General features: G+C 60.5%; 172 protein-coding genes, 8 tRNA genes, 1 other RNA gene, 5 pseudogenes and 1 CRISPR repeat array (2 of these 187 only partly in view). Of the genes and pseudogenes, 149 read left to right on the top strand and 37 right to left on the bottom strand.

Translation table 11 applies throughout. The features are described 5' to 3' along the window. From H3T89_RS04225 to leuA, 13 genes are all read left to right on the top strand, one after another. Positions 1-76: the 3' portion of a CpaF family protein gene (locus H3T89_RS04225; RefSeq protein ID WP_015022556.1), read on the top strand. 1,013 nt of this gene lie to the left of the window's left edge; only the last 76 of its 1,089 coding nucleotides appear in the window; its start codon lies off the left edge, out of view; its stop codon occupies positions 74-76. Between the two features lie 13 nt (positions 77-89). Beyond that, complete coding sequence (locus H3T89_RS04220; protein WP_015022555.1) at positions 90-752, top strand: hypothetical protein; 663 nt, start codon at positions 90-92, stop codon at positions 750-752. Continuing rightward, entirely contained in the window at positions 743-1,285 is a 543-nt protein-coding gene (locus H3T89_RS04215) for a type II secretion system F family protein (RefSeq protein ID WP_015022554.1), read from the top strand. Before H3T89_RS04220 ends, H3T89_RS04215 begins: the two co-directional genes overlap by 10 nt. Before the next feature lie 375 nt (positions 1,286-1,660). After that, complete coding sequence (locus H3T89_RS04210) at positions 1,661-1,852, top strand: DUF4244 domain-containing protein (protein ID WP_332461042.1); 192 nt, start codon at positions 1,661-1,663, stop codon at positions 1,850-1,852. Further along, the gene (locus tag H3T89_RS04205) at positions 1,839-2,216 is read left to right on the top strand and encodes a TadE/TadG family type IV pilus assembly protein (RefSeq protein ID WP_015022552.1); all 378 of its coding nucleotides are present in this window, start codon (positions 1,839-1,841) and stop codon (positions 2,214-2,216) included. The genes H3T89_RS04210 and H3T89_RS04205 overlap by 14 nt, the downstream gene beginning before the upstream one ends. A gap of 3 nt (positions 2,217-2,219) precedes the next feature. Beyond that, the gene (locus H3T89_RS04200; RefSeq protein WP_044090941.1) at positions 2,220-2,615 is read left to right on the top strand and encodes an Rv3654c family TadE-like protein; all 396 of its coding nucleotides are present in this window, start codon (positions 2,220-2,222) and stop codon (positions 2,613-2,615) included. Positions 2,616-2,685: 70 nt separating this feature from the next. After that, positions 2,686-5,628, top strand: a complete 2,943-nt coding sequence (gene dnaX / locus H3T89_RS04195) for a DNA polymerase III subunit gamma/tau (RefSeq protein WP_015022550.1) — start codon at positions 2,686-2,688, stop codon at positions 5,626-5,628. Then, positions 5,628-6,230, top strand: coding sequence for a recombination mediator RecR (recR, locus tag H3T89_RS04190; RefSeq protein ID WP_015022549.1), 603 nt, complete (start codon positions 5,628-5,630; stop codon positions 6,228-6,230). The genes dnaX and recR overlap by 1 nt, the downstream gene beginning before the upstream one ends. Positions 6,231-6,358: 128 nt before the next feature. Then, on the top strand, positions 6,359-7,192 hold the full coding sequence (locus tag H3T89_RS04185) for an aspartate kinase (RefSeq protein ID WP_015022548.1): 834 nt from the start codon (positions 6,359-6,361) through the stop codon (positions 7,190-7,192). Beyond that, positions 7,189-7,752: an ACT domain-containing protein gene (locus H3T89_RS04180; RefSeq protein ID WP_015022547.1), complete on the top strand. Its 564-nt coding sequence runs from the start codon at positions 7,189-7,191 to the stop codon at positions 7,750-7,752. The genes H3T89_RS04185 and H3T89_RS04180 overlap by 4 nt, the downstream gene beginning before the upstream one ends. Before the next feature lie 17 nt (positions 7,753-7,769). After that, on the top strand, positions 7,770-8,858 hold the full coding sequence (locus H3T89_RS04175) for an aspartate-semialdehyde dehydrogenase (protein ID WP_015022546.1): 1,089 nt from the start codon (positions 7,770-7,772) through the stop codon (positions 8,856-8,858). A 42-nt stretch (positions 8,859-8,900) separates the two neighbouring features. Continuing rightward, positions 8,901-9,521 carry a DUF5701 family protein gene (locus H3T89_RS04170; RefSeq protein WP_015022545.1) on the top strand — a complete coding sequence of 207 codons (621 nt, stop codon included), beginning with the start codon at positions 8,901-8,903 and terminating at the stop codon, positions 9,519-9,521. A gap of 254 nt (positions 9,522-9,775) precedes the next feature. Then, positions 9,776-11,686, top strand: coding sequence for a 2-isopropylmalate synthase (gene leuA, locus H3T89_RS04165; RefSeq protein ID WP_198203200.1), 1,911 nt, complete (start codon positions 9,776-9,778; stop codon positions 11,684-11,686). A gap of 92 nt (positions 11,687-11,778) precedes the next feature. Here the strand turns inward: leuA and H3T89_RS04160 are convergent, their stop codons facing one another. Further along, entirely contained in the window at positions 11,779-14,025 is a 2,247-nt protein-coding gene (locus H3T89_RS04160; RefSeq protein ID WP_015022543.1) for a transglycosylase domain-containing protein, read from the bottom strand. A 193-nt stretch (positions 14,026-14,218) separates the two neighbouring features. On the opposite strand from H3T89_RS04160, the gene H3T89_RS04155 reads away from it, so the two are divergent. Beyond that, positions 14,219-15,361, top strand: a complete 1,143-nt coding sequence (locus H3T89_RS04155) for an inositol-3-phosphate synthase (protein ID WP_015022542.1) — start codon at positions 14,219-14,221, stop codon at positions 15,359-15,361. 140 nt (positions 15,362-15,501) lie between these two features. Here H3T89_RS04155 and H3T89_RS04150 read toward each other — a convergent pair whose 3' ends face one another. Both H3T89_RS04150 and H3T89_RS04145 read right to left on the bottom strand, forming a co-directional pair. Beyond that, a complete protein-coding gene (locus H3T89_RS04150; RefSeq protein ID WP_198216297.1) occupies positions 15,502-17,025 on the bottom strand; it encodes an alpha-L-arabinofuranosidase C-terminal domain-containing protein in 1,524 nt (507 codons plus the stop codon). A gap of 12 nt (positions 17,026-17,037) precedes the next feature. After that, on the bottom strand, positions 17,038-18,288 hold the full coding sequence (locus tag H3T89_RS04145; RefSeq protein WP_110417726.1) for an MFS transporter: 1,251 nt from the start codon (positions 18,286-18,288) through the stop codon (positions 17,038-17,040). A gap of 196 nt (positions 18,289-18,484) precedes the next feature. Here H3T89_RS04145 and H3T89_RS04140 point away from each other — a divergent pair, with 196 nt between their 5' ends. After that, complete coding sequence (locus H3T89_RS04140) at positions 18,485-19,195, top strand: TetR/AcrR family transcriptional regulator (RefSeq protein WP_015022539.1); 711 nt, start codon at positions 18,485-18,487, stop codon at positions 19,193-19,195. A 26-nt stretch (positions 19,196-19,221) separates the two neighbouring features. On the opposite strand, the gene glf is transcribed toward H3T89_RS04140, so the two are convergent. Then, positions 19,222-20,400: a UDP-galactopyranose mutase gene (gene glf / locus H3T89_RS04135; RefSeq protein WP_015022538.1), complete on the bottom strand. Its 1,179-nt coding sequence runs from the start codon at positions 20,398-20,400 to the stop codon at positions 19,222-19,224. Between the two features lie 237 nt (positions 20,401-20,637). Here glf and ffs point away from each other — a divergent pair. The 9 genes and pseudogenes from ffs (at position 20,638) to H3T89_RS04090 (ending at position 31,058) form a co-directional block, all read left to right on the top strand. Further along, positions 20,638-20,728: signal recognition particle sRNA small type (ffs, locus tag H3T89_RS04130), an RNA gene on the top strand. 98 nt (positions 20,729-20,826) lie between these two features. After that, positions 20,827-21,846 carry a phosphatase PAP2 family protein gene (locus tag H3T89_RS04125; protein ID WP_015022537.1) on the top strand — a complete coding sequence of 340 codons (1,020 nt, stop codon included), beginning with the start codon at positions 20,827-20,829 and terminating at the stop codon, positions 21,844-21,846. Positions 21,847-21,995: 149 nt separating this feature from the next. Next, the gene (gene topA / locus H3T89_RS04120) at positions 21,996-24,872 is read left to right on the top strand and encodes a type I DNA topoisomerase (protein ID WP_015022536.1); all 2,877 of its coding nucleotides are present in this window, start codon (positions 21,996-21,998) and stop codon (positions 24,870-24,872) included. Then, positions 24,869-25,522 (top strand): annotated as a pseudogene (gene tmk, locus H3T89_RS04115) (dTMP kinase); the annotation flags it as partial. The gene topA and the pseudogene tmk, both read left to right, overlap by 4 nt. Before the next feature lie 323 nt (positions 25,523-25,845). Beyond that, complete coding sequence (locus H3T89_RS04110; RefSeq protein ID WP_015022534.1) at positions 25,846-27,006, top strand: DNA polymerase III subunit delta'; 1,161 nt, start codon at positions 25,846-25,848, stop codon at positions 27,004-27,006. A 65-nt stretch (positions 27,007-27,071) separates the two neighbouring features. Then, positions 27,072-27,644 (top strand): YbhB/YbcL family Raf kinase inhibitor-like protein, encoded by a 573-nt coding sequence (locus tag H3T89_RS04105; RefSeq protein ID WP_015022533.1) that lies wholly within the window; start codon positions 27,072-27,074, stop codon positions 27,642-27,644. Between the two features lie 158 nt (positions 27,645-27,802). Next, the gene (locus tag H3T89_RS04100; RefSeq protein WP_015022532.1) at positions 27,803-29,329 is read left to right on the top strand and encodes a C69 family dipeptidase; all 1,527 of its coding nucleotides are present in this window, start codon (positions 27,803-27,805) and stop codon (positions 29,327-29,329) included. A gap of 39 nt (positions 29,330-29,368) precedes the next feature. After that, positions 29,369-30,889: a formate--tetrahydrofolate ligase gene (locus tag H3T89_RS04095; protein ID WP_015022531.1), complete on the top strand. Its 1,521-nt coding sequence runs from the start codon at positions 29,369-29,371 to the stop codon at positions 30,887-30,889. A gap of 95 nt (positions 30,890-30,984) precedes the next feature. Beyond that, a tRNA-Lys gene (locus H3T89_RS04090) sits at positions 30,985-31,058 on the top strand. Between the two features lie 156 nt (positions 31,059-31,214). On the opposite strand, the gene H3T89_RS04085 is transcribed toward H3T89_RS04090, so the two are convergent. Continuing rightward, a complete protein-coding gene (locus H3T89_RS04085) occupies positions 31,215-31,415 on the bottom strand; it encodes a hypothetical protein (RefSeq protein ID WP_015022530.1) in 201 nt (66 codons plus the stop codon). Next, positions 31,412-31,984: a hypothetical protein gene (locus tag H3T89_RS04080; RefSeq protein WP_015022529.1), complete on the bottom strand. Its 573-nt coding sequence runs from the start codon at positions 31,982-31,984 to the stop codon at positions 31,412-31,414. Before H3T89_RS04080 ends, H3T89_RS04085 begins: the two co-directional genes overlap by 4 nt. A 388-nt stretch (positions 31,985-32,372) precedes the next feature. Here H3T89_RS04080 and H3T89_RS04075 point away from each other — a divergent pair, with 388 nt between their 5' ends. The 7 genes from H3T89_RS04075 to clpB all read left to right on the top strand — a co-directional run bounded on the left by H3T89_RS04075 (position 32,373) and on the right by clpB (position 41,429). Continuing rightward, a complete protein-coding gene (locus tag H3T89_RS04075; protein ID WP_044090940.1) occupies positions 32,373-32,957 on the top strand; it encodes a hypothetical protein in 585 nt (194 codons plus the stop codon). A 322-nt stretch (positions 32,958-33,279) separates the two neighbouring features. After that, on the top strand, positions 33,280-34,014 hold the full coding sequence (locus tag H3T89_RS04070) for an MIP/aquaporin family protein (RefSeq protein ID WP_015022527.1): 735 nt from the start codon (positions 33,280-33,282) through the stop codon (positions 34,012-34,014). Between the two features lie 165 nt (positions 34,015-34,179). Beyond that, positions 34,180-35,526 carry a metal-dependent hydrolase family protein gene (locus H3T89_RS04065; protein WP_015022526.1) on the top strand — a complete coding sequence of 449 codons (1,347 nt, stop codon included), beginning with the start codon at positions 34,180-34,182 and terminating at the stop codon, positions 35,524-35,526. An 88-nt stretch (positions 35,527-35,614) separates the two neighbouring features. Then, positions 35,615-36,658: a tRNA glutamyl-Q(34) synthetase GluQRS gene (gene gluQRS, locus H3T89_RS04060; RefSeq protein WP_044090939.1), complete on the top strand. Its 1,044-nt coding sequence runs from the start codon at positions 35,615-35,617 to the stop codon at positions 36,656-36,658. A gap of 132 nt (positions 36,659-36,790) precedes the next feature. Further along, a complete protein-coding gene (locus tag H3T89_RS04055) occupies positions 36,791-37,603 on the top strand; it encodes a YggS family pyridoxal phosphate-dependent enzyme (protein WP_015022524.1) in 813 nt (270 codons plus the stop codon). Positions 37,604-37,669: 66 nt separating this feature from the next. Then, positions 37,670-38,485 (top strand): fumarylacetoacetate hydrolase family protein, encoded by an 816-nt coding sequence (locus tag H3T89_RS04050; protein ID WP_015022523.1) that lies wholly within the window; start codon positions 37,670-37,672, stop codon positions 38,483-38,485. A 160-nt stretch (positions 38,486-38,645) separates the two neighbouring features. Beyond that, positions 38,646-41,429: an ATP-dependent chaperone ClpB gene (clpB, locus tag H3T89_RS04045; RefSeq protein WP_015022522.1), complete on the top strand. Its 2,784-nt coding sequence runs from the start codon at positions 38,646-38,648 to the stop codon at positions 41,427-41,429. Between the two features lie 74 nt (positions 41,430-41,503). Here the strand turns inward: clpB and H3T89_RS04040 are convergent, their stop codons facing one another. Beyond that, positions 41,504-43,579, bottom strand: coding sequence for a P-type ATPase (locus H3T89_RS04040; RefSeq protein ID WP_015022521.1), 2,076 nt, complete (start codon positions 43,577-43,579; stop codon positions 41,504-41,506). Between the two features lie 176 nt (positions 43,580-43,755). Here H3T89_RS04040 and rmuC point away from each other — a divergent pair, with 176 nt between their 5' ends. The 11 genes from rmuC to H3T89_RS03985 all read left to right on the top strand — a co-directional run bounded on the left by rmuC (position 43,756) and on the right by H3T89_RS03985 (position 55,190). Next, positions 43,756-45,108, top strand: a complete 1,353-nt coding sequence (gene rmuC / locus H3T89_RS04035) for a DNA recombination protein RmuC (protein ID WP_015022520.1) — start codon at positions 43,756-43,758, stop codon at positions 45,106-45,108. 118 nt (positions 45,109-45,226) lie between these two features. Beyond that, positions 45,227-45,823, top strand: a complete 597-nt coding sequence (locus H3T89_RS04030) for an orotate phosphoribosyltransferase (RefSeq protein ID WP_015022519.1) — start codon at positions 45,227-45,229, stop codon at positions 45,821-45,823. Next, complete coding sequence (locus tag H3T89_RS04025; protein WP_015022518.1) at positions 45,820-46,545, top strand: TrmH family RNA methyltransferase; 726 nt, start codon at positions 45,820-45,822, stop codon at positions 46,543-46,545. The genes H3T89_RS04030 and H3T89_RS04025 overlap by 4 nt, the downstream gene beginning before the upstream one ends. Beyond that, entirely contained in the window at positions 46,542-47,468 is a 927-nt protein-coding gene (locus H3T89_RS04020) for an ATP-binding cassette domain-containing protein (RefSeq protein ID WP_015022517.1), read from the top strand. The genes H3T89_RS04025 and H3T89_RS04020 overlap by 4 nt, the downstream gene beginning before the upstream one ends. Beyond that, entirely contained in the window at positions 47,465-48,433 is a 969-nt protein-coding gene (locus H3T89_RS04015) for an ABC transporter permease subunit (RefSeq protein WP_015022516.1), read from the top strand. Before H3T89_RS04020 ends, H3T89_RS04015 begins: the two co-directional genes overlap by 4 nt. 43 nt (positions 48,434-48,476) lie before the next feature. Beyond that, positions 48,477-48,773, top strand: a complete 297-nt coding sequence (gene gatC / locus H3T89_RS04010; RefSeq protein ID WP_015022515.1) for an Asp-tRNA(Asn)/Glu-tRNA(Gln) amidotransferase subunit GatC — start codon at positions 48,477-48,479, stop codon at positions 48,771-48,773. Between the two features lie 4 nt (positions 48,774-48,777). Beyond that, positions 48,778-50,331, top strand: a complete 1,554-nt coding sequence (gene gatA / locus H3T89_RS04005; protein ID WP_015022514.1) for an Asp-tRNA(Asn)/Glu-tRNA(Gln) amidotransferase subunit GatA — start codon at positions 48,778-48,780, stop codon at positions 50,329-50,331. A gap of 24 nt (positions 50,332-50,355) precedes the next feature. Then, positions 50,356-51,858, top strand: coding sequence for an Asp-tRNA(Asn)/Glu-tRNA(Gln) amidotransferase subunit GatB (gene gatB, locus H3T89_RS04000; RefSeq protein WP_015022513.1), 1,503 nt, complete (start codon positions 50,356-50,358; stop codon positions 51,856-51,858). Positions 51,859-51,989: 131 nt separating this feature from the next. Continuing rightward, positions 51,990-53,153, top strand: a complete 1,164-nt coding sequence (locus H3T89_RS03995; RefSeq protein ID WP_015022512.1) for a GNAT family N-acetyltransferase — start codon at positions 51,990-51,992, stop codon at positions 53,151-53,153. Continuing rightward, on the top strand, positions 53,150-53,464 hold the full coding sequence (locus H3T89_RS03990; RefSeq protein ID WP_015022511.1) for a DUF2469 domain-containing protein: 315 nt from the start codon (positions 53,150-53,152) through the stop codon (positions 53,462-53,464). The genes H3T89_RS03995 and H3T89_RS03990 overlap by 4 nt, the downstream gene beginning before the upstream one ends. 136 nt (positions 53,465-53,600) lie before the next feature. Further along, on the top strand, positions 53,601-55,190 hold the full coding sequence (locus tag H3T89_RS03985; RefSeq protein WP_015022510.1) for an NAD(P)/FAD-dependent oxidoreductase: 1,590 nt from the start codon (positions 53,601-53,603) through the stop codon (positions 55,188-55,190). A 60-nt stretch (positions 55,191-55,250) separates the two neighbouring features. On the opposite strand, the gene H3T89_RS03980 is transcribed toward H3T89_RS03985, so the two are convergent. Next, positions 55,251-55,913, bottom strand: coding sequence for a TetR/AcrR family transcriptional regulator (locus H3T89_RS03980; protein WP_015022509.1), 663 nt, complete (start codon positions 55,911-55,913; stop codon positions 55,251-55,253). 221 nt (positions 55,914-56,134) lie between these two features. Between H3T89_RS03980 and rho the strand changes: the two genes are divergently transcribed. Both rho and H3T89_RS03970 read left to right on the top strand, forming a co-directional pair. Further along, positions 56,135-58,015, top strand: coding sequence for a transcription termination factor Rho (rho, locus tag H3T89_RS03975; RefSeq protein WP_232347077.1), 1,881 nt, complete (start codon positions 56,135-56,137; stop codon positions 58,013-58,015). 684 nt (positions 58,016-58,699) lie between these two features. Further along, positions 58,700-59,056 (top strand): chorismate mutase, encoded by a 357-nt coding sequence (locus H3T89_RS03970; protein WP_033510836.1) that lies wholly within the window; start codon positions 58,700-58,702, stop codon positions 59,054-59,056. Positions 59,057-59,121: 65 nt separating this feature from the next. Here the strand turns inward: H3T89_RS03970 and H3T89_RS03965 are convergent, their stop codons facing one another. The 5 genes from H3T89_RS03965 to H3T89_RS03945 form a co-directional block, all read right to left on the bottom strand. Next, complete coding sequence (locus tag H3T89_RS03965; protein ID WP_198216296.1) at positions 59,122-64,608, bottom strand: RCC1 domain-containing protein; 5,487 nt, start codon at positions 64,606-64,608, stop codon at positions 59,122-59,124. Between the two features lie 342 nt (positions 64,609-64,950). Then, positions 64,951-67,692, bottom strand: a complete 2,742-nt coding sequence (gene valS / locus H3T89_RS03960) for a valine--tRNA ligase (RefSeq protein WP_198203224.1) — start codon at positions 67,690-67,692, stop codon at positions 64,951-64,953. A gap of 44 nt (positions 67,693-67,736) precedes the next feature. Next, positions 67,737-69,293: an ABC transporter substrate-binding protein gene (locus H3T89_RS03955; RefSeq protein WP_198203225.1), complete on the bottom strand. Its 1,557-nt coding sequence runs from the start codon at positions 69,291-69,293 to the stop codon at positions 67,737-67,739. Between the two features lie 10 nt (positions 69,294-69,303). Continuing rightward, entirely contained in the window at positions 69,304-69,951 is a 648-nt protein-coding gene (gene nth / locus H3T89_RS03950; protein WP_198203518.1) for an endonuclease III, read from the bottom strand. Positions 69,952-70,012: 61 nt separating this feature from the next. Then, positions 70,013-70,843 (bottom strand): winged helix-turn-helix transcriptional regulator, encoded by an 831-nt coding sequence (locus H3T89_RS03945; protein WP_198203226.1) that lies wholly within the window; start codon positions 70,841-70,843, stop codon positions 70,013-70,015. Between the two features lie 163 nt (positions 70,844-71,006). Here H3T89_RS03945 and H3T89_RS03940 point away from each other — a divergent pair, with 163 nt between their 5' ends. Beyond that, positions 71,007-71,669 carry a hypothetical protein gene (locus H3T89_RS03940; RefSeq protein WP_198203227.1) on the top strand — a complete coding sequence of 221 codons (663 nt, stop codon included), beginning with the start codon at positions 71,007-71,009 and terminating at the stop codon, positions 71,667-71,669. Position 71,670: 1 nt separating this feature from the next. Here H3T89_RS03940 and H3T89_RS03935 read toward each other — a convergent pair whose 3' ends face one another. From H3T89_RS03935 to H3T89_RS03920, 4 genes are all read right to left on the bottom strand, one after another. Beyond that, complete coding sequence (locus H3T89_RS03935) at positions 71,671-72,234, bottom strand: manganese efflux pump MntP (protein ID WP_015022500.1); 564 nt, start codon at positions 72,232-72,234, stop codon at positions 71,671-71,673. Between the two features lie 266 nt (positions 72,235-72,500). Next, complete coding sequence (locus H3T89_RS03930) at positions 72,501-73,145, bottom strand: DUF421 domain-containing protein (RefSeq protein ID WP_015022499.1); 645 nt, start codon at positions 73,143-73,145, stop codon at positions 72,501-72,503. Positions 73,146-73,148: 3 nt separating this feature from the next. Beyond that, on the bottom strand, positions 73,149-73,595 hold the full coding sequence (locus tag H3T89_RS03925) for a DUF3290 family protein (protein ID WP_015022498.1): 447 nt from the start codon (positions 73,593-73,595) through the stop codon (positions 73,149-73,151). A gap of 150 nt (positions 73,596-73,745) precedes the next feature. Continuing rightward, positions 73,746-74,237: an inorganic diphosphatase gene (locus H3T89_RS03920; RefSeq protein WP_015022497.1), complete on the bottom strand. Its 492-nt coding sequence runs from the start codon at positions 74,235-74,237 to the stop codon at positions 73,746-73,748. A gap of 157 nt (positions 74,238-74,394) precedes the next feature. On the opposite strand from H3T89_RS03920, the gene H3T89_RS03915 reads away from it, so the two are divergent. After that, positions 74,395-78,300: an LPXTG cell wall anchor domain-containing protein gene (locus tag H3T89_RS03915; RefSeq protein WP_198216295.1), complete on the top strand. Its 3,906-nt coding sequence runs from the start codon at positions 74,395-74,397 to the stop codon at positions 78,298-78,300. 51 nt (positions 78,301-78,351) lie between these two features. Here H3T89_RS03915 and H3T89_RS03910 read toward each other — a convergent pair whose 3' ends face one another. Next, positions 78,352-82,077 (bottom strand): glycosyl hydrolase 115 family protein, encoded by a 3,726-nt coding sequence (locus H3T89_RS03910; protein ID WP_198216294.1) that lies wholly within the window; start codon positions 82,075-82,077, stop codon positions 78,352-78,354. 192 nt (positions 82,078-82,269) lie between these two features. Here H3T89_RS03910 and H3T89_RS03905 point away from each other — a divergent pair, with 192 nt between their 5' ends. Beyond that, complete coding sequence (locus H3T89_RS03905) at positions 82,270-83,274, top strand: LacI family DNA-binding transcriptional regulator (protein ID WP_198203230.1); 1,005 nt, start codon at positions 82,270-82,272, stop codon at positions 83,272-83,274. A gap of 454 nt (positions 83,275-83,728) precedes the next feature. Then, positions 83,729-83,875, top strand: coding sequence for a hypothetical protein (locus tag H3T89_RS03900; RefSeq protein ID WP_198216293.1), 147 nt, complete (start codon positions 83,729-83,731; stop codon positions 83,873-83,875). 214 nt (positions 83,876-84,089) lie between these two features. Here the strand turns inward: H3T89_RS03900 and H3T89_RS03895 are convergent, their stop codons facing one another. The 4 genes from H3T89_RS03895 to H3T89_RS03880 all read right to left on the bottom strand — a co-directional run bounded on the left by H3T89_RS03895 (position 84,090) and on the right by H3T89_RS03880 (position 89,024). Further along, positions 84,090-85,097, bottom strand: a complete 1,008-nt coding sequence (locus H3T89_RS03895) for an aldo/keto reductase (RefSeq protein ID WP_198216292.1) — start codon at positions 85,095-85,097, stop codon at positions 84,090-84,092. A gap of 911 nt (positions 85,098-86,008) precedes the next feature. Then, positions 86,009-87,202 carry a DNA methyltransferase gene (locus H3T89_RS03890; protein ID WP_198216291.1) on the bottom strand — a complete coding sequence of 398 codons (1,194 nt, stop codon included), beginning with the start codon at positions 87,200-87,202 and terminating at the stop codon, positions 86,009-86,011. Positions 87,203-87,269: 67 nt separating this feature from the next. Beyond that, on the bottom strand, positions 87,270-88,100 hold the full coding sequence (locus H3T89_RS03885; protein ID WP_198216290.1) for a hypothetical protein: 831 nt from the start codon (positions 88,098-88,100) through the stop codon (positions 87,270-87,272). Between the two features lie 847 nt (positions 88,101-88,947). Beyond that, positions 88,948-89,024: transfer RNA gene (locus H3T89_RS03880), tRNA-Met, on the bottom strand. A gap of 95 nt (positions 89,025-89,119) precedes the next feature. Here H3T89_RS03880 and H3T89_RS03875 point away from each other — a divergent pair. The 15 genes and pseudogenes from H3T89_RS03875 to H3T89_RS03805 all read left to right on the top strand — a co-directional run bounded on the left by H3T89_RS03875 (position 89,120) and on the right by H3T89_RS03805 (position 102,399). Beyond that, complete coding sequence (locus H3T89_RS03875; RefSeq protein ID WP_198216289.1) at positions 89,120-90,166, top strand: homoserine O-succinyltransferase; 1,047 nt, start codon at positions 89,120-89,122, stop codon at positions 90,164-90,166. Positions 90,167-90,357: 191 nt separating this feature from the next. Next, positions 90,358-91,173, top strand: coding sequence for a F0F1 ATP synthase subunit A (atpB, locus tag H3T89_RS03870; RefSeq protein WP_015022487.1), 816 nt, complete (start codon positions 90,358-90,360; stop codon positions 91,171-91,173). A gap of 129 nt (positions 91,174-91,302) precedes the next feature. Continuing rightward, positions 91,303-91,530 (top strand): ATP synthase F0 subunit C, encoded by a 228-nt coding sequence (atpE, locus tag H3T89_RS03865; RefSeq protein ID WP_015022486.1) that lies wholly within the window; start codon positions 91,303-91,305, stop codon positions 91,528-91,530. Between the two features lie 50 nt (positions 91,531-91,580). Continuing rightward, positions 91,581-92,123 carry a F0F1 ATP synthase subunit B gene (locus tag H3T89_RS03860; RefSeq protein ID WP_198216288.1) on the top strand — a complete coding sequence of 181 codons (543 nt, stop codon included), beginning with the start codon at positions 91,581-91,583 and terminating at the stop codon, positions 92,121-92,123. A 51-nt stretch (positions 92,124-92,174) separates the two neighbouring features. Then, positions 92,175-93,002 (top strand): F0F1 ATP synthase subunit delta, encoded by an 828-nt coding sequence (locus H3T89_RS03855; protein ID WP_015022484.1) that lies wholly within the window; start codon positions 92,175-92,177, stop codon positions 93,000-93,002. A 46-nt stretch (positions 93,003-93,048) separates the two neighbouring features. After that, positions 93,049-94,707: a F0F1 ATP synthase subunit alpha gene (gene atpA / locus H3T89_RS03850; RefSeq protein ID WP_015022483.1), complete on the top strand. Its 1,659-nt coding sequence runs from the start codon at positions 93,049-93,051 to the stop codon at positions 94,705-94,707. Between the two features lie 3 nt (positions 94,708-94,710). Then, the gene (locus tag H3T89_RS03845) at positions 94,711-95,661 is read left to right on the top strand and encodes a F0F1 ATP synthase subunit gamma (RefSeq protein ID WP_015022482.1); all 951 of its coding nucleotides are present in this window, start codon (positions 94,711-94,713) and stop codon (positions 95,659-95,661) included. Positions 95,662-95,669: 8 nt separating this feature from the next. Then, entirely contained in the window at positions 95,670-97,154 is a 1,485-nt protein-coding gene (gene atpD / locus H3T89_RS03840; protein ID WP_015022481.1) for a F0F1 ATP synthase subunit beta, read from the top strand. A gap of 2 nt (positions 97,155-97,156) precedes the next feature. Continuing rightward, entirely contained in the window at positions 97,157-97,453 is a 297-nt protein-coding gene (locus H3T89_RS03835) for a F0F1 ATP synthase subunit epsilon (RefSeq protein WP_198216287.1), read from the top strand. An 89-nt stretch (positions 97,454-97,542) separates the two neighbouring features. Then, positions 97,543-98,346, top strand: a complete 804-nt coding sequence (nucS, locus tag H3T89_RS03830) for an endonuclease NucS (protein ID WP_015022479.1) — start codon at positions 97,543-97,545, stop codon at positions 98,344-98,346. Between the two features lie 226 nt (positions 98,347-98,572). After that, positions 98,573-98,815, top strand: a complete 243-nt coding sequence (gene nrdH / locus H3T89_RS03825) for a glutaredoxin-like protein NrdH (RefSeq protein WP_015022478.1) — start codon at positions 98,573-98,575, stop codon at positions 98,813-98,815. 406 nt (positions 98,816-99,221) lie between these two features. Then, positions 99,222-99,875 (top strand): amino acid ABC transporter permease, encoded by a 654-nt coding sequence (locus H3T89_RS03820; protein WP_198216286.1) that lies wholly within the window; start codon positions 99,222-99,224, stop codon positions 99,873-99,875. Next, positions 99,862-100,533: pseudogene (locus tag H3T89_RS03815) on the top strand (amino acid ABC transporter permease); the annotation flags it as partial. The gene H3T89_RS03820 and the pseudogene H3T89_RS03815, both read left to right, overlap by 14 nt. Further along, positions 100,529-101,404, top strand: a complete 876-nt coding sequence (locus tag H3T89_RS03810) for an amino acid ABC transporter ATP-binding protein (RefSeq protein WP_232348438.1) — start codon at positions 100,529-100,531, stop codon at positions 101,402-101,404. The pseudogene H3T89_RS03815 and the gene H3T89_RS03810, both read left to right, overlap by 5 nt. Positions 101,405-101,502: 98 nt before the next feature. Then, positions 101,503-102,399, top strand: a complete 897-nt coding sequence (locus H3T89_RS03805; protein ID WP_415873467.1) for a cysteine ABC transporter substrate-binding protein — start codon at positions 101,503-101,505, stop codon at positions 102,397-102,399. 93 nt (positions 102,400-102,492) lie between these two features. Here H3T89_RS03805 and H3T89_RS03800 read toward each other — a convergent pair whose 3' ends face one another. After that, the gene (locus H3T89_RS03800; protein WP_198216283.1) at positions 102,493-103,428 is read right to left on the bottom strand and encodes an FKBP-type peptidyl-prolyl cis-trans isomerase; all 936 of its coding nucleotides are present in this window, start codon (positions 103,426-103,428) and stop codon (positions 102,493-102,495) included. 112 nt (positions 103,429-103,540) lie between these two features. Here H3T89_RS03800 and H3T89_RS03795 point away from each other — a divergent pair, with 112 nt between their 5' ends. The 3 genes from H3T89_RS03795 to H3T89_RS03785 all read left to right on the top strand — a co-directional run bounded on the left by H3T89_RS03795 (position 103,541) and on the right by H3T89_RS03785 (position 106,680). Then, positions 103,541-104,569: a hypothetical protein gene (locus H3T89_RS03795; protein ID WP_198203239.1), complete on the top strand. Its 1,029-nt coding sequence runs from the start codon at positions 103,541-103,543 to the stop codon at positions 104,567-104,569. 2 nt (positions 104,570-104,571) lie between these two features. Beyond that, the gene (locus tag H3T89_RS03790; RefSeq protein ID WP_110417678.1) at positions 104,572-105,597 is read left to right on the top strand and encodes a hypothetical protein; all 1,026 of its coding nucleotides are present in this window, start codon (positions 104,572-104,574) and stop codon (positions 105,595-105,597) included. A gap of 117 nt (positions 105,598-105,714) precedes the next feature. Beyond that, positions 105,715-106,680 (top strand): co-chaperone YbbN, encoded by a 966-nt coding sequence (locus H3T89_RS03785; RefSeq protein WP_110417677.1) that lies wholly within the window; start codon positions 105,715-105,717, stop codon positions 106,678-106,680. Between the two features lie 37 nt (positions 106,681-106,717). Here H3T89_RS03785 and H3T89_RS03780 read toward each other — a convergent pair whose 3' ends face one another. Then, positions 106,718-107,347 carry a hypothetical protein gene (locus H3T89_RS03780; RefSeq protein WP_033510829.1) on the bottom strand — a complete coding sequence of 210 codons (630 nt, stop codon included), beginning with the start codon at positions 107,345-107,347 and terminating at the stop codon, positions 106,718-106,720. Positions 107,348-107,712: 365 nt separating this feature from the next. On the opposite strand from H3T89_RS03780, the gene H3T89_RS03775 reads away from it, so the two are divergent. The 8 genes from H3T89_RS03775 to H3T89_RS03740 all read left to right on the top strand — a co-directional run bounded on the left by H3T89_RS03775 (position 107,713) and on the right by H3T89_RS03740 (position 117,558). Further along, positions 107,713-107,788, top strand: a tRNA-Arg gene (locus H3T89_RS03775). A gap of 281 nt (positions 107,789-108,069) precedes the next feature. Further along, positions 108,070-109,824, top strand: a complete 1,755-nt coding sequence (spxB, locus tag H3T89_RS03770) for a pyruvate oxidase (protein ID WP_198203240.1) — start codon at positions 108,070-108,072, stop codon at positions 109,822-109,824. Positions 109,825-109,927: 103 nt separating this feature from the next. Further along, entirely contained in the window at positions 109,928-110,317 is a 390-nt protein-coding gene (locus H3T89_RS03765; protein ID WP_015022467.1) for a Rid family detoxifying hydrolase, read from the top strand. Between the two features lie 43 nt (positions 110,318-110,360). Continuing rightward, a complete protein-coding gene (argS, locus tag H3T89_RS03760; RefSeq protein ID WP_198216282.1) occupies positions 110,361-112,118 on the top strand; it encodes an arginine--tRNA ligase in 1,758 nt (585 codons plus the stop codon). A 26-nt stretch (positions 112,119-112,144) separates the two neighbouring features. Further along, positions 112,145-113,716 carry a diaminopimelate decarboxylase family protein gene (locus H3T89_RS03755; protein WP_198203242.1) on the top strand — a complete coding sequence of 524 codons (1,572 nt, stop codon included), beginning with the start codon at positions 112,145-112,147 and terminating at the stop codon, positions 113,714-113,716. 110 nt (positions 113,717-113,826) lie between these two features. Then, positions 113,827-115,167 carry a homoserine dehydrogenase gene (locus H3T89_RS03750; protein WP_198203243.1) on the top strand — a complete coding sequence of 447 codons (1,341 nt, stop codon included), beginning with the start codon at positions 113,827-113,829 and terminating at the stop codon, positions 115,165-115,167. Continuing rightward, positions 115,167-116,219, top strand: a complete 1,053-nt coding sequence (gene thrB / locus H3T89_RS03745) for a homoserine kinase (RefSeq protein WP_198203244.1) — start codon at positions 115,167-115,169, stop codon at positions 116,217-116,219. Before H3T89_RS03750 ends, thrB begins: the two co-directional genes overlap by 1 nt. Then, positions 116,209-117,558 (top strand): Maf family nucleotide pyrophosphatase, encoded by a 1,350-nt coding sequence (locus H3T89_RS03740; RefSeq protein ID WP_198203245.1) that lies wholly within the window; start codon positions 116,209-116,211, stop codon positions 117,556-117,558. Before thrB ends, H3T89_RS03740 begins: the two co-directional genes overlap by 11 nt. 22 nt (positions 117,559-117,580) lie before the next feature. Here the strand turns inward: H3T89_RS03740 and H3T89_RS03735 are convergent, their stop codons facing one another. Beyond that, complete coding sequence (locus tag H3T89_RS03735; protein WP_015022461.1) at positions 117,581-118,525, bottom strand: AEC family transporter; 945 nt, start codon at positions 118,523-118,525, stop codon at positions 117,581-117,583. Positions 118,526-118,669: 144 nt separating this feature from the next. Here H3T89_RS03735 and dapE point away from each other — a divergent pair, with 144 nt between their 5' ends. The 12 genes from dapE (at position 118,670) to rplA (ending at position 130,431) form a co-directional block, all read left to right on the top strand. Continuing rightward, positions 118,670-119,899, top strand: a complete 1,230-nt coding sequence (gene dapE, locus H3T89_RS03730) for a succinyl-diaminopimelate desuccinylase (protein ID WP_198216281.1) — start codon at positions 118,670-118,672, stop codon at positions 119,897-119,899. A 236-nt stretch (positions 119,900-120,135) separates the two neighbouring features. Next, positions 120,136-122,805: an Rne/Rng family ribonuclease gene (locus tag H3T89_RS03725; protein WP_198216280.1), complete on the top strand. Its 2,670-nt coding sequence runs from the start codon at positions 120,136-120,138 to the stop codon at positions 122,803-122,805. A 155-nt stretch (positions 122,806-122,960) separates the two neighbouring features. Beyond that, positions 122,961-123,269, top strand: a complete 309-nt coding sequence (gene rplU, locus H3T89_RS03720; protein WP_015022458.1) for a 50S ribosomal protein L21 — start codon at positions 122,961-122,963, stop codon at positions 123,267-123,269. A gap of 32 nt (positions 123,270-123,301) precedes the next feature. After that, complete coding sequence (gene rpmA / locus H3T89_RS03715; RefSeq protein WP_015022457.1) at positions 123,302-123,553, top strand: 50S ribosomal protein L27; 252 nt, start codon at positions 123,302-123,304, stop codon at positions 123,551-123,553. Positions 123,554-123,683: 130 nt separating this feature from the next. Beyond that, on the top strand, positions 123,684-125,363 hold the full coding sequence (gene obgE / locus H3T89_RS03710) for a GTPase ObgE (protein ID WP_198216279.1): 1,680 nt from the start codon (positions 123,684-123,686) through the stop codon (positions 125,361-125,363). Next, entirely contained in the window at positions 125,360-126,502 is a 1,143-nt protein-coding gene (gene proB, locus H3T89_RS03705) for a glutamate 5-kinase (protein WP_198216278.1), read from the top strand. The genes obgE and proB overlap by 4 nt, the downstream gene beginning before the upstream one ends. A 43-nt stretch (positions 126,503-126,545) precedes the next feature. Then, positions 126,546-127,754, top strand: coding sequence for a pyridoxal phosphate-dependent aminotransferase (locus H3T89_RS03700; RefSeq protein WP_198216365.1), 1,209 nt, complete (start codon positions 126,546-126,548; stop codon positions 127,752-127,754). Between the two features lie 120 nt (positions 127,755-127,874). Then, positions 127,875-127,950 (top strand) — tRNA-Trp (locus tag H3T89_RS03695). A 44-nt stretch (positions 127,951-127,994) separates the two neighbouring features. Then, positions 127,995-128,219 carry a preprotein translocase subunit SecE gene (secE, locus tag H3T89_RS03690; protein ID WP_015022453.1) on the top strand — a complete coding sequence of 75 codons (225 nt, stop codon included), beginning with the start codon at positions 127,995-127,997 and terminating at the stop codon, positions 128,217-128,219. A gap of 30 nt (positions 128,220-128,249) precedes the next feature. Continuing rightward, positions 128,250-129,107, top strand: coding sequence for a transcription termination/antitermination protein NusG (gene nusG, locus H3T89_RS03685; RefSeq protein WP_198203249.1), 858 nt, complete (start codon positions 128,250-128,252; stop codon positions 129,105-129,107). A gap of 138 nt (positions 129,108-129,245) precedes the next feature. Beyond that, entirely contained in the window at positions 129,246-129,677 is a 432-nt protein-coding gene (gene rplK / locus H3T89_RS03680; RefSeq protein ID WP_015022451.1) for a 50S ribosomal protein L11, read from the top strand. 64 nt (positions 129,678-129,741) lie between these two features. Beyond that, positions 129,742-130,431: a 50S ribosomal protein L1 gene (gene rplA, locus H3T89_RS03675; RefSeq protein WP_015022450.1), complete on the top strand. Its 690-nt coding sequence runs from the start codon at positions 129,742-129,744 to the stop codon at positions 130,429-130,431. A 105-nt stretch (positions 130,432-130,536) separates the two neighbouring features. Here rplA and H3T89_RS03670 read toward each other — a convergent pair whose 3' ends face one another. Together H3T89_RS03670 and H3T89_RS03665 are read right to left on the bottom strand one after the other, a co-directional pair. Then, complete coding sequence (locus tag H3T89_RS03670; RefSeq protein ID WP_198216277.1) at positions 130,537-131,769, bottom strand: PucR family transcriptional regulator; 1,233 nt, start codon at positions 131,767-131,769, stop codon at positions 130,537-130,539. Then, entirely contained in the window at positions 131,766-133,658 is a 1,893-nt protein-coding gene (locus H3T89_RS03665; RefSeq protein ID WP_198216276.1) for a DUF6020 family protein, read from the bottom strand. The genes H3T89_RS03670 and H3T89_RS03665 overlap by 4 nt, the downstream gene beginning before the upstream one ends. A gap of 522 nt (positions 133,659-134,180) precedes the next feature. Between H3T89_RS03665 and H3T89_RS03660 the strand changes: the two genes are divergently transcribed. From H3T89_RS03660 to H3T89_RS03640, 6 genes and pseudogenes are all read left to right on the top strand, one after another. Beyond that, positions 134,181-134,942 carry a biotin--[acetyl-CoA-carboxylase] ligase gene (locus H3T89_RS03660; protein WP_198203252.1) on the top strand — a complete coding sequence of 254 codons (762 nt, stop codon included), beginning with the start codon at positions 134,181-134,183 and terminating at the stop codon, positions 134,940-134,942. A gap of 65 nt (positions 134,943-135,007) precedes the next feature. After that, a complete protein-coding gene (locus tag H3T89_RS03655) occupies positions 135,008-136,843 on the top strand; it encodes an acetyl/propionyl/methylcrotonyl-CoA carboxylase subunit alpha (RefSeq protein ID WP_198216275.1) in 1,836 nt (611 codons plus the stop codon). After that, positions 136,840-138,411 carry an acyl-CoA carboxylase subunit beta gene (locus tag H3T89_RS03650; protein ID WP_198216274.1) on the top strand — a complete coding sequence of 524 codons (1,572 nt, stop codon included), beginning with the start codon at positions 136,840-136,842 and terminating at the stop codon, positions 138,409-138,411. Before H3T89_RS03655 ends, H3T89_RS03650 begins: the two co-directional genes overlap by 4 nt. Before the next feature lie 51 nt (positions 138,412-138,462). After that, a pseudogene (locus H3T89_RS03645) lies at positions 138,463-144,709 on the top strand (fatty acid synthase subunit beta domain-containing protein); the annotation flags it as partial. 179 nt (positions 144,710-144,888) lie between these two features. Further along, positions 144,889-147,828: pseudogene (locus H3T89_RS09185) on the top strand (beta-ketoacyl synthase N-terminal-like domain-containing protein); the annotation flags it as partial. Positions 147,829-148,487: 659 nt separating this feature from the next. Beyond that, positions 148,488-148,561, top strand: a tRNA-Gly gene (locus H3T89_RS03640). Positions 148,562-148,817: 256 nt separating this feature from the next. Here H3T89_RS03640 and H3T89_RS03635 read toward each other — a convergent pair. After that, positions 148,818-149,219: an RDD family protein gene (locus H3T89_RS03635; RefSeq protein ID WP_198216272.1), complete on the bottom strand. Its 402-nt coding sequence runs from the start codon at positions 149,217-149,219 to the stop codon at positions 148,818-148,820. Positions 149,220-149,787: 568 nt separating this feature from the next. Between H3T89_RS03635 and H3T89_RS03630 the strand changes: the two genes are divergently transcribed. Next, entirely contained in the window at positions 149,788-150,267 is a 480-nt protein-coding gene (locus H3T89_RS03630; RefSeq protein WP_198216271.1) for a hypothetical protein, read from the top strand. Positions 150,268-150,447: 180 nt separating this feature from the next. Beyond that, positions 150,448-150,939 (top strand): holo-ACP synthase, encoded by a 492-nt coding sequence (locus tag H3T89_RS03625; protein ID WP_232348437.1) that lies wholly within the window; start codon positions 150,448-150,450, stop codon positions 150,937-150,939. 372 nt (positions 150,940-151,311) lie between these two features. Here the strand turns inward: H3T89_RS03625 and H3T89_RS03620 are convergent, their stop codons facing one another. After that, positions 151,312-152,292, bottom strand: coding sequence for a hypothetical protein (locus H3T89_RS03620; RefSeq protein WP_110417659.1), 981 nt, complete (start codon positions 152,290-152,292; stop codon positions 151,312-151,314). Positions 152,293-153,874: 1,582 nt separating this feature from the next. Here H3T89_RS03620 and H3T89_RS03615 point away from each other — a divergent pair. The 26 genes from H3T89_RS03615 (at position 153,875) to mtnN (ending at position 189,712) form a co-directional block, all read left to right on the top strand. Next, entirely contained in the window at positions 153,875-154,270 is a 396-nt protein-coding gene (locus H3T89_RS03615) for a helix-turn-helix domain-containing protein (protein ID WP_198216270.1), read from the top strand. A gap of 545 nt (positions 154,271-154,815) precedes the next feature. After that, on the top strand, positions 154,816-155,064 hold the full coding sequence (locus H3T89_RS03610; protein WP_198216269.1) for a hypothetical protein: 249 nt from the start codon (positions 154,816-154,818) through the stop codon (positions 155,062-155,064). After that, positions 155,051-157,195 carry a CRISPR-associated helicase Cas3' gene (gene cas3 / locus H3T89_RS03605; protein WP_198216268.1) on the top strand — a complete coding sequence of 715 codons (2,145 nt, stop codon included), beginning with the start codon at positions 155,051-155,053 and terminating at the stop codon, positions 157,193-157,195. The genes H3T89_RS03610 and cas3 overlap by 14 nt, the downstream gene beginning before the upstream one ends. A 45-nt stretch (positions 157,196-157,240) precedes the next feature. Beyond that, positions 157,241-157,897: a type I-C CRISPR-associated protein Cas5c gene (gene cas5c / locus H3T89_RS03600; RefSeq protein ID WP_198189369.1), complete on the top strand. Its 657-nt coding sequence runs from the start codon at positions 157,241-157,243 to the stop codon at positions 157,895-157,897. Beyond that, a complete protein-coding gene (cas8c, locus tag H3T89_RS03595; protein ID WP_198216267.1) occupies positions 157,894-159,687 on the top strand; it encodes a type I-C CRISPR-associated protein Cas8c/Csd1 in 1,794 nt (597 codons plus the stop codon). Before cas5c ends, cas8c begins: the two co-directional genes overlap by 4 nt. Further along, a complete protein-coding gene (cas7c, locus tag H3T89_RS03590) occupies positions 159,680-160,612 on the top strand; it encodes a type I-C CRISPR-associated protein Cas7/Csd2 (RefSeq protein WP_110413424.1) in 933 nt (310 codons plus the stop codon). Before cas8c ends, cas7c begins: the two co-directional genes overlap by 8 nt. Positions 160,613-160,622: 10 nt before the next feature. After that, complete coding sequence (cas4, locus tag H3T89_RS03585) at positions 160,623-161,324, top strand: CRISPR-associated protein Cas4 (RefSeq protein WP_232348436.1); 702 nt, start codon at positions 160,623-160,625, stop codon at positions 161,322-161,324. A gap of 68 nt (positions 161,325-161,392) precedes the next feature. Continuing rightward, a complete protein-coding gene (cas1c, locus tag H3T89_RS03580; protein WP_232348435.1) occupies positions 161,393-162,415 on the top strand; it encodes a type I-C CRISPR-associated endonuclease Cas1c in 1,023 nt (340 codons plus the stop codon). A gap of 12 nt (positions 162,416-162,427) precedes the next feature. Next, entirely contained in the window at positions 162,428-162,718 is a 291-nt protein-coding gene (cas2, locus tag H3T89_RS03575; protein ID WP_198216265.1) for a CRISPR-associated endonuclease Cas2, read from the top strand. Positions 162,719-163,164: 446 nt separating this feature from the next. Next, positions 163,165-169,417: a CRISPR direct-repeat array (repeat unit 32 nt; unit sequence GTCGCTCCCTTCACGGGAGCGTGGATTGAAAT). A gap of 414 nt (positions 169,418-169,831) precedes the next feature. After that, complete coding sequence (locus tag H3T89_RS03570) at positions 169,832-170,086, top strand: hypothetical protein (RefSeq protein WP_232348434.1); 255 nt, start codon at positions 169,832-169,834, stop codon at positions 170,084-170,086. 281 nt (positions 170,087-170,367) lie between these two features. Then, entirely contained in the window at positions 170,368-170,625 is a 258-nt protein-coding gene (locus tag H3T89_RS03565; protein WP_232347054.1) for a hypothetical protein, read from the top strand. 516 nt (positions 170,626-171,141) lie between these two features. After that, entirely contained in the window at positions 171,142-171,858 is a 717-nt protein-coding gene (locus H3T89_RS03560) for a hypothetical protein (protein WP_110417654.1), read from the top strand. A 166-nt stretch (positions 171,859-172,024) separates the two neighbouring features. Further along, positions 172,025-172,294, top strand: a complete 270-nt coding sequence (rpsO, locus tag H3T89_RS03555; RefSeq protein WP_015022424.1) for a 30S ribosomal protein S15 — start codon at positions 172,025-172,027, stop codon at positions 172,292-172,294. Between the two features lie 250 nt (positions 172,295-172,544). Beyond that, the gene (locus tag H3T89_RS03550) at positions 172,545-175,325 is read left to right on the top strand and encodes a polyribonucleotide nucleotidyltransferase (protein WP_198216264.1); all 2,781 of its coding nucleotides are present in this window, start codon (positions 172,545-172,547) and stop codon (positions 175,323-175,325) included. A 109-nt stretch (positions 175,326-175,434) separates the two neighbouring features. Next, positions 175,435-176,019, top strand: coding sequence for a LemA family protein (locus H3T89_RS03545; protein WP_198216263.1), 585 nt, complete (start codon positions 175,435-175,437; stop codon positions 176,017-176,019). Continuing rightward, complete coding sequence (locus tag H3T89_RS03540) at positions 176,016-178,268, top strand: DUF2207 family protein (protein ID WP_198216262.1); 2,253 nt, start codon at positions 176,016-176,018, stop codon at positions 178,266-178,268. Before H3T89_RS03545 ends, H3T89_RS03540 begins: the two co-directional genes overlap by 4 nt. Positions 178,269-178,346: 78 nt before the next feature. Beyond that, positions 178,347-179,228 carry an aldo/keto reductase gene (locus tag H3T89_RS03535; RefSeq protein ID WP_198216261.1) on the top strand — a complete coding sequence of 294 codons (882 nt, stop codon included), beginning with the start codon at positions 178,347-178,349 and terminating at the stop codon, positions 179,226-179,228. Then, positions 179,225-180,205, top strand: coding sequence for a polyphenol oxidase family protein (locus H3T89_RS03530; RefSeq protein ID WP_198216260.1), 981 nt, complete (start codon positions 179,225-179,227; stop codon positions 180,203-180,205). Before H3T89_RS03535 ends, H3T89_RS03530 begins: the two co-directional genes overlap by 4 nt. A gap of 121 nt (positions 180,206-180,326) precedes the next feature. Further along, entirely contained in the window at positions 180,327-181,118 is a 792-nt protein-coding gene (locus H3T89_RS03525) for an IspD/TarI family cytidylyltransferase (protein ID WP_015022418.1), read from the top strand. A gap of 22 nt (positions 181,119-181,140) precedes the next feature. Beyond that, positions 181,141-181,860: a pyroglutamyl-peptidase I gene (locus H3T89_RS03520; RefSeq protein ID WP_015022417.1), complete on the top strand. Its 720-nt coding sequence runs from the start codon at positions 181,141-181,143 to the stop codon at positions 181,858-181,860. 144 nt (positions 181,861-182,004) lie between these two features. Then, a complete protein-coding gene (locus H3T89_RS03515) occupies positions 182,005-183,705 on the top strand; it encodes a cell division protein (protein WP_198216259.1) in 1,701 nt (566 codons plus the stop codon). A 192-nt stretch (positions 183,706-183,897) separates the two neighbouring features. Beyond that, positions 183,898-184,914 (top strand): CPBP family intramembrane glutamic endopeptidase, encoded by a 1,017-nt coding sequence (locus H3T89_RS03510; protein ID WP_198216258.1) that lies wholly within the window; start codon positions 183,898-183,900, stop codon positions 184,912-184,914. A 115-nt stretch (positions 184,915-185,029) separates the two neighbouring features. Beyond that, positions 185,030-186,394 (top strand): C1 family peptidase, encoded by a 1,365-nt coding sequence (locus H3T89_RS03505; RefSeq protein WP_198216257.1) that lies wholly within the window; start codon positions 185,030-185,032, stop codon positions 186,392-186,394. A 155-nt stretch (positions 186,395-186,549) separates the two neighbouring features. Then, positions 186,550-187,695, top strand: a complete 1,146-nt coding sequence (locus tag H3T89_RS03500; protein ID WP_198216256.1) for a 3-deoxy-7-phosphoheptulonate synthase — start codon at positions 186,550-186,552, stop codon at positions 187,693-187,695. Continuing rightward, entirely contained in the window at positions 187,692-188,912 is a 1,221-nt protein-coding gene (locus H3T89_RS03495; protein WP_198216255.1) for a 3-deoxy-7-phosphoheptulonate synthase, read from the top strand. Before H3T89_RS03500 ends, H3T89_RS03495 begins: the two co-directional genes overlap by 4 nt. A 65-nt stretch (positions 188,913-188,977) precedes the next feature. Beyond that, a complete protein-coding gene (gene mtnN, locus H3T89_RS03490) occupies positions 188,978-189,712 on the top strand; it encodes a 5'-methylthioadenosine/S-adenosylhomocysteine nucleosidase (RefSeq protein WP_015022411.1) in 735 nt (244 codons plus the stop codon). A gap of 163 nt (positions 189,713-189,875) precedes the next feature. On the opposite strand, the gene H3T89_RS03485 is transcribed toward mtnN, so the two are convergent. Next, positions 189,876-191,213, bottom strand: a complete 1,338-nt coding sequence (locus H3T89_RS03485) for a substrate-binding domain-containing protein (RefSeq protein ID WP_015022410.1) — start codon at positions 191,211-191,213, stop codon at positions 189,876-189,878. 300 nt (positions 191,214-191,513) lie between these two features. On the opposite strand from H3T89_RS03485, the gene H3T89_RS03480 reads away from it, so the two are divergent. From H3T89_RS03480 to H3T89_RS03425, 12 genes are all read left to right on the top strand, one after another. Further along, positions 191,514-192,866 (top strand): ABC transporter substrate-binding protein, encoded by a 1,353-nt coding sequence (locus H3T89_RS03480; RefSeq protein ID WP_033511841.1) that lies wholly within the window; start codon positions 191,514-191,516, stop codon positions 192,864-192,866. 129 nt (positions 192,867-192,995) lie between these two features. After that, positions 192,996-193,985, top strand: a complete 990-nt coding sequence (locus H3T89_RS03475; RefSeq protein ID WP_015022408.1) for a carbohydrate ABC transporter permease — start codon at positions 192,996-192,998, stop codon at positions 193,983-193,985. Between the two features lie 4 nt (positions 193,986-193,989). Next, the gene (locus tag H3T89_RS03470; RefSeq protein WP_015022407.1) at positions 193,990-194,889 is read left to right on the top strand and encodes a carbohydrate ABC transporter permease; all 900 of its coding nucleotides are present in this window, start codon (positions 193,990-193,992) and stop codon (positions 194,887-194,889) included. Positions 194,890-194,892: 3 nt separating this feature from the next. After that, a complete protein-coding gene (locus tag H3T89_RS03465; RefSeq protein WP_110417638.1) occupies positions 194,893-195,786 on the top strand; it encodes a hypothetical protein in 894 nt (297 codons plus the stop codon). 54 nt (positions 195,787-195,840) lie between these two features. After that, positions 195,841-198,546, top strand: coding sequence for an alpha-L-rhamnosidase-related protein (locus H3T89_RS03460; RefSeq protein ID WP_198216254.1), 2,706 nt, complete (start codon positions 195,841-195,843; stop codon positions 198,544-198,546). Between the two features lie 224 nt (positions 198,547-198,770). Next, the gene (gene rplJ, locus H3T89_RS03455; protein ID WP_015022404.1) at positions 198,771-199,292 is read left to right on the top strand and encodes a 50S ribosomal protein L10; all 522 of its coding nucleotides are present in this window, start codon (positions 198,771-198,773) and stop codon (positions 199,290-199,292) included. Positions 199,293-199,393: 101 nt separating this feature from the next. Further along, positions 199,394-199,774, top strand: coding sequence for a 50S ribosomal protein L7/L12 (gene rplL / locus H3T89_RS03450; RefSeq protein WP_015022403.1), 381 nt, complete (start codon positions 199,394-199,396; stop codon positions 199,772-199,774). Between the two features lie 331 nt (positions 199,775-200,105). Next, complete coding sequence (locus H3T89_RS03445; protein ID WP_198216253.1) at positions 200,106-201,647, top strand: glycoside hydrolase family 30 protein; 1,542 nt, start codon at positions 200,106-200,108, stop codon at positions 201,645-201,647. 52 nt (positions 201,648-201,699) lie between these two features. Continuing rightward, positions 201,700-203,235, top strand: a complete 1,536-nt coding sequence (locus tag H3T89_RS03440; protein WP_198216252.1) for a glycoside hydrolase family 30 protein — start codon at positions 201,700-201,702, stop codon at positions 203,233-203,235. Between the two features lie 248 nt (positions 203,236-203,483). Beyond that, the gene (locus tag H3T89_RS03435) at positions 203,484-205,088 is read left to right on the top strand and encodes a variant leucine-rich repeat-containing protein (RefSeq protein WP_198216251.1); all 1,605 of its coding nucleotides are present in this window, start codon (positions 203,484-203,486) and stop codon (positions 205,086-205,088) included. An 8-nt stretch (positions 205,089-205,096) separates the two neighbouring features. Beyond that, positions 205,097-208,807: a helicase gene (locus H3T89_RS03430; protein ID WP_232348433.1), complete on the top strand. Its 3,711-nt coding sequence runs from the start codon at positions 205,097-205,099 to the stop codon at positions 208,805-208,807. Next, positions 208,807-209,040: a hypothetical protein gene (locus tag H3T89_RS03425; RefSeq protein ID WP_198216250.1), complete on the top strand. Its 234-nt coding sequence runs from the start codon at positions 208,807-208,809 to the stop codon at positions 209,038-209,040. The genes H3T89_RS03430 and H3T89_RS03425 overlap by 1 nt, the downstream gene beginning before the upstream one ends. 9 nt (positions 209,041-209,049) lie before the next feature. Here H3T89_RS03425 and mscL read toward each other — a convergent pair whose 3' ends face one another. The 4 genes and pseudogenes from mscL to H3T89_RS03405 form a co-directional block, all read right to left on the bottom strand. Then, positions 209,050-209,577 (bottom strand): large conductance mechanosensitive channel protein MscL, encoded by a 528-nt coding sequence (gene mscL, locus H3T89_RS03420; RefSeq protein ID WP_015022398.1) that lies wholly within the window; start codon positions 209,575-209,577, stop codon positions 209,050-209,052. A 520-nt stretch (positions 209,578-210,097) separates the two neighbouring features. Then, positions 210,098-210,436 (bottom strand): annotated as a pseudogene (locus H3T89_RS09180) (SAF domain-containing protein); the annotation flags it as partial. Between the two features lie 72 nt (positions 210,437-210,508). Then, positions 210,509-210,724 carry an FmdB family zinc ribbon protein gene (locus H3T89_RS03410; protein ID WP_015022397.1) on the bottom strand — a complete coding sequence of 72 codons (216 nt, stop codon included), beginning with the start codon at positions 210,722-210,724 and terminating at the stop codon, positions 210,509-210,511. Positions 210,725-210,825: 101 nt separating this feature from the next. Further along, positions 210,826-211,503 (bottom strand): 5-formyltetrahydrofolate cyclo-ligase, encoded by a 678-nt coding sequence (locus H3T89_RS03405; RefSeq protein ID WP_157930024.1) that lies wholly within the window; start codon positions 211,501-211,503, stop codon positions 210,826-210,828. Positions 211,504-211,582: 79 nt separating this feature from the next. On the opposite strand from H3T89_RS03405, the gene H3T89_RS03400 reads away from it, so the two are divergent. The 13 genes from H3T89_RS03400 (at position 211,583) to rpmG (ending at position 221,828) form a co-directional block, all read left to right on the top strand. Further along, the gene (locus H3T89_RS03400) at positions 211,583-212,236 is read left to right on the top strand and encodes a GNAT family N-acetyltransferase (protein WP_110417630.1); all 654 of its coding nucleotides are present in this window, start codon (positions 211,583-211,585) and stop codon (positions 212,234-212,236) included. 102 nt (positions 212,237-212,338) lie between these two features. Next, positions 212,339-213,757: a hypothetical protein gene (locus tag H3T89_RS03395; RefSeq protein WP_198216249.1), complete on the top strand. Its 1,419-nt coding sequence runs from the start codon at positions 212,339-212,341 to the stop codon at positions 213,755-213,757. Positions 213,758-213,934: 177 nt separating this feature from the next. After that, complete coding sequence (groES, locus tag H3T89_RS03390) at positions 213,935-214,228, top strand: co-chaperone GroES (RefSeq protein ID WP_015022393.1); 294 nt, start codon at positions 213,935-213,937, stop codon at positions 214,226-214,228. 120 nt (positions 214,229-214,348) lie between these two features. Next, positions 214,349-215,449, top strand: coding sequence for a histidinol-phosphate transaminase (locus tag H3T89_RS03385; RefSeq protein WP_198216361.1), 1,101 nt, complete (start codon positions 214,349-214,351; stop codon positions 215,447-215,449). Between the two features lie 180 nt (positions 215,450-215,629). Further along, entirely contained in the window at positions 215,630-216,118 is a 489-nt protein-coding gene (gene nrdI / locus H3T89_RS03380) for a class Ib ribonucleoside-diphosphate reductase assembly flavoprotein NrdI (protein ID WP_015022391.1), read from the top strand. A gap of 65 nt (positions 216,119-216,183) precedes the next feature. Then, positions 216,184-217,179 carry a class 1b ribonucleoside-diphosphate reductase subunit beta gene (gene nrdF / locus H3T89_RS03375; protein ID WP_044091112.1) on the top strand — a complete coding sequence of 332 codons (996 nt, stop codon included), beginning with the start codon at positions 216,184-216,186 and terminating at the stop codon, positions 217,177-217,179. A gap of 175 nt (positions 217,180-217,354) precedes the next feature. Then, a complete protein-coding gene (nrdI, locus tag H3T89_RS03370; protein ID WP_015022389.1) occupies positions 217,355-217,852 on the top strand; it encodes a class Ib ribonucleoside-diphosphate reductase assembly flavoprotein NrdI in 498 nt (165 codons plus the stop codon). A 51-nt stretch (positions 217,853-217,903) separates the two neighbouring features. Next, positions 217,904-220,099, top strand: coding sequence for a class 1b ribonucleoside-diphosphate reductase subunit alpha (gene nrdE, locus H3T89_RS03365; protein WP_198216248.1), 2,196 nt, complete (start codon positions 217,904-217,906; stop codon positions 220,097-220,099). Between the two features lie 170 nt (positions 220,100-220,269). Further along, positions 220,270-221,265, top strand: coding sequence for a class 1b ribonucleoside-diphosphate reductase subunit beta (gene nrdF, locus H3T89_RS03360; protein WP_015022387.1), 996 nt, complete (start codon positions 220,270-220,272; stop codon positions 221,263-221,265). Positions 221,266-221,381: 116 nt separating this feature from the next. Beyond that, positions 221,382-221,463: transfer RNA gene (locus H3T89_RS03355), tRNA-Tyr, on the top strand. A gap of 1 nt (position 221,464) precedes the next feature. Further along, positions 221,465-221,536 (top strand) — tRNA-Thr (locus tag H3T89_RS03350). Between the two features lie 4 nt (positions 221,537-221,540). Then, a tRNA-Met gene (locus H3T89_RS03345) sits at positions 221,541-221,614 on the top strand. A gap of 46 nt (positions 221,615-221,660) precedes the next feature. Next, positions 221,661-221,828, top strand: coding sequence for a 50S ribosomal protein L33 (gene rpmG, locus H3T89_RS03340; RefSeq protein WP_015022386.1), 168 nt, complete (start codon positions 221,661-221,663; stop codon positions 221,826-221,828). 58 nt (positions 221,829-221,886) lie between these two features. Here the strand turns inward: rpmG and H3T89_RS03335 are convergent, their stop codons facing one another. Further along, positions 221,887-223,218: an O-acetylhomoserine aminocarboxypropyltransferase/cysteine synthase family protein gene (locus H3T89_RS03335; RefSeq protein WP_198216247.1), complete on the bottom strand. Its 1,332-nt coding sequence runs from the start codon at positions 223,216-223,218 to the stop codon at positions 221,887-221,889. Between the two features lie 360 nt (positions 223,219-223,578). Between H3T89_RS03335 and H3T89_RS03330 the strand changes: the two genes are divergently transcribed. The 4 genes from H3T89_RS03330 (at position 223,579) to H3T89_RS03315 (ending at position 228,357) form a co-directional block, all read left to right on the top strand. After that, positions 223,579-224,811, top strand: a complete 1,233-nt coding sequence (locus H3T89_RS03330) for an FAD-binding protein (protein WP_198216246.1) — start codon at positions 223,579-223,581, stop codon at positions 224,809-224,811. 241 nt (positions 224,812-225,052) lie between these two features. Then, positions 225,053-226,057: a sugar kinase gene (locus H3T89_RS03325; protein ID WP_198216245.1), complete on the top strand. Its 1,005-nt coding sequence runs from the start codon at positions 225,053-225,055 to the stop codon at positions 226,055-226,057. Positions 226,058-226,149: 92 nt separating this feature from the next. Continuing rightward, positions 226,150-226,815, top strand: coding sequence for a bifunctional 4-hydroxy-2-oxoglutarate aldolase/2-dehydro-3-deoxy-phosphogluconate aldolase (gene eda / locus H3T89_RS03320; protein ID WP_198216244.1), 666 nt, complete (start codon positions 226,150-226,152; stop codon positions 226,813-226,815). Positions 226,816-226,911: 96 nt separating this feature from the next. Continuing rightward, positions 226,912-228,357: a tagaturonate reductase gene (locus H3T89_RS03315; protein ID WP_198216243.1), complete on the top strand. Its 1,446-nt coding sequence runs from the start codon at positions 226,912-226,914 to the stop codon at positions 228,355-228,357. A gap of 353 nt (positions 228,358-228,710) precedes the next feature. Here H3T89_RS03315 and H3T89_RS03310 read toward each other — a convergent pair whose 3' ends face one another. After that, positions 228,711-229,838 carry a mannonate dehydratase gene (locus H3T89_RS03310; RefSeq protein WP_198203299.1) on the bottom strand — a complete coding sequence of 376 codons (1,128 nt, stop codon included), beginning with the start codon at positions 229,836-229,838 and terminating at the stop codon, positions 228,711-228,713. 75 nt (positions 229,839-229,913) lie between these two features. Beyond that, positions 229,914-230,686, bottom strand: the end of a protein-coding gene (locus H3T89_RS03305; protein ID WP_198216242.1) for a mannitol dehydrogenase family protein. It continues 871 nt past the right edge of the window; 773 of the gene's 1,644 nt are visible here — the last part of the coding sequence; the start codon falls outside the window, past its right edge — the gene reads right to left on this strand; its stop codon occupies positions 229,914-229,916.

The following is a 230,686-nucleotide window of genomic DNA, read 5'->3' as shown; positions in this document are numbered from 1 at the left end:
TACGTATGGAACAGCTTGGTCGAAGTTTGCCAGGCGGTGGGGCATTGTGACCAGCGCCCCGGCGGGCGTTCCGTAGTTCGAGGTGGATTATGAATGACGAGACTGCAGCCTGGTTGGCTGCGATGATGACGGCTTTTGCCTGTCTGGCCCTGCTTCCGTTGAGAGGCGACACGGCCGCAAGGCTGAAGGCCATGTCGGTCAAGCCCTCCGCACAGTCGGATCGGCCCGGACTGGCGGTGCTGATCGCTTCCCTGCTTGCTTATGTCGACAATGGAGGCGGTCTGGTAGAGGCTTTCGAAGAGGCATCCGGACGGCGATTCGCCACCCGTGAGGTCACGCGGGAACGTGTCATGGTCATGTTGGAGAACCGGTGCTTGCCCCAGGAACAAGGGCCGACTCTGACGATTATGGCACAGGCTCTGATGGCCTGTTATGGGCTCAGCGCCATCCTGGGGTGCCGGGCTTCGGATGGACTGCGCACCGTGGCAGCCATGCAGACGCGGCGGGCGGCTCTGGATGAGGCCCGGGAAAAAGCTTTTGCTGTGCCCAAGGCCACGATTCGCCTCCTGTCGACCCTGCCAGCGTTGACAATCATCATGGGGGAGTTCATGGGAGCGCGACCGTTGGCTTTCCTGTGTCGCTCAGGACCGGGAACCATCTGTCTGATCCTGGGAGTGGCCTTCTATGTTCTTGGTCTGGTTTGGATGCATCTGCTGATGAATGATCTGGGCAGGGAGAATCCATGGATCTGAAACCACTGATTGCCGCTCTGTCGACCATAATGGCCTTTCTGCTTATGAAATTTGACGGCTCGGATGAGCGATTGGCTGATGAGCAGGTCTCCACGCCGCCCTTGAGTCTGGTATTGGCTTTGCTGGGAGTCGCTGTTCGTCAGGGAGCTTCACTGCCCAGGGCTTTGAGCGTGGTTGGCGGGCTGCTGCCAGGCCCTTATGGGCTTCGGATGGTTCGCGTGGCTCACCTGCTCAGACGTGGTAATGGATGGGATCTGTCCTGGTCGGGAGCAATCGGTGATCCTGGTTACGGACGGTCCATGCAGGTCCTGGCTGACTGTCTGGAGCCGTCCTGGCGTTTGGGATCATCGCCTCTGACGCGTATCGGGACGACCATGCGCCAGCTGGATCACCATGCCCGCAGCATGCTGGCCCGGGCCACAGCGACGATAACCGTCAGGCTGTTGGTGCCGACAGGACTGTGCATTCTGCCGGCCTTCGTCCTGATTGGAGTCATCCCCTGCATTGCGGCTTTTGCGGGTGGGATGTCCTGAGGATATGGAGCTCTTACGGGCACAGTTTTCCACAGGTCGACGATTTGGCTCCACTCGTCCACATGTATCTGACAAGGCGACCGAGACGGACTGGAACGGGCACAGTGAAAGGTACCGGATGCCGGATTCCTCAGGAACGGTCATTCGCCGGGACGGGGAAGACAAGGAAAGGCAAAGGTGAGAACGATGACATACTCACAGCAGATTGCGACGGTTTTCCATCTGCGGACCAGGCAGGCAGGAGGCCAATTGGTGCCGGTTACGACACGGTCTGCTGCAGGTGTCGGTTCCGGGTGGTTGCAAAGAATAAGACAGCGTTCCAACCGGTTCATGACAGCTTTGTACGTTCGAATCAGTCAGGCTATGGATTCTGGAGTGCGTGCCCTGCATGCGCGGCTGAGTGTGGTGCTGGCTAGGCCTGAATCAGGGGCCATCACTGCAGAATATGCCGTGATCATGGTGGCGGCCGCCACGCTGGCCGGCGTACTGCTGGCCATTGTCAAATCCTCTTCCACACGCACTTTGCTGATGGGGCTGGTGAAGAAGGCGCTCAGTGCTGTCGGCTGAAAGGCGGTCCGGGTGTGGAAGACGGTGGCGATCCGATAAGGGCACGATAACGGCCGAGTTCGCCATCGTGCTTCCCGCAGTCATGACCCTGGCTCTCATACTGCTGACGCTGACCCAGACAATCAGGATTGGCATGGTCTGTCAGGATGCGGCCAACGCGGCAGCAAGAGACCTGATCGTCACCCGGGGCAAGGGCGATTCCCAAAAACTGGTGCACCGGATGGCCGGGCCGCATGCCCAAGCGAGGTTGAGTCCATCAGCAGGACAGACGGCAGTCAGGGTGTCGTGCCCAGTGGTTTCCAGCCCAATGGGTGTGCTGCCTGCACAGGTCCATGGCGATGCTGTAGCCATATTGGAGGAATGAGTCATGCCCGGACATGCCAGGAGGACGCACGTGGAGCGTACCGGTTCATGGATAAGGGGTTCGGATACGGGCTCCGGCACGGTTCTGGGCATCATGCTGATGACTCTGGTTGGCCTGGGTCTGGTTCTGGCGGCATTGCTGGGCAATCTCATGATCTGCCGGACCCGTGCACGCACCGGCGCCGATGTTTCGGCGCTGGCTGCAGCTTCTGCCCTGGACGAAGGACCGGCGCAGCCCTGTACTCTGGCCTCCCGGGTCGCCCGTCTAAACCGTGGCGTCCTGACGGACTGCCAGGTGGATGAAGGCGACGTAAAGGTCTCGGTGGGGGTAGACACCGGAGTCCCGATGATGCCCCGCCTGGTCCAGTCTGCCCGGGCAGGCCCCGAACCCTGTGGATGAGAGGAGAAAGCGGGGCAAAAGCCTTAGGAAGGAAAGCGGACGTGTCTAAAGAAATGGATAGCCTTGAACCATGGCACTAGCACTCTATCGGCGGTATCGGCCTGACACTTTTGACGGCATCATCGGTCAGAAGCAGGTCACGGTGCCCCTTACCCGAGCTCTGGATGAGAATCGGCTGACCCATGCCTATCTCTTCTCCGGTCCTAGGGGATGTGGAAAGACCAGCAGTGCCAGGATTTTCGCCCGCTGTATTAACTGTGCCAAGGGACCGACCAGCCATCCCTGCGGCGAATGCGACAGCTGCAGGGATCTGGCCACCGGAGGCCCCGGTTCCATTGATGTGGTGGAGATTGACGCCGCCAGCCATAATGGCGTTGACGATGCGAGGGAACTCAGGGAGCGAGCAGGTTTCGCCCCCGTGCGCGACCGGTACAAGATCTTTATTTTGGATGAGGCTCATATGGTCACCCAGCAAGGTTTCAATGCCCTGCTGAAGATCGTCGAGGAGCCGCCGGAACACGTCATGTTCATCTTCGCCACCACAGAGCCGGAGAAGGTGATCGGCACCATCCGCTCCCGCACCCACCATTACCCCTTCCGTCTGGTGCCCCAGGAAGTCATGGGGCCTTACTTGGAGGATATTTGCGAAAAGGAGGGCATCAAGGCCGAACCTGGTGTGCTCAAGCTGGCCATGCGGGCTGGAGGCGGTTCTGTGCGTGACACCCTTTCCGTGCTGGACCAGCTCATGGTAGGCGCCGACGAGCACACCATCACCTATGATGCGGCTGTAGCTCTGCTGGGGTTCACTCCTGCCACACTGATCACCGACGCCGTGGATGCGCTGATCGCCCACGATGGAGCTGACCTCTACGGGGTCATTCAAAAGGTTGTCGTCGGCGGGTTCGAGCCCCAGCGCTTCGTCGAGGATCTGCTAGCCCATGTCCGCGACCTGCTGGTTCTCAAACTGGCGGGAGACCGGGCTGAAAGCGTGCTTAGCGAGGATGCCGACGACGACCAGGTGGCCGATCTGCATCGGCAGGCGGATGCATTGGACCTGCAGGTCCTGACCAGAATGGCTGACATCATCAATGATGCGCTGGCGGGAATGAATGGAGCCACCTCGCCCAGGATGCGCTTGGAGCTGCTGGCTGCCAGGCTGCTGGCAATTGGTTGCGAGCATATGGAGCAGGTACCCGCCGCAGGGGCAACTTCCACCGTTGGTCCGACCCCAGCGCCAGCCCGCAGCGGGTTCATCGGCGCTGACAGGTCTCAGCAGAACGGTCGACCGTCCAGAGCATCTCAGTCTGGTAGTGCTGACAGCGTTGATCGCCCTGAACAACCTGGCAGAGCAGGATCGTCGTCTGCAGCAGCGCCCGCTTCCTTTGCCGGACCACAGAACATAGCAGGTTCCCATTCCGATTCCCCAGCCGGCGGAAAGCGAGAGGGCGAAGGACGGCGCACCCATTCAGGCTCAGGCTCTATCCAACCCGAGCACAAGCAAGCCCCCTCCTCGCCGACTGGGCAGACGGCGGGGCAGGTCGGATCATCCAATCCTTCCGGACCCGCCCGGTCTCCGGAACCGCTTCGGTCTGTACAACCGCAGGCTATGCGAGGACAGGAAGCAGAGATTCCAACTGGTACGGAACTGGATAAGCGCTGGGATGCCCTGGTGGCTGCCCTGCCGGATGAGGTCCGCCAATATGTGGTGCGGGACCGTGTGCCTACTGTGGCCATGAAAGCAGATCCCTCAGGCCGCAAGCGACTGTCCATGACCTTCGACCGTCCGCTCAGCCAGCATGCTTTCGCCATGGCCGTGGCTGCGCAGTCGGTTGACGGGGAGACCAAAGTTCCGCGTATTGTCATGGTCCGCGCTCGCCAGGAGTTTGGACAGGCCACCATGATCGCCCCATCAGGGACGGCTGCCAACGGCGAAACGGTAGAGTCTGTCAACAAGATGTCTCCTCAGCGTCGAGCAGAGGTCAAGAAGGAAGTGGCTCTGGCACGGGCCGGCTTGGCCACCATGAACCTTGGAGCGGCGGTCATGCCTCATGCAGCCACGGAACAGGGGCATGCCCCTAGGGAGATGACAGCCTCGGCTGGTCATGAGGGTGAGACTGGAGCATCGGCACCTGAGGGGAGGTCCACCCCTGGAGAAGCTTCAGGTGATGGGAACTCCGACGACGCCCACCACCCGGTCGGCGGTCCGGTCCAGTCGTCTTCGGAACCCCTGCCGGCGGCGGGCTTTGGCTCAACTGCTTCTACGGTATTGCCGGACGATGATCCCTGGGCACATCCCATGCCAGCGACGCATACGCCGCAAAGGGTCTGGCGGTCCGGTGAGGGTAGCGACGGATCCGATGGTCAGAAAGACCATGAGTCCAAAAAGGTAGCTCTGCCCGACATGAGCGATGACACGGATCCTTGGGCCGTGCCCGATTCCGGGGCCAGTGCCGCAGCCCCTGCAGAGTCCTCTGGCAGTCAAGGCCATGAGACTACGAATCAGAGGCTTGAAGTTTCGAAGTCGGTTGATTCATCTGGTCAGGGAAGCGTCTCGAGTGCAACCTCGGCTCCGACATTGGAGACCGGATCGGTTTCCGATGAAGGGGCCATGGCGACTGGCATATCAACCTCGTCGGACGTGCAGAGCGACGATCACGGTTCTGATGCCGCCGGCGGCTTGGTTGGCATCCAGGCAGCGGCAAAGGTCCCTGGAGCTGAGGACAGGAGAATGCCCGCAGGCTTCGCTGGTCCGGCTTCCGGTGGCCCCAGTCAGGATGGAGCCTCGTCTGCTGCTGTTTCCTCCCAGGCTCCAAGGCCGTCCGTGGATCCCGAGGACGACGTCTATTCCATGGACGATGCCAGGCTTGGGGCGGACAATGCCATGAACCAGGATGAACTGACCAAAATGTTCGACGTGACCAAGGTAGAGGATTTTGCTGCTGACGACCCCCAGAATCCGATCAACGTCCAAAAGCGCCGGCAGGAACAGGCGCAGCGACAGGGAGGTGAATGATGGCTGCTACCTATGATGGGGCCATTCAAGAGCTGATCGATGCCTTTGCCCAGCTGCCTGGCATCGGTCCCAAGGGTGCACAGCGCATCGCCTTTTACATTCTGGGGGCCGATCGGCGCAGCGCTCAGGATCTGGCCGATGCCATTGTCGCCGCCAAGGAGAAGGTTCGGTTTTGCGAGATCTGTGGCAATGTCTGCGAGACCAGCCCATGCCCCATCTGTCAGGATCCGCGTCGTGACCGCAGCATCATCTGCGTAGTCGAGGAGCCCAAGGACGTGATGAGCATCGAACGTACCGGAGAATACCGGGGTCTATATCATGTGCTGGGTGGGGCCATCGACCCCATGTCCAACGTCGGGCCAGGCGATCTGCGCATTCCCGAGCTCTTGAAACGGTTGGGCACGGATCAGGTCAAGGAGGTCATGCTGGCACTGGATCCCAACATCGAAGGCGAAGCCACCACCACCTACCTGGGACGGTTGCTGGGTCCTCTGGATCTGCGGGTCACCAGGCTGGCCAGCGGCCTGCCCGTCGGCAGCGATTTGGAATATGCTGACGAGATCACCCTTGGCCGTGCAATATCCGGTCGCCGCGATCTGTAAGGTCCGCGCTCATTGTTTCGCATGTTGGTGGAGGGGGTCTGATAGAACGGTGTCGTTCGTATAATCCGTGTAATCAATATGTTGCAGATGATGGTCTAGTGGCTTAACCGTCGCGGGATGGAACAGCAGTGGCACTTATCGTTCAGAAGTATGGCGGGTCCTCGGTGGCGGACTCGGACTCCATCAAGCGTGTGGCCAAGCGTATCATTGATACCAAGCGCGCCGGCAATGACATCGCAGTGGTGGTTTCCGCCATGGGGGACACCACTGATGACCTGATCGATCAGGCCATGGATGTGGATTCCAATCCTCCTGCCCGTGAGATGGACATGCTCATGACGGCGGGGGAGCGTATCTCCATGAGCCTGCTGGCCATGAGTATCCATGCGCAAGGCGAGCACGCCCACTCCTTCACAGGTTCGCAGGCTGGATTCATGACTGATGCACGCTACGGCGCAGCCCACATCCGTCATGTCCGACCCCAGCGAGTCATGAAGGCCTTGGACCGAGGCGAAGTGGGAATCGTAGCAGGCTTCCAGGGGGTCAACGCCGACGGCGATGCCACCACTCTGGGCCGAGGCGGCTCTGACACCTCGGCTGTGGCTCTGGCTGTGGCGCTCAATGCGGATGTCTGCGAGATTTATACCGACGTGGACGGCGTATTTACAGCCGATCCGCGCATTGTGCCCACCGCTCGAAGAATTGCCCGCATCTCATACGAGGAGATGCTGGAGATGGCCGCCGCCGGATCCAAGGTGCTGGCCCTGCGCTGCGTGGAGTATGCGCAGCGCTTCCGCATGCCCATCCATGTGCGCAGTTCCTTTTCCCACCGTCCGGGCACGCTGATCATGCCCGACGATGTCGATGTCGACAAGATTCCCAATCTGGAGACCGGCCAGTTGCCGGATCGCCCCGCTGCACATACCGACAGGCAACGGGATATGACGGAAGGAAGGTCATGACCAACGGCGAATCCATGGGCGACTTGTTCCCAGACCTGAACGGCCCCGAGTCACCCATCATCTCAGGGGTTGCCCACGACCGCAGCGAGACCCAGGTCAGCCTGCGGGCAGTGCCTGACCGACCTGGCGTAGCCGCACAGCTCTTCACCATACTTGCCGAGGGCGGCATCAACATCGATATGATCGTCCAGGCTGGGGCGGCCACCGGAACCGTGGACATTTCCTTCACTCTGCCGTCCGCTCAGGCTGACCAGGTGGTCCCCATGCTGGATGACTCCCGCGAGCAATTGGGGTTCCGCTCGGTCGACATCAATCCCGAGGTGGGTAAGGTGACCCTGGTAGGGGTGGGCATGAAGACCCATTCGGGTATCACGGCCACCTTCTTCCGCGCCTTGAGCGACCGGCATATCAACGTGCTTATGATTTCGACCTCCGAGATTCGCATCTCTGCCCTGGTGCCTATCCAGGATCTGGATGAGGCGGTGCGGGCCATCCATACGGCCTTCCATTTGGATGCCGACCAGGTCGAGGCGGTCGTTTATGGCGGCACGGGTCGCTGAGCGGAGAGGAGAGAGCAATGACGGATAAGGCTGATTTAGCGAACAACGGTCGCCGTGGCATCAATGTAGCCGTTCTGGGCGCCACCGGCCAGGTAGGCATGGTCATGCGCCGCATGCTGGACGAACGGGACTTCCCTGTAGCTGACCTGCGCTTCATGGCCTCATCCCGGTCTGCCGGCGAACAGTTGCGCTGGCGCGACAGGACCATCACGGTTGAGGATGTGGAGCAGGCCGACCTGAGCGGAATCGATCTGGCCATCTTCTCCGCCGGCGGTTCGACCTCAGGAACCTGGGCCCCACGCTTCGCCGAGGCCGGAGCCTACGTGGTCGACAACTCCTCCCATTGGCGGATGGATCCCGATGTCCCCTTGGTGGTGTCTGAGGTCAACCCCGAAGACCTGGATCTTATACCACGACGAATCGTAGCCAATCCCAATTGCACCACCATGGCCTGCATGCCGGTGTTGAGCCCCTTGGCCAAGGCATATGGTCTGCGCCGACTGATCGTCTCCTCCTACCAGGCTGTGTCGGGGGCTGGTCGTGCCGGCGTCCTCCAGCTACGCGACGAGGCCAAAACAGCCGTGGAGCAGGGTGCTGATCGTTTGGTCTTCGATGGATCGGCCATTGAGTTCCCCCCACCCACCAAGGTCGTGCGCACCATCGCCTTCAACGCTGTTCCTTTTATAGGCGACTTGGTCGATGACGGCAGCGGGGAGACCGATGAGGAGCAGAAGCTGCGCAATGAGAGTCGCAAGATTCTCCACCTGCCTGATCTGGCCGCCTCCTGCACCTGTGTGCGTGTAGGAGTCTTCACTGCCCACGGCATGAGCATCAATGCCGAGTTCGAGCACGATGTCACTCCTGATCAGGCCCGCGACCTGCTGTCCAAAGCCCCCGGAGTAAGTCTGGCGGAAATACCCACTCCTCTGGACGCAGCCGGCAAGGACCCCAGCTTCGTGGGCCGCATCCGCCAGGACCAGGCTGTGGAAGGCAAGAAGGGATTGTCCATGTTCGTGGCCAATGACAATCTGCGCAAGGGAGCCGCCCTCAACGCCGTGCAGATCGCCGAGCTGATCGCCCGCAAGCACTTCGCCGACAGGATCTGAGATGATCGGTTCGCCTGCGGGGCACCGGTTAGACTGGAGACCATGACCAGATCTTCCCAAGAAGTGCAGCGGCAACTTGATCGGATCGTGGCCCTGGGCTATCCGGATGTGGCGGACATCAGCGCCGCCGCTTTCAGAGCCTTGGCCCAGCCCCTGATCTCCGCGCTGGAGTCCACTGAGCTGGGTGAGCAGATTCTGCTCATCCCTACCAGGGAGCTGGTCTCGCCCGAGTCGCTGATCGCCCGGACCAGCATCAATCGCATGGCCGGTTTTACCACTATGCCGCCGCGCGACATCGCCAGCTTCCTGCCTCAGAACGGATTCGAGCCGCCTGAGGGACCTTTTTACATCGTCCTGGATCCGCATACCGGCACCTGCTACACCAACCGCGAGCCGGACGTGGCCCGCAAGCTGATCGACTCCGACGACAGGCTCCCTCTGACCTTGGAGGAGGGCCTGGCCATCGCCACCCAGCATCCCGACTGGTTGGCGGTCAAGAACGGTTTCAACCTCCTGGGTTCCCACAGCGCCGATGGGCGTGTGCCCAGCATCTGGATGAGCCAGAACGCCCCCCGTCTGGGCTCGGTCTGGCCTAACTCGCGCCATACCTGGCTGGGCAACGCCTACTGCGAGGGCCGTCGCGGTGTCTCACTCTTCCAGTGAATCCCTTCAACTGAATCTTATGCGGTGAGCACTCTGTAAGTGCTTGCACGGTCTGGAGCTTGCAACTTGGATAACCTTGCGAATCATGCCAGACCCTGTTCCCTCGCCTTCCCCTGCGTCGTAATGCGGACCCGGACCGCATGTCCCGGCTCTCCTCCGGTAAAATAATGGCACCCCCGGTACGGTTTCGGCCTGCCCGAACACCCATGGCCGGGTGATATTGCGGTTTCCGACGAACGAAAGAAGGAGGAGAGATGGATCAGGATCGTGCATCCGTGTTTGATCTTGCGGCCCAGGCCGCGGCGTCCAATGGAGGGAACAACGACCTGCTGCTGCCTCCCCCCAGGTTTGTGGGTTCGCCGCAAAAGCCGAGCGCCATGCCCTACAACAAATATGTGGCCTACAACAAGCAGGTGCCATTTGACTATCCACAGCGCACCTGGCCGGGCAAGACCCTGAAGCGGGCGCCCCGCTGGTGCTCAGTCGATCTTCGCGACGGCAATCAGGCCCTGGTCGACCCCATGGATTCCGAGCGCAAGCTGAGATTCTGGAATCTGCTGATTTCCATGGGCTTCAAGGAGATTGAGGTGGGCTTCCCCTCGGCATCCGAGACCGATTACGACTTCATCCGCCTCCTGATCGAGCGCGAGCTGATTCCCGACGATGTGACCATCGTGGTCCTGACCCAGGCTCGCGAGCACCTGATTCGCCGTACCTACGAGGCCCTGCGTGGAGCCAAGCGGGCCGTGGTTCACTTCTACAATTCGGTTTCGGTCCTGCAGCGGGAGGTGGTCTTCCACAAGGACAAGGCCGGGATCAAGAAGCTGGCCACCGACGCCGCCGAACTCTGCCGCTCCTTGGAGGCTGATGCCGGGGGCACTGATCTTTCCTATGAGTATTCGCCCGAGTCCTTCTCCGGCGCGGAACCCGAGTATTCCCTGGAGGTCTGCAACGCGGTCATCGACGTGATCCGGCCTACGCCGGAGCATCCCATGATCATCAACCTGCCCAACACCGTGGAGATGACCACCCCCAACGTCTTCGCTGACGAGGTGGAGTACATATCCACCAACCTCAAGGACCGGGATGCGGTGGTGCTCTCTCTGCATCCTCACAACGACGAGGGCATGGCCGTAGCCGCCACTGAACTCAGCCTGCTGGCTGGGGCTGACCGGGTGGAGGGCTGCCTGCTGGGCAATGGCGAGCGCACAGGCAATGTCGATATTTGCACGGTGGGGCTGAATCTGCTGGTCCAGGGAATCGATCCCCAGCTGGACTTCTCCGACATGCCCGGTATCCGTCGGACGGTGGAATACTGCAATCAGATCGCCGTCTCCGAGCGGCATCCCTACGTCGGCAACTTCGTCTTCACGGCCTTCTCCGGCTCCCATCAGGATGCCATCAAGAAGGGATTGGACGCCCGGCAGCAGGCGGCTCTGCGCGCCAACGCCAATCCTGACGACTTCCTCTGGCTGGTGCCCTACCTGCCCATCGATCCCAAGGATGTGGGCGGCAACTACGAGGCCATCATCCGGGTCAACTCCCAGTCGGGCAAGGGCGGCATGGCCTACCTGCTCAAGGCAAACCATCATCTGGACCTGCCTAAGCGCCTCCAGGTTGAGTTTGAACGGCTGGTACAGGGCTATGCCGACAGGACCAAGCGCGAGGTCAAGGATGCCGACATCTGGCGCCTCTTCAAGGATGAGTACCTGCCCGTGGAGGCTGGTGGAAGCGTGGTCGGCGGCGAGTCCATGGCCGATCAGTGCGACGAGACTCTGCGCCAGTGGGGTCGTTTCAAGCTGCTGAATGTGGCAGTCACCTCCGGTGAGGACGGCTCCAACACCGCCCTGGATGCCACCCTGCTGGACCGGGGGCTTGCCCCAGGCGACCCTGAGGAGCGTCGTCGTGTCCAGGGGCATGGGAACGGGCCTATTGCGGCCTTCCTGGATGCGCTCAAGTCCTTGGACCAGACCGTCTCGGTCCTGGATTACGCCGAGCACGCCATGACCGCCGGCACGGATGCTCTGGCAGCTTCCTATGTGGAATGCCGGGTGGGCGAACCGGCCAGGTCTCGGGTCATCTGGGGCGTGGGCATCGACTCGTCCATCTCTACCAGCTCTCTCAAGGCCATCATCTCGGCCCTCAACCGTTTCCAGCGCGGCTAGAAATCATAGAGAGGCAGCAGCTACCGTCAGCCTCACCGCCTGATCCGAACGCAGCGGATTGGTTCGGATCAGGCCAGGTTGTCCACACTGGTTTACTGCTGGGATGACTCTGACTCGGAGTTGCCCCCAGTGGTTCCGCTCTTGCTGTCCTCGGTACCACCTCCATTGCCTGAACCGCCTCCATTGCCTGAACCTGAACCGTTGCCGGCTCCTGACTCCTGCTGGGGAGCTGTGTGCTGTTGGCTGCGTTGCTGAGGCACATATCCATAGTTGTAGCTGCGCTTGGGCGTATAGGAGTAGCTCTGCCTATATCCGGTGCCCCAGCTGCCATCCGGCCCGCCGATCTTGCCATGGTCTTCGGCCGCAGGGAAGCGCTCCACTGGGCTGTTGCCCAAGGCCGACTTCATGTACTGGGTGAACAGCGGGACCGGTAGAAACTCATTCTGATAGACGGCGGGCACCCTGAGTGCGCTGCCGTCCTGCCCTTGGTTCCAGACAGCGAAGGTGGTCAGAACCGAGGGGGTGAATCCGACGAAGGATATGGCTGTCTGGTCGTTGGCCGTGCCTGTCTTGCCGGCGATGGGCCTGCCCAGGGAACGCGCATAGGTGGCGGTGCCGTACTGAACTGTGGTGCTCATGGCTTTCTGCAGCAGGGCCACCTGGTCGGCGTTGAAGACCTGATCCGACTGGATCGCGGCCGTGTAGAGCTCCTGATCCTTGGCATCCTTGACCTGGGCCACCAGATGCAGCTGTGGCCGCTTGCCGCCATTGGCCAGAGTGGCATACCCCTGTGTCACGTCATAGACCGAGAGGGCATCCAGGCCCAGGGTGTCGAAGGTGGTCGTGTCGTCGATTTTGCCGGTGATGCCAGCTGTGTGGGCCACCTGGGCGATTTTTTGTGAGGTCACGTGTTCCCCCAGATCCATGAAGACCGTGTTGACCGATCTGGCGAAGGCCGAATAGAGATTGATGTATCCGTAGCTGACGTTTCCGTCGTTGGCGACGGACTTGCCCACGCTGGAGAAGGTGCGCGGTGAATTGCCGTTGAAGACAGTGTTCAGGTTGACTCCATCCTGGATGGCGGCCAGGAGCGTGTAGGCCTTCATGGTCGAACCCACCTGGTAGGTCGCCTGATCCACGTTGTTGAGCGGGTGGGTCAGGTAGTCGTCACCGGCATACAGGGAGATGATGGCCCCGGTCCTGGGATCGACCGAGAGCCCACCGGTCTGCAGGGTGGGTGGCTGACGCTTGTTGCCTGTGGACGGGCTTGCCACCTGGAACATCAGATCCTGCTTGTCCTTTTGGATGGTGGTGATGATTCGGTAGCCGCCAGTATCCAGATCGTCCGCGGTAAAGGGGGCCTTTTTGCCGGAGGCCAGCTCGTTGCGGACCATACGCAGCAGATAGCCGTTGGGCCCCTGATAGACGTTCTGCGGCGAGTACTTGATGGTCTGGGGCATCTGGGCGCCGACCCGGTCCTGGCGGCTGATGTAGTGGTCCTCCTCCATTATGCCCAGCACCCTGTGGAAGCGCGATTCGGCCTGCTTGGGGTTGATCGCCGGATCCCAGGAGGCCGGGGCGGGGATGATGCCGGCCAGCATGGCCGACTCGGGCATGGTCAGGTCCTTGGCGTCCTTGCCGAAGTAATTCTGGGCGGCGGCCTGGATCCCGTAGGCGCCGCGGCCGAAGTAGATGGTGTTCATGTAGTTGCACAGGACCGCGTCCTTGCTCTCGGTCCTGGAAATCTTCAAAGAGAGGATGGCCTCGCGCAGCTTGCCCTTGTAGGAGGTGGTCTCGCCCAGATAGTAGCGCTCAGCGTACTGCTGGGTGATGGTGGATCCACCCTGCCGGGTGCCCTTGGTCACGTTGTTGAGCAGGGCACGACCGATGCCCTTGAGGTCGATGCCGTTGTCCTTATAGAAGGAGCGGTTCTCCGAGGCGACGACCGCATTGCCCACATACTTGGGCAGGACAGCGCAGTCTATGATTTCCCGGTTCTGATCGGCGTAGGTTCCGATGGGTGTTGTGCCGTCCGCATAGTAGACCGTGGTTTTTTGTGCCAGGGCCTGCTTCTCCGGTGGGATGATTTCAGTGGTCAGATACAGGTATGCGAAAGCCGCCGCCCCGGCGACCAGCACCAGTCCCAGCAGGGCCAGGGTCCACTTAAGCACACGATGTGACTTCTTGTGAGGCCGCCTGCGACGAGGTCCGCCGCCCCGGGGATTCCGGTCGGCATGCCGCGAGGTGAGCCTGTCGGCGCGATTCCTGCCCCCACTCGCTCCGGACTGGATCCTGCGTGTGGGCGAGGTCGAACTGACTGAACGAGTCTGATTGGCCATGCCAACCACGCTATCCGGCAGGGCTGAAAACTGTTCGACCTAGGGCTGAACGTTCATCATTTTCGTACGTTTGCACCATCCTTTGGGGTCTATACTGCCAGCGGGCGCGCATATGAAGCCCGATTCCACCATGCCATCCATCGGGAGAAGGTATGCTTAGGTTGGAATAACTCAGTAAATCAGAGGAGTTTGTATGAGCATCCGTGTAGCTATAGCGGGCGTGGGCAACTGCGCTTCCTCGCTGGTACAGGGAGTCGAATATTACAAGGACGCCAAGGATGATGACAAGATCCCGGGCATCATGCACGCCAATTTCGGCGGCTACCGCATTCGTGACGTGGAGTTCGTGACCGCCTTCGATGTGGATTCACTCAAGGTCGGCAAGGACCTGAGCGAGGCCATCTTCGCCTCGCAAAACAACACCTACAAGTTCTGCGACGTTCCCAACAAGGGCGTGGAGGTCCTGCGCGGGCCGACCGGCGACGGGCTGGGCGAGTACTACAAGAAGATGATCACCGAGTCGGATGCCGAGCCCGTGGATGTGGCCCAGGTTCTGCGCGACAAGAAGGTCGATGTGCTGGTCTCCTACCTGCCCGTCGGCTCTGAGCAGGCCGACAAGGCCTACGCCACCGCCGCCATCGAGGCCGGTTGTGCCTTCGTCAACTGTCTGCCCGTCTTCATCGCCTCCGACCCCGAGTGGGCTCAGAAGTTCCGCGATGCCGGGCTGCCCATCGTGGGTGACGACATCAAGAGCCAGGTGGGTGCCACCATTACGCACAGGGTCATGGCCCGTCTCTTCGAGGATCGCGGTGTGCGCCTGGACCGCACCTATCAGCTGAACGTGGGCGGCAACATGGACTTCATGAACATGCTGCAGCGTACCCGTCTGGAGTCCAAGAAGGTTTCCAAGACCCGTGCGGTCACATCCATTGTTCCTCACGACATGGATCCCCACAACGTCCACATCGGTCCCTCGGACTATGTGGCCTGGCTGGATGACCGCAAGTTCGCCTTCGTGCGTCTGGAGGGCACCACCTTTGGAGATGTCCCGCTGAATCTGGAGTACAAGCTGGAAGTCTGGGATTCACCCAACTCGGCCGGTATCGTCATCGATGCCCTGCGCGCCGCCAAGATCGCCCTGGACCGCCACCTGGCCGGTCCGGTGCTGGCGCCCAGCTCCTACTTCATGAAGTCGCCCGCTGTCCAGCATGAGGACAACGAGGCCCGCCAGCTGGTCGAGGATTACATCACCGGCAAGGTGGAGGGCGACGAGAGCGCCCTGGATGCCGATGTCAAGGCCGCCAAGGAGAACGGCAAGGACGTCTGGCACGCCTGAGTAGAGTCAGTCGGGCGCTGTCAGGCGCCTGATAAAGCATGTGGCCGACCTCTTTCGGGGGTCGGCCACATGCTGTTTTATATGTTTGAACGGCGGATTGCGGGCATGGTGCCCAACCTGCCGGTTGATGCTTTCCGCTGTCAGACCATGGCCAGGTCGAGCACATTCACTGAGGCCGGATCCAGGCGGACCGTAATTTCACGTCCTTCGGGGATGTCCGAGACATCGACCCGGCGAGCCCTGACCTGGTTCGGGTCCGATCGGGTATTGCAGGCATGTGGATCCTGCGTTGAAAGGCTTTGCATGCCTACAGGACGCACAGGCTCAGGCAGGGTCAGCCTCGCTTCGGTGGCGGAGGCCATGTCGGTGTTGACCAGGTCCACCATGATGTGTCCGTTCTTGACCGAGGCAAAGACCTTCAGGGACGGGTTGTCGGCTTCCGGCAGGCTTTGGATTGCGCGGGCCCCCTGGTGGCACCGGTACATCATGAAGACGTCGTAGTTGGGGGTCAGGATGGTGGCTTCGTCCTCGGTCAGGATCAGCGAGTTGAGGACGTTCAGGGTCTGTGCGTTGCAGGCCATGGAGACCTTGTCGCACCTGGATTGAAGGATATCCAGCGTCAGGGCCGAGGTGACCGCGTCGCGCATGGTCACCTGCTGCCGGAGCGCCGGACGTGCAGTGAAGGCATCGCCATGCCAGTTGCCCCATTCACCCATGACCAGATCGACCTTTGTCAGCCTGGAATCCATGGTGCTCTCAGGGTGGGGCATGGCGGCCAGGCAGGCCTGCATCAGATTCCACTGCTGGTCGATGACCTCACCGAGCTCGAGGGCGCCTCGAATCACACGATCCCAGCCATCCTGATCGAATCGGGTGGAAGTGTCGTCGGGGTGGTCGATGTTCCAGTTGTAGAAGTGCAGGTCGTAGGCGGCGATGGGCGGCTGGCGGTACTGGGCCAAAGCCTGGAAGAAGTCCCTGGTCCAGCGCACTCGTTCCATAGGCTTGTTTCCGTCTGGACCGCAGGCGATGGGCCGGATCATCGGGGGCTGGTCCGCGTTCTCGGCGAAGGAGGGCATGGCCGAGGCGAACATCCGATAGCGGTCCGCGTACATGGACGGGGTCATCGTCCCCCCGCCGGCCCAAGGCTCGTTCCCCAGACCCCAGAACTTCACGCCGTATGGGGAGGGGTGGCCGTTGGCGGCACGCATGGCTGACATGGCCGTGCCCGATGGACGGTTGCAGTACTCCATCCAGTCGCGCATCTCGGCCACGGATCCACTCATCATGTTCACGTTGATCCAGGGTTCGGCCCCAATGGCCTGGCACAGGCGGAGGAATTCGTCAGTGCCGAAACCGTGTCTGTCAGGTTGGTAGGTGCCGAAGTTCTCGTTGTATCCCACCGGACGCTGATTGCGGGGCCCGACTCCCTGACGCCAGTGGTAGGTGTCGGCATAGCAGCCGCCGGGCCAGCGCAGCAGGGGAGGCTTCAGTGCTTTCAAGGCCTTGAGGGCGTCCGTGCGGATGCCATTGGTGTTGGGGATGGATGAATCCGTGCCCACCCATAGTCCCTGATCTATGCACTCGCCGAGGAATTCAATGAACTGGCCGTGCAGGTAGGGGCTGATGGTGCCGGTGGTCAGGCGCGGGTCGATGTGGATGCTCAATGTCTGGACTCCTTACTTGATGGTGCGGATTCGGCTGATGAAGATGCAGGCCAGCAGCACCAGGACGATGGCGGTGGGGAAGACCAGCTGGTAGGACTTGGTCACCGAGACGATCAGCGAGGTCACCATGGGCCCCACCATCTGACCCAGGGTGGTGGCGATGTTGAGGATGCCCAGATCCTTGCCGGCCTCCTCGGCATTGGGCAGAACGTCCACGTTGAGTGCCTGGTCGACCGACCCATACATTCCGTAGCCGAAGCCGCCGATGGCGGTGAACAGGATCATGCCCACGGGGCTATGGATGATCCAGGGCATGGCGTAGCCCAGGGCCAGAAGCAGGCTGGCAATGACCACGGGCATCTTCCTGCGGCCGATTCTGTCGGAGATCGGCCCTGCTCCCAGGGCCGCAATCATGGAGACCACAATCAGCACCAGGGACATGGTCGACATGGTGGCCGCCGAGTCCTTGACGGACTGGCCCATGTAGTCCTGGAGGATGAAGAGCTGGTAGTTGAGAATCATGTAGTAGCTGAACAGGAGCAGGGAACGCCCCGCAAAGGCCAGCCAGAAGTCGGGCGCGTGGCGAGGCGGGCGGAAGGATTCCAGGATGGAGCGCAGGCTGCTGCTCAGAGCGGGCATGTCCTTGGAAGAGGGTTCCTTGGGCCAAATGACCACTGTGACAAGGCCGGCCACGCCCATGACCAGGCCGGACATGATCCAGCCGGGGATTTGCATAGTGATGAACCGGGCGCCGACCAAGGTGCCCAGGGAGTTGCCCACCAGATTGCCCGCCGATATAAATGCCGACATGGTGGCCCGTTGTGATTCGGGAACACGGTCGGACAGGGAGGCGACTACTGGCGAGATCATCATGTTCAGGCCGACCATGGCCAGGCAGTAGAAGATGCCGATGATCCAGACGTTGGCAATGATACCCATGAGGAAGAGCGAGATGCCGGCTATAAGGCCACCGGAAACGACCCAGGGGGTTCTGCGGCCGAAGATGGAACGGGTCCTGTCGGACAGGTTGCCCACGATCAGGTTGGATACCAGGGAGGTCAGAGCCGTGGTGGCGTTGAAGACCCCGGATATGGCAACCTTGGACCCCGGAGCGATGTCGGTCAGGCGTTGGGGCAGCAAGACCGAGGCGACGATGGACAGGGCCATCATCCAGAACAGATTGAAAATGAAGAAGGCAATGCAGTATCGGCTTTTGGCTGCGGTGCCGAGCTCCTGCCCGCCTGCTGAATCGGCTTGTGTCATTATCCGACTCCCTTTCTTTTGGTGCGTCTGTGCACAGTGGGGAAGCGCCGTGCTTCCCATATTGTTTTATATCTTAAATATATAAAACAAGCAAGAGAGCAGGTACGCATGGGCGGTTCCCATTTTGGGAACGGGGTAGAGAAAGGGGCTATGCGCGGCCGAGGACGGTCTGTCGGCCAACGGTATGATGATTCTGATGAGTGATGCGAACAGGAAGACCAGCAACAGGGCGGGCGGCGATCAGGTCGGACGCCTTCCAGGGCGCCCGATCGGGGCTCGTCGGCGGATGCCCCCTGATGAACGTCGCAGACAGATAGCCCGGGTCGCCGCCCAGATGATCGCCTACTACGGTACCTACGGCGTCTCCATGCAGGCCATTGCGGATGCAGTGGGTCTGACCTTGCCGGGATTGCGTCATTATGCCCGCACGCGCGAGGAACTGCTCTCTTTGGTTATCCAAGTCTACTACGATCAGGGTTCTTTCACTTTTGGATCAAAGCCCGGCGAGCGCGATGAACTTGCCATTGGTCGAGACCAGGAGGGGCACTCCCTCTATTCGTTGCCTGGTTACCTGCGTCGTCTGGTCAAGGAGAACGCCGAGCGTATGGTCCTGGTCATGCTCTTCATGCATTTGGCTGTGGAGGCTCACGATCCTGCTCATCCCGCACACGAGTACTACCGTGATCGCCATGCCCGGATGATCGACTTCATGGACGGGATCCGCTGGAAGTTGCCTGAGCCCTATCGGGATCGGTCGGCCTTCCACCGGTTGATCAGAACCGTTTATTGTACCATGGATGGGGTGCAGATTCAGGCGCTGACCAATCCTGACGACGACATGATCGCCCTGTGGGCGAAGGCGGAACCCATTCTCTTCCCGTCACCCCAGTGGGATGATTGCCGCTAAAGTGTCGGCACGAATCGGGTTCGGTCTCAGTCCTTGGCGGGGCCTACCAGTGGAGCGATCCGCTTCTCCCAGGCATCCAGGGCCGAGTTGATGACCTGGTGCATGTCGTAGTAAGCGTAGGTGCCCAGGCGGCCGCCGAAGACCACCTTCGGCTGCTGGGCGGCCAGTTGTTTGTACTGGGTATAGAGGGCCCGGTCGTCGCTTGTGTTGATGGGGTAGTAGGGTTCGTCGCCCTTGCCGGCGAATCGGCTGTATTCCTCCCAGACCACGGTCCGCTCATGGTTCTGCCGGTCGTAGCGTTCGGGGTTGAAGTTCTTGAACTCAATGGCGCGGGTGTAGGGCACATCAGGATCGGAGAAGTTCATGACCGGGCAGCCAAAGTGGTCGTCCTCGTCGTAGCGGCGCTCCTTGAAGTCCACGGTCCGCCACTTGAGCTCGCCCAGGCGGTAGTCGAAGTAGCGGTCGACCGGGCCGGTGTAGACCACGGGGACCTGGCCCACCAGAGCATCCCGGTTCCAGGGCTGTGAGTTGTCGAAGAAGTCGGTTTTCAGGCTCACCTGGATGCGCGGATCGTCGATCATCCTCTCGAACCAGGCTGTGTAGCCGTCCTTGGGCAGGCCCTCCCAGGTGTCTTTGAAGTAGTGGTTGTCGTAGTTGAACCGCACAGGCAGCCGCTTGATGATTGAGGCGGGTAGCTGTGAAGGGTCGGTCTGCCATTGCTTGGCCGTGTAGTTCTTGATGAAGGCCTCGTACAGGGGTCGGCCGATCAGAGAGATACCTTGGTCATTCAGGTTGCCCGGGTCGGTCCCGGCCAGCTCGCCGGCCTGCTCCCGGATCAGTTCCCGGGCCTGTTGGGGGGTGTAGTGGGCGTGGAAGAACTGGTTGATGGTGCCTAGATTGATGGGCAGGGGGTAGACCTCGCCCTTGTGGGTGGTGTAGACCCGGTGGGTGTAGTCGGTGAATTCGGTGAAGCGATTGACATACTCCCAGACCTTGCGGTTGGAGGTGTGGAAGAGGTGGGCCCCGTACTTGTGGATTTCGGCCCCAGTCTCCTCGTCCATGTAGGAGTAAGCATTGCCGCCGATGTGGTCGCGCACGTCGATGATCCGCACCCGGGCCCCGCTGTGCTCGACCGCCTGCTGGGCCACGGTCAAACCGAACAGGCCAGCGCCCACAATCACCAAATCAGCATCCATATCAGCCATTCGTCTTCAGCCATCCATCCCTTGTCGCTATGATGCCGGGTCGTCTGCTGTCTATTGCCAGGGTCCGGCATGATTCCGTGATCAACCGCTGGAGTACGGCGATCCTGTTGTCTACATGCTAGCGGACAGGTCTGGTCAGGGAAGCAGCGGGCGGCAATATCGACCGAATAGGCACCTGGCATGGATGGGTTGGCGCTTTCCAATGGACAAGTGGAGCCTGTCTGCTATCATGGTGACTTGCTCTCACGTGGCGTTATGTCACCCAATCCCCCCAGGGCAGGAATGCAGCAAGGGTAAGTGGCCTCTGGCGGGTGCGTGGGAGTTTTCCATATTTGCACAGCCTGGGCTGGCTGAAGTCGTGAAAACAAAGCGTTCGTCGGACAGGGTGTCGGCTGTCGACCCAGGGGTTGGATAGAGTCTTGAGGTATGACCAACAAGCGCAAGCAGGGCGAAGCACAGCAGACCTGGTACCGGAGTCCGAATGAGCAGACCGAGGCGGACGGCAGCCATGTCGACCAGGATTCCCTGACGTCTCGCCCCCGGATTTCAGCCCTGGTTCTGTGCCTGGTCGTCGGCCTGGCCTGCCTGGGTCTGGCGGCTTTGGTCTGGTGGGCGGCCGTCTGGACTGTTCCCGGGCAGACCTATGACGACATGGCCCTGACCAACTTCCGAGGATTTCTTGACCAGGCGCCCCTGGTCAAGGCTTATCTGGGGCTGTTCACCATTCCCTATGTGACTGTGGTGATCTGCGTGGTGCTGGGTCTTGCGGCCCTGGTGGTTGTTCTGGCTCGGCACCGGTGGTGGCTGCTCGGCCAGGTTGCGGTTTATGCTCTGGTGGTCTACGTGGCGGCGCGCATTCTCAAACGCATCCTGCCCCGCCCTGTGCTGATCCATGCTCAGGCCTCCACAGCCAACTCAGCCCCCTCGGGACACACCATCTTGGCTCTTGCGGTGGTACTGGCCCTGCTCTGTGTGGTGCCCCGCATTTGGAGGGCCCCGGTCGCCTTGGTGGGGTTTGCCTTTGACCTGTCCGTGGGCTGCTCGCTGGTGCAGGGTGGCTGGCACCGCCCCTCGGACGTGGTCATGGGCATTCTTATTCCGGCCGGTCTCTGTCTTATTGCTCTGGCCGCCACTCGGGGAAGCGGGATGGATGTCCCTGGGACCAGAATGTCCTCGGCTTCTATTCAGATTGTCTCCACCCTGATGTTGGTAGCGGGGTTTCTGGGGGTTCTCTACGCTTGCTATGTCATCTGGCAGATCAGCCCTGGTCTGGAGATCGGCGCCCGGTGGACGGCCTACGGGGTTCACTGCTCGGCTGTCATAATGATGGCCTCTGTTCTGTCGCTGACCCTGGGGCTGGTTCTGGCGATGAGGCAGATCACGGCCTCGCCTCTGACCAGGATGGGACTTGTAGGTCGGCCTCCGGCTCCGCCCCAAAATGACTGAAGTCGATCTCTGGACGTACTGAACATCTCTGATTCATACCCCCACCTGACCCAGGGATTCACATCCATGCACATGGCCCCTTGATTTGCATGGTGACGGAACCTCGTGAGTAAGATGGCGTGCGAAAGACCACAATATAAGGAGAGGCCATGGCATCCGGCAATAAGCTCGTCATTGTTGAGTCGCCAACCAAGGCAAAGAAGATTGGCGGGTACCTGGGCAAGGGCTACACGGTCATGGCCTCGGTGGGCCATATCCGCGACCTGGCCCAGCCATCGCAGATCCCGGCCTCCCAGAAGAAGGCCTATGGCAAGTTCGGCGTAGACGTGAACGATGGCTTCAAGCCCTACTACATCGTGGACGATAAGAAGAAGCATACGGTGTCCGAGCTCAAGAAGGCACTGAAGAACGCCGACGAGCTCTACCTGGCCACTGATGAGGATCGGGAGGGGGAGGCCATCGCCTGGCATCTGGTCCAGACCCTCAAACCGAAAGTGCCGGTAAAGCGCATGGTCTTTCATGAGATCACCCCCGAGGCCATCAAGAATTCGCTCAAGCACACCAGGGACGTGGATGCCCACATGGTCGATGCCCAGGAGACCCGCAGGGTTTTGGATCGTCTCTATGGCTACGAGCTTTCACCGGTACTCTGGCGCAAGGTGGGTCCGGGGCTGAGCGCCGGGCGCGTCCAGTCTGTGGCGACCCGGCTGATTGTGGAGCGCGAGCGTGAGCGCATGGCCTTCGTCAAAGCCTCCTACTGGGATCTGCTGGTGCGTCTGGTGCAGGAGGATACCGGGGAATCGTCGTTGTCAGGCGGTTTTCAGGCGCGGATGATCAGCCTGGGGGAGCAGCGGCTGGCTGTCTCCAAGGACTTCACATCCAAGGGTCGGCTGACGGAAACGGCCGCCAAAGAGCAGGTCCTGCAGCTGGATGAAAAGCATGCCCGGAACCTGGCTGAGACGTTGAAGGATCAGGACTTCACGGTGACGGGTATGGAGACCAAGCCCTATCGGCGGCGTCCTCAGCCCCCATTCACTACGTCTACCCTGCAGCAGACGGCTGGCAACCGGCTGGGCATGAGTTCGCGGGCCACCATGCGTGCCGCCCAAGGGCTCTATGAGAACGGGTTCATCACCTACATGCGTACGGATTCGGTCACCCTCTCCCAGGAGGCCATTGCCGCTGCCCGAAAGGGGGTCGAGCGTGAATACGGGGCGGAATACCTTTCGACCGAGTCCAAGCAGTATGTGACCAAGACTGCCGGCGCCCAGGAGGCCCACGAATGCATCCGGCCCGCAGGCTCCACCTTCCATAGGCCCCAGGATCTGGCCGACCGCCTGGCTCCTGACCAGCTCAAGCTCTATACCCTGATCTGGCGGCGCACCCTGGCTTCGCAGATGGCCGACGCCACCGGGTCCACAGCCACCATCCGCCTGTCGGCGCAGGCGGGCAAGGAGGGTACGGCCCTCTTCCAGGCTTCAGGTACCGTCATCAAGTTCCCTGGCTTCCTCAAGGCCATGGACGCAGGCTCTGAGCAGACCGATGAGAGTTCTTCCCTGCCCCCGCTCCAGCAGGGGGACGTGCTTCGTGCTGCCTCCGTCGATCCCGAGGGTCATGAGACCCAGCCGCCGGCCCGTTATACAGAGGCCTCTCTGGTCAAGACCCTGGAGGCCAAGGAGATAGGCAGGCCTTCCACCTATGCCAGCATCATCTCGACCATCATCGATCGCGGATACGTCTATGAGCGCGGTCGTGCACTGATCCCCTCCTGGCTGGCATTTTCGGTAGTCGGATTGTTGGAGACCAATTTCCCCAAGTATGTGGACTACCAGTTCACGGCACAGATGGAGAATGGCCTGGACATGATCGCCCATGGCAAGGAGCGAGGCAAGGACTGGTTGACCCGGTTCTACTTCGGCTCGGGCCCGGGCGCTGCTCAAAACGCTGACGAGGCTCATCAGGGCCTGCAGGAGCAGGTGGCACAGCTGGGAGACATCGACGCCCGCAAGATCAACACCATCGAGATTGGTGATGGCCTGCAGGTAAGGGTCGGTCGTTACGGTCCTTATCTTGAGGATACGGCCGACCTGGATGCCGACGGCAACCCCAAGCGGGCCTCCTTGCCGCCCACCATGGCTCCGGACGAGCTGACTGTGGCAGCGGGACATGAACTGATTGCAGCCAATGCCGGCGGTCCCCGTCAGCTGGGCAAGGATCCGCAGACCGGCGGTCGGGTCGAGGTGCGTAAGGGTAGATTCGGGCCCTATGTGGCCCTGATCAGCCCCGAGGAGGAAGCGGCCGAGCAGAAAAAGCCGGCCGGCAAGACTGCACGAACAACCAAGCAGACAGGCCCTAAGCCCAAGATGGCCTCGCTCTTCAAAACCATGGATCCGGACACGGTCACCTTGGAGGATGCTCTGAAGCTGCTCAGCCTGCCCAGGACGGTGGGCAGTATCGAGCTGACCGATGCCAAGACGGGAGAAACCGACCAGGCCACCGTCACTGCCAGCAACGGCCGTTATGGCCCCTACCTGACGGCCACCAAGGCCGACGGCGGCACCGAGACACGCTCGCTGACCGACGAGGGGCAGATTTTCACCATCGATCAGGCCGGGGCCAAAGCCCTCTTTGACCAGCCCAAGTACGGACGGCGTTCCCGGAGCGCGGCCAAGCCTCCTCTTCGTGAGCTGGGCACGGACCCTGACAGCGGCAAACCCGTCACCATCAAGGACGGGTTCTACGGTGTCTACATCACCGACGGGCAGACCAACAGGACCCTGCCCAAGCAGTACACGGCCCAGTCCATCGAACCAGAGGTGGCCTTCCGCCTGCTGGCAGAGAAGCGCGCGGCCGGACCTGCCAAGCGGCGTGGTCGGACCACCCGCAAGTCTACTGCACGAAAGTCCACTGCTCGCAAGTCGGCATCCGGCAAATCCACAGCTGGAAAGTCGGCCACTCGCGCCCGCAAAACCACAAAGAAGACTAAAACCACCAAGATTTCCAAGACTACGGAGTATCAGGCATGAGCGATGGGTTGTTCATTTCCTTCGAGGGCGTGGATGGTGCAGGCAAAACCACCCAAGTCCAACAAGCACACAACTATCTGCAGGAGCGTGGACTACGATCTTTGGTTACCCGCGAGCCAGGCGGAACCCCTGTCGGATTGACCATCCGGGAACTCGTCCTTCACGGCTTGGCCGCTTTTCCCTCGGTGGCTGTGACCGGAGGTACCGACGTGGTTGATGCCTCCGACGATCTGGCCCCCAGGACCGAGGCCCTGCTCTATGCGGCGGATCGGGCAGAGCACGTGGCACAGGTAGTTCGTCCGGCTCTGGATCGTGGAGACATTGTGCTCTGCGACCGTTACCTGGATTCCTCAGTGGCCTATCAGGCCGGAGGCCGTGATCTGTCGGCGGATGTGATTCGTCGGTTGAGTCTGTGGGCCAGTCAGGGCCTTCTGCCCAAACGTACCTACCTGCTGGATGCAGATCCGTCTCAGTCCAAGTCACGTCTGGACCATGAGCCCGATAGACTGGAGTCGGCTGGCGACGATTTCCAGCAACATGTGCGTCAGGCATTTCTGCAGTTGGCTCAGAAGGAGCCCGACCGGTTCCTGGTTATCGATGCCACCCAATCCATCGACCAGGTCTGGCAGATCATCCAAGACGATTTGGACAAGTTGGTCGAAGGGCGCGAGCCAGATCTGCCACAGGTCGATGACGATCTCCCGGATGCCGATGATGAGAATGGCGACGCTGACGGTCAGGACGATGCCGACGAGGATGAATCGGCAGCAGGCTATGAGGACGATGAGCAGGGTGCAGAGCCGGACTGGATCGAAGCTACGGATACGTCCGATCAGGCATCGGAGGCTGAAGTTGACCAGGATGACCAGCCCATGGAGACAGGAACAGTAGGCGGGGATGCTGATGATGATTCGGTTCCTGTGGGTTCCCGCGCTCGCTGGCTGCTCCGGTCCCGACTCCTGCGGAAGACCCGATGAGCGTCTGGGATGCCATTGTGGGCCAGCAGCCCACGGTCGAGCTACTTGAGCGGACGGTGGCGGCCCAGGCGCAGGGACATGACGAGGTGGCGCAGTCCTGGCTGATCTGCGGCCCTCCTGGATCGGGGCGTTCCAATCTGGCACGGGCTTTCGCGGCGGCCCTGATCAGCCCTGACCAGGGATTGAACGACCAACCCACCCGCGTCACTCAGCAGGTTCTGGCCGGAACCCATCCGGATGTGACCATACTATCCACCAACAAGGTCACCATCGGCATCAACGAGGTCAGGGAGTTGATCATGACCTCGGAACAGATGCCTTCGACCTCGCGATGGCGGGTCATCATCATCGAAGATGTGGATCGGATGCTGGAGCGGACCACCAATGTGCTGCTCAAGGAGATCGAGGAGCCGGCCGAACATACCATCTGGCTTTTGTGCGCACCCAGCGCTCAGGATGTGCTGCCTACCATCCGTTCACGGACCAGGGTGCTCAACTTGGCGGTGCCGTCCAACACCGCAGTGGCCGATTTCCTGACTGACCAGGTGGGGGTGGACCGGGTCCTTGCCGCCAAGGCCGCCCGTCTGGCCCAGGGGCACATCGGCATCGCCCGTCTCTATGCCACCAGGGATCAGGTCCTGGCCGACCGTGATGAGCTGGTGGTGGGCCTGCTGGGACTTAGACGCGCTTCGGATGCCGTGATTCTGGCTGGCCGGGTGGTGGACGCGGCTCGGGATCAGGCCACCGCCACCGTGGACGATGAGGTGGCCAAGGACGAGCGGGAGTTTCGGCAGATTAACGGGCTTAGGGACAAGGAACGCATTCCCCGGCAGTTGCGTGGGGCCTATCATGCCTTGGGGGGCAAGGATCAGGTTCGCCGACGGGTCACCAGACTGACCCGGGATGTGCTGGACCGTAACCTGAGCACCTTGTCCAGCGTCTACCGAGATGTGGGCGTCCTGCAGAACGGTGCCGAGGAGAAGGCCGGCTTGGTCAATTTGGAGAATCGGGCGGCAATTGCTGATTTGTCCGTCAGACTCTCCAGACAGGGGGCAATTGATCGCATTCAGCTGATTGGCCGGGCTCGCAGGAGACTGGCTGCCAACGGTTCGCCGCTCCTGGTCTTCGAGGCCCTCTTCTGCACCCTGCTGGTCTGAGTACGAATTAATTTCTGGTCAAGAACGAGCTTGACCTCGTCGGCTGGGCGGGCGAGAATCGAATCATGAGGATTATCACTGATTTCGGCACTATTCCCGATCGGTACGCCAAGCGCGCCCCTCAGTCCCTTACCCGCAAGGGACGTCCTGTAGTTTCCTTCCCATTTCGGCTTGAAGGGGTGCCCCAGGAGGCCCGGTACCTGCACTGGATGCTGGTGGATCCGGACTCCGTGCCCGTGTGCGGCTTCCCTTGGATCCACTGGTCCCTGGCCAACCTGCCCATCGAGGCTTTGCTCGCCTTGCAGCCTGACGGGACCGAAAGCTCCGTTCTGGCGATTCCGGAGGACTTCTCCAGAAATCTGTCTAATCTGATTCCCGGCGTGCCCCAAGGGCGCACCTCGGCGGCCTCGCCCCTGGTCATGGAAGAGGAGATCGCCGACGACCCTGGCGTGCTTATGCGTTACAACGGCCCCACGCCTCCGGACCAGGTCCATGATTATGTGCTGTCGGTCTGGGCCACTCAAGGGTCCTTGCCCGGACTGGAGGAAGGGTTCTGGCTCAATGCCCTGGCCCATGCCATCCATTCCGCCCAGCCGGTGGCCGCAGCGGCTCGGGCCTGGCTGCCGGCTGATGCCTGACCTGGTATTGGGACGGTCTAGCACTAGAGTGAGGCCGTGCCCCAAGTGCGCAGGCAGCCGTCATCCCTGCCTGCCCACGCAGTCGGGTGTAAAGGCATCCCCCGACTTCCGGACTGGTGATGACAGTTGACCGCAACCAGACAAAGGAAGACGCTTATATGCCCTGCACCACGCTTCTGATAGGCAAGAATGCCAGTTACGACGGGTCCACCATCATCGCTCGGAATGAGGATTCAGCCAACGGGGAGTTCCGTCCCAAGCGTTTCGTATTAGTCGCTCCTGACCAGCAGCCCCGGCACTACCGCAGCGTGATCAGTCACTTGGAGATGGACCTGCCCGAGGATCCCATGCGCTATACCTCGGTGCCCAACGCCGTGCTCGATCAGGGGCTCTGGGCCGAAGCAGGCGTTAACAGCGACAACGTGGCCATGTCAGCCACCGAGACCATCACTACCAACGAGCGTGTTCTGGGTGCCGATCCGCTGGTGGAGCCCACCCCTGCTCAGGGCCGCCCCGGCGATGAAGGCTATCTGGCCGAGGTGCCTGGAGGCATCGGCGAGGAGGACTTGGTCACCATCGTCCTGCCCTACATCCATTCGGCTCGGGAGGGCGTCCAGCGGCTGGGTTCCCTGCTCGAGCGCTACGGCACCTACGAGATGAATGGCATTGCCTTCAGTGACGTGGACGAGATCTGGTGGATGGAGACTGTTGGTGGCCATCACTGGATCGCCAAGCGCGTGCCTGATGATTCCTACGTGACCATGCCCAACCAGCTGGGCATTGACGAGTTCGATCTGGACGACGCCTTCGGAGACCAGACCGACCACCTTTGCTCGGCCGACCTGCGGGAGTTCATTGCCGACAACTTCCTGGACCTGGCCGTGGAGTCGGCTTCACCCTTCAACCCCCGTGATGCCTTTGGCTCCCACAGTGATTCGGACCATGTATACAACACGCCTCGGGCCTGGTACATGCAGCGTTTCCTCAATCCCTATGACGAAATCTGGGACGGGCCGGACGCCGACCACACTCCCACCAGCGACAACATTCCCTGGTGCCGTCAGCCTGAGCGCCTGATTACCGTGGAGGATGTCAAGTATCTGCTCAGCTCCCACTACCAGGGCACACCCTACGATCCCTATGGGCGGACCGGCGACGAGCACACCAAGGGGCTCTACCGGCCCATTGGCATCAACCGCAACGACCAGCTGGCCCTGATTCAGCTGCGCCCCTACCGGCCTGAATCCTGCCGGGCCATCCAGTGGATGTCCTACGGGTCAAACGCTTTCAATGCCCTGGTTCCCTTCTATGCCAATGTGGGACGGACGCCTGATTATCTCACTAATGCTACGAATCGTGTCTCCACTGACAGCCTCTACTGGTCCGATCGGTTGATCGCTGCACTGTGCGACTCGGCCTTCGCCGGCACTTCAGCTGCAGTTGAACGCTACCAGCAGAGCGTTGGAGGCGTAGGCCATCGTCTGATCGCCGCTGCAGACGAACAGGTGGCCAGGCTGGAGGGCGCCGATAAGGGCACGGATAACCCCGAGGTCCGCCAGGTGCTGGAGGCTGCAAACCAGGACATGGCCGACCGTCTGCGCAAGGAGACCGATGACCTGCTGGGCCAAGTGCTTTATACGGTCAGCATGGGCATGCGCAACGGCTACCACCTGTCCGACAACTGAGCCATCCGATTGACAAGGATCATAAAGGAGGAGAGCCTCATGACGGGCTTCGACGATTACGTCAGGCCATACGGCCTGTTTGACAAGATCGATGCCTTCGGCTACCTGAAGGATCTGCAGGATCATCCGGATATGCCGCGCAAGCATGGCCGGGTGCTGCTGGTCACCGCAGACACCCCGCTGAAGGCCTCGCGTGGCGAGGGCAAGACAACCACCACCATCGCCCTGATCGACGCCCTGCGTGCCCGGGGAGTGGACGCCGCCGCAGTCCTGCGTCAGCCCAGCATGGGCATTACCGCTGCCGGGTCCAAGGGTGGCGCCTCTGGTGGCGGCAAGTCCTCCCTGACTCATCCTGAGCTGGTGGATTGGGGACTGTGCGGGGAGATGGCGGCCATCGAATCCGCCCAGAACCTGCTGGTTTCCTTTGCGGAGAAGGCCGTGGACGAGGGTCGGTTGGACACCGTTCTGGTGCCCCGGGTCAGCGAGGTGCCCTCGCGGTCTCTGAGGCAGATCACTGTGGACCGAGGCAAGAGCGATCTGCCTGAGCGGACCGTGCTGACGCCCACCTGCGAGCTCATGCAGATTGTGGTGCTCTCCCGGAGCATGGAGGAGATCGAACGGCGCGTGGCCGCCATGGTCGCGGGAACCCTGGATGGCCGTCCGGTTACCTTCGGGGAGTTCGTGGACCTGTGGCGGATCACCGGCATTCTGACAGACGCGGTCAAGCCAGCCTTCACTGAGACCTTGGAGGGCTCTCCGGTCTATGTGCATGGCGGGCCATTCGCCAACGTTTCCATCGGCATCCCCAGCCTGGTGTCCGTGGAGATGGCCTGCGCCAGGCACGATGTGGTCGTCGTCGAGGCAGGCTACGGAGCCGATGCCGGCGCCCAGAAGTGGCTGGACATCGCCGCCCGCGAGTATGGGGCCCAATGGCCGGCCGCAGCCGTGGTCGTCACCCGTGCCACCACCTGGCGGGACGATCCCAAGCTGAGCTGGCGCTACCCCTTCCACGTGCACCGTCTGGAGGGACTGGGCATCCCCACCTTCCCGCTGATCAACCTCTGGGAGGGTGAGGACGACCAGGTGGATTCCTTGCGGGAGACCGCCGACGGCCTGGGCTTCCGCAGGCCCATCGTGGGCAACCTCTTCCGTGACGGGGGCAAGGCCCTCGAGCCTCAGCTGGACGATCTGATCAAGGCCCTGCAGGAGCCCGTAAACGCCCAGGCGGATACAGCCAGCCTGCATGATATGTCCGTGCCGGATCGGATTCGCTGGATCGCCCAGAGCGCCTACGGTGTGCCGGCTGATCGGGTCGTCGAGCGTGAGGGATTCCAGGACAGTCTCCAGGCGGCCTCCGACCTGTGCAGCAAGGTGGGCATTTCCCTCGAGGATCTGGTTGTAGTTGCGGTCAAGTCGCCGGCTACCATGACCGACGATGACCGGGCCGACCAGGACAGGCGCACAGTCACCCTGAAGAAGGTCGAGGCCCATACGGGTGCCGGCCTCCTGCAGGTGAACCTGACCACCTCCCTGACTACTCCCATGCCCAAGATCGTCTGAGCAGGCCATGCATGGATTCGGCAGACCTGTGACGCGCCGTGTTGCGGGCCTGCCGAAACCGTGTATAGTATCTACTTGGCTCTTGAAAGTGCCCTGCCCCTATAGCTCAGTTGGCTAGAGCAGCTGACTCTTAATCAGCGTGTCCGGGGTTCGAGCCCCCGTGGGGGCACAGAGTCAAAGCCCTACAGCCGCAAAGGTTGCGGGGCTTTTCCTTTGTCTACGCCAAGGTCTGCAAGCTCCAAAATGTATACTAAATTGCATCGGATTATTCCGACACTCCCGGAGTATGGAAAAAGCCCCGCCGGAGCGGGGATTATATTTTGTCTTACTTGAACAGGTACCAGAGGCTGAACGTCGTCTTCCGGTAGATCTTGTTGTAGGCGGCTTTCCTGGGGTTCCGTATCCACCCCACACCCTTCCTCCCGTAGCCGGGTATGAGGGTCTTCTTCGCCTGCTGCTTCCACTTGCCCGTGGTTCGGGTCTTGCGTGAGCGTCTGGGGCTGGGTGTTCGCACGCCGAATTTCATTGGAGCGGATACTCCCATCCATGCCCTTCGCCCATTTGCGGGTAGTACAGGGTTCCGTCCAGAGAGGGTACATCGAATATGACCTTGCCCTGTGCTTTTGCATTCTGATTCAACGAGCCCGGAAGCTTGTCGGTTTGTACCATGCAGGATTCGGCAGCCGAAGATCCCGGCATTCCGTTCCATTGTGTGCCGTCTTTCTGGATGAGCTGCCACCGGTAGGAGGTGCCGACATCCAAAGAGCCGTATTTGTCGGGATCGTATTTCTCAGTTGTTTTGGCATTTATGTCGAATTCGACGAAATGGCCATGCTCCGGCTGCTGATGTTCGGGGTTTGAGCAGGTCGGGTCAGGGATTATCTTGGTCACCGTCCAGTCGGCCATGTCATTGCCGTCTTCGCCGGTGATGCCGGCCTCGTCGCCAATGTGTTTGACGATGTTGCCTCGGCTGTTTTTCTTGGGCGTTTGCGATGCCGCGGCTGGCTGGGTTTGAGTGCTGTTGGCTGCACCGCAGCCCGATAGGCCCAAAACTAGTGCTAAAGCGGCTGCGATAGCAGCGACTGGCCTTTTCATTTTTCCTCCTTGTCTGCTTTGACTCTCAGCAGATTATCAGCAAGCACAGAACTGCCTAATTGCTTTTGTGCTGTACACATATGTTTATGTGGTTTGCCCTCTGACGTGTTCTCTGCTTGTGGCTATGTTGTTGTATATGAAGAAGGTGCTGCGTATCTTCGCCAGTGTTGTCGTGGGTGGCGTTGTCCTGTTTTTCCTGGCTGCGGCTTTCGCCGGCAGTCCCGTGATCGGGGTAGTTCTGACGCTATTGCTTGTGTGGGTTCTTGTCTGGCGGCGTCGGAGGGCACACGGAGAACGTAGACCGGATGGGCAGCCGTCGCATCGGGGCGCAAAGCCTATGCATGCCAGGAAAACTCAGGGTGAAGGTTGGTCTGATGGCTCCGCTCGGGTGGACGAAGAGAAACATGCAGGCCTTGGTTTCCATGTGCAGCCGCGTCCTGATGATTATGAGGAGACTCCGCAGGAGCGTGAGACGAGATTCCGCCGCAGCTATCTGGCCGACATGGACTGCACTCCCTGCAATGCGAAGCCCGACGGCAAGGTGGTAGCGGAAGTGGAGGACTGCAGGGGCGTGGATGTCGGTCGGCGTCAGGATCATCAGGATTTGTTTGCTCGGTATGGCAAGGGCGTATGGATATGGGTGTGGGTCACCAGGAGCCATGTGCAGTCCGATCTGCATCGGCAGTGGCCCACCATAGAAGTGTGGCTGGATGGCGAGTCAGCCGGCTGTCTTACCCCTTTGCAAACATCCCGGCATTATCTTCAGGTGCCCGAGGACGGTTGTGTCACGCAGGCGCATATTTGTCAGGATCCTCATACGGGCCGATACCATATGCGCGTCGAGCTGCCGCCGAAGCACAAGGAGATCGACTTGTCTCCATACATCATCCGCGACCAGGCTGTGGCGGCCTCCGACCGGCAGATCATCGCTTCCATTGCTGACGGCCGAACCGACGGCTTGGCGCATGGGTGAGCTGCTTTGATGATCTGCCGAGAGTATGAAATCCACCCGGGACACTGATGGTCGTGCATGGTTCTCAATGCGTCAAAATCAGCAGTGGCTGGCATAGAATATTTATGCCGGTTTAAGTGCAGTCGTGTTGATGGTGACACGCGGTTGGGGCTGGCGCGATATCGGATTTCAACGAATCACTTGAATCAATGGAGATCATGAGCGCTTCTCGGCCTAGTGCCATCACCCGTTTTTATTGAATGATGCCCGTGCCTTGGCCCTTGTATGACCGGTAGGGAGGAAGGGGCTCCAAGACGGCATCGAGAGAGGGGTGAAGGGCCGAATGGAATATTCGCTCATGACCAAGCTGGCCGCTGAATGTGTCGGCACTGCCATATTGATGATCTTCGGCAACGGCGCGGTCGCCGATGTGGATCTGGAGGGCACCAAGGGTCATCATTCCGGCTGGCTCACCATCGCCATGGGTTATGGCTTCGGAGTCATGTTTCCTGTGCTCATGTTCGGTGGTGTGTCCGGGGCCCACATCAACCCGGCCATGACTCTGGGACAGGCCGTCATCGGCATCTTCCCCTGGAGCCAGGTTCTGCCGTATATTCTTGCGCAGTTGATTGGAGCAGCTCTGGGCCAGCTGGTCGTCTATGCCTGCTATTTCCCGCACTACCGCATGACCAAGGAGCCGGCACCGATTCTGGGCACCTTCTGCACTACCGATGCCTCGGGATCACCGGTCAATTATTTTATCAATGAGTTCTTCGGCACGCTGGTGCTGGTCCTCGGAGCCCTTTGCTGCCTACAAGGTCCGTGGGGGTCTAAGGGGTTGGCTGCCGCCTCCATAGTTGTCGGCTTGATCGTTTGGGGGCTGGTCACCTCTCTGGGCGGTCCCACCGGCCCTGGCCTGAACCCCGCACGTGACCTGGTACCGCGCTTCCTGCACTGGATTCTGCCCGTGCCCAATAAGGGGGACTCACGCTGGAACGAGGCTTGGATTCCGGTGGTGGCCCCCATCATTGGTGCCATCGTCGGAGCTGTGATTTTCAAGAGTCTTTTCGCTGCCTGATCGGCTGCTCGGTGAGAACAAGGTCCCGGACCCCATCTTGGAGGCTCAAAACCTTATCTATCGCGTTGCCACGCTTGAATGGTTCGTCCTGCCATGGATATGATTGACCATATATGCCCGATTCCTCGCAATGAGTGCATCGGAGATGGGAAGGCAGGTACGACCATGGGGCGTCTTCAAGGTAGGAAAGAGCGCGAGCCGTTTGTGCTCGAGCATGCCAGCATCGCGACCGGTGATGAAAAAGGCACGGTCCAGAAGGATATGTCTGTTCTGGTGTCCGCGGACGGTCGGATAGAGCAGGTCTGCCCGACTCCGCTGGCTTACGTGCCTTCCGGATATCACCGGATCAACGCTACGGGCAAGTTTGTGGCCCCTGGACTCATCAATGCCCATACCCATCTCTTCGCCGATGGCAAGCCCTTGTCTGGCGGTACGGATTTGTCACCGCGTGTGGTCGATGCCGGTTTGAAGGTGGTGCACAGCCCCGCCGGCAAAGTCCTGATGGATGCCAGGATCAAGGGCAATGTCTCCACGCTGCTGAACTCGGGAGTAACGACCATTCGTACCCTGGGCGATGTGGGCTATGAGGCGGTTCGCCTGCGTGACAAGATTGATGCCGACGAGCTGACCGGCCCGCGCATGCTGGCTGCCGGTCCCCTCCTGGCGATTCCCGGGGGGCATGGCGATCCCTTCATCGCCCTGTCCTGCTCCTCTCCCGAAGAGGCCAGACGTCGGACCAGGGAGAACCTGGATCATGGTGTCAATGCCATCAAGGTGGCTGCGACCGGTGGTGTGACCGATGCCACCAAGCTTGGCGAGGCCGGCAGCCCACAGATGACCGAGGAGGAAATGGCCGCTGTCTGCGATGAGGCCCATGAGTTTGGTGTGCTAGTCGCAGCACACGCCCAGAGCCCCGAAGGGGTCAAGGCCGCTCTCAAGGCGGGCGTGGACACCATCGAGCATGGCAGTGCTCTGGATGACGAGATGATTGGGCTCTTCCTTGACAATCCGCGCTCGCTTCGTGGTTTCTCTGCCCTGGACCCCACCCTGTCCGCCGGATTGCCGCTGGTCAAGATCAGCCAGCAGGAGCTGGGAATCAACGACATAGTCCGTGGCAATTCCGAGCTGGTAGTCGACGGCATGGTCAAGAGCGCCAAGCAGGCTCATGAGAACGGTATTGCCGTCGGCGTCGGCACCGACACCGGCATGACCTTTGTGCCCCAGTACGGCACTTGGCGAGAACTCGACTATCTGGTGCGGTACGCTGACTTCACCCCGGCTCAGGCCTTCCACGCTGCCACCCAGGTCAATGCCCGAAACCTGGGCTTCGACAATGTCACTGGTTCGGTCGACACGGGCAAGGATGCGGATCTGATCGTCCTTGACGAGGACCCTGCCAAGAATGTGCGGACCCTGTCTGATCCCAAGCTGGTCATCGTCCGCGGTAAGCCGGTCTGGCGGCCCGAGGTCAAGCATTTCGAGGAGATTGATCGCCTGCTCGATAGCTTCTGATTATTTGCTTTGTAACCATCCAGAGGCATGCAATAGTTTGACTGAATGATAGTTCCCCGATGACCGGATGTTATGTAAGCATGTCGGTATGCACAAGGGAGAACCGAGAACGGACCAGATCGACGAAGCCAAGGTCGTAGGAAGGTTGGCACCTTCGCCGACTGGACGGATGCATCTGGGCAATGTCTATGCATGTCTGGCGGCCTGGCTGGGTGTCAGGTCGCAAGGGTCTGGCGGGGTCCTGTGGCTTCGCATCGAAGACATAGATACGCCGAGGGTGGTCAAGGACGCTGATCGTTGGATCATGGATGACCTGGTCTGGCTGGGATTGGATTGGGATGGCGAGGTGGTCTACCAGTCCCAGCGCTCCGATGCATACAGCCAGGCATTGAAGTTGTTGGAATCGCAGCAATTGGTTGGCGGGCAGCCCCTGATCTATCCCTGCTTCTGCTCCCGTGCCGATATCCGCGCGGCATCGGCACCGAATGAAGGCGACGGGTTCATCGTCTATCCGGGCACCTGCCGAGGACTTTCCCCTCGGATGGTCAGTGAAAGGCTGGCTCGGGCGCAGAGGCACAGCCTCCGGATTGCAGTCCCTGATCAGCCCGACGAGTCGGATGCCATCTGTCGCTTCCACGATCTGATTTTTGGCCCGCAGTCCTTCAACTTGCCCAGACAGGTCGGTGATGTGGTCGTCAGACGTTCGGACGGCTTGGTTTCCTACCAGTTTGCGGTGACGGTGGATGACCTGGCCATGGGCGTCAATCAGATTGTGCGAGGACGGGACCTGCTGAGGTCCACGGCCATTCAGATGTGGATCCGGAATCATCTTCAGTCGCAGGCTCCTGGTGTTCAGTACGCGCACCTGCCGCTGATTGACGGCGTGGACGGCAGGAGGATGTCCAAGCGCTTCGGATCGCCGGACCTGGGGTCACTCAGAAGGGACGGCTGGTCACCCAGGCAGGTATTGGGGATTTGTGGCTGGCTGATGGGGCTTTTGGACCGTCCTAGACCTGCAAGCGCGCACGAACTGCTGGATGGTTTCACGTGGAACACCCTGGCCGCTGACCGCAAGGACCGACAGCTAAACCTGAGCGAGGTGAACGTTTCTGATGTAAAGCCGAGTCTGTAAGCTCTCCAATCCTGAATTCCGTTCCTCCTTTCTGGCATCTGCTTTGTCCCGGGCTTGCGGGCTGGCCGGTATGAGCCACTGGCTACCATAGCCTCAGTCAAAGCTTCCGGTTTTTTAAGGAGGTAGCGGATCATGGTCGCCTATATGGACCACAAGGATCTGGGCAATCGGCGGATCAGCAGTGAACGGGCCGTGCAGATCGCGGATGGGGTCAAGCGAGTGGCTGAAAGGATCGCCAAGGCGGAGGACTCCGCCGGTCGAAAAGAGGGTTCGGTGACTCTGCTGGCGGCCACCAAGACACGCGATGTGGGCGAGATCATGGCGGCCATTGATGCCGGGGTGCGTCGGATTGGCGAGAACCGTCCACAGGAGGTGACCGCCAAAGCCCAGGGATTGCTGGAACTCTGTCGGGACAGGGGGTTGGCCCTTGGTGTTGATGCGACAGACAATGATTCATCCAGCCTGGGCTTCCATCTTATTGGGCAGCTCCAATCCAACAAGATCAATAAGATCCTGCCATATGTCGATACGGTCGAGTCGGTCGATGGGCCCTCGCTGGCCCGAAAGCTGGCCACGCGGGCACTGGCTGCGGGCAGAACCGTGGGCATACTTCTGGAGGTCAACGAGTCTGGCGAGCAGGCCAAGTCGGGATGTGCCCCCGACCAGGCTCTGGATCTGGCCTATGAGCTGGCCGCTATGGAGGGAATCCGGCTTAAGGGCCTGATGACCGTCGGTGCACACGTGGACGACGAGGCCGTCATCAGGAGCGGATTCGCCCATTTGCGCGGCCTGCGCGACCGCATCAGGGATTCTGGGCAGCCGGGCACTGACACCTGCACCATGCTGTCCATGGGAATGACCGGAGACATGGAGTATGCGGTGGCTGAGGGATCGACCGAGGTCCGTGTAGGCACAGCCATCTTCGGCCCGCGGGCTTTTATCTGAGCAGACACTGTCTGTTTCGGAACCCGATCCTGTCAAGAGGCCCCGCCTGGGGCTAAACTGTGCCCTATGAGAATCGCGCGTTTTTCCTACAAGGACACCCCACGATATGCTTTCGTCCAAACTGACAAGCAGGACGGCAAGGACTACCTGGTAGAGCTAAGCGGCTACCCCCTGACCGGTCAGCAGGTCGAACCCACCGGCAAGCGCTACCCTCTGGACGACGAGGATGTGCGGCTGCTGGCCCCGGTCATCCCCTCCAAGATCTACGGAGCAGCCAAGAACTACCGCGCTCACGCCGCCTACATGGCCGAACATGGCCAGTCCTCGAATCCTGAGCCACCGGAGAAGCTCATGCTCTTCATGAAGCCTTCCACCTCGGTCATTGGTCCTGACGACCCCATCGTCAAGCCCTCTTACAGCAAGGACATGAACTACGAGCCCGAGGTTGCCGTCGTCATAGGCAGGATGGCGCGGAAGGTGAGCGTCAACGAGGCCATGGATTATGTGCTGGGCTACACCTGCGTCAACGATGTGACCCTGCGCGATCTGCAGAAGAACGATCCTATGTGGACCCGTTGCAAGGGTTTTGACACCGCCTGCCCCCTCGGGCCCTGGATCGAAACCGACCTGGATTATCGGGATGCGAAGATATCCTTCAAGCTCAACGGGGAAGAGGTGCCCGAGGCCAGTGGCACCACCGCCAACCTGATCCACTCCATTCCCGAACAGATTGCCTTCATTTCCAGCTTCGCCACCCTGTTGCCCGGCGATGTCATCATGACCGGTACCCCGCACGCCACAGGTTCCTTGAAAAACCGGGACGAGGCCACGGTCCAGATAGAGGGAATCGGCTACCTGCGCAATGTGGTCATCGATGAGTAGCATGTAGCAGGAAAACAAATAAGGTAAAAACTTGAGTCGAATGGGCTCAAGTTTGGGAATAGGTGTCCTCCTTCCGCTGTTGTAGAAGACAGATGAACCCGTGACGGGGTCTGATCGAGTAATTCGGTTGGTCCCGCCGAAGAATGTTGGAGGATGCTCTATGAACGAAAACTTCACCACCATGGCTCAGCAGGCCATCGGCGATGCTATCCAGTCGGCCTCGGCGGCCGGAAACCCCCAGGTGGATGTGCTCCATCTGTTGGACTCTCTGCTGCGTCAGCAGTCCGGCGTGGTACCTGGACTGATTCAGGCCGCAGGCGGTGACAGCCAACGAGTGGGTGCAGAGGTCCGTCAGGCCTTGGTGGCTCTTCCGTCAGCCAGCGGATCCACGGCCTCGCAGCCTGATGCCAGCCGTCAGCTCAGCATGGCCCTGGCCCAGGCCGAGAAGGAAATGCAGGCCATGGGGGACGAATACGTGTCCACCGAGCATCTGCTCATCGCCATAGCCCAGGGTCCTTCGCAGGCTGCCGATATTCTGAATCGGAACGGTCTGCAGGCCGATACCCTGCGCAAGGCCGTGCCCCAGGTGCGCGGTGGCGCCAAGGTGACCAGCCCGGATGCCGAAGGCACCTACAAGGCCCTGGAGAAGTACTCCACCGATCTGACCGCCCAGGCCAAGGAGGGCAAGCTGGACCCGGTCATCGGCAGGGACCAGGAGATTCGTCGTGTCATGCAGATCCTGTCCCGGCGGACCAAGAACAACCCTGTCCTCATCGGCGAGCCCGGTGTGGGCAAGACCGCCGTGGTCGAAGGCCTGGCCGAGCGTATCGTCGCCGGCGACGTGCCCACGACTCTGCAGGGTAAGAGGCTGATTTCCCTGGATCTGAGCTCCATGGTGGCCGGCAGCAAGTACCGCGGTGAATTCGAGGAACGACTCAAGGCTGTCCTCAACGAGATCAAGAGCGCCAACGGTCAGATCATCACCTTCATCGACGAGATCCATACCATCGTCGGTGCTGGTGCAGCCGAGGGATCCATGGATGCGGGCAACATGCTCAAGCCCATGCTGGCCAGGGGTGAACTTCGCCTGATTGGCGCCACTACCTTGGACGAGTACAGGGAGAACATCGAGAAGGACCCGGCTCTGGAGCGCCGCTTCCAGCAGGTCTTCGTGGGTGAACCCTCTGTGGAGGACACCGTGGCCATCCTGCGCGGTCTCAAGCAGCGTTACGAGGCCCACCACAAGGTGACCATCGGGGATGATGCCCTGGTGGCTGCGGCCACCCTGTCCAACAGGTACATCTCAGGTCGTCAGTTGCCCGACAAGGCCATCGACCTGGTTGACGAGGCCGCTGCCCACCTGCGGATGGAGTTGGACTCACAGCCGGAGGAAATCGACGAGCTTCAACGTCGCGTCACCCGTCTGGAGATGGAGGAGATGCAGCTGAAGAAGGCCGATGATCCGGCCTCCAAGGACCGTCTGAGTAAGCTGCAGGCCGAGCTGGCGGACTCCCGCGAGAAGTTGGGTGGTCTCAAGGCCCGTTGGGAGAACGAGAAGGCCGGCCACAACAAGGTCGGCGACCTGCGTGCCCAGCTGGATGCCAAGCGGGTCGAGGCTGACAAGGCCACCCGTGAGGGGGATCTGGAGAAGGCCTCCCGCATCCTCTACGGGGAGATTCCCGGCATTCGCAAGCAGCTGGCCCAGGCGGAGAACGCGGCCGAGCAGGCCAAGAACGCCTCCAATGACGCTGGTCCCGATGGAGCCGACATTGCCGGAGGTCCGGCCCAGGAGCCCATGGTTCCTGACCATGTTGATGCGGATTCCGTGGCGGAGATCGTCTCCGACTGGACCGGCATTCCTGTGGGACGGCTCATGGAAGGCGAGAACGAGAAGCTCCTGCATATGGAGGACTACCTGGGCAAGCGGGTGGTCGGCCAGCAGGAGGCCATCCATGCAGTCTCCGACGCTGTCCGGCGCTCGCGTGCCGGCATCGCCGACCCTGACAGGCCCACTGGATCCTTCATGTTCCTGGGTCCCACCGGCGTTGGCAAGACTGAGCTGGCCAAGGCCCTGGCTGACTTCCTCTTCGACGACGAGAAGGCCATGGTCCGCATCGATATGTCGGAGTATATGGAGAAGGCCTCGGTCTCTCGCCTGATCGGCGCTGCTCCAGGCTACGTGGGCTACGAAGAGGGTGGCCAGCTGACCGAAGCCGTGCGTAGGCGGCCCTACTCGGTGGTCCTCTTCGACGAGGTGGAGAAGGCCAACCCTGAAGTCTTCGATCTGCTCCTGCAGGTTCTGGACGACGGAAGGCTGACCGATGGCCAGGGCAGGACGGTGGATTTCAAGAACACCATCCTGATCATGACCTCCAACCTGGGCTCGCAGTTCCTGGTCCGGGACGACCTGGACGAGGAAGGCAAGCGCAAGGCCGTCATGGATGCTGTACAGGCCAACTTCAAGCCCGAGTTCATTAACCGGCTGGACGATCTGGTCATCTTCCATCCGCTGACCCGCGACGAGCTGGGCTCCATTGTGGACATCCAGGTCAAGCAGGTGGCCCAGCGGCTGACCGACCGGCGCATCACCCTGGATGTCACCGACTCCGCTCGGGAGTGGCTGGCCAACATGGGCTATGACCCGGCCTTCGGCGCCCGACCTCTACGTAGGCTGGTGCAGACCGAGGTCGGTGATCAGCTGGCCAGGATGCTGCTGGCTGGCAAGGTCCACGACGGCGACACGGTCCTGGTGGACCAGACCGGCGGCGACCATCTGGAGCTGACCGCTTGGCCCACCGAGAATCTGGTCGACGACTCGGTCACGGTCGACGATGTGACGGCCGATGGCGATGGCGATGCTGATGCCGGCGATGGCGGACGTGATGGTGGTCGTGGCCGTCATGCCGCACGGGGCGACGATCAGGGTCAGTCCCAGTCTCGCTGAGATCAATTAGGGCCGGTACCCGGATAATTTCCGGGTGCCGGCCCTTTTTGTATCATGTATTGTGCTCTGTGGATTCAGTCCATAGCGGCCGCTGGATCCCTGCCCTCTTGTATGGACTCCCACTGGCTGTCAACGATGACCTGGGGGCGACGCGCCGCGACTGTCGGAAGCTGGTCCGTGTCGATCAGGGCCAGGTGCAGCCAGCGACGGCGCAGGTGCCGCAGCCGGTGCAGACGGCGAACGTTGATCATGGCCAGGATAGTGGATAGGGCCCCTGTTACTGCCGCAATCATGGGATTGAGCATCCAGCCTAAGAAGGGTTGGCAGATTCCGGTGGCAATCACCAGGGCGATGATGTTGTAGACAGTGGACCAGGTCAGGTTCTGCCTGATGACCCGGGTGGTGGCTCGGCTCAGTTCTATGGCCCTACTGGTCCCGTCCAGGTCGCCCTGGTGCAGGATCAGGTCCGGCTGCGGCAGGTCGATGTCGTCCGAGGCATCGTCCGTGTCGGTCTGGAGTTTTGGACCCAAAGTGATACCTACCTGAGCCTTGGTCATCAGTTTGGGATCCGCTGTGGTCCCAGCCGCCAGAGCCACCAGGCTGGTTCGGCCCTGCCTCCCGGCGGATTCGGTGTCTTGACCGGTTCGATCCGCTGGAACGCCCCTGCTGGTCCGGGTCAGGTCGTGATTGAGCCGATCCATGCACTCGCGCTTGCGCTCGGGGGTCAACCGGGTGATCAGCATATCTACGCCCGCCTGACGGGCGGCCCGTTCAATCCTGTCGTCCGGCTGGCGGCTCCCATCCAGGATCAGGCTGCTTACTCGCAGGGAGCGTAGATGGGTGGCGGTCCGGGTCAGGGATTCCGTGTGGACACCTTGGCCCTCCGAATCGTCAGGATCCAGCAGAGAGGAGTCGTCCAGAATCAGCGCGCGCACCCGGCCCAGGTGGTTCATGGCCCGTGGCGAGGTGAAGAGCAGACCGTGGGCCAGGCCGGTCTCCAGACTGGTTCGGAAGGCCATGGGGATGGTCATGGCTGCGACGGCAGGACAGGCGATGGTCAGTACACAGACGGCATTGCCTACAGCATGGGCCAGGTGGGGCTGCGGACCCAGCATGAGCCAGAGCATGAATGTCCAGATGGCCACGATCATGATCAGGGCGATGGCTGTGTGGACGATCCTGTCCATCCTGCGCATGTCAGGGGAGCGTTCGACCAGGGCCTGGGGGATGATCTTGACGAGCCTGTCTGCATAGGTGTTGTCGCCGGCGGCATCCACGCGGATGGACAGTCGACCTTCCAGAATCTTGCTGGAGGCCAGGATCCGGTCGCCGGGTCCACATGGCCGGGGTCGGTCGCCGCCGGTCAGCTCGCTGTCGTCCACTAGGGCCGATCCTGACTCTACAACACCATCGGCGGCCGGGCGCTCTCCCGTGCGCACCAGGAGTAGATCGCCTGGGTGAATCCGGTCACGTGCAAGAATCTGGGCGGGGACTGTCTGCGGATGCTCGGAATCGGCCACCAGCCCTGAAGCTGGCCGTATCTCCGTCAGATGGTTCAAGGAGGCCACTAAGGATGCTTCCATTCTGGTCCCGATGACCCGGGACAGCAAGAGGAGGGTGATGACCACGCCTATCAGATCGAAGTATGGGGATCGGGAGCCCTCCGGCAGCAGGGATCCGGCCAGACAGGTGGCCAGGCTGTACAGGTAGGCCAGGCTTGTGGCCAGCATGGCCAGGAGATCGGGGCTGCAGCGGTGCTGGGTCATGGCCTTCCACCCGTCCATGAGTATTCCGCGGCCGCAGTAGAAGATGACCGGGGTTATCAGAATAGCCTGGACCCAGGGGCTGGTCAGCCAGGAGGGAATCAGATCGGGGCCGAAACGATCGAACAGATCCAGAACCAGAACAGGCGCGGTCAGCAGGGCGCTTACGATGGTCGGCCTGAGCAGGCGGTGGCTGCGAGAGTCCAGATCGGCCCCCCATTTGCCCCAATCCTCGGGATCACGCCAGGGACGGTTGGCCGTGGAGTCTACGGCTGCATTCTGGTCGCTGACATGAGCCGACGGCATAAGGAAGTACCAGATGATCAGCCAGGTGACCGCACAGGCCACGACCAGATCGGCTATCGCCAGGAAGATATCGATACCCACGGATCTCCTTCGGTCTTGCTCCAACCCCTCAATATTTCCTATTCTGCCCGTCACTGCGGCCCGACACCGGACTTAAGGCCGATTCCTTGCGGAAAAAACGAATTCTCGAATTATCGCCGACTGGTCACCGTGTCGACTTGGCTTTCGGGTCCAGTACTGGAGGTTTACTAGAACATATGTTCGATTCTACGTCATCAGTGGTCATGGTGGTGCTTCTCCTGCTGATTGGTATTTTTTTGGGAGGACTGGCCGGGTATGTGCTGGGTCGCGCCCGGGGTCGGAGGGCCGTCGGCACGGGGTCTGACAGCCAGGTGGATGAGCTGCGCTCGCAGCTGGACCAGGCTCAGGAACGGCTTCACGGATCCGATGCGGCTCTGGTGGAGGCGCGGACCAAGGTGGACGGTCTGAACCGCGAGCTCTCCTTTGTCAAGTCCCAGCTGGCCCAGGCCCAGCAGGCCGAGCAGATCAGAATCGAGCAGGAGCGCCGCCGTGCACAGGCTCAGGAAGAGGAGAAGAGACGTAGGCAGGCTCAGAGCATGGAGGAGGAGAGCAAGGTGCTCTCGGCCCTGGCCCCCGTGCAGAAGAATTTGGACGCCCTCCAACACAAGGTGGCCCAGATCGAAGAGGGCCGCAAGCAGGAGATGGGCTCCCTTGGACAGCAGCTGAAGAGCCTGGGCGAGCAGCAGGGGAGGCTGGACAAGGAAACCAGCTCTCTGGCTTCGGCCCTGCGCAACAACAAGGTGCGCGGCGCCTGGGGCGAGGCTCAGCTCAGGAACATCGTCGAGTCCGCTGGTCTCTTGGAGCATGTGGACTTTGACACCCAGGTTGTGGTCACCGCCTCGGATGGCCGCGTCCTGCGCCCCGATATGGTGGTTCACCTGCCAGGCGGCAAGACCATTCCCATCGATGCCAAGGCCCCTTATTCCGACTACCAGCGGGCCTGCGAGATTCCCGACACCGCTTCGGATGATGAGCTGCGCCGCCGGGACGAACTGCTCAAGGCGCATGCCCGGGCCCTGCGAGAGCACGTCAAGGCCCTGGCCGACAAGGAGTACTGGAACGCCTTCGAAACAGCCCCGGACTTCGTGGTGGCCTTCATACCCAACGACTCCCTTCTACAGGCCGCACTGGAGGTGGACCCCACCCTGATGGACGATGCTTTTGCCCAAAAGGTGGCTCTGACCTCGCCGGTGACCCTTTGGGCTGTGCTCAAGTCGGTGGCCTACGCCTGGCAGCAGCAGAACCTGTCTGAAGACGCCCGCACCCTCTTTACGTTGACCCATGAGCTCTATGACCGCTTTGTGGTCCTGGGTGATCGGGCCAACAAACTGGGCCGTTCCATCACTGCCACGGTGACCGCCTACAACAAGTTCGCCTCCTCTTTGGAGTCGCGCGTTCTGGTTACCGCCCGCAAGCTGCAGCAGATGGACCCCTCCAAGGTCATCGATTCGGTCGACATGATCGATTCAGACAAGGGCAATATCAGGGAGCTGACCGCGCCGGAAGTTTTGTCCGACCAAGGGCAGTGAGTGCCGCTTAGGGGCCTCCGGCGCTAGTCTGATAAGCATGAACGAGGCAACGAAGAGACAAGAGGGTTCATTCTTCAGACCCACTGGATCACCAGATCTCGTCGGGCGCAGATCCGACATGGATCTGCCCGAGCCGGTCGATCAGCTGCGTGAACTCCTGGCCCGGGAGATCGGCGGTCGTCCCTTCACCGAGCTGAGCGGGGTCACCTTCCATCACCGCGGGGCCGAACTTGCCGGTCATGTTCTTCTGGACACCCTGGAGGATGCAGGCTATTCAGTCGACGACTTCGATGCGGTCGGGGCCCTGACCGCCGCCGCTGTGCCACTGGCTGATGCCATGCTCCATGCCGCAGCCTCGCGTGGGCAGGATCTGGACGCTTTCGTCATGGACTTCGTCTACCCCTCCATCAAGGGTCCGTCCATCGAGGGCAGGAGGGTCATCCTGCTGGATGCCTGGCTGGGCCGAAAATCCTACGTGCAGACCTCGTCCTTGGTTACCTTGGGCAAGAATAACGAGCTCAATCTTGACTGCGGGATCATTCAGCGTCAGGGCGCGAAGACGCTGGCCATCGCCTCGCTGGTGGGTGGTCGGACGGACGGCAGCATTCAGGTGGTGGATCCGGTGGACGGGTCCCGGCAAAGGCTGCCTTTCATCTGTGCCTACCAGGAGGATCAGTTCGTCGGCACGACCGACGATTCCCCGGAGCGATCATGAGGGAGCCTGATCCAGTGACCCGAGCGGCCATGGCCTCGGATGAGCCGGTCTTCCGCGAGGTGGGGGTCGGCCCCTGGCAGGAGGAGCATCCTGAGCTGCCCATGCCGACGGACCCGCGCTATGACTCTGAACTGCTGGAACAGGGGGATCGCCGCAACGTCCTGGATCGGTACCGCTACTGGAAGGTCGAGGCCATTCGGGACGACCTGGATCGCCGGGGCCGTCATGATTTCGAGGTGGCTGTGGAGAACTGGACCCACGACTTCAATATCGGATCCATGGTCCGTACAGCCAACGCCTTTGCCGCACGCCGCGTCCACATAGTCGGTCCCCACAAATGGAACCGTAAGGGCTCGTTGATGACCGAGCTTTACCAGCACGTGGTTCACGACCCCGACGTAGCAACCATGACGGCCAACCTGCGAGAAGAGACAGCTGGGCTGGGGGAATCCATGCCCCGTATGATCGCCATCGACAACGTGTCCGGGGCCGTCCCAATGGAGACCTACCGCTTTCCTCGTCACTGCCTGCTCATGTTCGGTGCCGAGGGGCCTGGCCTGTCTGAGAAGGCCTTGGAGCTGGCGGACGACGTGGTCTACATCTCCCAGTTCGGATCGGTCCGCTCCATCAACGCCGGTGCCGCGGCTGCCGTGGCCATGCACTCCTGGATCTGCCAGCATGCCGGGGTGGCGGGTCAGTCAGAGCAGGGGACCCTGCCATGATTGTCTTCGACTCGCTCACCAAGCGCTTTGGCTCCCGCAAGGCACTGAACCGTGTCTCCTTCACGGCCAGGGACGGTCGGGTGACCGGGTTTGTGGGGCCTAAAGGCGCCGGCAAGTCGACCACACTGCGCATTGCACTGGGGCTGGTTCGTCCTGATTCGGGCAAGGTCCTGTTCGATGGCCAGTCCTTCGTCCGGCTCTCATCGCCCATGCGGACAGCGGGAGCGGTACTGAATCCACGCAACGCCCATCCTGCCTGCAAGGCCAGGGAACACCTGATGGCACTGGCTGCGGTCAATGGCATTGATCACCGCCGGGTGGACCGGGTGGTGGAGATGGTTGGCCTGCAATCGGTCGCCGACAGGCCGGCGGGTTCCTTCTCTCTGGGGATGAGTCAGCGACTAGCCCTGGCCGCAGCCCTTCTGGGTGACCCACACAACCTGGTTCTGGATGAGCCCCTTGATGGGCTGGACCCGGAGGGAGCCGAGCGGGTGAGGGGCATCTGGCGCGGTCTTGCCTCACGGGGCAGGGCAGTCCTCCTAAGCTCCCGTAAGATAGACGAGATGGCTCAAATCGCCGATGATCTGGTCATCGTCGCCAAGGGACGGATCCTGGAGAGAACGACGGTGGCCCGGTTCATTGGTGAGCACTCCTGTGACTCTCTCTATGCGGTGACGCCGCAGCCCGACCAATTAAAGGCCGCCCTGGCCACGGCGGCCGGAATCAGCATCACCCGTCTGCCGCCAGACGAGAGCTGTCCGCCGGATGCCGCCCGCTTCCGCATCCAGGGTGCGCCCCTGGCTTCCACAGCCTCGATTCTGGCCCAGGAGGGTGTGGTGCTCTATGAGTTTCAGCAGGAGGAGGTTTCCCTGGAACAGGCCTACAAGGATGTCATCCATGGCAGAGGGGATGCGCGGCCATGAGTGCCGACAACGGTCGCCAAGTCCGCCGGAGCCGACGAGAGGTACCCACGGGATCTGATAAAGCAACCCCACGGCATGGCTCCGCCTTTACCCGGTTGCGTCGGACCTCGCGGCTGTCCCTCCTGGATTTGCGTCGGCCCTCCGGTCAGTTGACCCTTTCAGGGGCGGTTCGAGGGGAGCTGCGCAAGATGTTCTCCCTGCGATCGACCCGGGTTCTGCTCCTGATTGTCATGTTCCTACAGCCGTTGAGCACCGGTCTTATGGCTGGCCTGGCTCGGCAGACCGATCACCTCCTGGCTCACCTCCTGCCTGCCTCCAGTGGCCTTTTCTGGACGACAGCCGTTTTCGGCCTGTTTCCGGGCATGTTTGTGGCGGGCATTCTGGGGGTTCTGGTCCTTACGCGTGAGTTTTCCGGCGCCACCATTGAGAGCACACTGACGGCCAATCCTCGTCGGGGCATGGTTCTGATGGCCAAGGGCCTTGCCTTGGCCTTGCTGACTTGGTTAGCGGCACAAGCGGGCCTGCTGCTCAGCTGGATCCTGGCAACCCTGCTTCTGTCAGGCAGATCTGGTGCCTTGTCTGCCTCCAAGCCCGGGCTCGCTCTTGTCGATCTTCTGGGCGGACCGCTCATGCTGGTCCTCTTTGCTTTGATGGGCCTGGGTCTGGGTGCCTTGAGCCGATCCAAGGTCGGCGGAATCGGCCTGTTCCTGGGGCTGACCTTGATCCTGCCACTGATTCTGGGCCTCCTGAGGGGTTTGAGCCTTCCTGTCGGCTGGCTGCGGATCCCCTTCAGGCTGACCCCAGCCAGCCTGCTGGGCACTTTCCTCACGGGCATGGGCCGGGTGTCAGGGACAGGCGTCGGATGGTGGCCGACATGGTGGCAGGCGGGCCTGATTATGATGGCCTGGACGGCTCTATCCTGTGCTTTGGGAACCCTGGTCTTCCGGCGCGTAGACATCGGTTGAGCCTGCCTTTTGCGTGTCATAGAGCACCCATATGATAAGAGGTATGCCAACTTTTACACGTGAAGAGATCAAGCACCTGGGCGATCTGGCCCGTATTGCTTTGACCGATCAGGAGGCTGACCGCCTCAAGGGCGAACTCAACGTGATCGCCGATTCCATCACCAAGGTTCAGGAGGTGGCCGGCGACGACGTGCCCCCCACCGCCAATCCCATTCCTCTGGAGGCCTATCTGCGCCCTGATGAGGCTGAGGAACCGCTGACCCAGGAGGCTGCACTTTCAGGGGCTCCGGTCACCGAGTCGGGCATGTTCGTGGCCCCGCGCATTCTGGGTGAGGAGTGAGACGATGAGCGCACAGGAAGAATTGGTCAAGCAATCCGCCTCCGATATGGCCGCACAGTTGCGGTCGGGGCAGGTCTCCAGCCGTGAACTGGTTCAGGCTCATCTGGATGTGATCGAGGCTGCCGAGCCCAGCATCGATGCATTTCTGCATGTCAGCGCCGATCAGGCCCTGGAGCAGGCTGACGCCTTCGACCAGCGCCTGGCTCATGATGGGGCCGAGGGGCTGCCGGAACTGGCCGGCGTTCCCATTGCCATCAAGGACATGATCGTCACCAAGGGCATTCCCACCACGGCTGCCTCCAAGATCCTCGAGGGATGGGTGCCGCCTTACGACGCTACTGTCATCAAAAAACTCAAGGCCGCGGGTATGCCTATTCTGGGCAAGACCAACTTGGATGAGTTCGCCCAGGGGTCTTCCACTGAGCACTCGGCCTTCAAGCCCACACACAACCCCTGGGACACCGAACGGGTCCCAGGCGGTTCTGGTGGCGGCTCGGCCTCGGCTGTCGGCGCTTTTGAGGCTCCGCTGGCCCTGGGTACCGACACCGGCGGGTCCATTCGCCAGCCCGGATCTCTGACCGGCACCGTGGGTGTCAAACCCACCTACGGTGGTGTCTCCAGGTTTGGGGCCATAGCCATGGCCTCCTCCCTTGATCAGATTGGTCCGGTTTCCCGGTCAGTGCTGGATGCGGCACTGCTGCAGGAGGTCATCGGTGGCTATGATCGTCGTGACTCCACATCCATTCCCAAGCCGGTTCCCCCTCTGGCCCAGGCCGCGCGGCAGGGTCAGAAGCGTGACCTGAAGGGCCTCAAGGTGGGTCTTGTCAAGGAGCTGGGTGGCGAGGGCTACCAGCCTGGCGTCGAGGCCCGCTTCAACGAGGCTGTCTCGCTACTGGAATCCATGGGCGCTCAGGTGGTTCAGGTCTCCTGCCCGCACTTCCCCTACGCGCTGGCTGCTTACTACATCATCATGCCCTCCGAGGTCTCCTCCAACCTGGCACGTTACGACGGCATGCGCTACGGCCTGCGGGTCATGCCCCCCGAGGGCGTTCCCCAGACGGCCGCCAACATGATGGCCGCTACACGCGAGGCCGGGTTCGGCGACGAGGTCAAGCGCAGGATCATCCTGGGTATCTACGCCCTGTCCGCCGGGTACTACGACGCCTGGTACGGCTCGGCCCAGAAGGTCCGCACCCTGGTCATCCGCGACTTCGAAAAAGCCTTCGAGCAGGCCGATGTCCTGGTATCGCCGACTTCGCCGACCACGGCCTTCCGTTTCGGCGAGAAGATGGACGATCCGCTGGCCATGTACCTGAACGACGTGGCCACCATTCCGGCCAACCTGGCCGGAACCCCCGCCATGTCGATTCCCGCCGGGCTCAGCGACGACGGGCTGCCTGTCGGCTTCCAGTTCTTCGCCCCCCAGATGCGCGACGAGGTCATGTACAGGCCTGCCGCTGCACTTGAGGCGGCCCTGGAGGAGCAGTGGGGAGGGCCCATCTCCCGGAAGCTGTCCACCCCCTGGCTGGATGGCCTGGATCAGGGATCGACCAAGTAGGCATCGGAAGGAAACGGAATCATAATGGCTGAAAAACTGATGAAGTACGCCGATGCCGTGGCCAAGTATGACCCGGTGTTCGGTCTGGAGGTCCATGTCGAGCTTTGCACCAACACCAAGCTCTTCTGCCCGGCCCATATCGAGTTTGGCGGCGAGCCCAACACCCAGCTGACCCCGGTCTCCCTGGGCCTGCCTGGCAGCCTGCCCGTGGTCAACAAGACCGCCATCGACTATGCGGTCAAGCTGGGTCTGGCCCTGCACTGCCAGATCAACGAGTGGAGCCAGTTCGCCCGGAAGAACTACTTCTACCCGGACATGCCTCGTGACTATCAGATTTCCCAGTACGACAAGCCCCTGAACGGCGAGGGCTATCTGGACGTGGAGCTGGACGACGGCAGCATCTTCCGTGTGCCCATTGAGCGGGCCCATGTGGAGGACGACGCCGGCAAGAACACCCACGTGGGTGGGGCCGACGGCCGTATTGAGGGCGCCGACCACTCCCTGGTGGACTACAACCGTGCCGGTGTTCCTCTGGTTGAGATCGTGACCAAGCCCATCGAGGGCGCCGGGGCGCGCACCCCCGAGGTGGCCGGGGCCTACGTCCGGGCCATCCGCGACATCGTCCGGGCCCTGGGCATCTCCCACGCCCGAATGGAGCAGGGCAACATGCGCGCCGACGTCAACGTCTCCCTGCATGCCGGGCCGGACGCCCCTCTGGGAACCCGGTCGGAGACCAAGAACGTCAACACCTTCAAGGGCATCGAGAAGACGCTGACCTACGAGATCCGCCGTCAGGCGGCCCTGCTGGAGTCCGGCGGGGAGGTGCTGCAGGAGACCCGTCACTGGGATGAGTCCACGCAGACCACGGCAGGCGGCCGTGTCAAGACCGATGCCAACGATTACCGGTACTTCCCTGACCCCGATCTGGTCATGGTCCATGTGACCAAGGACCATATCGAGGAACTCAAGGCCCAGATGCCTGAGATGCCGCGTGAGCGCCGCGCCCGTCTCAAGAAGGAATGGGACTTCACAGACCGGCAGATGCAGGACGCGGTCAATGCGGATGCCGTGGATCTGATTGAGGATACGGTCAAGGCCGGCGCCACGGCTGCCGGAGCCCGCAAGTGGTGGCTGGGCGAGATCTCCCGCGAAGCCAACGCCCGTGGGGTCAGTCTGCAGGAGCTGCCTATCTCGGCTCAGGATGTCGCCGATGTGGAACAGCTGATCGCTGACGGAAAGCTCAATGACAAGTTGGCCAAGCAGACCGTCTCCGGTGTGTTGGCCGGCGAGGGCAAGCCTGCCGAGGTCGTCAAGAAGCACGGCTATCAGGTGGTTTCGGACGATGGGGCTCTGGATGCCGCTGTCGATCAGGCCCTCAAGGACAACCCGGACATCGTGGCCAAGCTCAAAGGCGGCAACATGAAGCCCATGGGCGCCATTATCGGAGCGGTCATGCGGGCCACCAAGGGCCAAGCCGATGCCAAGGCGGTCAGCAAGATCGTCATGGAGCGCATCGCTAAGTCCTGACCGCGCCCGGTCCGCCGGCCTTGTCCCATCGGGTTCGGACCGGCGGACCCGCCCGGCCTCTCATGGTTTTCCCAGGGGCGAGGGATTACAATTGATTGCCATCGCAGGGTGGCGATCATGGAGGTGACGTGATGTCTATGAGCGGCAGGGGCAATGACCGACCGCAAACGCAAAGCGAGGAATCTGACGATGTGGCGAGCAGGCAGCTGCCCGACCGGATTGAGATTCCCTACATCCGGGGCGAGATGTTGCACCTGCGTCCGGCGGTCATCGCCGACTTGACGGCAATGGATCAGCTGGAGGCCTTCTACAATTCCACCGGCATCACCGGCAAGGGGCCTAGCGCCGAACGGGCCGTGGTCAACGCCTGGGTGCGTCGGTCGGTGGCCTGGTCCAAGGGTCTGGCCGCCCGTGATTCGGGCGTGGGCGATCCAGAGTCCCGCCGTACCCTGGCCTGGGCCATGGTCACTGATGCGGACACCGACCAGGACGGCTCGCCCGATGCCGATGCCACCAAGGGGGTCATCGGCATGATCTTCCTGATTGATGTGGACGGCTGGTCCCGCTCGGCCAGGATTCAGGTGGTCCTGGGCAGGCATTTCCGCGGGCGCGGCTATTCCCGGGATGCCATGCCCAGAATCATGACCTACGGGTACGCGGCTGCTCCTACGGGTCTGGGCCTGCACCGGATCTGGGTGGCTGTGCCAGAGAAAAACACACGTTCCATCTCCGTCTATCAGTCCCTGGGCTTCATGATCTCGGGTACCTCGCGTGATGCGCTCTGGGATGCCGAGAATGGCAAGTATCAGGATCAGATCGTCATGGACGCCCTGGTCGACGAGTATGATCCCATCCGTTCTTTGAATGCGTTTGGCATGCATGTCATCCGCGAAAATCCTGGTGTGGCAGAAGCCCTTGTTGCACATGGATACGCCGCGGATGAGGATGGCGGTATCAGCGAAGCCGAGTCCAAGGAGGCCACCCCGGCATCTCAGGACACGCAGGCATCAGGTGACAAGGCCAATCAGGCCCCGACGGATGGTCCGCGTTCAGGAGAAGTTGCTGAAGGCCATGCAGGATCCGGCGGATGGAGTGATGAGAAGACGGGCTCTGGTCAGACGGACGCCAAGGATGCGGAGGAGTCCGGTTCCGGGGGGTCGACCGCCGAGCAGCCTGGCGAGGAGCATACGGCATCGGATTGGGCCTATGGGTCGTCTGAGTCCAAGCGCTCCAAGCGCGCCTGGTGGCGTACGCTTGGTCATGGCCGTGATCGCGCGAATGGAGGTAGTCGATGAGTGCCGAGGATCTCGACAATTACGAGACCAACGCCGAACTGGCCTTGTATCGCGAGTATCGGGACGTGATCAAGCTATTCACCTACGTGGTCGAGACCGAGCGGCGGTTCTACCTGGCCAACAAGGTGGACTTCAACGTCCGATCCGCCGGGCAGGACGTCTACTTCGACGTCCGGCTGACCGATGCCTGGGTCTGGGACGTCTACCGGTCCAGCCGGTTCGTCAAGAACGTCCGCATCGTCACCTTCAAAGATGTCAATGTGGAGGAAGTGCAGAAGACGGACATCGACATCCCCGATTCGTTGGGCTAAGCGGTGAAAAGAATGGTTCTCATTACGTTTACTCCACGCAATGGCGGGAATTCGTGTGGGAAGTCGATTGGAAACCTGGGTTTATGGAAGGCCTGGATACAGTAATAATGATTTTATTTGTCTTCAGGAGGATGGCATGGAACACAAACAGTCTGTAGTCGTCATCGGCGGTGGTCCTGCCGGCTTGACGGCGGCATGGGAACTGGTCAAGGATGGCGGTGATAAGCAATATGATGTCACCGTTTTGGAAGCCACTGAGCAATTCGGCGGCATCTCCCGCACAGTTCGACACAACGGCAACCGCATGGACATCGGTGGCCACAGGTTCTTCTCCAAGGATGACCGGATCATGGACTGGTGGAAGGATGTCCTGCCTCTGCAAGGGGCACCCTCCTATGACGACAAAAAACTTGGTCGCCACCACGACCTGGAGCCTGGTGGCCCTGATCCGGAGAAGACCGACCGGGTCATGCTCAAGCGTCACCGAGTCTCCAGGATCTACTGGAACCACCACTTCTTCGACTATCCCATTTCCCTGACGCTCAACACCCTCAAGGCCATGGGCTTCAAGCTGACCATGCAGGCCGGGTTCAGTTACCTGAAGTCCGTCGTCCACAAGCTGCCCGAGGACAATCTGGAGAACTTCTATATCAACCGCTTCGGCCGCAAACTCTACTCCATGTTCTTCGAGGGATACACCGAAAAGCTCTGGGGTCGCCATCCCCGCGAGATCAGCGCCGACTGGGGCGCCCAGCGGGTCAAAGGGCTCAGCATCATGGGCGTACTCAAGAACGCCTTCCAGAAGCTGCTGCCCAAGAAGCGTGATGCCCATCAGGTCGAAACCAGCCTGATCGAGGAGTTCTGGTATCCCAAGCTGGGTCCAGGGCAGCTTTGGGAGACCGTGGAGCGGCGCAATGTGGAGCATGGGGTCCACGTGATCACCGATGCCCGCGTAATCGGACTGACCCAGAGCGATGGCCACATGACCGGTGTGATCTATCGCAACGCTGATGGCAAAGAGGTGACCCTGAAGGCTGATCAGATCATCTCTTCCATGCCCATCAAGGACCTGGTGGAGGCCATTGCCCACGAGGAGCCCTCCACCGATAAGGAAATGGTCAGAGTGGCTCAGGGTCTGCCCTACCGCGACTTCGTGACCGTTGGCCTGCTGGTCCGCCACCTGCGCATCCGCAACACCACCTCCATCAAGACCCTGGGCGATCCGCCCATCGTTCCTGACTGCTGGATCTATGTGCAGGACCCCGGCTACAAGATGGGCCGCATCCAGATCTTCAACAACTGGAGCCCCTACATGGTCAAGAATGTGGACGGCACTGTCTGGATCGGTCTGGAGTACTTCTGCAAGGAGGGCGATGACTTCTGGAGCATGAGCGATCAGGAGACGACTGACTTCGCCATCAAGGAGCTGACCCGGATGGGCATCATCAACGGCCCTACCGACGTGCTGGACTCGCACCGGGAGCGGGTGGTCAAGGCCTACCCGGCCTACTTCGACACCTACGCCCAGATGCCGGAGCTGGTCAAATGGCTGGACTCCTTCGGCAACCTCTACTGTGTAGGCCGCAACGGGCAGCACCACTACAACAACCAGGACCACTCCATGGCCACATCCATGGAAGCTGTGGCCAACATCAAATCGGGGCGTGCCGACAAGACCAACGTCTGGAACGTTAACACCGAGAAGTCCTACCACGAGGAAAAGTAGACAAACCTCGGCCTTTGTTTCGCTTCAAGCCCCCGACTGCAGGGTCGGGGGCTTTGTCATTTACGACAGGGCGATGGCCGGTGCCTTCAGGGGCAGGCCCAACAGCTGCGAGAAGAAGGCCACACTCTCGCGAACACGTTGACGGACCACCTCTCTGATCTGCGGGTGGCCTGCCGCTCCTCTGCCGTTGCTGACGATGGACGAGAGCCCGTCGGCCATCAGCCAGGCCACAGTACGGGTGCCGGCGGTTTGGATCAGCTGGGTCCGCGGCAGGTCGCCCCGATCCAGCCATCGGTCCAGGGCCCTGGTCAAAGGGTCGATGATCTGCCTGACGAAGCCCTCCATCACATTGCTGTTGGTGCTCAGGTAGTTGTACCAGTTGGCCTTGTCTGCGAAGATGACATCCATCTTCCAGATGGCCCTTATCAGATGCGGGCAGATGTCATCCAGCGCCTCTTGAACGCTCAGGTCAGGATTCTGCAGGATGTCGACTACATGATCCACGTAGGAGGCCAGGTAGGTACGCACACAGGCATCTACCAGGTCGTCCTTGGATTTGAAGTAGTAATAAAAAACGCTCATGCCCACGCCCTTACCGTGGTTCATGGCATGGATTACGTCGCGCAGGGATGTGTTCGCAGCGCCTTTCCGGTCGAAGACCCGCATGGCGGTGGTTACGAATTCGCTCCGCCGCTGTTCACGCAGAGATGATCGATCATTCATATGCCCAGTCTAGAGGTTTACCTGTGATTTCTGGACACGCAGGCCGGTTCTTGCACCCGTCGGCCGCGCGTTGTAGGCTTATGGAAGTTCGATAAGCCGAGTCGGCATCGAATTTTCATGAGCGGTACCCCCGCACTATTCTCAAGCTATTTGCCTAACCTAATTAGGTATAGCGAAGGAAAGGCATTACAACAGTGGCAACAAGCCAAGATATTCATTCCATGAAGCTGCCCGAACTCAAGGAATTGGCCAGGCAGCTGGGGTTGCGCGGTATTTCCGGCATGCGCAAGCCAGTCCTGATCGAGACGATCGAGGCGGCACGCTCGGGCGGCAAGGCCCCTGAGGGAGTAACCGTTGGTAAGCCCAAGGCTGCGGCCGCCGTGGCCAAGGGGAGCCATGACGCCAATCAGCAGCCGGCAGGGCAGGCGACGAAGTCCTCCGCGGAAGGCGGACAGGAGTCCACCGAAACCGAAGAATCTAAGGAATCCAAGGATGAGCGTCCTGTTGGAGACCTCTTCGACGTTTTGGGCATTGACGCTCATAAGAGCGGCCATACCGAGCACAGGAACCGCTTCCCCCATACCGTTGCCGACGAGGAGAACGTGGTCATATCCCGTCGCCGTCACCGCAACACGGATTCATCCCGAGGCTCCCACACCAACCGTGGCCGGAGCGAGCGTGAGCATGGTGAGGAGCGCGAAGGTTCCGGCTCTGGTTCAGTGCGTAACTTGGACGACATTCTGGCAGCACTGCCCTCACGAAATGACCGGCCCCGTCGGCGCAGCTATGAGGATCATAGCGAGGATGGGCGTGACTACCGTCACAACGGCTATGATCGCCGGAACCGTGGCGATCGCAATGACCGTAACGATCGCAATGACCGCAATGATCGACGCAACCGCAACAATCACCGTAATGCCGTCCGTGATCGCGACTATGAGCCCAGGGAGAATTTCAAGCCCGAGGATCTGGTTCCTGTAGCAGGCATTGTGGATGTGCTGGACTCCTACGCCTTTGTGCGCACCTCCGGCTACCTGCCTGGTCCCAACGATGTCTACATCTCCATGGGCCAGGTCAAGAAGTACGGCCTGCGCAAGGGCGATGCCGTGCATGGCTCCATCCGTCCTCCGCGCGAGGGCGAGCACCGCAATCAGCGGCAGAAGTTCGTCCCCCTGCAGGCCATTGACACCATCAACGGCATGAGCGTGGAGGACGCTGCAGGGCGGCCCCACTTCAACAAGCTGACCCCCCTCTACCCGCAGGAGCGCATGCGGATGGAGACCCAGCCCAAGAACATCACCGGTCGTCTGATCGACATCGTCGCCCCCATTGGCAAGGGCCAGCGCGGCCTGATTGTGTCACCACCCAAGGCCGGCAAGACTCTGACCCTGCAGTCCATCGCCAACTCCATCACCGCCAACAACCCCGAGGTGCACCTGATGGTGGTCCTGGTGGACGAGCGGCCCGAGGAGGTCACTGACATGGAGCGCACGGTTCAGGGCGAGGTCATCTCCTCCACCTTCGACCGTCCCGCCAGCGATCACACCACTGTGGCCGAGTTGGCCATCGAACGGGCCAAGCGCCTGGTGGAGCTGGGGCAGGATGTGGTGGTCCTTCTGGATTCCATGACCCGCCTGGCCCGCGCCTACAACATCTCGGCTCCCGCCTCCGGCCGCATCCTCTCCGGCGGTGTGGATGCGCAGGCACTCTATCCGCCCAAGCGTTTCTTCGGTGCCGCCCGCAACATCGAGAACGGCGGCTCCCTTACCATCATCTCATCGGCCCTGGTGGAGACCGGGTCCAAGATGGATGAGGTCATCTTCGAGGAGTTCAAGGGCACCGGCAACATGGAGCTGAGGCTGACCAGGGATCTGGCCGACAAGCGCATGTTCCCCGCCATCGACATCAACGCTTCCGGCACCCGGCGCGAGGAGCTGATCACCGCGCCCGAGGAGTTGTCTGTGGTCTACCGTCTGCGTCGCCTTCTGGGCGGTATGGAAACCGAGCAGGCCTACCAGACCTTGGTGCCCAGGTTGAAGAAGACCGCCACCAACCGGGACTTCCTGGCGGCCATCAACCAGTCCATGCTGGCTCAGAAGTGACTCGGGCCTGATATCTGACCCGCTTATTGGGTTCCATCCGCGATTCAGTTCGCGGATGGAACCCAATGCATAGGCAGCGACGAAACAATACGGCCGTTTAGGGCGATGATCTGTTCGAAGCCTTAGCCTTTGTTTTTCATAGTGTCGTCGCCTCTCTGTCATGCTGCCATCCCGCTCTCCCGCCACTGAAATCTGCAGGCGCTTCCTTGGATTCGGCCAAGAATGCAGGATTTGCGCCTTCTGTGGTATTGCTCCAGTTTAGGATGCACCGGTACCGACGCTGATCTGCCTGACAGCAAACCCCGTCGGCAGTCCGTTGGGAAAGGCCAATAGGGCTGGGACTTTCTTGCTCTCACGCTTGACCTGTCACCAGGTCCAGATGCGTTGCCGGGAATCCAGTGCCAGAGCCTGATGGTCTCCAGCGCTGATTGACCAATCTGCAGGCCAATCATGCTGAAGGCGACCAAGACGTAGCATAGACTGACGAGTACTGTGGCGCCACGACTACGTACCATCTTCATGTGAAGGCATCCTCACCCATGCGTCCGGCACTTGCATAGGTAGGTGTAGGCGAACGAGACTCTCACCAAGAGTCAATAATCCCATCCATTCCAATAACACCAGTGTCAAGGTGGAGAGGAGCCCGGCATAGTCGCCTAGGACGCTTGATTAGACTGGTATTTTATGAGCGATGCGAAGATGGAAACAGTGATCGATGACCAGGTGCAGAGCGGGGGTCCACAGGCCCAGGCTGCCCGCCAGGTGGAGGAACTGCGTGCCGATGTGGACACCATTGATGCCGCCATTGTCGCCATGCTGGCCGAGCGGTTCAGGGTGACCCACCGCATCGGGCTGCTCAAGGCCCAGGCAGGATTCGCCTCGGCGGATATGCACCGGGAGAGTGCACAAATAGCCATCTTGCGAGACAAGGCTGATGATTACGGGCTGGACCCGGATCTGGCTGAGGCCTATCTGCATCTGGTGGCCGATGCCGCCAAGCGCGACCACGAACGGCTGGCCGATCAGACCAACTCACACTGAGGAAATCCATCGTATGGTCATGGCCGACGGCTCGGATCAATTCCTATGCCATCGGCCACAAGGTATCAGCGAGTGCTGGTTAGAGTCTGACGAGCCATTTCCAAGTAATGCTGTCTTGCTGCCAGGACAGTCACCGTTATGAAAAGTCCGACAAGCAGCACGATGAGCAGACCCTGGCTACCGGTCAGAGGCAGAATATCCTTGTAGGTAAAGGGCAGATTCTCGGTTTGAGGGTTGCCTTGGCCCACATTCCAGGTGACGTTGACTGTTGTCCGGCCCGCCTTGAAGGCTGGGGTATAGAAGGTCCAGGTATTCCATGATCCCCATGCGTCGGCTGTGCCGCTCCGGGTCAGTTCAAGAACTGTAGCAGTATCCGGATCCGTGCCGACTGTGACCGAGCTGATGGTCAATTGCGGCGGGCAGACCAAGGTGGCTGCCTTGACGGAAGTGCTGTCCAAATTGGTTCCTAGCTGTCTGCTGCTGTTGTCGCCCCAGCCATAGGCCATGTCATTGGAGTCGATGACCAGGACTTGGCGCTCGCCTGCACTGATCTGTGTGGTGCTGCCGTCTTTGCTTACCAGAACGGGGGATTCGCTGATGGATCCTGAGATGGAGACATTGCCCAGGGCGTTGTGACCGTTGCTTCCCCAGGTGTATATTTTCCCTTTGTCGTCGATTCCCGCGCAGAACCATCCACCGGCGCTGATTTCGGTGGGTTTGAATCCATCGCTGCCTCCGTCGGGATTGGCCACCAGGGTCGGTATTGCAGCATCATTGGTGTCTCCGGTGCCCAGGCGTCCGTCGGTATTCGCACCCCAGGCGTAGGCCTTGCCGTCTCTGCCGATGGCCAGGGAGTGTGAGCCCCCTGCGCTGACCTGGGTGGCAAAGAAGCCTATTGATCCGTCCTCGTATTTCACGGGTGACGACACCGACACAGGAGTGGCCTGTGAGGATTTGGCATTGTTGCCCAGTCTGCCGCTGTCGCCGTATCCCCAGGCGTAGGTTTGTCCGCTTATGCCGATGATCAGAGAGTGCTGGTATCCCGCACTGACCTGCCTGACTTGGAACCCAGGACTGGTGGCGCTTGCGTTGACGGCTACAGGAGCAGGGGCGTTCCCGGTCGTGTTACCGTCGCCCACCTGTCCGCCGTTGCTCCTGTCCCCCCAGGCATAGGCCTGATGATCCTTGCCGACGGCCAGGGAATGATAGCCTCCTGCGCTTACCTGGGTGTAGGCGAAGTCAGTGCCTGCACCGGAGGGCTTTTTCACTTGGACGGGCGTCGTATTGGTGCCGCCTGCAGCGCCCTTGCCAAGCTGCCCCCTGCCGTTGTCTCCCCAGGCGTAGGCATTACCGTCACTTCCGAGGGCCAACGAGAATCCATATCCTGCGCTTACCTGGGTGTAGGCGAAGTCTGTACCTGCGTCGGATGGCTTCTTCACTTGGACTGGCGTCTTGCTGCTGTCCTTGCTGCCGTTTCCGAGCTGTCCCGTGCTGTTGTCTCCCCAGGCGTAGGCGTTGCCGTCGCTGCCGACGGCCAGAGAATGGTTTTTGCCTGTGCTGACCTGGGCGAAGCGGATGCCGCGCTGCGAGGGCGGAGTGATGGTGACCTGGTATCCGCCAGTGGATGGACTGACGGTTGGGTCGACGGTCATTTGAGTCGAAAGCGTCCAGTGCGCGACCAGGGTCAACGGTTCCGTGACTGGCTTGCCGAAGTCGTAGGCCACATTGGAACTGCCGTCAGCCGCTTTGACGAACCACCCGTCAAAGAGGAAGTCCGTCTTGGTCAGGGTCTGTCGGGGTACCAATTCACCTTCCTCGATGTCCTTGCTTGTCCATGCAGCTCCAGTACCTCCCTCGGGGTCAAGCGTTATGCGCTTCTTGGTCCGATCGAAGGTGTAGTCGAACTGCTGCCTCTGCCTTGAGTCTCCGGTATCGTCGGCAATAGTCCATGTGATAGTGAAACTGGAGGGGCCGTACGGGTACGCGGGTGTGACGAAGGTCCAATCCTGGTTTGCATCCCAGGTGTCGTTGCCTGTCTGGGTCAGGTTTGTGGCTGGCTTGGTACTGCTGGCCATGGTGCCGAAGACGACCTTAATCAGGGTAATCTGGGGCGACTGTGTGGTGCCGGGCACTGAGATCGCTCCGGTTCGTCCAAGCTGGTTGTAGTAGCTGTATCCCCAGGTGTAGAGCAATCCGTCAGACCCAATGGCCGTCTGGTGATGGCTGGAGGTGGATACCGTGCAAGCCTTTACCGACTGGGCCAGGGTGATGGTTTTCGGATTGATCTGCCAAGCCGTATTATCGTACACGCCGTTGCCCAGCTGGCCGTAGGCCTCCTTGCCCCAGGTATAGATCTTTCCGCTGTCGTCTATGGCTTCCGATCCATCGTCGCCCGCGCTGATGGCGGTGATGTTGACAGGCTCGTCTCCAAAGCTAATCGCGGTGGATCCTCTCTTACTGACATTGGTATCTGTAGTGGAGCCGATGGCGGTGCCGGAACCCCATCCATAGAGGTCATGATCCGTATCCAGCGCCAGCACGTGCTGGTAGCCCGCGCTGATGGCGATATAGAACCGAGTATCAGGCTGTCCGGTGTCTAGGTCTTGGACACGTGTCGGTGTCGGACTGCGATTAGGGGCGCCGTTGCCAAGCTGCCCCTTGTCGTTCTGGCCCCAAGTCCAAGCGTGGCCTTGACTGTCCAGGGCCGTGCCCGAGGTAAATCCTGCGCTGATGGCTGTTATGTTGGACAACGCCGTGACCTTGGTAGGGGTGGAATGGCTGTCATAGTTGCCGATGCCGAGCTGGCCTTGAGTGTTGTCGCCCCAGGTGTAGACCGTGCCGTCCGAGGCCAGGGCCATGGCATATGCCCGTCCTGCGCTGATGGCGGTGATTTTGGCATTGTCTGTCTGTGCCTTTACTGGTTCGCTGGAATAGCTTCCGGTAGTGCCGTTGCCGAGCTGTCCCTTGCCGTTGTTGCCCCAGGTGTAGACCGTGCCGTCCGAGGCCAGGGCCATGGAATAAGCATCCCCGGCGCTGACGGCTATGAAGATTTTTCCTTTTATGGCATCATTTTCGGTGATTCGCACAGGTGTCGTCGCCGTGCCTGAGTTTTTGCTGTTCCCCAGTCCGCCGCTGGCCTGATTTCCCCAGGCGTAGACGTGTCCGTCAGAACCCACAGCCAGGGTGTGATAGCGCCCGGCGCTGGCCTGGGCAAATCTCACTGCTCTGGGCTTGGGGGGAGTCAGGGTGATTTTGGAGCCCCCGGTGTCGTCGCCATGGAGGGCATCCGAGGTCTTCCATTTCATGTCTGACGAAGACCAATGCGCTTTCAGATTCAGTGGCCCGGTGACAGGACTGCTGAAGTCGTAGGCCACATTGGAGCTGCCGTCCGCCTCCTTGATGAACCAGCCGTCGAACAGGAAACCTGCCTTGGTGACGGTGGGGCGCGAAGCCTGCTTGCCTGCGGTGACGAACTGGTCCGAGGCTGATGAGCCTCCGTCCGAATCAAAGGTGATCTTCTGGGCAGTGGGTGCGAATGTATAGTTGCCAATGCTTTGCCCCTGTTGTGCAGCACCGCCAATGGACCATTGACCGTCGTTGATCCTGATCTTGGTGGTTCCGTAAGTGTGGTGCGGGGTAGTGACCGTCCATGGGGTATTTGAACTCCAGGTGTCGTCGCCTGCTGAAGTTCGGCTAATCGGGCTGTTGGTGTCGGTCTTGGCTACATCCGTCCTGCCGAAGGTTACCTTGGCCAGGTCTATCTGGGGTGGGCCGACCGCTGCAGGCTTGGTCTGCGAACCGCTTTGAGGTCCCTTGCTGCCTTGTCCCAGCTTGCCGCTTTTCGCTTCCCCCCAGCTGTAGGGGAGCCCGTCCGAGCCGATGGCCAGACTGTGCCGGCAGACATCGAATGCGGCGACTGTGACGCCTGTCAGGCTCACCTCGGTCATAGTTGATTTAGGCTTTGTGGTTCCGTCGCCCAGCTGACCGCTGGAATTGCTGCCGAACATGTACAGGCTGCCCGCAGAGTCGACCACCGCAGAGGAGTAGTCCCCGGCGCTGGCTGAAACAGGCGTCGCCGCTCCCGTGGGCAGGCTTACCAGACTGGGATAGAAGGAGTGAACGCTGTCGGCATTGGGGTCATCTCCTTTGGTCAGGGGATAACCCCAGTAATATACCTTGCCTGAATTGCTCAGTGCCAGGACGTGCAGGTACCCTGCATCGATGTCGGTGTAGACAGTGCTGTCTGGGTTGCCGGTCGAGTCGCCGTAAATGCGCGATGGAGTGTAGACGTTGGAACCACTGCTGGTGCCGTCCATGGTGCCGATGCTGAGCTGGCCGCCCTGGTTGCGTCCCCAGGCGTAGGCATGTCCTTGGCTGTCCAGCGCCGTTTGAAAATCGTATCCGGCGCTGATGGTGGTGAAGGTGACGCCGGATGAAGAGACCGCTGCTGGTGAAGCGTTGACGTTGACACCCGTGTGCCCGTTGCCGAGCTGGCCGTATTCGTTGTCTCCCCATGTGTAGATCGTCCCGCTCGAGGACAGGGCCATGGCATGCCAGTATCCGGCGCTGATGGCGGTGATGGTGGCGTTGAGATTCGCCTTTACCGGTACTGAAGAATTCGTGGTGGACCCGTTGCCGAGTTCGCCGCGACTGTTGTCGCCCCAGGTGTAGACGGTGCCGTCCGAGGCTAGGGCCATGGAGAATGTGGTTCCCGCGCTGACGGATATGAAGGTCTTTCCCTTGATGGCCTCGTTTTCGGTAATCCGCACTGGCGTGTTTTTGTTGATTGTGGTGCTGTCGCCAAGCTCGCCCTTGCTGTTGTCGCCCCAGGCGTAGACGTGGCCGTCCGAACCTACGGCCAGGGTGTGGTCGTGGCCGGCGCTGACCTGTGCAAATCTCACCCCTCTGGGTTTGGGGGGAGTCAGGGTGATTGCAGAGCCCCCGGTGTCGTCACCGCTGACGTCGGCTGTCGTCCACTGGGCGTCGTTGACCGACGACCAATGGGCCGTCAGCGACTGCGCGCTGGTGACCGGCTTGCCGAAGTCATAGGCTACATCGGAGCCTTTCAGGAACCATCCGTCAAACAGGTAGCCTGATTTGGTGACGGTAGGAGGAGATGCCAGATGACCTGAGGTTACTGTCTGGCTCAGGGCTGGCGAGCCGGATACCAGCGAGCCCCCGTCAGGCTCGAAAGTGAGGGTATATGAGGATGAATCCCTGGTCTGTGGCGACTTGGCTCTCGGTGAGCTGTTCCTGATGGATTTGTCTGTCTTTTTCTCGTTGAACGGTAGGATGGACTTGAAAGGCGAGGGATTGTTGCTGGCCAGCGGTGATGGTGAGGCGGTTGGAGCAATGGCCCCAGCCTGTGCCTCGCTACCGGTCCGGAGTAATGGAGTTGCGCTGGTGTCCGGACTGGGTGAGGGTGATTCCGTGGTAAGCGAAGGCGCCGTATCGCCTGTGGTTGCGTATGCGCCTGTTGATGCGCCGATCAGTGCCAACCCAACCATGGCTGTCAGCGTCACCAGTCTGCGGATGCCATGAGCGTTCCCCATTCGATGCTTCCTCCCCAAGCGTGCCGATTCCCCGGGTCGTGACCCCAAAATCTGCGTCGGTGCACACTAAAACAAAGTCCCTCTATAACTTCTACTGTAGCATTGCAATCTTCGAGCAGTTCATAGTGTCGTGATCCGGCCCTTGCAGGACAAATTCGTTGCAAGAGGCCATGCCGTTGATTGTGGAGGCTGCACTTTTTGCATGAGCGCCGAAGGTTCGATTGGCATTGCGGATTGCCACGATGGTTGCACTGATAACGGCCTTGTCACCAGTGACGCCGATAAAAAACCGGGGCGGTGCCTATGGCTGAACCGCCCCGGTTGCATTGGGAATTGTGAAGCCTACTTGCGAGGCTTCTTGGCGGGGGGCTCGCCCAGCTGGCTGGCGGTCACCCGGATGCCCGCTTCATCCTCGCCGGCTCGCGCCGCCTCGGACTGAGCGGGCTCCTCGACCAGATCCAGATCTCCGGTGACCCTGCCTGCTTCCGCTATATCGTCCAGGGCGGCCTTGACGGCTTCCAGGCCCTCCGGCGCCACGCTCAAGGATGCGGAGAGGATGGGGGTCTTCATGGAGACCTTGGCCTCGGACTTGATCCGCCGCAGTGATGCCAAGGCCATGCCTGCCCAGGCCAAAAGAGCTGGATCCTGGCCCTGGGCAGCTGCCCGGTAGGATTCCGAACGTGGCCAGGAGGCCCGGTGAACCGATCCGTCTCCCTGGTGCATCCACTGCCATGCCTCCTCGGTGGCGAAAGGCAGGAAGGGGGCCAGGAGACGGTCGAGAGCGTCCAGGACCAGTCCCAGGGTCGTGCGGGCGCTGAGCACCTGGGCCTCATCAGGGGTCCTGCCGGTGGCATCCGCAGTTCCGTAGGCTCGGTTCTTGGCCAGTTCGATGTAGTTGTCGCAGAAGTCCCAGAAGAAGGACTCCGTCACCTCCAGGGCCTTGGAGTGCTCGTATGATTCCAGGGCCTTGGTGGCCTGGTCGATCACCTGGGCAAGGCCGGCCAGGACCGCCCGGTCCAGTGGGACCGTGACGTCAGCGGGGTTCCAGGTGGCCTCCGCTGCCTGAGTGACCTTATGATTCTCATCCTCCCGCCCGATGGCCAGGGCGAACTTGACGGCGTTGAGAAGCTTGACGGCCAGGCGGCGGCCGATCTTCATCTGCCCCTCATCGTAGGTGGCGTCCAGACCCAGCCGGGCGCAGGATGCCCAGTAGCGCACGGCATCGGCGCCATACTTCTTGATGGGTTCGTCCGGCACCACCACATTGCCCTTGGACTTGCTCATCTTCTTATGGTCCGGGTCCAGGATCCACCCCGACAGGGTGGTGTCGCTCCAGGGTAGGCAGCCGTTCTCCAGGTAGGCGCGATCCATGGAGCTGAAGAGCCAGGTGCGGATGATGTCCTGGCCCTGGGGACGCAGATCCATGGGGAAGGTGGCCTTAAAGAGGGCCTGGTCCTGCTCGCCCGGCTCGGCCCAGTGGGTCACGATCTGGGGGGTCAGGGAACTGGTGGCCCAGGTATCCATGATGTCCTTCTCGGCCGTGAAGCCGCCGGGCTGGTCGCGTTGTGACTCTTCGAAGCCCTCGGGTACGTCGCTGCTGGGGTCGATGGGGAGCCTGTCCTCGGCCGGGGTGATGGGATGGGCGTAGTCGGTCTCGCCGTTCTCCTTGACCGGATACCAGAGAGGGAAGGGGACTCCGAAGAAGCGCTGGCGGGAGATCAGCCAGTCGCCGTTGAGTCCTTCGACCCAGTTGTTGTAGCGCACCCGCATGAAGTCCGGGTGGAAGTTGAGCTCCTTGCCGCGCTCCAGCAGCTCCTTGTTCAGTTTCTGGTCGGTGCCGCCATTGCGCAGGTACCACTGACGGGAGGTGACGATCTCCAGGGGCTTGTCACCCTTCTCGTAGAAGTTGGTCATGCGCTTGGTGGGCTTGGGCTCGCCGTCCAGGTCGCCGGACTCGCGCAGGGCGTCCACGATGATCTTGCGGGCTGAGAATGTGGTCTTGCCCTCGGTCTGCTCGAAGATTCGACGTCCGCCTTCATCGGTGATCCAGTTCGGCACGTCCATGACGATTCGTCCATTGCGCTGGATGATGGACCTGGTGGGCAGGTTCAGATCCCGCCACCACTGCACGTCGGTCACGTCGCCGAAGGTGCAACACATGGCGATGCCAGCGCCTTTGTCCATTTCTGCGGCGGGGTGGGCCAGAATGGGCACTTCCACCTTGAACAGGGGGGAGTAGACCTTCTGCCCGAAGTACTTCTGGTAGCGCTTGTCGTCCGGATGGGCGATCAGGGCGCCGCAGGCCGCCAGCAGCTCAGGCCTGGTGGTCTCGATGTATATTGGCGTGCCGTCCGCAAACCGGAAGGCCACACGATGGTAGAAGCCGTCGTACTCGCGCGACTCCAGCTCGGCCTGGGCAACGGCAGTCTGGAAGGTCACGTCCCAGAGCCCGGGGGCCTCCTTCTGGTAGGCCTCGCCCCGGGCCAGGTTCCGCAGGAAAGCCTTCTGCGCCACCCGGCGGGGATGCTCGCCGATGGTGTGGTAGGTCTGCGACCAGTCCACCGACAGGCCCAGCGACCGCCAGAGCTGTTCGAAGAGCTTCTCGTCCTCGGCGGTCAGTTCCTCGCAAAGTTCGATGAAATTCTGCCGAGAGACCGGCACCTGGTCCTTGGCGCTGATCTTCCTGCCCTTGGTCCCGTGGAAGGGGGGTTTGAAGTCCGGATCATACTTGAGCGAGGTATCCACGCGAACCCCGTAATAGTTCTGGACCCGCCGCTCGGTGGGCAGGCCGTTGTCGTCCCAGCCCATGGGGTAGAAGACGTCATAGCCCTGCATCCGCTTGAACCGGGCGATCACGTCGGTATGGGTATATGAGAAGACGTGTCCCACATGCAAATGCCCGGAGACCGTGGGCGGCGGGGTATCGATGGAGTAGACGCCGGAGCGCTCGCGGGTGTTGCGGAAGCGATAGACGCCGGACTCATCCCAGTCGCGGCACCACTTTTCCTCCAGGCCATCCACGCCCACCCTGTCGGGCAGGGGGGTCAGATGGGCATTGACGATTCCTTGGTGTTCAGCAGACATACCAGCATTTTATGGACGAACAGTGACAAGGGGCACCGGCCTCCTTACCCCTGGACGCGCAGGTTCCACAGGGGCAGGTAGCGATCCAACAGAGAGCTGGGCATGCCCTGGAGGCGAGGGGCGGTGAGGACCAGGGGCATACGCTGATAAAGCCAGTCGCTGGGGGAGAGGTCGCTGACCTGTCGGGCAAAGGCCCGCAGTCGCTCGGCATAGGTGTTCTGGTCGGTGCAGTCCGTCACCTGCTTCCAGGAATTCTGAATATCGACGTTGTCGAAGAGCATGGTGGAGGCGGGGTCGGCGAAGCGGTCGATTTCATCATTGTCCATGACCAGCAGGGCCATGTCATAGTCGTGGTGGTTGAGCACCTGGTCGCGGAATGCAACCTGGTCCACCATGGAGACCTGGCTGGGGATGCCCACCGCCTTCAGTTGCGTGCGGATTAGATCGCCCGCCTGGCTACCGAATTCCTGGGGGTAGACCAGGCGCAGACCACCGTGATAGTAGGACTGGGCGTAGTAAGAGGTTCGACGGGCCGCCTGGGTTCGGTCGAAGGGGAAGGCCTGCAGACCGGGATCATAGCCGGGGCTCAGCGGGTTGAGCGGCCCGCCCAGAGCTTTGGCTTCGCCGCCTTCCAGATCGGCCAGCGCCTGGCGGTCCAGGGCATAGCGGACGGCCTCGCGCACATGCTGGTCGGACAGCAGGCTGGATGCCTCGTTGTTGAAGGCCAGGACCACATTGTCTGTGCTGGGCGTGGCGGTCGGTGCCTTGCGTCCCTTGGCTGAGGATGTTTTGCGGGCCTGGTCGGCGGTGGCCGGGTCCATGTCCACCACAGCGTCCAGGCGTCCCTGGTCCAAATCCTTGATGGTCCGCTCGGGGCCGCCGGTGTAGCTGAAGATCACCTTGCGAATAGCGGCCTTGTCCGGGCCTCGGTAGGACTTGTTGGCGGTCAGGGTCAGGCTGGTGCCCGGCTGCCAGTCATCCACCTGGTAGGGGCCTGAACCAGCTGATCGAGTGGAATAGTTTACCCGGGCCTGGCGGTCGTAGACTATGCCCGCCCGACCGCTCAGGGCGGTCAGCAGTCTGGCGTTCGGGCTCTTCAGGCCGATCACCAGTGTGGCATCATCGGGGTTGGTGACTCTGGCCAGTCCGTCCAGGTCCCGATGGCCCTGGTACTGGTGGTCGATGATTTGCTGCAGGGACCAGAGGGCATCCTCCGAGGTCAGGCGGCGTCCGTCAGCGAAACGGGCGTCATCGCGCAGATGAAAGGTATAGAGCAGCCCGTTTGCGGAGACCTCCCAGTTCTGAGCCAGGCCGGGCGTCGGCCGACCTTTTGCATCAGGCCTGGTCAGGGTCTGGTAGACGTTGCCCATCAGGGCCTGGTCGGTGGCGTGTCCGGGTTCGGTACGAATATCCAGGGATACAGGGGCATGACGGGCGCGGATGCGCACGATTTGGCCCGAACCGCCCTGGGCCCAGGGCAGCTGCCAACCCCCTTGTCCTGTCACCAGTGGCCAGGCTATGTAGGTGCCCGCGGTCAGGACCGCCAGTACCAGGAGAAAGATGACTCCGGATTTGATCTGTTTGTGTCTGCCGTGTGCCATGATCTTGATTCTACCGAGAGGCCGGTCCGGCCAGGAGCTCGGCGCTGGGACATGTTTCGGCCAGGGGGCAGTGGAGACAGTCGGGCTTGCGGGCGTGGCAGGTGGCCCGGCCGTGGAGGATCAGCCTGTGTGACAGATTGGTCCAGTCCTCGGGCGGGAAGCAATCGCAGATCTCATGCTCGATCTTTACCGGATCGGGGTGGGCGCTTCGCCAGTCGGTTCGCCAGCGCAGGCGTCCGGTGACCCGGGTGACGTGGGTGTCCACCGGAAATCCGGGAATGTTGAAGGCGTTGCCCAGGACCACGTTGGCCGTCTTGCGCCCCACGCCGGGCAGGCTGGTCAGCTCCTCCATGGTCTGGGGGACCTCGCCGCCGTAGTCTTCGGTCAGCATCAGGGAGAGCCCCAAGAGGTGGCGGGCCTTGGCATGGTAGAAGCCCACCGGGTGGATGATGGCCTCCAGTTCGGCAGGCTGGGCCTGGGCCATGGTCGCGGGGTCGGGGTAGCGCTCGAAGAGTTCGGGGGTCACCGAGTTGACCCGCTTGTCGGTCGTCTGGGCGCTCAGGACCGTGGCAACCAGCAATTCGAAGGGGTTGCGGAAGTGCAGGGCGCAGACCGCCTCGGGAAAGACCTGGCAGAGGATGCGGTACTCCTCGTGCATGCGAGCCAGGCGTCGGGCCTTGCTTTCCCTGCCCTGAGGGCGCTTTCGATTTGATGATGCATCAGTCACTATGATTGGTTTTCTTCTTCTGGGAATCCTGGGATTGTTCCGACTGGCTGTCCTTTTGCTCGACTGGATCTGTGCCGGTCTCGGCGTCCGGCTCGGGCTTGGGGACTGAGGCCGTCCGTGCCGACGAGGGCGGATCGAACCGGTAGCCCACGTTGCGGACCGTGCCGATCAGGTGCTCGTACTCACTGCCCAGCTTGGCCCTGAGCCGCCGCACGTGCACATCCACCGTTCTGGTGCCGCCGTAGTAGTCATAGCCCCAGACCTCCTGGAGGAGCTGGGCTCTGGTGAAGACCCTGCCTGGATGCTGAACCAGGTATTTGAGCAGCTCGAACTCCTTGTAGGCCAGGTTGATGGGCTGACCGTGGATCCGGGCCGTGTAGCTCTCGGTGTCCACAACCAGGTCACCCGAGCGGACCTGACCGGTGGGCACCTGGTTCTCCACCTCTTCTGGCTGGACATCCGGCTTGCGTGTCGGTGTCACACGCTGGCAGACCAGACGTAGCCGGGCCTCGACCTCCGCGGGGGATGCGGACTGAATGATAATATCGGCCACGCCCCAGCCGGCATTGACCACGGTGAAGCCGCCTTCGCTCAGAATCAGGATGATGGGTGTGGACAGGCCCGAGGCTCGGGTCAGGCTGCAAAGGGTCTTGGCCTCGGCCAGGTCGTCGCTGGCATCAATCAGCAGCACCGTATCCTCCGGCATTCTTACCAGGGAGGCGGCATCCAGGGGCAGAACGCGCACTCGATGGGAGAGCAGGGCCAAGGCTGGCAGAACCGATGCCGGGTCCTCGGCGCAGGTCATCAAGGTCAGATCCGTCACGGGGGTACCTTCTTCCCTGTCCGTTCGTCCATAGCGGGGGTGGATTCGTTGAACAGTCGTCATCATTGTACAATCGGCCCGTCACAAGGGCTCCGAGTTCACAGGATGGCCTTGCCCTAGGATGTGACGTATGGCTCCCCGACGGGGACAGGCAGGAGGACCCATGGCGCAGACCGTAAAAGAAACCCGGGATGGGCACGCACCCGCTCTGACGCAGCTGCTGGCCCTGGCGGCCCTGGTTCTGCCGGGCGTGGTGACGGGTTTGCTGATTGAGCCCCGGGTCGCTCGATGGGTGCTGGCTGTTCTGGTTCTGGTGCTGGTCCTGGCCCTGTTGGCCTCTTGGCCCTTGGTGGGCCGGGGCATCCGATCCGGTCCTGACCGAGCCGTGTCCGGCCTGCTTGCCTTGGCCTGCCTGGTGCCGACCCTGGTTGTGCAGGGGCCTGGTGCCCTTTGGGCCTGGCTGTCGACTGCGGCATTCCTGCTGGCCCTCCTGGCCGTGTTCATGTTCGTCCGGCAGATGCTGCGTCGGGACCGACGGATGGTCATCCGTGGTATTTCTGCAACCGCCATGGGCGGGGTGACCGCCGTCGCCGCCTCGGGATGGGTCTTCCTGCCAGAGTTGATTGGAGGCCTGCACCCTGACCTGATGCCGATCCTGGTGGTGTTTGTGGCCTTGCTGCTGCTGATCGGGCTCATGACCTCGGGCCATCGCTGGGCACAAGAGGCAGCTGATCGGCGTGGAGCCATTGGCCTGGCGCTCATGTCGGTTCTTCTGGCCGGATCCATTGTGGTTCTGGCTGCCATGGTCTTGCTCACGACGTTCTGAGTCAGGCATTCATCAGATGATCCAGAAGAATCTGGATGCCCATGACGATCAGAATGATGCCACCGGCGATTCTTGCAGGCTTGCGCCAGCGGGACCCGACAGCGTATCCGATGCGCAGCCCCAGAATGGAGGCCGCAGCCGTCACCAGTCCGATGACCAGTGCGGACAGCCAGATGTTGATACCCAGCAGGGCCAGGCCTGCGCCCACACCGAATGAGTCAATGCTGGTGGCGATGGCTGCAGGGAGCATCAGCCGCCAGGAGAAGCTCTCCTCGCTGTTCGATTCCTCTTCCTCGCCGTAGACGCCCTCTCGGATCATGTTGACTCCGATGGCTGAAAGGATGCCGAAGATAATCCAGTGATCCACGGCGGCCAGAGAGTCCTGCAGCATGGAGGCGGCGAAGTATCCCAGCAGGGGCAGCAGAGTCTGGAATCCGCCGAACCAAAGTCCCACCAGCCAATGATGGCGCGCCCGCAGTCTGTCCACGGACAGTCCCTTGCTGATGGAGACAGCGAAAGCGTCAGAAGATACACCTAAAGCGATAAACAACAGTCTTAAGAACACGGCATTCCTTGAAAGGGTTCATCCCCGGTGGGATGGGCCTCGACCAGGTCTCCTCAAACCCGCCTACGCCTCGGAAGCGTCGAGCGCGGAACTGCCGATTGGAGTCGGCTTTGAATTCGTTGAATGCCGTTCACATGCTACGCCATAACAATATGGACATGGATTTTACCTGCCAGCGCCGGAACAATCAAGCATGGCAAACTATTGAATCGGCCCGTTAATGAGCCATAGTCACCGTCAGGCTGCCTCCTGCTGCATGGATGGCGCTACTTGTCCTGGTAGGTGACGGCGTAGAACTCGCCGTTCTGGTATCGGGCCATGTACACATCGCTGACCTTGTGTATGCCCTGCTTGGCCAGCTGCCCGTCGAGCCAGTCCTCGTCCCGTCCCATGGTGTCAAGAACGTCGGGATTGACCCGTCCGTCCATGACCACCGGATAGCGCACGTCCTTGTCGCCTTCGGAGATGATGGTCAGACTGCCGTTCTGCTCAACGATGCCCCGCTTGACGTCGCGGATGTCGTTGATGCCCTTGGTGCGCAGTTTGAAGTCCACCTCCTTGGCGGTCAGGTTGACCTTGAGACAGTTCTGGACCAGCAGTTTGCCGTTCTTGATGATGGTGACCGGTTCGCCGTCGATGTACTTGCCCACGGCGTGGATGTGGGTCTTGGCATACCTGGTGATGAGAATCAGTGCCGCCCATATCAGCAGGATGACAATGTACTGGGCCATGGAGATGCTGTCGCTGTAGATGACCCCGCCGATGATGCCGCCCAGGACGTAGTTCTGCAACTGGTCCATGGGAGAGGTGGGTGCCAGGTTCCCCTTGCCGGTCACGTTGATGAGCAGGGTGATGAAGAGCAGTCCGACGATCAGCTTCAGGGCCACGTTGACGTAGAAATTGATATCCATGGGTCACTCTCCGATCACGGTGATGTCTGGGTGGTACAGATCGGCACGCTGCAGCAGGAATTCGGAGCCGGAGCTGTTGAATACCAGGGTGTAGTAGCCCTTGGGGGTCTTGATGATCATGTCGTTGTTGCGCGAAGTGTCGTTGATGCTGATCTGCTCAGGATTGACCTTGAGCTTGGCGGCGGATTTGTCGATGACCGTGGTCAGCTGTCCGCTCTGCAGGCTGGCCGTACGCAGATTGGTGTAGTCGCTGTACTGGATGGCCGCAGCCAAGAGGAGCAGGGTGGCCAGGATGATGGACAGATCCTTGTACTTGTGGTTCCAGCGGTGGCGGGAGTACATGAACAGGAAGAAAAGGAAGGCCAGGGCCAGAACGACGACCACGATGATTCTGATCATGGTCCAGTTGGTCTGTCCACCCTTGAGATATTGGTACGTATAGAAAGTCATAGCCGCTCCTGCCCTTGCGCGCGCACCCGCAATTCGCAATCGTAGACGGCCGGATGCGTTTTGGGAGGATTTGGGCATGCAAAACCCCGGTTCAGGCGCTCGATTGGTCCCTTGCCGGGGTGGTTATGACCGGTGGTCGTTCTTGAGAGGTCAGTGCTGGGCGGCCAAGCGCTCGCGTGCAGCCTTGATCTGGGTCTCGGCAGCCTCGGCGTTGGTCCAGTAGTCCCCGGGCATGACCTCCTTGCCTGGCTCCAGAGCCTTGTATTGCTCGAAGAAGTGCTTGATTTCCTGCTTGTGGAAGTCGGAGACGTCGTCGATGTCCTTGATGGCATCGAAGCGAACGTCGGCGGGCACGCAGAGGACCTTATCATCCCCGCCGGCCTCGTCGACCATGTGGTAGAGGCCCACGGCGCGGCATTCGACGATGCAACCCGGGAAGACCGAATCGGGAATCATCACCAGGGCGTCCAAGGGATCCCCGTCCTCGCCCAGGGTGCCGTCGATGTACCCGTAGTCGTCGGGGTAGCCCATGGAGGTGAAGAGTGTGCGGTCCAGCCTGATATGGCCGCTGTCGTGGTCCATCTCGTACTTGTTGCGGGAGCCCCGGGGAATCTCTACCAGCACGTCGAATGTCTCTGCCATTGTCCTGTCTCCTTTTCGGTCTGGACGGCATAGGTATGTCTCATACACAGCATAACCGTCCCGCAGCACATTCGACCACAGTCGCTCGCTCGCGCACCCATATGCCCTGCGGCCATTCATACTCAAGGCATGGAGCGGGCGAAGAGTGAGGACGAGTATGAACAAGCATAGATGGATCGGCCTGTTGACGGCTCTGGCTGCCTTGGCGGCCCTTGCCGGTCCGGCGACTCCTGCCATAGCTGGGGGAGGATCAGGCCATGCCGGCGGCAGACCAGTGGCCCCGGGCGACGAAAACATTCAGATCTGGCAGGGTTGGGCCTACAAGGATGACGAACAAGGCGCCTTTGGCGGCTATGCGATAGGCAGCATCGACAAGGCGTTCTCCCAGTTGGGGGTTGTGGACAAGGGCAATGCCAATACGGCCCGGGTCAAGCGGCAGGCTCTAGACGAGGCCAATGGCAACTGTCAGGCGCGCTTTAATGAGGCCCACGCCGACCAATCCGGACAGGGTCACTGTCGGGTGACCGGCGTGGGAGTGGTTGCCACCTACCGTGGATCCCAACGTATCTTTGACGGAATCTCCGTGGCTATTCACAAGTATTGGATGGACAACTGGCGCAGCCAGGTGGCCAACACCACCTTCAGCAACCGTGGAGTGACCTATCGGACCAGCGACTCCTTCTGGGATCAGTCCAACGACAATCTGGACAAGTTCGCTGACGAGTATGCAGGCAACGAGAAGGGCATCTCCCTGGTGGTGATCATGCTCAACGACTACGAGCCCAAGCCGGCCGATCTGCCACCGGATCCACCCGATAAGCAAGTAGGTCGTGGCACTAGCGCGGATGGGATGACCAATCGCACCCATATCGTCACTGGAACCGGTCGGGGTGGGCGCGAACTGACTTTTAGTGATGTCTTCGATCCTCAGGGCAAGCAGTACCGTATCAGTGGTCAGCATGTCAGGGACCAGACCAGCGGCGAAGACCTGACCGACAAATTCGTTTTCAACACCGCCGAAGGGGATAGGCCGCCCGGGGAACGGGCCACAGCCACCTGGAAGGGTGGGGCTCTGCCTGAGGAACATCGCTGGGCGTGGCAGCTGGACGTGACTGTCGAGCAACCGGAGACCGGACTGATTCTGGACCAGGGTGCAGTCCATTGGAAGGGCGCTGCCCGGCAGGTTGACCAGTCGACCCCGGAGCGTCGTACACCCACCTGGAGGCCCAAGCCGGACAAATCCTGGATCCTGCGGGATGCCGCCACGGGGGTGTGGAAGAGCGTCGTAGACCCCCAATGGAGTAACAAGACTGGTGCTGACGGACATGTCTTTTTGGACGGCGACCGGGTGGGGTCGGTGGTCAACGCCACTGTCGAAGCCCATCTGGTCGAGGCTCCTAAGGTTTTCGCCCTGACTGACGACTGGAGTGCCGCCGATTATCTGGTTGATCAGGACGGGGCTGGGGCAATTCGCATATTCGTTGCCAAAGCCAGGGCTGATGCAGACGGGCACTACCGCCACAGCAGCGTCGGAGACATCGTGGCCATGGGCAGGGACGTGACCGACCGTTTCCAAGTCAGCGTGAGCGGCACTCGGGCGCGGGCTCAGGCCAAGAGCGGGTGGTTGAACGGTCTCAAGGGGATGGAGGACCCCATGCAGGTCACCATGCTGGTACCGTTCACGGTTCGCTTTGCCAATGGCGGTGGTGCGTCCCAGGTCCGCAATGACCTGGGCGGAACACCTGATCAGGAGCTGACCTTCTGCAAGGCGCCGGACGGCCATGGCAACCAGGGCGGGGCTCTGACCAACTCGGGCTCCCAAACGGTCAACACGCAGAGTGTACAGACCAATAAGCCAGGCATCTGTGGATACCTGCCGCCGGTGCGTAAGGATGTCATCTCTGAGGCTGGCCAGGGCGGGGAGCAGGCCAGCGTTGACGGCAAGGTGGTCTTCCCTGGTCAGCGGCTGGAGTATCAGCTGGATACCCAGCCCAGTCTGCCTGACAGTCTGGCTTATCCTGTCAAATCAATCATTCTGACGGATGTATATGACCGCTGGTTTTTGCCTGACAAACAGACCCTTGAGGTGACTGACCTGCAGAGTGGCGATGTCATCGCCAAGACCGGATATGCCACAAAGTGGAAGGACAAGGACCATGGCCTGCGGGTGACCATTACCGACTCCGCCCGTATCAGCCAGTGGCGTGCCGGGAGCAACCCCAGAATCCGTCTGCGCTTCGAAGGCAGGGTTGATCCCAAGGCTCCAACGGATCATCAGGTGGACAATCATTGGGTGTTGGCGCTGAACAATTCACTGACCCCCTCCAACCAGGTAAGCAATCCGCCCGCCGACTTCCATCCTTCAAAGAGCGATGTCAGCGCGCATGATCCAGGCATCAGCATCGACGGCAAGGTGCTCTTCGTGGGCGACCGTGGAGTTTATCGAATCAGTCTTGACGCCCGCCGCAGAGATACCGCCTATCCGGTCTGGCGGCTGGGCATGACGGATGCCTACGACGCTCGTCATCTGGATATCGATCCCAAGAGCATCGAGGTTCTGGGCTCCGACGGTCGCGATTACACCAAGGCTTTCAATATTCAGGTGGCTGATGGTATTGTCCTCGTCTTCGCCAAAACCGTGGATACCTATGTTCCTGCTACAGGCGAGACTCTCAAAGGGGATCCCCAGCCTGCGGATCTGGCTGCCTATGCCGCTGACCGAGGCCATAATCCCCTCAGAGAGCCGGCTATTGACCAAGGGCTGCTGGGTCGTACCTACGATCTGGTCCTGCCCTACACGGTCATCCGGGCAGAACCCGGTCACGTGGTGCGTAACCAGGCGACCCAGATCGTCAACGACCTGCACAAAGCGACCAACGTGGTCGCCAATCCGGTCAAGCCGCTCAATCCCGCCAAGGATGTGGTAGTCGCTGTGGGCGGGGGAAGTGCACATGGCGGCAGCATCTATCGTGACCGACTCTTCCTTTATCGTCTGGACTCCAGTCTGCTGCCGGCCGGACGTGCCTATCCACAGGTGAAGACATGGCGGATCGAGGATCGGCTAGATCCCACGGTGGATCGGTTTACTGGCCATTGGGCCGTCTACGCCACCCAGGACCTCTACGAGAATGGGCGCATCCTGATTCATCATGGACGGATCATGGCTGGTTCGGATATGTCCGCAGATATCCATGGTGGCCCCTTGTTTACGATGACTGAAGACCCTGCAGGTCTGGTCAAAGTGGAGGCTACACCACGGTATCTGGCCCTGGTCAGCGCTTCAGGTGACCGTCCGGTCGGCTGGAGGGCCTACCTGCAATGCAGACGGCTGAAGAAGGTGGAACGTCATGAGAACCGATTCACTGAGTTCTATCAGGACAAGACCCTGGTCTCCAACACGGTCTGGACCGGAACGCCCGATATGACACCGGCTCTACACATTGAGAAGTTTGATCAGGCTGGCGGTATGCCCAAGGGTGATCGGGATCAGCCGGAACAGGCCCTCCGGACTCGTGATGACGTTCCCATTGTCTTCCGGATCACCAATGATTCGCCACGGGATCCCGGCGATGGGACGGGAGCTGTTTTCCTGGCTCGCCAACTGCATTTGGAAGATCAGACAGTTGTGGGTCGGGGACGGGTCACCGGGGTCCGCTATCCAGACAATTGGTCAACCCTTATGCTCCGTCCCGGCCAGTCTGTGGACGTGCATGCTACGGTGACGGGCATATCAGGTCGGCACACCGACAGGGCCCGTGTCATCGGCAGTCCTTTGGTGCCTTGTCCAGTAGATGATGCGGCGGCCCTTCCTGAGCGGGAAGATGCCGACAGGGCTTCTCTACAGCCAAATTCCCAGGGCGTGATGGTCGACGGCCGTCTGTTGTGCTCGGATCGGGCTGTCCGTTCAAATAGCGACGATTGGAACGCACTGGAGGAAGCGTTGCCCAAAACCGGGGCAGCAGTGGCTCTTCCTCTGGCCATCCTTGCAGCGGCAGTCATGATCGGCTCGCTTCTCTCCGGCCTGGTCAGGCGGGTGTCCAAGAGCCCTAAGGGACGGCGATGACCGTTGACCTCAGGTTTCCAGCCCACACGTGTCCACTGGTCTGTCGTCTTTCTAACGGGGCCACTGCCCATCCAAGGGCGGCCGTGATCCGTCACAGGCCAGGTAGACACGTGCGATGCGCATGCCGGCCCGTTCCGGCTCCAAAGTCAGGACGTGCCGACCGCCGGTCAGCTGGACGGCGGTCATCTCCGACCATCCCCAGACATGCTCGGTGGCAAAGGTCATCAGTCTTCCCCCTCGGGGGAAGAGTTGGGCAGGGGCCAACGGCTGGCCGTCCAGAATCAAATGGCAGGAGTCCTCCAGATCCGAGGCGAACTGGGCCAGGAGCCAGATTCCATAGTTGCCTGGCCTGCCAACCCGGAAGGCCAGGTTCATGCCGGGAGCCCGACCAGGATCGGGCCAGAGTTGTTGCCTTGGTTCGGCCCGCATGGCCAGGCCCCGGCCGCTGTAAATGGGGGCGTCGGTGGGTACCCAGCAGCCCTTCCGAGGCTTGCCATTCTGTGGCCCATCCTGTGACAGCCAGGCGTTTTCGTCCTGTCTTAGGCAATCGGCGGTCTCAAGGTAGATGCGCTCTGAAGTCTTGCTGGCGTCATTGTTCTGGCTGAGCTTCTGCTCGTGCTGGTGTCCGGCGGGCCAGACCAGCTTCGGTCGCGTATACAAACCGCCGTGAAGCCAGTAGTCCCGGTCAAAGTAGGGTACAGGTTCGTCCGGGGTATGACCCGGATCGATTCCGTAGTCCTCGATGGCCAGGTTCCGCAGGGGGCGGTCCAAGGCATCGGTCGTGGGCGTTGGCTGATGGTCTGTAATCTGATTGCTGGTCTGATCTATGTCTATGTGAGATGTGTGAGAGTTTCCGTTATCAGCCCCTTTGGAGGTCCGGCCATCTGCCACCCAGGTACTGAAGGCCGGTCCCAGCCGGCTGGGCCGTTCCCGACCGGTGTTGATCACGACTTTGTCGATGCCGAAGGAGTCGTCCACGGCAATAAGTTGCAGCTGGTGGGGTCCTGCCTCCAAATAAGGCAGGATCATGGTTAGTTGCTCGGCGTTGTATACGATGGTCTCCTGCCAGTTGCCACGGAATTCGTCAGTGGTGGGCGATTCCAGGATTTCGCCTCGGTTGCCATCCAGGCTGACACGCAGGCGTATTCGCCCACGTGAGTTCAGGGTGGGCATCCGGTGAACCTCTAGATGGTGGCGGCCGGGGGTCTTCAGCCAGAAGTCCAGACTCAGACAGGCCCCGCTTCCTGAATCCGGGTCGCTCCAGCCCCTGGTCTGCATCAGGTCCGAGCCGAAACGCCCAAGGTCTTGGGTCGCCAGCCAAGTGGTGGCCTTCGTAAGGTCGGAATTAGCGTGTCCTCGTGAGGGGTCCATGCTGATGTGGCCATCTGCCTCGACGTAGCCGGTGAATCCTTCTTCGAGGCGAGGATCCTTGCCTACTAGAACATCGACCCTGATCGGCGTCGACCAGGCTTTTTCGGTTGCCTCCGGATTACAGGGGCGGGTGAAGATGGTCAGCGTACCCTGACGACCAGCACGGGTTGAGGCGTTATCGACCTGTACATGGATTCGCCACTCGTCCTTGACGACCCGCTCCTCCTCTGGCAGGCGGATCCAGTCCTGATCGGCGCAGATGCGCACTTCCTGTGCAGAGCTGCCCATAAGGTCCAGGTCAAACCACTGGTCGAAGATGCCGTAGGGATCAAAGACCAGCCTGGCGTGATTGTTGTTGCCGGGGACCTTAAGGCTCTCCTCTGCTCCCTGTGGCGTAAGGATCAGCCCCTGGTCCGGTTGGACCTTCACCGGTCTGCAAGCCGGGTACTGAGGCAGCGTAGGAGGAGGGAACCTGTTAGGAGTGAGAATGCCGTCCCAATCGCCTTGCGCCAGCTCCCTGTTGTACCAATGGAGCAGAGCCCGGATCATCCCCTGGAAGAGATGAGAGATTCTCATCTGCCTGTCGGCGGCCGGCAAGGCGCCTCGGGCGGCCTCGAGGCGGCTGCGGTCCGCATGGTAGAACTGGGCGTTCACGTAGTAGGCCATGGCGATCTTCAGGTCAACCAGCGATCGGTATGCTTCACGAAACTCTGGCTTCATGCTCCTGCCAAGATTGTGTGAGCGCTCAGCCAGCTCCCGTAAGGCTGCCAGGCGGCCGCCGGCCTCGTCGTCGTAGCCTGTCTGGGTGAAGGAGTCCTCGTGCAGGTGTTCGATTTTGGTCTGATTGTTGATCCGGTAGTAGCTCATGCACAGGTCGGCAGCCTCAGAGCCGCGCTTGTCGGCGAAGGTCTGGTCGAACCAAGAGGCTACGAAGTCCCGGGCCGACAGACTGTGGTGATCCTTGTCTGCATTCCAGGCCAGATGGAGGAAGTAGGATCCCTCCAACTCCAATCGCTTGATGGCCCCCAGATTATCCACCCACACCCGGCGGATGCCCCGATTCCAGCACTTACCCAGCTGGTCGTTCATCAGAGTCAGGGGGGTGGATGAAGTGCAGCGGTAGCTGGTCCTCGGCGGCGCCCAGTAGGAGCTGTGGTAGTAGACCCCATTGCCTCCGCTGCGTGCCCGTTCGGCTTGATTAGGGAAGCGGCGCATATACCCGTAGTTGTCGTTGACCCACATGATGGTCACGTCTTCGGGCAGGTCCAGGCCCGCGTCGTAGAGGGGCAGCACCTCTTTATAGGGAATGAAGAGCTGGGGGACATTCTGTGGTGGCCGGCCCAGGTGCTGATGCAGGATGTCCCTCTGGTCGTGAATGACCCGACCGAGCAGATCGACCCGCGCTTGCAGGCGGTCCTTCCGGTCCAGGTTCGGATCCTCGTCGATGGCGCGCGTGGGCGGGCCCGTGTCGTGAATGCCGCGCATGCCCAGGGTCCAGGTGACCTCGTAGTTCCGGTTCATATCCACGCTCTGCGACCAGTAGCGCCGAATCATGTCCCGGTTGCGTCCAGGCAGCGAATAGTCATAGTCCACATGTCCGCCCTGCGAGGCCACCCAGGGGTCCCACTCATGCTGGTTGCTCCGTAGAAGCATGTCGCAGTGACTGCTCCCGATGACGACCCCCATGCTCTGGGCAAGCCTGCCGTTGCGCGGGTCGGCATTGAAGGCGTTGACGTGCATGGCCGGCCACAGATAGTTGCCGCCCAGCCGTAGGATCAGGTCAAAGACCTTTTCGTAGGTCGTTGGTCCGATGGTTCCATCCGGGGTGTGCAGGCGGGCCCAGTCGTCCAGCTCCTCCTCGTCGTTGATGAAGAAGCCCCGGTATTTGACAGAGGGCCAGTCGAAGACGCGCAGGTCGCCGGGCAGGCATATCCGTTCATGGTGACGGACTGGCACGTTTCCCCACCAGTGCAGGGGTGAGATGCCAATGGCCCGGCTAAGGGCGTAGATTCCGTAGATGGTTCCGCGCCGGTCGGTTCCGACAACATAAAGTGTGCCGTCGACGACCTGCAAGGTGAAGCCTTCCCAGCGATACTCCCCTTGGGGGTCTTCGAGCGGGGTAAGATCGAGCTGGTCGTTGCGGACGGCTGAATTGATCCAGCTGGAATGGCCTAGAGTACCCAAGCAAATGGTCGGGCTGCCCTCATCGATCAGATTAGCCCGCCTCTGGGTACGGCCTGTCACGGCCGCAAAATCCCGCATCAGGTTGCCGGTCGCAATCTGCACGGCCGAATCCTCACCATGCTCCAGCAGCCAATTTGGCCGGACCCCTGAGTCGGCCAGGACTGCTCCCGATCCGGCGGTCACTGGGATGGTTCCGGGCTGGGGATGAAACAGGGTGACCATAGTGGCGCTCCAATTGTCTGTTTACCGGGCGGATGCTTTGCCGCCTGTGTTCGGACACCCAAAGGCTAGCACCAGATTAGGAAAATTTTCAATGGTAGAAAAATAGATCGGACTGGAAGGACTCGATAGCCGTCTCTTTCAATTACCATAGTTGGAGATGCTCGCAGTCCAGCAGATCCGGGAGGCGATTCGATGAGCAAGAAAGTGACGCTGGCCGACGTGGCTGCCAAGGCGGGGGTTGCGGTGTCCACAGCCTCCAAGGCGCTGCGCAACAGCGCACAGGTCAGCGGCCCGACAAGGGCCAAGGTGTTCAAGGCCGCGGCGGAGCTCTCCTTTTCGCTCAATGAGCGTCAGAAACAGTCCCAGCCTCCCAGCCTGCCCAAATCGGTGGGCCTGGTCACTTCGGACCTGGACGGTCAGTTCTCCATGCCTATCCTGATCGGCGCGGAAAGCTACTTCGGGGTCGAGTCCATTCCTGTTTTTCTCTGCAACGCCGGCAGAGACCCGGCTCTTGAACAGCACCATATAGATAATCTGCTGGCCTATGGCGTCAAAGGTCTGCTGATGGTCGGGTGGCGCACCGATCCACGGCCTGCGCTGACCAGTTGCCCGGTGCCGGTTGTCTATGCCAACCAGGCGTCCTTGGATCCCCATGACTGCTCGGTCGTCACCGACAACGAGGATATCGGGCGGCTTATGGTCCGGCATCTGGTCGAGGGAGGATCCAAAAAAATCGTGCTGATCGCCGGCGATCCAGCCTTCCAGTCCTCGATCAGGCGACTTAAGGGCGAGATGGCCGAACTGGATAGCCGTGGTTTGGCTGCCGTGCGTACCGTTCGGTATGGGGGCTGGAACGAAGAGACCGGACGCCGCACCATGATTAGCTTGCTGGATGAGGGAGTCGACTTCGACGGGGTGGCTTGCGGCAACGACGAGATAGCCCGGGGGTGCCTGGATATTCTGCATGATCGGCATGTTTCCGTGCCGGATAGGGTATCGGTGGTCGGGGTTGATAATCGGACGGTCATTGTCGGCAACTCGCGTCCTCCGCTGACCAGCGTCGATCTGAATCTGAAGTCCATCGGCACCAGGGCGGCCAGCTGCCTGGCTGATATGCTGGACGGCCGAGGTCACCAAGGTATCGAATGCGTCAAGGGCACACTGGTTCAGCGCGCCTCTACCAGAATGCCCTTGTAAGGCCGTTCGTCAGCAGATTTCCGAAGGTCGTACAATCCAGATCTCACTGACACAGGCGAAGCTTTCGCCCTCTAACTTTTAGCAACTTTTTTGTTTAACAAACTTTCTCTTACCATGGCCAGTGTCGGAGTGGTCGCTAGGAATTAGGGCCGCAGGCTGTCTGGTCCGGTTTCCGGTGTGGACGAGGTCATTCCTTTCAACGTCTGCATATCCCACTCAATGGAGAAGGTGCATTTCATGACCACTGCACAAGGATGCATTGGGCGGAGATTGCGGCTCATTCCGGTTCCGGTGGGATCAGCACTTTCGCAGGCGTCGGCGCCTTTGTCAGAGCATGGTGAATATGCTCTGCTCATCGTTGCTGGTCCTTGTGGGCGATGGTGATGCCTGCAGTCGTTTTGTGGCTAAGCACCCTCTGACATAGAGGATGCTTAAGAAGGAAGGCCTTGCCTGTGTGGGCCGAGAAGGAGTGCGGCTGTCGAACAACTGGCAGGAGGCGAGCTCCGACTGGGATCAGTACCTGGATACCCCCAAGAAAGCCTATCTAAACCAGAACATCAGGTTGAAGCAGGAGGCCTACGACGAGTACCACACAAAGTGAACCCTCGAGTAAGCAAATGATTGAGCTGTTGGTACCTCACTGAAAGCATCCAACGGTTGAGGTGGACGATCCCTCAGCGGGGCATCCGTCCCGTGCTTGGCCTACTGATGTCAGTTCTGCAGTGCTTCTGATCTCCGCACGACTGGGGAAGTCGGCCTCGGAGTGTCTGCTGCAGAAAGTCCTGACGCGTGGGTGGAGGTGGTGGTTGGTGGTGTCAATTCTCTTCCGCGTCCAGTAGTACTACACCCTGGGGCGGATTGCTATCGATGGCTCCCACGGTTTCGTGCGGCAGGTAGGGCTCCTCCATGGATGCGATCTCCTCAGGCGTGAGCTCCAAATCCAGCGCAGCCGCTGCGTCGTCAAGATGCCGGGCCTTGGTGGCTCCGATGATTGGTGAGGCAACGCCTTTGGCCCACTGCCAGGCTATGGCTACCCGGGCCATAGGAACATTGTGTCGTTCTGCCACTTTTTGCACGTGGCTGATGATGGCCAGGTCATTGTTTTCGGCCCGGTCGTACTTGCCACGCGAGACCTTGTCGGTGGCGCTGCGCAGGGTGTCGGCGGTCCAGGTGGGCCGTGTCAGATGGCCGGCAGCCAGAGGGCTGTAAGGCATGAGTGAGACGCTCGTCTTTCTGCAGAAGGGGATCAAGTCCTTCTCGTCCTCCCGGTAGAGCAAATTGTAGTGGTTCTCCATGGCGCTGAAGGGGGTCAAGCCGTTGTCTTGGGCGACTTTCTGCATGTCCTGAAATTGGCTGGCATACATGGCCGAGGCGCCCAGCGCTCGCACCTTGCCGACCTGGACCAGATCGTTCAGCGCTTCCATGGTCTCCTCGATTGGCGTTTCATAGTCGAACCTGTGGATGATGTAGAGGTCCACGTAGTCGGTGCCCAGCCGTTTGAGCGTCCCATCAATCTCCCGATGGATGGCCTTGGATGAAAGTCGCCCCTCATTGAAATAGACCTTGGATGCAATGACCACCCGGTCGCGGCTTGTATGCTTTCTCAGCGCCTTCCCCAGATATTCCTCACTGGTCCCGGCGGAGTAACCGTTGGCTGTATCGAAGAAGGTGATGCCCAGATCCAGTGCGTGCGCAACGACCGCGCTGGTCCCTTCCTCGTCCAGTGTCCAGTCGTGCATGGTGCCTGGCTTGCCGAAGCTCATGCATCCCACGCAGATCTTCGATATGTTGATGCCCGTTTTACCCAGTTGTGTGTATTGCATGATGAGCCCCCTTGGCCTTCCTTGGTGCGGATGCAATCATGCTAGCAAGTTCAAGTCGGTGAAAGTCTACTTCTTTCGCTTGCAATGTCGATAGGGGACTGAATGAAAAGACGATGGGTTTGTTAGTTTTGGCTGGTGACACAGGTACGAAAAAAGATGCAAAGACGTATGGAATTAGTCTTTAATGCCTACGCTTCTTTTGTTTTGGTTTGAGGTTTCTATGCTATTCGGTTGGTATTAACGGAAGCTGACAGATCCTCGTGGACAAGCCAGGTTATGTGAATAATGACTGTACTGACTTAATGGTTGGTACTTTGGAATCTATATCGTTTTGAGACTTACTAGCAGATTGGTGAAAATTTGAACCTCATCTCTCTGTGAATGCGGTTAAAGCTATTGTTTATTACCGAGCAATCATAAAACCGTTAAAAGCGATTTGTTGATTTCACAGTTCATAAGAATAATGTACAGCTTTTGGAGTTCATTAGGGGCTGCGTCGATTGCAGACTGTAGAAAATGCTTGTTCATCTCTCTGTTTTAGTCATAAGAGAGCTTACACTGATGAATGCAAGTGACATGTGGAGGATGGGTTTTAAGACTAGCTAGAGGTACTAACTAGCACTCTGTAACAGGTAAGTATGGTGTATTTGTCGTAAAAATCAGTCATAGTAACAAGACAAAGTTCGAAGGGCTCAAATTCTTTGAGCACCCTTATCTAATTGCTGGAGGTATACTTGCGTTTGTCCCCTGGGATGGTAAGTATTTTGCTGAGATTGACACATTAGTGATTTTCTGATTTTCAATGAAGATTTGTGGATAGTTGTGCTATTGGTTAATTCCAGGTCAAAATATAATAGCTTAAACTCCTGCGATAGCGAGGAAAGTAATAAAATCACTAACTGCAAATATTGCTAACGTGTTCCGTAAATTTCAAATTCATAAAGAGATTTCTTACTATTCCTTTTACGGATGGGGCGAACAGTCACATTTTTAAAACCGACTTCTTTTAGGAAGATCTCATACCACTTTTCCGTAGGCACTAGGACATCGTAAAATGTGGAATTGCCTACAACATAAGAGACGTGACCTTCAGGGCGGACTATTTTACTCATGTTGTGAATATGATCCCATGCATCTACAAAGTATTTATTGACATATTTACCCATCATGGTATTGCCTCGTTTTCCCTCACCCATAGCAACAATTTTGGAGCAAACTTTAGTCAGCTCTGCGTCTATAGGAGTCTCTTCAGTTTGTTGCCAGTTTTTTAGACCGCTCGTGGCCGATCCCCAAGTTCCCCCGAGAGTTTTCCAATCTAATTCTCCGGCGTCTTTTGAGTCATCAAGATAACGCAGCCAGTACATATAGGGTCGTAATTCTCGAATGTAGCTCATACGATTGGCATAGGGAGGTGATGTGATGATACCGTCTACTTGGTCTTGGAAAAAGTTATTAATATTGCGGGAATCCCCACGAAAGATATTGCCAGATCCTGTCAGAGGATCTTTCGCCTGGTTTATAATAGTATGACTAAAGTCTGCAAAAGCGGAGATTATATTATGCGATTTCGCAGTATCCCGCCTGTCAAGTGTCTCAGAACTTTTAAAACTCATCGATTGGTGGTTAAAAGCAGCGTTAGAAAAAGATATGAGTGTTTTGCAAAAGGCTATAAGGAGTAGGTCTTGGGAAGCGCCGGCTTCGAGCTGGTCTAATGCACCCCTCAAAGATTTTATAGCACTTAATGATGCATGGTCCCACCAACGGTCGATTTTAAATAATTTTGGTTGCCATAAACCTTCGTCTGACAAATGAGCATCAGCCCAAGAAGTAGCATAATTCAGATAATCTTCAGCTAAATCTATGTCCTTAATTGAATATTCACGAAGTTTAGTGGTGCCAAGCCAAACTAGAAAGGGATTTATATCTATAGCCAAACCTTTTAGACCAGCTTGTGCAGCGACTAAAGCTGTTGTTCCTGTGCCAGAGAAAGGATCCAAAATTGTTTCTATAGATTTCGGCGCTTCTTCAACCCATCGTTCCAATGTATGGTTTACAAGTTTGACTGAATATGCTGGAGTCAATCTGAGCCATTCATGACGGGACATTCCTATGTTGCCCCTGAACGTAAGGTCAGATTTTTGCGACAGTACATTTTTTTGCACTAAGGCTACCTCATTCTGGAGCCAGAAGACCTGTTAATATGCTACCTACTTCATTTCGAAGGTAATCCGTCTGCCTCTCAAAGAAACCAGTAAGATTATAACCAATTATGTCTCGAAAGAATGCATATGTACTTGTGCTGGTATCTTCGGTCGCTTGTCCCATCAGCACTGTCCAATTGCTAGCTCTGTAGCGCGTCTGTACGGCAAAATTCATCTGATTACTTAATACAACAAGTACAGGTAGATATCCCTTACCGATGGCATGGGTTGCGTTAATTAAGTCACCGTTTTGTCTCTTTGAATCGGCACTTTTATAACCTTGCCGCACTTCAAAAACGGCCCCTTTTAACGGAACAGTGATTCCGTGTGTAGCTTTGCGTTGTTCGACCCATTCCTGGATGCGTGCTCGCAATTCATCGCAATCTATTTTGGCGAGTGGTATTCGTCCGTCTAGCTCGAGTTTTCTCGTTTTAATTCTGCCAGATGCATTCTGTTTCGGATTATTGTCTTCGTCTAAAACAGGAATAGAGTAGCCCCATTTAACATCGTCGCTGCTTAAACCCAAAGAATCTTCTAATATTGCCCTGACAAGGCGTTCTCCGCCAATTCCAATTTGCCGGTAAATGCTTGTCAGACCCCCTGCTGCCTTGTGCACTGCAAACATCTTAGGGTCGTCTAGACCAAGCCAATGATAGAAAAGATCACTACCATATAAATTAACGAAACCCTCAAGGTCGATTGGCTCTCGTTGCCCCATACGAGGTTTAAAGTTTGCACATGATCGCACCGGTGTGATGAGAATCTCACGGTACTTTCTATCGCGTTCCATTTCATCAGGCACTTAGAAAACATACCACTGAAGTGGGACTAAGTGAAGCCTTGGGGAATTGGTAAATAGTGGCTCTTCACTGTTTACTATTAGTGTGAACGCAGACAAAATCTAATATATATATTATCAAATATTTTATTTTCTTATCATTGTGAGGTATGATAAGTTATTTAGGTAGGTATTTCTTGTATGAAATATTTAATTATTCCATTCTTGAATCGGGATAGTCTACTCTCTATTTCAAAGCTATAGTTTAGAGATATCAGATCAGATAACTGTTTTTCGATAATCATGCGAAGCCGTTACGTGGTTTGCATCTGTCCTTGGTGCGCGTTTGTCCCGATAAGGAACATTAGGTTGAGGATCCTAACCTCCTAAATTCGATAGGTTATTTTCCTATATAAATATAAAGTTCTAGGAGGTGCCTTTCCTTCTCTTCTCTCTAGTTCCCGCTTAGTTTGGTTTCGTTTTCTTGAATGGCCTCTAATCTGTGTAAATCACCGGTATTGTATGATATTTGGACGTTGTTTTCTGTTTCTCGTCCCCTACCACTTATATACAAAGCTAATAACGAAGAAGTAAATTTGTCGAGTGGCGGTAAAAATTCAACTAGGAAATCTTTCATATTGCTATCACAGAAGCAGGATCACATCAGAGATTGAGCCTTGAGTTCCTCTCTAGATAGCAATAGTAATAGTCTAGCATCTTTAGTGTATTTAATATGTAGCTATGATAAAATACAATTTGAAAGGCCCGGTATAAAAAAAATAGTCTACAATTCACTTCACCTTAGTTTTTTGTGAATCATATCTTTACTTTTGAAAAGGTATAAACGAAGCCATAATGGTTCGAGCCATATTGGTAGCGGGGTCAGGATTTGAACCTGAGACCTCTGGGTTATGAGCCCAGCGAGCTACCGAACTGCTCCACCCCGCGTCGGCTGTTTAATACAGCAGTTATCTATGTTACGGATTCCAGCGCACTTGTCAAGTCCGTGTGTGGGAAGGCCTACGCTGGGCCATAATGGAATCATGCCTATCACCATCCCCACCGGATTGCCGGCCAGATCCATCCTGGATTCGGAGCGCATCTTCGCCCTGGAAAGCCACGAGGCGGAGCGCCAGGAGATGCGTCCGCTCAGGCTGGTCATCCTCAATCTGATGCCTACCAAGGTGGAGACCGAGACCCAGCTGTTGCGGCTGATCTCCAAGTCACCGCTTCAGGTGGAGATCGACTTCATGAAGACCTCCACTCATCAGGCCGTGCACACCAGCATGGATCACCTGGTTAAGTTCTACGAGAATCTGGATTCCTTCAAGGACAACTGTTATGACGGTCTTGTCGTGACGGGTGCCCCAGTGGAGCAAATGGACTTCGAGCAGGTCGACTACTGGGAGGAGCTGACCCGCATTCTGGACTGGGCCTCTACCCACGTCTTCTCCACTATGTATCTGTGCTGGGGGGCCATGGCCGGGCTCTACTACCGCCACGGCATCGCCAAGCGCAACCTGGATCGCAAGGTCTTCGGGGTCTTTCCTCAGTATCTGCAGGACGAGTACTGCTTCATGACCAATGGCTTCGACGAGATAGCCCTGCAGCCCCACTCCCGCTGGGCCGGGGTGGACGAGGACCAGGTGCGGGCCTGTCCTGATCTGCAGGTACTGACCTGGGGTCCCCAGTCGGGTTCAGGGCTTATCTGCACCCAGGATTTCTCGGAGATCTTCGTGCTGGGCCACTGGGAGTACGACCGTGACACTCTCGCTCACGAGTACCAGCGTGACATGGCCAAGGGCCTGGGTCAGGTGCCTTTCCCGGTCAACTACTACCCTCACGACGATCCGACATTGGAGCCGGTCTTCTCCTGGCGGGCCCATGCCAACCTGCTCTGGCGCAATTGGCTGAACTGGGTCTACGAGACCACCCCTTATGATCTGGACCAGGTGCCGACTCTACGGGCGGCGGGTCAACTAGGCACCGACCGATCCATCAGACACACTCCTGGATGTCCACGCGCCGACGGATATCGTCCCTTGTCTGGTGACGGGTACGGGCTTATTCCCGGCGTTGTTAATAGTTAATGACGTTTGGATTAAATCCGTTATCAACCTGTCCACACCGCGGGGCGGATTCGACGTGTGGCCACTATCTGTGACACACTGGATGAATCCATGGTTACCGTGGCTCTTGGTGTGGGCTACACTACCCATACGGTGCAGCCATGAGTCGCGTGCGCGCTATAGTGTTCACTGTGTCGTTCAGGAGGCGATAGATGCTAGAGGCAATGGGAAGTGAAGCTTTCAGTCTGGCCATGGCCAAGCCGAGCGAGCTACCCACCATCGAAGATTTCCTGCCTCCTGAGATTCTTTTCCAGGGAACGCCCTTTGCCATGAACCGGATCATCCTGATCAGGTTCGTGGCCATGGTCATTATCCTTCTGGTGCTGGGAATCACGGCGGCAAGGGCCAAGCTGATTCCCTCCCGCTGGCAGGGGGCCATCGAGTGGGTCATTGAGTTCATCCGTGACTCGGTCGTCTATGACACCCTGGGCGAAATTCGGGGCAAGCGCTACGTGCCCATGATCACGACAATTTTCTTGACCATCCTGGTCTTCAATCTCTGTGGCATCGTGCCAGGCATGAACATAGCGGCCACGGCCACTATCACCATGCCTCTGGTCTTCGCCATCTGGACTTTCTGCCAGTACATGGTAACGGGATTCCGGGAGCAGGGCGTCTGGGGCTACTTCAAGTCGGAGCTCTTCCCAGCGGGTGTGCCATGGCCTCTCTATATTATTCTGACGCCCATCCAGTTGCTGGAGATGGTCATCGTCAAGCCGGCCTCTCTGACCATCCGACTCTTTGCCAACATGATCGCCGGCCATCTGCTGGTGGCGGTCAGTCTGGCCTTCACCCAGTTCTACATCATCGAGGCCAGCAACAAGCTCTTGGCCCTGGCTGGCGTGGGCTGGTTCGTTCTGGGCTTCGCCCTGACGGCCTTTGAAATCTTCGTGGCGGCCCTTCAGGCCTATATCTTCGCCATCCTGACCACGGTTTACATCTCCATGAGTTACCCTGAAGAAGGTTGAGCGAAAAACAAGCTGCGGCCGGCGCTTCAGGCGGTCGCAGCCCACATATTCGTTGGTTCCGACCAGTAGACGGGGGTCGGGGCCGAACCACAATCCAAGAACCGGCAACGGTGGAGGAAAGGAAAATAAATGGACATCATCACACTTGCTGAGGTCTCCGGCAATCTGAGCATCCTGGGATACGGCATTGCAGCTCTCGGCCCCGCGCTGGGTCTGGGCATCGCCGTCGGCAAGACCGTCGAGAGCATGGCTCGCCAGCCTGAGATCAGCGGACAGCTGCGCACCACCATGTTCATCGGCCTGGCTCTGATCGAGGTGCTGGCCCTGCTGGGCTTCGTGGCGCTCTTCATCGCCTGAGCCGTGCGATTCCTGCATGATCCGGCTTCGATAAAGGAAAGGAGGAGCCAATGTACGCTCTAGCGGCAGGCAAAGGGATCAAGCTGTTTATTCCTCCGATTTACGACATCTTCTGGTCGCTGGTTATCCTGGTCATTCTGGCCGTCTTCTTCTACAAGTTCTTCATGCCCAAGTTCCAGGCCATCTTCGATGAGCGCTCGTCCAAGATCGAGGGCAACATCCAGAAGGCCGCCAAGGCTCGTGAAGATGCGGATCAGGCCCGCAAGCAGTATCAGGATCAGCTGAGCAAGGCTCGTGTTGAGGCTTCCCAGATCCGGGATGACGCCCGCGCCGAGGCCTCCAGGATCGTGGCGGATGCCAGGACCCGTGCCGAGACCGAGGCCAACCAGATCACCGAGAACGCCCAGAGATCCCTCAAGTCCCAGCAGCAGCAGGCGCTGGTCTCGCTCAAGGGCGAGGTGGGCACGCTGGCTACGGCTCTTGCCGGCAAAATCCTGGGCTCGCAGCTTCAGGATGATGCCGTGCAGTCCTCCATGATCGACTCGATCATTGCGGACCAGGGCGGGCAGTCCTCGGACAAGCGGCAGGCATGATGACTGATTGGCGGACGATGGGTACGTTGATTCCGCGAAAGGGGAGGTGACATGCGAGGAGAGACTTCGCTGAGCTCCGACAAGGAGACCAGGGCCAAGTATGCCCCTTTGCTCAAGAGCAAGGGGAAGGATGCCCTCCGCGTGGCCATGGAGCTCTATACCTTCGTGACCCTGCTCGATGCCAACAGGCCCCTGGAGCGTGCGCTGACCGACCCTTCCCGTCCGGCTGAGGACAAGTGGCGGGTGATCGACACCATCCTGGCCGACAAAGCCGATCCGCTGACCGTAGACATCCTCCATGACCTGACCAATCATCAGTGGAGCCGTGTAGTGCACATCGCCAATGCGGCCGAGGATATGTCCGTGGATGCCACCGCCTATTACGCCGATGCTTTGGGCATCACCAACCAGGTAGCCGGCGAGCTGGCTGAGATTCACTCGGCCCTGCTCGGGATGCCTCTGGTGCTCTTCCGGCTCTCGGACGAATACAGCGATTCCAGGGCTCGAGCCGACCTGCTCAGGGCTCTCCTGGCTGGGCAGCATATGCATCCGGTCACCGAGCAGATGGCCCTGAATGCCACCATCGATCTGCGTGGACGTCGCTTCCCTGACACCATCGTTTGGCTGGTGGATCGTTTCTCGGAACACATGGACCAGGTCATGGTCACCGTCACCACGGCGGTCTCCATGAAGGACGAGCAGATCAGCCGCCTGCAGGAGGTCTACGGGCGCAAGCTGGGCAAGCCGGTCCACATCAACTCGGTGGTTGACCCCTCGGTTATAGGCGGCATGAAGGTCCAGTACGGCTCGGTCTCCACCGATGGCACGGTGGCCACCCAGCTCAAGCACCTGAAGCGGCGGATGGCCGTGGCAGGATGAGCGGAGAACCGACAGACTTGAACAAGAACAGAAATAAGGAGTGATCATGGCAGAAATGACCATTGATCCCGCCGTGGTGCGCAAGGCGCTCGACCAGTTCGTCGAGTCCTACAAGCCGACGGACACCCCCACCCAGGAGGTGGGCTACGTTCGTACGGCCGGTGACGGCATTGCGCATGTGGAGGGCCTGCCTGGTTGTATGGCCAACGAGCTGCTGACCTTCGAAGACGGCACGCTGGGACTGGCCTTCAACCTGGACGCCCGAGAGATCGGCGTGGTCATCCTGGGCGACTTCGCAGGTGTCGAAGAGGGCCAGGAAGTCCACAGGACCGGCGAGGTGCTTTCGGTGCCCGTCGGCGACGGCTATCTGGGGCGTACGGTCAACCCTCTGGGCGAGCCCATCGACGGCCTGGGAGAAATCAAGAGCGAGGGCCGCAGAATCCTGGAGGCTCAGGCCCCCGACGTCATGCACCGGCATCCCGTCGACGAGCCCCTGGCCACCGGCATCAAGGCCATCGACGCCATGACACCCATCGGACGCGGTCAGCGTCAGCTGATCATCGGCGACCGTCAGACCGGCAAGACGGCCATCGCCATCGATACCATCATCAATCAGAAGCGCAACTGGGAGTCCGGAGACCCCAAGAAGCAGGTGCGGTGCATTTATGTGGCCATCGGCCAGAAGGGCACCACCATCGCCTCGGTCCGTTCCTCTCTGGAAGAGGCCGGCGCCATGGAGTACACCACCATCGTGGCCTCCCCGGCTTCCGACTCCGCAGGCTTCAAGTACATTGCCCCCTACACCGGTTCGGCCATCGGCCAGCACTGGATGTACGGCGGCAAGCACGTCCTGATCGTCTTCGACGATCTGAGCAAGCAGGCCGAGGCCTACCGGTCCATCTCCCTGCTGCTGCGCCGTCCGCCGGGGCGTGAGGCTTACCCAGGCGACGTCTTCTACCTGCATTCGCGTCTGCTGGAGCGCTGCGCGAAGCTCTCCGATGACCTGGGCGGCGGATCCATGACCGGTCTGCCCATCATCGAGACCAAGGCCAACGACGTCTCGGCCTACATTCCGACCAACGTGATCTCCATCACCGACGGTCAGATCTTCCTGCAGTCCGATCTGTTCAACGCCAACCAGCGTCCCGCCGTGGACGTGGGCATCTCGGTCTCCCGCGTGGGCGGTGCCGCACAGACCAAGGCTCTGAAGAAGGTCTCCTCGACCCTGAAGATCTCCCTGGCCCAGTATCGCTCCCTGCAGTCCTTCGCCATGTTCGCCTCGGATTTGGATGCCGCCTCCAAGGCACAGCTGACCCGTGGCGCCAGGCTGACCGAGCTGCTCAAGCAGCCCCAGTTCACGCCCTACTCCATGGAGAAGCAGGTCGTTTCGGTCTGGGTGGGCACCCATGGCAAGCTGGATGATCTGGACCTGGAGGACGTGCTGCCCTTCGAGTCAGGGCTCCTGGACTACCTGGACCACAACACCGACATCCTCAAGACCATCCGCGACACGGAGGACTTCACCGACGACACCGAGAAGGCTCTGGATAAGGCCGTTGACGAGTTCGCCAAGACCTTCGTGACCCACAAGGGCCAGACCCTGGACGGCCACAAGGCCGATCAGGATCAGGAGCAGCCGGTGGACGTCCAGCAGGAGAAGCTGGTGGCCGATGGCAAGAGCGGCAGCAAGGCCGGGAAGCGGTAGACCATGGCCTCACAACTCGCATTCAAGTCAAGGATCGCCTCCACTTCGGCACTGGAGAAGATCTTCAATGCCCAGGAGATGATAGCCTCCTCGCATATCGCCAAGGCCAGGACCGTGGCCCAGGAAGCGAAGCCTTACTCCGATGCGATCTTCGATGCAGTCCAGGCCCTGGTGGCCCACACGGACGACATCCGGCACCCTATTGTCAGGAAGGACGAGAAGAACCCGCGCGTGGCTGTGCTGGCGCTTACAGCCGACCGCGGCATGGCAGGGGCCTATACCTCCTCGGTCATCCGCGAGACGGAATCTCTGCTGGCCCGCCTGGACCAGCAGGGCCGACAGCCACAGCTCTTCGTCTACGGTCGTCGCGGCGTCTCCTACTACCGTTACCGCAACCGCAGCATCGTCAAGACCTGGGAGGGCGACAGCGATCGGCCCGGTGTGGATGTGGCCAGGGAGATTTCCCAGGCGCTGCTGGAAACCTATATGACTCCAGCAGCCAGGGGGGGCGTCTCCGAGCTTTACATCGTCTTCACTGAATTCATCAACATGGTGGTGCAGAAGGTTCGGGTGCTGCGCATGCTGCCCCTGGAGCTGATCAGGCCTGACCAGGAGAAGCCTGAGGAGGCCATTGATGCCCCTGTGCCGGAGGATGAGCATGGACCTAAGGGCGACCGCTATACGGCCCTCTATGACTTCGAGCCCAGCTCCCAGGAGGTGCTGGATGCCGTCCTGCCCAAGTACATTCAGTCGCGCATCCATGAATGCCTGCTCACTTCGGCGGCCTCGGAGACCGCCAGCAGGCAGAACGCCATGCATACCGCCACCGATAACGCCAAGGGGCTGATCGACGACCTGACCCGTAGGCTCAATGCCACCCGTCAGGCGGCCATCACGCAGGAACTTACCGAGATCGTCGGCAGCGCCGATGCGCTCAACAAAGAGGAAGAGTAGGAACGCCAATGGTTGCACAGCAAGAACAGCCGACCACAGCGAGCCGCAAGCCGGATTCGGTCTCCAAGGGGCGCGTCACCCGAGTCCAGGGTTCGGTCATCGATGTGGAGTTCCCGGCAGGCCATCTGCCGGACATCTACAATGCCCTGACCGTAAATCTGAGCAAGTCTTCGGACACCGAGGGCGAATCGCTGACCACCATCATGCTGGAGGTGGAGCAGCACTTGGGCGATTCCACGGTCCGTACCGTGGCTCTGAAGCCCACCGACGGCCTGGTTCGAGGCGCCACTGTCACCGATACAGGCGGGCCCATCATGGTGCCCGTGGGTGACGTGACCAAGGGCCACGTCTTCGACGTGGCCGGCAACATCCTCAACAAGAAGGAGGGTGAGCAGATCAAGGTCACCGAGCGGTGGCCCATCCATCGCAACCCGCCCGCCTTCGACCAACTGGAGTCCAAGACCCAGATGTTCGAAACCGGCATCAAGGTCATCGACCTGCTGACCCCCTATGTGGAGGGTGGCAAGATCGGCCTGTTCGGCGGCGCAGGCGTGGGCAAGACCGTGCTCATCCAGGAGATGATCCAGCGCGTGGCGCAGAACCACGGCGGTGTCTCCGTCTTCGCTGGTGTGGGCGAGCGCACCCGTGAGGGCAACGACCTGATCGGCGAGATGGACGAGGCCGGCGTGCTGGAGAAGACCGCACTGGTCTTCGGCCAGATGGACGAGCCCCCGGGGACCCGTCTGCGCGTGCCTCTGACCGCCTTGACCATGTCGGAGTATTTCCGCGACGTGGAGAACCAGGATGTGTTGCTCTTCATCGACAACATCTTCCGGTTCACCCAGGCCGGCTCAGAGGTCTCGACCCTGCTGGGCCGCATGCCCTCAGCCGTGGGCTACCAGCCCAACCTGGCCGACGAGATGGGCGCCCTGCAGGAGAGGATCACCTCCACAAGGGGCCACTCCATCACCTCCCTGCAGGCCATCTACGTGCCGGCCGATGATTACACCGACCCGGCTCCTGCGACCACCTTCGCCCACTTGGACGCCACCACCGAGCTCAGCCGTGACATCGCCTCCCAGGGCATCTACCCGGCTGTGGATCCGCTGGCGTCCACCTCCAGGATTCTGGACCCACGCTACGTGGGACAGGCCCACTACGACTGCGCCAACAGGGTCAAGGCCATCCTGCAGAGGAACAAGGAGCTCCAGGACATCATCGCTCTGATCGGCATCGACGAGCTGGGCGAGGAGGACAAGACCACCGTCAACCGCGCCCGCAAGATCGAGCAGTTCCTGGGCCAGAACTTCTATGTGGCCGAAAAGTTCACCGGTCGCAAGGGCTCCTACGTGCCTGCGGACGAGACCATCGAGGCCTTCACCCGCATCTGCGACGGCGCCTATGACGACGTGCCCGAGCAGGCTTTCTCCGGCATCGGCGGCATCGACGATCTTGAGCACAAGTGGCATGACATGCAGAAGGAATACCGGTAGTCATGGCGGACACAGGCAAGGCCTCCATGCAGGTCAACATCGTCTCGGCGGACAGGCCGATCTGGTCGGGCCGGGCGCGGTCGGTCACCGTGCCCGGCACCCAGGGGTCCATGGGCATCATGCCCGACCACGAGCCGGTGCTGGCCCTGCTGCAGGAGGGCAACATCCGGGTTCAGGCCACCGATGGCGGTCGTCAGTCCTTCCATGTGGATAGCGGATTCGCCTCTTTCGACAGCAATAAGCTGACCGTGGCCGTGGACCACTACCTGGAGGATGCCGATCAGGGACAGCAGTCCTGACTTCCTTTCCTCTTCCGCCCGGCTGGCGCACTCGCATCGGCCGGGCTTTTTCTTTCTCGGCCGGAACGGCGACTGATATATTGGCACCTGTGCGAATCATTGTTGCCGACTGCTCCGCCGAATACTCCGGGCGTCTCAATGCCAGCCTGCCGCCGGCCAGGCGCGTTCTGCTGATCAAGGCCGACATGAGCTGTCTGATCTTTTCGGAACTGGGCTCATACAAACCCCTGAACTGGATGTGCGCCCCCTGCACCATCAGGGAGATCGAACCCGAGGAGACAAGCGAGGACGTCTTGGGTGTCAAGGCTGATTCAGTGGCCGGAACGGGGCCGGACGAGGTAGCCGAAGCTGCCGCGCCCGATGCGCTGATCGCCCAGGAGCAGGATCAGGACCAGGCTCGGCCTGTCCGTAAGGTTCTGCGTGTTTCGGCCGTGAAATCCAGCGACGTGCTGACCATCAGGCTTTACCGGGTCTATGCCGACGACAGCTATGACCTTGGCGTGGACCCCGGATTGGTCAAGGACGGTGTGGAAGCACACCTGCAGCGCTATCTGGCCGAACAGATCGACCGGATCGGCCCAGGAGCCACCCTGGTTCGCCGGGAGTATCCCACGCCCATCGGCCCGGTGGACATCATGGCCGTGGACGGCCAGGGACGGCATGTAGCCATCGAGATTAAGCGGCATGGCGGCATTGACGGGGTGGAACAGCTGACCCGCTACTGCCGCCTGCTCAACCGCGACCCCCTGCTGGCCCCGGTCCGCGGGATCTTCGCGGCCCAGACCATCACCCCCCAGGCCAGGGTTCTTGCCGAGGACAGGGGATTCGAGTGCCTGATCCTGGACTACGAGGCCATGAAGGGCGCTGACAGCGACGAACTGACCCTCTTCTAAGCCGGTTTTCGGTCTTAAACAACATGTATGTAAGATAGCTCACATATATCCTCTCTTAGGCCTGAAAGACTTGAAAGACTACTAGATATTGGGGTTGGTGGCCTGACACGCCACTACAGGTGGTATTGTGCCAGCGCCTGGGAGTGTGTAGAGTGCAATCATCAGGTTCCGAGCAGAGGGCTATAGAGCTCGGAACATCACGGCTGCATTTAAGGGAGAGGCGATCATGTCCATCACGGTCTACACCAAGGCGCACTGTCCCCAGTGTGATGCCACCAAGCGTCAGCTGACCAAGCAGGGGCTGGAGTTCGAGCAGGTGGATTTGACCGAGGATCAGACCTTGATCGACCAGTTCATCGCCCAGGGATTCAAGCAGACCCCAATCGTAGTCACTGACCAGGAGACGTGGAGCGGGTATCGCCCCGATCTGATCAGGAAGGTAGCACAGAGCGCCAAGGTTTTTGCCTGATCAAAGCACTCGGAGCCCGGTTCACGAATATGTGAATCGGGCTTTTTTGATGACTTGGTGAGCAGTCGGGTTCATAAAAACCCGGTGCGCGCCTACAAGTTTTCGGCAGGTACGATCTGCAGGTGTCGGTCAGCCTTTGCCGACCTGGGCCATCTCGTTCGTACCGTCCAGTTGCTGTATGAATTGCCGGCAGCCCGGATGGCTTCAGCATGATTGCGAATCGCCGTCCAGGTTGCTGTGATAGCGGATGATAACGCGGTATCCGGTATTCGTATATCCAAAAGCAGAGAAAAGCGGCTCGTCTTCTCTAGGATTGTCGACCATGTGCCACAGTCAGCGGTAAGCGGGCGAGAAGCAGTGAAGAGGAAACGATGAACAGGACGCGAGCAAGTAGGGAGGTGAGGGCATGAATTGGACCTTCATGGCGCAGAATCTGCACTTCTTCGTCAACGCGGCCTATGTAACTGTCTTCATCTCCTTCTTTGGCGTGGTGTTTTCCATGCTGATCGGGCTGGTCTGTGCCGGGCTGGAGGTCTTCAGGATCCCCCTGCTCTCGCAGGCGGCCAGGATATACATCGAGCTGTCAAGAAACACCCCGCTCCTGGTTCAGCTCTACTTTCTCTATTTCGGGTTGCCCAAGCTTGGGGTCAACTGGAGCGCCCAGACCTGCGCCATCGTCGGGCTGGCCTTCCTGGGTGGCTCCTACATGGCCGAGGCCATGCGTGGCGGGCTGGAAGCGGTGCCTCAGGTGCAGATCGAGTCAGCCCGCGTCCTGGGATTCACGCGAGCTCAGACCCTGTCCAGGATCGTGTTGCCCCAGGCCCTGAGCAGCGCCATACCGGGCGTGGTGGCCAACATCATCTTCCTTATCAAGGAATCCTCGGTGGTCTCGGCCATAGCTCTGGCCGATGTCATGTATGTCACCAAGGATCTGATGGGCACCTCCTACGACACCTACGAGTCGCTGACCCTGCTCATCGTCACCTATCTGGTCATCCTGCTGCCCATCTCCGTCATCGGCACCGTTCTTGAACGGAGGTTCGACTATGCACGGCGTTGAGGTGCTCTTCCAGCCAGGCGTCATGCCCAGGCTCTTCCAGGGTCTCTGGGTGACCGTCTGGATAGCCGGCGTCTCGGTCCTGCTCTCCCTGCCCCTGGGGTTGGTGGTCGGATGGCTGATGACCCTGCGTAACCCCCTGATTCGCTTCCTGATGAGGATCTATCTGGACTTCATCCGCATCATGCCCCAGCTGGCTCTGCTCTTCATCGCCTTCTACGGGCTGTCCAGGGCATGGAACCTGAATCTGGATGCCACCGGCGCCTGCCTGCTGGTCTTTGTGCTCTGGGGCGGGGCCGAGCTGGGCGATCTGGTTCGCGGGGCCCTGGAGTCCATCCCCCGCACCCAGGTGGAGTCGGCCTACGTGCTGGGACTGGGGTCCTGGCAGACCTTCTCCAGGATCATCCTTCCCCAGGCCCTGCGCCGGCTGTTGCCGGCAAGCGTCAACCTGGCCACCAGGATTGTCAAGACCACCTCCCTGGCCGCCCTGCTGGGCGTCATCGAGGTCATCAAGGTCGGTCAGCAGATCATCGACGCCAACCGTTTCGCCTATCCCCAGGCGACCCTCTGGATCTACGGGGTGATCTTCTTCATGTATTTCTTCATCTGCTGGCCCCTGTCCCTGGTGGCCCGGCATCTGGAAAAGAGGTGGGCCCATGACTGCGGGGCAAACGACGGCGAACCAGCCACAGGACAAAGAGGAGGAGCGGGCGGTGCTGACCGTCGAGCATCTGGTCAAGCAGTATCCGCAGGCGCAGAGCCCTGTGCTCAATGACATCTCCTTCCAGGTGCCCAAGGGCAAGGTCTTTGTGGTCCTGGGACCCTCTGGCTCAGGCAAGTCCACCCTGCTGCGGACCATTGCCGGGCTGGAGCCCATACAGGGCGGCCGGATCCTTCTGGACGGTCAAGTGGTGGAGACCGGTCACCCCCTGGGCAAGCACAGGGGAGGTGCTGGAGGCCTGATGTCGGGCAGCCGCAGCTCCGACCTGCGTACCAGGATCGGTATGGTCTTTCAGAGCTACGACCTCTTCCCCAACAGGACCGTGCTGGACAACGTGACCCTGGCACCCGTCCTGGTCCAGAAGCGCAAGCGGGACCAGGCACGTCAGGAGGCACTGGAGCTGCTGGATCGGGTGGGTCTGGCCGACCGCCGGGATGCCTGGCCCAGCCAGCTTTCGGGAGGTCAGCGGCAAAGGGTGGCCATCTGCCGGGCCCTCATCCTCCACCCCGAGATCATGCTCTTCGACGAGGTGACCGCGGCTCTGGACCCTGAGATGGTACGCGAGGTCCTCCAGGTCATTCTGGAGTTGGCCGACCAGGGGCTGACCATGATGATCGTCACCCACGAGATGGCCTTCGCCAGGGGCATCGCCGACCACATCGTCCTTCTTGATGGAGGCGCCTTGGTCGAGCAGTCCGACGACCCGGAGGCCTTCTTCACCCACCCGGCCACTGACCGGGCGCAGCGCTTCCTGTCCACCTTCACCTACGAGCGCAGGCGGGATCAGGACCAGGATCAGGAGCCCCAATGAGGACTGCGCATATTCGTCCGGCGGCCTTCGCCGGAACCGTCCCCAGGGGCGGCCATAGGAAAGAGAACAGGAAAAGAGGGATCATGACCGCAAGGGTAATGAACCGATTGATACGGACGGCGCTGGCCACGGGGGCGACGATTGCGATGATGGCTTCCATGGCGGCCTGCGGCCCTTCGGCGGCCACCCCCAGTGACGCTGGAAGCGGCTCGGCAAGCAGTTCCGGCTCTTCGGCGGCATCCGGGTCCGCGCGCACCCCGGAGCAGATCACCAAGTCCGGCAAGCTCAAGGTGGCGGTCTTCACCGACAAGGCTCCCTTCGGCTACGTGGACAAGGACGGCAAGAACCAGGGCTACGACGTGGTCCTGGCCGAGCGCCTGGCCAAGGACCTGGGCGTCAAGCCCGAATACACATCGGTGGATCCGGCCGCCCGGGTGGACGTGCTGTCCAGCAACAAGGTGGACGTGGTTCTGGCCAATTTCACCGTCACCGATGATCGCGCTCGCAAGGTGGACTTCGCCAAGCCCTATATGAAGGTCTTCCTGGGCGTGGTCTCCCCGGATTCGGCGCCGATCAAAGATGTCAAGGAGCTGAACGGCAAGACCCTGATCATCGCCAAGGGGACCACGGCTGAGCCCTACTTCGAGCAGCACTACCCGGAAGTCAAGCTGCAGAAGTATGACCAGTACGCCGATGCCTACAACGCTCTGCTGGACCACCGCGGCGATGCCATGAGCACCGACAACACCGAGGTGCTGGCATGGGCCAAGGCCAACAAGGGCTTCTCGGTGGGCATCACCAAGCTTGGGGACGAGGCGGTCATCGCCCCGGCCGTGCGCAAGGGGAACAAGCCCCTGCTGGACTACATCAACAAGGAGCTGGTCAAGCTGGGCCAGGAGCGGTTCTTCCATGAGGACTACCGCAAGACCCTGGAGCCGGTCTACGGCAGCGCGGCCAACCCCGACGAGATTGTGGTCGAGGGCGGCAAGGACTGACCCGACCGTCTGGTTTATGACAGGGGCCCGTACCCATCCGAATGCGACTGGTGGATACAGGCCCCTGTCTGTCTGAGTTGTGGGATTGCCGGATCAGTAGGCGGCCAGGATATCGACCACGAAAATCAGGGTCGAATTGGCTGGGATGCTCTGCTGTTTCTGGCTGCCGTAGCCCAGCTCGGGCGGAATGACCAGAAGGACCTGAGAGCCTACCGTCTGGCCGGCCAGACCCTGCTGCCAGCCCTTGACCACCTGATCCAGGCTGAAGTCGCTGGCCTGCCCCCGGTCCCAGGAGGAGTCGAACTGCTTGCCGTCGGATGCCAGCCAGCCGGTGTAGTTGGCGCTGACGCTCTGATGCTCGCCGACCTTGGCCCCCTCGCCCTTGATCAGGGTCTGGACGACCAGTCCTCCCTTGGGCTGGTAGCCGTTGAGGTCCAGGGAGGGCTTGCCCTTGTCGTCAAGGCTTATCTTGGGCAGGTCGCTGGGCAGGTCGGTCACCTTCTGACCCTGGGCACGGGTCAGGTTCTTGGACCGGGAGACAAAGGTCAGAGCCATGATATAGGAGTCGGTCGCCTGGCTGCTGCCGGTGCCCGACTCATCTATGCCCACGGCCACGGTGGAGTTGACCTTGAGGCCCTTGAAGGTGTCATAGTAGGCCGGGATGGCTTTCTTGCTGACGACGATGGAGCACTCCGGGCTGCTTTTGTCCCAGGTGGAGTTGATCACCTTGCCGGTCTTGGCGTCCAGGGCCAGGCTCCTTGTGCATACGCGATCCCCATCGCGGATGACCTCGCCATTGCCCTCCTGGATGACCTGATGGGTCTGGTTCTCGACCTTAAAAGGAGTCTTGAAGCTGATGTCGGGCTTGCTGCCGGGTTTGCCACTGGCTGATACGCCCTGCATGGTGTCGCCCGAGTGCCCGCCTCCGTCGGCTTTACCGCTACAGGCCGACAGTCCAAGACATAGAGTCAGAGCGGTTATGGCGCCCAACAGACGCTGGCTGCCTGATTTTCTTGCGATGATGGTCATGGAAGACCAGTTTAGGGCTTATGGGTGATTTCCCGGTGCTGGAAACCATCTCATAGGGTGCCGACGGTAGAATGTCGATAATATGGAGCAAGTACCCGAGGAAAAAGATGAGATGACGCGGCCTGACAAGCCATCGCGTCACAGCATGATCATGCGCGGCATCGTCACCCCCATCTTCGGGCTGCTGGCTGTAACGGCCATTGTGCTGGGTATTCTCAACGGCACGGTCTGGAAGCCTTCGGCTCATGTTGATGCGCATGCGCGTACGAAGGCAGCCTACGTAGTGACCGATCCAGGTGTGCTTCCCCTGGTGGACAACAGAGTGACCATGCGTGTGGATGCGGCGTCGACTGGAACCGCCGCGTCCGCAGATCGGAATTCGCAGAAGCCTACCGTCTGTATGGCCCTGACCACTGCCAAGGATGCGGCTGGTTGGACGGCCGGACATGATGTGGCCCGGGTGCGCGGTCTGGATGATTGGCAGACCCTGTCCGTCGGCAGGGACACCAGCCCTGGCAAGGCCGTCAAAAGTGATCCGGGCGTGGCTTTTCAGGATTCGGACATGTGGAAGCAGGTCACCTGCTCCGACAGCAGCGTTTCCATGTCCCTGAAGACCGATGATCCGCAGGCAGTTCTGCTGGTCGCAGTTTCCCAGGGTTCCCCCTCCCTTGGGCTGGAGATGCTTTGGGAGCGGGACAAGCTGCCCAACTTCGCCATGCCTTTCTACTTCGCCGGCGGGCTTCTGGCCCTGCTGGCCGTTCTTTCAGCCACGGTCTTCGCCATGGATCCGGTCAAGCGCCGCAAACAAATCGAACCTGAACAGGAGACTGAGGAGCCTCCTGAGGTCAGTGTGATCCAGGCCCTGGGAAGCGCCATTCTGCCTGGTCTCGGAAATCGGCATAGTCCGGCTTCAGGGCGACGTCTTCGTCACGCTCGTGGCCAGGCGCGGCAGGGGGATCCAGGACCCCCGCCCAGGCCGCCGGTGGTGATTGATCCGCGCAACCGGAATCTGGTCGCTGACCAACAGGAGGGCGGCGACCGGAGAGCCGACGATGAGTCGTCCACCAGGGTCATCAGCAGTCAGGAGATGGCCTCCTACCTGGCCAGGCTTGCCCACGAGGGGGAGGAGGAGCGCCCATGAGTATGAACAAGCCGATGAACAGGGTAGGGGTTGCAGCGGCACTGGCCTTGTCCCTGGTCCTTTTGCCGGGGCTGTCCGCCTGCGAAGGGCAGGTTCCGCAAACCAGCCGGACCGAACCTCAGAGCACTGCAACCACAGCTCCCGCGCCCAACCTGACCCCGGCCCAGGAGGCCCGTATCCGTAAGAACATCGGGGCTGTTCTGGATCAGGCCAACGAGGCCAAAGACCCGGCCGGGTTGGACCAGCGGGTCAGCGGCCCCCAGTTGGAGATCCGCACCAGCGAGCTGACCATAGCCCGGGCCACCGGGCAGTTGGATCCCAAGACGACCATCCCCACCACCATCGCCCAGACGGTCATCCCCGGCGATCCGGGCTGGCCACGTTCGGTTTTCTCGATTACCACCACCACGCAGGATCAGCAGTCCAAGCGCCTCCTGGTTCTGGATCAGGAGTCCGCCCATGAGAACTATAAGCTCTGGGGTGTGGCACGGCTCTTCCAAGGAGCCCAGCTGCCCAAGTTCCCGGTGGCCACCATCGGTGCCAGGATGGGGCAGGGCGACGATCAGGGTCTCAAGGCCACGCCGGTGGAGGCCGTGCGCCGCTATGCCGACCTCCTGCAGAATCCCCAGGGCAGCAAATATGCCAAGGAGTTCGCCCAGGATGACTTCCGCAACTCCCTGGGTACGCTGACTCAGGTGGTCCAGCAGGGGATTCAAGCCAACAAGGGTAGCCAGTCGCAGACCTTCACGCCGGCGCAGGGACAGCTGCGGGTCATGCACTCCTCCGATGGAGGCGACCTGGTCGTGGCCCGGATCGATTCGGTTTGGATCAGGCAGGCGGGTGAGGGCCGCGAGTCCTCGCCCGCATCGGATGCCGAGAAGGCCCTCTTTGGACAGGGCAAGCCCACCAGCACCATGAAGGTCACCTATGTCAACGTGATCGCCCTCTACGTGCCCTCGGCGGACTCGCATGAGCCCATTAGGGCCGTGGGCGCCGAGCGTGAGCCCATCAAGGTGGAAGCGGTCTGAACGGCGGGATTGCGCTAGGTGAAAGCCCGGACTTTAGACTAGATTGGCTTCCAGGAGTTTGCATTCGAGGGCGGACCGAAGCTGCAGTCGGCGGCCGCCAGGTTAAGGAGGACTGACATGGCGAACAAAAACGGGCAGGGGCAGCCGGGCGTCTCGCTGGCAGGAGCAGTCGACCTGGGCGCACTCAAGCACCAGGTTGATGCCGAGCCAGGCCAGCAGGGAGGGGCGCCCGCTGCCGGCGGCTACGTTATCGATACAACCGAGGCCAGTTTCCAGGCCATGGTTCAGACCTCTGCCACCTTCCCCATTCTGATTCTGCTCTGGGTACCCACCGATGACCGCCTCTTCCCCCTGGCCACACGTCTGGCCCAGGCCGTCAACGCCCTGGAGGGGCGCATTCAGCTCTCCCGTATCGACATCGCGACCAATCCGCAGATCGCCCAGACCTTCCAGGTGCAGGATGCCCCGGCCCTCTTTGCCCTGTTGGCCGGCAGGCCCATGCCCATCCTGCAAGGACTGCCCACCGATGAGGAAATGAACCAGATCACCGATCAGCTCATCCCACAGGTGGTCCAGATGGCGCAGAAGGCCGGCATCACCGGCAGCGCCCCCTACCAGGAGACCAACGACCAGGCACAGGACCAGCAGGCTGGTCAGGCAGCGGCCGATGCCATCCCGCCTGCCCATCAAGAGGCCCACCGGCTGGCCCAGGAGGGCGACTATGCAGCTGCAGCCGAGGCTTACGGCAAGCTAGTCCAGGCAGATTCGACCGACGATCTGGCCAAGCGCGAACAGGCCAAGTGCCTGCTGATGGCCCGGTCAGCCCAGGCCGATGTTCGCAAGGTCCGTCAGGCGGCTGCCGATGCCCCTGACGACTTGCAGGCTCAGTTGGATGTGGCCGATGTGGACATGATCGGCGGCCAGATCCAGGACGCCTTCGATCGCCTGCTCGATTTTCTGGCCGGGCACCGGGATCAGACCGATCCCATCCGCCGCCGTCTGCTGGAGTACTTCGTCATTCCTGAACCGACCGATCCTCGGCTGGCCAAGGCCCGTCGTCGTCTGTCCACGCTGATGTACTGATCAGGCTACCGGGTACTGGCATTGGCCGGTAGCCTGATCAGGATTCTCGGTTCCCGTCGAAGTTGGTAAGGAAGCGTGGTCCGCTGGCCTTTAGCTCCCGGTCGAAATCAGCCGCCCAGTTGCCGAAGGGGTGGTCAGCCAGTCCGTCGTTGGAGAACCGCGGGTCGTCGGTGATTTCCGTGGCGCAAAAATCAGGGATGGTCAGGTCGGTCACCGGCCCGGTCCGCTCCACCTCGGCCACCACCAGGGGGGCGTTCCCATCCCCGAAGACATCCAGGTTCCACCAATCCTCATCCAGCCAGACCCCATACCGGTTCTTGACGATGGGAATGCCGCCCCGCAGGATCAGCTCCAGGGCGATTCCCGGATCGATGGCCCGTTCAGCCTCGTAGCGGGTGCCGCCGACGGAGGGCCCCTTGGCCGTCATTGAGGCAGCGTCGAAGTGGTCGCCTTCCTCAAGCAGGGTGTGGAGGGCATCGGTCCGGGCCGTCATGGGCACCACCGGATCCACCTGGCCCTGCAGACGCACACGAAGAGCGAAGTTGTCCTCATGCACGTAGTAGCTCTGCACAATCAGGGTCGGTCGGCTCTCCCCGAGCAGCTCCCGGGGAAGGTCCCGGCAGAAGAATCTGCGCTCGAACTCGAAATCGTCCTCGTCTTCATTCACGCCCATGCATCCCATGGTACGGTAGGCCGGGCGCGGCCACCATCTGCTGTTCATGACCCATTCGGGTTGTCCAGGTATGTGAAGGCCGCTTGTGATGGCTGGGTGAAGGAACTACAGTGGAGTCTATCCCGAGAGAAGATCATCCGGGAATGTTGGCGGCTTCGCGCCACCGCATGAGGATGCAATGGCGCAACCGGGGCGGTGGCACGAAGCCTTGCCATCACGATACCCACGAAACGCCTGAAATCCTGGGGTAACACGCCGATGTCGGCATGAGCTTAACCGACACGTGAAGACGCGCATGGGTGCGAAACTGTGCAAAATGTCCTAGTATGGTCTCTGTTGTCCACTGGAAAGTGGTTGTCGGGTTCGTAGCTCAGCGGATAGAGCGTCTGTCTCCGGAACAGAAGGTCGAGGGTTCGAATCCCTTCGAGCCCACCAGGATACAATCCCTGCAGCAGGGAGAGCGCAGGGATTTTTCTTTAGACGATCTTGTCTGTCACAATGACCGAGATTGCGGCATCTACTGGATGAGGTAAGCGCACTCCTGGCGTCACGATATGTGTGGTGAATCACTAAGCTTTTGAGGAACATGGCCCTCGGCCCGCTTGTGTCTTCGTTTCCAGGTGCCATAGTAAAAGGGTAAGACCGAACGTCGGGGAGGATCGACGCTTCCGCGTTGTGGCGGAGCATCCTTTCCCCGGTGAAGCAAAGGAGTTCACATGGCCAATCGAATCAATGCAGGGGATGCTGTCCTTCACGTCCTGGAGCAGTGGGGGGTGCCGCGCATCTATGGCCTGCCCGGCGGTTCCTTCGACTCTATGATGAACGCCATCCACAATGAGCGCGAGCGCATCGATTTCATCCAGGTTCGTCATGAGGAGGCCGGAGCCCTGGCAGCCGCCGGCGAGGCCAAGCTGACCGGCCGGATCGGTGTCTGCTTCGGATCGTCGGGTCCCGGTGCCGTCCACCTGCTCAACGGCCTCTACGATGCCCGCGAGGACGGCGTGCCGGTGCTGGCCCTGGTGGGTGAGGTGCCCCAGGCCTTTATGAACATGGACTTCTTCCAGGCCATGGACGAGGTGCCTATCTTTACCGATGTGGCCGTATTCGCCCGGGCCGCGACCAACGCCCAAGGTCTGCCGGCCCTGGTGGACGAGGCCATCCGCCGCGCCTATGCCAGCCATGGGGTCTCCGTGGTCATCATCCCCAAGGATCTGGCCTGGGCTGAGATCGACGACCGCCCGGTGGCATCTGCGCCTAACTTCCGCAAGCCGGAGCCGCTGAAGCCTGCGGCCGACCAGGTCAGCAAGGCGGTTGAGATCATTCAGTCCGCCAAGGCGCCGCTGCTCTACTTCGGCCAGGGCGCTGCCGGGGCCCGCGATGAACTGGTCGCCATGTCCGAGCGTTTCAAGATGCCCATGGTTTCCACATTCCCGGCCAAGGGGATCGTGGAGGACACCTATCCTGCCTACCTGCAGTCGGCCGGCCGTGTGGCCACCAAGACCGCCACGGAGGCCATCTACACCTCGGATCTGACGGTCTGGGTGGGTTCGGACAACCCCTTCGGGTCCATGTTCGTCACTCCCAACACCAAGGTCATCCAGATCGACCTGAACCCGGTCAAGCTGGGCAAGCGCTTCCAGGCCAACGTGGTTCTGGCCATCCAGGCCGACGCCCGCGAGGCCCTCAAGGCAATAACCGCCGCCGGCCAGGACCAGGAGGAGTCCGTCTTCTACCGGGCCTGCCTGCGCAGCAAGGAGAACTGGGACCAGTGGCTGGCCTCCTTCAACGAAGACACCCGCACGCCCTTGAGGCCCGAGCCCGTCTACCACATCATCGATCAGCAGCTTGAGGACAATGACATTGTCATCCCCGACGTGGGCAATGTGGACATCGACTTCCTGCGTCTGCTGCATCTGAAGCCCTCCAACCGCTGGACAGTCTCCGGCAAGCACGCCACCATGGGCTACGCCGTGCCGGCCGCCTTGGCCGCCAAGCTGGAGCATCCGGAATCGACCGTCTACTCCCTGAGCGGCGACGGCGGATTCGCCATGCTCGGCGAAGAGGTGCTGGCCCAGCTCAAGTACCATGCACCGGTCATCAACGTGGTCTTCTCCAATCAGTCCTTGGGCTACATCGAGGCCGAGCAGCGCGACGACAGCCATCAGCCCCTGAGCGGAGTGGACCTGCCCGACACCGATTGGGCCAAGGTCGGCGAGGGCATGGGCGCCCTGGGCTTCACCGTGCGCACGGTGGCCGATGCCCGTCATGCCTTCTCAGAGGCCCGCAAGGCCGACAGGTCCTCGGTCATTGACATCAAGCTGACAGGAGCCAGCCCTCTGGATACCCGCTATATGCGGTTCCCGGAGACCTGCTCGGATCCGGACCAGGTCGAGAAATTCGTCAAGACCTACGAGGCCGGCGACCTGCGCTCCCTGGCCTACTGGATGGGTCAGGAGGCTCGCAAGGGCTGAGACTGGTACCGCTTCTGCTGGGCGGGCACTCCTATAGTGGACGGTGTCCGCCCGGGGCTTCGGCCCGACATGGGTGCGGCGGACCTGTAGAAAGGACGGACTCATGGAAGATGGACCGGAAGAGATCGGCACGCCATATGCGCCCCAGGCCTTGGGAGCCTATAGTCAGGCTGTGAAGGCCGGGGGCTTTGTTTTTGTCTCCGGACAGTTGGGCATTGACCCGGACACCGGCGAGCTGGTGGAGGGCACTGCGGCCGACCAGGCCACCCAGGCCCTGAAGAACGTCAAGAACATCCTGGATGCAGCCGGTAGCGGCATGGAAAAGGTGGTCAAGGCCACCATCCTTATGCGGCGGGTGGAGGATTTCACCCAGGTGGACCAGGCCTACTCCCAGGTTTTCATCGGTTCGGTGCGGCCGGCCCGCGTGGCTTTCGGCGGCGCGGACATCCCCAAGGGGGCCCTGGTCGAGATCGAGGTCGTGGCTCTGGCCTGAGACAGGCCGGATACTGGTCCCCGCCGTCGCTAGACTTGAGGGCATGAGTCCTGAAGCACTTGCCCGTATCATCTCTTCGACCGCCGTCCAGATGGCCCAGTCAGGCCGCCTGGGAAGTCTGGAGCCCGACATGGTTCCTGACGCCGACCATCTGGCGGTCATGCGCCCCAAGGACCGCTCCCACGGGGACTGGTCCACCAACATCGCCATGCAGCTGGCCAAGAAGGCTGGCATGAGGCCTGTCGAACTGGGGCAGGCCTTGGCTGAAGACCTGCGAGAGGCAGACGGGATCGCCCAGGTGGATGTGGCCGGGCCTGGCTTCATCAACATAACCTTGGATTCGGCCTCGGCGGCCGCTGTGGTCGATGCGGTCCTGGAGGCGGGATCCGCCTTCGGAAGCAACGATCACCTGAGCGGGCGCACGCTCAATCTGGAATTCGTCTCGGCCAACCCCACGGGTCCCATCCACATCGGCGGCACACGGTGGGCGGCTGTGGGCGATTCCATGGCCCGCGTCCTGGAGGCAAACGGTGCCAAGGTGGTCAGGGAATACTACTTCAACGATCACGGCACGCAGATCGACCGCTTCTCCCGATCGTTGGTGGCGGCGGCCCATGGCGAGCCCGTGCCCGCCGACGGCTACAAGGGCTCCTACATTGATGAGATTGCCTCCCGGGTGGTCAAGGAGGCTGCCGATGAAGGGCAGGACATCCTGGCCATGCCCAGGGTGCGCGACGAGGACGGCGCCGAGGGTGACAGTCCCCAGCGCGAGGCCTTCCGCACTCGGGCTGTGCCCATGATGTTCGCGGAGATCCAGCAGTCCATGCGTGACTTCCGGGTCAACTTCGATGTCTGGTTCCACGAGAATAGCCTATATGAGTCCGGCCAGGTGGACCGGGCCATTGACGAGCTGAGGGCCAAGGGCGACATCTTCGAGAAGGATGGGGCTACCTGGTTCCGCTCCACCACCTACGGCGACGACAAGGACCGGGTGATCATCAAGTCCGACGGCCACGCAGCCTATGTGGCCGCCGACATCGCCTACTACCTGAACAAGCGGCGCAGGCCCAATGATCCCTGCGACGAGGCCATCTACATGCTGGGTGCCGACCATCACGGCTACATCGGCCGGATGATGGCCATCTGCGCGGCCTTCGGGGACACTCCCGGAGTGAACATGCAGATTCTGATCGGCCAGATGGTCAACGTCATCAAGGACGGCCAGGCCGTACGCATGAGCAAGCGGGCAGGCAACGTGGTCACCATCGACGATCTGGTGGATGCCGTGGGCGTGGATGCCGCCCGGTATTCCCTGGCCCGCACCGACTACAACCAGAGTGTTGACATCGACCTGGACCTGCTGGCCTCGCATACCAACGACAACCCCGTCTACTACGTGCAGTACGCGCACGCCCGCTCCAGGAATGTGGATCGAAACGCAGCCCAGGCAGGCATCGACCGGTCCGGCGCCGATCTGTCCCTGTTGGACACTGCCGCCGACAACGAAGTTCTGGGCGTCCTGGCCCTCTATCCCAATGTGGTTCAGACTGCCGGCGATCAGAAGGCCCCCCACCGGGTGGCCCACTACCTGGAACAGCTGGCCGGGGTCTATCACCGCTGGTACAACCTGGAGCGCGTGGTGCCCATGGAGCCGACCGGCCGGACGGATCTGGACCAGGACGAGGACAGGAATCCACAGCCGGCTCGGGCGGCGGCGCGTCTGCGGCTCAATGACGCCGTGCAGCAGGTCATCGCCAACGGTCTGGAGCTGCTGGGCGTCCAGGCCCCGGACCGTATGTAAGCCTGAAGGTCGCCGGGAGGTCGTTGATGGAAACAGGGATGTGCGGGCTGGGGTCCGATGGGTTCTGGCCCGGGGCTATGCAGCGGGATCACCAGGGCATGATGATCATGCATGGATGCTCCATGGGGGATCTGGCCAAGCGTTATGGCACCCCTTTGTATCTGATGGACACCGCGATGATGGCGGAACGGGCCTCGGCCTTCCGTCAGGCGGCCCTGCAAGACCTGGGCGGTGCGACAACCAGGGTCAGCTACGCCGGTAAGGCCTTCCTCAGCAAGGAGACCGTGCAGATCATGCTGCGCCAGGGGCTGGATATCGACACCTGTTCCCTGGGCGAGATGCTGATTGCCCGGGCCGCCGGTGCCCCCGGCCGCCGTCTGGTCCTGCACGGCAACAACAAGTCCGACCAGGAGATCGAACTGGCTGTGAGGGAGGGCTACAGGGCCATCGTCATCGATGCGCCTGACGAGCCGGCCCGTATCGCCGCTGCTGCAAGGGCACAAGGGCGTCGTGCCAGGGTCATGCTCCGGGTGACCGTGGGCGTGCACGCCGGCGGCCACGAGTACATCTCCACGGCACATGAGGATCAGAAGTTCGGCATCCCCCTGCTGCCCCAGGGCACCGACGTGGGCCTGCTGGACCTTGGGCCTGAGCCTGGAACCTCAGAGCAGGCCGGGGCAGCGGCTTCGGCGGCCACAAAGGGTGACATCTCCTCGGCTTTTGGCGATTCCGTGGTCTCACCGTCCTCCTCGGCCCTTTATTCGGCTGCCAACGGGCCCGCTGAGCAGGCTGATCCCGCCCGGATCAAAGCCATGTCCGCTCTGGCCGACGGCCCGGCCATTGCCCTGCTCAAGGAGATTCGCTCTTACGAGAAGGAACTGGAACTGGTAGGCATCCATACCCATATCGGCTCCCAGATCCATGACCCTTCGGCCTTCATCGAGGCCGCCCGGCGCATGATGCTGCTGCGGCACACCTTCTGGGCCACCGACGGATACCTTATGCCCGAGGTGGATCTGGGTGGCGGCTTCTCTGTGCCCTACACCCCGGATGAGGATCGGATGGATCTGGACCGGACATTGACCAGCCTGGGGACTGACATGGTCGCCATCAACCGTCGCCTGGGCATGCCCATGCCGGTCATCGCCTTCGAGCCCGGCCGCTGGATTGTGGCCCCCTGTGGCATGAGCCTGTACCGGGTGGGCACCGTCAAGCCCGTCCCCCTGTCTGACGGAAGCGTGCGCACCTACGTTTCGGTTGACGGCGGCATGAGTGACAACATTCGTCCGGCTCTGTATGGGGCCGAGTACACTGCCGTCCTTGCCAACCGACATGGCAGCGTGGACCGGATTCAGGCCCGTGTGGTGGGCAAGCACTGTGAATCTGGGGATATCCTGGTGCAGGATGTGCCTCTGCCTGCGGACATCCGCCGGGGTGACCTGCTCCTTGTGCCGGTGACCGGTGCCTACGGGCGGACCATGGCCAGCAACTACAACCAGGCTCTGATCCCTCCTGTGGTGGGTCTGGACCAGTCCGGTGCCCATCTGATGCTGCGGCGGCAGACCATGGATGACCTGCTGGCCCTGGACCAGGGATGAGCCTCGCCCCCGGTGGAACCAGCCGCTCGGGTGAGTAGGGGTGTCGGATTGGCTTTCTAAGATGGAGCAACACCCGGTGACAGGCCCCGTTGGGGCGGATGGAGGACCATATGCCTGAACGCATGCAGCAGCAGGAGGCCGTCAGGCCCATCCGTGTAGCACTTCTGGGAGCCGGGACCGTGGGTTCCCAGACTGCCCGCCTCCTGGTGGAGCAGAGCCGGGATCTGGCCAGTCGAGTGGGCCGTCCCATGGAGCTGGTGGGCATCGCCGTCCTCCACCCTGACCAGGTCAAGGCTGATTGGATTGATTCCTCCCTGCTGACCACAGACTCAGACGGTCTGGTCACCCGGGCGGACATCGTCATCGAACTGATCGGCGGCATCGAGCCGGCCCGCACCCTGCTGCTCAAGGCCATCGAGTCCGGTGCCAGCGTGGTCACCGCCAACAAGGCCCTTCTGGCCCAGCATGGCCCTGAGCTCTACCGGGCCGCCGAAGAGCGTGGAGTCGACATCTACTTCGAGGCGGCCGTGGGCGGGGCCATCCCCATCGTGCGGCCCCTGCGAGAATCCCTGGTGGGCGACGGCATCACCAGCCTGGTGGGCATTGTCAACGGGACCACCAACTACATTCTGGATGAGATGACCACCAAGGGTCTTCAATTCGACCAGGCCCTGCGCGACGCCCAGGCCAAGGGCTTCGCTGAGGCGGATCCCACCGCCGATGTGGACGGGCTGGATGCAGCCGCCAAGGCCGCCATTATGGCCACACTGGCCTTCCACACCGATGTGCGTCTGGATGATGTCTCCGTGGAGGGCATCCGCGCCATCACCGCCGACGATATCGCGGCCGCACAGACCGAGCACCGGGTCATCAAGCTTCTGGCCGTTGCTGAACGTGGCGAGCAGGGCATCTCCGCCCGGGTCTACCCGGCGCTGATCCCCGACAGCCACCCCCTGGCCTCGGTCCATGGCAGCTTCAACGCGGTCTTCGTCACCGCCAAGGCCGCCGACGACCTCATGTTCTACGGTCGGGGTGCCGGCGGAGCGCCCACAGCGTCGGCCGTTGTGGGGGACGTAGTCACCGAGGCCCGCCACATCGTCCAGCATGGCATGGGTCCGGTGATTCCCATGTACGCCAACATTCCCATGGCTCCGCTGGATGCATCTCGGGCTGCCTTTGCCGTCCGTTTCCTGATTCACGACAAGCCTGGCGTGTTGGCGGCCATCGCCCAGGTCTTCTCCGAGGCGGGCATCTCCATCAACGGAGTCAACCAGGACATCAAGCCCACCCTGCATGACCCGGGCTACAGCGGTGAGATTCAGCAGCTGCGCGTGGTCACCCACCTGTGCGACGAGGTGACCCTGCGACAGGTAGTCAAGCGGATCTCCACCTTCGATTCGGTCACCGGGCAGGCCTCCATCCTGCGCGTATTCGATCGGCAGGCCCAATGATGACGGCTGCCACAGAGAGTCCGTCCACCGTGCGGGTGCGTGTGCCGGCCACCAGTGCCAACCTGGGTTCGGGGTTCGATGCGGTCGGCCTGGCACTGGACTACCACGACGAGATCGTCTTCACCCGTTCCGTGGACCCGGGCGACACCACCGCCTATGTGGTCATCAAGGGGGAGGGGGAGCGGACCCTGCCCAGAGACGAGACCCACTTGGTTGTCTCCGCCTTCCGACGTGCCTGCCAGGTCTTTGGTCTGCCAAAGTTCGGCTTCATCATGCGCGCCGTCAATCGTATTCCCCAGGCAAGGGGGTTGGGATCCAGCGCTGAGGCCATCGTGGCCGGGATTGCGGCGGCTGCGGCCTTCGCCCACGCCGGCCCTCTGCGCCGTGATGCCGTCTTCGCGCTGGCCGCCCAGATCGAGGGACATCCCGACAATGTGGCGCCTGCAGTCTACGGGGGACTGACCGTCTCCTATGATCTGGCCACTGGCGAAGGGGTGGGTTCCCTGCCCATAGCCGGGGGCGCACCCCTGGAGGGCGGTTACCATACCCTGCGCTACAAGGTGGATCCGGCCATCAAAGCCACAGTCTTCGTCCCTGGTGCTCATCTGTCCACACAGAAGGCCCGACAGGCCCTGCCCAACCGGGTGCCTTACGCGGATGCCGTTCATAACCTCTCGCGGGCTGCCCTGATTCCCGGCGCTCTGAACCCCGGCTCACTGGATGACCTGGGGACCGAGGCCGTCGGGCAGGCTGCCAGGGCCAACGCCCTGCTCTTCGTAGCCACCCAGGATCGGCTCCATCAGCCATACCGGGCCGGGCTCATGCCCTCATCGACCAAGCTCCTGCAGCTCCTGCGCCGTCAGGGTTACGCGGCGGCCGTCTCAGGGGCTGGACCGTGCATTATCGTCCTGCACTACGGGGATGCTGAAAATCAGCTGCGGACCCTTGCCAAGGACTATCTGGATTCCGGTCGCTGGCGGATTCTGCCCCTGGATGTGGACTGCCAGGGGGTTCAGGTGGAACGGGACCAGGAAGGCAATCGTGAACACTGAAGACAGGCATATCCCGCTCATCCTGGCCTCATCCTCCCCCTCCAGGCGTCGGCTTCTGGTCCAGGCAGGCATTGACCCCATCATTCGACCCTCAAAGGTGGATGAGCCAGCAGTCCTGGCTGAACAGGCCGGAAAATCAGGTCGTCACCTGGATGACCTGGATGCGTGCGAACGGGTCGGTGTCTTGGCTGAGGCCAAGGCCTCGGCTGTCCAAGCGACCATGGATGCCGTCAAGGATGCCGAAAGGCGCTCGCGGGGCGAACTGGTCACGTTCAGGCCTCTGAACCAGAGCGATTCCGGTGCATCCTCCCGGAATCCCATGAGCCAGGTCCTTGGGGCCTGGGGCGGGATGATCGATGCCGAGCGCGGACCCCTCCTGCTGGGATGTGATTCGCTATTCAGCATGGACGGGGTCGTCATGGGCAAGCCTCACAAGCCGGAGCGTGCTCTGGAGCGGCTTATGGCCATGCGTGGCCGAACCGGCACCCTGGTCACCGGCCACTGCCTGATCGATTTGGCCACCGGACATCGGGCCCGGGCGGTCAGCAGTGCTCAAGTGATCTTCGGAGACTACGACCGGGCCACCATGCAGGCCTATGTAGCCACCGGCGAACCCTTGGAGGTGGCCGGATCCTTCACCTTGGAGGGGTTGGGCAGCGCTTTCATTCAGGGCGTCGAAGGCGACCCCAGTGGGGTGATGGGATTGAGCATGCCCGCCCTGCGCGCCCTGGCCCAGGAGCTGGGTGTCTCCTGGTCTGACCTTTGGGCCGAACGGGTCATGCCCGAGCGTCAGCCGGCCGACGGATCGACGCATGGTCCTGAAGGACTGGCCGCCCCCGCGGAGAACGTCCATCAGCCTGGCGACGGATGGGTGGACTGCGCCTGCGGCAAGCGGCACTGGGGGCTCAATGGGGCTGCCGGTGTCTTGCTGGCCCGGCGTGATGTCCGCAGCGGCGCGCCGGTCAGTGTGCTTCTGCAGCATCGGGCACGTTGGAGCGCTGAGGGCGGCACCTGGGGTGTGCCGGGCGGTGCCATCTCCGACGGGGAGAACCCCCTGGAGGGCGGTCTGCGCGAGAGTTATGAGGAGGCCAACATCCGCCCGGAGGACATTCAGGTGGTGGGGTCCTACCTGGAGGACCATGGTCCCTGGGGTTACACGACCATCCTGGCCTTCGAGCGTCCCGGCCACCATGTCGACCCCCGCATGAATGACGACGAGAGCATTGCCCTGGAATGGGTGGACCTGGACAAGGTCTCGGGCCTACCTCTTCTGAAGGCTTTCGGACAGGACTGGCCGCACTTCCGGCAACGCTTGGAGACCCTGGCGGCCGAAGGCTGAGCGGGAAGCCTGTTCGGGCGTATCAGCTCAGCAGCAAGGCGACCAGGGCGATGATCACGGGCGAGCTGATCGTGCTCAGCAGGATGGCGTCCCTGGCGAAAGTGGTTCCCACCCCGTAGCGGGCTGCGTAGTTGTAGACGTTCTGGCCGGTGGGCAGGGCCGCCAGAACCACGCACCCGTACAGCTCCGCCCCGCTGAAGCCCATCATGAACCGGGCCAGCAGGTAGGCGATTATGGGCATGACCAGATTCTTCAGAATGACCGCGCAGAGGGTGGCCCGGCGGTCCGTCCCCCGGCCCATGGGCCGTGAACCCCGCAGGGACATGCCGAAGGCCATGAGAATCATGGGCACTGCCGACTGCCCGATCATGTCGATGGGCTTGTAGACGAAGTCAGGGATGACGAAATGGCCGGCCTGGGCGCTGATGGCCGAGATCACTATGCCACCCAGGGAGCCGATGAGGATGGGCTGCTTCAGAGGCTGTTTGAGGATGGTCTTGACTGAGAGCCTGCCGCTGGTGGTCGCGTCCAGAACGGTCAGCCCGATAGGGGTGAACAGGGCCTGTTGCATGACCAGGATGGGCGCCACCAATGTGGGATTGCCCAGAATATAGGTGGCGACAGGCAGCCCGATGTTGTTGGAGTTCAGATACAGGGCGTCAAGAGCGCCGATGGTGGCTTCGGCGGCCGGCAGGTGGAAGCTGGTTGCGTTAAGGGCCACGAAGAGCAGACCCACGGCCGCCGCCGACAGGAAGGCCACGATGATGCTGGGGTGGAAGATGACCGACAGCTTCTGCTTGGAGAGGATGGCGAACATCAGGCAGGGCGTTGATACAAAGAAAGAGTATTTGTTGAGCACCAGCTGGGCCGTGGGACCGCCTACGTGGAAGCGTGCGGCCACATAGCCCACGGCGATGACCACGCCGATGATGAAGAACCCTTCCATGGCACTGAGCAGTCCAGGCACTCCGGCATCCTCCTCGTCTCGCATGGTGGACGGCGGCTTTCCAGGCGGAGTGCCACCGCTTCCGTCGTCCCCATTGTGCCACCCGGACCTCATGCTTGCGGCTATAGTTCCATCCGCGCTCCCTCGGCCCGCTAGCATGGCACTATGGCCAAGAACACACAGACGGATATTAATCTTCTTTCCGGCGTCCGGGGGGCTGAACCTGCCCAGGACCTGGCAAGGATACTGGAGGCCATGACAGCCCTGCCCTCGGTCAGCGGCCAGGAGGGCGCCCTGGCTGATGCCGTCCAGAGGGCCCTGTCCTCACGGGCCGACCTCTTGGTCCGACGGCTGGGCGACACGGTCGTGGCCTCCACCCGGCTGGGCCGTCCCCATCGCATCGTCCTTGCCGGGCATCTGGACACCGTGCCCGTGGATGGGAACATGCCTCCGCGCTGGCTGGAGCCCGGCGACCCGGACATTCGGGCCGACCTGTCCGCCGCCCACCCCGGATCCCGGGTGCTCTACGGCAGGGGCACCGCCGATATGAAGGCTTCGGATACCGTCTTTCTCCACCTGGCGCTCACCCTTCGGGAGCCGGTCTATGACCTGACCTTCGTCTTCTATGACCATGAGGAGGTCCAGGCCGATCTGAACGGGCTGGGTCGGGTGGTGGCTGCCCACCCTGACTGGGTTCAGGGGGATTTCGCCATCATCGGCGAGCCCACGGACTGCGCCATCGAAGCCGGTTGCAACGGAACCATGCGCTTTGACCTGATCACCCACGGCACAACGGCCCACTCTGCCCGGGCCTGGATGGGCAGCAACGCCATCCACGCTGCCGCGCCCATTCTGGACCGGCTGGAGCAGTACAGTCCGGCCACGGTGCGGGTGGATGGTCTGGACTACCGGGAGGGGCTCAACGCCACCATGATCGAGGGCGGCCTGGGCACTAACGTCATCCCCGACCGCTGCCGGGTGCATGTCAACTACCGGTTCGCCCCCGACAAGAGCCTGGCCCAGGCCAAGGAGCTCATGATGGGTCAGGGGACAGGTGCAGAGCTGGGCAATGGCGAGCATATGGCCTGCGGCGGGGTCTTCCAGGGATTCTCGGTGCGCATGTGCGACGAATCGCCCGCAGCCCGTCCGGGTCTGGACTCGCCTTGGGCCCGTTCGCTGGCGGATCTGGTCGCCCGGACCACGGGCCAACAGCCTCGCGCCAAGCTTGGGTGGACCGATGTGGCGCGATTTTCAGCCCTTGGCCTACCGGCCGTCAACCTGGGCGCAGGGAACCCCCTGCTGGCCCACAAGGCCGACGAACAGGTGCCCCTGGATGACCTGGTCCGGCTGGAAGCAATACTGGTCGAGTGGCTCAATGGACCTGACGGCCGCTGATCTGTGCCATACTAGAGGACGGTGGTTCTGCCTGACCACTTGCAGCGTAGGCGTTGATCCCCCCGTATGGAGACCCAGTGATTCGTACGGGCGTCGGTGTCCGCCTGCGTCAGGAAGACTTTTTGCCAAGGCGTTTCGATCAGGCGCACGCAGGTGCGCGGCTGCAGTGAGAGTGCAGCGTGAGGACGGATCGGAACCGTGAGAGCGGCACGAGGCGGCGTGCCGCAAGGAGCATTGTGCCCGAAAAAACGAATAATGAGGATACCCAGGATAATAGGTCCGCCAGTGGGAATGGGCAGGAGCGGCAGGTCCAGGAGACCGCCGGTTCCGGTACCCGTCGCCGTGCTGGACGGCGTGTGGTCAGGGTGGCCGGCGCAGCTGGTGCCGACGTGCCCGTGAAAGTCGAGGCCGAGAAGCGCAAGACCTCCCGCAGGGCCAAGGAGGAGGACGATGAGTCCGAGCCCTCCTCCACCCGTCGCCGTCGCACCCGCAAGTCCAAGGAGGATCAGACGGCCGATCAGAGCGTGCAGGACCACTCCGGCCAGGATGCCCAAGATGATGGGAGCGAGTCCAAGCCAACCAGGACGACCACTCGTCGTCGCACCAGAACTGCCACCCGTCGACGCACCGAGGAGCATACCCAGGAGGGCGAACCTGATCAAGACCGTCAGGAGCGTGCCCTTGAGGCTGTGGAGGCTCTGACCTCAGGCCGCAGCCAGAGGACCGGCCGGAAGGCCCAGGAGCAGGATGAGCGTCCACGCGCATCCCGTCCCCGTCCTATGACATCCCTGCTCTTCCAGGAGCCGGTCATACCCGCCTCCCGGCCTGAGCAGGATGAGCGCCAGGAACGGGATGATGAGGACGAGGAAGTCGAGCAATCGTCCAAGACCTCCCGTCGCGGCAGGTCCAGGAACGCTTCGGAGGTCGGCTCGCGCCGTTCCCGCAGGCTCAACGCCGAGGAGCGCAGGGCCGCCGACGAGGTGGAACGCATCGAGGAGGATCTGGATCACGAGGGTATCACCTTCGTGGTCGACGATGATCAGGAGCAGGACGAGGATCAGCAGGAATCCGGCACCCGCACCCGTCGCCGTCGCCGTGCCAAGAGCGATGATGAGGACACTGAGAAGACCGTTTCCACTCGTCGTCGCCGTCGCGGGCACGAGCAGGAGAAAGACAAGGATGACGAGGACGAGGCCCCGCTGACCCGTCGTCGTCGCCGTCGCAGGGGCTCCAAGTCCGCTGAGGGCGAGCCAGAGGAGTCCAGCACCCGCCGTTCACGCAAGCAGCAGTATATTGACGAAATCACCGACGTGGAGGGCTCCACCCGCCTGGAGGCCAAGAAGCAGCGCCGACGGGACAACCGCCGCGAGCGCTCCCGCCAGTCCCAGCTGGTCGAGCAGGACTTCCTTGCCCGCCGCGAAAACGTCAACCGTCTGATGGTGGTGCGCGAGAAGGAGCATCACACCCAGATCTCGGTCATCGAGGACGACATCCTGGTCGAGCACTACGTCTCCGACATCCAGGAGGTCTCGACTGTCGGCAACATCTACCTGGGCCGGGTCCAGAACGTCCTTCCCAGCATGGAGGCCGCCTTCGTGGACATAGGCCAGGCCCGCAACGGCGTGCTCTACGCCGGCGAGGTCAACTGGGACTCCACCCGTCTGGAGGGCCAGCCCCGCCGGATCGAACTGGCCTTCAAGTCCGGCGATCCCGTGCTGGTCCAGGTCACCAAGGATCCCATCGGCCACAAGGGCGCCCGCCTGACCTCGCAGGTCACGCTGGCCGGCCGTTTCCTGGTCCTGGTCCCTTCGGGCGGCATGACCGGCGTCAGCCGTAAGCTGCCCGACCGCGAGCGTTCCCGCCTCAAGAGCATCGTCTCCAGGGTGGCTCCCAAGGACATGGGGGTCATCATCCGCACCGCGGCCGAGGGGGCCAGCGAGGAGGCCCTGACCAAGGACCTGGAGAACCTGCAGCGTCAGTGGAGCAAGATCGAGGACAAGCGCAAGGAGTTCCTGCACGGCAAGCGTCCCAAGCTTCTGCAGGGCGAGCCGGACGTGGCCATCCGCGTGGTCCGCGACATCTTCAACGACGACTTCGCCAAGCTGGTGGTCCAGGGCGAGGGGGTCTACGAGAGGGTCCGCAACTACCTGGAGACCATGGCCCCCGACCTGGAGGAGAAGCTTGAGCATTGGGATCCGGCCGAGCACCAGGGCAAGGATGTCTTCGACCGCTGGAGCATCGACAGCCAGCTGCGCAAGGGCATGGAGCGTCAGGTCTACCTGCCATCCGGCGGCTCCCTGGTCATCGACCGCACCGAGGCCATGACCACCATCGATGTGAACACGGGCCGCTTCATCGGCAAGGGCAAGTCCCTGGAGGAGACGGTGACCCGTTGCAACCTGGAGGCCTCCGAGGAGATCGCCCGGCAGTTGCGTCTGCGCGACATCGGCGGCATGATCATGATCGACTATGTGGATATGGTCATGCCGGCCAACCGCGACCTGGTCCTGCGCCGTCTGGTGGAGTGCCTGGCCCGGGACCGCACCAAGCATCAGGTGGCCGAGGTCACCTCCCTGGGTCTGGTCCAGATGACCCGCAAGCGGGTGGGCCAGGGGCTGGTCGAGGCCTTCTCCGAGGAGTGCCCCACCTGCCATGGCCGAGGCTTCATCCTCCACGACAAGCCGACCATCTCCGCCTCCTATGCCGACCCCTATGCGGTCAAGGGCGGCGACCCCTTCGTCAAGACCAACAAGCATGGTCATGGCTCCTCTGCCAAGGAGACCCTGTCCACCGGCTCGACGCCTGCAGTCAAGGCCAAGCTGGCCAGGATCGCTGCGGCGGCCCAGGCGGCATCGGATGAGGATGAAGCCCAGGCTGAGACGGCGGATGTCGCCAAGGAGTCATAAACTGAATTTCGTTTTGTCGGCGGGGCAGGCACATTTGACGACGCGGTGTGTTTGCTTCTATACTGGTTAGCTGGTGTCTGGACGGGTTCGTCAATTGCATGGCGAGACCCGGATGCCGGGCGCATACAGCTTTGGACAACAGGCAAGGTAGGGCTATGTACGCGATTGTGAAGGCCGGAGGCCATCAGGAGAAGGTCGAGGTCGGTGACCAGATCACGGTCAACCGTCTGGCTGCCAGGAAGGGCGAGTCGGTCGAGTTTCCGGTCGCGCTGGTCGTCGATGGATCCAAGGTGACCATGGCCGCCAAGGATCTGGCCAAGATCTCCGTCAAGGGCGAGGTCGTGGACGACGAGGCCAAGGGCCCCAAGATCAACATCCAGAAGTTCAAGAACAAGACCGGCGTGGCGCGCCGCAAGGGCCACCGCCAGAAGCAGACCGTGGTCAGGATCACGGCCATCGCCTGAGGGCCTAGGTCGAGGTAGGAAAGGAACCAGACATGGCACATAAGAAGGGCGCGTCCAGCTCACGCAACGGGCGCGATTCGAATGCACAGTACCTGGGCGTCAAGAAGTTCGGCGGCGAGGCCGTAGTGGCCGGCAACATCATCGTTCGCCAGCGTGGCACCAAGTTCCATCCCGGCCAGAACGTCGGCCTGGGCAAGGACCACACCCTCTTCGCCCTGACGGACGGAACAGTTCGGTTCGCCAACCGGCGTGACCGCAAGGTCGTTGACGTGCTTACAGCCTGATTGCCCTTTATCGGCATCGGCCAAAGGCCATCCCTGTTCATGGGGTGGCCTTTTTCGATATGTATGGAGATGCCGGGCATTCAGCTCTCAGGGGCCGCATGTCAGGCCGGATTGAGTACCATGGGCCCCTATGAGCGCATTTGTGGATCAGGTCACCGTCCATGTCAAGGGTGGCGACGGCGGCAATGGGGCTTGCTCCATCCGCCGCGAGAAGTACAAGCCCCTGGCCGGGCCCGATGGGGGCGATGGTGGCCAGGGCGGTTCGGTCATTCTTCAGGCCGATGCCAACGCCACCAGCCTGCTGGACTACCGCTTCCTGCCACACCGCCAGGCCGAATCAGGCACTATGGGTCTGGGCGGCGACAAGGATGGCAGCCGTGGCCGGGATCTGATTTTGCCGGTGCCTGTGGGCACTGTGGTCTTTACCGCCAAGGGGGGTCAAGGCGAGCGCAAACAGCCGGGCGAGCGTCTGGCCGACCTGGCTCATGTGGGGGACCGGTTCGTGGCGGCCCAGGGAGGCGTGGGCGGCCTGGGCAACCGCTCCCTGGCCACCAAGGCCAGGCGGGCTCCCGGCTTCGCACTGCTGGGGGACCCCGGGCAGGAGCGCGACCTGGTACTGGAGCTCAAATCCATCGCCGACGTGGCCCTGGTGGGTTTTCCCAGCTCTGGCAAGTCCAGCCTGGTGGCGGCCATGAGCGCGGCCCGGCCCAAGATCGCCGACTATCCATTTACCACCCTGGTGCCCAACCTGGGCGTGGTCCAGGCAGGGGAGAGCCGCTTCACCATGGCCGACGTGCCAGGGCTGATTCCGGGGGCCTCCCAGGGCAAGGGCCTGGGGCTGGAGTTCCTGAGGCACATCGAGCGCACTGAGATCATCGCCCATGTCATCGACTGCGCAACCTTGGAGCCAGATCGTGACCCCATGAGCGACTATCAAGCCCTGGAAGAGGAGCTTTCCCGCTATGCCGACCGCCTGGAGCTTCCGCTGGGGGTCATCCCTATGGCCGAGCGGCCCAGGGTGATCATCCTCAACAAGGCTGACCTGCCGGAGGCTCGCGAGCTGGCTGAATTCGTCAGGCCCGACTTTGAGGCTCTGGGCCTCAAGGTCTTTGTGGTCTCCACAGCCTCGCATCAGGGACTCAAGGAGCTGGGCTATTACCTTGCCGGTCTGGTGGACCGCCTGCGCAGGCAGCTGCATGAGCAGCAGGAGGCCAGCCAGGAGGAGCGCGTGGTCATCCGCCCCCTGGAGCGGCGGCGCAGAAATGGGGACCAGTCCGCCGACTTCACTCTTGAGCGGCATCAGACCCGTTCCGGACAGACCTGGTTCAGGGTCTGCGGAGCCAAGCCCGAGCGCTGGGTGCGCCAGACCAACTTTGACAACGAGGAGGCCGTGGGCTACCTGGCCGACTGCCTGGCCAGGATGGGTGTGGAGGATGCCCTGCGCAAGGCCGGGGCCAGGCCAGGTGACGAGGTCCGCATCGGTCCTGGCGACGATGCGGTGGCCTTCGACTGGGATCCGAGCGTGGCGGCCGGTGCCGAAATGCTGGACGGCACCCCCCAGGTGGCTCGGGGCCGTGACCTGCGTCTGGAGGAGAGCCAGGGACTCAGCCGCCGCCGCACCAACAGCGAACGCCGCCGCCGGTACCACCAGATGATGGACGCCCGGCAGGCGGTGCGTCAGGTCATGGAGCAGGAGCGGCGCCAGGGGCACTGGGCCGACCCCTCCGTGGATGATGATCCCCACGACAGGCAGGGCCTGCTGGGGCGCGGGGATACGGATTCGGCCAGTTCGGAGGAGGCCGGGCAATGACCGGTCGGGAGGAATCCGACGAGGCTGAGGTTCGCTCCCGGGTGGCCCAGGCCCGCACCATGGTGGTCAAGGTGGGCACCAGTTCTTTGACTGATTCCCATGGGCGCCTGGACCAGGATCGCCTTCGCTCGCTGGTGGGTGCCCTGGCCTCGGCGGCTGTGGATGGCGCCCGTCTGGTACTGGTCACCTCTGGGGCCATAGCTGCCGGCTTCGGCACACTGGGTTTTGACCAACGTCCTGATGACGTGGCCACCCAGCAGGCAACGGCCTCAGTGGGCCAGGGTCTGCTCATGGCCCAGTACGAGGCTGCCTTCGCCCGCTATGCTCTGCGTGTTGGCCAGATCCTGATCACCGCCCGTGACACCACCCATGCCATCCAGTACCGCAACGCCCGGCGCACCCTCTGCCGTCTGTTGGATCTGGGGGTCATCCCCATCGTCAATGAGAACGATGCCCTGGCCAGCAACGAGATCCGCTTCGGCGACAACGACCACCTTTCGGCACTGATCGCCAACATCGTCAGCGCCGATGCCCTGGTCCTGCTGACTGACGTGGATGCCCTCTACACTGAGCCCCCGTCCCGCCCAGGGGCGCGCAGGATCGGCTTTGTGCCCGATGTGGCGGCCATCATGGACCAGGTGGATGCCCAAGGGTCCGTCTCCGGGCTGGGAACCGGGGGCATGGCCACCAAGCTGGAGGCGGCGCGGATTGCTGCGGCTTCCGGCATGCCCGTGGTCCTGACCCGTGCTGATCTCGCCGGCCCTGCCCTGGCCGGCGACCAGGTGGGCACCCTCTTCGCCCCCATCCGTCCACGAGGCTCCTCGCACCGGCTCTGGATCAAGTTCGCCTCCCGTCCCCGGGGCGGCTATCTGGTGGATCAGGGGGCTGTCAAGGCTTTGCGCGGCGGTCGTGCCAGCCTGCTGGCAGCTGGTGCCAAATCGGTCCAGGGTGAGTTCTCGGCCGGGGATCCGGTCTGGATTCACGATGAGTCTGGCCACCAGGTGGCCAAGGGCCTGTCCGGCTATGACTCCGAGGAGGCCCAGGACATGCTGGGCCTAAACACCAAGGAACTCCGCCGCCGACTGGGTGCCCACTATGCCCACCCGCTGGTGCATCGGGACTCTCTGGTCCTGGTCTGAACACAGCTCTGGGGGTGCTGGGCGGTAGCATGGCCACATGACTATGGCGCAATGGCAGACCCTGAGCAGACGCATAGATGCGGTGGCCCCCAGTGCCACTCTGGCCGTGGATTCAAAAGCCAAGGCCATGAAGGCCCAGGGCATGAATGTGATCAGCTTCGGTGCCGGCGAACCCAACTTTCCCACGCCTGACCACATTGTGCAGGCGGCTGCCCGCGCCTGCCTGGATCCGCGTAACCATCGCTATACGCCCACAGCGGGCCTGCCCCAACTGAAGCAGGCCATCGCCGACAAGACCCTGCGCGACTCGGGTTACCAGATTGACCCGGATCAGATTGTGGTCACCAACGGCGGCAAGCAGGCCGTCTATGAGACCTTCCAGGTCCTCTTGAACCCCGGTGATGAGGTCATCATTCCCGCACCCTACTGGACCAGCTATCCCCAGATGGTTCTGCTGGCTGGCGGTCGGCCGGTTCCGGTGCTCAGCGGAGCCGACCAGGGCTATATCCCCAGCCTGGAGCAGCTGGAGGCGGCCCGGACCGAGCGCACCCGTGCCATCATCCTCAATCTGCCTGCCAATCCGACCGGGGCAATCTGGGATGCCGACCTGGTGGCTGCCGTGGACCGTTGGGCCATGGAGCACCAAATCTGGGTGATCAGTGACGAAATCTATGAGCACCTGACCTACCAGGGGGCGCGCACGCCCTATCCAGGCGCTCTGGTGCCCCAGGTACGCGATCAGCTGATTGTGGTCAATGGTGTGGCCAAGACCTATGCCATGACCGGCTGGCGGGTGGGCTGGCTGATTGCCCCCGTGCCGGTGGCCAAGGCGGCCGCCAAGCTTCAGGGGCATATGACCTCCAACGTGGCCAATGTCTCCCAGCAGGCGGCCTTGGCTGCCTTGACCGGCGGTCTGAAAGATGTGGAGGCCATGCGGTCGGCTTTCGCCCTGCGTCGGCGGGCCATTGTGGATGCCTTGAATGCCATGGATGGGGTGAGCTGCCCTGAACCCCTGGGTGCCTTCTATGCCTTTGCCGACGTGACCGGCCTGCTGAATCGGCCAGTGGGTCCGCAAGGCACAGTCTGCGCTACCTCGAGTGAGCTGGCCGAGGTCATCCTGGAACAGATCCAGGTGGCGGCCGTGCCAGGCGAGGCCTTCGGCGCGCCCGGCTGCCTGCGTTTTTCCTACGCGCTGGCTGACGACGACCTGGCCGAGGGCATGCGGCGCCTTGGGGGCTGGGTCAGCGCCTGATCCTGCTCCTGAGCGAAATGCTGTCAGGGCAACACGGTTGGACGCAATCCACCCTTTAGGCTAGACTTGCGATTTGGCGGTTTTTCCTCCCTGCCGAGTAGGCTGGTAGGAAGTTCCGATAGGGAAGTGGCGCAATTGGTAGCGCAACGGTCTCCAAAACCGTAGGTTGTGGGTTCGAGTCCCGCCTTCCCTGCCAAGGCTTGCAGCAGATGATGCAGAACAAACGAAGGACGGATGACCATGGCACAGAAGGATGGGGCTGAGGAAGCCAGGCCGAACTTCTTCATGCGTATCGGGCTCTTCATCAAGCAGGTCATCGACGAGATTCGCAAGGTCGTGACCCCCACAGGCAAGGAGCTGGTGGGCTGGTCCGTGGCCGTCTTCATCTTTGTGCTGCTGCTGATGGTCTTCGTGACCGTGATGGACTTCGGGCTGGGTAAACTGGCCTTCCTGATATTTGGCTGAGCCGTGACAAGGTAGAAGGTGGAGTGATCCATGAGTGATGATCTGACCAGAGAGGGACTGGACCCCGATCAGGCCGCTGAGTCGGTCCCGTCGGCGTCCGAGGATGTCCCCACCCAGGAGGATGCCCAGGTCCAGGATCAGCAGCTCGGAACCTCTTCGGAGCAGGCCGAGCAGGACAGCACACCCGCCGAATCCGCCCAGGCCAAGAGCGCCCAGGTCGATTCTTCCGATTCCGAAGGCTCCTCTGACGATGACCAGGCTGATCAGGACGATCCCGGTCAGCGTGCCGTGGACGAGTTCTCCAAGAAGCTGCGCACCCTTGAGGGCAAGTGGTACGTTCTGCACACCTACTCCGGCTACGAGAAGCGCGTCAAGGCCAACGTGGAGTCCCGCGTGGCCTCCTTCGGCTTGGAGGACAAGGTCTTCCAGGTGGAGATTCCCATGGAGGAGGTCGAGAAGCACACCGACAAGGGTAAGAAGGTCGTCACCCGTGTGCGTGTGCCTGGTTATGTGCTGATTCGCATGTGGCCCGATGAGAATGCCCGCCGCATCATCCGCGACACCGAAGGCGTCACCGGGTTTGTCGGCCCCAGCAAGGAGCCGGCTCCGCTGACCCGCAAGGAGGTCGTTCAGATGATGGCCCCCATGATCGCCTCCGAGGCCCTGAAGGCCGCTGGGGACAAGCCCGAGGCCGCCAAGAAGCGCACGGTGGAGGTCTCCTACGCCGTCGGCGATCAGGTCACCGTTACCGAAGGACCTTTCGCCACCATGGCCGCCGTGGTTTCCGACGTGGAGCCCACCACGCAGAAGCTGACCGTTCTGGTCTCCATCTTCGGCAGGGACACTCCTGTGGAGCTGGGCTTCGACCAGGTCGAAAAGATCGCCTGAGCGCCGTCGGCCGGTCCCTGGTCGATGCGATAATCGTCAAGCTTGTGCTCCCCTGTGGAGCGCATTTGGAAAGAACAGGTTGCGGGAGGGGACCTATGGTCTCCGACATCACCGCTTCGTAGAAAGAAGAACCAGCATATGGCTGCAAAGAAGAAAGTCACCGCGCTGATCAAGGTGCAGATAGAGGCCGGCAAGGCCAATCCTGCGCCCCCGCTGGGCCCTGCACTGGGTTCCCACGGCGTGAACATCATGGACTTCTGCAAGCAGTACAACGATGCCACCAAGGACAAGATGGGCCAGGTCATCCCCTGCATCATCACCGTCTACGAGGATCGTTCCTTCACTTTCATCACCAAGACTCCGCCGGCAGCCGACCTGCTGCGCAAAGCGGCCGGTGTCTCCAAGGGTGCCGGCAACCCGCTGACCACCAAGGTGGGATCCGTCACCAAGGCCCAGGTCCGCGAGATTGCCCAGACCAAGATGGAGGATCTGTCGGCCCGTGACGTCGAGGCCGGGATGAAGATCATCGAAGGCACCGCCCGTTCCATGGGCATCACCGTCACCGACTGACATTTTCGTTGTGAGCGGCAGGGCATACGCTTGCCCGCACCGCGACTGCTGATAGGAGAAGCAGATGACCAAGCGTTCCAAGAAGTACCGCGAGGCGGCCGAGAAGGTCGATCGCACCAACCTGTACACCCCCGAGGAGGGCATCGCCCTGCTCAAGAGCATGCCCAAGCGCGGGTTTGACGAGACCGTTGAGGCCGTCTACCGCCTGAACGTGGATCCCCGCAAGGCCGACCAGCTGGTCCGCGGCACCGTCAGCCTGCCCAACGGCACCGGCAAGACCGTGCGCGTCCTGGTCTTCGCCCGCGGTCCCCAGGCGACTGCAGCCGCCGAGGCCGGAGCCGACGAGGTGGGCGATGACGAGCTGGTGACCAAGGTTGCCGGCGGCTACCTGGACTTCGACGCCGTGGTGGCCACCCCCGACATGATGGGCAAGGTCGGCCGTCTGGGCCGCGTGCTGGGTCCCCGTGGCCTCATGCCCAACCCCAAGACCGGCACCGTGACCATGGATGTGGCCAAGGCGGTCACCGAAATCAAGGCTGGACGTATCGAGTTCCGTGTGGACAAGAACGGCAACCTGAGCTTCCCCGTGGGCAAGGTCTCCTTCGAGCAGCAGGCTCTGGAGGAGAACTTCCACGCGGTCGACGAGGAGATCAAGCGTCTGAAGCCGGCCACGGTCAAGGGTCGCTACATCACCAAGGCCACCGTCACCACCACCATGGGTCCGGGCGTCCCCCTGGACATCGCGGTGCTCTGAGCCGGTTCGGCTGTATACTTCCAGGGCGGGAGACCTTCGGGTTCCCGCCCTTTTTGTATCTTGATCAGGCAGCACTCGTCCCGGCACCAGTTGGCCCGGTGGCAGTCAGTCGGTGCCCGGGTGTGACCTGCGGATTCTGCCGATGATCAGGGCTGCCTGGAGGACGAAGGATTCTCGTGGGTCCATGGCATCCCAGCCGGTTACCTCTACGCAGCGCCTGAGCCGGTAGCGTACGGTGTTGGGATGGATGCCCAGCTTCTTGGCAGTGACCTCCAGCGAGTTGCCCGAGCGCAGGAAGGTGAGCAGGGTGGTCGGCAGGGGCCCATCCGGGTCCTGTCCGGCCAGGCTCAGATAGACTTCCTGGTAGAGCTGGTCGGCTGCGTCCGTGTCTCCGTTGAGGGCCCGTTCAGGCAGCAGGTCGTCGGCGTGCAGTGGTCTGGGCAGCGCGGCGGTGATGGGATCAGCCACTGCTGGAGCTGCAGCGTACGTGCTCAGGGCGGCTCGGATGGAGGATCCCGCACCGGAGATTCCATGGTGGAGAGGTCCCAGACAGACAGCTGACTCGTCGGCGAAGAAGCGCAGGGTGGATGCGCAGAAGTCCGCCGGAGTGCCCGACCGGTTGGGGTCGATCAGGGCCACCATGAGTCCTTCATTCTCGCCCACTAGGGCTCTGCCGCCTTGACGGGCCACCGTGGTGTGGATGGGTTGACGGGCGTTCTCCATACCCTGTCCGTCATCGTTGCCCCGTGCCTCGCCGACGACGGCGAAGCAATCGAATTCGGTCGGCCAGCCCAACCGGGCCAGATCGTCAACAGTGCGTGTATCTGCTGTGTTCTCAATCAAATGCCGGATGATTCTCGACTCCGCTGCGGCCTTGCGCCCGTTCCTCGCCTCGGCCAGGTCGGCGTAGAGAGCGGCTGCTGCGGTGGCTGCATGACGGGTGTAGACCAACGTGGACCGTTCCCCCTCGGCTCCCATGGTCCGGCCAGCCTCCTCAAGCATGTCCAGAATGACCCGGGTCAGCTCCATGGCCCGGTGCGGTCCCAGGCTCCGGGAGAGCTCGGCTGGGACGGGGGAGGGGACTTCGCTGTCTTCCGAACCCTGGGCGTCAAGTCGGGACAACAGGTCGTCCATGGCTGTTCGAATGGCCCCCTCCAAGGTTCTGCGCCCATCGGCAGGCGCGGATCTGGTCCAGGGCAGTGCCTCCTCCAGATGATCCAGTGTCTTCAGAAGAATCTGCTCCATGGCGGCATCGGACGCATGAGGTGCCAGGTGAACCTGCTGCGCTTCGGCAGGGTCGTCGCCCTTCGGCCCGGACCGCTTCGACTTGCCAATCATGTCGGCCGGTCCATCAGGTTTTCGGCACGGGCACGGCGGCTCTGTCGGACCATGTCCAGGATCAGGAAGGGCACCACCATGTCCACCGGCAGCATGTGCCGTTCGAAGTTGTTGGCTGGGGCGGTGATCATGACCCCCATGATCAGCAGGAGGGGGAACCAGCACAGGGCCCCACGCCAGTGACCGGCTGCCAGGCGGGCGACGATCAGCAGCAGGGTGACCACCACCCAGAAGTTGGCCCGTGCCACAAGGCCGAGGAGGGGGGTATCGGCCCAGGTTCTGACGAATCCGGTAACCCCGTTGCGCCAGTCGTGGCACCAGGCCGCCAGCCAGGAGCCCGAGTTCTGTACGTAGCCGTTGTTGAGGTAGTAGGACATGGCCACGTAGGCAGGGTCGCCGGGGTCGAAGTAGCCGTAGGACTCGGCCATGAAGGCATCCAGGTAGATCGCCGGGTTATGCAGTCCCACCTGGAGCCAGGCCCGATTCAGCCGGGACAGCTGCTCGGGCGTGACGGTCCTCCAGCGATAGACGATCAGTTTGGGCTGGTTGCCCGAGGACTTGACCCTGTCGGCCTCCCAGGGGGTGTACTGGATGGCGGCATTGTCCAGGTCCATGATGGGTTCAAGGTCGGCTCTCGCCTGGGCCGGAATCCCCCGGGGGTTGCGCTGGGCCACCCGGGCGATCTGCTGCAGCTGGATGCTGCGGCTCTCCACCGGGTCACCCTGGATGACCGTCCCCGTGGCCGTCAGGGCCCCGGTCACCCCGGTGAACAGGATCAGGGGCAGCAGGAGCCCTATCAGGATGGTGGCCCACTGGCGACGGTGGACGATCAGGGCCAGGACCAGCTGGGCCAGAACGATGTAGAGGGCGTATTTGGCGCTGATCAGCATGATCAGGGTGCTCAGGGCCAGGGCGGGCCGCAGTCGAGCCGCCTGGCTGGCGTAGAGCGGCGAGTTCCTGTCCGCTGACTCCAGCTGGTGCCAGATGCCGAACCACCAGATGAAGGCGAAGGCGAAGAGGGGGGACTTGGTCAGGCTGAAGGTGCTGAAGACCACGAAGGGGGAGAGGAGGAAGAAGAGCATGACCAGGGTGCGGGCCAGGGCCCCAACCTGTTCAGTTCCGCTGTCGCGTAGGAAGCGGTCGGCGGTGACGGCGCAGCAGAAGGCTGCGAAGATCACCTGCAGCCCTGCCAGGAGTACGATGCCCGCGTCATAGGATCCCGTCAGATGGTTGGAGGCCATGATGGTCATCCCGTAGAACAAGGTCAGCACCATGTTGTGCTGGTCGGTCAGGAATGTGGGGTGGTCCGGCCACAGGTAATGACCGATGGGGTAGACGTCCATCTGTGTGAAGGTATTGCCGCCGTAGGGGGGCTGATCGCCCTGCAGCTGAGCCAGGAAGTTGGCACACTCCTGGGCCTGCGCGTACAGGTCGGCCCCATAGGCGGCCAGCAAGGTAAGAAAGGCCCAGGCCCAGCCCAGCAAAAGCAGGCGCATGATGGACCGCCAGCCGCTGGTTTGCCGGGTTATGAAGGCCGCGTAGGTACGCATCCGTGGACGCTGTGCCAGGGCGGTCAAGCGCTGTGGCATCCTAAAGGGCTCGCGACCCAGCAGAATCCGGCGGCAGACCAGGACCACAGCCAGACAGACGGCCAGGGTGCCCAGCATGATTAGGAGCTGGGACAAACCCACTTGCGTAAGCGATCCCTGCTGACGGTAGATGGGGCCCAGGCCAGTGCAGAAGGCGATCCAGAGGCAGGCCAGCAGGGCCAGGACCAGGCCGACGGTCCGGGATGCACGAGACCCGGGTCTCCCGGTCTGCAAGGCCGATGTCTGCACAGGTTGTTCGCCCGCCTCTCTCGCTTGCGCCCTTCCGCTGTCTGCGCTCAAAAGAACCCCTTTCGCGGGTCATGCCTGGTCTACGGCTTCCCCATTTTATCCAGTGCCCATCCGAGGATGCGCTCTGAGCTATCCAAGGGTCCACTGTGAAAAGATACAAAAACCGGCCGCCGCTTTTGTGTGTGGTTCGCTACCGGGGCTGACCCCTTGTGCCGTATAGTGGAACGCGTGCCTCATCAGAATATCAAGTGGCAGCCATCGGCATCGCTGGACAGTGGCGTAATCTCCTCGATCGTGGTGCTCGACACCGTCGATTCGACCAATACGCTCGTGGCTCATGCTCTGGAAGCCTCGACCTATTCGGATGCGCGCGACCGGGTCGAGCGGCTGTTTGGGGGCGGTGAATCGACAACGAGCTCGGAGACCGTGAAGGGATTGGTCTCTGGCACAAGGGGAAAAGCCGAAGATACGCCTCGAAAAAATGCCCGTCAGGGTATTTCTACGACTACACGATACGAGGGAAGAGTCGCAAGTAAAGGTATTCGGCGATGGCCGGGCGCCGGGGGGAGCACCATGCCGCTGAGCGTAGCGGTTGCCGATGCGCAGTCCCGGTGCCGCGGTCGTCTTGCCCGAACCTGGGTCAATCAGCCCCGATGCTCTCTGCTGGCCACTTGGGCCCTGCCGCTACCCACCAGCCTGCTGACAGGATCCTTCGGTGGATGGATGCCCATGGTGGCGGGACTGGCTGCCTTGGAAGGCCTGCAGGACGTGCTTGAGTATCACGGCTGCACTCTGAGCGACGGTGGCGACCCTGAACGAGTCATGACGCTCAAGTGGCCCAACGATCTGTTCTGCCGCGGGGCCAAGCTGGGGGGCATCCTCTGCGAACTGGTCCGGGTGGATCAGGACTGGTCGGCACTGGCTGTCGGCATCGGCATCAACCTCTTCCTGCCCCGGCAGGCGCTGCCCATTGCGGAGTCCACCTCCCTGCAGCTCCACTACCGGAATCTGCCCGACTATCAGACCCTGCGCGACGACCTGGTCGATGCCATCAGCTGGCACCTGAGCGGGGAGATGGCCCCCCTTGGCCTTGACGGGTCGCTGGACCGGGTCCTGAACGGGCCCCAGGGAGTGCGCTCGAGGATTGCCGGACTCAGCTGGACGCTGGGCCGGCGGGTCAGGGTCGTCCCCGTAGCCGGTGAGCCCGTGGAGGGACGTGCCCTGCAGATCAATCCGGACGCCTCCCTGCGGGTACGGCTGCCCGACGGCGACCAGGTTGACGTGTCTACGGCAGATGTGGGCGTCCTGCCTGAAGTGGCCGCTGTGGGGGCCTAGATTCCCACCCTGTTCATGCTTTCCGTCAGTCCGATCACCCTTGAGCAACCAGTGAGGAGAGGGGAATGAAAAAACTGCTGATCGCCAACCGCGGCGAGATAGCCCTGCGGGTTGTACGCACCGCCCAGGAGATGGGCATTGCCACCGTGGCCGTCTATGCCGACCAGGATCGGGATGCCCCCTATGCCCAGATGGCGGACGAGGCCTATCTCTTGCCTGGGGACACCAACATTGAGACCTATCTGAACGAGGATCTGATCGTTTCCATCGCCCGCAGGTCAGGCGCTGACGCCCTTCACCCGGGCTATGGCTTCCTGTCCGAGTTCTCCTCCTTCGCTCGGAAGGTGATTGAGGCGGGCATCACCTGGGTGGGGCCGGATCCGGAGGTCCTGGACGAGCTGGGCGACAAGATCACAGCCTGCAAGGTGGCCGAGCGGGCCCGGGTGCCCGTGGTGCCCGGACTGAGCGAGCCCGTCACCGACATGCGCCCCCTGCTGGACTTCGCCGACGAGCACGGCTATCCGGTCATGATGAAGAAGGCTGACGGCGGCGGCGGCCGGGGGATAACCCTGATCAACGACAGCGACGAGCTGCGCACCTTCTACATGAACCATGATGCCCTTCAGGGAGGCGACCTGGGCGACTACTTCATCGAGAAGTTCGTGGATCGGGCCCGGCACGTGGAGACCCAGTCCGGCAGGGACAGCCACGGCCAGTTCACCGTCTACTCCACCAGGGACTGCTCGGTCCAGCGCCGCAACCAGAAGCTGGTGGAGGAGGCCCCGGCCCCCTTCCTGTCCGACGATGTGATCGCCCAGCTGGAGGGATTCTCCCGCCGCCTGTTCGATACGGTGGGCTACGTGGGCCTGGGTACATGCGAGTTTCTGGTCACCCCCAGGGACGACGTCTACTTCATGGAGGTCAACCCCCGGCTGCAGGTGGAGCACACGGTCAGCGAGCAGGTCTGCGGACTGGACCTGGTCCGCGAGCAGCTGCGGATCGCCGATGGCGGCTCCCTGAATGTGGCGCCCCCGCCCCGCGGCCACAGTTTCGAGCTGCGCATCACCAGCGAGGACCCGGCCACCAACCTGACCCCCAGCTCAGGGACCATCGAGTCGATTCAGTGGCCCTCCGGCCCCGGCATCCGCGTGGACTCAGGCGTCGAGGTGGGTGACACGGTCTCGCCCAGGGACGACTCCATGATGGGCAAGCTGATCGTGACCGCCCAGGACCGTCCGGCGGCCGTGGCCAGGGTTCGTCGGGCCCTGCGCGAGATGAGCATCAGCGGGGTCCCCACCCCGGCCGGCCTTTTCCAGAAGATCTTCACCAACCCCGAGTTCACCGCCGAGGGCGGGCACTCCTTCGACGTGTCCACCAAGTGGCTTGAAAGGGTCTACCTGAACGTGGAGCCTGCCTCCAACGGCAGCGGCCAGCCCGCCTCGGTCTCCGGCGCCTCGGCCCAGGAACAGGACCGGGACAGCGATCCCATGGAGACCTACAACGTGGAGATCGACGACAGGCGGGTCAAGCTCTCCCTGCCCCAGTCGCTGCTGGGAGGGATGGGCGGCCCCGGCGGTCACGGCGGCATTTCCAGGCCCAGGCAGCCCCTGCGCGGGCGCGGGCTGCGCGATCAGGAGCCTGGCGCCCCCCGGCAGGATGCGGCCCGGTCCGGCGTCATCGTGGCCACCATGCAGGCGGTGGTCACCCGCATCAACGTGGCCCCCGACCAGGAGGTGGACAAGGGCGACCTGCTGGTTGTTCTGGAGTCCATGAAGATGGAGAACTACGTCTATGCCCCGGCCAAGGGCCGTGTGAAGACCATCGATGTGTCCGTGGCACAGGGGGTGGATCCGGGCCAGACCCTGGTCACCCTGGATCTGGGCGGGGAGGAGCAGGCATGAGCGTCGCCGAATCCGCCTTGGGCTCCCAGCCGGTGCGCCAGGGCATCCACCGGGCCGCCGCCCTGGCCAAGCAGGCCGAGGAGCACGCCCGCGACCGTCAGCATGCCAAGGGCAAGCAGACCGCCCGTGAGCGGCTGGATCTGCTTTTCGACAAGGACACCTTCGAGGAGGTGGGCCGCTTCGCTGGTGGCGACATCGCCGGGGACCGGGCGGGCTCTGCGGTCATCACCGGCTTCGGCCTGGTCTACGGGCGCAAGGTCGGCGTCTATGCCCAGGACTTCTCCGTCAGAGGCGGTACCCTGGGACGGGCCGAGGGCGAGAAGATCTGCCGTCTCATGGACATGGCCCTGCGGATCAAGGTCCCCATCGTGGCCATGATCGACTCGGGCGGCGCCCGCATCCAGGAGGGTGTGGCCGCCCTCACCCAGTACGGCCGCATCTTCCGCAAGACCTGCCAGGCCAGCGGCTTCGTCCCGCAGGTCTCCCTGATTCTGGGACCCTGCGCAGGGGGTGCCGTCTACTGCCCGGCCCTGACCGACCTGATCATCATGACCAAGGAGAACTCGGACATGTTCGTCACCGGTCCTGACGTGGTCAAAGCGGCGACCGGCGAAACCATCAGCATGGACCAGCTGGGCGGCGGTTACGTGCACAACACCCGTTCCGGCGTGGCCCACTACCTGGGAGAGGATGAGGCCGATGCCATCGACTATGCCAGGACCGTCCTGGCCTACCTGCCTGCAAACAGCGGTCAGGAGCCTCCCCGATACGCCTTCATCTCCGGCCATGCAGAGCGCCAGGCCGCCAAGCGACTGGCTACGGTCATTCCTGAAAATGACCGACAGCCCTACGACGTGCTGGACGTCATCCATGCCATCGTCGACTACGGCGAGCTGGTCCAGGTCCAGGAACTCTACGCCCGGTCCATTGTGGTGGGCTTTGCCTGCCTGGAGGGTCGGCCGGTGGGAATCGTGGCCAACCAGCCCATGGTGGACGCGGGCAGCCTGGATGTGGAGTCCTCCGAGAAGCTGGCCCGCTTCGTCCGCCTCTGCGACGCCTTCAACCTGCCGGTAATCACCCTAGTGGACACCCCCGGCTACAAGCCGGGCTCGGACCAGGAGCATGCCGGCATCATCCGCCGGGGGGCCAAGGTCATCTACTCCTACGCCAATGCCCAGGTGCCCATGGTCACCATTGTGCTGCGCAAGGCCTTCGGCGGCTCCTACATCGTCATGGGCTCCAAGGCCATCGGCGCGGACCTCAACTACGCCTGGCCCTCCTCGCAGATAGCTGTGCTGGGAGCCCAGGGCGCGGTCAACATCATCCACCGGCGCGACCTGCAGGAGGCCAAGGAGGCCGGCCGGGACGTGGATGAGCTGCGGAACAAGCTGGCCCAGGAATATGAAAGCAGCACCGTCAACGCCAATCTCTCCCTGGAGATGGGCGAGCTGGACGGCATGATCGATCCGGAGCAGACCAGACCGGTCCTGGTCCAGGCCATGGACCTCCTGGCAGACAAGCAGCGCGTCAGGGTCAACGACAAGCACCACGGCAACCAGCCTCTATGAGCTTCCCCTCGTCATTATCAGCAATCCCCAACTCTCTATGAATAGGACATCATGACCAATACATTCTTCATCAACCGTCTCGCCGAGCAGCCGCACGCGCTCATGTTCGCCGGCCAGTCCAACCCCTGGACCGTGGCCCTGGCCGATCTGCAGGGCGATCCCGACATTGACAAGGCCCTGAGGGAGCGCATGGCGGCGGCCACCGACCTGCTCAGGGCGGTCAAGCCCGATCTGCTGGCCACCAACGGCCGTCAGCTGGATCTGTTCGGCTACAGACCTGACCCGGTCAGGCTGGGGCCGGCCGCCGACGCGGCGGTCAGCGTTCCCGGCATCGCCCTGGTGCAGCTGGGCGCCCTCATGGACATGGACCAACTGGGCTACGACGCAGCCCAGGCCCGTCCGGTGGCCCTGCTGGGACACTCCCAGGGAATCATCGGCGTTCACATGGTCCAGGAGATCCAGGCTGCCGGATCCTTCAAGGCCGCCCAGGGCGCCATCGACCAGATTCTGGCCACCGCCATGCTGATCGGCACGGCCGGCACCCGCCAGGCCCGTCGTCTGGGCATCCACCGCCAGGGTGAGGCCACGCCCATGCTCTCGGTGCGCGGCGCCACCCGCCATCAGGTGGAGGTCCTGGTCGACCGGGTGCCTGGCGCTCGCGGTCCCATCAGCGTGGCCGTGACCAATTCGGACCGCAACCTGGTCCTGTCCGGGTATCCGGAGGATCTGGCCGCCTTTGCCATCGAGGCGGGCAAGGAGAGCGAGCATCAGCGCCAACTGCGCGAGGACAAGGTCCGCGGCGGAACCGCCTTCTCGCCGGTTCTGGAGTATCTGGATGTGACCCTGCCTTTCCACTCGCCGCTCATGAAGGAGGCCGTGGACCTGAGTGTGGACTGGGCTTCCCGCTGTGGTCTGGACACCGAGCGTGCCCGGGTTCTGGGCGAAGAGGTTCTGCTCAACCATGCCGACTGGGCTGGCCGGATCGCCGAGGTCATGGACCAGCAGGATGCCGCCTCCCTCTGGCTGGTGGATCTGGGCCCGGGCGAGACCCTGGGCAAGCTGGTGGACAACCTGGTCCAGGGCACCGGTGTCGGCGTGGTCGAGGCCTCCAATCAGGCCCGGCGCGCGGAGCTGTCCACCATGGAGGAGGACCCGGCCCGAACCCAGGACTGGTCCAAGCTGGCCCCCCGTCTGCTTGAGACCCCGGCCGGCCCCCGGGTGGAGACTGCTTTCAGCCGGTTGACCGGCAAGCCCCCGGTCATGCTGGCCGGCATGACCCCGACCACTGTGGAGCCTGAGATCGTGGCTGCAGCCGCCAACGCCGGTTACTGGGCCGAGCTGGCCGGCGGCGGCCAGGTGACCGCCGAGGTCTTCGACCGCCATGTGTCCCAGCTGGAGGACCAGCTGCAGGAGGGCCGCACGGTCGAGTTCAACGCCATGTTCATGGACCGGTACCTGTGGAACCTCCAGTTCGGCAGCCAGCACATCGTGCCCAAGAAGCGCGCCTCCGGCACCCCCATCGACGGGGTGGTCATCTCTGCCGGTATTCCCGAGCTGGATGAGGCCGTGACCCTGATCCACCAGCTCAACGAGGAGGGCTTCCCCTACGTGGCCTTCAAGCCCGGCACGGTGGACCAGATACGCCAGGTCGTGGCTATCGCCCGCAAGGTCGCACCCACCCACATTTTGATGGAGGTCGAGGGCGGGGCCGCAGGAGGCCACCACTCCTGGGAGTCCCTGGACGACCTGCTCTCGACCACCTATGCCGAGGTTCGTGCCTGCCCCAACATCGTGCTCGTGGCTGGCGGCGGCATCGGCACCCCTGAGCGGGCGGCCGACTACATCAGTGGTCAGTGGTCCCGTGCCTACCACCTGCCGGACATGCCCGTGGACGGCGTCATGATCGGCACAGCGGCCATGACCGCCAAGGAGGCCCGCACCAATCCTGAGATCAAGCGGGCTCTGGTGGCCACCCCTGGCATCGACAGCTCCACCCCCGATCCGGACCCCTTCGCCCCCATGGGTGAGAAGTGGGTGCCCAGCGGCAAGTCTGTGGGAGGCGTGGGCTCCGGCCTGAGCCATCTGCACGCCGACATCTACGAGATGGAGAACTCCTCCGCCGAGTGCGGCCGCCTGCTGGTCCGGGTCATGAAGCACCCCGAGGAGCTGGAGACCCGCCGCGCAGAGATCATCGAGGCCCTGAACAAGACCGCCAAGCCCTACTTCGGCGATCTGGAGACCATGACCTACCAGGACTGGGCCCAACGTTTCGCCGACCTGGCCTACCCCTGGGCCGATGACACCTACATCGACCGTTTCCTGCACCTGCTGCGGCGCATTGAGGCCCGTGTCTGCGAGCGTCAGAGCGGCGAGTTCGACTCCATCTTCGCCTCCAGGCAGGATGTGGCTGAGCCCGAGCAGGCGCTTCGACGGCTGCACGAGGCCTATCCCCAGGCAGCCGAGCTCAAGGTGGTGCCCACCGACGTGGCCTGGTTCCCCGTCCTGGTGCGCGAGTACCCCAAGCCCATGCCCTTCGTGCCGGTCATCGACAACGATCTGCTGCGCTGGTGGGGCCAGGATCAGCTCTGGCAGTCAGAGGACCCCCGCTACGGCGCCGACTCGGTCAGGGCCATCCCCGGACCCATCTCCGTGGCGGGCATCACCACGGTGGACGAGCCGGTGGCCTCCATCCTGGGACGGTTCGAGCGGGCGGCCATCGACCGGGTGCGCGACCTGGACAGTAGTCCCGCCAAGGCCTACAGCCAGCTGGCAGGCGCCGCTGACGCGCAGGAGTTCATCCGCCGCAGCCCCAACATCTCCTGGGTGGGCCACCTGATGGCCAATCCGGCTTACGGCACGGCCATGGACGACCCCAACTACACCATCACCGCCACCGGCCATGACGCCCAGGGCGAGCACTACGACCTGGACATCCACCTGGACACTTACTGGGACGACGATCCCGACGGCGGCCTGGACCGGCATGCGGTGCGTGACATCGTCGTGCCGCTGACCCTCAAGAGCGACCAGGTCGGTCTCTTCCCGGTGGTCGACCGTAGCCGCTTGCCCAAGGACGTCTACGCCATGCTGGCCGATACAGCCGGCATCGGCAACACCACCATCACCGGCGACAAGCTGGAGGCCATGCCTGTCATCGAGAAGGACGATGACGACCAGGAACACCCCTTCGGCCTGGCCCACAGCGGCTACACCCTGGCAGCCAACCTGGGCTTCGACCATGAGGCGGCAACCGGTGGTGCCCTGCCTGATGCGCTGATCCCCTCCGGCTTCGCCCCAGACGCCCTGGTGGGTCCGGCCTGGCCGGCCATCTACGCAGCTCTGGGATCCGTCTATGTGAATGGCTTCCCCATCATCGAGGGACTGCTCAACGCGGTCCATCTGGACCATCTGATTGAGCTGGAGGTCAGCGAGAAGCGCCTGCTGGAGCATACCGGCCAGCGGATCGGACTGACCAGCTGGGCCGAGCCCTACCAGGAGTCCGCCTCCGGCCGGGTGGTGACCATCCATGTGGTCCACGCCGCCCAGGACGGAACCGTGCTGGCCCGCGAGGTCGAGCGCTTCGCCATCCGTGGCCGCGCCTACAGCGACCAGTTGCCCCAGGAGGCTCCCGAGTACGGCGGCATCCGCGCCGACACGGTGGACACACCCCGCAGGCTGCTACGCCGCGTCACCGTCACCGCCCCCACGGATATGACCGCCTTTGCACGCACCTCCGGGGACTTCAACCCAATCCACACCTCCAAGCGAGGCGCTGCGGTCTCCGGCCTGTCTGCGCCGCTGGTGCACGGCATGTGGCTGTCGGCCACCGCACAGTACGCGGCCCAGGCCACTGACGAGCAGGGCGTCCACTACGAGATCGCCGGATGGACCTACAACATGTACGGCATGGTCCAGCTGGGCGACAAGGTGGAGATCAGCCTGGAGCGTGTGGGCAAGGTCCGCCATGGCGGCCTGGTCCTGGAGGTCACCTGCAGGATCGACGGACAGCTGGTCTCCCGCGGCACGGCAATCGCCCGCGCCCCGAGGACCGCCTACGTCTACCCCGGCCAGGGGATCCAGCAGCAGGGCATGGTCCTGGACGAGCGGGCCAAGTCGCCTGCCGCCCGTGAGACCTGGGAACGGGCCGATGCCCTGACCCGCAGCAAGCTTGGGTTCTCCATCCTGGCCGTGGTGCGTGACAACCCGCACACCCTTACAGCCAAGGGGGTCACCTACCACCATCCTGAGGGTCTGCTCAACCTGACCCAGTTCACCCAGGTGGCCTTGGCCACCGTGGCCTTCGCCCAGACCGCCCGCCTGCGCGAGTCCGGCATGGACATCTGGCCCGCCTACTTCGCCGGCCACTCCCTGGGCGAGTACAACGCCCTGAGCTCCTTCGCCGGGGTCATGTCCCTGGAGACGGTTCTGGAGCTGGTCTTTCACCGTGGATCCACCATGCACTCCCTGATCGAACGTGACGAGCAGGGGCGCAGCAACTACCGGATGGGCGCCCTGCGTCCCAACCAGTTCGGCGTGGGCGACTCCGGCGTCAAGCAGTATGTGGAGTCCGTATCCGAGGAGTGCGGCGAATTCCTGGAGATCGTCAACTACAACCTGGCCGGCCAGCAGTACGCCGTGGCCGGGACCATCGCCGGTCTGGAGTATCTGCGAGCCGACGCCAACCGTCGGGCCAAGGAGGCGGGCGGTAAGCCGGCCTTCATGTACGTGCCTGGCATTGACGTGCCCTTCCACTCCACCCTGCTGCGCAAGGGGGTGCCAGAGTTCCGCGACACCCTGGATGCCCTGCTGCCCGAGCACATCGACTACTCCCGCCTGGAGGGTCGCTACATACCCAACCTGGTTGCACGGCCCTTCCGGATGACCAAGGAGTTCGCGGCCTCCATCCTGGAGGTGGTTCCTTCCGAACGCATCAAGCAGGCTCTGGGCGATCCCCGGGTCTGGGACCAGTATGCGGCCGACGACCAGAAGCTGGGCCGTCTGCTGCTGACCGAGCTGCTCTCCTGGCAGTTCGCCTCCCCGGTGCGCTGGATCGAGACCCAGGCGATCATGTTTGATGCCCCCGAGCAGGGCGGCCTGGGCGTGGAGCAGCTGATTGAGATAGGGCTGGGCCATTCACCCACCCTGGCCAACCTGGGCACCAAGACCCTGAAGTTGCCTGACTTCCGCGAGCGGCATGTGAGCGTCTACAACCTGGGCAGGGACGAGAGCCGGGTCTATCTGACCGACACCGATCCCATGGCCCCGGTGGAGGAGGAGCCCGCAGCTCCGGCCCAGGACTCCAGTCCTGAGCCTGCTCCAGCTGCTGCTCCCGCCCCGGCACCGAATCCGGCTCCAGCTGCTGCTCCTGCCCATGAAGCAGCCGAGGATTCGGTTCCTGCTCCAGCTCCGGCTCCGACCACCGGCGGCCCATCGGGTGCCGAGGTGGCCGACCTGCCCTTCAAGGCCTCGGACGCCATCGCCGTCCTGCTGGCCTACTCCACCAAGATCCGCCCCGAGCAGATCGGGCAGACCGACACCACCGACACCCTGACCAACGGCGTCTCCTCCAGGCGCAACCAGCTGCTGATGGACATTAGCTCCGAGCTGGGCGTGGCCAGCGTGGACGGCGCCGCCGAGGCCAGCATGACCGACCTGAGCGCCTTGGTGAACAAGGTGGCTCCTAACTATCGGCCCTTCGGCCCGGTGCTCTCCGACATCGTTCGTGAACGCATCCGCGACCTCTTCGGCCCCTCCGGCCTCAAGCTGCAGCAGGTCGAGCAGCGGGTCTCCGATGTCTGGCAGCTCGGTGCTGGCTGGGTCTCGGCCACCGTCGCCAGCCTGGTCCTGGACACCCGCCAGGGTGCCTCCTCGCGCGGCGGCGACCTGGCGATTCTCCCCACTGAAGCCGTCTCCACTGTGCCTGCGGCCAATGCTCTGATCGACCAGGCCGTTCAGCAGGTGGCCCAGCGTCACGGCGTCACGGTCTCTATGCCCTCTGCAGGCGGTACTGCTGGCGGTGCCGTGGTCGACTCCGCCGCCCTGGATGCCTTCGCAGCCCAGGTGACCGGCTCTGAGGGTGTACTGGCTTCCACCGCACGCTTCCTCCTGGACAAGCTGGGGCTTGAACCCCCGACCGTCCAGCCTGGTGAGAATGAGGATGCTGCAGTCGTGGCTGCCGTCGATGCCGAGCTGGGCAGCGACTGGCCCGAGCAGGTGGCACCACGGTTCGAGGCCTCGCGTGCCGTCCTCTTCGACGACCGCTGGGCCAGCGCCCGCGAGGATCTGGCTCACATCTACCACGAGCATGATGATGACCGCAGTCGCCTAAGCTTCGTAGGAGCCGGATGTGAGGTGCACGATCAGGCCGTCTGGTACGCCGAGCAGGCAGGCAAACGCGGCGAGCAGGATCTGGCCCGGGTCTTCAGCGGCATTGCCGACCAGGCCATGACTCCTGCCGACTCGGACCAGACCACCGCACGATTCGCCAAGGACGTGGCCGTGGTCACCGGCGTGGCCCCCAAGTCCATCGCGGGATCTTTGACTGCCGGGCTCCTGGAGGGCGGGGCGACGGTCATCGCCGTCTGCCACTCCCTGAAGCCGCAGACCGTCATCTGGGCCCGCGACCTCTACCGTCGCCATGCCGTGGGTGGTGCCCGTCTCTGGATCGTGCCCGCCAACCTGTCCAGCTATCGGGATGTGGATGCCCTGGTCGACTGGGTCGGCAATGAGCAGCGCAAGACCACGGGGGCTACGACCACCGTGCTCAAGCCCGCCTACGAGCCCACCCTGCTGCTGCCCTTCGCAGCACCCGCCATGCACGGGACCATGGCCGACTCTGGCCGGCTCTTCGAGTCCCAGACCCGGCTCATGCTCTGGAGCCTGGAACGCCAGATCGCCGGGTTCGCCGGCATCGGGGCGGACACCGATGTCGACCACCGTCTGCATGTGGTTCTGCCAGGCTCACCCAACCGCGGCATGTTCGGCGGTGACGGAGCCTACGGGGAGGTCAAGGCCGCCCTGGACGCCATCGTCAACCGGTCCCGCCCCGAGCAGGACTGGTCCGGCCGGGTCACCTTCGCCCACCCGCTGATCGGCTGGGTCCGTGGCACCGGGCTCATGGGCGGCAACGATCCGCTGGTTAAAGTCGTGGAGCGCCACGGCATCCGCACCTACTCCACCGAGCAGATGGCTGATTCCCTGCTGGAGCTGTGCACTGTGCAGGCCCGCCAGCAGGCTCTTCAGTCCCCGCTTAAGGCCGACCTGACCGGTGGCCTGGGCTCCAGCCCGCTGGACCTCAAGGCCCTGAAGGCCGAGGCTGCCCAGAACGACGATCCATCGACACCGGCTCCAGCCGGAAAGCCCGGGGATGCGCCCGCAGATGCCGACAAGGATCCGGGCCGGGTCATCAAGGCCCTGCCCACACCTCGGGTGCCCGCCCAGGCTCCGGTGGACCTGCAGGATTGGCAGGGCGTGACCGCTCGGCCCGAGGATCAGATCGTCATCGTCTCCATCGGCGAGATGGGTCCCTGGGGCTCCGGCCGCACCCGCTTCGAGGCCGAGATGGGCATCCATTCGGATGGTCAGGTCGACCTGAGCGCCGCCGCCGTCCTCGAGCTGGCCTGGAACATGGGTCTGGTCGAGTGGCAGGACAGCCCCAAGCCGGGCTGGTACGACACCGACGGCGAGCTGGTGCCCGAGCAGGACATCGCCGAGCGCTACCACGACCAGGTGGTGGCCCGCTCCGGCATCCGTCCCTTCGACGACGGCATGGGCTCCGACTACCGTCAAGGCACCAATGAAGAGGAGGTCGACGTCTTCCTCGATCACGACGTGGCCTTCTCGGTGCCCACAAAGGATATGGCTCAGGAGTATGTGGCCCAGGATCCGGATCACACCAGCATCGCCCACGACGAGCAGTCCGGCGAGTGGACCGTCACCCGCCTGCCCGGCTCCCGTATCCGCGTGCCACGTCGGGCCACCATGTCCAGGACCGTGGGCGGCCAGTTCCCACAGGGCTTCGACCCGGTCAAATGGGGCATTCCCGCCTCCATGGTCGGGGACGTGGACGAAATCGCCCTCTGGAACATCGTGACCACCGTGGACGCCTACCTGTCGGCCGGCTTCACACCGGTGGAGATCCTGCAGGCCGTGCATCCCTCCAAGGTGGCCTCCACCCAGGGGACCGGCTTCGGCGGCATGGCTTCCATGCGCAAACTCTACCTGGATCGCTTCCTGGGCAAGGAGATCCCCACGGACATCCTCCAGGAGGCTCTGCCCAACGTGGTGGCCGCACACGTCATGCAGTCCTACATCAGCGGATACGGCAACATGGTCCAGCCGGTCTCGGCCTGCGCCACGGCTGCGGTCTCCCTTGAGGAGGGCGCTGACAAGATTGCACTGGGCAAAGCGGACTTCGTGGTCACGGGTGCCATCGACGACATCGGCGTGGAGTCGGTCATCGGCTTCGGCAACATGAACGCCACCGCCGACTCCGCCGAGATGTACGCCAAGGGCATCCAGCCCCGGTTCTTCTCCCGGGCCAACGACCGTCGGCGCGGCGGCTTCCTGGAATCCCAGGGCGGCGGGACCATCCTGCTGACCCGCGGCGACATCGCCCTGCGCATGGGTCTGCCCGTGGCTGGCGTGGTCGGGTACATCCACTCCTTCGCGGACGGCGCCCATACCTCCATCCCCGCACCCGGGCTGGGGGCTCTGGCCGCCGGCATGGGCGGCAGGGACTCGGACCTGGTGCACTCGCTGGCCAAGCTGGGCGTGGACCCCGACGACATCGCCGTGGTCTCCAAGCATGACACCTCCACCAACGCCAACGACCCCAACGAGTCCGAGCTGCACAACACCCTGGCCCATGCCATCGGGCGGACGGACGGCAACCCGCTCTACGTCATCTCCCAGAAGAGCCTGACGGGCCATGCCAAGGGCGGCGCCTGCATCTTCCAGATCAACGGGCTCACCCAGCTCTTCCGGTCCGGGGTCATCCCGGCCAATGCCTCCCTGGACTGCGTGGATCCGGTCCTGAGGCGTGACGACCATCTGGTCTGGCTGGAGCAGCCTCTGAAGGTCGGCAGGATTAAGGCCGGACTGGTCACCTCCCTGGGCTTCGGCCATGTCTCCGGCATCGGGGTCATCGTCAGCCCTGGAGCCTTCGAAGCGGCCGTGCTCAAGACCTCCGGCCGGGAGGCCCTGGACCAGTGGCGTCGCCGGGCCAATGACCGTCTGGCCGCTGGCCAACGTCGCCTGGAGGAGGGCCGCATGGGTCGGGCCCCGCTCTATGAGCCCATCGATAACCGTCGCTTCCATGAGGACGGCAACGGGTATGTGGGCCATGAGGTCGAGAAGGCCATGCTGCTGGATCCCCAGGCCCGTCTGGGCGCCGACGGTTATTACGACCGGGGCTGAGAGCAGCGTGAGTTGGTCGGTTTCCTATTCTCTGTAGCGGGAAATGGGAAATCGGTAAGAGCTCAATCATCGCGCTGATCAGGGAGGTGGGCCAAACGGCTCACCTCCCCTTTTGTTATGGGGTGGATGCTCATCAGCTGCTCATACTCGGGTGATCGCTTCCTTCACGGGAGAGTGGGTGAAATGTCCCTGGGCACGTCAGGCTTGGCTATGGCTATCCCTTGTCTTGCTTCAATGCTGTTTGAGGGGCAGGCGGCCTTTACGACCTGACGGTGTTTGGCTCCTGTTCATGAAAAGGTATAAAAAGTAGATGGGTGGCCCAGGTTTTACTTGGGGTTATTGCTGGGCCACCCGAATGGCCGGACTTGTCTTTGGGGAGTCGTCCGACCGCTTACTCGTACGAAGTGTTGGTGTTAGTGGCCGCTGTTATGGAATTCCTGCGGCTGCGGTTTGTTGTCATAATACCCATGGCGAGAAGCCCGACCATCATAGCCACGCCGATATTTTTCCCTTCAACTGTGGGCGGGTCTCCATGTTGTACAAGGCTCTGCCCAGTGATGCCTACATAGGTTTATCGCTGAGTAACACCACGCAATGATTAATTGACCGCATGTTCCGGTTGGCCCATGTGCTATGCTGTTTACCGAGCCAACGGCTTCGCGGGCGTAGCTCAATGGTAGAGCCTCAGTCTTCCAAACTGATTACGCGGGTTCGATTCCCGCCGCCCGCTCCACTTAGACGCAGGATTCGATAAGTCGGCGTTTGCATTAGCGTGTTGGAATTCAACGGTAGCCTGTATCGCTTTTTTCTTAGTGAATTGTGCGTTCTGTATTGAATGCATCCTTATCGCTGGCAGAGCTATCAGCCATAGCTGGTGATGCATTGGAGGTTACCATCATTGCCGCTGGTGTGGCAGTAATCAACCTAATGGATTTTTCCTGGCTCTTATGTTCATGCAACAAGGCATCTTCGCGTCATTCCGAGCATCCCTATTGTTTGCTGGTCACGGTTGTTCCCATGATCTTATCGGCAAAGGTCTGCCCCCTGCCATTCCATAAAGGCCAAAGAAAACCAATGAGGAGTGATGCGAAATCAGCAAGATGCGCTTTCTCTCGCACGCCCATTCTCAGACCGGATATAGGCAGATTGGAATCCTGATCGCATACCTGAAGTTTGAGAAGACGGTGCGTCCAGGACTGTCCATTGCGTGTAGACCATGCAGAAATGACACACACAACAGCCACAGAAACGCAATCAATCCAGGATTGAGCAAAACCGCCTGGCGAAGATCTTCCAAATACAATGCTCCCCACTAACTGTGATAGCAACGACGCTGGCAATACTATGCGAAGCAGGTATGACGCCACTCTGTGCCACCATAAAGCTGACATTCTTGCCTCCTCTCAATACAGTATGACAAGCGTATTCCTGCACTGCCTTTGATGATGTCCCCTCGGTCGCGCGTCAAGAACGAAAAACTCAAGCAACTCCACTCCGAACGGGAGAAGGTCGCAGAACTCCTCGAAAACACCCAGGCGTGAACCATTCTGATCGAGATTCACACATAGGCATGAAAGCAAGGTCGAGTGTTCTGAATTTCTGATCGATGTCTAGCTGCTCATGATTCTTTCGCAACTGCTTACTGAATTTCCGTTCGCAAGTGTGCAACAAGCCAGGGGAATTGTGTAGGCATTGCCGCTTGGACTGGACTTCTGTGGCTTCCAGCCCTGCGAAGACTTCGGGGCCGCTGCGCTGAATGTTCTCAAATGATATTTATCTACAGTTGGCCTCGCCCGCTGCCCTCCGAGCAGGTTGTAGGAATTCAGGGCCACGGGTGTGCTCGGACATGCAGCAGGTCAAAGATATCGAGCAGATAGCCGTTCACCAACCCTCTCCCGGAGTTGTGGCTAAATGCTAACATCAAAGTCAATATCAATGAACTACTCAAGGATGAGTCCCATGAAGAAACGATCTTTAACCGTGGTTATCTTCGTGACGTTCTTGGGCCCGATGCTGTTGATGGGGCTTATAGTCTCCGCAGATCAAGCTTCCGTGCAGCCTGCATCGGGAAAGGTTGCAGAAGGCCAGCCAGTCTCAATTGATGCAGCTACCGTTTCTTCTTCACAATCATCATCTCAAGACATCGACGCGGCAGAATACTGGACGGAAGAGAGGATGCGCTCTGCTCGTCCTGCGGAAGAACTGGTTTCTGAGCCGGATCAAAGTGATCAAATTCGACCAGCCGAGCAATCTAGCAAGATGAAAGTTACAGAAAGCTTCTCACATCCTGTCCGCCCCAAGCCATTGCTGGGTCATCAGACCGGGAATGCAGTTGTTCCTGAGATGACTGGGACGGTGCTCTTTAATTACGATGGGGAAGGCGTTGGTACATGGTCCTTCTTACACGATGGATGGAAGGGCACTGACTACGCTCCGTAAGATATGGCAGAATCTCACCCTATCTGTTCTCTTTCGCGCCTTCCCGCCTTGCTAGCCTCTTGTTCTTTCTGATTTGATTCCTTTTTTGGGGCTATTTGTGCAAAATTACAGGGATCGTTGATTATGCCTATAGGTTGTGTGGTCCCGAATTTCTGATCGGATGATTTGCTGCAGGGGCTGATGAGGGGGATACTCGGGCCTATGAATGATGCCGGGTTTGGACAAGTGCTGGGGTTGGGACATGACTTGGTCGATCTGAAGGAGTTCGGCCGGCAGCTGACTATGCCAGGCACACGCATGACAAGCTTGTTCTCGCCTCGGGAGCGGCGGCAGGCCCAGCAGCGGGCCCTGCTCAAGCATGACGACACGGCGGCGCACTTGGCCGTGCGCTGGGCCGGCAAGGAATCGGTGCTTAAGGCCTGGTCGCAGGCGCTGGGACCTGAGCCATCGCCCTATGGTTTGGATGATTTTCCCTGGAGCGGTGTGGAGATCTTGGATGATGGCCGGGGTCGGCCGAGCGTCAATCTAGAGTCCTCCGTGGTAGCCAGGCTTTACGATTCCTTGCCTCTGACCGGTGGTCAGGTCAATCGAGTGCAGTTATACTGGCGTATCGCTCTAAGCCATGATGGACCGGTGGCTTCGGCGGTCGTGCTTTTGTGCAGGTGTGTCTGAAATCAGGCTAGGGCATGTGACGTATTCGGCGTTAATTCCTAGTTATCGCCCTCGGCAGCCGAATAGAAGTCTTCGGCATGTGGGGCGATGCCCTGACTGTGTCGAAGCCGAATTCGATGATCAAGGCTTCAGATGCAGTCAGCACTATGTATTACATGCGTCGTTCTAAGGGTTGACCGAGGCTCCCGTGTAGACTACATACAGCCTCTTCTTGAGGCCGGTTCCCTGCTTACGTAGGGATGATCCCGGAGCATTGCCCGGCTGCGCCGGCAAGCAATTCAGGTACGGCGCGGCCAGGGAATGATTCGGGCCGAAGACACGAAGCCACCCCTCCGAAGCCGGAGGTGCAGCCCTTTTACATGCCTGGGAAGCTCAGCACCCCGTGGTGATCTGAGGATGCACTACGCACATGTAGTGGTGGGCCCCCTCAATTTGCTCCTGGGTGTAGTGCTCGGGGGCGGGAGAGTAGCTGGAGCCGCCGCCTCCCGGCGAAGGCGCGGGAGCGGTATAGCCGCCTCCCGATCCGCCTCCTGATCCGCCTCGGGCGTAGCCCGAGCCACTGGAATGGGCCGAAACGCTGGCAGAGCCGCCCCGTGCATGGCTCGAGGAAGGTGCTGGAGCCGCCGCAGCTGCTTGCTGGGCTTGCTGCTCGGCGGCCTCCTGGTCGGCTCTGGCCTTGGCGGCCTTCGAGTCATTGACTGCCTGCGTCTGGCCGGCGATGTTCTGTATGGCCTTGCGCCGCCCGTTGGAGTCCACCTTGGCGTCGGCCTGCACGGCCTTGGCCTGGTCGAGCGCCGTCTTCAGGGCATCGCGCACAGCGTTGTCTGCCACCTGGCCGTCGCTGCCCGAGAGCAGCGTGTCGCCGTCTGTGATCGTCTTATCCAGGTGCGCCTTGACCGTCCGGGACTCGTCATCGGCGACTTTCTTCGAGGCCGCTTTGACGCCGCGGTCGGCGGCATCAGCCTTGTGTGCAACTTGGGTGGCCTGTTGTGCCAAGGCTCTCAACGAGCTCCACGAGTCGTCCACGCTGCACGAAGGCACTGCGGGGACGGCGGGCTTGGCGGCCTTGTCCACGGCGGCCACGACCCTGACGTCGGACACGTCTCCCTGGGGTATGGCCCGGACCTGCCGCTGTGCCGCAGCCCGGTCCGCCTTGTAGGCTTTCAGGCTTCGAGTTGCGGAGGCCGCCTGCGACTGGCAGTCGGCCAGGGACTCCGCCTTGACGTGTGAAGACCAGGTCCACACCCCCAGCGAAAGGCCTGCCGCGACCGCCAGGACCGCCACGAGGCCGATGACGAAATGCCAATGGTCAGCCTTCGTCGATGCGTCCTGCGCATTCCCCTTCCATACCATGACTGATTCCTTCCCTCATGGTGCAGGCCTTGCATGTCTGCGACAAAACACCCGCATCGGCGGGGATAATCCTTGGTGAGGCAAACTTTTTGTGCATAATACGCGTGTTCCCCGCATACGTGTGAATAACCATATTTATAGCAGACTCGCCGGATCTGACTTCATGTGCTCCCTGCATCCACGGGGATGCTTCCATCAAGGAGAGCATAATTGCAGAGTTGCAGTTGTATTCGTCGCATCTGCGTGGACGATCCCATATCTATAAAAGCAGAATTCACGACAGAACAAGGGGTGCATCATCATTATTGGTCCAATCCTCTTCGCTTATTCCAAGTTCAAATATTGTGGAACGGATGGATGGCGAGTTCCCCACCATAATTCAAAGCCAAAAACCACAGTGATTCCGAAACGCTATACTAAATCAGCTCGATCTGAAGAGTCCTCAGCTATCGCTACTTTTCCTGGTTGGATGTGGACATGGGAAGTAAGACATCCGAAGGCATCACCATTCGTGTAGAGTGACCAGCAACTATGTGGATTAACTTCGCTGGTTGAAACGTGCACATCTTGATGGAACACATGGCTGCCGAATCGCTCTGTTGCCGCGTGGGAGTGCAACAGGTATGTCTTTCGTTTCTTTGTCGTTGGTCTCAGTGCTCGCATAAATGGGGTTGCCGCTGGTTTGTCAGGGTTCATCGATGAGGGCGTGCATAAAGAAAGCCACGGGTAAGTGCAGACGAGTTTACAACCTCATCCTTGTCTTTGAAGGAGATAAAGCGCTTTCGCATGATTGATTTGGCTGGCATATAAACCTACTAAACGTGTTCTTGACTGGATTGCGCCGAATCTTGGAGTTATGTGGTGTGGCCAGACGATGATGAAGCAAGCAGAGGTTACGGGCAAGTATCAATGCATGGATTCGGCGAGAAGACTTATGCTTATGATGTGTGTCAGTACGATCCAGAGTGTCCTGTACATCGTCATCGTCCAGGGACGACGTGTCCGGTGGTTTACCGCAAGAGGATGGCTGCGGCGCGTGAGGCTAAACGCCGTCAGCAGCAACGTGACGAGCTAATAGGCGTTGTCGTTTTCGTGGCGGTCCTTATCATTGGCTTTGCCATCTTGAATATGGTAATTCCAGGGTTTCTGAGCTCTTTGTTGCAGGGCCTCGGCTTCATGAACAAGTAAATGCCAAGCATTCCTGACTCTTGATCATAGTCTCAATGCTAAGAAGGTCTTACCGATGCTTGACGTCCATTGCACCGAGCGCGATACCTATCTCAGTTTTCAAATCGTGTAGTTGAAATCAGGTGAGCTCGCTCTGCGTGCCAATGCTATGCAGGGCGTTGCTCGTGGTGGGTGTTTGTACTTTTGGATTGCTACCAATACCATCGCTATCAGTCTGTGGGGCCGACAGAGATGCTTTGGATGCACTTCGATGGTCAGGCAGCTCGGTTCTATTATCAGCAGATAATTGCCAAGCGAGGGCGGATTTTCGCCCTGGAGCAGGATGAAAAGGCATTGCATCCGCTAAAGACCATTTACAACATATTTCGGTCCGGCACCTATTTATCTGAAACATATGCTTGCGAAATATGTGACGGACTTCCTGATCTGGTTCGTTGATGCGCCTGTGGTGCAGGGTGACATTGACAGGAGCGGCCATGACATTCAAATGGTGATGACATATATTGCCAATCATCTGGAGGGGCCCCTTGATCTTCATCAGCTTGCCGCTATGACTGGCCTGGGGGAGCGCAGCTTCATTAGGGTATTCAAAAGGGCAACCGGTTATACGCCTCATGCCTATGTTATGGACGCGCGCATCAATTCGTCTCGAAGCATGCTCAGCAATTCCTCCAAGCCTGTCGAGCAGATAGCCCTAAATTGCGGGTATTCCAAGCTGTCCGTCTTTTGCAGCGCTTTTAAGTCAAAAGTAGGTATGTCTCCTATGGAGTACCGTCGTCGTACTTTGTAAATATTGTAAATGATGGATTAAATCGATGACCGCGTCAAGCACATATTCCGTAATGAAGAGTATCTTGGTGGAGTCCGTTATGTTTCATAGTCCAGCTGTAGTTAAGAGACTCCTATGGATAATTGCATCTGGTCTGTATAGTATGTGCTCTGTAATGAAATTGGCATAACATGCATAGACGGATTAAGTCGCCATGAGGCGAGGGTTGAAATGGTCTTCTGACCGTTCTTATAAAAGGGCTCATCAGCATTGACTGATGGGCCTTTTGTTTTACCTTTTAATATGCTGCGCTTAAACTTTCATTTATTAATACGTGTACACAATATCTCTTTAGAACAGTCAGAGACCGAATTGACATTATCGGATAAAGGTATTATCTTCGATTAAAAGAACGAAGTTGTTCGCCCATACGAGGGAGAAGGGTTGATGGTTAAGATGGTTGTGCTCAGATTCGAAGATGCCCACCTGCCTAAGTGGGTCTTTGGTTTGCGCTTGGCAAACGATACCCAAAGTAATTGCGATCTATCCTTTGGCAGGATGTTTATATGACGACCGAAGGCAATGAGATAGACGAATATCTGGCCCGCACCTCGAAAGATCATGGTTTCGAGGTCTGCGTACAGCATCTGGTGATGACGGGATGTCTCGATGCAGCCTTCGCCGGCAGGCTGGCCGGTTATCTGTATGACCAGGATCAGGCTGATATGGGTCTGGACACTGGCCTTCTTCATGACATAGGCAAGTATTCAGATGAATTCCAGAGGATGATTAGGGAGGCTTATGATGAGCAGTAGTGTCAATCACTCTTCATACGGGATGAAAGTAGCGTATAAGCTTCATCTTCAAGAAGCCACGTTTGCCATTGCAGGACATCACGCTGGTTTGCCGGATTTTGGCAACCGTATTGATACCGAGAATTCAAGCACCTTGGTCGGCAGAATGAAGCGTCCCAACCCTGATGCCTCGCATTGGAAGGATGAGATTACCCTTCCCGAAGTCAAACCGCTCGCGTCTTTGGGCTCGCATTTCTCGGACATGATGCGTATCCGTATGCATGAATCAGCACTAGTGGATGCGGATCGTTTGGATGCTGAGTTCTTTGTCAATGGCAAAGTAGAGCGCGACGAATCACCATTCCTCGAACAACTGCTTCAGGATCTCGATCCTGATCGTTTGTCCAACTCTATTATGCCGTCTCCGCAGGAATTACGTGAAATAAGCAAATCGCTGGCTGAGCAGCTGCGTGAGCATCAGTCAGTCAGAATCAAGGCGCTCGCTGAAATCATGGAACGTAGAGCTGAATCCTTCCTGTCGGCGAAGGCGAGTACGTCGTTGAATGAAAAGCGTAATGCCATATTGCGTGACTGTCTTATTCACGGAACCGATCCTGAATGGAAACCAGGTCTATACACGCTGACTGCTCCTACAGGCGGCGGCAAGACTGATTCCTCGCTCACTTTCGCACTTGAACACGCCAAAACGCATCATATGGATAGAGTTATTTACGTCGTGCCCTACACGTCAATCATTGACCAGACGGTAAAGGAATTCGAAACCCTTCTAGGGCCAGATGCGGTTCTGCCACACTATGCAGATGCGGCTTTCCAGTTGAAGGAGGAAAACGAGCTCACCGTAAACGATCTGCATCGTAGTTTTGCGGCCGAGAACTGGAACATGCCGGTTATCGTAACCACGGCTGTGCAGTTTTTCGAAAGCCTGTTCGCCAACAAGGCCTCTAAACTCAGGAAGATTCATAACATAGCCAACTCTGTTGTGATCTTCGATGAGGCCCAGACCTTACCCTTGCCTCAGCTGAAACCATGTGTACAGGCCATAGCTGAGCTGGTTACCAACTATCACGTCACCGCGGTACTATGCACAGCCACTCAGCCGGCCTTGCAGGATCTGTTTGCCCAGGCTCTTGGACGTCCAACTCTGTCAATTCCAGAAATTGCGCCATTGAGCGAAAATGAGCGCTCAGAATTCCGGCGCAATCGAATCGTTGATGACGGTCATAAGGACATGGATGAGATGGCTGCAGCAGTAGAAGGCCATAATCAGGTCCTGTGCGTGGTCAACACACGTAAGGAAGCGCAGTGCATCTCCGGAATGGCGCGAAAGCATGGCTTCGAAGACGGCACTTTCTGTCTGACTACACTGCAATGTGCCTATGACAGAGAACGATTGCTGAAGCAGATACGGCATCGCCTCGCTCAAGGAGAATCCTGTAGGGTCGTATCCACGTCTCTGATAGAGGCCGGAGTGGATGTTGATTTTCCCGAGGCATATAGGGAACAGACTGGTCTTGATTCGATTCTTCAGACAGCTGGCCGTTGCAACAGAGAAGGTCGACGTGAAGCGGATGCCTCATTGGTTCATGTTTTTTCGACTGGTGAGGGCCAGGTTTCATTTTTGAAACAGAATATGCTGGCTTTCGAGTTGGTACGGGAAGGCAATGCTGACCTGGCATCATCAAAAGCTATTCATGAATACTTCACCAGGCTCTTTGGAATGCGTGGGGATGAGAGTCTCGATCAGCGTCAGATTCTAAAGGCTCATGAGCGTGGAATATCAGGATGCCGTATGCCGTTCGCTCAGATTGCTGAGCTGTTCAAGCTGATTGACACTCCAACTGTTCCCGTCTATATACCGGTCAATGAAGAAGCGAGCGCCCTGTGTGCCCAGCTGACTGATCCTCGTTGCTATACGCGAGGTCTGTTCCGCAGATTGGGCCGGTACGCAGTCAATGTCTGGCCTAGACAGCTGGACAGACTCAAAGAGGCTGGGAAGATATCCGCTCTGGCTGAGCATGGTGCCAGGTCGGATGACGATGCTTTTGTTCTGCTGGACATGGGCATGTATGACAGTGCTACAGGTCTGCAGGTCGATGAAGATCAGTTGCCTCAAAACGGTCTGCTGTATTGATGGCTGAATCGTAATTAGCAATACCGGCAACAGGAAAGGAGACCAATGACAGTACAACTTGAGGTCTGGGGTCCGTACGCCCTCTTCACCAGACCGGAAATGAAAGTAGAGAGGGTCTCGTACGACGTGATGACGCCGTCGGCGGCACGGGGAATTCTGGAGGCTGTGTTCTGGCATCCAGGCATGGTCTGGCGTATTGACAGGATTGTGGTCATGAATCCGATCAGGTTCACCAGTGTTCGTCGCAATGAGGTCAGCAGCGTGATTTCGGCCGATACTATCAGGTCGATGATCAATGATCCGTCCAAAGACAGCGCGATCTATACTTCCTCAGACATTCAGCAGCGTGCCTCCACCATTCTGCGGGATGTTCACTATGTGATTGAGGCGCACTTTGATATGAATAGTAAAGCTGCCGCTGGGGATACGCCGGCTAAGTTCATCAGCATGTTCAATAGGCGGGCTCAGAACGGGCAATACTATCACCACCCTTATTTTGGAACCCGGGAGTTCCCTGTCGATTTTCGGCTTTGGGATGTCGATAAGGGTCAGCCCAAGGGTTTTGAAAATGGTCGTCGGGATCTGGGTTACATGTTATATGACATGGACTATCGAGACCCTGCGGACCCGCAACCTATGTTTTTCAGAGCTGAGCTGATTAATGGTGTGCTGGATGCAACTGATCCGAAGGTGAGCTCATGATTGGCGAACTAGTCAGACTTTACGACCGGCTGGTGGAGGCTGGTCAGGCACCGCGCTATGGATACAGCGTTGAAAATGTTCCGTGGGGCCTGGACATAGCGGATGACGGGGCCATAACCCATGTCATTCCGTTTGGGACATTGACAAAGAACAAGCAGTTCAGACGTATGATGCCTGTTCCAGCACATGCATTACGAACGGTGAAAATTCAGGCCAATTTCCTCTGCGACAACTCCTCTTACCTGCTAGGTGCAGATGCCAACGGTGCAACAGATAAGGCGGCCAAGCGCTTTGCAGCTGCTGCTGAATTGCATCGTCAGGTGCTTGCGAACGCCGAAGATGATGAAGCTCGCGCAGTGCTCGCTTTCTTCTCCCGGACGCCTCAAGCGGCAGTTGTCGAGGAGAAATTGGGCGAAGGGGACTGGAAGAAGGCCTTGACCGGTAATTTCGTCCTCTGCCGCAGCGGCTTACCTTTATCTGAAAACCCAACCATGCAAAGATACTGGGATTCATGGTTCTCTGCGGGTGACGAGGACAGTGATGATTCGGCCGCTGGTTCTGAAACCATGCAAAGTGTTGTTTCAGGTCAAGCCGTCGTTCCCGCTCTTACTCATCCAAATATCAGAGGCGTCCGCAACGCGCAATCCAGTGGATCCGCGCTGGTGTCTTTCAATGCGCCAGCGTATCTTTCCTACAACAAAAAGCAGGACCAAAATGCTCCTATGAGCAAACGTGAAGCCTTCGCTTACACGACAGCCCTAAATACTGTGCTGAAGGACGATCAATACACAAGAACTATCAATGATGGTTCCTTGACGATTGTCTCCTGGGCAGAGTCAGGACAGGCTGAGTACTCAGCTGAGATGAACTTGTGCATTGAAGGCGCTGCAGGGGTTGACCAACAGGATCTAATAGCCACTGTCACGGCCTTGTCTAAAGGGAACCCCGTTGATTTCAATGGTGTCAGGCTTAATCCGGATGAGCATTTTTACATCCTTGGGCTTGCCCCTAATGCGGCCAGGCTTTCGGTGTCCTTCTTCTTGAAGGACACTTATGGCAGTTACATGGAGCATGTACGTCGGCATTATGCAGATTTGGATATCGAACGACCGAAATTTGATAAACGTCGTGACCTACCTGTGTGGATGCTCCTTGCGCAAACTGTGCCATCTGTCGCTGGTGGGAAAAAGAGGATTCCAGCTTCCCCCCGTACAGTTTCCGACCTATTTAAGGCCATTCTTACAGGTGCGCCCTATCCTACGTCGCTCCTGACTGCTGTCGAGAACCGCATTGGCGTTGAGCATGAAGTGCCCCGCGCCAAGGCGGCAATCATCAAAGCGTATTTTCTTCGTCATCCAAACAACCAATGCCCTAAGGAGGTATTGCAAGTGTCCATCAACAAAGAAAGCACCAATGTGCCCTATGTCCTAGGACGACTGTTCGCCCTGTACGAGGACATACAACATGCTGCGAATCCTGGTATCAATACCACGATTGGTGACCGGTTCTTTACTAATGCATCGACCATGCCTGCCGTGGTTTTCCCGCACTTGGGCGATTTGGCAAAAAAGCACCTGCGAAAACTGTCGACGGGAACGCGCATTTACTATACCAAGCGTATCGCAGATCTGATGACCAGAATCGGCGAGAACTTCCCGACGAGGTTATCGCTGCCTGAACAGGGTGCTTTCCAGCTCGGATATTATTTCGAGACTCAGGAGCGCTACAAGGGCAAGAACAAGGACGACAATAAGGAAACCAACAAGGAAGAAGGAATTGTAAATGAGTGAGCAAACTGCCAAGGCTATCCAAAATAGGTACGATTTCTCCATTCTCTATGATGTTGAGAATGGCAATCCCAACGGAGATCCGGAATCAGGCAATATGCCACGAACCGATAGTGAGACCGGGATTGGAATTGTTACTGATGTTTGCCTGAAGAGGAAGATACGTAACTATGTGCAGTTAATTAACGGGGATAAGGCGCCCTGGCGTATTTATATCAAGCAGCAGGTTCCGCTGAACCGCCTCGATGCTGAGGCATTGAAAGCGATTGGCGTCAATGGGGACCCCGATGTGGACAGTATCGGGAAGACCTTAAAGAAGGCCAAGAAGGAAAATGGCGAGCTGGATAGATTAATCCTCGATTACATGTGCTCCAATTTCTTCGATATCAGGACCTTTGGCGCGGTGATGACCACCTTCGTCAAGGGCGGGTTGGCCTGTGGCCAGGTGCGTGGTCCTGTGCAACTTGGATTCTCGAGATCTATCGATCCGATTTTCCCGCAGTCTGTCACCATCACCAGGGTGGCCATTACTACGGAAAAAGACCAAGAGAACAAGAACAACGAGATGGGTAACAAGTCCATCGTTCCTTACGGTCTATACCGTGCTGATGGCTATGTGAATGCCAAGCTTGCACAAAAGACCACCGGGTTTAGCGAGGAAGACCTGGCCATGCTTTGGCAGGCCATTCTCAACATGTTCGAGTTTGATCATTCTGCAGCTAGGGGCAAGATGGCCGTTCGCAAGCTCTACGTCTTCAAGCACAGCAACGATCTTGGCGATGCTCCCTCCTATAAGCTGTTCGATAGCATTCATGTGGCTCATAAGCCTGAGGTCGAGACCCCGCGCAGCTTCTCGGATTACGATGTGACCGTCGATACTTCAGCTATTCCGCAGTCGGTCGAACTGACTGAAATGGTGGATGGTTGAGAATACTGCAATGAGTGATAATCCCATGGACTTGTCCATGGCCACAGGGCCGGCCGAATATCCTGAGGATGAATGGCTGGCCCTGTCTGGCATTCAGCATTTTGAGTTCTGCAAGCGCCAATGGGCATTGATTCATATAGAGGAGCAATGGCGTGACAACACTAGAACGTATGCAGGAGACTTTGAACATCGACGTGCCCACGACTGCCATGCTTCTGAAAAACGCGGTGACACCTTGATACTCCGCGACCTGCGTGTATTCTCTCGAAGTTTGGGAGTCGTCGGCGATTGCGACATCGTCGAATTTCACACAGCTCAGGATGGAATTTCGTTGATAGGCAGGAGAGGACGTTGGAAACCCTATCCTATCGAGTACAAGCACGGTTCCAGCAAAGTCAATAATGCTGATCGTTTGCAATTGTGCGGCGAAGCCATGTGTTTGGAAGAAATGCTCTCCTGCAGCATCGGCCAGGCGGCATTGTTCTATCAGCGGACTAAGCGCCGTGAAGTGGTCGAACTCAACGAAGATCTTCGCGCTCACGTAGTCGATGATCTAGCGCAGATGCGGGATCTTTATCGGCGAGGCCATACTCCAAAGGTGAAGCCAAAGACGGGATGCCGGTCATGTTCATTGAAGGATATCTGCCTGCCCGAACTTGTACATAAGTCTTCCGCTGCTGACTACATTCGAAAGACTTTGAAAGAGTTGTAGGAGTAACTTGGTCAATGAGAGCTTATTGAGGAAAAACACTAAAGGGAAGCGATGATCCATTGAGACAGATGTTGAACACCTTGTTTGTCACTACAGAGGATGCCTACCTTTCCCTGGAGCAGGAGAATGTCGTGGTGAATGAGGGCGACCACGTCATGGGACGGATTCCCCTGCGTGCCTTGGAGTCTATTCTTTGCTTCAGTTACAAGGGTGCTTCGCCAGCCTTGCTGGGTAAGTGCAATGAATTTGGAGTCTCGTTCGCCTTTTACTCCCCTCAGGGCAAATACTACGGGTCAGTACTTGGGGAAGCTAACAGAAATGTGCTTTTGCGACGCCGCCAGTATCATATGGCCGATGACGATAATGAGGCCTGTTCGATTGCAGCCTCATTCGTCATGGGTAAGATATTCAATGCGCGACAGGTGCTGGAGCGCGCTACCCGAGACCACGCCTTACGGATCAATGTGCCTCGTGTCAAAAAACAGAGTGCCCGTCTGTCGGCAGCCTTGCGGGAATTGGATGACTGCCTAACGGCGGATTCGGTTCGCGGTGTGGAGGGGGATGCTGCCAAGTGCTACTTTTATGCATTTGATGATCTTATCCTCACAAATAAGGATGATTTCTACTTCGAGCAGCGCAGCCGGCGGCCACCGATGGATAGGATGAATGCCCTGCTGTCATTTATCTATGTGCTGCTCTCCGGAGATTGTCGCTCTGCACTTCAAGGTGTCGGCCTTGATCCTTATGTCGGGTTCTTGCATACAGACAGGCCAGGTAGGTCTTCGCTGGCCCTTGATCTTGTTGAGGAATTGCGCCCTGCCTTTGCGGATCGGCTAGCTTTGTCTCTGGTCAATACCCATGTGGTTAAGGCTCGAGATTTTGAAGTTCGAGAGAACGGAGGAACTTACCTTAACGACAAGGGGAGGAAGCAGGTGCTCTCAGCCTGGCAGAAGCGCAAGAATGAGCAAATTATGCACCCCTTTCTTAAGGAGAAAGTTCCATGGGGCTTGGTGCCTTATGTGCAGGCACTGTTGCTGGCTAGATACATACGTGGGGATATGGATGCCTATCCGCCAATGTTTTGGAAGTAGGGTGGAAGAATAATGATGGTGGTTGTTGCCTACGATGTTGACACTTGTAAGGCGGCTGGTCGGAGACGTTTGCGAAAGGTCGGTCATGAATGCATGAAGTTTGGACAGCGTGTGCAAAATAGTGTGTTTGAATGCGTGGTCACTCCTGTCGATCGTGAACTGCTAAAACAGCGGCTGATGACGCTGATCAACCCTCAGGAAGACAGCTTGATCATGTACGACTTGGGTGCCAGATACTCGCGCCGAATCCATTACTATGGGGTGAGGCGCCATATCCCTGTTGATCAAGTGATGATGCTATAGAATCATTGGGCCTTGGTTGTACTGCATTATAATTTGAGCCGCTGAAGTTAGATGATGGCTCAGTGGTTGGTGTAATACTGTAAACAGTGCAGTATGTTGATTGTTGCTGTGGATTATCGTTGCCGCGAAACGCTAGCAATCATGTATTCGTCTGATTCTTCGCGCTGCGGATCGTTGCTTCTGTACGATATTCAGTCTTGATTTCGCATGTTTTAGTGAGCTGATTTTGTTGAATTTCCATGCAGAGGTCTGTAGATGCGGAGAAAGCTAAAATTTTAGTGAAACAGATGAACGGTTGTTTGATAACTGAATAGTGATGTTGTCGACTTGAGACATCATCTCAATTGCTCGACTACAGACAGAAGCTGAGTACCTAGGTTGGGCTGTTGGGAGTCGTCAGCTATTAAAGCTAATCATATATTGGTCATTGGATGTATCATTGAGCAGTCGCTCCCTTCACGGGAGCGTGGATTGAAATACATGCTGGCGCCACCTATATGACTATCGATCTGGTCGCTCCCTTCACGGGAGCGTGGATTGAAATCTCGCCAAACTCCTCCCGGTGTCTTACCGCGTAAGGTCGCTCCCTTCACGGGAGCGTGGATTGAAATCTCGCGGGTCGGTGACCATCACCCCGCCGAGCAAGGTCGCTCCCTTCACGGGAGCGTGGATTGAAATCCCAAGGCCGGGTCCGCCCCCACGCTCTTATCCGGTCGCTCCCTTCACGGGAGCGTGGATTGAAATCATCCGGCCATCACGTCCTTTGCGCGACCGTCGCGTCGCTCCCTTCACGGGAGCGTGGATTGAAATTTGAAAATGATGGCGACATATACCATATCCTGAGATGTCGCTCCCTTCACGGGAGCGTGGATTGAAATATGGACTATGTGCCGCATATCATCGGATACGTCGTCGCTCCCTTCACGGGAGCGTGGATTGAAATCAGAGCGTCAAGTTTTTGTTGAAATTCAATCAGAAGTCGCTCCCTTCACGGGAGCGTGGATTGAAATTATCTTGTCGCCTGTAGGGCCTACCGCATATGGCGTCGCTCCCTTCACGGGAGCGTGGATTGAAATGCTTTTGGCCATATGCGGTTTTGATATATTTTGGTCGCTCCCTTCACGGGAGCGTGGATTGAAATCAAACGGTCACACCCTTTTCAAAAATCCCTTTGATGTCGCTCCCTTCACGGGAGCGTGGATTGAAATACGTCGAGGCTGGAGGGCTGTGTGGTGATGATGAGTCGCTCCCTTCACGGGAGCGTGGATTGAAATCCCATGAGGCCTCTAGATGTGCGGCATGGCTAGCGTCGCTCCCTTCACGGGAGCGTGGATTGAAATCCGGGCATGATAGCCACAAGGCGTATCTCGCACGTCGCTCCCTTCACGGGAGCGTGGATTGAAATCTACTAGTGTGCGCCATTGCAGGCACCGTTTGGGTCGCTCCCTTCACGGGAGCGTGGATTGAAATCCCGAGGATAGGTATCTCAATGCGATGGCTGACATGTCGCTCCCTTCACGGGAGCGTGGATTGAAATCTCTAGGGTTTATCTCTATATCCTGACCTATTTTGTCGCTCCCTTCACGGGAGCGTGGATTGAAATATCTGTGTAGTAGCCGACCTTATAGTTTGGCCGGGTCGCTCCCTTCACGGGAGCGTGGATTGAAATCTTATCATCCTTGATGGCGCGGTCGCAGGCTTCAGTCGCTCCCTTCACGGGAGCGTGGATTGAAATATGCGGTTTTCAACCAGTGAAACGCATTGTCTCGTCGCTCCCTTCACGGGAGCGTGGATTGAAATTCGGTGAGCACGGTTTCTGTGGTCATTTTCTTAGCGTCGCTCCCTTCACGGGAGCGTGGATTGAAATCTCTTGCTGGTGATATGGAAATGGCCCTCGATTATGGTCGCTCCCTTCACGGGAGCGTGGATTGAAATTTGGGGTCGCCATCCATGATGATTGGATACGACCGTCGCTCCCTTCACGGGAGCGTGGATTGAAATGTGAAGGTTTTGCGAAAGTCAGATACCCAGGGTGTCGCTCCCTTCACGGGAGCGTGGATTGAAATTTTGCTGTTGGTGTGGCGTGAGTCTTTGAGTGTCTGTCGCTCCCTTCACGGGAGCGTGGATTGAAATCAAATAGAACCTACAAACCCGCTTACAGCAGACCGTCGCTCCCTTCACGGGAGCGTGGATTGAAATGCTGGTCGCATTCAGCCCGTACTCTGCTATAGCTAGTCGCTCCCTTCACGGGAGCGTGGATTGAAATATCTACAAGGGTGGCCGTGGTGGTGGTAAGTCTCGTCGCTCCCTTCACGGGAGCGTGGATTGAAATAATGACGCGCTGCTCGCTGGCGGTAAGAGCACCAGTCGCTCCCTTCACGGGAGCGTGGATTGAAATTGCTCCAGACCGGTGGGTGACGCTGATTAAGGCGGGTCGCTCCCTTCACGGGAGCGTGGATTGAAATAGGAAGGCGACCATGAATCCTAGAGCTAAGCTCAGGTCGCTCCCTTCACGGGAGCGTGGATTGAAATTTGTCGTATCGGCGTGTGCAAAGGCCAACAGCATGTCGCTCCCTTCACGGGAGCGTGGATTGAAATCGGTAGTGCCAGGTCGGCGGCCGGTTTGAGCGTGGTCGCTCCCTTCACGGGAGCGTGGATTGAAATACAATACAATCACAAATAGCACTATTACCACTCCGGTCGCTCCCTTCACGGGAGCGTGGATTGAAATGTAGGCTCTGATGATAGCGTCTACGTCGATAAGGGTCGCTCCCTTCACGGGAGCGTGGATTGAAATTTGCTCCTCGCTGTAGGGTCCCCAAGCCTTGCCGGTCGCTCCCTTCACGGGAGCGTGGATTGAAATATCCATCTTGGCGGTCAGCTTATCCCAGTCGGCCAGTCGCTCCCTTCACGGGAGCGTGGATTGAAATGGCGAGGCGAACGCCTTCACGGAGGCTCTGCGTGTCGCTCCCTTCACGGGAGCGTGGATTGAAATATATAGTCCTTGGTGGCCAGGTCCATATCCGTCCAGTCGCTCCCTTCACGGGAGCGTGGATTGAAATAGTCACAAAATCATCACATATAGGCGCCGCCACACGTCGCTCCCTTCACGGGAGCGTGGATTGAAATGTCAAATCGGCGCGGCAGTGTTCCCTGCCCCATGTCGCTCCCTTCACGGGAGCGTGGATTGAAATTCATCGGAGGTCTTCGGCGGAGGAGGACAGCAAGGTCGCTCCCTTCACGGGAGCGTGGATTGAAATCCGTGTTGCTGATCCGCGTGAATTGCGACTTCACGTCGCTCCCTTCACGGGAGCGTGGATTGAAATAAAGATTGTTTGGGGGTCGAAACCTCAATAATACGTCGCTCCCTTCACGGGAGCGTGGATTGAAATTCTGCCAGACGTAGCCGCCCGGGGTGATGATGTCGTCGCTCCCTTCACGGGAGCGTGGATTGAAATGCCTTGGCCCGGATCTCGTTGCGCAAGGCCTGACCGTCGCTCCCTTCACGGGAGCGTGGATTGAAATTAGCCGAAAATCACAATAATAGCACTTGTGCATTAGTCGCTCCCTTCACGGGAGCGTGGATTGAAATGGCCTGGGAGGGCGCAAGGAGGACACGGTGCTGGGTCGCTCCCTTCACGGGAGCGTGGATTGAAATATCGCGTCTGTTGCGGCTGCTGTGGATGAGGCTAGTCGCTCCCTTCACGGGAGCGTGGATTGAAATCCGAAAATAATGTCGTCGCTTGGCTACTCTGCTGTCGCTCCCTTCACGGGAGCGTGGATTGAAATTCCCAGACAATCCACTGAGGACGGAGCTCGCGTGTCGCTCCCTTCACGGGAGCGTGGATTGAAATATCGTGTATCCGGGGACAGCCGTTTTCGCATCCTTGTCGCTCCCTTCACGGGAGCGTGGATTGAAATATCGATCCCTTTCGGCAGGTTTATCCATTTGAATGTCGCTCCCTTCACGGGAGCGTGGATTGAAATACCGTCTACATTAGCATCATCGGAACAGCGACACGTCGCTCCCTTCACGGGAGCGTGGATTGAAATTTCGCGTCTCGGGGTGTGTAAAATAGGGACTGATCGTCGCTCCCTTCACGGGAGCGTGGATTGAAATCACATGAAGCCATGCCACTGGGCGCGGGCACAAGGTCGCTCCCTTCACGGGAGCGTGGATTGAAATTTGGTCATGCTCTGGCGAGAAAGACGTTCGATGGTCGCTCCCTTCACGGGAGCGTGGATTGAAATCGCCATTTATCAGGAGCAATCAGAAATCAGCGAAGGTCGCTCCCTTCACGGGAGCGTGGATTGAAATGATGATGATACCGCCCCACTGTGGGATATGGTCTGTCGCTCCCTTCACGGGAGCGTGGATTGAAATAATACTTCTCCAGCCGGATACCCATATCATTACTGTCGCTCCCTTCACGGGAGCGTGGATTGAAATTGCAACCCGCTCGACCAAGACGGCTACCCAGGCTAGTCGCTCCCTTCACGGGAGCGTGGATTGAAATGATTTTGAGGATGATGGGACACCGGGCAAAAAATAGTCGCTCCCTTCACGGGAGCGTGGATTGAAATTCTGCCCGTCCGGATACAGGAGGAGCAATCACTAGTCGCTCCCTTCACGGGAGCGTGGATTGAAATCAGACGACCCTCGAACACCGTGCCGCTATCCACTGTCGCTCCCTTCACGGGAGCGTGGATTGAAATACCGACCTGCATCTCCCGGTATCATCATCCCATGTCGCTCCCTTCACGGGAGCGTGGATTGAAATACGTCGATTGCCGCATGCACCTCGGGTGTCATGAGTCGCTCCCTTCACGGGAGCGTGGATTGAAATCCTGACCTGACCACGGTCCTTTACGGGATAGCGGGTCGCTCCCTTCACGGGAGCGTGGATTGAAATATGATGATAGGCTCAAAAAAGGACATTATAGGACTGTCGCTCCCTTCACGGGAGCGTGGATTGAAATTTCAAAATACCCTTGGGTGACGGAGGGTATCATGTCGCTCCCTTCACGGGAGCGTGGATTGAAATAGGTTGGCAAGGATCGGCAACTGCATGTGATCGCGTCGCTCCCTTCACGGGAGCGTGGATTGAAATGCTGGTGAGCTGGTCATAAATGGCCTGCTTGCTCGTCGCTCCCTTCACGGGAGCGTGGATTGAAATAGCGTGGCCGGATACGAGGAAGGCGTGGAACAGGAGTCGCTCCCTTCACGGGAGCGTGGATTGAAACTTGACGACAGGCCGCGCCGGTACACGACCTCTCAGGTCGCTCCCTTCACGGGAGCGTGGATTGAAATGAGGGGTGCACCCGCTACCAGCAGTCCGGCGTCACAGTCGCTCCCTTCACGGGAGCGTGGATTGAAATTCATGACCCCCGAGGTACACGCGGCCATCGACGTGTCGCTCCCTTCACGGGAGCGTGGATTGAAATGCTGACGACGCTGAAACGGTATATGCACGCCAAGTCGCTCCCTTCACGGGAGCGTGGATTGAAATTCGCAACAATCCACAATATATGCTCCATACGTATTGTCGCTCCCTTCACGGGAGCGTGGATTGAAATACCTGGGACATGGATCAGATCAACAGCAAGGAGGAGTCGCTCCCTTCACGGGAGCGTGGATTGAAATATCGAAAATCGGATAATGCTTGGGGTCGAGATGAGTCGCTCCCTTCACGGGAGCGTGGATTGAAATGTTCATTTTCCAGTAGGTGAATTTTTGCATGCACGTCGCTCCCTTCGCGGGAGCGTGGATTGAAATCCCAGCTTGTTCTGGACGTTTACATCCCTGTCAAGGTCGCTCCCTGCACGGGAGCATGGATTGAAATAAATTGAAGATAAGAAATAAATTTGCTAGTATTGGTCGCTCCCTTCACGGGAGCGTGGATTGAAATCCACTACCATTTATATCACTGAAAAATGCTGTAAGTCGCTCCCTTCACGGGAGCGTGGATTGAAATAAAAACGTGCTCATGTTCAGCGCCAATCCGACCGTCGCTCCCTTCACGGGAGCGTGGATTGAAATAGCTTACTGGCAAGTGGCCGGAATGCCAAAGGAATGTCGCTCCCTTCACGGGAGCGTGGATTGAAATGATTTCTATGCGGGCTGAGCAGGCGTGGAAAGCGGTCGCTCCCTTCACGGGAGTGTGGATTGAAATCTTATTCAATGGCTACCATTACTGATAATAATGGAGTCGCTCCCTTCACGGGAGCGTGGATTGAAATGCTCTGACCTATGTACAACAGCCCGGCGAGACTGTCGCTCCCTTCACGGGAGCGTGGATTGAAATACTTCTGACAAGGCCATCTGGAGGCAACTGCAGGTCGCTCCCTTCACGGGAGCGTGGATTGAAATTGCACGAAGGTCTCCAGCACGCCTTTGGCGAGCAGTCGCTCCCTTCACGGGAGCGTGGATTGAAATATTGGTCATGAGCGTATTGACCAGATTGGCTGTGTCGCTCCCTTCACGGGGGAGTGGATTGAAATACAGGTGCGTTTGGCGGCGCCGAAGAGACGATGAGGTCGCTCCCTTCACGGGAGCGTGGATTGAAATGTGTGCATGTGCCAGCCATGTCGGGCGAGGACGGTCGCTCCCTTCACGGGAGCGTGGATTGAAATTGGATCAAGACGGCCAGGGGCTTGTGAATAATCGGTCGCTCCCTTCGCGGGAGCGTGGGTTGAAATTACGACACCGTGGCGCTTTCCACCCTTCGGCAGTGGTCACTCCCTTCACAGAAGCATGAATTGGAAAACCGATTGTGCTACTTTGAATTACCCAGACAGCATTGTTTTCTAGCGGGGACATGCAGTAAATCTGTTCTTTCCTCAGAACTCTGTTATGAATTGTATTCCTTCTAAACATGAGTATGAGTTGCTGCACGGGCATAGTGTCAATCTTTTTTATGTCATTCTCTTGCTCATAGCCGCGAGAATGATCCCAAGCAGTGGACCCGGACCTGAACCTTTCAGTAGTATAGAAATACTAATGGTGCTCTCAGCATCCGCGGGAATGATTCTGCAGGACATCGGATGGATGCCCTGCAGGTTCACAAAGATGAGAGAAGATGAATGGCTATGGATGAGGATTTCATGAGAAAAATGGCATCCAAGGATAAGGCCTGTACCACTTATGACCATATTCCCCAGAAGAGGATCGATGACTATGTGTCAGAGCATCCTATCACTGACGACATGGATGATGTAGAGCGCCGGGTCTGGGATTCGCTGGATGATGAGGACAGGCGAATGATCCAGTCGGATCGTACATACTATGGGACAAACTATGGTGCTGGTTTCGGCGGCGATACCAAGGTGAGTTTCTACGATGTCCTCGGCATCAGGCAGTTCGATTGATGCATCCCCGGGTTCCCATGTGCTGTTTCAATCAGTAAAAGGATTGCTGTAGAAGTGCCGGAGAGAAGCCATAACCACTTTATGGTTTGAACATGAGTATGGTTTGAAGATGAGCACTTGATTCTCTGGGGATGATTCGGCCGTTTGCTCGGCCAAGAACGAGAATGCTGTGTGCTCCCCGCATCCGCTGGGATTATTCTATAGGACATCGGATGGATGCCCTATAAGTTCGCAAAGATGGGAGAAGACGAATGGCTCTGGATGAAAAGTTCATGAGAAAAATGGCATCCAAGGATAAGGCCTGTACCACTCATGACAATATTCCCCAGGATCTGATCGACGGTTATGCGTCAAGGCATCCCATCACCGAGAAAATGGACGAAATCGAACGCAGGGTCTGGGATTCGCTGGATGATGAGGACAGGCGGATGATCCAGTCGGATCGCGTATACTACGGTACGAACTATGGTACAGGCTGCGGTCCCGGTGACGAATATGTGACTTTCCGTGATGTCATCGGCATAAGGCAGTTCGACTGATTCATCCCCGGGCTCCCATAAGCTGTTTCAGTCAGTAAAGGAATCGCTGTAGGGGCGCCGGGGTGAATCCATGACCGCTTCATAGCAAACATGAGTGTTTGATTCTCCTCCGGCCGTAGTAATCGCATCAGTGTGCCCTATTGAAGGTTCTGTCTGCATTTCAAGGCATCCATTACCGCTTTGCAGATGACTGGCAGGGTGTTTGAACACGGATTGTCATGGTTTTAAGATGCGTATGATCGACTGGTCAGAAGACACAGCCCGGGTACTCCTCGGATACCTGCTGGATGATTCTGGGTCTGCAGCATTTTCGGTCGCAGAGATCAGGTGTCCCCCCCCCCCCCCGTCTGCGGGGATGGACTATATCGCTTGCAGTATGGTTCTATTTATCCGCTACCACCTGGATGCCGAGTATTTTGCGAATTGTGCTTCTCGCTCCTGGGCGCGGGTGTGCCGCCCGGTATAAGCTTGTAGGCGATGTGTCCACGAGCAGCGGACTTGGAGGTGTGGTCGCCGATGGAGCAATTCGACGATGCGGATGGTGCGGAATCCGGCGGAAGCGATTCAGCTGGTTTCGCAGCCGTGCAACCGCACGCGGATGAGGCGACTGCGGTGAACAAGGTTTCGGCCCATCCTGAGGCGACTATTCCGGATTCGGAATACTCGTTGGCTGAGATCGAGCAGCGACGTGCCCGTCCGGTCCGCTGGGTTGTCTTCGCGCTGGCGGTCCTCCTGGCTATCGTCATTCCTTATGGGTACGGGCGCTCGCTGGCCATCAACCATACCCAGGGCGTGCTCCACTATGCTTCGGTCCTGGATCCGCGAGGCATAGCCCTGATAGCCTGGACGGTGACCGTGCTGACCTTTATGGGCATAGGCATGTCCATCATCGAGTCGTCCTCCTGGTTCTGGCGGGTGGTCTTCGTGCTGGGCCTGGCCGCCGAGCAGCTCATAGCCGGCCTCTGCCTGCTCAAGATGAACTTCTGGTACAGCACCTTCGTCGTCTACCAGCATCAGGCCATCCTGGCCAACGCGGCCAACCTGGGCATCATCGCCGCCGGTCTGGGAGTGGCGGTCTTTGCTGTCGTCTTCGTGGCCATTCTGGTCTGTGTACGCAAGGATTCCCCCTGGAACACGCTGACCCACAGCTGGTCAGCCCTCTCCCTATTCTTCATCATCGAGCTGGCGGCCATCGCCATCGTCCTCTTCGGAGGCCTGATCACCGCGGCATGACCGCATCGACAAGCATGTCGGGGGATAGATCTGTTCCTCCTCCCATTCCCGCATCCGGTCCCATCGCTGTGTATAATGGACTTTTGGCGTGTTTCGCCCGCGGATCGAGAGCGCTTCAGCATAGGGCTGGTGCACCGCGTAACGGAAGAATGCAAGAGGAGGAGCCGTGGCTCTTACGAGTGAGCAGAAGCAGGCAATCGTCAAGGAATACGCGACCCACGAGGGCGACACTGGTTCCCCCGAGGTCCAGGTGGCTCTGCTGAGCAAGCGCATTACCGACCTGACCGAGCACCTCAAGCAGCACCAGCACGACCATCATTCGCGTCGCGGTCTGCTGCTCATGGTCGGCCATCGTCGCCGGTTGCTGGATTACCTCAAGAAGGTGGACATCAACCGCTACCGTTCCCTGGTGGAGCGTCTTGGACTGCGCCACTGATATGCATGCTTTCGCCCGGGCCTAGCGCTCGGGCGCTTTTGCATGACTGAACCAGGTACCGTCGACCCCGGGATGGGGTTGCAGAAGATGGTGCCGAATCCAAATGCAAGGCTGGTCCGCAAGGAATGAAGATAACCGGACATGGGGTTCGGCAGGACCAGACCGAAGTAGAAGGATCTCCGGCAGCCAATTGATGCCGAGCATCCTGACATCAGGTAGTAAACAAGCAGTAAACAAAAGGAGGAACCCTATGGAGGGTCCCGAAATCACGGCTGTAGAAGCCACGATCGATAACGGATCATATGGCAAGCGCACGGTGCGCTTCGAGACGGGTCGTCTCGCCCAGCAGGCGGATGGGGCAGTAGCCGCCTATCTTGATGACGATTCCATGGTGCTGTCCACCACCACCGCTGGATCCAGCCCCAAGGAGAACTACGACTTCTTCCCGCTGACCGTCGATGTGGAAGAGAAGATGTATGCAGCGGGCAAAATCCCCGGCTCCTTCTTCCGTCGAGAGGGTCGGCCCTCCAACGAGGCCATCCTGGCCTGCCGGTTGATTGACCGCCCCCTGCGTCCCCTCTTCCCGCACACCCTGCGCAACGAGGTCCAGGTTGTGGAGACCATCCTGGCAGTCAACCCCGAGGATGCCTACGACGTGCTGGCCCTGAACGCGGCCTCCGCTTCCACCCTGATTTCCGGTCTGCCCTTCGAAGGCCCGGTTTCGGGTCTGCGCCTGGCCCTGATCGATGGTCAGTGGGTGGCCTTCCCCCGTTGGAGCGAGCGTGAGCGCGCCGTCTTCGAGCTGGTCGTGGCCGGTCGTGTGGTCGAGGGCGGGGACGTCGCCATCGCAATGATCGAGGCAGGCGCCGGCAAGAACGCTTGGAGCCTGATCTATGACGAGGGCCAGATCAAGCCCGATGAAGAGGTTGTCGCCCAGGGTCTTGAGGCCGCCAAGCCCTTCATCAAGGTTCTGTGCGAGGCCCAGAGCGAGCTCAAGGCCAAGGCCGCCAAGCCCACCAAGGACTTCCAGCTCTTCCCCGAGTACACCGACGAGCTCTATGAGCGCATCGACCAGGTGGCTCATGCCGACCTGGACCAGGCCCTGTCCATCGCGGAAAAGCTGCCCCGTCAGGATCGCATTCACGAGATCAAGGAGAAGGTCCGCGAGGCTCTGGCCGACGAGTTCACCGACATGGACGAGGCCGAGAAGGACAAGGAGCTGGGCAACGCCTTCAAGGAGCTCCAGCGCCAGATCGTCCGTCGCCGCATCCTGACCCAGGACTACCGCATCGACGGTCGTGGCCTGCGCGACATCCGCACCCTGTCCGCCGAGGTGGACGTGGTGCCCCGCGTGCATGGCTCCGCTCTCTTCCAGCGCGGCGAGACCCAGGTGCTGGGCGTCACCACCCTGAACATGCTGAAGATGGAGCAGACCATCGACGCCCTGTCCGGCCCCACAACCAAGCGCTACATGCACAACTACGAGATGCCCCCCTATTCGACCGGCGAGACCGGCCGCGTGGGTTCGCCCAAGCGCCGCGAAGTAGGCCATGGCAACCTGGCCGAGCGCGCTCTGATCCCGGTTCTGCCCAGCCGCGAGGAGTTCCCCTACGCCATCCGTCAGGTCTCCGAGGCCATTGGCTCCAACGGGTCCACTTCCATGGGTTCCGTCTGCGCCTCCACCCTGTCCCTGCTGGCTGCCGGGGTGCCCCTGAAGGCCCCTGTAGCGGGCATCGCCATGGGCTTGGTCACGGGCGAGGTCGACGGTCGGCCCACCTACAAGACCCTGACCGACATTCTGGGTGCCGAGGATGCCTTCGGTGACATGGACTTCAAGGTGGCTGGCACCTCCGAGTTCATCACTTCCCTGCAGCTGGACACCAAGCTGGACGGCATCCCCGCCGACATCCTGGCAGCCGCCCTGCAGCAGGCCAAGGAAGCACGGGCCACCATCCTGGACGTGATCAACGAGTGCATCGACGGGCCTGCCGAGATGAGCCCCTATGCGCCACGCATCATCACCACCCAGGTTCCGGTCGACAAGATCGGCGAGGTCATCGGCCCCAAGGGCAAGATGATCAACCAGATCCAGGAGGACACCGGTGCCGACGTCTCCATCGAGGACGACGGCACGGTCTACATCGCCTCCGAGGGCGGCGAGGCTGCAGCCAAGGCCAAGGAGGTCATCGACCAGATCGCCAACCCGCACGTGCCCGAGGCGGGGGAGACCTTCAACGGCAAGGTGGTCAAGATCACCAGCTTCGGCGCTTTCGTCAACCTGACCCCTGGCACCGACGGACTGCTGCACATCTCGCAGATCCGCAACCTGGCCAACGGCGAACGCATCGACTCCGTGGAGGACGTCCTCAAGGAGGGCGACACCGTCGAGGTCATCGTCCAGGGTGTGGACGACCGTGGCAAGATCTCCCTGGCCATTCCCGGATTCGAGGACCAGGAGTCCGCAGGAGGCCGTGATCACGGTGGCCGCACAGACCGTCGTGACCGTGGCGGTGATCGTCGTGAGCGCGGCGGTCGTGGTGACCGTGATCGTCGTGATCGCCGCAGCCGTTCCTCCGACCGCGAGGATCGGTATGAGGCTCCGCGCCGCTCTCGTTCAGAGCATGAGGATCGCTACTACGACGATGAGGACCAGGAGGATCGTCCCCGGCACCGTCGTCAGAGCCGCGACCGTGACTATGAGGATGGGGGAGACTGGTTCGAGGACGAGGACCGTGGCTCCCGTCGTGACCGTCGTCGGGTCTCCCGCGACGAGGACGAGGATCGTGGCGGCCGGGGCCGTGGCGAGCGTCGCGGCCGTGGTAGCCGTGCCGAGCGTGATGACCGCAGTGACCGTGGCGGCCGTCATGAGCGTCGCTCTTCCGGACGTGGCGGCTATCGTGGCCGCAGGGAGAATCCGCGCTATGCGGCCGACGAGCACTACGACGAGTACCGGGCTGACCGGGAGGAGCGTTCCGAGCGTCCCCGTCGCCGGGTGCGCAGGGACTTCGACCCCTTCGACAGTGAAGACTGATTCCCGCTGATGCCGGATATTGATTGATTCGGTGTCTTCCGACAGGACCCCGTTCTAATGGGCGGGGTCCTGTTTTGTCTGCAGACCCTTCCGTGAGAGAATTGGGGACATGTCCGTATCACTGATCGTGCTTATTGTCATTGTCCTGCTGGTCGTGTTGCTGGTCATTTGGGGCATTGGAGCCTACAACGGTTTGGTCAATCTGCGCAACCGGGTGGCCAATGGCTGGGCCCAGATTGACGTCCAGCTCAAGCAGCGTGCCGACCTGGTGCCCAATCTGGTCCAGACGGTCAAGGGCTACGCTTCACACGAGTCCACCGTCCTGGAGGAGGTGACCAAGGCCCGCGCCGACGTGGCTCAGGCCCAGACGGCTGGCGGGGACCGGATGCAGGCCCGTGCCGATGCCGAGCAGCGGCTGGGTCGATCCCTGGTCACTCTGATGGCTCGGGCGGAGGCCTACCCTGAGCTCAAGGCCAACCAGAACTTCCTGGACTTGCAGCGTCAGCTCAAGGACCTGGAGGACAAGATCGCCTACGCCAGGCAGTTCTACAATGATGTGGTCCAGAAGTTCAACACCCGCATCGAGACGGTCCCCTCAAACATCATCGCATCACTCTTCCACTTCCGTCAGGCCCAGTACTTCCAGGCCGACGAGGGCAGCCGCCAGGCGCCCGTTGTGGACTTCGGACAGTGAACGCCCCAGTGGCCTCCTCCGGGAAACCGGTCTCAGGCCATCCCTCCTGGAGCACTTCCCGCTTTTTCCGAGCCTTGGCACTGGCTTTGGTGGCAGCCTTGGTGACGTGCATAGTCGCTGCTCTGCTTATCTTCAACAAGAATTGGCCGGACCTGGTATACGATTCAGTGGACTATGATGTCCAGGTCCTGGATAACGGCGATTTGCGCATCAGTCAGGACCTGACCGTAACCATGAACTCCCGTGAGGACGACAACGGCGATAAACGTCCCTGGAGGGAGCTCTACCAGCGCTATCAGATCAAGCCTGACCGCCTGACCGGCATAAGCGACGTAAGCGTGACTGACCTGACTAATGGCTCCACATATAGGCAGGCTGACCCGCCGAAGGATCCTGATAACCTCGATCAAGTTCCCGATTGGGACAAGACCATGGCTGGCACCTGGTATATGGGCACCGTCTCGGATGCGGGGCTGGAATCCTACAAGCCAGGCGATGCGGGCCAAGGGTCCGCCTGCGGCGATCAGAGAAACCAGTGTCAGGTGGAGCTGGGTTGGAACATTCCGCAGATTGCCGAGGATTCAGGTCGGCGCTTCCGCATCGACATGACCTTCCACGGTGTCACTACTGCCCATCCCGATGTGGCTGAATTCCAATGGGAGCCCGTGGGCGACACCAACCAGATTTCCGTCGAGCATATGAGCGCTGATGTCAGGCTTCCCAAGCTTATAGGAACAGAGAAGGACAAGGATGCCAAGGCCTGGCTCCATTTCGCTGGCAAGGGTTCCTACCAGGTGGGCGATGACAGCAGTATCCACTTTTCAGCTGACCAGATCGGGCCAGGTCAGCATCTGGATTTGGTGGCTCTCTTCGATGCGAAGAGGGTTTCCTCGGTGGTCAGGACCGACTCTCAACCGGCGCGTGACCGCATCATCAAGCAGGAGCGCCAGCAGTATGAGCACTGGCACGCCGAGCAGACCAGATGGGCGCGGATCGGACTTTTGGCTGGTATACTGACCGTCTTAGCTGCTATCGCGCTGATTGTAGTGATGCTCTGGCAGGCCTTCCGCACCTATGGAGACTCCCAGTACCGAGGCGATATTATCTACTACCGTCAGCCTCCTGATCTGTCACCGGCGTTGGCCGCTGTTATCAACGATTTGATGCTGACCCGAAAATCCCCTATTGGCAGGCAATTGTCAGCCACCATTCTCTCCCTGGCCTCCAAGCGGGCCATCGCTCTGATTCCGGTCAAGTATGAGGACCGGGCGAATTCCGGCGGAGGTTCCCTGACTAAGGTGATGCGCTCGCTGCTCCACAAAGGCAAACGGCAGTCCATGGAGGTGGTCATTAATCCGGTCTGCAGTCAGGATCGAGCCTCCCTGGCCCTGTCCTTAAGCGAGGAAGCCTGCCTGACCATGCTGGAAGGTGCTTCCGCTCTGATGGGCTCCAAGGATGAACGTTTCGACCTGTACGAGATGATTGCTCTCTTCTCCAGCACCGAAGCTAATCATGGCAAGGTCTATCTGGAGGCTTTCGACAAGGCCGTCAAGTATGAGACCAACAATGCTGACCTGCGTGCCTATCGTCATGGCATAGAGGTCGTGCCCTTCCTGGCCGTGCTCTTGGCCGCTTTCATCCTGCTGGCTGGATTCCTGCCGGGCACCGTGCTGGTACGTGCGCCATTGGCCGTGCTTCTGGTGGCTGTTGCAGCATTCTCCATTCGTTATGGTAGTTCGCAAGTGCTCAGCAGGAATGGACAGCTCATGGCTGGTCAGGTGTCAGGGCTTCGGCGCTATCTGCTGGACTTCAGCGATTTTAGCCACCGGGGCGTGGAGGACCTGGTGCTCTGGGACCGCTACCTGGTTTACGCTGCGGCCTTCGGTATAAGTGACCGGGTTGTCGCTCAGCTGGCACAGGCCAGCCCTGAACTGACCGACTTCGACTGGCTGAATAATAATGCGCGCGGGAGCCTGCTCTACTGTACCTTCCTGCCTTACAGCCAGAATGTTCCGGTGGCTTCCTCCGTGAGTGGCCCTGAAACATTGGCTGCAAATTCAATGCTTGGCCAAGGCGGGGTGGTTGATCTGGGTACTCAGTTGACCCAGGGACTCGAACAGATCGGCGGCCTGATCGGCCAGGCCAGCGGCAACAGTTCCGGCAGTGGTATTGGTGGGTTTGGCTCCGGTGGTGGTTCCTTCGGCGGCTCCGGTGGTGGCTCCGGTGGTGGTTCCTTCGGCGGTCGTTGATACTGGGTCACAAGCTAAGCTCGATAGGAAGCCGGCGGCATTGAAGCTGGCATCGATCTACAAGACGGGAGTACATGTATGACATCGTCGATGCGGGCCTTGGGGCCCTTTACTACGACAGCGGTCGGACTGGGTTGCATGGGATTGTCCATTGAGGGCAAGCCGGACCAGGCAACGGCCATCGACATCATCCATCAGGCCCTGGATGCCGGTTGCCGACATCTGGATACTGCCTGGTCCTACTACGAATCGGGCGGCCCTGAGCAGACCAATGAACGATTGGTTCGCCAGGCTTTGGAATCCTGGAAGGGACCCCGTCAGGATGTGCTGGTGGCCACCAAGGTGGGACACTACCGCAACTTCACCGATGGTCGGCCAACCTGGGCTGTGGACGGTCGACCGGAGAGCCTGATCCGGCACGCCAAGGAGTCTGCTCAGGCCTTGGGCGTGGACACCATCGACCTGCTCTACCTGCACCGGCCCGATCCCCAGGTGCCCTATCAGGAGTCCCTGGAGGCCATGGCCGAGCTGGCCAAGCAGGGCGTGGCCCGGACACTGGGCGTCTCCAACGTAGACATTGACCGGATGGACCTGGCTCGCAGGATTCTGGGCAATGACCTCGTAGCCGTGCAGAACCAGTTCTCGCCCACCTTCACCAGCTCCCGCCAGGAGTTGGACCATGCAGCCGAATTGGATCTGGCCTTCGTCTGCTGGAGCCCCCTGGGAGGCTTCCGAGCGCCCAAGGATGAAACTCGTTATGATGCCTTCCGGCAGGTGGCCCAGGAGCACGGCGTCTCCCACCAGCGCGTGGTCCTGGCCTGGGAGCTGTCCCAGAACCGCAACGTCTTCGTGGTTCCCGGGGCTCACAGGGCGGCCACCATTCTGGACTCCCTGCAGGCGGCCGATATGGAGCTGAGCGAGGAGGAGTTGGAGCGTCTGAACCAGGCGGCGGCTGCATGAGTCTCGAGACTCAGTCAAGCGAGCAGGACTCGCAGAGCGTTCAGAGTGAAGCCTGGAATCGGGAACGGACCCTGTTGGACAGCAGCCCCCTATCGGCGCTGGATGATCAAGGTCGTCCAATCCCCGTCACCATTCCCATAGCCTTGGCGCCAGGGATCAAGGTGGTCTACACCACCAGACTGGGCGGGGTCTCCTCAGGCGATTACGCCCAGCTGAATCTAGGCGGCAAGGGTGGCGATGATCCGCAGGCGGTTGCTGCCAACCGTCAGGCCCTGGGCCACCAGCTGGACCGTCCCATAGCCCTGGTGGACCAGGTTCACTCAGCCCGGGTCTGGGATGCCGACCAGGGTCAGCCCCAGGGGCGTTGCGAGTCCGATGCTCAGGTGACCACCCGTCGTGACTTGGCTTTGGGCATCTTCGCCGCTGATTGCCTTCCCGTGCTTCTGGCCGACCCACAGGCCGGCGTGATGGGGGCGGCCCACTGCGGCCGTCGTGGTCTGGTGGCCGGCGTCATTCCGTCAACAGTCCAGGCCATGGCCGACAAGGGTGCTGACCCATCCAGAATCGTGGCAACTCTGGGACCTCGGATCTGCGCGGATTGCTATCAGGTGGGCTCGGACCTGGCCGATGATTTCGAGAAGCGTTTCCCCGGCGCATCCGGACCATGCAGGTTCGGCGGAATCGCCATCGACATCGCCACTGCTGCCAGGATGGAACTGAAGGCGGCAGGAGTGACCAATATCGTAGACTCCGCCCCCCGGGTCGGTGCCGCCACCAGTTACCTGCGTCAGGACCCGGACCTGATAGAGCTGTGCAGCCAGGACAGTGAGGGTCCCTCCTTGTCGAAGCGTCTTGAGGATCTGCGCCGCCCCCTGTGCACACTGGAGAATCCGCTCTGGTACTCCCACCGCCGGGCCTCGCTGGCCAGCAAGGCGGGGGAGGGGCGCATGCTGGCGCTTATCCTGGCCGACGACTGATGTTGTGAGATTGATTGCAGCCTGCTCCTGGCAGCCGGAGCAGGTCTCGGGTGCAGATGTTCGGTGCAGATAGCGCCGGGTCCGCACCTTTCTCTGTTTCCGTATGAGTACCGTTGAGTCTATGAGTGAGAGCAGAGCATCAGCAGCCCCGTCCGGGGTCGGTCAGGTCAACGCAGAGCCGGAGGAGCAGATTCAGCCGGTGGTGGCAGTGATTCTGGCGGCCGGGCTGGGCGTTCGGTTCGACGAGAGCAACCCCAAGCAGCTGGTGCAGGTGGGCGGCAAACCGATCATCACCTGGTCAATTGACGCCTTCCAGTCCAATGCCCGGGTCACGGACATCCTGGTTGTGGTCAACGATCGGGTTCGGGAGTCTGTCGAGGCCATCGTGGGCTCTGACACCTACGACAAGGTCCGCATGGTCATCCAGGGTGGCATCGAGCGCATGGACAGCACCGAGGCAGCCCTGCAGACCCTGGCTGAGGCGGATATCCCCCAGGATGCCAAGCTGCTCATCCACGATGCGGTGCGGCCTTTCGTCAGCCAGGAGTCAATCGACGGCTGCATCGATGCCTTGGATACATTCAACGCCGCAACCGTGGCCGTGGCCTCGACCGACACCATGCTGATGGCCGGGGACCTGGGCGAGCGCAAGGTTGTGCGCCAGGTGCCCGACCGTGACAACATGTTCAGGGCTCAGACCCCGCAGGCCTTCCGTTTCAGCACCCTCCGTAAGGCCTACGATCTGGCCGCTGCGGATCCGGACTTCCATCCCACGGATGACACACGTGTCGTGGTGGACCACATGCCTGAGGAGCCGGTGGCCATCGTGGCCGGCAGCGTGACCAACATGAAGATCACCCTGCCCTCGGACGTGCCCATGGCTGAATGGATAGCGGGCTCCCTGGCCGGGTGAAGCCCTGTGTACCATGGGGCACATGGAGCAGATCAAGGTCATCGTCGCCGGATACGACCATTACCAGGGTGTTGACGTCAACCCCTCCTATCAGGTCTCACAGGCTCTGGCCGAGCATGGCATGAAGGGTATGCGCCCTGTCGGCCCCACCGAGGAGGATCCCCTGGAGGGCGTGGACCTGGCTATTTCCGCCGTCACCATGCCTGTCAGCTTCGCCAAGGCCTGGCCCATACTGCATGAGGCCATAGAGCGGGTGCACCCCGATATCATCATCGCCACAGGGCTCAAGCGTCGGGCTCGTGGCATCGCCATGGAGCGTTGTGCCGTCAACATCAAGGAGGACGACGCAGACGACCGTGACGACTTAGGGGAGCAGGAGTATCAGGACGCTGCCCGCGAGATCAATCGCCAGCCCATCGATCCCCAGGGTCCGGCCGCCTACTGGACCCGTCTGCCGCTGAGGGCCATCCTGCACGACTTCGGCACCTGCGGCATTCCCGCCACGCTGAGCTCGGACGCGGGTACCTATGTCTGCAACGCACTCTTCTACAATCTGCTGGCATGGGCTGCAGGACACAAGGATGTCCTGGCCGGGTTCGTCAGTCTTCCCCTGGTCAACGATAGCGGCGGACAGGAGCGTGGCCTGCCCCTGAATCAGCAGATAGAGGCTGTGCGCGAGGTGGTCAATGAGACCATTCGCTACTACCGCAGGCCCTCCTCCAGCCCTATTCTTATTGCCTGAGCCCCGTATGTAAGGTCAATGTGTCGGCAGCTTGTCAGACGGCGAATTTCGGCTTGTCATGGGGTAGAGTCGAGGTAAATCCACCGGACCGAAGACATCCTTGTCACGGGCCGGCATGTCCTGGTGGCGAAGAGGAGTGTTTCCATGGCCGAAGATCAGTTTCCCGTTGTCCTGCGAGGCTATGACAAGGAGCGGGTCGACCAGGCCCTGGCGGCCTCGCGGAGCAATCTGGCCCGGCTGCGTCAGCAGATCAAGGCCGACGATGATCGCATTCTGAAGCTGGAGGCGGAACTCCAGGAGGCCAAGTCGCGTAAGGTCGAGCAGCCGCGCAACTCCTTCGCCTCCCTTGGAGCCAACGCCCAGCAGCTGCTGGCCTCGGCCGAGCAGACCAGTACCGAGCTGCTCAACCGCGCCAAGCAGGATGCGGCATCAACCAAGACCTCCGCCCAGGAGAAGGCAACAACCCTGGTCAACGAGGCCCGGCTTGAAGCCAAGCACATCGTGGATGAGGCCAACGCCAAGGCCAAGTCCATCGTCGAGGCCGCCAACGACGAAGCCAGGACCGTCACCACCACCGCCAAGCAGCAGAGCGAACAGAGTAAGTCCGCGGCTGATAAGGTGGTGGCCGAACGTCGCCAGGCCCTGGATCTGGAGCTGCAGAACTCCCGCGAGGAGCATGAGAAGCGGCTGGCCACCAACAAGGCCACCCAGGACAAGGAGCTGTCCGAGCAGAAGGCCAAGGCCGCCAAGGAGATTGCTGACAAGCGACGCAAGAGCGACGAGGAGATCGCCAAGCTCAAGAAGGATGCCAACGATCAGATTCAGAAGGCCCTGGCCGATGCCAACAAGAAGCTGGCCGACGTGCGCGAGCAGGTCTCCAAGAGCCTGAATGACGCCCGCAGGCAGGCTTCTGAGATCACTGACAAGGCCAAGTCGGAAGCCCAGCAGATTGTGGACGATGCCAAGGTCACCAGCGCCGAGACCATGGCCAAGGTCAACGCCGAAGCCGAGCAGGTGCGCTCCGACATCGCCGCCCAGCAGGAGGATGCCACCAAGAAGGTGGGCGAGCTGCTCAAGAGCCTGGAGGAGCGGCGGGTCAAGACCGAGAAGGAGACCCAGGAGCTGATTGAGCAGGCCAAGGCCACCCGCAAGGATGCCGATTCGTTCGCCTCCTTCAAGCGCGAGGAGTCCGAGCGCAAGGCCAGCCAGCTGCTGGAAGAGGCCAAGCAGCGCGCACAGGCCGAGGTCGAGGCTCAACGCAAGGCCGCCCAAGCTGAGCTGGACGGGCTCAGGGATCACATCACCAAGCTGCAGCACCGGGAAGCCACCATTACCGCTCGGGTCGATGAGTTGCGGAACATCTTCTCAAAGTCCTTCGGCAACTTCGACGGCTTCCACGACGAGACTGTGGTCAATGAGCAGGACGAGGGGCAGGCCCCCAGCGTGCCCGTGGTCAATGCTGTGCCTGCCGCTGATCCGCTGCCGACTCCAGCCCCGAAGGCCGAGAGCGAGGATGAGAGCGTCAGCCAGTCCCTTGCCGACCCCCAGGAAGAAGCCTCTAAGACATCGGACGATCCGGTCCTGGCGAGTCAACCAGCCGATGACCTGGCAACTGATGACGTGGCAGCTGATTCCGCCAGCAATTCCGAAGAGGAGGCCAGCGAAGCTGCGACTATCAGGTCCTCAGCCAATATGCCGACTCAGGTCCTGCCCGATGCATCCGGCCAGGCCGATGATGTGCCGGCCCAGGCCAAGGACGGACAGGAGGAGAAGGCGGTCACTGACCAGGAGACTACCGTCATTCCGCCCGTCAACGATGACATGACCCCGACCGGTCGGGACTGATCGGCGAACGTCGATTACTCGTCAGGGCCGGATTGCAGACATGGTCTGCGACCCGGCCTCTGTTTTGTTCGGGAGTCGTCTCAACATATGCCGAAACAGGCATGGGCGTCAATCTCAATCCGGGCCCTTGCTGAGGCCTAGAGTCAATGGTGAAGGGGTGCAGGCCAGGGGTCGTAGGGTTGGGAGGGCATCATGCAGCAAGCACATCACGCATCATCAGATTCGAGCGCCACAGATCCAATCGAGGCGGATGCGGGCAGACAGGAAGGATTGAGCCCATCTCCAGGGCCCTTACGTTCATGGAGCGCCCAGGTGCGTCGTGGGGTGGACCTGCAATCCCTCTACGCTCTGGTGTACTTGGTGGTGGCCAACCTGATCGCAGGTGTCCTGAATCTACCCTCGGTGGCCGCGGCCCTGGGCATTGCCCGTCAGCCAGGGCTGGGCGATCTGCTGGGAGATCTGGTCATGCTGGTCTTTCTCTTTGGCACCCGCGGCCAGGATCTGCTCGGCCGCGGCTCCAACCCGGTACGGTACAAGGCTCAGACCAATCCCGGCCCGGCCGTGCTGATCGGGGCCATCCTACTGATCATGCTGGCCAGCAGCATTGAGACCGGCTTCACCTGGGTGGTCAACCAGGGATCCCAGGCACTGGGGCTGGTCTACAATTCCACAACCTCCCAGATCGCAGCGGGCCAGCATGGGTTCCTGTCGCCCCTGGACACGGCAATCCTGGTCCCTGTCGTCGAGGAGTTCCTGCTGCGCGGCGTGGTCATGGGCAGGCTCAGACCCTTTGGACGGACCTTCGCCATCGTCACCTCCTCCTTCATCTTCGCCTGCCTGCACGGGGACATCACCCAGAGTCTGTTCACCTTCCTGCTGGGTCTGGTTCTGGGTTTCATCGCCATGGAATACTCCATCCTCTGGTCCATGGCTCTGCATATCTTCAACAACCTGGTCCTGGCTGACGCCATGATGTGGTTGACCCAGACGGTGCCGGCCCGCACCGGCATGATGATCAATCAGGGAATGACCCTTCTGGGCCTGGTTGGGGGGCTGGTCGTCCTTTGGCTGATTCGGGGGCAGCTGGCAGACCGCCTGCGTGCCGATCGCTCACCCTCCGGCACCTATAAGGGCTGGATCTCCCTTGGGTTGGCCGTCCTGGTGGTCCTGGCTGTGGTCAATGCGGCCCAGCGCTTCTCTTTGGCTTGATGACGGGCACAGTTGTCCACATCCTCCGCCAGACGAACCCCCGATGACTGATTCCCGCTATGCTGGATGCAGGGATGCAGATACATCCGCATGAAAGGAAACAAGGACAGACCGTATGACATCAGCACTGACACCACTGGATCAGACCCGTTTGAAGGACTTGTGCACCGCCTTCGATGAGCGCGAGGCCAACCACGCCGCCATGAACGCCGTCACCCAGGTAGGCATTGACGAAGTGGCCCACAACTATGATCGCTCCCGCCTGCTCCAGCACCGATTTTCGGTCAGCATCGACAATGGCACGGTCACATCGCAGGCGCATTCCGGCCGCTGCTGGCTCTTCAGCTCATTGAACGTGGCACGCTTCGTGGCCCGCAAGGCTCTGAACATTGATGACGAAAGCACCGCCAACCCCATGGGTGACTTCGAGCTGTCCCAGAACTACGCCATGTACTACGACAAGCTTGAGCGCGTCAACTACTTCCTGCGCGACGTAGCGGCTCTGGTACGTGCCGGTGAGCCTGTCGACTCCCAGCTCATGCGCTTCCTGATGGGCGATGTCATGGGCGATGGTGGCCAGTGGATCATGGCCATGAACATCTATAAGAAGTACGGCGCCGTGCCCAAGCAGTTCTATCCTGAGACGGCCTCCTCCCAGGACACCAGCCAGATGAACACTCAGCTGCGTCGTTTGCTCCATCAGGCCACGGCTCACATGGTGGCCGACCCGGACGGGATTGACGAGATCATCGATAGGACCCTGGAGGCCGGCCACCGTATGCTGACCATTCATCTGGGTACCCCGCCCACCAGCTTCGACTGGGAGTGGACCGACAAGGATGGCGTCTTCCACCGGGATGGGCGGATCACCCCGCAGGAGTTCTGGAAGCGCTACGTGAATGCCGGACTTGAGGACTACGTCTGCCTGGTCGACGACCCGCGCCCCGAGCACCCCAAGGGCCGCAAGATCGGCATCGAGCACCTGGGCAACGTGGCTGGCGGCGATCCCACCGAGTACCTGAACGTTCCGGTGGAGGTCATGAAGGACTGCGCCCGTCGTCTGATGAGCGAACAGGGCCTGCCGGTATGGTTCGGCGCCGACTGCCATCCCATGATGGACCGCAAGGCCGGTCAGTGGGCCACCGACCTGTTTGAGTATGGCCGGGTCTACGGGGTGGACTTCGACATGGATAAGGAGCAGCGGGTGCGCTTCGGCGACTCGGCCCAGAACCACGCCATGGCATTCGTGGGCGTGGACGTGGCCGAAGATGGCCGGACCACCAACCGCTGGCGGGTGGAGAACTCCTGGGGCGGGGACATCGCCAACAATGGCTACTTCACCATGAGCGACCAATGGTTCAGCCAGTATGTCTACGAGGTGGCTGTACCCAAGTCCATGCTGTCCGAGGAATATCGCCGGGCCTTTGACCAGCAGGCCATCATGCTGCCCGCCTGGGATCCCATGGGTGCCCTGGCCTGAGCAACAGCACTAATTCATCCACTTTTACCCATCAAACTGTTCGTTCCCGTGGTCTATAAGGGTCGCAGGAACGGACTGTCCACATTGGCCCGGATGTGGGCGGTTATAAGAAATGCGGGCATGATTGTCGAAGTACGACAGAGAGGAGAGAGACCGTGGCATTCGTCAAGGAACCGGATATCATCCCGGAAGAGGAGCGGCAGTATTTTGCCGATACGGCCGTCTTTCCCGAAACAGTGGATGTCAACATTCGTCAGCTGGATCCAATCCCGGCTCCCAGGGTCTTTCTGCGCTCGCGGCCCCTTGATCCGGAACGGGTGAATCTGGTCCGGGACTCTCGTCAGGCCATCCGGGATGTTTTGCATGGGCGGGACGACCGGCTCCTGGTCATCACCGGCCCCTGCTCCATCCACGATCCGGAGGCTGCCCTGGAATACGCCCGTCGCCTGTCGGCCGTCAATGAGCGGTTGAAGGATCGTCTGCTGATTGTCATGCGGGTCTATTTCGAAAAACCCCGGACCACGGTCGGTTGGAAGGGCCTGATCAACGACCCCGACCTGGATGGGACGTTCAACATTCGCAAGGGGATTCGCCTGGCCCGACAGGTGCTTTGGCAGGTCCTGGGTCAGCGGATTCCGGCGGCCACAGAATGGCTGGATCCCATCACCCCACAGTATCTTTCTGATGCGGTCAGCTGGGGGGCCATCGGTGCCCGGAACACGGAGAGCCAGGTCCACAGGGAGCTGGCCAGCGGCATGTCCATGCCCATGGGCTTCAAGAACTCGACCGATGGCAGCGTAGAGGCTGCGGTCGATTCCTGCCTGGCTGCGGCATCCGAACATCACTTCCTATCCATCAACCTCGACGGTCATGTCATCGCTGCCGAGACCCGGGGCAATCCCGACTGCCACATAATTCTGCGCGGTTCCGGTCATGGTCCCAATTACGATTCGGAATCCGTCCGATCCGCCCTGGAGGCCATACATCAGGCGCCGTTGGGCCCTGGCGCCTGCCGAGGTCTGATCGTGGATGCAGCCCACGGCAACTGTGGCAAGGACCCCGTACGTGAGGCCCAGGTGGTCGAGGACCTGGCAGACCGTCTCGCCAAGGGCGAGCAGGGCCTGTCAGGCATCATGATGGAGAGCTTTCTTGAGGGCGGTCACCAGAAACCGGCTCCACTGGATCAGCTGGTGTTCGGCAAATCCGTCACTGATGCCTGCATCTCCTGGGACAGGACCGAGGAGCTGTTGCAGATCCTGGCGGATGCCGTGCAATCCCGTCGGGAAAGGATGAGGGCATGAGTCGGATGAAGGATGAGCCGCAGGAGCCTCTGCCCCGACCCAGCAAGGCCTACGAGGTTGAACTGGTGCACAAGGCGCTGGCGGCCGGTGTCAACCCCCTGCAGACCGGGAATGTGCCCAGGTGGGAGGACGAGGTAGGCATAGGGCGGATCGTCAACAGGCGGGTCTTTGAGCTTGACCGCCTGCCTTCGCCCGCGCAGATGCTGACCCGATACCCCTTGGATGGACCGGCCAAGGACCTGGTCATCCGCTCCCGGCAGGAAATAGTGGACTGTCTGCATGGGCGGGACGACCGGTTGCTGGTCATTGTGGGCCCCTGCTCCATCCACGACCCCGATGCCGCACTGGACTACGCTCGCCGTCTGTCGGCCGTCAATGAGCGGTTGAAGGATCGCCTGTTGATCGTCATGCGGGTCTATTTCGAGAAGCCCCGGACCACGGTCGGTTGGAAAGGCCTGATCAACGACCCCGACCTGGATGGCAGCCACAACATCCAGAAGGGCCTGGTCCTGGCACGGCGGATTCTTCTGGGTGTGCTGGAGACCGGGCTTCCAGCGGCCACGGAATTTCTGGAACCTACATCGCCCCAGTACATTTCTGACGCGGTCAGCTGGGGGGCCATCGGTGCCCGGAACACGGAGAGCCAGGTCCATCGCCAGCTGGCCAGCGGCATGTCCATGCCCATCGGCTTCAAGAACGCCACGGATGGCAGCGTGGATGTGGCCATCGACTCTTGCTATGCGGCCTCTGAGCGCCACACTTTCTTCGGAATAGACCACGAGGGTCAGGCCGCAGCCGTCGCGACCATGGGCAACCCCGACTGCCATCTGGTTCTTCGCGGCTCCAAGTCCGGCCCCAACTACGATCAGGACTCGGTGCGGGCGGCCCTTGCCGTGCTGCGCCAGCGCATGCCCAAGGACAGCGCGGCTGCCCACGGACTGATCATCGATGCCTCCCATGGCAATTCCGGCAAGGACGAGCGGCGCCAGATCCGGGTTGTCCATGAGTTGGCCCAGCGTATAGGCGACGGCGAGGAGGGCTTTACCGGGCTGATGATGGAGAGCTTCATACGTGGAGGCAATCAGAAGCCGGCCCCGCTGGATCAACTGGTTTACGGGTGTTCGATCACTGACCGCTGCATCTCCTGGCCTGATACTCAGGATCTGTTGGGGGAGCTGGCTGAGGCAGTGGACCGTCGCCGTAGCACGGCTCGTTGACTTACGAGCCGCAGTAGGCTGGTCGGGCCGCATCAGCTGGTGAAATCATGGATAAGGAGTCAGGCATGAGTGAAACAGGCGATTCCCTGGAGGGCCAAGATCAAGGACCGGTTGCCGTCATAGGTGCCATGGATGAGGAGGTGGCCCTGATCGGCCAAGGCCTGAAGCAGGCGGATCAGGATTCCCATGCCGGCGATGCCGGATTAAAAGTCATATCCGGTACTCTTGATGGGCCGCACGGCCCGGTTGGGCTGGCTGCCACTGTTGGCGGCATGGGCACCGTCAACATCGCCGCCACCACACAGTATCTGATCGATGCCTTCCATCCCAGGGCCGTCATCTTCTCCGGCATCGCCGGCAACCTGAACAAGGACCTGCATATCAACGATGTGGTCCTTGGAGGTACCCTGCGCTATCTGGACACGGATATGCGATTGGTGGCTCAGTCGGCCCCCGGCACCGAGGAGTTTCATTCGGACCCTCACCTGCTGGATCTGGCGAGCCGGACTCTGGACTCCATGGGGATCAAGCATATCGTCGGCACCATTGCGACGGGTAATTACTTTGTGGACAGCCCGGAGAAGATTGCCCAAGTCAAGGAGCAGACCGGGGCCGATGCGGTCGAGATGGAAGGGGCGGCTGTCTGCCACGTGGCTGCCCGCAACAAGGTGCCGGCCCTGGTCATCCGCGCTCTGAGCGACAATGCCGACACCGACTATGAGGTCTTCCGGGAGTTCGACATCTCCGAATATGCCGACACGGCCGCCAGGCTGGTCCTGGGTATCGTGCGTGAGCTTTAATTGCTGACCGGCAAGAGATCGCCGCTCGAGCGCCTTTTGCCTGTTGAAGGCTGTTGACCCTGGGTTGACGGCCTTCTCTTGTTATTGCGGCCACTCTGGTCCTGACCGGTTCATGGACCAGCCGGAGGTCGGTTGTGCCATGCAGGCCCTGATCAGACGCTGTCTACTCGTCAGCCATATCGGCCACCGATCCTCTGTCAATGAGCTCCGGCTCTATGTAGAGGTGCTCGATGCGCTGGTCCGGGTCTTGTATCCGCCGCACTTGGAGGCGTAGGGCGGCGGTCGCCAGGTCCTGGGCCGAGGATCGCAGGACCGTCAGGCGCTTGGTGTAGCCGTCGATGGTGATCATGGATAGATCGTTGGGAATGTGGCACCCCCTTCTTTCCAGAGCCTGGACCAGAGCGATGGACAGGTAGTCTGGATGAACCAGGACAGCCGTGGTGTGTGTCTCCAGAATCGTCTGGACGATCTGCTCGACATCCTCGGCCGCATATGGCTGCTTGTCCTTGAGCAGGAAGGTCTGTTCAAGCCCGCCTCCTTCTTTCATCATCAGCTGCCAGCCCAGCTCGATATCGCCTGCGGTGGGTGTGCTGCCCAGAGCCAGTCCCACCCGGTGGTGGCCATGCTGACGGAAATGCTGCAGTCCTCGGCGGACTCCGGCTGGATGGTCGGTATGAACCGAGTCGAAGAATCCGGGCAGCCATTGTGGCGGATGGCGTTCCAGAATGGTTACAGGCAGTTGGCACTCGGTCAGCCACTGCCAGGTTTCCGGCGCGACATCCGGTTCAATGCTGGGGGCCATGATCAGTCCAAGCATCTGTGGATCAGTAGCCAGATCATCCAGAATATCTATCTCGGGAAAGGTCTCATAGGAGGTTTCCTTGGCAACGATCTCCAGGCCGAATTTTTCGGCCGCCATACGTCTGATGGCATCGGTCACTGAGGGCCAGATGAAGCTGGGCTCGGGCAGGGCTACCCCGATCCGGCTTCTACGAACGACAGTTGCCCTATCCCGGCTGGAAGCTTCATCCATGGCCAGGCTTGACACGCCAGCATTGGTTTTGCCGTTGGCGCCTCCGGCGCTTCTGGTTCGATCTGGATTGCCCTTTCTCCTGGCTTTCTTTTTCGAGGTGACATTCGTTCTCACTGATGGCTTTGGTATATCAGCCAAGGCAGGGTCAGAGGTGTAGGAGGAAGTGACTGTGAACGATTCGGCAGATTGGCCTTGGAAATCCAAGGATTTGACGGCCAGGGCACCCCCGCGCACACGTCTGACGAGACCAGCTCTGGCCAGATTGTTCAAATCCCTTCGGACGGTTATTTCTGTGGTGCCCATCATCCGTGCCAGGTAGGGCACTCTGACTACGCTCTCTCTGAGAAGTGCGTTGAGGATCAGCTCTCGTCTCTGAGCTGGGAGCCATCCTGCTGCCGGGGGATTGGGGAAGGACGCGTCAGCCGGATCCTGTCTTTTGCTTCCTGCCCCTGATTCTCTCTGATCCATGCTCTGGCCTCGATGCTTTACTCTGATGCTGATGAGGGCAGTCGCGACGGCCAACATCCCTAGCTTTTCTAACTTTTCAAGTGTATACCAGGGTTGTGGCCCAAGAGTGATGGAAACAGACTGCAACAAACTCTTCAGGTCATTTTCAGACCAGTTAATCTGGATTTATTCGCTCGGAGTTATCATGGGCAGGTAAGCCAGCAAGGGTTTACCTGGGGACTGTGATAAGTCTGCAGCGAGAGAGGGGTCGGCCTTATCCGGCCTCTTCCGCGGCATTGTCGCCGAAGGAAAGGGATGACCATGAACGTGAAAACTGTAACCAAGGCTCTGGCGGTGACGGCTGCGGGCGTCATGCTGCTGGCTGGCTGTGGAGGTGGCGGCTCAAGCAAGCAGGCCTCCTCAGGAAGTGACGGATTCGACAGCAAGGCCAACACGACCATCACCTTCGCTGGATGGTCTTTGGACATGACCCCCGAGTTCAAGACTCTGGCTGACGGCTTCCATAAAGCCCACCCCAACGTGACCGTCAACGTCAAGCAATACTCAGCTGATGACTATGACAAGCAGTTGACGGCGGACATCTCCTCAGGCGCCCAGCCCGATGTCTTCCCCATCAAGAACATGATCAAGTATGTCACCTATGCAGACTCGCAGGGACTGGCGGATATCTCCGACATCGCCAAGGGCTACCAGGGCAACAAGCATATTGATCTGAACGGCTATAACCACGACGGCAAGTACTTCGCCCTGCCCTACCGCAGTGATACCTGGGTGCTCTTCTATAACAAGGATATGTTCAAGAAGGCCGGGGTAGAAGAGCCGAACGCCAAGTGGACCTGGGATGATTACACCAAGGCTGCCAAGGAACTCCAGGAGAAGCTGCCTGCAGCAGGTTACGATGCCAACAGCGTCTACCCCATGTATATGCATAACTGGCAGTCCGTGGTGCAGTCCTTCGCTCTGGCACAGTCCGGCAAGTCGGCCGCCAGCACTTTCCTTAAGGCCGACTTCTCCTACATGGAGCCCTATTACAAGAGGGCCTTGGAGTGGCAGAAGGACAAGTATACGATCGACTGGAACACTTCGTTCACCAACAAGGTTCAGTATCAGGCGCAGTTCGGCACCCAGAAGGCCGCTATGATGCCCATGGGCACCTGGTACGCCGCCACTCTTCTGAGCCAGCAGCAGTCCGGTGAAGCCCAGAAGTTCAGCTGGGGCATGGCTCCGGCTCCCCAGAACCCCAGCACGAAGCTGCCCAAGACACCGATCACTTTCGGCAGCCCCACCAGCCTGGCGGTCTCTTCCAAGTCTTCCGGTCAGAAACTGGCTGCCGCCAAGGAGTTCGTCAAGTGGGCCACCGGGCAAGGCGGTGCTCTTGAGCTGGCCAAGCTCTCCACCACCCCCGCCTATATCGATGACAAGGTGACCGATACCTTCTTCTCTCCTGAGGGCATGGCCTCCGACCAGGCCTCCAAGGATGCATGGAGCAAGCACGACATGAAGATGGAAGCGCCTGTGGACAAGGCCACGGACACCGTCAACTCCATCCTCAAGGACACCCACTCTTCGATTATGACGGGTGCCAAGTCTCCATCCGATGGGCTCAAGGAAGCAACCCAGAACGTTAAGGATCAAGGCGTACTGGACGAATAGTCCCAGGTGACGCAAGGGAGGCTTCAGGATGCACATGTGTCCTGAAGCCTCCCACTGAGCCAGTTGGAGTAAAAGTGGCGAGGGGCTTCCCAAACCCATGACACGTGATGGCAGTAAGGAGAGGCACAGATGTCAGAAGAAATCGGCGTGATTGACGACCGACAGGCGGCCGCTGATCACAAAACGGGGTCTCATGGGCCCGGCGGCGGGCGGCGGGCCCCGAGGATTAAGCAGGGCAAGTTCAATGCCAAGGCGATTTCACGAAGGAACCTGCGCAATGGTCTGATATTCATATCGCCGAATTTCATAGGTTTTATCTGCCTGACCCTCCTGCCCACCCTGACGCTCTTTTATATAGCTTTTACCAAGTGGTCGGCTTTCGGCAACCCTGTCTTGAACGGCGTGAAGAACTGGGTCAGGCTATCCCACGACAAGATCTTCATGACCTCGGTGTGGAACACCATCTACTATTCGATAGTCCACATCCCCCTGACTCTGGTTCTGGCCTTCGCCCTGGCCGTCCTGCTCAATTCCAAGCTGCGCGGACGTGCCTTCTTCAGAACGGTGGCCTTCTTCCCCTACATCACCTCCATAGTGGCTGCGGCCCAGGTTTGGGGCATGCTCTTCGACCCCAAGTCCGGTCCTATAAACTCCTTCCTGCGGCTTTTCATCAGCAATCCCCCCGGGTGGCTGGGCTCGACGGCCTGGGCTATGCCCGCTGTGATCGTCGTGGGTACCTGGCGTGAGGTCGGCTACTATATGATTCTGCTCCTGGCAGGTCTGCAGACCATCCCCTCCGAGCTCTATGAGGCCGCTGAGCTTGATGGCGCAAACGGATGGCAGCGTTTCTGGCATGTGACCGTACCCATGATGCGCCCCACACTCTTCTTCGTCATGGTCACCCTGACCATCGGATCCTTCAAGATTCTTGATCTGACACTGGTCATGACCGATGGCGGCCCCGGCACCAGCACCCTGGTTCTGGCGCAGTACATCTACCGTGTGGCCTTCGAACGTGGCGACTTCGGCTATGCTTCGACCGTCTCCCTGGTTCTTCTGGCCATCTGCATGGTGGTCACGCTGTTCCAGTTCTGGTACAACAATCTGAAGGAGGACTGAGATCATGTCCACCAACACAGTCTCCGCAGCTGTTCCCTCACCCGCCGGTGAGGAGGTTCCCTGGAACAAGAAGCCAGTCTCTCCGGCCAAGATTGCAGGCACAGTCATCGGGTATCTGGCCATGATCGTCGTCTCCGCCTTCGTGCTCCTGCCCTTCTTCTGGATGTTCCTCTCCTCCCTCAAACCCAACAATGAGGTCTACGCCATCCCCATCAAGTGGTTCCCATCGGTCTGGCACTGGGAGAACTATATTGCCATCTGGACCAAGTCCGATATGACGACCTGGTTGCTCAACACCATCTTCTTCGCTGTGATCGTGACACTCCTGCAGGTCTTTACCGGATCCTTCGCAGCCTATGGCTTCTCGAAGATCCCCTTCAGGGGGCGCACCACCCTCTTCCTGATCTATATCGCCACCATGGCCGTGCCCTGGCAGGCCTACATGATTCCGCAGTTCAAGCTGGTCTCCGCCGTCGGTCTCTCCGATACGCGATGGTCCATCATCCTTCTGCAAGCCTTTGGAGCCTTTGGCGTCTTTATGATGAAACAGTTCTATGACACCATACCTGAGGATTTGTCTGAGGCGGGCCGATTGGATGGGCTCAGTGAGTTCGGCATCTACTGGCGCATCATGCTTCCCCTGTCGGGACCGTCACTTGCAGCCTTGGCCATCATTACCTTCACTAATACGTGGAACGACTACATGGGTCCGTTGATTTACTTGCGTTCCCAGAAGCTCTACACGATCCAGCTGGGCCTCAAGCTCTTCATTTCCCAGTACAATGCTGATTTTGCCATGATCATGACCGGCTCGGTTCTTTCGGTCCTGCCCATCCTGATCGTCTTCCTCATCGGTCAGAAGCAATTCATCGCCGGCATTGCGACATCCGGTATGAAAGGCTGAGTTTTGGCTGGAAGTGATGGCGACCAGGGGCGTCCCGCCAAGGGCTACGCCATGCGGGCCCTCTTGGGGATCACCAACTCCATTGCTGTGGTGCTGGGTGCTGGGTGTTGCTCCCTGCTGGGGATGCTGCCCTTGGCTGCTGTATTGATCTTTCTGAGAGATCCGCAGTACTTCCCGACCTATCTGCTGGCAGCCGTGCTGTCCGCACCTGGTCTGGCGGCACTCTTTGCCATATATCGCGATCATCCAGGCCTGTCGTCGGCCTCTGCCCGGGCCAGGCGGCAGGCCATGGATTCCATGACAGAGAGTGGGCAGTCTCTGCCGGATTGGATAGCGAAACCCTATGTGGATTCGGGGACGGTCTATGGATTCTTCCGTGCATACTGGCGGGCCTACAAGGTTCTGGCCCTAAGGTCATGGGCGACCTGGCTGCCTCTGGGGCTCATTGCTTTCGCGCTGATTTATGATCTCCAGATCATGTCACAGCTCTCATGGGGCCAGATTATGTTTTTCCCAATCCTGGTATGCCTGCTTCTCCTGGTGCAGACCGCCTTGGTCTCTCTGGTGCTATTGGTGGAATATCCTCGGGCGCGCATCCGCAAGGTCTTGGTCAATGGCCTCCTCCTGTCGGTGCGCCGCTGGTACATGTTGGTTCTGTCGCTGGCGGTCCTGGCCGGGTATGTCTGGGGGCTGATGCGCTCGCCCATCCTGGTGGCCCTTCTGGCCACTGGCCTGATTTGGTATCTGGTCTGGGCAGCTGTGCGGTGGCAGGCTGATCCCTTCTTCCGCCAGATGGCCCGTGAGAGCGAGGATCCAGGCGTACAGGTCATGTATGGACTGCCGGATGCTGGACCCAAGGGCTCTTCCTTCACTGCGATTCAGGACTACCGGCAATAGCGGTTCATGAAGAAAAGTTGTATTTGAGGGCAGGCTCAAGGAGGATTTGCTGGAATGGGCTGTGAGCCTTTGCAGGTGTTGATTGAGGATCGGGATCGTCCTGTGGATATCGAACCGGGAACCAGGCCCACGGTCAGGTGGAGGCTGGATCCCTTGCCGTCCTGGGCGGATAGGGTCCGTTTGGCCAGGGTGCGAGTCTTCGAACAGCCGAAGGGAAGGATACTTGTAGACACCGGCAACCAACCTGTGGACGAGCTCAATGGCAGCCGTCTGCCTGGACCTGATATGGATCCTTCGCGACGGTATTGGCTGTCCGTTCTTCTGCTGGACGCACAGGGCCGTCGGTTGATAGGGTCTGAACCCATCACCTTTGGCACGGGTCCTGGCCTGGCCTGGCACGCTCAAGCCATTTGGTCCGCAGAGGATGAAAAGAACCCCTCAGGTTCTCAGGGCAATGCCAAAGGCTGGGCGCTGATGCGTGGTGTGGTCCGGCTGCCCCCTGGGCCGATACTCTGGGCGAGTTTGTATGCGACCGCTGACAGCACTGTGCCCGCGCGTCAATTTGTCTATCGGCTATGGCTCAACGGGCGATTTCTAGGCTGTGGTCCGGTGTTCCCCCTGGATGGAGAGGATCGCTACAGGGGCTATGAGGTCACCGGCCTCTTGCATCCGGGGGCGGAGAATGTTCTGGGCGTGGTGGCCTATGCCATGGAAGGCCGACGCTTCCAGGCACAGTTGGATCTGGGTCGCCCTGATGGCAGGGTGGAGCACTATGGCACGGATGCCGAATGGAAGGCTATCAGCGGCGCTGAGGCCTTTCCTGACAGCGCCTCCATCGGTACAACCTACTATCAGGCTCCGGCCGAGGACATCGATCTGTCCAGATACCCCTGGGGTTTTTCCAACACGGGCTTTGACGACTCTGCCTGGCCCAAGGTACGGATTCGGCCTCCATTCTCCAAGTGCCTGGCAGCTCCTGCAGACGGCACCAGACTAACCCGGGTGGAAGTTCATCGGGTTCTGGAGGCCACCCCTGGCCATCTTCTGCTGGACTTCGGCTCCGTGCGGTTGGGCGGCATCGGTCTGCGGGTGGATCTGTCGCAAAATTTGGACTTGACCGTCCGCTACGGGGAGGTTCTGGACGGCCAGGGAGGCGTTCGTTACCGTCTGGCCACCTCCAACGTCTATGAGGATCACTGGCGGCTGCAGGCTGGCAGCAACCGGGCCCAGACCTGGGGGATTCGGGTCTTTCGATATCTGGAGCTGATATGGCCTGCGGGATCCGACCCCGATGGGCTATTGGCGAGCCTGACTGAAGGAAGCCTGTGGGCGGAGTGCCTTGAGGCTCCCGTATATGACGAGCACGCCAGTTTTCATTGCGACAGGCCTCTGCTCGATGAGGTCTGGCAGCTGGGGCGTAACACCATCAGGGGACTCAACGCTGACATCTACGTCGATTCCTGGACCAGGGAGCGGGCTCCCTATGAGGCTGATGCCTGGATCCAGCAGCGGGCTCATATGGTGCTGGATGATGCGCCCGCCCTGGGCCGTTACAGCCTGGACTATCTGATTGCCAACAGAACCTGGCCCACCGAGTGGCCCCTCTACAGCATTTTGGCCGTGCACGATGCCTGGATGCACACAGGGGATCTGACACAGGCGGCGGCCCAGTACGAACGACTGATGGGACTGCTGCCGGACAGGTACCTGGACCAGGACAGCGGGCTGATCGTCAAGGACCCTGGCGCTTCCAGCCGGATGGATGGAGACCTGGTCGACTGGCCGCCCGTTGAACGCGATGGATATGTCTTCGGTCGTGTCAACACGGTCATCAACGCACTGGCCAGTGCCGCCTATAAAGCCATGGCTCGTCTGTCGCGGGCTTTGGGCCATCGTAGCCGAGCCGCCCGTCTGGCAGAGGTGTCCCGAAAAATGCAGGAGGCGCTGGATGAGCGTCTCTACGATCCAGCGGTCGGCGCCTACCGGGATGGTCTGCTAGACGGTCCCGACGGCCCGGCCATCGATCACTGTGCCATGCATGCTTCGGCCTTTGTTTTGGCTTTTGCGCCCCCTTCGGATCCCGCTCGTCTGGACACGGTCGGTGCCTATCTGCGTCGTAGGGGGATGGCCTGCAGCGCCTACGCGGCCGCCGTGCTTTTGGATGGACTTTATCGATCAGGCCTAGGGGCTGATGCTCTGGCCCTGCTCTCGGCAGGGGACGGCATGCGCACCTGGAAGCATATGCTGGATCAGGGTGCCGGAGGCACCATGGAGGCCTGGGACCCATCGATCAAATCCAACACCACCTATTCGCACCCCTGGGGGGCCTCGCCTGTCTGGCTGATTTCCAGCGGGCTGATGGGGTTGCGGCCTTTGAAGCCCGGGTACCGTGAATTTGTAGCCGCTCCTCAGCCTGGAGGTTTGGGCCGGGCCGAGCTGACCATGCCCGTGCCCACGGGGGACATCCATATGTCATATAGGTTCAAGGGGAGTGCGGATGCCAGGCCTGGGTATGTTCTCCTGCCGGACATCGATCTGGAATTGACGGTGCCCCAAGGCTGCCGGGGTCGCTTGGTTCTTCCTCCCCTGCTCGACCTCGGACCAGGGGGTCAGGTCGAGGCCTTACTGGACGGGTCGCCGATCATGCTGAAGGCCTTGGATGCCGAGAGCCGGGTGGCCGGCGTTCGTTGCAGAGCAGGATCCCTGGTTACGGATGCGCTGCCCTGTGGCAATCACCATCTGATGGTGCCGCATCTATAGACTTGACGGTCCTTGTTGATCTGTGTACTATTAGCGCTTGCACACCAAAGACCGTTGGTCGGGACCCTTGGGTCTCCTAAGTTCGGTTGATCGAGCCAGCACAGGTTGAGTTTCAAATCGGTCCTCGTGACCTGTTTTTGCTCTGCCTGTCGGCAGGGCTTTCTTTTTGCCTGTCATGCTCGGTCGTCCGGCTCCCTCCAGAGGTCTGTCTAGGAAGGAACGCCATGAAAAGGCCCGAAAAGGAAGAGGCTGTCGCCAGGCTGACGGACAAGTTCCGTGACGCCGATGCCATCATCCTCACCGAGTACCGCGGGCTCAGTGTTCCGCAGGTCGCCGATCTGCGAAACAAGCTAGGCCGCGATACTTCCTACAACGTGGCGAAGAACACGTTAGCCCGGATTGCGGCCAAAGAGGCTGGAATCGAGGGTCTCGATGAGATGCTTGCCGGCCCCTGCGCCATCACCTTCGTCAAGGGTGATTACGTCAATGCCGCCAAGACGCTACGTGATTTCGCCAAGGACAATCCGGCACTGATCGTCAAGGGCGGCTTCATTGATGGAGCTGTCGCTGACGCGGATGCCATGGAGAAAATCGCGGATCTGGAATCCCGCGATGTACTGCTCTCCCGGATGGCCGGCGCGCTCAAGGGCACCATGTCCAAGGCCGCCAACCTGTTCGTCGCTGTGCCTACCAAGGCCGTGCGTACGTTCGATGCACTGCGCGAGAAGCAGGAAAAGGCCGCCTGAGTCCACGGCCATTGGCCCGGATCCATACGGCAAATACAAGAAGATGTTCGGTGATCGGTCTACCAGTCAATGCCGGTCGCCACAAATGAAAGGAAGCCATTATGGCCAAGCTCTCCGCTGACGAGCTCATCGACGCGTTCAAGGAAATGACTCTGGTCGAGCTGTCCGACTTCGTCAAGAAGTTCGAGGACGAGTTCGACGTCGAGGCCTCCGCCCCTGTGGCCGTGGCCGCTGCCGCCCCCGGCGCCGCTGCTCCGGCTGAGGAGGAGAAGACCGAGTTCGATGTCGTGCTCTCCGCAATCGGCGACAAGAAGATCCAGGTCATCAAGGCCGTCAAGGCCATCACCAACCTGGGCCTGGCCGACGCCAAGGCTCTGGTTGACGGTGCCCCCAAGACCGTCCTGGAAGGCGCCAAGAAGGAAGATGCCGACAAGGCCAAGGCCCAGCTGGAAGAGGCCGGCGCCACCGTCGAGCTCAAGTAGTCATCGGCTCTTCTGAGCCTTTGTATCTTGAAAAGCCCCGCACTGCCACTGATGGTGCGGGGCTTTTCCTGTAACCCAGCCAACCGTGCGCGCAGGGGTGACTATGCTTGCCTGAGCCGATCTGCATAGGTGTAATCGGTATATACAGACAGGTCTGCGCCTGCCGCTGTGATTGCAGCTTCGGCAACTTCGGAGCAGAGGGTTGACCGTTCAATCGTGGTGATCGAAGTTGATCGAAACAGTTTGTTCATGATTGTAATCGCTGCTATGCTAAGGCCCTGTCCTATCGACCGTGACGCCGATGCCCAGATATGACAACGAGAGAGTAATCATGACCATCACCTTCACCAACCAGTTCTGGACAGTGACCTCCGGAGACCTGACCGATCGCCGCCGGCCCCTGCAAGCCCCTCCGATGGGGGAGAGGCCCAAGGATGCCAAGCCCATCGTCATCGACCCCTGCCAACGGCATCAGCCCTGGCTCGGGGCTGGAGCCGCCATCACCGATGCCGCGGCTTCGCTGATCTGGGGCAGCCAATCCGCCCAGCAAAGGCATGCCCTGCTGGATGACATGTTCAATCCTGACAAGGGCGGCTTTTCGGTCATCCGCATCCCGCTGGGCTCCTGCGAGCCGTCTTCCCAGCCCTATTACACCTACGACGACATTCCCTATGGCGAGCATGACAAGGATCTGACCAGGTTCTCCCTGGGCGAGGGCGAGCCGGGCGCTCCGGACGCCACCAAGGACTACAAGTACATCATCCCCGTTGTCCAGGAGATTCTGTCCATCAATCCTGCGGTAAAGATCATCGCCTCGCCTTGGAGCGCCCCGGCTTGGATGAAGAACACCGGCCACCTGTGCATGGGCGGCCACCTGCGCTTCGACGAGTGGACCGGCAACGGCTATGATCCGCTTGAGGATTCCATAGAGGGCGTCTATGCCCGGTACTTCGCCCGCTACATCGACGAGATGGAAGCCATAGGCATCCCTATCTGGGCGGTCACCGTGCAGAACGAACCCTCCAACGCCGCCCCTTGGCCGGCCATGACCTGGGCCCTGGCCCAGCAGGCCGACTTCGCCCACCGATTCCTGCGTCCTGCGCTGGACCGTCGGCACCCCCAGGTGCGCATCTTCATCAACGACGACTCGGCACATTGCCTGACCGGACCGGTAGATAAGGATGTCACCGCCGAGCAGGCCCGTTCCATCAGCGGCTTGACCCTGCACACCTATGACAACGACTATCCGCAACTGGACTATGCCAACCGGGTCTATCCGCAGTGGATCTATGGCATGACCGAACGTCGCTGCATGTTGGACCAGACCCCCGAGGATGCCGCTCACATCATGTCCGGGGTCATCGGCAACTGGCTGGTCCGCCATGGCTCTTCCTTTATCACCCTGTGGAACATGGCCCTGGACGAGCGTGGGCTGCCCAACCAGATCGGTGCCGACGGCAGACGTGGTGTGGTCACCATCGATCATGGCAGCGGCAAGGTTCGCAGAAACCTGGAGTATTTCATGCTCCGCAGCTTCGGCCAGGACGTGGAACCCGGTTCGGTAGTGATTGACTCCAGCAACTACACTCCGGACGGCTGGAGCGGCTCTTTGGGCTCCGTGGCCTTCCTGGCGCCGGACGGATCCATCGCCGCCCATATCTACAACCCCACGGGCGAGCCTATCAAGGCGGCTGTCACCATCAACGGCTGGGGGGACCGCTGGCAGAGTGTGACCGTGCCAGCCTGGGGGACCGTGACCATGCACGCGACGACGGGCGAGCGGATCAATGATTCGGCCGTACCCGAGGATGAGGACTTTGCTTTGCAACTGCCTGCGTACACCGTGGATGACAAGGCTCCCGGACAGGACTAAGGACCGGAATGGCGATGTCGGGAAAGAGCCCGGCGGAAGGAGACATACGAACATGAAGGAGATTTGGACCGCAACGGCAGGGGACCTGTCCCAGCGGCGAGAACCTATAGCGACCCCGGAGGCGACAACTGGGCCCGGCGCGGCCGTCCCCATCGTCATTGATCCAACCAGACGCTATCAGTACTGGGAGGGGGCCGGCGCTGCTCTGACGGACTCCAGTGCCTACCTGTTCATGACGGCCATGGATGCTGACCAACGTCATCGGATTCTGACTGAGCTCTTCGATCCGGCTCAGGCGGGCCTATCCACCTTGAGGATCTCCATCGGGTCATGCGATTTCTCCAGCCAGCGTTACTACTCCTATGATGAGCTGCCCGAGGGCGTGATGTCGGATTCGGATATGACCTACTTCTCCATTGGGCAGGGGAAGCCGGGCTCGCCCGAGGCCACCAAGGACATGAAGTACGTGGTCCCCGTCCTTCAGGAGATCATGGCCATCAACCCGGGCGTACGGATTATGGCTTCGCCCTGGAGCGCGCCTGCCTGGATGAAGGACAGCGGTCAGCTGGAGGGTGCTGGGCGTCTACGGTTGGGGCAATACTGTGGCAACGGCTACCGCCCGCGGGATACGGTAGACGCTGCCTATGCCCGCTATTTCATCCGGTTTATCCAGGCCTACCAGGAGCTTGGCATTCCCATTGCGTCCGTCACCATGCAGAACGAGCCCTCCAACAATCCTTCCTGGCCTATGACGACCTGGACCCCCGAAGAGCTGGTGCGCTGGGGGGTGGACTACCTGCGTCCGGCACTCGATCGCAGCTTCCCTGAGGTGGAGATCTTCTTCGGCGATGACGGCCTGAGATTCTTCAGCCGTCCGGTCAGCGACTATATGACCCCTGCCGAGGCCCAGAGCTTCGCCGGGACGGCCATGCATACATATTCCGGCCTGCCCAAATGGGTCGTGAACGCCACCAGGCAGTTCCCCGGATGGCGTTCGGTCATGAGTGAGCGGCGCTGCATGCTGGACGAGCAGGTGGACGAGGCCAGCCATGTCATGTTCGGGGAGATAGGCATCGGACTTGTCCGTCAGGGCGTGGGCATGATCGACCTGTGGAATCTGGCCCTGGATGAGCGGGGTCTGCCCAGCTGGGCGAGAACCATGGGCCGGCGCGGGGTCATCACCGTCGATTCCCAAACTGGCGGAGTCAAGCGAAACCTTGAATATTTCATGCTCCGTAATTTCGGACAGGATGTGCCGGTCGGCGCTCGCAGGGTGGCCTCCACCAGCCATACCGGTGACGGTCGGACCGGTGGTCTGGGATCGGTCGCCTTCATCCGCGACGACGGCGAGCTCAGCGTTATCCTCTATAATCCGACCAAAGAACCCATCCGTGCGGCCCTGACCGTCAATGGCTGGGGCGCAAGCTGGCGACCGGTAAGCGTACCTGCTTTCGGGACGGTGTCCTGCCATATGTCAGGCTCCGATCGCCTCAACTGCAGCACGGTGCCCGAGGATGACCAATTCGTCGTCCATATGACTCCGCACCCAGCTGACGACCATTACGAGGGGGAGGACGACCAGGCCTGATCCGATGACGGCGGCCGCTGATTGACTCTGATGGTTTTCAGGAGCAAGGGCGGCCGCCGTTTTATGTCGTTCACTTCGATGCCAAAGCCCTGCCTGCAGGGAGGGCCCACTGCGCCGGCATGCCTGTGGGTCTTTCATGTGTCCTTTGTCAGTTAATTCGGCACGCAATCAATCCTATCTCTGGGTTTCATGACAGAATAGGCGGTAGTACCGAGTGAAGGCGGCTGCAGATTTGGGAGGTCGAAAACGTGAGTGACGATCGGCGACCGGGGCAGGTGTGGATAATCAAGTTCAATGGGGCGGAAGAGACCCGGCTCAAGCCTGGCGAGACCGTAGAGATCGGTCGCAAGCCTCTGCGTCCGCTGCCCGATGACGGTCGGCGTCGTCTGGAGGTGCCCGATCAGACTAAATCCATGTCCAAAAGGCATGCCATTTTCGCCGTCGATCAGGACGGTCTGGCCACCCTGCGCGACATGGGTTCCACCAACGGGTCTTATCTGATCCAGTCCGACGGATCGCTGGTCAGGCTGCCTGTGGATGCCGACTTCCCGCTGTCCAGCAGCTCAGCTCGTTTCCAATTCGGTGATGTTCCCGTCGACTTCGTGCGCATCAGCAATCCCGAAGAGGATAAGACCGATCCTTCGACCCGGGTGCCTGACCTCTTCTCATACTCCACACAGCCCCGGGGCATGGTGGAGCCTGATGCAGCTGAAATGTCGGTCGACGACATTCTGGATATGCGTGCCGGCGAGCCTACTGGCATCTTCAAGGCCGATGGGGTCCGCAACCGGGTCACTGCCCTTCACGATATGGCCCTGGGTGCTGCCAAGACAGCCGATTCTTCCCAAGAGGCCGACAGTGCTTCACGGAATCGTCCCAGGTCTGCCACAGTCGCTCGCAACTCGCAGGACAATTCGGTGCAGCCTTTCCCTGATGGAGCCGCGTCCTCGGATTCGCGAGGCTCGCAGGCCCGGTATCCTGAAGATTCCGATTCAGCCGAGCATGGCCGGGCTGATAGGGAGCCGACCGATGCCGGCTCAGCGGATGGTCAGGAATCGGACCGCCGCAGGATCTATGCCGACCAGTCGGATGACAGGGCATTCGAAGACCGCCAGGGTGACCGGCGTGGAGGTGCTTACTTCCAGGCCCAGGACGCTCGTGGCGAGGCCCGACGGCCTCTGCCATGGCAGGAGCACGAATCCGAGCAGGGTCTGCCGCTGGTCGGCACCCAGGAGGAGGAGAGCCAGCCTGTCGACCGTGACCTTTTCGCAGATGCCCGCCGTTCCCGTTCCGCTGAATCCGCTTCTGGTCAGGACCGTTACGACCAGGATGCCCGTGATGCTCATGACGAACGTGGACATCGTGATGATCGTGCGGCTTCCGGCCGCAGTGGCTATGCAAATGGCCAGACTCAGCAAGGTCGGAGGGACGAAGCGAATACGGCCCAGGAGTTCACCCCGCTGGGAGCTGTAGAGCTGGCCCGCCTGTCCAAGAAGGAATCGGATCAGGTCCGGCGTCCCCAGTCAGTGGATAATTCGGATGACGACCAGCGTTATCAGCCCGCCTTTGAGCCCGGATCCGTCTTCGAGCGGGTTTCCAAGGGTGACTATGACCGTGGCCAGGAGGCCATCGTGGTGGACGGGATGAGTTCCGATGATGCCAAACGCACCGGGGACTTCGCCCTTCAGTTCGCCATGGCCAAGCATCGGCAGCTGCTGCCTTTCCTGGCGATGAACCCGGCCCTCTATGATGATTTGTACGCCTGGTTGGAGGCTCAGGGCGACCAGGACATCGACGCGGCCCTGCGCAACAATGACGGGTATCACGAATATCTGAACGCCGTGCGGAAGTGAGTGGACGGATGAGCGAGACGGTAATGAGCACCGGGGGATCGGAAGAGGACAAACGGGCTGAAGATGCACAGGCATCAACGGCTGGCTCCTCCTCCGACCGTGCGGCTGAAGAGGTCAAGGCCCCGTTGACTCCCCTGGAGCGAATTCGGGGATGGCGCCAGGATTACCAGAACCAGGTGGGCTTGACCCCCTTGGAGAATGTGTCGCAACTGGCGGCTCAGATGGACCTGACGCATGCGCATCCTTCAGGCATTGCCCAGCTCTTCGCCAGCGGCCAGGTCCATCTGGATGCGCTCTTCCGGGACCGTGGCATGCTGCGCGCGGCCCACCGGCGCATGGAGCGGGTTCTGGACGATCAGGCCGCCAAGGAGCATGCCAGCGGTTTCGCCCAGCTCTCCATGGTGGTGGGGGTGGCTGCCTGGCAGGGGCGTGACATGCCTGTACTGCTCTATCCTGTGCGTATCGACGAGAGCACGCAGGGAGCATCCAGAGCCTCCATCAGGTTCACTGGCAAGGTGGATCTTAATCCTGCGTTGATTTCGGCCATGCGCGAGCGGGGCATCACCCTGGATCCGGACCGCCTGTTTTCCGCCTCCCACTACCAGGGCGGCACCCCCGAAACTTCTTCGCTGTTCAAGGACATGACGGCCCTGATCACGCCGCATATCAGCGACTTCACTATCGAACGAAAAATCGTTCTGGGATGCTTCATCGAGCCATCGGCCCAGCTGCTGGGCGAAAGCCTTCGGATCCTGGATCGGATGACAGCCGGGTCCACCGGCAACGACCTGCTGGATGTCTTGACTGGCGACCAGGCAGCCTCCGAGCGGCTCAAGGGCGGGCCTGTGCCCGACTACAGCCCCTTCGATGCTGACCCTCACAGCGAGTTTGAGGCCGGGGATGTGGACAACCGGGTCCGTTATGCCGCCCAGCTGGTGGCGACCGGGCACAGCGTGCTTGTGGATGAGCAGACCGGCCGTCACAGCGCCGACGATGCCTTGGCCATTGCTTCGCGCTGCGTCACTGCTGGAAGAACCGTGCTCTATGTGCCCTGCGTAGTGGAGGAGAAGCGGCGCTTCCAGCATCGTCTGGATGCTGCCGGGATGGCTGACATGGCCCTTGACCTGACTGACGATCAGCTGGGTCGGGTCCTGGATCAGCGGCTGATTGATGCGGTGGGGTTCAAACCCGGCAAGGCCAGTGAGCACTTCGACCAGGTGGCTGACGAGCTTGTGGGTGTCCGTTCCCGTCTGACCCGCTACCTGGGCGATTTGCATGGGGTGGACTCCAGCTGGGGGGTTTCGGCCTATCAGACCATTCAGAATCTGGCCAACATTGCCAATATGCCCACGCATCCCGCCACCCGCGTCCGTCTGGGCGCGGCCACGGCCCACAACTTGCAGCCCGAGCTGGATGCCTGGGCGGACAAGCTGGAGAGGGCCGCCGAGCTGGGCGAATTCGTCATCGGCCCCAAGGACACCCCTTGGTACGGCGCAACCCTGGTCAGCGAGAACGAGGCTGTGGATGCATACTCCCGCGTGGTTCGTCTTCTGCAGAGGCTTCTGCCAGATACCCGAGAGCAGGTCAAATCCACTGTAGAGACCTGCGGATTTCCCGTGCCGGCCACCGTCAAGGATTGGGGGCGGCAGGTGGTGGTCCTTAAGAATCTGCGCCGGGTCCTGGATGTCTTCCAGCCTTCCATCTTCGAACGCGACATCCCCGCCATGATTGAGGCCACCAAGTCCAAGGCCGATCGCAAGGCCAATGGCACCAATCTGGGATTCTGGGAACGTCGACGTCTGGTCAAGGAGGCCAAGAGCCTGCTCAGACCCGGCGCCCAGGTCGAAGATTTGCATGAGTCGCTGGTGGTGGTCTCCAAGCAGGCCGAGCAATGGCGGACCTTCGTCCCCCATGGCGGCTGGCCGGTCCTTCCGCCCAAGCTGGACGTCATCATTGACACTCAGGAATCCCTGATTCGTGACATGACAGCTCTGGACACCGTGCTGGACTCGACTCCGGCTGGCGGTGATTTGGAGACCATGGACTTCAACAAGGTGGAGGAGCGGCTCAAGGCCCTCTTTGACGACCATACAGCCCTGGATACCCTGCCTGAGCGATGCGCCCTGGAGGGCGAATTCAGCAAGGCGGGGCTGCAGGACCTGGTTCAGGACCTGCGCAACCGCCAGGTTGAAGGCAAGGCTGTACGGGCCGAACTGCAGCTGGCCTGGTGGACCACGGTCTTCGATGACATCATGCGCTCCTCGCAGATCATCTCCAATCAGGACGGTTCCGCCCTGTCCAATGCAGCCGACCGCTTCAGCCAGGTGGATGCCCAGCATGTGGCCAGCGTAGGGCCCATGGTTGCCCAGGAGAGCGAAAAGCGCCTGTCCGAGTTGCTCTTCTCACGCACCCAGGAGGCCAATCAGCTGCATACCATGCTGGCCGGCAGCCCCGGCGCCTCCCTTACGGTCTTCCAACAGGCTCACCCTGGCATACTGTCAGCGGCCAAGCCCATCATTATCGCGACTCCGGCCACGCTGGCGACCAGGACCAATCCGACACAGCTGGCCGATACGGTCATCATCGATGCCGGGGCCCATATGCCTTCCATCCAGGTGCTTACCGTGCTGGCTCGGGCCCGGCAGGTGGCGGTCATAGCCCACCGGCCCACCATTACCTCGGATGGCCTCTTGCAGCTGGTTGACCATCTGGTACCGGTCACCGTCAAGGCTCGTCCCTCGCGTCGTTCCATTCGGCTGGACGCCTTCCTGAAAGACCATGGCTACGGGGATCTGTCGGCACCTGTGCCCGACTGCCGGCAGCCTGGAAGAGTGACCCTGACCAGGGTGGAAGGCGCTGGCGTCCCAGTCATGGCCACCGGCCTGGTCGAGTCCAGCCAACAGGAGGTTGCTGCCGTTGTCGACATGCTTAAACGCAAGGCTGGATCCTTCTCCCTGGTGCCGAACAGCTATCTGCTGACTGTGGTCACCTTGTCGGCTACCCACCGCTCCCGGTTGGGCGCAGAACTCAAGTCGGCGGCAGCCAAGGACAGGGTCTTCGCCAAGTTCCTGCGGCATGTACGCATCGTCGGCATTGACGAGGTCTGCGGTGCTCGGGCCACGGACGTGATCCTGACTCTGGGCTTTGCCAAGACCACCCATGGCCGTCTCTTGCAGCAATTCGGCGATTTGGAGGGCGAAGGGGGCAAGGGCATGCTGTTGGATGCTCTGGTCCTGCCGGATCGGAATCTGGACATCGTCGCGGCGTTCTCCGCTGATGATCTGGAGGACGACCGCATTCACCAGCCGGGACCGCGTCTGCTCAAGGAGCTGTTGACCTGGGTTGAGCATCCCGACGCGGAACCTGCCAGGCCCGGACAGGCCGGGCAGTCCACTAATGTGCTCTTCCGGGATCTGGCCCAGCGGCTGCGGACCCGGGGGCTGGATGTAGCTCTGGATTACGGGTACGACCAGGCGCCCCGAATTCCGCTGGTGGTGGGGCTCAAGAACAAGCCCTATGCTTTGGCCGTGCTGACAGATGACGCCGAGTTCATGCACACTCAGTCCACTCGGGAACGTCACCGGTTCACCACCGAGGACCTGCAGTATCTTGGTTGGTCGGTCATGACCGTCTGGAGTGTTTCGGCCTTTGTCAACCCCGACAAGGAAGCCGACAGGATCGTCGCCATCCTTGCCGATATCTACCAACAGGCGCGTTGATGGCGGATAATCAGCTAGATCGGGGAAACCAGGCTGGTGAGTCTGCAGCCCCGCATCGGCGTCGCCATCGGCGGGTTGTTCGTCCAGGCACAGAACGGTTCGATGTTGATGGCACCGAGGAGGATCCCCAGGACCGTGTCTGTGCGCAGGATTGTCTTGATGGGGATGATCGGCGGATCCTGGGCGAGTTGCCGCCTCACTGGGGGCTCTTCCCCAATGAGCGCGGCGATTGACGGCCGGTCCTAGTCCTGGCTCTTGGGCAGTTCGGTTCCAGCCTTTTGACTGTCTGCGCTCGTTGACTGGTGAATGTCGTCGGCGATTTGACGGAGCAGCTGAAGGGTCTGGTCCTGGGGGCTGGGTGCGTTGGGCTGATCCTTGATCCCCGAGGCTGCCCGGCTCAGCTGCCGCAGCTTGTTGATGGGCATGATGATGCAGAAGTAGACGGCGATCGCGATCAAGAGGAAGTTGAGCAGGGCCGTCAGAATGGCGCCGAAGGAGATGGTGGCGTTCCGGTAGGTGATGGTCAGGAGCCCTGACAGGTCCGGTTTGCCGAAGATCATGGCGATCAGGGGGCTGATCAGATTGTTGACGATGGCGTTGACCACGCTGGTCACCGCCGAACCCATAACCACACCTACGGCCATATCCACCATGGAACCGCGGGAGATGAACTGCTTGAACTCGCCCAGGACGCCCTTGTTGCTGATTTGCGAGATTTTGTGGACTGCTTCGGCGGTATCCTTGGCCGCCACCTGATTGATTGAGGCCATTGTCCATCCTTCCGTAGCTGATGTGAGGCATAGAGAGCCCATGCCTGCTTCTTACTCCATTATCGCGGGCCCAGGATGGTTTCGGTTTTCCGACATGATTGGAGGGTGTCGGTACAGAGACTCTGTCTGGGCGGATCGCAATGACGGGTGTAGATGGATCCAGCGATAACAAAAGCAGAGCCTGACTGGCATCCAGGGCGAAGACGGCCTGGGACGATTGTCGGACTTGGTCACCCTCCCGACCTTCCAGGCCGGATCGATCTTTGGCGATGGTCTGTGCCGGCTGTAGAGCCAGTGCCTGCTCGGCTATCATGCAGCGCCCGCCGCCTGAGGTCTGCCCAGAGGCCGGTGGCAGGGAACCCGTCTGGGCATGATGCGGACCGGCACCAGCTGGGCAGTCTCCGGAAGCAAGCAGGCTCGCCTGGTCGCCGGCCTGCAGGTCTCCCGGGTCGTCGGCCAGGCGGACGGTCACCGGAGTGGTCCCGGGTGGTTGTGCCGGTCTGCTGCTGATCATGGCCGTTGTCAGCGGTTGCCCTGTATGGATGCTTATCATCAGTCGACGCCCACGTACTTGCCCAAATGAGGAGATCAGGCCAGGCAACCGTTCCCTGCCATGCAGAATCCGCGTTTCAACCATGCCAGGCTCGATGGTTGATCCGCGTGCAATAGGCCGCGCTGCGACCAGTACAGACAGGCGGCCCTGGGCCTGGAGCAGGATCTGTAGGGTGCAGAAGACCGCCAGCCCCAATGCCAGGGCGGCCCCTGTGCGCCGCAGCCGGAAAAGCCGACGTCGGCGGGTCAGGAATCCCGCGGTGGCTGAGGGCTTGTCCTTATTGCTGAAGATGGAAAAATCGACCATGCCCCCAGCCTGCCAGAATCCTGGCCGACGTATGGGTCCGCATGGTCGATGTGGTCGAATGTGCCTCTCGGTCTACTTGCTGCTTGTGGAGCTTGAAGAGGAGGAAGATGAGGCTCCGTCGGTCCGGTAGAAACCATGGCCCTTGAACTCGATGGGCACTGCGGAGAAGACCTTGCGGACCTGTTGCTGCCCGCACTTGGGGCAGATGGTGATGGGTTCGTCGCTGAAGGACTGCTCCTTGGTAAAGTCGTATCCACAGTTCTTGCAACGATAATGATAGGTGGGCACCGTTCTTTCCCTCCGCTGATGGTCGGTTCGCGCGACGATTGGTTCAACACCCAATATCCTAGTGGTGGCTTCGACCAGAAGAATCGGCACCGGGCCCCTCGTCAGTCTTGTTCATCACCATTATGGTCCGCTCCGGGCATTCGTGACAGACCTGTGGCTGTGGGCGTGAAACCTTCGGGTGTCAGGACCGCATCCACAGGAAGATCATGGTCCAGATGGGGCAGAGGGTCTTCCACGAATTCGCCGGGCCAGCAGATGCCCACCACTGGAGTCTGTTCGGCACGCAGGGCAAGGGCCCGGTCATACCAGCCGCCGCCCCGACCCAGACGAATGCCGTCATGGTCGATGGCCAGCGCCGGCACCATGATCAGATCAGCCTGATTCAAGGCCTGCGCCGGCAAGGCCGACATATCGGGTTCGTCAGGCCGCCAGCCGGGAATCCGCCTCATGCCTTCCAGATCCTGCTCTGATCGTAGGCGCCCCCAACCGACCTGGGTGCCCGTACCCAGCATGGGAATGAGCACCTGGCAGCCCCGGCCCAGCAGGAGATCCAGGCTGGAATCCATGGCTATCTCCCCCCGAATGGAGGCAAAGGCAGCCACGGTCAGGCTCTGTTCGCTTCGGAAGCGTTCGACCTTGGCAATTACCTGGTCGGCCAGCAGATCAGCCAGCTTGCGGCCCGCATCCTGGCATTGAGCCCGGTCGATACGCCGTCGGGCCTCAAGCAGTAGGCCGCGCCGATTCTGCTTATCCATATCGATGCGATCCTGCTCGTTCATGTCCTCAGTTCTACCAGCAGGGGCTCTCCTTGGTGGACGCATGTCTGCCTCGGCTGCCGTTCGGTGAGAATATGGAGTCATGTCGGTTCTGCATACCTTCCGCCAGGTCTGGCAGGGTTCCCGAGCCCGTTCGGACCATGCTCTGAATCTGCCTGATCGTCTGACTCCGCCCCCAGGCCATGGGGACTTTCTACTGAGGCCCATTCGTGAGGGTGACCAGGCAGCCTGGAACGCAGTCCGATGGAGGAATCGTGATTGGCTGGCTCCATGGGAATCAGGGGATCCCCGCCACGGGCCTGGCATGACATATGCCCAGTGGATGCAGGAGTTGGAGCGTTCCCGGCAGGACGGCACTTCAGCGGTCTTCCTGATGGAGTTTCATCAGAGCATCGTGGGGCAGATTTCCCTAGGCGCCATCCGCTACGGGTCCATGTGCACGGCGGTAGCGGGTTACTGGGTGGACCAGGATTGGATCGGCCACGGATTTGCGCCCCTGGCCCTGGCCATGTTGGCGAATTGGGCCTTCAGGGACAGGAGGGGGCCTCATCTGCACCGTCTGGAGGTGGCGATTCTGCCTGAAAACCAGCGGTCCCTGCGTGTCGTCCAAAAGCTGGGCATGGAGCCGGAAGGGCTGCGCCATAGCTACATGTACGTAAACGGACGGTGGCGGGACCATCTGACCTTTGCTTGGGTCAGCGACCAATTCGATCCCAATCTGCTGGCTCGTCTATGAATCCCTGGGTGGATATGGTCGACACGCTGGGTTTGACTTGCCGCTTGGGGCATACCGTCAACTAACGTAGTACTTATGGCTTATGGATCACTCAGCAGCATCATGGTTTTGGTGATTGCGGTGATTCTGGTGCTGGGTTGGCTGCCGTTTCGCACCATCAAGGGCATGAAGCGGGCCTCGGAGCATCGCCAGGACAGGCTTTCCACCTCCCTGCACATGGTGGGTCGGGAAGACGGGATGAGGTTCTGCGACAGGCAGTCGAGGACGGTGAAAGGGTTGGTCATGCAGCAAGGGCAGCAGGATGGCAACCGGCGGAGTCAGGCCCAGCGCATCAAGCAGATCAGACAGTTGCGTCGCGCGGCCATACGCCGTCGTCGCATTCTGGTCCTTGTCCTCCTGGTCGTCACCCTGCTGGTGGCTGGGCTCTCTTTCGCTTTGGATTATAGCCCATGGTTCACTCTGATTCCTCTGGCCCTGGTGATAGTGGTGCTTGCTGCCGGCGCACATGCTTCAGCCCAGGCTCGGGCCTGGGAGCGCAATTTGGCCCAGCGGCGTGCCCGGCAACGTCGTCAGCAGGCGGCCAGTCTGACCAGGAGCAAGACCTCCGGCAAGTCTGGGCAGACCAAGAATGAGGGCCGCACGGAAACGGCCACGGATGTGCTTGACCAGAGTGAGATTCGTCGAACGCTGGCCCAGGCCAAGGCTGATCAGCAGGCAGCCCTCAAGGCCAGGCAGCACAATTCGATCAAGCCTGCAAAGTCGACAGCCAGCAGCAAGGCTAAGGGTCCGGCCGGGTCCGTCAAGCCGCCCGAAAAGACCGCTGCGCAGACCGGGCATACGTCCAGCCGTCCGTCCGACGCCAGGAAGACCTCTGAAAGGACCCCAGCCAAACAAGCAGCCTCTGGGCCGACGGCTTCCAAACCGGCAACCACCCAGTCTTCAAAGGCCCAGAAGACCGCCTCCAAGCCTGCAGCGCCCAAGTCTTCAGTGGACAAGTCCGCGGCCTCCGAATCTGTAGCTCGGTCGACTTCGCCAGGATCGGTGTCTGTCCAATCCGCCGCCCATTCAGGCAAATCCGGATCGGTCTCTGCATCTGTTGGCAAAGAGCACTCGTCTTCATCGTCCCCGTCTAAGGCCCAGGACGACGCCACCAATGAGCTCAAGCGCATCAACCCCTCTCCGGCCTTGGACGCCTTCGGCATGGCGGCGGGCCAGGATCTGATCTCCTTCTCCCTGGGATCGGCCCGTGGCGATGAAGCGGACAAGGACGGCAAGAATAACGAAGACGAGGGTCCCCACAGCCTGGAGATCAAGTCCACACGGCAGGTCTCCGTGGCCCGGCCCCCCGAAAAGAAGCAACCGGATCAGAAGCAGGCTCAGAAGAAGGCTGATGGCCGGCCCGACGACTTTCACAAGCGGGAGATGCAGGCCCAGGTCGAGGTGCCCGATCGCAGCGAGGACTCCCTGTCCATCGGCGTGGAGGCCATTTTGGCCCGGCGTCGTCCGGCGGCCAAGTCCTGAGGACAACTCGGCAATTCATCTTTCACCACCAGCGTTAGCACTCAAGTTGGCAGAGTGCTAATTTCGCGCTACTATGACTTGTAGCGCAAAGGAATGCGTGGTGAGTGTTCGTCAGCCTCTCATCGACGTTCCGGCGTGGGTTCATTGGCTGTTCTCACAAGATGTAGGAGGTCCACAGTGTCGATTTCACTCACACCGTTGGAAGACAAGATCGTCATCAAGCAGGCTGAGGCGGAGACCAAGACCGCTTCCGGGCTGGTCATCCCTGATACCGCCAAGGAGAAGCCCCAGCAGGGCGAGGTGCTGGCGGCAGGCCCCGGCCGTCGTGACGACAAGGGCGAGCGCATCCCCATGGATGTCAAGGTGGGCGACAAGGTTCTGTACTCCAAGTACGGCGGCACCGAGGTCAACTACGGCGGCGAGGACTATCTGATTGTGTCCGCGCGCGACGTTCTGGCCATCCTCAAGTAAAGAGGCGGTGATTAGTGGCCCCTGGTCCTGTGGAAGGACCGGGGGCCACTTTCGTCTTGTCAGGACCGTGCAGCGGAACAGATACCGCAGGGACACATGGCGACCACTAGCATGGTGCCCATGTACTATCGTCATCGCGCCAGTATTGATTCCCTTCCCGGATACCGACAGGGCAGCCCGGCACCAGCCGTTCCCGGTTTGACCAGCTACAAGATCTCCAGCAACGAGAACCCGTACCCGCCCCTGCCGGGCGTGCTTCAAACCGTTTCCGAACAGGCCCTGGGCCATCTGAACCGCTATCCGGACATGCGTGGCACCCGTCTGGTGGAGCGGCTGGCCAGGCTTCACGGCGTGGATCCAGCATGCATTCAGCTGGGATGCGGGTCCACTGAGGTCATCACCCAGCTGGTTGACCTGGTGGCCGGTCACGGCGACCAGGTGGTCTACCCCTGGCGCAGTTTCGAGGCCTATCCCATCATCATCACCATGGCCGGCGCCACCGGGGTGCCCGTGCCCCTGGATAGGCGGGGGCGGCATGACATCGAGGCCATGATCGCAGCGGTCAACGAGCACACCAGATTGGTCATTGTCAACAACCCCAACAATCCGACCGCGACCAACGTCGACCGCGATCAGGCCGAACGTCTGCTTCAAGCCCTGCCTTCGGATCTACCGGTGCTCTTTGACGAGGCCTATATACAGTTCAACGATGACCCTGATCGAGCCGACGGATTGTCGTTCATGCGAGAGCATCCCAATGTGATAGTGGCACGGACCTTCTCCAAGGCCTATGGACTTGCTGGTCTGCGAATCGGATACGCTGTGGCTGCCGAACCGATCATTGCCGGCATGAACAAGGTCGCCCTGCCCTTCGGAGTCACCGATGTGGCACAGAGCGCGGCAATGGCAAGCCTGGACGCACAGGATCGTCTGGCCGAACGGGTCCAGGCACTCAAGCAGGAACGGACCAGAATCCTGGCTGGTTTGAAGGGGCAGGGGTGGAAGATCCCTGAACCTCGGGCCAACTACTACTGGCTTCCTTTGGGACCGGCCGCCGCGCGGGCTGATCGGCGTTTCCGCGACGCAGGCCTGTCGGTCAGAACCTTCCCAGGCGAGGGCATCCGCATCACTGTGGGGGAGCGGGAGGCCAACGACCGGGTCCTGGAAGTTTGCGCTGATCTGCGTCGACAGGGTTTACCGCAGGATTCCATTTCTGACTGAAGGTCGTGCACCGGCGCGAGCGTAAACCTAAATCATTGCCGTCTCCATCCTTGTATGGAATGTCACAGCAAAGGCAATTCTGCTCCTGCGAACTTGTGTCGTCTTGGATAAACCTATATATTGTGGTTGGCTGGCCAAGTCAATCCAATATATAGTGTTTACCAAGGAGCAGCAGTCACTATGTCCTCAGCAGATGTGGATCGGCACGATCCCCCGGATGGCGCCTCCAAGCTGGTGTACTTCTCCAGCGTCTCCAACAACACCCACCGCTTTGTGCAGCGGCTGGGCGTGGAGGAGCCCATCCGCATTCCTCTGTACGAGCGGCGCCAGCCCATGCCCGTTATGGATGCGCCCTACCTTCTGCTGGTGCCCACCTATGGCGGTGGGTCAGCCAAGGGAGCCGTGCCCAAGCAGGTCATCCACTTCCTGAACAATCCGGTCAACCGCGGACTGATCCGCGGAGTCGTCACCTCGGGCAACCGGAACTTCGGCAGCGCATATTGCGCGGCCGGCCCGTTGATAGCCCGCCGATGCGGCGTCCCTGAGCTCTATCGCTTTGAGCTGCTGGGCACCTCGGAGGATGTTCAGGCGGTCAGGGCCATCCTGGCCGGAATGGGAGTGCAGCTCCAACAGCAGTCGACTGATTCACGAAAGGCGGTTTTGTCATGAGCCAGCAGGAAAACACCGAAGAGAGCATCAAGTCCGAGGCCGGCGTCTATGCCGACGACGAGATGATGCGCAAGTCCATCACCCCACCCCAGTACCGGGTCACCCCTGAGGCCAGGATTCGCCCGGTCAACTGGAACAACATCACCGACGAGAAGGATCTGGAGGTCTGGAACCGCCTGGTCTCCAACTTCTGGCTGCCCGAGAAGGTGCCCCTGTCCAACGACATCCCATCCTGGAACACCCTGACCGACCACGAGCGCCAGACCACGGTCCGTGTCTTCACCGGACTGACCATGCTGGATACCACCCAGGCCACCATTGGCGAGCTGGTGCAGATCGATCACGCTCGCACCGAGCAGGAGCAGGCCATCTACACCAATATCGCTTTCATGCAGTCGGTTCATGCCCGCTCCTACTCCTCGGTCTTCTCCACCCTCTGCTCCAGCGAGGAGATCGACAAGGCCTACCGCTGGGCCGTGGCCAACGACGTCCTCCAGGAGCGCGTCCACACGGTCCTGCACGAGTATGTCAGTGAGGATCCCCTGAAGCGCAAGGTGGCCTCCACCATGCTCTCCTCGCTCATGCTCTATGCCGGCTTCTACCTGCCCCTCTACTTCTCCAGCCATGCCAAGCTGATGAACACGGCCGACATGATCCGGCTGATCCTACGCGATAAGGCCATCCATGGCTATTACTCGGGCTACAAGTATCAGCGTGGTCTGGAGGAGAGGACCAAGGCCGACCAGGCCATGCTGGAGAAGTTCACCAACGATTTGCTGGACAAGCTCTACGACCTTGAGATGGTCTACTCGGGGCAGATCTATGAGGGCTTCCCCTTCGTCGAGGACGTCTTCGCCTTCGTTCGCTACAATGCCAACAAGGCGCTGATGAACCTGGGCTATCCGGCCCGGTTCGCGGCCGACCAGACCGATGTCAGTTCGGAGATCCTGGCGGCCCTGTCGCCATCGGCCAACGAGAACCATGATTTCTTCTCGGGTTCGGGCTCCTCCTACGTCATGGGGCACTCCGAGTCCACGGACGACGACGACTGGGACTTCTAGGAGAGTTGGAACCGGTGTGATATTGGGCACATAAAACCCTATATATGCTCACCGTTTTCAATATCGATAGCACATATAGTAGTTCAGGCTCGCGCTGGGCGGGTTCTGATCGGTCCGTCTTCAGGACGGGCATCACCGTCAAGACAGGCTCTGGATGGCCTGATCAGGAGGAAGCATGGAGCAACAGCAGACCGCCGGAACTGATTCGGAGCTCAGCGCTCCCGAGTTCGCCGCCCAGGGTCAGCGCCTGGGGGCCGTGGTCTACTTCTCGTCGGCCTCGCGCAACACCGCCCGGTTCATCGCCAACTGCCATTTGGATGACGAGGGGATTGACGTCTTCCGCATCCCTCTGAGGCCCAAGGATCCGCCCCTCAACATTCGACAGCCCTACATTCTGATCGTCCCCACCTATGGTGGAGGATCGGCCAAGAAGGCTGTCATGCCGCAGATCAAGCGCTTCCTGAACGATCCGGCCAATCGGGCCGGCATCCGCGGGGTCATCGCCTCGGGCAACACCAACTTTGGGGAGGCCTTCTGCATGGCGGGGGACATCATCTCCCGCAAGTGCAATGTGCCCTTCCTCTATTATTTCGAGCTCATGGGCACCAAGGAGGACCAGGAGAAGGTCCGCCGCGGGGTTGTGGATTTCTTCCGCAACCACCCCGAGTCCTGAGCCAATTTCATTACACACATCATCACCGCAATACTCATGAAAGGACACCCGATGGGAGCAAACGAGGACACGTCCCTGGCCCTGGACAGGACCGCATCCGAGGATGAGGAGACCTTCGATCCGGCTCACGACTACCATGCCCTGAATGCCATGCTGAACCTGTATGACAAGGACGGCAGGATTCAGTTCGACAAGGACCGCGAGGCCGAGCGCCAGTACATGGACCGGCACGTGGGGCCCAACACCATGGCCTTCCCCTCCACCGCCGAGAGGATCACCTACCTCCTGGATCACGAGTACTACGACCGGAAGGTCTTCGAGCGCTACACACCTGAGTTCCTGGACAGGATCTATCAGCATGCGGCCGAGAGCGGCTTCGAATTCGAGACCTTCCTGGGCGCCTTCAAGTTCTACACCTCCTATGCGCTGAAGACCTTCGACGGCAAGCGCTACCTGGAGGACTTCCCCCAGCGCTGTGTGGCCGTGGCCCTGGAGCTGGCCGACGGGGATGAGCAGGCCGCCATGAAGTACACGGACGAGATCATCTCCGGACGCTTCCAGCCGGCCACCCCCACCTTTCTGAACCTGGGCAAGGCTCAGCGCGGCGAACCGGTCTCCTGCTTCCTGGTGCGCATCGAAGACAACATGGAGTCCATCTCCCGCGGCGTCAACGCTGCCCTGCAGCTGTCCAAGAGGGGCGGCGGCGTGGCCCTGCTGCTGAGCAACCTGCGCGAGATGGGCGCGCCCATCAAGCACATCGAGAACCAGTCCAGTGGCGTGGTCCCGGTCATGAAGCTCCTGGAGGATTCCTTCTCCTACGCCAACCAGCTGGGTGCCCGCCAGGGTGCGGGCGCCGTCTACCTGTCGGCCCACCACCCTGACATCATGCGCTTCCTGGACACCAAGCGGGAGAACGCGGATGAGAAGATCCGCATCAAGTCCCTGGCCCTGGGCGTGGTCATCCCCGACATCACCTTCGAGCTGGCCAAGCGCAAGGAGCCCATGGCCCTCTTTTCGCCCTACGACGTGGAGCGGGTCTATGGCAAGCCCTTCGCCGACATCTCCATCACCGAGCACTATGAGGAGATGGTCAAGGACAAGCGGATCCACAAGAAGTACATCGACGCCCGCGACTTCTTCATGACCCTGGCCGAGATCCAGTTCGAGTCCGGCTACCCTTACATCCTCTTCGAGGACACGGTCAACAAGGCTAACCCCATCGACGGCCGGATCACCATGTCCAACCTCTGTTCGGAGATCCTGCAGGTCCAGGAGCCCAGCACCTACTCCGAGAACCTGGACTATGAGCATATCGGTCGGGACATCTCATGCAACCTGGGATCCCTCAACATCGCCAAGGCCATGGACGGCGGCCTGGCCGACACGGTCGAAACCTCGGTCCGCGCCCTGACCTCCGTCTCTGACCACACCGACATCGAGGCCGTCCCCTCCATCAAGCGGGGCAACGACGAGGGCCACGCCATCGGCCTGGGTCAGATGAACCTCCATGGATTCCTGGCCCGCGAGGGCATTCACTACGGATCCGAGGAGGGGCTGGACTTCACCGACATGTATTTCATGACCGTGGCCTACCACGCCTACAGGGCCTCCCATGCACTGGCCGTGGAGCGGGGGAAGGCCTTCGCCTCCTTTGCCAAGTCCGACTATGCCAAGCCGGCAGGGCAGGGGAACTACTTCGACAAGTACACCGAGGGCAGCCGTTCCCTGGAGCCCAGGACCCAGCGGATCAAGGACCTCTTCGACCAGTACAAGGTCCACATTCCCACGGTGGAGGACTGGAAGGAACTCCAGGCGGCCATCCTCAAGGACGGCATCTACAACCAGAACCTCCAGGCCGTCCCGCCGACCGGGTCCATCTCCTACATCAACCACTCCACCAGCTCCATCCACCCGATCGCCTCCAAAATCGAGATCCGCAAGGAGGGCAAGATCGGGCGCGTCTACTACCCGGCTCCCTACATGACCAACGAGAACCTGGACTACTTCGAGGACGCCTACGAGATCGGCTGGAAGAAGATTGTGGACACCTATGCCGAGGCCACCCAGCATGTGGATCAGGGACTCTCTCTGACCCTCTTCTTCCCCGACACGGCCACCACCCGCGATCTGAACAAGGCTCAGATCTATGCCTGGCGCAAGGGAATCAAGACCCTCTACTACATCAGGATCCGCCAGCAGGCACTGGAGGGCACCGAGGTCGAGGGCTGCGTCAGCTGCATGCTCTGAGACACGTGTCCTAAGGCATATGCAATCCCTGGTCGGTGCCGTCTTCGGGGGCGGCGCCGGCCCTTTGGTATCCACGTCCACAGGCCGGGTCCGCCCATGCGGTAGACTGGCGGTCCGGTCATGATTCGCATCGCAGTGTCGAACACCTATCCAACAAGGAGCAATCAACCATGGTCCCACCCATTTCCATTCCCCGGCAGCCGCTGAAGCTGATCGACCGGGTCTCCGCCATCAACTGGAACCGTCTGGAGGACGAGAAGGACCTGGAGGTCTGGGACCGTCTGACCGGTAACTTCTGGCTGCCCGAGAAGGTTCCCGTCAGCAACGATCTGCCCTCCTGGCAGGCCATGAGCGAGGAGGAGCACACCCTGACCATGCGGGTCTTCACCGGTCTGACCCTTCTGGACACCATCCAGGGGACCGTGGGCGCCGTCAGCCTGATCCCGGATGCGCTGACCCCCCATGAGGAGGCGGTCTACACCAATATCGCCTTCATGGAGTCGGTCCACGCCAAGTCCTACTCCTCCATCTTCTCCACCCTGGCCTCCACGCCTCAGATCGACGCCGCCTTTGAGTGGAGCGAGCATAACGAGTTCCTCCAGCGCAAGGCCCAGATCGTCCTGGACTACTATGAGGGCGACAACCCCCTGAAGCGCAAGGTGGCCTCCACCCTGCTGGAGTCCTTCCTTTTCTACTCGGGCTTCTATCTGCCCATGTACTTCTCCAGCCATGCCAAGCTGACCAACACAGCCGACCTGATCCGCCTGATCATCCGGGACGAGGCCGTGCACGGCTACTACATCGGCTATAAGTACCAGAAGGGGTTGGCCAAGGTCTCCGACTCCGAGCGTCAGGCCATGAGCGACTACACCTACGAGCTCCTGGGAGACCTGTACGACAACGAGGTGGAATACACCGAGAGCCTGTACTCCGGGGTGGGCCTGGTTGAGGATGTCACCAAGTTCCTGCGTTACAACGGCAACAAGGCGCTGATGAACCTGGGTTATCCGGCCCTCTTCCCTTCGGACAGCACCGACGTGAATCCCGCAATCATCGCCTCGCTGAGCCCCAATGCCGACGAGAACCACGACTTCTTCTCCGGCTCAGGCTCCTCCTATGTCATGGGAAAGGCCGTGGAGACGGACGACGACGACTGGGATTTCTGAACTGCCCGTTCCGTTCCGACGCGGAAGACACGACGTTGGAGCGGGACTTGCGGAAAATGGAAAAACATGTCATTATAGGCAAGTTGCCGTACGGAGCTCCGGTTCTAGTGCGGCATGGCGGATTTCCCAAGCGGTCAAAGGGAGCTGACTGTAAATCAGCCGCGTAATGCTTCAGAGGTTCGAATCCTCTATCCGCCACGCCTCGGTAGCTCAGTGGCAGAGCACTTCCTTGGTAAGGAAGAGGTCGTGAGTCCGATTCTCACCCGAGGCTCTCTGGCGGGGTAGCTCAGCTGGCTAGAGCGTACGACTCATAATCGTAAGGTCAAGAGTTCGAGTCTCTTCCTCGCTACTGTGGCCGACATACGTCGGTCGTGCAACGACTATAGAGGTGAACCATGGCAAAAGCCGCAGATATCCGTCCTGGCATTACGCTGGCGTGCACCGTGTGCAAGGAGCGTAATTACATTACGACCAAGAACCGTCGTAACACTCCTGACCGTCTGGAGCTCAAGAAGTTCTGCCCCCGTTGCGGCAAGCATACCCTGCACCGGGAGACCCGCTGATTTCTTCCCGTCTTTTGGCTTCATCGGAACCCGACCGTTCGGCCGGGTTCTTTTTTATTCAAAGATTGCTCCGGTAGGCGATCGCGAATGCCTGATCCAGGTCGGCGATCAGATCGCCCGGGTTCTCCAGCCCTACGGAGATTCGAATCAGATCGTCGCCTACCCCTGCGCTGAGGCGGTAGGGGCCTGGAACCTCCCTGTGGGTGATTCTGGCCGGATCCACGATCAGGGTGCGGCAGTCGCCGATGTTGGGCATATAGCTCATGAGACGCACCGAGTCCACGATGCGCTTGACCTGCTCGTAGCCTCCCTGGACCTTGAAGGAGAGGATCGTGCCGACTCCCTTGGGCAGCAGGGTCGAGGCCAGGCGGTCCTGCTGGTCTGCATCGCCCTGGTGCCGACCCTCGGGAATGCCCGAATAGTTTACCTGTTCCACCTGGGGGATGGTCAGCAGGTGGCGGGCCAGGGTTGCTGCGGTCTTCACCTCGGTGCCGACCCGCTGGGCCAGGGTCTCAAGGCCGGTCAGCTGCAGGTAGGCTGTAAAGGGGCTCATGACCGCCCCGAAGGTATGCAGGTACTTGGTATGGACCCTGTGAAGGAAGGCCATCCTGCCGAAGGCATCCAGAAAGCTGATCATGGATCCGTGCCGCTCGTCGCTGATGATCAGTTCGGGCTGGCTCATTTGCGGGAAGCGGCCGTTGCCCCAATCAAACCGTCCGGCATCCACGATGACCCCGCCCAGGGCGTTGCCGTGGCCGCTGATCCCCTTGGTGGTCGAATGGACGACGATGTCGGCACCGAAGTCGATCGGGTTGAGCAGGTATGGCGTGGGCACCGTATTGTCGATGATCAGTGCCAGCCCATGCCGGTGGGCCAGATCGGCCAGACCGGGGATGTCGGCGATTGCTGTGGACGGGTTGGCCACGGATTCGGCGAAAATGGCCCTGGTGTTGTCCTGGATCAGGGACTCCACCGCGTCAAGGTCGTTGATGTCATCCACAAAATCCGTTTCAATGCCGAAGTTTGGAAAGAAGGTCTTCATGGCATCCACCGAGGTTCCATAAAGATCGACAGGAGAGATCAGCCGTCCGCCACCTTCGGCTGCACACATGAGGGCTGACGACACGGCTGCCATCCCTGAGGCCATGGCCACGGCCCCCTTGCCACCCTCCAGGCTTGCCAGGCGGTCCTCCAGGACCTTGACCGTGGGGTTGGCCAGGCGGGAGTATGAGAATCCTTGAATTTCGCCGGCGGCCAGGGCGTCTCCCCGGTCTGCGGTGACCATGTCAAAGGCTGCCGACTGGTAAATGGGGACGCTGGCCGCGCCTGGACCCAGGCCTTGACAGTCATAGCCCTCATGGACGGCTTTTGTTGCGAATCCTTCGCTCATGTGGTGTGTTCCTCTGCTTGTGGTCTAGACGCTCGCGTGCTTCAGGGATCATCAAACCCGTTTTTAGATACTTCGACAACAGTGCCTTTATAGGCATTCCTTATAGGAGGTTATTCAGCCTCAGCCGTCCTTATGGGTAAGCATCGGTTGACAGGGGGTAAAACCAGAGAGCCGACCAATGTGTGTCCATATTTTGCTTTTGTCTGCCATGCGCAGGCCAAGGACATACGGCGTGCCTGCCTTAATTCACCTGATTGAGCCAATGGATTGAGAAAGCGAATCAGGGCAACAGATCCGATGACAGGCGGAGAAGCGGGGCTCCGGGCCAACCCAGTCACCTGCGATGATACAGTGAAAGACATGCCAGAAGCAGTCACTGTCAACACCTCAACCCCGACCTTTGCCGATATCACCACTGTGGGTGTGGGCGGGAGCATGGCCGCTTTCGTTCAGCCCCGAAGCCGTGTGGGCATGATCGAGGCTGTGGAGGGTGCGGATTCCAAGGGGCTGCCCCTCTGCTTGATCGGTGGGGGTTCCAACCTGCTTGCCTCAGACCAGGACTTTCCTGGCGTGGTTGTCCGTGATACCCGTCAGGACATCAGCGTTCCCGACGAGGTGGCCCCGCCTGAGGGCGGCCTTCCCATCGTTCATATCAACGCCACGGCCGGGACCGACTGGGATGACCTGGTCTCCTACTGCGTGCGCATGCACCTGATCGGGGTGGAGGGTCTATCCGGCATCCCAGGTACTGTCGGGGCTTCGGTGGTCCAGAACATCGGCGCCTACGGCCAGGAGGTCGGACGTCTGGTCGACTCGGTTGAGGTCTGGGATCGCCAGGACAAAGTCACCGCTTATCTGCAGGCCTCGGATTTGGATTTCGGATACAGGACCTCCCTGCTCAAGCAGACCATGTACCAGGCGCCGGCTGTTCCCGACGCACGGTTCTTCCCCACCCCGCGCTACGTGGTTCTTTCGGTCACCCTGGTCCTGCGACACGGATCGGAAGCCCGTGTGGGTTCGGTCCAGCTGGCCAAGGCCCTGGGCGTGGAGCCCGGAGCAATCCTTCCGCTGGAGCGGATTCGGCAGGCGGTCCTGACCGTCAGAGCCGGCAAGGGGATGCTGGAGGATCCTTACAGGTACCTGACCGAGTGGATGGAATCATGCCGTCGAACCTCCGACCTGGAAGAGGCTCTGGAGGCGGTCCAGGATGACCTTCACGGCCCCAGGGGCGAACGGGCGCTGCTTGACCGCCACAGCTGCGGGAGTTTCTTCACCAATCCGATCATCAGTCGTGAGACCGCGGATGCCCTCCCGGCGGATGCCCCTCGTTACCCTGTCGGAGACTCGGCCTTGGTCAAGACCTCAGCAGCCTGGCTGATCGATCGTTCAGGTTTCCACAAGGGATTCGCCTTGGAGCAGGGGTCGGCTGCCGCCCTGTCCGACGTGCACACACTGGCCTTGACCAACCGGGGAGGTGCCGGCTCAGACGACATGGTGGCACTGGCCCGTGCCATCCAGAAAGGCGTGGATTCCACCTTCGGCATCCACCTGATTCCCGAACCTGTCACCCCGGGTATTGATTTGGCCTGGTAGCCCCTGCTTCACACCCCGTTTCTTCCGACCCTCAGATCGACGCAAGGATCTGAGGGTCTTTTTAAAAAAACGAGCGTCCACCAAAAATGCCGGGATAAGCAACAGCTGGCAACATATTCCTCCGCCACCGCTCCATCACATAGCTTGAAAACATCAATGGACGAATCGGACCGTCACCTGCGTTGTCGCTGGTTGAGACAGACCTGTCGGATCCATCGGTCCTGGTCATGGAAGGAATGGTATGGCGGTTTCCCACGACATAACGGTCAGCGGCGTCCGTCCCGGCAAGGTCCTCCTGGTCGGCGAGGGTATGGGACTCTTCGCTGCAGGCGAGGAGGGGCCCTGTAGCGAGGTAGGATCTTTCAGCGCCTCGGTGGCAGGTGCGGAGCTCAACGTGGCCATTGGCCTGGAACGATTGGGCCAGCATCCGGTCTATATGACTCGCATAGGCCAGGATCCGATAGGCGAACGGATTCTGTACTTCATGCGGCAGAACGACCTGGACACCTCCTTGGTCGGCAAGGATGCCACTCGTTCCACTGGCTTTATGATGAAGTCCAAGGTAGAGCAGGGAGACCCCAAGACTTATTACTTTCGAAAGGGATCGGCGGCTTCGGCCTTGGGTCCGGCCGATGTCAAGGCCATCGACTGCAGCGGAATCTCGCTGATGCATATGACGGGAATCCTTCCGGCGCTTTCGGAAAGTGCCCTGGAAGCCAGCAAAGCGCTGGTTGAGCTGTCACGGGCCAATCAGATTTTCGTTTCCTTTGATCCCAACGAACGTCCGGCTCTCTGGAAGAGCGACAAGCAAATGAAGCAGACGCTCCTGTCCTTGAGCGCCAAGGCTGATCTGGTCCTTCCAGGCATTTCCGAGGGCAGACATCTGTTCGGGCTGGACAATGTCCGCGATATCGGTCAGGCCTTCATTGACAATGGCGCCCGTTATGCGGTGGTCAAGGACGGGCCCGATGGAGCCTACGCGACGGACGGTCACGATGGTGTCTACGTTCCTGGTTTCAAGGTTGATGCGGTGGTGGACACAGTCGGTGCCGGCGACGGTTTCGCAGCCGGTGTCTTGTCGGCCCTGCTTGAAGGCCGACGCATGTCCGAAGCGTTGGAGCGCGGGTGTGCCGTTGGCGCCATGCAGACCCAGGTGGTATCCGACAACGAAGGCTTGCCCGACAAGGCCCGGTTAAATGACTTTATTGTCGGGCACCAGCGGGCGACGGTCAGGCAGGTTGGCTGAGCCGGTTTATCCGGGCGACGATCAGAAGCCCTCCATGGACAGGCGATGGATTCGATTCAACAAGTTCAATTCCACAAGAGAAGGAAGCAGGCATGAGCGAGTTTGACAAGAAGGACGTACCGGAGGGCCAGATCGGATTGATCGATCTGATAAGAACAATCAAAGTGGTCCCCCTGGTGACCCTGCATTCACCCGAGGAAGCGGTTCCTCTGGCCAGGGCCCTGGCTTCCGGTGGAGTACCCATTGCAGAGGTCACTTTCCGATCGGCTGCCGCCCTGGACGGGATGCGGGCTATTCACGATCAGGTGCCCGAGGTGACCCTGGTGGCAGGAACCGTGCACACGGTTGACCAGGCACGCCAGGCAGTGGAGGCAGGTTGCAAGGGTATCGTCTCCCCGGCCTTCAGCGATGCTGTGGTCGACTGGTGCCTGGGCTCCCGGATACCGGTCTTGCCCGGAACGGCGACTCCCAGCGACATTGAGAAAGCCTATGATCTTGGCCTGCGTTTCACTAAGTTCTTCCCAGCCGAGGCTTACGGCGGCATCAAGACCTTGAAGGCGCTCTCCGGTCCCTTTGCCGAGATGAACTTCTTGCCCACCGGGGGAGTCGGGTTCGGGAACGCCCGGGAATACATGGACCTGCCCAACGTCTTTGCTGTGGGCGGGAGTTTCCCCGTACCATCCCAGGCCCAGCGCCAAGGCGACTGGAAGGCCGTTGCTGATGCCTGTGCTCAGGCCAGGCAGGTGGTGCAAGGCTGAGTGTCTGGGTTCCGGGCTGGTCATCGGTCGCCAAGTTCGATGGTCTGACCGGATCTCCCGTATGGGCGGGATGCAAGCGGACGGAAAGGAAGCATTGTGGAAAGACTACAGGAAGCAGTGGCCGTGCATCTGGGGCTGACTGGTACACAGGCAGCTCAACGACCCATCAAGATCATCCAGTTCGGTGAGGGAAATTTCCTCAGGGCATTCGTTGATTGGATAGTCCAGCAGCTCAACAACAAGGGCTTGTTCGGGGGGAACGTAGCAGTTGTCCAACCCCTTGAAAACGGCAGGGTCCATTTCTTGGAGGACCAGGAGCGGCTCTATACAGTCATTCTGGAAGGTCTCAAGGATGGTAAGCCCGTCCGCAGCCATGAGCTGATTGACTCTATCGGCAAGACGGTCGACCCCTACCGGGACTGGGATGGGTTTCTGGCTCTGGCCGATGATCCCGATACGAAGATCATCATCTCCAATACCACCGAAGCAGGCATTGCCGTCAACGATGGGGATAAGGTCACGGACCAGCCACCAGCGGGATATCCGGCGAAGTTGGCTCATCTGCTCAAGCGTCGGTTCGACAGGTCTATGCCAGGCTACCTGATTATGCCCTGCGAGCTCATCGCTGACAATGGTCCGGCCCTGCATCGTGCTCTGATAAATGTCGCTGAACGGTTCGGGTGGGGTAAGGACTTCATCGAGTGGCTTGATCGGGAGAACACTTTCGTATCCACTCTCGTGGATCGGATAGTCCCCGGCTACCCGCGTGAAGATGCCCAGGAGCTTTGGGAGATGCTGGGCTACGAGGATCAGAACATGGTCAAGGCCGAACCCTTCCTGCTTTGGGTCGTAGCCGGTGACCAGACCGCCCAGCGCAAGGTTGATGAGCTGCTTCCCGCGCGGAAGGCAGGAATCGACCTGGTGACCTGCGATGCTGTACAGCCCTACCGTGAGCGCAAGGTTTATCTGCTCAACGGTCCTCATACCACCATGGCCCAGGTGGCTCGGCTGGCCGGATTCAAGACCGTAGGGCAGGTCATGGGCGATAAGACCATGCGCTCTTTCATTACCCGCGAGATGGAGGAGGAGATCATTCCCGTCCAGACCCTGCCCAAGGAGGAGCTGGAGAACTTCGCTGCTGCAGTTCGCGAGCGGTTCGACAACCCCTTTGTCCAGCATTCTTTGGACTCCATAGGGTTGAACTCGGTCTCCAAATTCGTCTCCCGCCTTCTCCCGCTGGTCACGGCCAACGTAGAGCAGGGGCGTGGGCTTCCCGAACGCATCATCCTGGCGCTGTCCTGCCTCTTGTGGACTTATGGCGGCAAGGCCGGTGATGCTGTGAAGATTCAGGATGATCAAAAGGTCATTGATGCCTTCCACGAGGCTGCCGGTCAGGAGGATTTTGTCAGTCGGATTCTTTCCGATGTTTCCATTTGGGGCCATGACCTGACCAGGATTGCTGGACTAGTGGAAGCTGTAGAGAAGAACCTGGACGATTTGGCCGACCAGGGTGTCCAGCCCCTGATTGACCGATTGGCATGAGCCAACGGTGCAAACGAGGGGTCAGTTGCTTCGAGGCAATTTGATTCCCGCGTTTTCAGGTATGTCGGCTTTCCCAGGTTGAAGGAAACTTCCCACAGGGCGTGGTCCTGACGGGAACACTGAACAAGTGTCTGATGCCGGCTCGGGTTTGCGATTGACCCGGACTGGCATCAGACACTTCCTTATTGTTAAGGGTTTCTTCTGCTCCACATTCAGGTCTGCTTCGCCGTCGGGCCAGACATGTCTTGACGGATGGGACCAAGCAATAAGTTACTGGAATGGTGGCAGTGAGAAAATAAAGGGCCCCCTTGCCGAACAGCACGACAAGGGGGCCCTTGCTTGATTTTGCCCCATCAACGGTTGTAGCGGTAAGCGTCCCAGACTCCAAGCAGATACTGGATGCCCATGGCGCGGTCATAAAGGCCGTAGCCTGGCCGCGGTCTACCGGCTTCCGTGTTCTCGCTCCACAAATGCCGTCCGTGGTCGGGGCGGATGTAGCCCTGGTAATCGGCCTCGGCGTAAGCCTTCATGATGCCGACGGTGTCCACGTTCCCCTCGCTGGCCCGGTGACCCACCTCGTAGAAAGAGCCCTGCTCGTCGGTGAACCGGATGTTGCGCACGTGGCTGAAGTAGATCCTGTCCATGAAGGTCTTGACTGCATCCACGGCATCGTTACCCCGTCTGGATGAGAAGGATCCCAGGCACAGGCACAGTCCGTTGCAGGGGCTGGGATTCAGATCCAGCACTCGTTGGATCCCCTCCTTGCTGGAGACCACGCGCGGCCAGCCGAACAGGTCGAAGGCAGGGTCGTCGGGGTGGACGGCCAGCTTGACCCCGTAACGCTCGCAGGTGGGGATCACAGCATCCAGGAAGTACTTGTAGTTGGCGTACATCTGCTCGTGGTCCATTCCCTGATAGGCCTCCATCAGTTCAGGCAGATGGGCGAGCCGTTCAGGTTCCCAGCCGGGAACAGTCAGGGATCCGGCCCCCTTCAGGGTTTCGTCGATGATGCCTTGTGGGCTGAGCTGATCCACCTGGTGCTGGTTGTAGTAGAGGGCGGTGGACCCGTCTGGGCAAGGGTGGAACATCTCCGTGCGCAGCCAGTCGAAGACCGGCATGAAGTTGTAGGTGACGACTTTGACCCCGGCCTTGCCCAGATTGGCTACAGTCTCGATGTAGGCGTCGATGGCCTGGTCCCGGCTGATTCCGAGGACCGTCGAACCGGTCTTGATGGACTCATGAACGTTGACAGACTCAACCACGTCGGCGTTGAAGGTCTTGGTTATGCCTGCCGCCCGATCCCTGGCGGACAACTCGGTGATTGTGGCCATGGCATCTTCAATTTCGTCCGGCTGCCAAACCTCGCCCGCCTGTTTATGGTGCAGGGACCAGACGATGGTCTCCACCCCAGGAATCTGACGAATATCGTCCAGGCTGATGGTGTCGTTGCCCTGGCCATACCAGCGGAATCCCATGTGCATGATGTTTTTCTCCTTACATCCGGATCGGGCGGATCCGGTCATTGTGTGCCTTGTTCAGTCAGCGGACTGCCGATGTCACCAGGCGCTTGCAGCCTTGTGAAGGGTGCTCGCTACAGCGCCATTGCCTTGGCACATGGCGGTCAGGAAGGTCTCGATTTTGTCGGCCAGCGGGGTGGCGTTCAGATCGGTTCCGAAGATGGAGGTATCGGCCAGGATGGACTTGATGGTCGTCGCCAGAGTTTCCTTCCTGGCTGACCCATCGAGTGGGATGTCGACCAGAATACTTTGAAGCTCCTCCAGGCGCGGGTCCGGGCTCAGCTTGACCGGCCGTCCGGCATCGTCGGTTCCGTTGCCTTCCGAACCGATCAGCAGCCGCAGCCAGGCGGCGATGATCAGCGGGATGGCTTCCAGATCGGCTGTGTCAAGGTCCTTGGCTCGGATGTACTTGCTGATGGTGATTCCGTATCTGACCGGAATCTTCTGGGAGGTGTCGGCGCAGATGCGTGCCGGTGTATCGGGCAGGCCGGGATTGGGGACCCTGATCTCGATGACTTGGCGGAGGAATTCCTTGGGGGAGAAGATACCCGGGTCCTCGACTACAGGCAGTCCTTCCACATACCCCAGGCGGGTGACCAAGGCCTTGAGGTCCGGGTCGGCGATGGTCTTTGACATGGTCGGATACCCCAGAAGCATCCCGAAGACGGCCAGGGCCGTGTGCAGGGGGTTCAGGCAGGTGGTGACCTTCATCTGGTCGGCGGCGTTGACCGTATCCTTGTCGGCCATGTAGACCCCTGCTTTCTCCAGAGGCGGGCGGCCTGCGGGGAAGTCGTCCTCAACTACCCAATACC

Origin of the sequence: Bifidobacterium sp. W8114, assembly GCF_016101165.1 — a bacterium.
Taxonomy (GTDB): domain Bacteria; phylum Actinomycetota; class Actinomycetes; order Actinomycetales; family Bifidobacteriaceae; genus Bombiscardovia; species Bombiscardovia asteroides.
This window is presented reverse-complemented; position numbering and strand designations above follow the sequence as displayed.

Bases quoted from the DNA above. Each gene is read 5' to 3' on its own strand.
- H3T89_RS03520 (WP_015022417.1), top strand. From the start codon at position 181,141: ATGGAGCAGATCAAGGTCATCGTCGCCGGATACGACCATTACCAGGGT.
- eda (WP_198216244.1), top strand. From the start codon at position 226,150: ATGAGCGAGTTTGACAAGAAGGACGTACCGGAGGGCCAGATCGGATTG.
- H3T89_RS03325 (WP_198216245.1), top strand. From the start codon at position 225,053: ATGGCGGTTTCCCACGACATAACGGTCAGCGGCGTCCGTCCCGGCAAG.
- mtnN (WP_015022411.1), top strand. From the start codon at position 188,978: ATGAGTGAAACAGGCGATTCCCTGGAGGGCCAAGATCAAGGACCGGTT.
- rho (WP_232347077.1), top strand. From the start codon at position 56,135: ATGAAGCTGCCCGAACTCAAGGAATTGGCCAGGCAGCTGGGGTTGCGC.
- H3T89_RS03910 (WP_198216294.1), bottom strand. From the start codon at position 82,077: ATGGTCACCCTGTTTCATCCCCAGCCCGGAACCATCCCAGTGACCGCC.
- H3T89_RS04095 (WP_015022531.1), top strand. From the start codon at position 29,369: ATGACGGGCTTCGACGATTACGTCAGGCCATACGGCCTGTTTGACAAG.
- H3T89_RS03560 (WP_110417654.1), top strand. From the start codon at position 171,142: ATGGAGCAATTCGACGATGCGGATGGTGCGGAATCCGGCGGAAGCGAT.
- H3T89_RS03890 (WP_198216291.1), bottom strand. From the start codon at position 87,202: ATGTCCCGTCATGAATGGCTCAGATTGACTCCAGCATATTCAGTCAAA.
- H3T89_RS03930 (WP_015022499.1), bottom strand. From the start codon at position 73,145: ATGGATATCAATTTCTACGTCAACGTGGCCCTGAAGCTGATCGTCGGA.
- H3T89_RS03510 (WP_198216258.1), top strand. From the start codon at position 183,898: ATGCAGCAAGCACATCACGCATCATCAGATTCGAGCGCCACAGATCCA.
- rpmG (WP_015022386.1), top strand. From the start codon at position 221,661: ATGGCAAAAGCCGCAGATATCCGTCCTGGCATTACGCTGGCGTGCACC.
- secE (WP_015022453.1), top strand. From the start codon at position 127,995: ATGGCACAGAAGGATGGGGCTGAGGAAGCCAGGCCGAACTTCTTCATG.
- H3T89_RS04070 (WP_015022527.1), top strand. From the start codon at position 33,280: ATGGAATATTCGCTCATGACCAAGCTGGCCGCTGAATGTGTCGGCACT.
- rmuC (WP_015022520.1), top strand. From the start codon at position 43,756: ATGTTCGATTCTACGTCATCAGTGGTCATGGTGGTGCTTCTCCTGCTG.
- H3T89_RS03620 (WP_110417659.1), bottom strand. From the start codon at position 152,292: ATGGTATGGAAGGGGAATGCGCAGGACGCATCGACGAAGGCTGACCAT.
- H3T89_RS04105 (WP_015022533.1), top strand. From the start codon at position 27,072: ATGAGGATTATCACTGATTTCGGCACTATTCCCGATCGGTACGCCAAG.
- H3T89_RS04200 (WP_044090941.1), top strand. From the start codon at position 2,220: ATGCCCGGACATGCCAGGAGGACGCACGTGGAGCGTACCGGTTCATGG.
- glf (WP_015022538.1), bottom strand. From the start codon at position 20,400: ATGGCTGATATGGATGCTGATTTGGTGATTGTGGGCGCTGGCCTGTTC.
- H3T89_RS04145 (WP_110417726.1), bottom strand. From the start codon at position 18,288: ATGACACAAGCCGATTCAGCAGGCGGGCAGGAGCTCGGCACCGCAGCC.
- rplA (WP_015022450.1), top strand. From the start codon at position 129,742: ATGACCAAGCGTTCCAAGAAGTACCGCGAGGCGGCCGAGAAGGTCGAT.
- thrB (WP_198203244.1), top strand. From the start codon at position 115,167: ATGACGGCTGCCACAGAGAGTCCGTCCACCGTGCGGGTGCGTGTGCCG.
- H3T89_RS03610 (WP_198216269.1), top strand. From the start codon at position 154,816: ATGACGACCGAAGGCAATGAGATAGACGAATATCTGGCCCGCACCTCG.
- H3T89_RS03400 (WP_110417630.1), top strand. From the start codon at position 211,583: ATGTCGGTTCTGCATACCTTCCGCCAGGTCTGGCAGGGTTCCCGAGCC.
- rplL (WP_015022403.1), top strand. From the start codon at position 199,394: ATGGCCAAGCTCTCCGCTGACGAGCTCATCGACGCGTTCAAGGAAATG.
- H3T89_RS04110 (WP_015022534.1), top strand. From the start codon at position 25,846: ATGAGCGTCTGGGATGCCATTGTGGGCCAGCAGCCCACGGTCGAGCTA.
- dnaX (WP_015022550.1), top strand. From the start codon at position 2,686: ATGGCACTAGCACTCTATCGGCGGTATCGGCCTGACACTTTTGACGGC.
- H3T89_RS03495 (WP_198216255.1), top strand. From the start codon at position 187,692: ATGAGTCGGATGAAGGATGAGCCGCAGGAGCCTCTGCCCCGACCCAGC.
- H3T89_RS04155 (WP_015022542.1), top strand. From the start codon at position 14,219: ATGAGCATCCGTGTAGCTATAGCGGGCGTGGGCAACTGCGCTTCCTCG.
- H3T89_RS04215 (WP_015022554.1), top strand. From the start codon at position 743: ATGGATCTGAAACCACTGATTGCCGCTCTGTCGACCATAATGGCCTTT.
- mscL (WP_015022398.1), bottom strand. From the start codon at position 209,577: ATGGCCTCAATCAATCAGGTGGCGGCCAAGGATACCGCCGAAGCAGTC.
- rplJ (WP_015022404.1), top strand. From the start codon at position 198,771: ATGAAAAGGCCCGAAAAGGAAGAGGCTGTCGCCAGGCTGACGGACAAG.
- cas5c (WP_198189369.1), top strand. From the start codon at position 157,241: ATGACAGTACAACTTGAGGTCTGGGGTCCGTACGCCCTCTTCACCAGA.
- atpA (WP_015022483.1), top strand. From the start codon at position 93,049: ATGGCAGAAATGACCATTGATCCCGCCGTGGTGCGCAAGGCGCTCGAC.
- H3T89_RS03635 (WP_198216272.1), bottom strand. From the start codon at position 149,219: ATGTCAGCTTTATGGTGGCACAGAGTGGCGTCATACCTGCTTCGCATA.
- H3T89_RS03860 (WP_198216288.1), top strand. From the start codon at position 91,581: ATGTACGCTCTAGCGGCAGGCAAAGGGATCAAGCTGTTTATTCCTCCG.
- H3T89_RS03310 (WP_198203299.1), bottom strand. From the start codon at position 229,838: ATGCACATGGGATTCCGCTGGTATGGCCAGGGCAACGACACCATCAGC.
- H3T89_RS04020 (WP_015022517.1), top strand. From the start codon at position 46,542: ATGATTGTCTTCGACTCGCTCACCAAGCGCTTTGGCTCCCGCAAGGCA.
- H3T89_RS03920 (WP_015022497.1), bottom strand. From the start codon at position 74,237: ATGGCAGAGACATTCGACGTGCTGGTAGAGATTCCCCGGGGCTCCCGC.
- proB (WP_198216278.1), top strand. From the start codon at position 125,360: ATGACCGGTCGGGAGGAATCCGACGAGGCTGAGGTTCGCTCCCGGGTG.
- H3T89_RS03940 (WP_198203227.1), top strand. From the start codon at position 71,007: ATGGCGCAGACCGTAAAAGAAACCCGGGATGGGCACGCACCCGCTCTG.
- H3T89_RS03335 (WP_198216247.1), bottom strand. From the start codon at position 223,218: ATGAGCGAAGGATTCGCAACAAAAGCCGTCCATGAGGGCTATGACTGT.
- recR (WP_015022549.1), top strand. From the start codon at position 5,628: ATGGCTGCTACCTATGATGGGGCCATTCAAGAGCTGATCGATGCCTTT.
- atpB (WP_015022487.1), top strand. From the start codon at position 90,358: ATGCTAGAGGCAATGGGAAGTGAAGCTTTCAGTCTGGCCATGGCCAAG.
- H3T89_RS03550 (WP_198216264.1), top strand. From the start codon at position 172,545: ATGGAGGGTCCCGAAATCACGGCTGTAGAAGCCACGATCGATAACGGA.
- H3T89_RS04025 (WP_015022518.1), top strand. From the start codon at position 45,820: ATGAGGGAGCCTGATCCAGTGACCCGAGCGGCCATGGCCTCGGATGAG.
- atpD (WP_015022481.1), top strand. From the start codon at position 95,670: ATGGTTGCACAGCAAGAACAGCCGACCACAGCGAGCCGCAAGCCGGAT.
- obgE (WP_198216279.1), top strand. From the start codon at position 123,684: ATGAGCGCATTTGTGGATCAGGTCACCGTCCATGTCAAGGGTGGCGAC.
- H3T89_RS03425 (WP_198216250.1), top strand. From the start codon at position 208,807: ATGGCGGATAATCAGCTAGATCGGGGAAACCAGGCTGGTGAGTCTGCA.
- H3T89_RS04030 (WP_015022519.1), top strand. From the start codon at position 45,227: ATGGATCTGCCCGAGCCGGTCGATCAGCTGCGTGAACTCCTGGCCCGG.
- H3T89_RS03800 (WP_198216283.1), bottom strand. From the start codon at position 103,428: ATGACCATCATCGCAAGAAAATCAGGCAGCCAGCGTCTGTTGGGCGCC.
- H3T89_RS03845 (WP_015022482.1), top strand. From the start codon at position 94,711: ATGGCCTCACAACTCGCATTCAAGTCAAGGATCGCCTCCACTTCGGCA.
- H3T89_RS03475 (WP_015022408.1), top strand. From the start codon at position 192,996: ATGTCAGAAGAAATCGGCGTGATTGACGACCGACAGGCGGCCGCTGAT.
- nrdI (WP_015022389.1), top strand. From the start codon at position 217,355: ATGGAGCAACAGCAGACCGCCGGAACTGATTCGGAGCTCAGCGCTCCC.
- H3T89_RS03650 (WP_198216274.1), top strand. From the start codon at position 136,840: ATGAGCGTCGCCGAATCCGCCTTGGGCTCCCAGCCGGTGCGCCAGGGC.
- H3T89_RS03480 (WP_033511841.1), top strand. From the start codon at position 191,514: ATGAACGTGAAAACTGTAACCAAGGCTCTGGCGGTGACGGCTGCGGGC.
- topA (WP_015022536.1), top strand. From the start codon at position 21,996: ATGGCATCCGGCAATAAGCTCGTCATTGTTGAGTCGCCAACCAAGGCA.
- H3T89_RS03925 (WP_015022498.1), bottom strand. From the start codon at position 73,595: ATGACTTTCTATACGTACCAATATCTCAAGGGTGGACAGACCAACTGG.
- H3T89_RS03995 (WP_015022512.1), top strand. From the start codon at position 51,990: ATGTCTATGAGCGGCAGGGGCAATGACCGACCGCAAACGCAAAGCGAG.
- H3T89_RS03835 (WP_198216287.1), top strand. From the start codon at position 97,157: ATGGCGGACACAGGCAAGGCCTCCATGCAGGTCAACATCGTCTCGGCG.
- H3T89_RS04220 (WP_015022555.1), top strand. From the start codon at position 90: ATGAATGACGAGACTGCAGCCTGGTTGGCTGCGATGATGACGGCTTTT.
- H3T89_RS03630 (WP_198216271.1), top strand. From the start codon at position 149,788: ATGAAGAAACGATCTTTAACCGTGGTTATCTTCGTGACGTTCTTGGGC.
- H3T89_RS04125 (WP_015022537.1), top strand. From the start codon at position 20,827: ATGACCAACAAGCGCAAGCAGGGCGAAGCACAGCAGACCTGGTACCGG.
- H3T89_RS03330 (WP_198216246.1), top strand. From the start codon at position 223,579: ATGCCAGAAGCAGTCACTGTCAACACCTCAACCCCGACCTTTGCCGAT.
- H3T89_RS03990 (WP_015022511.1), top strand. From the start codon at position 53,150: ATGAGTGCCGAGGATCTCGACAATTACGAGACCAACGCCGAACTGGCC.
- H3T89_RS03545 (WP_198216263.1), top strand. From the start codon at position 175,435: ATGTCCGTATCACTGATCGTGCTTATTGTCATTGTCCTGCTGGTCGTG.
- H3T89_RS04065 (WP_015022526.1), top strand. From the start codon at position 34,180: ATGGGGCGTCTTCAAGGTAGGAAAGAGCGCGAGCCGTTTGTGCTCGAG.
- cas3 (WP_198216268.1), top strand. From the start codon at position 155,051: ATGATGAGCAGTAGTGTCAATCACTCTTCATACGGGATGAAAGTAGCG.
- H3T89_RS03460 (WP_198216254.1), top strand. From the start codon at position 195,841: ATGGGCTGTGAGCCTTTGCAGGTGTTGATTGAGGATCGGGATCGTCCT.
- nrdH (WP_015022478.1), top strand. From the start codon at position 98,573: ATGTCCATCACGGTCTACACCAAGGCGCACTGTCCCCAGTGTGATGCC.
- cas7c (WP_110413424.1), top strand. From the start codon at position 159,680: ATGAGTGAGCAAACTGCCAAGGCTATCCAAAATAGGTACGATTTCTCC.
- H3T89_RS03570 (WP_232348434.1), top strand. From the start codon at position 169,832: ATGGCATCCAAGGATAAGGCCTGTACCACTTATGACCATATTCCCCAG.
- H3T89_RS03565 (WP_232347054.1), top strand. From the start codon at position 170,368: ATGGCATCCAAGGATAAGGCCTGTACCACTCATGACAATATTCCCCAG.
- H3T89_RS03795 (WP_198203239.1), top strand. From the start codon at position 103,541: ATGACGCGGCCTGACAAGCCATCGCGTCACAGCATGATCATGCGCGGC.
- cas8c (WP_198216267.1), top strand. From the start codon at position 157,894: ATGATTGGCGAACTAGTCAGACTTTACGACCGGCTGGTGGAGGCTGGT.
- rplK (WP_015022451.1), top strand. From the start codon at position 129,246: ATGGCTGCAAAGAAGAAAGTCACCGCGCTGATCAAGGTGCAGATAGAG.
- H3T89_RS03440 (WP_198216252.1), top strand. From the start codon at position 201,700: ATGAAGGAGATTTGGACCGCAACGGCAGGGGACCTGTCCCAGCGGCGA.
- H3T89_RS03855 (WP_015022484.1), top strand. From the start codon at position 92,175: ATGCGAGGAGAGACTTCGCTGAGCTCCGACAAGGAGACCAGGGCCAAG.
- gatB (WP_015022513.1), top strand. From the start codon at position 50,356: ATGGCTGAAAAACTGATGAAGTACGCCGATGCCGTGGCCAAGTATGAC.
- H3T89_RS04175 (WP_015022546.1), top strand. From the start codon at position 7,770: ATGACGGATAAGGCTGATTTAGCGAACAACGGTCGCCGTGGCATCAAT.
- H3T89_RS04170 (WP_015022545.1), top strand. From the start codon at position 8,901: ATGACCAGATCTTCCCAAGAAGTGCAGCGGCAACTTGATCGGATCGTG.
- spxB (WP_198203240.1), top strand. From the start codon at position 108,070: ATGGCCAATCGAATCAATGCAGGGGATGCTGTCCTTCACGTCCTGGAG.
- nusG (WP_198203249.1), top strand. From the start codon at position 128,250: ATGAGTGATGATCTGACCAGAGAGGGACTGGACCCCGATCAGGCCGCT.
- H3T89_RS03615 (WP_198216270.1), top strand. From the start codon at position 153,875: ATGCTTGCGAAATATGTGACGGACTTCCTGATCTGGTTCGTTGATGCG.
- nth (WP_198203518.1), bottom strand. From the start codon at position 69,951: ATGCACGAGGAGTACCGCATCCTCTGCCAGGTCTTTCCCGAGGCGGTC.
- H3T89_RS03970 (WP_033510836.1), top strand. From the start codon at position 58,700: ATGAGCGATGCGAAGATGGAAACAGTGATCGATGACCAGGTGCAGAGC.
- cas2 (WP_198216265.1), top strand. From the start codon at position 162,428: ATGATGGTGGTTGTTGCCTACGATGTTGACACTTGTAAGGCGGCTGGT.
- H3T89_RS03405 (WP_157930024.1), bottom strand. From the start codon at position 211,503: ATGAACGAGCAGGATCGCATCGATATGGATAAGCAGAATCGGCGCGGC.
- H3T89_RS04015 (WP_015022516.1), top strand. From the start codon at position 47,465: ATGAGTGCCGACAACGGTCGCCAAGTCCGCCGGAGCCGACGAGAGGTA.
- H3T89_RS04100 (WP_015022532.1), top strand. From the start codon at position 27,803: ATGCCCTGCACCACGCTTCTGATAGGCAAGAATGCCAGTTACGACGGG.
- leuA (WP_198203200.1), top strand. From the start codon at position 9,776: ATGGATCAGGATCGTGCATCCGTGTTTGATCTTGCGGCCCAGGCCGCG.
- H3T89_RS03395 (WP_198216249.1), top strand. From the start codon at position 212,339: ATGGTTTTGGTGATTGCGGTGATTCTGGTGCTGGGTTGGCTGCCGTTT.
- H3T89_RS03660 (WP_198203252.1), top strand. From the start codon at position 134,181: ATGCCGCTGAGCGTAGCGGTTGCCGATGCGCAGTCCCGGTGCCGCGGT.
- H3T89_RS03755 (WP_198203242.1), top strand. From the start codon at position 112,145: ATGGAAACAGGGATGTGCGGGCTGGGGTCCGATGGGTTCTGGCCCGGG.
- H3T89_RS03915 (WP_198216295.1), top strand. From the start codon at position 74,395: ATGAACAAGCATAGATGGATCGGCCTGTTGACGGCTCTGGCTGCCTTG.
- H3T89_RS03985 (WP_015022510.1), top strand. From the start codon at position 53,601: ATGGAACACAAACAGTCTGTAGTCGTCATCGGCGGTGGTCCTGCCGGC.
- valS (WP_198203224.1), bottom strand. From the start codon at position 67,692: ATGTCTGCTGAACACCAAGGAATCGTCAATGCCCATCTGACCCCCCTG.
- H3T89_RS03750 (WP_198203243.1), top strand. From the start codon at position 113,827: ATGCCTGAACGCATGCAGCAGCAGGAGGCCGTCAGGCCCATCCGTGTA.
- H3T89_RS03765 (WP_015022467.1), top strand. From the start codon at position 109,928: ATGGAAGATGGACCGGAAGAGATCGGCACGCCATATGCGCCCCAGGCC.
- H3T89_RS03785 (WP_110417677.1), top strand. From the start codon at position 105,715: ATGGCGAACAAAAACGGGCAGGGGCAGCCGGGCGTCTCGCTGGCAGGA.
- H3T89_RS03385 (WP_198216361.1), top strand. From the start codon at position 214,349: ATGTACTATCGTCATCGCGCCAGTATTGATTCCCTTCCCGGATACCGA.
- H3T89_RS03470 (WP_015022407.1), top strand. From the start codon at position 193,990: ATGTCCACCAACACAGTCTCCGCAGCTGTTCCCTCACCCGCCGGTGAG.
- rplU (WP_015022458.1), top strand. From the start codon at position 122,961: ATGTACGCGATTGTGAAGGCCGGAGGCCATCAGGAGAAGGTCGAGGTC.
- H3T89_RS04085 (WP_015022530.1), bottom strand. From the start codon at position 31,415: ATGAAATTCGGCGTGCGAACACCCAGCCCCAGACGCTCACGCAAGACC.
- H3T89_RS04140 (WP_015022539.1), top strand. From the start codon at position 18,485: ATGAGTGATGCGAACAGGAAGACCAGCAACAGGGCGGGCGGCGATCAG.
- H3T89_RS03515 (WP_198216259.1), top strand. From the start codon at position 182,005: ATGGCCGAAGATCAGTTTCCCGTTGTCCTGCGAGGCTATGACAAGGAG.
- H3T89_RS03670 (WP_198216277.1), bottom strand. From the start codon at position 131,769: ATGATTGGCAAGTCGAAGCGGTCCGGGCCGAAGGGCGACGACCCTGCC.
- clpB (WP_015022522.1), top strand. From the start codon at position 38,646: ATGAACGAAAACTTCACCACCATGGCTCAGCAGGCCATCGGCGATGCT.
- H3T89_RS03820 (WP_198216286.1), top strand. From the start codon at position 99,222: ATGAATTGGACCTTCATGGCGCAGAATCTGCACTTCTTCGTCAACGCG.
- H3T89_RS03810 (WP_232348438.1), top strand. From the start codon at position 100,529: ATGACTGCGGGGCAAACGACGGCGAACCAGCCACAGGACAAAGAGGAG.
- H3T89_RS03790 (WP_110417678.1), top strand. From the start codon at position 104,572: ATGAACAAGCCGATGAACAGGGTAGGGGTTGCAGCGGCACTGGCCTTG.
- H3T89_RS03430 (WP_232348433.1), top strand. From the start codon at position 205,097: ATGAGCGAGACGGTAATGAGCACCGGGGGATCGGAAGAGGACAAACGG.
- argS (WP_198216282.1), top strand. From the start codon at position 110,361: ATGAGTCCTGAAGCACTTGCCCGTATCATCTCTTCGACCGCCGTCCAG.
- nrdI (WP_015022391.1), top strand. From the start codon at position 215,630: ATGTCCTCAGCAGATGTGGATCGGCACGATCCCCCGGATGGCGCCTCC.
- H3T89_RS03505 (WP_198216257.1), top strand. From the start codon at position 185,030: ATGACATCAGCACTGACACCACTGGATCAGACCCGTTTGAAGGACTTG.
- nrdF (WP_044091112.1), top strand. From the start codon at position 216,184: ATGCGCAAGTCCATCACCCCACCCCAGTACCGGGTCACCCCTGAGGCC.
- cas4 (WP_232348436.1), top strand. From the start codon at position 160,623: ATGAGTGATAATCCCATGGACTTGTCCATGGCCACAGGGCCGGCCGAA.
- H3T89_RS03535 (WP_198216261.1), top strand. From the start codon at position 178,347: ATGACATCGTCGATGCGGGCCTTGGGGCCCTTTACTACGACAGCGGTC.
- H3T89_RS03955 (WP_198203225.1), bottom strand. From the start codon at position 69,293: ATGGCACACGGCAGACACAAACAGATCAAATCCGGAGTCATCTTTCTC.
- atpE (WP_015022486.1), top strand. From the start codon at position 91,303: ATGGACATCATCACACTTGCTGAGGTCTCCGGCAATCTGAGCATCCTG.
- H3T89_RS03445 (WP_198216253.1), top strand. From the start codon at position 200,106: ATGACCATCACCTTCACCAACCAGTTCTGGACAGTGACCTCCGGAGAC.
- H3T89_RS03700 (WP_198216365.1), top strand. From the start codon at position 126,546: ATGGCGCAATGGCAGACCCTGAGCAGACGCATAGATGCGGTGGCCCCC.
- H3T89_RS04080 (WP_015022529.1), bottom strand. From the start codon at position 31,984: ATGAAAAGGCCAGTCGCTGCTATCGCAGCCGCTTTAGCACTAGTTTTG.
- H3T89_RS03875 (WP_198216289.1), top strand. From the start codon at position 89,120: ATGCCTATCACCATCCCCACCGGATTGCCGGCCAGATCCATCCTGGAT.
- H3T89_RS04055 (WP_015022524.1), top strand. From the start codon at position 36,791: ATGGTCGCCTATATGGACCACAAGGATCTGGGCAATCGGCGGATCAGC.
- gatC (WP_015022515.1), top strand. From the start codon at position 48,477: ATGCCAACTTTTACACGTGAAGAGATCAAGCACCTGGGCGATCTGGCC.
- nrdF (WP_015022387.1), top strand. From the start codon at position 220,270: ATGGTCCCACCCATTTCCATTCCCCGGCAGCCGCTGAAGCTGATCGAC.
- gatA (WP_015022514.1), top strand. From the start codon at position 48,778: ATGAGCGCACAGGAAGAATTGGTCAAGCAATCCGCCTCCGATATGGCC.
- H3T89_RS03485 (WP_015022410.1), bottom strand. From the start codon at position 191,213: ATGGATCAGAGAGAATCAGGGGCAGGAAGCAAAAGACAGGATCCGGCT.
- H3T89_RS04050 (WP_015022523.1), top strand. From the start codon at position 37,670: ATGAGAATCGCGCGTTTTTCCTACAAGGACACCCCACGATATGCTTTC.
- H3T89_RS04180 (WP_015022547.1), top strand. From the start codon at position 7,189: ATGACCAACGGCGAATCCATGGGCGACTTGTTCCCAGACCTGAACGGC.
- H3T89_RS03525 (WP_015022418.1), top strand. From the start codon at position 180,327: ATGAGTGAGAGCAGAGCATCAGCAGCCCCGTCCGGGGTCGGTCAGGTC.
- H3T89_RS04160 (WP_015022543.1), bottom strand. From the start codon at position 14,025: ATGGCCAATCAGACTCGTTCAGTCAGTTCGACCTCGCCCACACGCAGG.
- dapE (WP_198216281.1), top strand. From the start codon at position 118,670: ATGGCCAAGAACACACAGACGGATATTAATCTTCTTTCCGGCGTCCGG.
- rpmA (WP_015022457.1), top strand. From the start codon at position 123,302: ATGGCACATAAGAAGGGCGCGTCCAGCTCACGCAACGGGCGCGATTCG.
- H3T89_RS03530 (WP_198216260.1), top strand. From the start codon at position 179,225: ATGAGTCTCGAGACTCAGTCAAGCGAGCAGGACTCGCAGAGCGTTCAG.
- H3T89_RS03905 (WP_198203230.1), top strand. From the start codon at position 82,270: ATGAGCAAGAAAGTGACGCTGGCCGACGTGGCTGCCAAGGCGGGGGTT.
- cas1c (WP_232348435.1), top strand. From the start codon at position 161,393: ATGTTGAACACCTTGTTTGTCACTACAGAGGATGCCTACCTTTCCCTG.
- gluQRS (WP_044090939.1), top strand. From the start codon at position 35,615: ATGCACAAGGGAGAACCGAGAACGGACCAGATCGACGAAGCCAAGGTC.
- H3T89_RS03980 (WP_015022509.1), bottom strand. From the start codon at position 55,913: ATGAATGATCGATCATCTCTGCGTGAACAGCGGCGGAGCGAATTCGTA.
- H3T89_RS03625 (WP_232348437.1), top strand. From the start codon at position 150,448: ATGAGGGGGATACTCGGGCCTATGAATGATGCCGGGTTTGGACAAGTG.
- H3T89_RS03655 (WP_198216275.1), top strand. From the start codon at position 135,008: ATGAAAAAACTGCTGATCGCCAACCGCGGCGAGATAGCCCTGCGGGTT.
- H3T89_RS03965 (WP_198216296.1), bottom strand. From the start codon at position 64,608: ATGGGGAACGCTCATGGCATCCGCAGACTGGTGACGCTGACAGCCATG.
- H3T89_RS03895 (WP_198216292.1), bottom strand. From the start codon at position 85,097: ATGCAATACACACAACTGGGTAAAACGGGCATCAACATATCGAAGATC.
- H3T89_RS03805 (WP_415873467.1), top strand. From the start codon at position 101,503: ATGAACCGATTGATACGGACGGCGCTGGCCACGGGGGCGACGATTGCG.
- nrdE (WP_198216248.1), top strand. From the start codon at position 217,904: ATGGGAGCAAACGAGGACACGTCCCTGGCCCTGGACAGGACCGCATCC.